Origin of the sequence: Gordonia jacobaea, assembly GCF_001186365.1 — a bacterium.
GTDB lineage: Bacteria > Actinomycetota > Actinomycetes > Mycobacteriales > Mycobacteriaceae > Gordonia > Gordonia jacobaea.
Genome location: NZ_LDTZ01000019.1, coordinates 115,344 through 327,729 on the forward strand (window position 1 = coordinate 115,344; position 212,386 = coordinate 327,729).

Genomic DNA, 212,386 nt, shown 5'->3' on the forward strand with positions numbered 1-212,386 from the left:
CTCCGATCGACCGCCGCGAGTTCGTGTCGGCACTGATCGATCGCGTTCCCGACGCTCTCATAGTCACCGGGCTCGGCTCGGCGTCGTACGACGTCTTCGCCCACGGCGAGCGCGACGGGAACTTCTACCTCTGGGGCGCGATGGGCGGTGCTGTTCCTGTCGGCCTCGGACTGGCACTGGCTCAGCCGGACAAACCCGTCGTGGTGGTGACCGGCGACGGTGAGATGCTGATGGGCATCGGATCGCTCGGCTCGGCCGCGGTGCGCGCGCCCGACAACCTGACGGTCGTCGTGCTCGACAACGGACACTTCGGCGAAACGGGGATGCAGCGCAGCCACTCCGGGCTCTGCACACGCCTTCTCGACGTCGCGCACGGTTTCGGGATCCGTCACTGCCGCGAGGTCGATTCGCTCGGCCAGGTAGCCGACGTCGCGTCGAACATCAACGCACGCAACGGACTCTCGTTCGTGCAGGTGCACATCGACACCGGCGAGCCGCCGCGCGCTCTTCCGCCACGCGACGGAGTCGCGGTGAAGAACAAGTTTCGCACAGCACTCGGCCTGACCACATTCTGAGGAAAGACGGCACCATGCAGACCTATCAGCTCCGGATCAACGGCCGCTGGCGCGACAGCAGCACCGGTGAGTTCTTCGACTCGTACGACCCTTTCACCGGGAAACCGTGGGCCAGCGTTGCCCGCGGCAGTGCCGCCGACGTCGACGATGCCGTCCACGCGGCGCACGACGCTCTCACCAACAGTGCGTGGTCGCAGATGACGGCGAGCGCACGGGGCAAGCTCTTGCATCGACTCGGCGACGCAATCGCCGCCAACAGTGCCGAGCTCGCCCGAACCGAGGTGCGCGACAACGGAAAACTGTTCGCCGAGATGTCTGCACAGACCGCCTACATTCCGGAGTGGTTCTACTACTACGGCGGTCTGGCAGACAAGATCGAGGGATCGGTTGTGCCACTGGACAAGAAGGGATACTTCGCCTACACGACGTCGGCTCCGGTCGGGGTCGTCGGCATCATCACACCGTGGAACTCACCGCTGCTGCTGCTCACCTGGAAGCTGGCGGCAGCTCTCGCTGCGGGCTGCACCGTCGTCATCAAACCTTCCGAGCATACGAGCGCCTCGACGCTGGAATTCGTTGCGCTGCTCGAGGAAGCGGGCCTACCGGCCGGAGTGGTCAATGTGGTCACGGGGTTCGGACAGGAAGTCGGCAGCCCCCTGGTCGATCACCCGCTGGTGCGCAGGGTCAGTTTCACCGGCTCGGACGCGACCGGCAGCAGGATCGGCGCGCAGGCCGCGGGCGGCATCAAACATGTCGGCCTCGAACTGGGTGGCAAGTCGCCCAACATCATCTTCGACGACGCCGACCTCGATGCCGCGGTCAACGGGGCGGTGTCGGGGATCTTCGCCGCAACCGGTCAGACCTGTATCGCCGGATCACGACTGCTGGTGCAGTCGTCTGTCCACGACGAGGTGGTCAGGCGCGTCGTCGAACTGTCGAAGACCGCGCGCATGGGAGATCCGGCCGATCCGGACACACAGGTGGGGCCGGTGACGACCCGCGACCAGTACGAGAAGGTTCTCTCCTACATCGAGATCGCGAGATCCGAAGGCGCACAACTGAGTCTAGGTGGAGCAGCAGCAACCCGACCCGAGTGCGGCGACGGCTGGTTCGTCGAACCCACGATCTTCACCGGTGTCGACAACTCCTCGCGCATCGCGCAGGAGGAGGTATTCGGTCCTGTGCTCTCGGTGATCCGATTCGACGACGAGGCCGAGGCGATCGCCATCGCCAACGACTCCCGATATGGTCTCGGCGCAGGCGTCTGGACCTCCGACATGGCGCGAGCATTTCGGATGACTGCGGCGATCGAGTCGGGCACGGTATGGGTCAACACCTATCGTGCCGTGAGCTACATGATGCCGTTCGGCGGCGTCAAGGAGTCCGGCCTCGGTCGCGAGAACGGCATCTCGGCAGTGGACGACTACCTGGAGACCAAGAGCGTGTGGATCAACACCGGCGCACCCTCCGGGAATCCGTTCGTGCTGAAGTGAACTAGCTCGACCCCGCGATCTCGGCATGCTCGACGCGCAGGTTCTTCTTCAGGATCTTGCCCGACGGGTTCTTCGGCAACGCCTCGGCGAACACGACGAACTTGGGCCGCTTGTACGGTGCGAGGATCGACGAAAGATGTTCCATCACTTCGTCTTCTGACAGGACCACACCGTCCTTGGGAACGACGACAGCCGTGACGGCCTCGATCCACTTCGGATGCGGCACACCGAAGACGGCCACCTCCGCGACGCCGTCGTGAAGGTAGATCGCCTCCTCGACCTCGCGGGACGCGACGTTCTCACCGCCGGTCTTGATCATGTCCTTCTTGCGGTCGACGACCGACAGGTACCCGTCCTTGTCGATCACGCCCAGGTCGCCGGAGTGGAACCAGCCGTTGCGGAAAGCTTCGGCGGTCTTGTCCTCGTCGGCGTAATAGCCCAGTGCCGCATGCGGACTGCGGTGCACGATCTCCCCGACCTCGCCGACGGGCACCGGATTGTCCTCGTCGTCGACGACGCGGGTCTCGACGTTGAGTGCCGCGCGCCCCGCCGATCCCGCCCGGTCGAGTTGCTCGTGCGGCTGCAGAATGGTTGCCAGCGGCGACATCTCGGTCTGTCCGTAGAAGTTCCAGAGGCGAACGTCGGGAAGCCGACGTGCCAGCTCACGTAGGACCTCGACGGGCATCGCCGCGGCACCGTAGTAGCCCTTGCGCAACGACGAGAGGTCGCGGGTGTCGAAGTCGGGGTGGCGCAGCAGCGAAATCCACACGGTGGGTGGGCAGAACAGCTTGGTGACGCGCTCGGCCTCGATGGTGGCCAACATCGTCGCGGCGTCCGGCGCGTGCAGGATGATGCTGGTCGCACCCAGGTAGACGTCGACCGAGAAGAAGCAGTCCAACTGGGCGCAGTGGTACATCGGGAGCGCGTGGATCTCGACGTCGGAGCCCTCCATCCCACCGTCGACGATGCAGGAGACGTACTGCGTCATCAGCGATTTGCTCGACAGCAGAACGCCTTTCGGCCGCGACTCGGTGCCCGATGTATACATCATGCGGACCGGCTCGTCGTCGTCGATGACAATGCCAGGGGCAGACGCGTCACCCGTCGTCATCCATTCGGCGACCGGCTCGTATCCCTGCGGTGCCTGCGTCCCCGCCAGAGGAATCCACCCGCGGATGTCGATGGGCGTACCCGCGGTCGCGACCGCCTCGATGACCGTCGGCCCGAGCGCATCCTCGACGACGACGCCCGACGCCTGGCTGTGGTCGAGGATGAAGGCGATCTCGGAGACGCCGAGTCCGAAGTTGATCGGTACGAGGATTGCGCCGATCCGCGCGCACGCGAAGTTCAGCACGGCGAATTGCCACGAGTTGTGACTGATCAGCGCCAACCGGTCGCCACGAGCGAGTCCGCGCGCGGTGAGCGCGTTGGCGCAGCGGTTGACCGCGGCGTCGAACTCGGCGTAGGTGAGGCGCACATCGCCGTCGATGACCGCCACCTTGTCGGGCGTGCGTGCAGCCGTGCGGTGCAACATGTCGCTGATCGTGTTGCCGCGTGCCGTCGCCACCGCCGCCTGCGTTGATTCAGTGAAGGACGATTCCCTCCCGGCCGATTCCCTCCCGGTCGACTTCTTCACTGTCGACTCGTAACGTGTGCTCACCGCGTGCTCCTTCGTCCCTACCGAACGACACCCAAATTACTAGGTCATCCAAGTATGTGGACGCGAATCGGCAGCTTGAAGTCAGCTCGAGGACTGGGTGGGTAGGGATTTAGCGCGGCAGTATTCCGTCGAGCACGATGGACAGGTACTGCTTGGCGATGTCGTCGACCGACAGCGAGCCGCCCGGCCGGTACCAGCGGACCGCGACCCAGACGGTGTCGCGTAGGAAGCGGTACGCCAACTCGATGTCGAGGTCGGCACGGAACTCACCGTCGGCGACGCCACGCGCGAGTACCGAGTGCCACAGTTCACGGAACTCGACGTTGCGCTTCTTGATGTACGCGAAACGCTCTTGTCCTGCAAGGCGTTTGGCTTCGTCCTGGTAGATGGCGACCGCATGGCGTTGTGCGCCTATCGATTCGAACGAGGCGACAACCAACTCGCGCAGCGTCTCCGTCGCGGAGAGGTCTGCGGCGGCGATCTCCTGGTATCGCGCGAAGAGGGAGTCGAGGAAGCTCCGCAGGATCTCGTCGACCATCGACTCCTTGGAATCGAAATGGTGGTACAGGCTTCCCGACAGGATGCCGGCGGAATCGGCGATGTCGCGCACCGTCGTCGACCGTAGTCCCTGCTCAGCGAACATCCGACCTGCCGTCGCCAGTAGTTCGTCTCGCCTGGTTGACCCGTTGCGCGTCGCCACTCGCCAACCCTAGCAACTGCTTGGGCGTCGACGTGGGTCCACCGATCGGCTGAGTCGAATGTAGTCGAGCGGTGGATCCGCATGCGGCGTGCGCGGCGGATCGTTGTACGTATGGCAATGATCGAAGTGGCAGGACTGACCAAGAGCTACGGCGACAAGCAGGTGGTCCGTGGCGTCGACCTCGAGATCGCCGAAGGCGAGATCTTCGGCATCCTCGGCCCCAACGGGGCAGGTAAGACGACGACCGTCGAGTGCATCGGTGGACTTCGCCGACGCGACGGCGGCCATGTGCGTGTCGCCGGGTTCGATCCGGCCGACGAGGGACGCGGACTCCGCGAGGCCCTCGGCATCCAACTGCAGGAGTCGCGCCTGCCCGAGAAGCAGACCGTCGGCGAGGCGATGCGGCTGTACTCCAGCTTCTACTCGGCACCGCGTGACTGGCGTGAACTACTCGACCGACTCGGTATGAGCGGCCACGAGGGGACCTACTTCGGCAAGCTCTCGGGCGGGCAGAAGCAGCGTCTGTCGGTGGCATTGGCACTCATCGGCAATCCGAAGGTGGCCATTCTCGATGAGTTGACCACCGGACTCGATCCGAGCGCGCGCCGTGAGGTGTGGGGTCTGCTCGAAGACCTCAAGGACACCGGCGTCACGCTCCTGCTGGTCAGCCACTTCATGGAGGAAGCTGAACGGCTGTGCGACCGCGTCGCCGTCATCGACGACGGGCGCGTCGTCGCCCTCGACACACCGGCAGATCTCGCGACCGCGGTCCAGGCCGACCAACGGATGTCGTTCATCCCGACGGCCGCCGTCGACCTCCACGCGCTCGCAGCGCTTCCCGACGTTCACCGCGTCGAGCGCACAGGTGAGCGGGTTCTCGTCACCGGAACCGACAACGTGGCGTCCGCCGTCATCATCGCGCTGCACGAACACGGCATCGCGTGCGGCAAGCTCCGCGTCGACCAACCGAGCCTCGACGACGCGTTCCTCGCGCTGACGCACGCGCCGAACCTTCATGTTGCCGCCACAACCGAAAACGATTCCGAAGGAGTACGACGATGAGCGCCACCACCGTGATGATCGGTTCCGAAGCGAAGCTGTTGGCCCGTAACCCGGGGGTTGTGATCTGGACGGTGATCCTGCCCGTCGCGGCGTCGATCATCATCGCGTCGATCCCCGCCGCGCGACAACCGCTCGACGAATTCGGCGGCCTGAGCGTGTTTCAGGTGTACCAGCCGATTCTGGTGCTGTTCGTCGTGGCGTTGCTCGCCGTCCAGGCGCTACCGGACGTACTCACGAGATACCGAGAGATGGGCATTCTCAAGCGATTACGCACTACTCCGGCATCTCCGAGTCTCCTGCTGATCGCGCAGTTCGTGTTGACCTCCGCCGTCTCGATCATGTGTCTCGCGCTGATCGTCGTCGTACCGGGGATCATCTCGGGGCAGTGGCCGCAACATCCCGTCGGGTTCATCGTCAGTTATGTGCTGACGGGTTGGGCTTTTCTCGGCCTGGGCATGGTGATCGCGTCGCTGTTCCGGAACGCGAAGGTCGCTGCGGGATTCGGCTCACTGGTGTTCTTCGTGTTGATGTTCTTCGCCGGATTGTGGGTACCCCGGGCGACGATGCCCGGGTGGTTGCACGTCACGTCGAACCTCACTCCGTCGGGAGCGGGAACACAAGCGCTCGTAGATACCGCGACGACGGGCTGGCCAGCGATCGGGTACTTCGGCACACTACTGGTGTGGGGCGCAGTGACCACCGCGATCGCGGTCCGGACCTTCAAGTGGGAGTGAACAGCCCATTCACCACCACTGCGCTGGCGCACGGCCTGTTCCGACGCAACCTCGAGCGTGAACCGCAGGGACGCTGGCGCGACTGTCGGCACGAGCTGACCTGGCCGGACATCATCGTGCCCCCCAGTGCCGAGGTGTGGACGCTTCGGGTTCTCTATCTCGTCGCGCTTGTCGTCGCCCAACTCGTGCCCGCGTCGTCGACACAGCATCTGGTGAGTGCCTCGGCGTTGATCGCGCTGATGGTCTTCACCGAGATCTGGACTCGCGTCAACATCGGGCCCATGTGGCGGCGTGTGGGGATCTTCGCTGTCACCACCACGCTGATCGCCGTCGCGATCGCCGCGACACCGATCGCAGGCATCGCGTCGTGGGCGGGTTACATGCTCTACGCGTCATTGTTCACCGGGCTCCCGATGGTGCTGACCATCAGTGTGTCGTGCGTGCTGATGACGGCGACGCAACGCTATGGCTGGGAGAACCTCGCCAATCCCTGGTGGGCGTCGGTACTCGCGTGGATTCTGAACTTCGTGATCGGCGTCGCCGTCGTAGTCGTGACCGACGCACGCGAGACATCCGTGATACGGCGCAACCAGCTCACCGAAGACCTCCTCGCAGAACGTTCTCGCACCGCCCGACTGCAGTCCGAACTCCTCGAGCAAGCACGACTCGTAGGCATCCGCGACGAGCGTTCCCGCCTCGCCCGCGAATTGCACGACACCGTCGCACAGGGATTCGTCGCGGTGGTCACGCAGTTGGAATCCGTCGACGAGGCTGAACTGTCCGACGCCACCCGCGACCGTGTGGACAACGCGAAAATGCTTGCGCGCGAAGGACTCGGCGAAGCGCGACGCGCGGTGAACGCACTCCGACCGCTCACACTGGACGCACAACCGCTACCCACCGCTGTACAGGATCAGCTCACCGCCTTTTCCAAGCGCAATCACATCACCGCGGTACTGCGGGTCGACGGCGACGCCCACGACCTCGGCGGCAGCGACGACACCGTACTGCGCATCCTGCAGGAATCACTGGCGAACATCGCCAAACACGCGGGTGCGCAGCAGGTCGTGGTGACGCTGACCTACCTCGACGACGAACTGCTGCTCGACATCCGTGATGACGGAGACGGTTTCGACGTCGACGCGGTACGACGATCCGCTCACAGCGGCTTCGGGCTGACCGGCATGGCCGAGCGCGCGCAGTTGCTCAGCGGCACCGTCGTCGTCGAATCCGATCCCGGTGCGGGTTGCGTTGTCTCCGTGTCGATTCCCACCGAGCGGTCGATTCCCACCGAGCGAAGCGATGTGCCGAAAGGAGTACCGCAATGAGCTCGCGGTCGGACCAGATCAGCATCCTCGTCGTCGACGATCATCCGGTGGTGCGCGACGGGATTCGCGGGATGCTCGAGCGCGAAGCAGACCTCACCGTCGTCGGCGAGGCGACCAGTGGCGACGAGGCGCTCACCCAGGTGGCCGCGCTGACACCCGACGTCGTGTTGATGGATCTGCGCATGCCGGGATCCGATGGTGTCGGGGCGATTCGCGCTCTGCGCGCAGCCGACCGCGACTGGCCGCGCATCCTGGTGCTGACGACGTACGACACCGACACCGACATTCACGCGGCCGTCGACGCGGGAGCCGACGGCTACCTTCTCAAGGCAACCCCGCGCGAGGATCTGATCTCAGCGGTGCGTCGTGCAGCAGCCGGCCACAGCGTTCTCGACCCGAGCGTGGCGGGAAGCCTGATGAGCCGCAACCGTGCCGACACCCTCACCGAACGAGAGCGAGAAGTGTTGCACGCCATCGCCGGAGGCGGCACCAACCGTCAGGTCGCCGCCGAACTGATGATCAGCGAGGCGACGGTGAAGACGCACCTGCTGCGGCTCTACCCGAAGCTCGGTGTCGCCGACCGTGCCGCGGCCGTGCGAGTTGCGTTCGAGCGCGGACTCATCCGGTGACGAAGTAGTCGTCGAGGGTGACCATGGTCAGCTTGCGTTCTCTGATGATCTCCGCCAGTTGTGGATAAATGTGCGTTACCGCAGGGTGATTGGCGTGCCCGATCACCACGGCCTGCTGGCGGAAATAGGTGCGCGCGTTGGCGATGATGTCTTGCTCGCGCAGTACCCGCTCGTCGCCCAACGTCCCGTACCACATGGTCGACGCCGTGTAGCCCTGGTCGGCGGCGACGCGATCGACCGCCGCATTGCGGTGTCCGTAGGGCGGACGATAGAACGGGGTGCCGTCGACTCCAAAGGTGTTCTGCAAGAAGCGCTTGTTGCGGTTGAGCTGGTCGGCGATCGCACTCTCCGACAATGAGGTCAACGAGGGATGCGTCCAGGTGTGGTTGCCCAACTGGATCTGACCCGATTCCACCAGCGGAACAAGCGAACTCCGATGGTCGGTCCAACTCTTGTAGACGCCGGTCACAAAGAACGTGAAGCGCGCACCGGTGTCCTGCGCGAACTTGATGTACGCGCCGACGACGTCCGACCGCACCCCGTCGTCGATGGTCAGCGCGAGATAGTTGCCGTGCCCGGGTAGCGCGGTAATCGGCCCCTTGGGGAGCGGCGCCTTGCTGGGCACAACGGGTGGGGGTGCAACGAGGGGCGGCGTGAGCAACTGCTCAGGCAAGCCCGGCAACCGGAGGTTCGGTGGAAGCCCCGGCGCCGCAGCGGCTTTCGATTCAGACAAACCGGATATCGCAACGACGGTGCCTGCCGCCAGTGCTGCGAGGAAATGGCGACGGTCCACGCCGTCCACTTAACAGCAGAGCCACTGGCCACACCAGTCACAAGAGGGGCACAGATGATTCATGGGTGGGTAAAGCCCCTGAAGGATCTACCCACCCATGACGGGGTGTGACGTCGCTGAGCCTGAATGGCTCAGCGCTTACGCGCCTTCTTCGCGGCGCGCTTGTTGAGCTTGCTCCAGAACTTGATCTGCCCGTTGGCCATTCGCGTGTCGCGCTTGGTGAACGGCGGCGCGATCATCTCGGCGACGGTGAACGGCATCGTCGAAAATGCCACTGCGCGTGCATGGCTGAACGTCTCGAAGCCGGTCTTGCCGTGGTAGGCGCCCATACCGCTGCGGCCGATGCCGCCGAAGGGCAGTTCCGCACCGAACATGTGCAGTGCGAAGTCGTTGCCGTTGATCGATCCACTGCGTGTGTTGTCGGCAAGCCGCTTGAAGTTGGCGTTGTCGTCGCCGCACCAGTACATGGTCAGCGGATGGGGATTCGCTGCGATGTGGGTGATCGCCTCGGTCAGATCGCGGTACGGGTAGACACTCAGGACCGGGCCGAACACCTCGTCGTCGGCGATCTTCATGCCTGCCTTGACGCCGGTGAGCAGCGTCGGCGGGATCTTGCGGCGCTCGGCTGACGGAAGCTGCTCGCCTCCCGGGATCACCTGCCGCTTGGTCGCACCGAGCTCGACGGCGTCGTCGATCAGTCCGACGATGCGGTCGTAGTTCTTCTGGTTGATCGTCGACGTGTAGTCGGAGTTGTCGTAGATCGTCGGGAAGCTCTTGGTCCAGTGGGCGATGACCTTGTCGGTGAACTCACCGAGCTTTGCCTCGGGAACGAACACGTAGTCGGGGCACAGACACACCTGTCCGCCGTTGGCCATGCGGGCCTCGGCCAGCATTTTCGCGGCCTTGCCGATGTCTGCCGAGACGTCGACGACGGCCGGGTTCTTGCCACCCAACTCGAGCGTCACCGGCACGAGGTTCTTGGCCGCCTCCTGCGCCACCGACGACCCCACCTCGGGCGAACCGGTGAAGAACAGATGGTCGACGGCGAGCTTCGCGAAGTCGGAGCCCGAACCATGCTTGGGCGTGATCACCGCGAGTTCTTCGATCGAGAAGTAGTCGGGTGCGTGCCGCGCGATGACCTCGGTGGTGCGGGCGGTGATCGACGACGGCCGCATCAGCACGCGGTTGCCTGCCGCGAACGCCGAGGCCGCGGGTACGAACGTCAACTGCAGCGGGAAGTTCCACGGCCCCATGATCCCGACCACGCCGAGCGGATCGTGCCGCACCCGCTGCTTGAACCCGATCAACCCCTGCACCCGCGCCGACGGGGTCTCCTTCATCCATTCCTTGACACCACGGCGCTGGTGGGTGATGTCGATGAGGCAGCCGGCGACGTCGGCCGTGATGCTCAATTCGGCTGGGCGCGTGCCGAAGTCGGCGGTCAGCGCCGCGCAGATCTCGTCGGAGTTGTCGAGCAGGAGTGACCCGAGCCGCGTGATGCGGTCGATGCGCGTGTTGGCATCCGGGATGCCGTCACGCAGGAACGCGGCCTGCTGGATCTCGAGCAGTTCGGCCATCGAGTGAGCCTCCGACGAGACCCCCTTCTCGATGCGTCGACCCGCTCCGGTCGTCACGTCCGCAGGCTTGGTCATGGTGGCTCCTTGAGGATCTACGGGTACTCGGGGGCATAGTCGAATGAGACACCGCCCCGATTGTGTATCACATGCTATGCCGTAGATCACACGAATGCGAGCGCGGGTCGACGGCGCACACCCCGCCTACGCACAGTCGACCCGGGCGAGCCGTCGACTGGGCGCTCGAGCGTGCCGACTGTGCGCCCGAGACCGTCGACTGTGCGCTTAAAACTGCCGACTGGGCGCACGAGAACCCTGACTGTGCGCTCGAGAGTGTCGACTGGGCGCCCGAGAGTGTCGACTGGGCGCCCGAGAGTGTCGACTGGGCGCTCTAGATGATCGACTGGGTCAGCCGAGGCGCTCGATGATCGTGACGTTGGCCGTGCCGCCGCCCTCGCACATGGTCTGTAGGCCGTAGCGGCCGCCGGTGCGCTCAAGTTCGGCCAACATCGTCGCGAAGAGCTTGGCCCCCGTGGCTCCGAGAGGATGCCCGAGCGCGATTGCCCCGCCGTTCGGGTTGACGCGCGCCGGGTCGGCGCCGGTCTCCTTCAACCAGGCGAGGACTACCGAGGCGAACGCCTCGTTGATCTCGACGACGTCGATGTCGTCGATGCTCAGCCCCGACTTGGCCAGCGCGTACTTCGTCGCGGGGATGGGCGCGGACAGCATCATCACGGGGTCGTCGCCGCGGACCGAGATGTGATGGATGCGGGCACGCGGGGTCAGGCCGTACTCGGCGAGCGCCTGCTCGCTGACCACCAACGCGGCCGACGCCCCGTCGGAGATCTGCGACGCCACTGCCGCGGTCAGCCGCGAACCGTCGGCGAGCGGAGCTAGCCCGGCCATCTTCTCCAACGACGTCTCACGTGGGCATTCGTCGACGACGCAGTCGGCCAGTGGGACGGTCTCGCCGTCGAACCGTCCCTGTGCGATAGCGGCTTTGGCCCGCTGATGTGACTGCAGCGCCCAGGCCTCCATATCCTCGCGGCTGATGTCCCACTTTTGCGCCATCAGGTCGGCGCCGACGAACTGCGAGATCTCGGCGTCGCCGAATCGTTCGCGCCAGCCGACGGATTCGGCTGTCGGCGTGGTGAATCCGAACTCCTGGCCGGCAATCATGGCTTGCGAGATGGGGATTGCGCTCATGTTCTGCACACCACCGACCACGACGACGTCCTGCGTCCCACTCATCACACCCTGCGCTGCAAAGTGGATGGCCTGTTGGCTCGAACCACATTGACGGTCGACGGTGGTCCCGGGTACCTCCAGCGGCATTCCTGCAGCCAGCCATGCGGTTCGGGCGATATTGCCCGCCTGCGGACCGATTGCGTCGACACACCCGAAAACGACGTCGTCGACGACTGCGGGATCGATTCCTGTCCGACTGACGAGTGCGGAGATGACATGCGCACCCATGTCGGCCGGATGCGTCTTGGCCAGCGAGCCGTTGCGTTTGCCGACGGGCGTGCGAATGGCGTCCACGATGTACGCCTGTGGTGTGCTCATGAGAACTCCTGATAGATAACGGTCTTCGCGCTCAGGCGCGCTGACTGGAGATGGACACCACTTCGCCCGTGAGATAGGTGGTGTAGTCGCTGGCGAGCATCGCGATGGTGGCCGCGACCTCCCATACCTCGGCCGCGCGGCCGTAGGCCTCGCGCTGCGCAAGGTCGTCGAGCAGTTCGTCGCTGGTCACCTTCGCAAGGAAGGGATGCTTGGCAATCGACGGAGCAACAGCGTTGATACGCACCCCGAAATCGGCAGCCTCGACGGCTGAACAGCGCGTCAGTGCCATCACTCCCGCCTTGGCGGCGGCGTAATGTGCCTGTCCGCGTTGGGCTCTCCACCCGAGGACCGATGCGTTGTTGACGATCACGCCACCATGCTCGACGGCACGGAAGTAGCGGAGCGCGGCCCGCGTGGCCCGGAACGTCCCGGCGAGCGTTATGTCGACGACGCGGTCCCACTCCTCGTCCGACATGTCGGCGACGGGTGTCTCACCACCGAGGCCGGCGTTGTTCACCAACACGTCGATGCGGCCGAGTGAGTCTGCGGCACTTGCGATCAGCGCATCCACATCGGCAGTGGACTGCACATTGCACACCACCTTGCCGACAGTCTGACCGTCGAACTCGGCAGCGAGTTGGTCGGCGGCCTCGCCCAGTCGTCGCTCATGCCAGTCACTGAGCACGACGTCGGCGCCCTCGAGTAGCGCACGCCGCGCCGTCGCGAATCCGATACCCGTACCTGCCGCCGCGGTCACGACCACCTTGCGTCCCAACAACAATCCGTGGCCCGGCGTCTCCTCCGGAGGTGTTGCCAACGGCGACCTCGCACCATCGACCTGACTCGACGTCGTTTGCGTCATCGTGTCCCAACCTCCCGTAGTGATTCCACACTCGTACCTCGTCGTGCTTCATTCATGCTCGCGCCTCGCTGTGCCCTCTTCACGCTCGTGCCTCGCGGGGTAGGCCGAGTACGCGCTCGGCAATGATGTTGCGCTGCACCTCGTTCGAGCCGCCGTAGATGGTGTCGGCACGGGTGAAGAGGAACAGGCGTTGCCACTCGTCGAGTTCGACGTTCTCCGGATCGTGAATGTCGTTGAGGTGGCCCTCGACGGTCTCGCTGGGCCCGATCAACGACGCCGGACCCGCCACCGCCATCGCGAGCTCGCCGAGGTCTCGATGCCAGTTGGCCCACAACAGCTTTGCCACCGAGGCTGTCCCCGCAGCGGCGGCCGCACCCCAGGTCCCCCCGGAAACTGTCGCGTCGTCGTCGAGTGTCCGTTGCGCATTGGCGCGCATCGCGCTCAGCCTGATGCGGGCGCGCACGAGGCGTGCGGCTATCTCCGGATTCTCGAGAGCTCCGTTGGCTCTTGCCATCTCGGTGATCGCGTCGAGTTCACGCGCGAAGCCCACCTGCTGTCCCAGCGTCGAGACGCCACGCTCAAACTGCAGCAGCCCCATCGCGACCCGCCAACCGTCGCCGGACTCGCCGACGATGAGGTCGGCGTCGGTGGTCGCGTCGTCGAAGAAGACCTCGTTGAATTCCGATGTTCCAGTCAGTTGCTGGATCGGCCGCACCGTGACGCCGGACTGGTCGATCGGAACCAACAGGAAACCGAGCCCCTTATGACGCGACGAACCAGCTTCGGTACGCGCCAGCACGAACACCCATTGCGCCACATGCGCGAGCGACGTCCAGATCTTCTGTCCGTTGACATGCCAACGCGCGCCGTCGTCGGAAAGTCGGGCCGTCGTGGAGACGCCCGCGAGATCGGAGCCCGCCCCGGGTTCGGAATAGCCCTGGGCCCACAGCTCGGTGACGTCGACGATTCCAGGAAGGAAGCGCTGCTTCTGCTCTTCCGTACCGAACTCGATCAGCGTCGGGCCGAGCAGCTCCTCACCGAGGTGATTCACCCTCGCAGGCGCGTTCGCGCGCGCATACTCCTGATGGAAGATGATTCGCTGCTCGAGTGTCGCGCCACGGCCCCCATACCGCGTGGGCCAACCGAGGCATGTCCAGCCGGACGCCGCGAGGTGGCGATCCCACGCCAGCCGCTCGGCGAAGAACTCGTGCTCGCTCCCCGGCCCACCCCGACCCTTGAGCGAGGCGAAGTCGCCGACGAGATTCTGCGCCAGCCACTCGCGCACCGCTCGCGTGAACTCTTCGGTCGCGTCGGGCGTGCTTCGCACCCATTCGCCCAGGTCGACGGCACGATCGGCAAGGTTGATCGACGTCATGATCGCTAGCATAACCTACCAAGCATTTGTTAGGTTATGGCCATGGAGTCGATAGTCACCAACGGCGACGCACAGTCGGCGCGACAGAGCGCCCAGTCGACGGGACAGAGCGCCCAGTCGGCGGGACAGAGCGCCCTGTCGGCGGGACAGAGTGCCCGGTCGACGGGAGAGAGCGCCCAGTCGACGCCCGCGGCGCTGATCCGGGCGGCGCGGACCTGGCCGGCGCAGCAGGCGATCGTCGACCGCCAGTGGAGTACAAGGGGTGCAGGCGTCGAGCTCACGTATTCGGAGCTGCTCGAGTGCGTCCGTGAGTTCGCCGCGGCGCTTGTCGCATCGGGTTTCGAGGCTGGCGACAGGGTGGCCATCTGGTCGCCCAACAGCTATCACTGGCCGATCGCCGCATTGGGCATCCAGTACGCGGGCGGGGTGCTGGTCCCCCTCAACACCCGCTACACGGCGACCGAGGCCGTCGACGTGATCGAGAGAGCTCAGGTGTCGGCGGTGGTGGTGTCGGGCGAGTTCCTCGGCGTCGACCACGCGGCGGAACTGCTTGCCGAGCATCGCGGCTCGCTGCCTGACCTCGTGGTGCGGGTACCGCTCGACGGGTCGGCGCCAGCACCCGAGGGCAGCGTCGACTGGTCGGACTTCGTCACGCGTGCCACCGACGAGACGCGTGCCGAAGCGGATCGTCGAGCAGATACTGTTGCGCCAGAAGATATCTCCGACATTCTGTTCACCTCAGGGACCACCGGGAAGTCGAAAGGCGTTCTGGCCGAGCACCAGCAGACCATCGCGGGCGCGCGGGCGTGGGGAGCCAACGGACTCCTGAGTCCAACCGATCGCTACTTGATGGTGAACCCGTACTTCCACACGTTCGGATACAAGGCGGGCATTCTGCCGTCGATTCTCTTCGGGACGACGATGATTCCGCTCGCGGTCTACTCCCCCACCGAAGCCATGCGGGTCGTCGAATCAGAGCGTGCGACAGTCTTTCCGGGTGCGCCGACCATCTTCCAAACCATCCTCGACGACCCCGCGCGCGCAGCCCACGACCTGTCGTCGCTTCGCCTGGTGGTGACCGGCGCGGCCATCGTGCCGGTGGTGCTGATCGAGCGTATCCAGCGCGACCTCGGCGTCGACACGGTGATCACCGCCTACGGCCAAACCGAATCCAGCGGCTTCATCACCACGTGCACCCCCGATGACGACGACGTCACGGTCGCGACAACGTGCGGCAGAGCCTTCGACGGCATGGAGATCGCGCTGTCGGACCAGGGCGAGGTGCTCACTCGTGGCGCGATGGTCATGCGTGGCTACCTCGACGATCCCGCGGCGACCGAAGCGACCATCGACGCCGACGGGTGGTTACACACCGGCGACGTGGGTGTGATCGACGAGCGGGGGAATCTCCGGATCACCGACCGGCTCAAGGACATGTTCATCTGTGGAGGGTTCAACGTGTACCCCGCCGAGGTCGAACAGACGCTCGCACGCCTCGACGGAGTCACCGAAACCGCTGTGATCGGAGTTCCCGACGACCGACTCGGCGAGGTGGGGCGGGCCTACGTGACGATCCACGACGCTGCCCACCTCACCGAGAACGACGTACTCTCCTATGCGCGAACACATCTCGCGAACTTCAAGGTTCCCCGATCGGTGGTGTTCGTCGACGCGTTTCCCCGCAACGCGTCGGGCAAGATACTCAAACGCGAACTGCGCTGAACTCCAACTCGTTCACGAATCGGACTGCGATGCAGCCCATTCGGCGACGCGCTGGGCGCTCTGCTCTTCGGAGAGATCCTCGACGCGAGTCATCACCGACCATCGCACCCCGAACGGATCGAGGATCGACGCGAACCGGTCGCCCGAGACGAAGGTCGAGAGGGGCTCGCGGACCGTCGCGCCAGCGGCTTCGGCCTTGGCCACCACCTCGTCGGCGCTGGGGCAGTAGAAGCCCAACGAGTAGCACGCGGCAGGCCCGTCGGGCGCGGCGATCAGGCCGTACTCCTCGTTGGGCTCGCCGAGTTGCAGGTGGCCGGTGCCGAAGTCGAGGTCGGCGTGCACGACCACGCCGCTGAACTCCGTGGCATCGACCAGTCTCGCCCCGAAGACGCTGGTGTAGAACTCGATTGCCTGCTTCGCATTCGGTACGGCGATGAACGGGGTGAGACTCGTCAGGCCGTGCGGGATGCCGTCGGTGGTGTGGTCGCCGGTGACGCCGGTCGTCGGCTCGGTGGTGGTGTTCTGCTGTGTTGTCATGCGTTTCACGCTAGGGATCGTGTGCGGTGCGCGGCTTGTAGATTTGCGACGACTATCGTGGACGCATGCCCGTCAGCGGAGCCGACCACTCCGGCGCCCCAGACACCCGCGCCCCAGACACCCCAGTCACGGACACCGCAGACACCCGCGGGGTGCTCTACCCCGCTCGCCTGCCCACCTTCGACCGCGTCGGCGCGCCCGACGACCTCTCGTCGATGGTCTCGTGGTTCTGGATACCCCAGTGGAGCCTTGCGCCCGGACGGACGTCGCGGCAGAACATTCTGCCGTTTCCCGCGTGCAACCTCGTCGTCGAACCTGATGCGGTGCTAATTGTCGGGCCGTCGACTCAGCGCACACACCGCGATCTGACCGGCTCCGGCTGGGCCGTCGGGGCATTGCTGCGACCCGCGGGCGCTGCCGCGCTCGACGTTTCGCCACGATCTCTGCGCGACACCGCGCAACCCTTCTGCGCGCCCGATCTGTTCCAATCTATCTCTGCAACAATGACTGTCGATCAACCCGACGTGTCCGATGCCGCGTCACACTTCGCGTCGTGGCTGCGTGAACACGCGACGCCGCCCCAGGAGTCGGCACTGCTCGCGAACGAGATGCAAGACCTGATCGCAGCGGATCGCAGCATCGTCCGCGTCGACGACCTCGCACGCGAGATGTCGATGTCGGTGCGCACACTGCAGCGCATCGCCGATCGCCACATCGGTCTCTCCCCATTGGCAGTCATCCGCCGATACCGATTGCAGGAGGCCGCGGAACGGCTGCGCGACGACCCGACGATCACCCTCGCCGACGTCGCCGCCGACCTCGCATACACCGATCAGGCGCACTTCTCCGCCGACTTCCGGCAGACCCTCGGCATGCCTCCAGGCGAATACCGCCGCGCCGTGGCCGAATCCGGTACGGACTCATGAACGACACGGCACGAGCCGAGGACCTGCTGGCCCAGGTCGGCGCCCTCGACCCTGACTCCCCGACCAGAAGCATCGTCACGCACGGCGCGGTGATCGTGCTCAACGGTCATCGCGCGTGGAAGCTCAAACGACCGGTTCGGTTGCGCTACTTCGACTTCAGTACGCCGGAGCGGCGTCGAGCAGCGCTTGACGCCGAACTCCGGCTCAATCGACGCTTCGCTCCCGGTCTCTATATCGCGGTCCACGCGATCCGACGCGCCCCAGACGGTTCGCTCTCGTTCGACGGCGCGGGAGAGATCGTCGACCACGTCCTGGAGATGACGCGCTTCGACGACGACGCACTGATGGTCAACTACGCACATCCGGGTGGCCTCGACGACGACCTGCTGCAGCGACTCGCGATGCGCGTCGTCGAACTACATCAGGGATCTGAGATCAGTGCGGATTCCCATGGTGCGCAACGATTGCAGGAGGTCGTCGACGGAAACCTCGCGAGCATGGCGGTGTTCCCGGAGATCATCGAACCCGTTGTGGCACAAAACCTCACCGACCGAATCACGGCACTCATCACAGAAAGTCGTGACCTCCTCGACGCTCGAGCACGCGGCGGACGCGTTCGCCACTGTCACGGCGACCTGCATCTCGGGAACGTCGCGATCATCGACGGCGAGCCGATTCCGTTCGACTGCTTGGAGTTCGACGCGGAGCTTGCCACGACCGACGTCCTCTACGATCTCGCGTTCCTCGTGATGGACCTGTGGGCGCGCGGGCTACGACACGAAGCCAACGTCGTCGCCAACACCTACTTCGATCATGCGACATTCGATGGTTCTATCGACGACGAGGAGGCATTCCGCCTGCTGCCGGTACTGCTCGCGGTACGTGCCACCGTGCGCGCACACGTCGCGGCAGCCGAGCACGACGTCGAACGCGCACACGAATACCTCGCGCTTGCACTGGGTTTCACCGACTTCTCGCTCCCGCAACTTGTCGCGATTGGCGGCGGTTCCGGTACCGGGAAGTCGACGATAGCGCGGGCGGTCGGAGGCAGTCTCGACCCCGCTCCGGGCGCCCGCATCCTCCGCACCGACGTACTGCGCAAACGTCTTGCGGGAGTAGGTATCGCGGACAGGCTCCCGCGGTCGGCCTACACCGACGCCGCGCGGGCAGCGGTGTACACCGAGCTGTTCCGGCTCGCCGAAGCAGACCTGCGCGGCGGAATGAGCGTCATCGCCGACGCCGTGTTCGGCCGAAGAAGTCAGTCCTCGGCAATAGCCGACGCAGCCGAGCGCGCGGGCGTCGACTTCACCGGAATCTGGCTGGAACTACCTGAGGCCGAGCGCATTTCACGTATCGAACATCGCGGACTCGACGCCTCGGACGCCGACGCGACTGTCGCACGCAGGCAGAGTGAGACGCTCGAACTGCCCGACGAGCGCTGGCGGCGCGTCGAGGCGTCGGGCGGCGTCGAATCCGTGGTCGCCGCGAGCGGGCTGGGTGCTGATCGCGGCTGAGGACGGCGTCTGGCAGCTCAGTCGCGCAGCGGCTTGACCAGCGGGAACAGGATTGTTTCGCGGATGCCCAGGCCGGTGAGCGCCATCAGCAGACGGTCGATGCCCATGCCGGTGCCCGCCGTCGGGGGCATGCCGTACTCCATCGCGGCGAGGAACTCCTCGTCGAGTCGCATGGCCTCGTCGTCGCCGGCGGCAGCGAGGCGTGCCTGGTCGACGAAGCGCTCACGCTGGATGACCGGGTCGACGAGCTCGGAGTAGCCGGTGGCCAGCTCGAAGCCGCGGACGTAAAGGTCCCACTTCTCGACGACGCCCGGCACGCTGCGGTGCGCGCGCACCAGCGGCGACGTCTCGACGGGGAAATCGCGCACGAACACGGGTTGCGAGAGTTTCTCGCCGACCATGTGCTCCCACAGTTCCTCGACGAGCTTCCCGTGACCGTAACCCTTGTCCTTGGGCACCTCGAGGCCGACGCGGGCGGCGATGGCGAGCAGCTCGTCGACGCTGGTCCCGGGATGCTCCGGGCCGCCGTCGGGAACGATCTCCTGGCCGAGCGCCTCCGAGAGCGACGGGTACATCTCCAACGAGGTCCACTCGCCGGAGAGGTCGTAGGTGGTGCCGTCCGGCATTTCCGGCGTGAGCGTGCCGATCGCGCCGAGTGCCACCTCCTGGATGATCTCGCGGGTCATCGTCGCGGCGTCGTCGTAGGTGCCGTAGGCCTGGTAGGTCTCGAGCATCGCGAATTCGGGCGAATGGGTGGAGTCGGCGCCCTCGTTGCGGAAGTTGCGGTTGATCTCGAAGACGCGCTCGATTCCGCCGACCACGGCCCGCTTGAGGAACAGTTCCGGCGCGATACGCAGGTAGAGGTCGATGTCGAAGGCGTTGGAATGGGTCACGAACGGCCGTGCCGCCGCGCCGCCGTGCAGCGTCTGCAGCATCGGGGTCTCGACCTCGAGGAATCCTCGGGTGACGAGTGCCTTGCGCAGCTCGGCGATCACCGAGATACGGGTCCGCGCAGTCTCACGTGCTTCCGGACGCATGATGAGGTCGACGTAGCGCTGACGGACGCGCGTCTCCTCGTTCATCTCCTTGTGCGCAACCGGCAACGGGCGCAACGACTTCGACGCCATCGCCCAGTCGTCGGCCATCACCGACAGTTCGCCGGTACGCGAGCTGATGACCTCACCGTGGACGTAGACGATGTCGCCGAGGTCGACGTCGGACTTCCATCGCGCGAGCGACTCCTCGCCGACCCCGTTGAAGCTGATCATCGCCTGGAGCTGGGTACCGTCGCCCTCCTGCAGCGTGGCGAAGCACAGCTTGCCCTTGTTGCGCAGGAAGATCACACGTCCGGCGACGCCGACGTTCGTGCCCGTCTCGGTGCCCGCTTCGAGGTCGGGGTGTGCCTCGCGGATCTCGGCGAGGCTGTGCGTACGGCCGATCGACACCGGATAGGCCTCGCGTCCCTCGTCGAGGATGCGGTCGCGCTTCTCCCGACGGATACGCAGTTGCTCGGGCGTCTGGTCGTCGTTTTCGGTGGTCGAGGGGTGATCACTCACTCCCGAACCCTATCGGATCGGCTTTTCCCGCCGGTGCGGGACCGACGCCGCCCGGCGCTGCGGTCACACACCGGTCGGCGCCAACACGATGTCGAATCTAGTGCGCGACCAGCTACCGGTCACCACCCTGCCGTCGGGTGTCGGCGTCCCAGCGGGCTGTTCGACGAAGTCGTGCACGAGGGAGTCTTTCACTCCGAACACCGAATCAGAGCCCAGCAGCCGATCGCCGCGAACAAAGATGTGCGTCACGAGCGTGCGGCATCCCTCGTGCGACACCATGAAGTGCAGGTGAGATGCCCGCATCGGGGACCGACCGACCGCGGCGAGCATCTCACCGACCGGACCGTCGGCCGGGATCGGATACGGAGTGGGTGTCACGCCCCAGAACCGGTACGACCCATCCGCGCCGGTGAAGAGATGCGCGCGACCGGCGACCCGATCATCGTCGTACTGCACGTCGTAGAAGCCGTCCTCGTCGGCCTCCCATACCTCCACCCGCGCGCCGTCGAGCGCGTTCCCGAGGTGATCGCGAACGGTTCCCTCGACCCAGCACGGCTGACCCGACGCACCGGCCGCGATGTCGCCGCCGTCGGGTATCCGCGGCGAGTCGTCGACGAAGAACGGCCCGAACACCGTCGCCTCGGTCGCGTCGCCGTAGGCGGCGTTGTTCACGGCGATCGTTTGCATCGACGCGCCCAATACGTCGGAGAGCAGGATGAACTCCTGACGACGGTCATCGGTGATGTGTCCGGCGCGGGTGAGGAAGTCGATGGCGGTGCTCCATTCGGCCTCGGTGAGGCGGGTTTCCCGGATGAAAGCGTGCACGTGTTCGACAATGCCGATCATCAACTCCCGCAGCCTCGGATCGGCACAGTGTTCGAAGGAGGCCACGACGTCGGCGATGAGTTGCGCTTCGCGTCGCTGCTGCTCGTCGACCGAGTCGACGGCACGGTCCACAGTGGAGTCGGTGGTGCTCATGTGATCGGTGTTCCTTTCCATGCGCGGCGAAGCAGCGCTGCGAGGTTGACTTCGGTCAGCTCGACCGGGTTGCCGGCGGGCATGACGCCGATGATGGCGAGCGCAGCACGTTCGATTCCGGCTTCGGGCATACCGAGTTCGGCCAGTGAGCGCGGCGCATCCAAGCGCTGGTAGAGGTCGGCAAGTCCGTCATTGGCTGTGGACGAACCCAGCGCTCTGGAGATGCGGGTATTCGCGGCATCGTCGGCGGGTGCGTTGAGCGCCACGACGTGCGGCAGCACGACGGCATGGGTCTGCGCGTGGGGCAGGTTGAACATGCCGCCCAAGACGTGGCAGACCTTGTGGTGCAGCCCGGAACCCGCCGATGCGAACGCGACCGCGGCCAGATATGCGCCGTACAGGGTGCGCTCCCGTCCGGAGATTGCGCCGGGATCGTCGACGATCTCCCCCAGTCCATACGCCAGTGACCGGATGGCCTCCTCGGCCAGCGCCTGATCGATCGGATCCGACCGCGGTGCCCACATCGAATCCACCCCGTGGGCCAGTGCATTCAGCCCGCTGGCCACCGCCATGTTTGACGGCATCGACGCGGTCAACGTCGCGTCGTAGATCACCGCGCGCGGCAGCACCCTCGGGTCGACGCCGGTGCTCTTCGTAGCGTTCTGCGTCATCCCCCACATATCGGTGGCCTCCGATCCGGCGAAGGAGGTAGGCACCGCGATGATCGGCAGCCCGGTGGTCAGCGCCACCGCTTTGGCCAGCCCGATTGCCGACCCGCCGCCGACACTCATCACCGCATCGACATCGGCGATCTTGGCGCGCTCTCGTGCGGTGTCGGCGAGTTCGACGGGCACGTGCATGGTGACCTCATGCTGCCGAATCGCGACCGGCAGGCCCTCGGCGAGCCTGTCAGCGTGCCCGCCGGATGAGCCGATCAGCATCAACCGTCGGACCCCGAGCCGTTCCACTTCGTCTGACACCGCACGGGCTGCATCGTCGGGAGCGAACACCACTCGCTGAGGATTGCTGACGTGCACGAAACTCATCGTCATGTGCGGCACAGCAATTGGGTCATGGCAGCACGCAGCGCGGCCTCCGGATCGGTCGGCAGGTCTTGTGACCGCCAGGCCACATGTTTGTCCGGCCGGATCAGCAGCGCACCGGCCTCGCCGACTTCGCGCAGCCTGGCCCAGTCGAAGTAGAGGTCGGTCACCTCGCGTCCGGGCCCGATCACGATGGCCTCCAACGGGATTCCCATGGTCGCCGACACCTTCGCGGCAGCCTCCTCCCACTGCTCGCCTGCCACGCCGGTGATCAGGGTCCAGCGACGGTAGGGTGCAAGATCCATCGTGGCGAGCTTGGTGTTCTGATCTCCGACCCAAGCGTGCGGCAGGTGGGCACCAGGGCTGGTCGACATGACGTGATAAAGATCCGGATCGAGGCTCGGTGGTGGCGACGTTCCATCGGAGATGACCGCGTCGGACTGATAGAACTGACCGAGTTCCACTCCGTGAGCGTTGAACTCGTAGTTCTTGGTCTCCATGGCGTCGACCAGTGCGGCGCGCATCGCGGCACCTTCTGGGGTGTTCTCCTTGCGACGGTTCATGGCCGCAGCCATCTCTGCCGGGTCGGTCAGTCCCTCGATATCGAGTGCAGTGAAGATGTCTGCGAACTCTCGCGCCGACCGATTCGCCCGTGTGACAATGCGTTTGGCGACCGGCGCCCGTTCAGCGGTGTAGGTGTCGAGCAGTCCCTGCCCGGCCTGACCGGACAGCACGGCGGCGATCTTCCACACCAGGTTGTAGGAGTCCTGGATGCTGGTGTTGGACCCCAGTCCGTTGCTGGGCGGATGGCGGTGCACGGCGTCGCCCACGCAGAACACCCGTCCGCGCTGCAAATTCGTCGCATACATTTCGTTGACGCCCCAGAGGCTGTAGCCGGTGATCTCCGGTTCCAGATCCGGCATGCCGAGTAGATCGCGGACGATCTGGGTGGCGGCGGCATCGTCGAGAACCGGTGGCGGCTGGTTGATGTCGTAGCCCCACACGATCAGCCACTCGTTCCACGGCCGGACCATCCGGACCAGTCCGGTGCCGATGCCACCGACGTTGGAGCCGGGCTGGATGACCCAGTAGAGGACACTCGGGCGGTGGTCGACGAGGGCGGCGATGTCGGCGGTGAAGGTGATGTTCATCGACCCGGCGATGTCCATCGCCCCCTCGAACGGCAGGTCGATGTCGGCGGCGATCTGCGAGCGGGCGCCGTCGGCCCCGATCAAGTACTTGGCGCGGATGCGGTAACGGTGGGCGGTGAGTCGGTCGAGGACTTCGACGGTCACCCCGTCGTCGTCCTGGGTGTGCGAGAGGTACTCGGTGGAGAACCTGGCCTGCGTACCGCGAATCGTGGCGTTGCGCACCAGAATCGGCTCGAGGTAGGTCTGCGGGATATCCACCGTCAGGCATGGCGAAGCGAGCTGGTAGTCGGCCTCCCGGTCGGGACGGGTGCCCCAGGTGCGGATTCTGCCGATCTCCTCGCCGGCGATTGATGTGCAAAACACCGTGTCGCCGACGAGGTCGTGCGCGGTGGCGTCGACCAATACCTGGTCCTCGATGCCCAGGTCTCGAAAGACCTCCATCGCACGCTGATTGGTGATGTGCGCACGCGGCGTGTTGGCCGTCCAGCGGTACTTGGTGATCATGATGTTGTCGATGCCGAGTTCGCTGAGCATCAGCGACGCGGCCGCCCCGGACGGTCCGGATCCGACGACGAGCACATCGGTTTCGACCACCTGGCCGGTGGGTATCTCGGTCTGGGCCATGCCGTCGTCGAATGCAGGCATTGGTGGCCACCTTTCCACGACCGGTCCGGCCGGTCGTCTACGTTGTTTGTCGCTCGTGTCCCGAGAGGCACTGGCGAGAGATGAGTTGTGGTGAGCTAAGACGAAATCCGTCAGAACACGATGACCGGCTTGATGACTCGGCCGCTCTTGGCCGCGGCGATCGCATCGTTGATCGCGTCCATATCGAAGGTGGTGACCAGCCGTTCCACCGGCAGATCACCGTTGCGCCAATGGTCGACGAGTTCGGGTATCACCTGGTTCGCGTCGCAGTCGCCGATCGCCACACCGGAGATGGAGATATTGCGGGCGATGAACATGGTGACATCGGTCGTGAACGCGGTGCCCGGTGGCGGCGCGCCGATCACACCGCAGTGTCCGCCGGTGATCGTCGCCGCCATCGCGACGTCGAGAACTCCTGCCGCACCGCTGGTTTCGAGCGTCTGGTCGGCGCCGCCACCGGTGATGCGCTGAATCTCTTCGACGGAATCCGATGCCGACGGATCGATGACGTCGGTGGCACCGAGCTCGAGGGCCAGCTCGCGCCGCGAGGCGACCGGGTCCACACCGATCACCCGGTCGATGCCACGAATCCGGGCCGCCATCACGGCTCCGAGACCGACGGTGCCCAAGCCGAATACCGCCAGGCTGTCCATCGGGCGGGTGGTCTGGGGATGAAGGACCGGCCCGGCGCCGGTGATGATGCCGCATCCCAGCGGCGCCGCGACCTCTGCCGGCACGTCATCGGCGACGACGATCGCAGTCGAGCGGGGCGCAAGAATCGTTGCAGCAAAGGAGGATTGACCGAACCAGTGCGAGTGGATCGGGCTGCCGTCCAGAGAGAACGCCGTTGTGCCGTCGGGTCGACCGCCTGCGATGTTCATCCCGAAGGCGTTGGCGCACGCCCAGTACCGACCGCGATCGCAGCTTCGGCAATGTCCGCAGTGATCAATGGTCAGCACCACCCGATCACCGATACGCACATCGTCGACTCCCTCACCCACCGCTGTGACGGATCCGGTTCCCTCATGGCCGAGGACGATCGGGAACTGTGCCGGAAACTGTCCGTCGCGCGCGCTGAGATCGGTGTGGCAGATACCGCTCGCGGCCAGGTCGATCCGGAGTTCGCCTGCGGCCGGTGCGCCGATCTCCACCTCCTCGACTTTCAATGGCGCGCCGATGGTGGCGGCGACCGCGGCGCGCACCGTGCGTGATGGGCCTGCCGATTCGTCGGCGGCGGGGTCGGTGACGGAAACACTCATGACGACTCCTGTTTTGGTGTGGCGCTGTGTGATGCGGCGCTCCAGGCGCCGAAAGCGCTGCGGAAGAACAGCAACGGCTCGGCGTCGGGATGGCCGTCAAGGGCAACTACTCGTCCGACGGATAGGAAGTGGTCACCGACGATGTGCTCGGCGTACAGCTCGCACTCGATGTGGGCGACCGCGTCGTCGAGCAGCGGTGCGCCGGTTTCACCGAGATGCCATGGCGCAAGCGCGAATCGGTCGATGCCGCGGCGTGCGAAACCCAGCGCGGTCGCCGATTGCGTGCTGGACAGCACGTTCACCGCGAACGACCCGCTATCCCGGATCGCAGGATAGGTCGACGACGTGGCCGCAGGCGCGAAAGCCACCAGCGGTGGGTCCAGCGACATGCTCATGAATGACTGGCAGGTCATGCCGACGTTCTCCCCGCTCCTGGAAGCGGTGATCACCACGACGCCGGAACAGAATCGCCCGAGAACGTCGCGGAACAGATCCGAATCGAACGGGTCGCGAGTTGGGCGAGCGGCACCTGCCCTGATGTCGAGCGCGGTCATCGTCGCGGCTCCACAACAGCTGCGACGACCTCGCAGTCGGCCACCTGATTGAGGACGCCGTCGATGGCGTCGAGGCCCACAGTGGTCGAAACCATTGAATCGAAGTCCAATTCACCGCGTTCGAGAAGCCCCGTCCACACCGGGATGTCACGCAACAGGTTGGTCTGTCCCCACTGGCAGCCGTGAATCTGTTTGCCGTTCATCGCTGCGTCGAACGCGCTGATCGGCAGTGTCGCAGTGAGGAAGTCCTTGGTGACGCTGGCGAGGACGACGTGACCCGTCGGGCGCGTGATCGCCATGGCGGTACCCATCGCGGTCGCCTCACCCGAGGCCTCGAAAGCGAACTCGACGCCGCGCTTGTCGCCGAAGAGAGCCGGATAGCTGCCGGCCACCTCTTTGACCTTCTCGACGAGGTCGGGATCATTGGCGTCGAAGGTGTGTGTGGCGCCGAACTTTTCGGCAATTTCCCGACGATGCGCCAGCGGATCGATGGCGATGATCGTTTCTGCTCCGAGAACACGCGCGCTCTGCAGGTATGCGAGCCCCGTCATGCCACACCCGACGACCGCGACGCTGGCTCCCGCGGTGACCGGCGCGACGTTGAACGCTCCACCTACGCCACCTGCACCGCCGTCGGCCAGGACGGCCAGCGCCTGATGGGATAGACCTGTGGTCAGCGGCACCACCTGGATTTCCCTGGTCAGCATCTGTTCGGCGTAGGACCCGAGGTAGGAGTGCGCGACCGTGGAACCCGTTCTGGCGAGCTCGATCTCGGGCCCGAGGAAGGTCAGCTCGCCGCACATGTCCGGCCGATCGCGTAGACATGCGTAGCAGACACCGCACCACGGATTGGCCGATGCGAGCACGGTGTCGCCCACGCGTACCCGACTGACGTCGGAGCCCACGGCAGACACGATGCCCACACCCCCGTGACCGGGGATCTGCGGGATGTGTGCGCCGGGCGGGAACGGGGGATTGTCGAAGGCGATGACGTCGGTGATGCAGGCGACCACCGCGGTGGTGTCGACAACCACTTCGTGCGGGCCGGGAGCGGGCAGGTTCACATCGTCGACCTCGACGTGGCGGCCGTTTCCGTGCCAGAGTGCCGCGCGCATCAGGCGTTCGCCTCTGCGAGTGCGGCAACGGCGTATCCGCTGGCGGTGGCTTCGCGAATGGTCTGCGCGACGTGGCTGCGGTACATGGTGAAGTCTCGCCAATAACGTTGTGTGCGTGTGCCATCCTTCATCGCGCTGGACCCGGTCACACGAGCCATCAGATCCATCGCTTCGGTGAGCACCTTGCCAGCCTGGATGGCCAGCGAGACCAAGCGCTGATTCTCGGCAATGGTGACCGGCCTGCCGGTCGCCGCCGACTCGGCGCACAGTTGGGTGTAGGAGGCGGTGACGCTGAGCAGGCAGGCTTCAGCCTGATCGATCAGGGTGGTTGCCTCGCCGTACCACTGCCGATAGAACGAGTCCTCTGCGCGGACAGCCATCGGTGGCCACATCGTCTTCTTCACCGGCATCGTCGCCGCGAACTCGTCGAACATCGCCTTGGTCATTCCCAATGCGACGGCGAGCAATTCGGCGAAGAAGAACGGCTGGATCGGCCCGATGTACATCGGATTGCCATACAGCTCAAGCCCATAGGTCTGATCCGGACGAATGGCGTTGATATCGATGTCGAGGACGTATCCATGGTCGACGACGCAGTGGTCGACCTTGACCGAGTTGGAACCGCTGCCCTTGAGGCCGATCAACGTGCCCCAGTCGTCGAGGATCTCGTACTTGTCGCGCGGTACCAGCGCCAGCCCCGGATGGGGACGACCGCCGTCGGCGGGCATGATCATCACCGCATTGAAAACGTGTGTCGAGTAGGGCACGCCTGAGCAGTAGTCCCAGAGCCCGTTGAGTTCCCAACCACCGTCCACCGGCGTCGCGGTCACCGAGGGCACCACGCGGGAGGGCGCGATGAAATGTCCGTCGGCGCCCATGGCCTCGGCTTGAACGTCGGCATCGAACAGCCCGGCAAGGTTGACCACGTGGGCCGAGCCCAGGCACAAACACCATGCTGTCGAAGGACATCCGCGACCGATTTCGACGACGACGCGCAGGAAGTCTTGAATCGACAGTTCGTAGCCGCCCAGAGCAGCCGGCTGCAGCATCCGGTAAAAGCCGAGCCGCCTGAACTCCTCGTGCAGCTCCGGCGAGTAGCGGGTGCGTCGCTCGGTTTCGGCTTGCTCCTCGCGCAGCCTGTCCCTCAACCCACGCGCACGAGCCAAGAAGTCGTCAACGGTCAGTCCTGGCTCGGGGACCGGGATCTGCTTCCGCACAGACGTTTTGGTGGAATCAATGACGGTCATCGACACTCCTCTGATTGAGACCCACGGCCGACACCAGTGACGGTGGCGGCTCGCTTCTGTTCTCGAGTGTGATGCGGCGCACATCGGTAATGAAAGGAGATGCGGCGAGGTTGGCCGAAATCAGCCGCGATGTCTGATCACCGGAGGGCGTTGACCGAATTCCAAAGCCGTTCCACGACTTGCTCGTTCACCCATCGCCCCGAAGTGCACGGCGAAGTGCGTTGTCGCGCAATATGTCGTCGGGCCTGTTCCCGAACCTGGCGTGGTACGTGCGCGAGAAGTTTCCGACCGAGCCGAAACCGCAGCGAACCGCGATCTGTGCCACGGTCAAACCGTCGTCGGCTTGGAGCAACATCCCCCTGGAGCGCAGAAGACGTTGCTCACGAACATATTTGGGCACACTGGTGTGCGCCTCGGCGAAGATCCGGGACAGGTGCCGTTCGCTGATCCCGACAGCACGTGCCACATGTGGTGCGGTCAGACCTGGATCGGACAGATTGGCCGCGATGTAGTCACGTGCTCGGTCAAAATGATTGTGGACGGCTGGCTCCGGTCGCGGAGAGAGGACAGCGGAGATGAGCTCCACCAGGTCGTCCTCCGCGAGCGACTCGGCCGCCTGATCGCTCGTCGCGGCAATCAATCGCGTTCTCAAAGCGGCACCGGCGAAATTGTTGCCGATGTCGATGACCCGCGGAGTGAATCCGATTGGCACACCCGTCGATCGTTGCAGAAGTGGCGTCGGAACGACGACGGCCAGAGCTTCGGTGTCCTCGCCGAAGCCACTGACGAACGGGCGCTCGAGGCTCGTGACCAACAACCGATCGACCGTGGCGAAGTGGGTTTGGCCGTCGGTGAACAGGAAAGTATGGCCTTTGAGGGTGATCGTGATCAGCGTGGCGGGCACACCATCGTCGGATACAAATCTGCCCGACATCTCGACGATGTGGGACCCCATTCGCAACGACATGACACGCAGCGAACCGACCTCGGCCACCGTTCCCGTTGCATCGAGTCGCTCGTCACCGAGGACTTTGGCGTGCAGCGGCAGAAAGGTACTGCTGGTGAACTCCTCCCACCGGGCCGCGGATTCGACACCGAGCCCATCGGTGGTGAAGGCGATCGGATCAGGAGCCGACGGCCGCCCCGACGCCCCACGTGCCATGTCTACTCCCACGTCCTCCAGTGCTCGCGGCGAAAGACGCGATGAAACCGCACTGCCACGCCGCACCTGGCCATGTTATCCAGGTCACACGATGGTTCGGCAAGTGGCGTGAAAGCATGACCGAAATGACGCCGGATGGCCGATTCCCACAGGAGACGGACCCTCAGTGCGCGGAGAAGACCGCCAGTTCGCCCGCGCTGATCTGGCCGTTGATGCCGTCGCGACGCAGGCCGCGGAACCCGCCGACGACGAACACAGCACCACTGACACCGCGTGCCTGCAGGTGCCAGGCCAGCCACTCGGCCTCGTGGCCGTCGTCGCTCACGACGACCCAGCGCCGATCGGCGGTTGCCGTGCGCAGCGAGGTCGGTGAGCCGGGGGTCAGCAGGTCGAGCGCTTCCGCGGCGTCGACCGCCAGCGCACCGAGCAGCGCGCCGTCGAGCCTGCGCTTGCGGTGACTGCGGATGTCGACCGGCACTGCTCCTGCAGCGATCGCGGCGCGGTAGGCCGTGGGCTGAAGCGAGAGCGGAACGTCGGGGACGGGCTGTGTGACCGGCGCCTGTGCGAAAGAGTGAACCTGGACCAGTGCGTTAACCAGCGGTGATGCGGTCATGAGAGAAACCTCGAGAGTGATCGAAACGAGCGGGGGGCGTCGACGAAGGGCGGCCGCATGATGCGGACTCAGCCCTGACAACACTCCTGACAGCTCTTGATCACGGCGACAAGTTTGCCACAGTGCACCGCCGCGGGCCATGCCTGCGGGAGTTTTGTGCTCGCGGCGCGCAAAAAGAAGAAGTTCGACGCCGCGCTGGGCGTGCCAGGTCAGCGGCTCCCGCGCCCACGGCCCTGCTGTTTGGCCCGCTCGGACACCAACCGGAGCCCCTCGAGAGTCAGATACGAGTGGTGCGTGGTGAGCGTGCGGCTCTCCGGGAAGATCAGCGGTGCCAGCGACCCGGTCGCCACGACCGTCAGATCCCGGCCGTCGAAGCCGTCGACGGTGCCGCGCACCCGGTCGACGAGTCCGTCGACCTGCCCGGCGAATCCGTACAGGATTCCCGACTGCAACGCTTCGACGGTGTTCTTGCCCAATACGCTGCGCGGAGGCATGAGCTCGACGCGGCGAACTGTCACCGTGTGCTCGGCGAGGGCCTCGACGCCGAGGTTCACTCCGGGCGCGATGGCACCGCCGAGGAACTCGCCCTTCGCAGAGACCGCGTCGACAACTGTGGCCGTGCCGAATGCGACAACGATGCACGGCCCACCGTAGATATGGTGCGCGGCAAGACAATTGGCAACACGATCAGTGCCGACCTCTTTGGGGTTGTCGACGAGCAGCGGAACCCCGGTGCGCACACCCGGTTCGAGGAGCACGTGATGGACGCCGTCGTAGTAGCGCGAGACCATGACACGGAGCTCGCGCAACAACGCCGGCACCGTCGACAACGCGGCCACGCCGGTGATCTGCTCGATGTCGCCGCCGAGTAGCCCGCGGATCGCCATCGCGAGTTCGTCGGCGGTCAGGTGTGGGTCGGTGTGAATCCGCCAGTCCCGCACCAGGGTGGCGTGCTCACCCGACCCCGCGAACACCCCGAGATGGATGTTCGTGTTCCCGACCTCGACGGCGAGCAGCATCGACGACCTACACCGTTGAATCTGCGAAGTCGGTTCGCGCCGAGTCAGTTTCGGGGTGGCGGGGGTCCAGCAGTCCTGATCCTTCTGGTGCGTGCGCGGGATCTGTGCCGTTCTCGACGACGCGGTTGGCCTCGTCGACGAAGACCACGTGCGGGCTGTAGGCACGCACCTCCGCTTCGTCGAGGATCCCGTAGGCGATGATGATCACCAGATCACCGGGATGAACGAGATGTGCTGCCGCGCCGTTGATCCCGATGACGCCGGTACCGCGGTCGCCCGCGATCGCATAGGTCTCGAGACGGGCGCCGTTGGTGATGTCGACGATGGTGACCTGTTCGCCTTCGAGAAGGTCCGCGGCGTCGAGCAGGTCGGCGTCGATGGTCACCGACCCGACGTAGTGCAGATCGGCCTGAGTGACGGTCGCCCGGTGGATCTTCGACGTCATCATGGTGCGAAACATGCTGTCATTCCTCTGTGTTGGCGTGCATTGCGGGCGGGCTGCAGAGTCTGTGGGGGCGTGATCTCGACAAGCTCGATCAACGGGGAACGGCGCTCGATCAGCGAGGGGGTGATCTCGACAAGCTCGATCAGCGGGGAGCGGCGCTCGATCAGCGAGGGAGTGATCTCGACAAGCTCGATCAGCGGGGAACGGCGCTCGATCAGCGAGGGCGTGATCTCGACAAGCTCGATCAACGGGGAACGGCGCTCGATCAGCGAGGGGCGGCGAATCCTTGGCCCGCTGGTCGAGCGGGCGCGAGCGGAGCGAGCACCCGAGTCGAGACCACTCTCCGCCGCCGCGAACCCGACCAGCGAGAGCCGGTGCGGGTCAGTACGCATCGGGATTCCCGATGTCCTCGGGCTCGATGCCGATCGATACGCCGACGTTGTCGATCAGCCGCGCGGCGCCGAGGCGGGCGGCGACGAGCAGGCGTCCGTCGCCCTTGTCGGGCGCTTCGCCGAGGGCGCGGTCGCGTAGCGCGAGGTAGTCGAGTTCGATGTCAGGCGACGTCGCCAGAACCGCTTGTGCGGCAGCGAGAATCGCGTCCTTGCCGCCGGGGGCGGCGTGCGCTCCTGCGGTGAGCGCCGCAGACAGCGTGGTGGCGATCTCCCGCTGCTCCGGTGTCAGGTAGCGGTTGCGCGACGACAGCGCCAGGCCGTCTGCCTCGCGCACCGTCGGCACCCCGACGATGTCGACGTCGAGGTTGAGGTCGGCGACCATCTGCGCGATCAACACCAACTGCTGGTAGTCCTTCTCCCCGAAGAACGCGGCGTGCGGTGCCGCGATGTTGAGGAGTTTGCACACAACGGTCAGCATCCCCGCGAAATGCCCCGGGCGCACTGCGCCGTCGAGGATGTCGCCCGCCGGTCCCGGCACGATCGTGGTGCGCGGCCCAAGTGGATACATGTCGTCGACGGTCGGCGCGAACACCAATTCCACACCGGCGGAACGCAACAGCTCGATGTCGTCGTCGAAGGTCCGCGGGTATGCGTCGAGGTCTTCGCTCTCGCCGAACTGCAGCGGGTTGACGAAGATCGACACGATGACCACCACGTTGCCGACGCTCTTGGCGGCGTCGATCAACTGCAAGTGGCCCGCGTGGAGCGCACCCATCGTCGGTACCAACGCCACGCGCTTACCCGCGCGACGCAACGCCTGACTGACCCGGTGCAACGTCGCAGGGTCGCGATGCACCGTCAGTTCACCTCGGGCGTAGGCGTCTGGACTCAGCGGCGCGGTCATCGTTCTCCTCCTACACGGCGCGAAAGGCCGTGCGTCACAACATCTGTCGACATCTGTTCGGTGTCCACTCACTGCTCCAATACGTCGAGGAGCGGTGCGGGTGCGTCGGTGTATGCGGCTGCCCGGCGCGCAAGGATGCGATACGCCTCGGCGATCGCGTCCGGTCGATGGCCGCCGGGTAGTGCTCGGAGAGCGTCGAGGTGGTCTGCGACGGCCTGCGCGTCGCCCCTCGCCACGGGGCCGGTCAGCGCGGAGGGACCGAGGTCGAGCACATTGTGCAGAGCTGCGGTCAGAAGCGGCGCGAGAATGCGTTCGGCCAACCGTTCCGAAGATCCGTCGACTGTTGCCGCGTCCCGACCGGACTCCCCCGCGCCGCCCTCGATGGCCGCGTTCATCGCCACGACCGCATCGCTGACAAGTGCGACGAGATGATTGGCACCGTGCGCGAGTGCGGCGTGATAGAGCGTGCGGTCGGCCTCGGCGATCCGGACAGGCTCACCGCCCATCTCGAGCACGAGGGCCGACGCTATCGCGAGACCCACCTCGTCGGAAGCGGTGACGCCAAAGCAAGCCTGCGGCAGTCGGGCGGTGTCGTCGTCGGTTCCGACGAACGTCATCGCGGGATGAATGGCGAGCGGAAGCGCCCCGAGCGCGGTGAGGGGCGCCAAGATGTCGACGCCGTGCGCGCCCGCCGTGTGTACGACGAGCGTCCGAGGACGGAGCCGTCCGCTGTCCACGATCTCGGCGACGACGTCGGAGATGCGGTCGTCGGGTACGGCGATGATCAGGAGCTCCGAGCGGGCGACCACGTCGGGGAGATCGAGAATCTGCGATTCGGGAAGGCGTTGGGCGGCGCGGCGTCGAGACTGCGGCGACCTGGCCACGACCGCTCCGACCACGTGGCCTGCGCGTTCGAGTGCCTCGCCGAGTGCGGTTCCGACACGTCCCGCCGAAATGATGCCGATGGTCAGGCGCGCGGGCGTCGGCAGATTGCTGACCCCTGCGAATTCGGCGGAGAAGGATCCGGAATGGCCTGCTCGCCCCGCGTCGCGGGGTGGCTGATTCGACACGGCGGGATCGCCGTTCGGTGAGGTCACCGGTGTCCTCCCAGATCGTTCCAGTCCCAACTGCAGCGTGGGTACCGGACGTGCACCGCAATGCTAGGCGCTCGACGCATCGTCGGGCCAATGCCTGTGAGACGGGTCACCCAAGCGGATCGTCGACGACACGGGTGAGACGCTCGACGGCTCTGACAGGTGGGCGGAAGGGGAAAGTCAGTCCTCGCGACGACGACGTCCGCCGCCACTGCCACCGGGCGACTGGCGAAGCTGATTGAGCAGCTCTGCGACGGGCAGCCCAGCGGTGTGCGCGGCGTCGTGGTCCTCATCGTCCTCACGACGTCGTCGGCCACCGCTGTAGGTACTCGCGGGCGCACCGTCGCCGGTCTCGTGACGACCCGCCGAGGAGTCAGGGGTGTCGACCGTTTCGGAATCACCGGACTCGGGCGCCGACGTTGCCGTCTCAGCCTGGGCCTCCTGCTCCGGCGCCGCGACGGTGTCGGCGGCTGAAGGGGTCGTCTCCGCAGTGGGGACATAGAACCCGCCGGAAAACGGTGACGCCGAGGTCGATCCTGCACGGGGTTCCTCGTCGTATCCCGAGGTGTAGGGCGCCCGTGGCTGTTCGTCGACCACATCGACGACGACCTCGTCAGCCCTCACCTCTTCTGCACCGAAATCCTCCGGGCCGAATTCCGGGCCCGATCCCGCTGCGCCCGAACCCTCTGAGCCCGAGCCTTCTGGGCCAACGTTCTGCTCGTCGGCCTCAGCTTGCGCCGCGGGCCCCTCGTCGACAGCGACCGTCTCGACCTCGTCGGCGCTTACGTCCTCGACGGCCGCATACTCGACCGCGCCATACTCAACCGCCCCGTACTCGACGGCTGTGTCTTCGGCGTGGATGTCGTCGAGCGGGACCTCGGCGGCGATGCGCCCGGAGATGGGTGCGTCACCCGGAACCACCGGGAGCACTTCGGTCAGTTCGTTGGGGTCGACGTCGGTCCCGAAGCGTCGCGGAGCGTCGAACGGACGGGAGTCGCGTCGACGATGCTCAGCACCGGGAGCGGTCTGCTCGAAGTCGCGCGCGGCAACGGCGCCGTCGTCGTGAGCGGTGTAGTCGGTCGTGCCGTACCCGCCGGAATAGCCCGAGTCGCCGTAACCCCCGTTGCCGTACCCGGTATGGGATTGACCCGACTCGGCGCCGAGACCACCGAGGCCCGAAGCCAGCTCACGTAGCTTCTCGTTGGGGAGAGCCGCGCGCTGATCGGGCAGCGACTCACCCAGCAGCATCTCGAGGCTCGATCGCAGTGCGAGCACCTGCGCCTTGAGTTCGGCCAGTTCGACGCCCGCTTCGTCGCTGATCTCCTTGCGGATCGTCGACTCGACGTCGAGCTCGTACTGCCTGCGCGCGGCGATCTCGCGCTCGAGTTGCAGTTCGTACACCAGGCGCAGGTCGCGGCTCTTGCTCTCGGCGCTTTCGGCCTGCCTGCGGTAGCGCGTGACAAGAATCGCCGCGATCACCGCCGCCCACAGCGCCGCGATCACCGCCAGCGATCCGAGCACCGAGATTTGATCAGTGAAAAGCATCAGCACGCTGGCCACAACGGCCAGCACGATCAGGAGACCCACCAACCACTGCCCGACGCGACCGGAACGGCGTGTGTCGGCGGCACGGCCAGTCGAGGTCGTCATGATCGTGAACTTACCCTCTGACAGCCGCCACGACCGCCAGGCTGGTGCGGAGAGTCACGATTGGACCCATAAGAAGTCGTCCGATCGCGTCACACATGCAAGTCACGCGGGTCCGGGATGACCGTCTGCCCGCGGCTGCGTCGGCTGGTCGGTCGGGTCATCGGGTGCCCGGCAGCAGTACTCGAGCCACAGCGCCGCACCGACGAGCGCGAGTCCGCCGAAGGCGCCCACGATCGCGCCGGGTCTGTCGTGCTCGGCGGCATTCACGCCGTGCTGACTCCACAGGAACACCAGCATTCCCACCCACACGCCGACGGCAACAGCGCCGAGGATCGCGGACGCCTTCGCCAGGGCGAGCACACGCGCGGCCGTCAGCGGGTGCAACTGTCCGCGAGCCCGACCCACCTGACGGTCGGCGACACGTGCGCGCACCACGAAAGCCATCGCCGTCTCGATCGCGGCGAGCACGTAGAGAACGATTCCAGCAAGCAGCGGCAGCGGGGGCAGCGCCGAGTAGTTGTAGCGCACCAGAATCCACGAGACCACGGCGACGAAGACCGCAATGATCAACAGATCGCGTGGTCGCGTCGGACCCAGGCCGGGTTCGTCGGACTCCGGTGGCGTCGACGGCTGCGGGACGGTCACCTCGACACCTCACTCCCAGGTCGGCCCGGCTGCGAGTTCCCGGGTCGCGCGGACAGTCGGCGCACGCCCGCGCGTTCACTCGCGGGTATCGCCGCAACCAGGTCGACGACCGACCGGACACCGTCGGGCGTCCACAGCGTCGCGTCGGGTTCGATCTCCAGCCACGGAACGAGTACGAAGGCCCTGTCCGCGGCACGCGGATGTGGCAGCGTCAGCACCTCGTCGTCGCTGATGATCGACTGTCCGCCTGCGTCGGTCGCGCAGATCACGTCGACGTCGAGTGTCCTTGGCCCCCAACGAATGTCACGGGTCCTATCGGCAGCACGTTCGAGTTCGAAGCCCTGCTCCAACCAGTCGCGCGCCGAAATCGGGGCGTCGACGATCAGCGTGATGTTGTAGAAGTCGGGTTGTTCGACGCCGCCCCACGGGGCCGTCGAATAGATGCTCGACGCCGCGACCAGGTTGTCGGCGAAGGCATCGACGACCTCGCGAAGCCGGGCCTCGCGGTCGCCGAGATTGGTACCTGCGGACAGCACGGCGCGAGTCACCGGACACCACCGGCCGACTTGCGAGAGCGTCGGGTCACGACGGCGACGTCGGCGAAATCCAGCGGGATCGGCGCGGACGGCTTGTGCACCACCACCTCGCAGGCGTGGATGCGGTCGTCGAGCATGATCTTCTCCGCGATCTCCCCGCCGACGGCCTCGATCAGATTGCGCGGGTCACCAGCGACGACGTCGTGGACCTGCTGTGCGAGAGATCCGTAGTCGATGGTGTCGGCCAGATCGTCCGACGCCGCAGCAGCACGCAAATCGGCCCACAGCGTCACGTCGATGATGAAGTCCTGCCCGTCACGGCGCTCGTGGTCGAAGACGCCGTGGTTGCCACGCACGCGCAGACCACGCAGTTCGATGCGGTCAGCCATCTCCATGCTCCCGCCGGACGGCGTGCCGGTCGCGCCCACCTGTACGCCACGCCGCAGCAACAGTCACCGCATCACGGTTGGCTGCGACGTCGTGTACCCGAACCCCCCACGCACCGTGCACCGCGGCGAGCGCGCTGATCGACGCCGTGGCGATTTCGCGGCCCTCCGGCGCACGATCATGGCCGTCCGCGGCGAGCAGCGTGCCGAGGAAGCGCTTGCGCGACGCCCCGACGAGCACCGGGAAACCGAGATCGACCAGGGTCGGCAACGCGTTCAGTAGCGCCCAATTGTGTTGTGCGGTCTTGGCGAATCCGAGACCGGGATCGAGGATGATGTTGTCGGGATCGACGCCGACGTCGACGGCGGCGTCGACTTGGCCGAGCAGTTCACGACTGACCTCTGCGACAACGTCGCGGTATCCACCCGTGTCGTCGACCCGGTGGGTGAATCGTCGACCGGCATCCGATTCGGCTGCCGCGGGACGCCAATGCATCAGAATCCAGGGCAGCCCGGCGTCGGCGAGGAGCGCTGCCATGCCCGGGTCGGCGCGACCGCCCGAGACGTCGTTGACGATCGTCGCCCCGGCCTCGATGGCGGCCGCCGCCACGCCTGCGCGCATCGTGTCGACCGAGACCTGCACACCTTCGGCAGCGAGTGCCGAGATCACCGGAACCACGCGCTTGATCTCGACGGACTCATCGACGCGCACCGCACCCGGGCGCGTCGATTCACCACCGACATCGATGATGTCGGCGCCGTCGGCGAGGAGACGCACACCGTGTTCGACGGCGCGGTCGGGGTCGAGGTAGCGACCACCGTCGGAGAACGAGTCGGCGGTGACATTGACGACGCCCATCACCTTCGTGCGTGCGGCATCGACCGTGTCGGCGGCGACCGGGTGAGCGGTCACCGGGTGATGAGGTCGAGTGCCTCGCCGCGCGAAACGGCGCTTGTCTTGAAGATGCCGCGCACCGCGGACGTCGTCGTGCGAGCGCCCGGCTTGCGAATACCACGCATAGCCATGCACAGGTGCTCTGCTTCGATCACGACGATCACGCCGCGCGGATTGAGCCGCTCAACAAGGGCATCGGCGATCTGGCTGGTCAACCGCTCCTGCACCTGCGGACGCTTGGCATAGAGGTCGACGACGCGCGCCAGCTTCGACAGCCCTGTCACCTGGCCGGTCGGGCCGGGAATGTAGCCGACGTGGGCGACACCGTGGAACGAGACGAGATGGTGCTCGCACGTGGAGTACATCGGGATGTCTTTGACCAGCACCAACTCGTCGTGATCTTCGTCGAAGATGGTGGCGAGGACCTCCGACGGGTCGGTGTAGAGACCGGCGAACATCTCGCGGTACGCATTCGCCACGCGGGTCGGTGTGCGCCGCAACCCCTCGCGGTCGGGATCCTCACCGACCGCGATCAGCAACTCCCGCACAGCCGCCTCTGCGCGCTCTTGGTCGAAGAAGCGCCCATCACCGGTCGACAATTCACGCGACGCGTCGTCGTGAGTCGCGATGTCGTGACCCTCGCTGATTGTCATCGATCCGGCCCTCAGGCTCCGTCTCCGGGTGAACGGTTGTCTCCGTGCGAACCGGTCTCCCCATGCGCACTGTTGCGCTGCGACCCGTCGCCGGCATCATCGCGATGCTGCCCGCCGTTGCTGCCCGCGCCGTGCTGGCCGCCGTACGAACCGTTGCCATAGCCATACCCGTTGGGCTGGTTTCCGTTTGGTTGATTTCCGTTGGCGCCGTTCGGGTTTCCGTTCTGCGGGTACCCCTGCGACTGCGGATATCCCTGCGACTGGGGATATCCCTGCGACGGTGGATTCCCCTGCGATTGGGGCGGCCAACCCGGCGCCGACCAGTCACGCGGAGCACCGTAGTCGGGGCGAGTGCCGCCACCCTGCGAACCCTGCGGGTAGCCCTGCTGAGGATAGGGCTGTCCGTAACCCTGACCCGAGTACGAACCCTGGCCCGGATAGGAACCCTGACCCTGATGAGGGGTTCCGTAGTAGGGCTGCTGCCCACCGGGGTAACCCGGGGCGGCGGGCGCACTGCCTGCACCGACCGGCTCGCGCACCGGCTCCGGCGGAGGCGGAGGCCACGGCTCGCCGCGCTCGATGGCCAACTCGCCCGGGGTCTTCACCGGGGGCTTGTCGCTCGGGGTGCGCTCGCCGAACTCGTTGAACGTCGTGATCCGCGGACGCTTCTCGACGTCGGACAGGATGTTCTCGAGATCCTTGCGGGTCAGCGTCTCCTTCTCCAAGAGTTCGCTGGCAAGCACGTCGAGGGTGTCGCGGTACTCGGACAGGATCGCCCACGCCTCGGTGTGCGCGGCCTCGATCAGTCGGCGCACCTCGTCGTCGATCTCACTCGCGACCTCGGCGGAGTAGTCACTCTGCGCGCCCATGCTGCGGCCGAGGAACGGATCGCCCTGCTCCTGCCCGTAGCGCACGGCGCCGAGCTTAGCGCTCATGCCGTATTCGGTGACCATCGCGCGTGCGATCTTGGTCGCCTGGTCGATGTCCGACGACGCGCCGGTCGTCGGCTCGTGGAAGACCAACTCCTCCGATGCACGACCGCCCATGGCCATCACCAGACGAGCGATCATCTCCGAACGCGTCATCAGGTCTTTGTCCTGCTCGGGCACGGCGAGCGCGTGACCACCCGTTCGTCCACGCGCGAGGATCGTCACCTTGTAGATCGGGTCGAGATCGGGCATCGCCCACGCGGCGAGCGTGTGTCCACTCTCGTGGTACGCGACGACCTTCTTCTCGTGTTCGCTGATGATCCGGCTCTTGCGACGCGGTCCGCCGATGACGCGGTCGACCGCCTCCTCGAGCATTTCCGCCGTGATCTGCGTCTTGTTCTCGCGCGCGGCGAGCAGTGCGGCTTCGTTGACGACGTTGGCGAGGTCGGCGCCCGACATTCCTGGCGTGCGCTTGGCCAAACCGTCGAGATCGGCATCCTCGGCGATGGGCTTGCCCTTGGCGTGCACCTTGAGGATTGCCCGACGACCCGCGATGTCGGGGTTGCCGACGGGAATCTGCCGGTCGAAACGTCCGGGACGCAGGAGCGCCGGGTCGAGGATGTCGGGACGGTTGGTCGCCGCGATCAGGATCACACCCGAGCGGTCGCCGAAGCCGTCCATTTCCACGAGCAACTGGTTCAGCGTCTGCTCACGCTCGTCGTGACCACCGCCGAGACCAGCACCACGCTGACGGCCGACGGCGTCGATCTCGTCGACGAAGATGATGCACGGACTGTTGTTCTTGGCCTGCTCGAACAGATCACGCACACGCGATGCACCGACACCGACGAACATCTCGACGAAATCGGAACCCGAGATGGTGAAGAACGGCACGCCCGCCTCCCCCGCGACTGCCCGCGCGAGCAACGTCTTGCCCGTTCCGGGCGGACCGTAGAGCAGCACGCCCTTCGGGATCTTGGCGCCGAGAGCCTGGTAGCGCGCGGGGTTCTGCAGGAAGTCCTTGATCTCGTAGAGCTCTTCGACGGCCTCGTCGGCACCCGCGACGTCGGCGAAGGTGGTCTTGGGCATGTCCTTGGACAACTGCTTGGCCTTGGACTTGCCGAAGCCCATCACGCCGCCCTTGCCGCCACCCTGCATGCGGTTCATGACGAAGAAGAACAGTCCGAACAGCAGCAGCATCGGCAGCAGGAAGATCATGATCTGCCAGAACACCGACTGCTGCGTCACGTTGGTCTGGTAGCCGGCCCCGGTCGACTTGACCGAGTCGAAGACCTGCTCGCCCGCCGAAGCCGGGTATTTGGTCGAGATCTTCGTGACGTCCTGACCGTCGACCTTGATTGCATCCTTGGTCTCGATCCGCAACTGCTGTTCGCGATCGTCGATCTGGATGAACTTGGTGTTCTTTGTGTTGAGCTGCGTCAACGCGACAGAGGTGTCGACCCCGGTATAGCCGCGATCACCATCGCGCATCGCGCTCCAGCCCCACAGGGCGAGCACCAGCACCGCGAGGATCGCGAGGTTACGGAAGACTGTCTTTCGGTTCATGCGCATTGGTGGAGGTCCAGGCTACGTGGGGCCGCCCGGCGCCGTTACCACTGTCCTTCCCATCGGTTCGTGAACGATGTGAACGCCACCCAAGGGTTCGGTCGTACACATTGAGGCTACCGGTCAACGATCACGCAGGTGAAACCGTTCCCTGTTTATCTGCGCGAGCTCCGCTCGCGCGCTGTGCGGGCTAGTTCTCGTAGACCGACGCGCGCAGGCGGCCGATGAAGGGGAGGTCGCGGTAGCGCTCCGCATAGTCGAGGCCATAGCCCACGACGAACTCGTTGGGGATGTCGAAGCCGACATCGGCGACGTCGACGGGCGAGCGGACCGCCTCCGGCTTACGGAGCAGGGTGCACACCGCCAACGACCGCGGCTGACGGGTGGCGAGGTTCTTCATCAGCCACGACAGCGTCAGCCCCGAGTCGATGATGTCCTCGACGATCAAGACGTCACGACCTGCGATGTCGCGGTCGAGGTCCTTGAGGATGCGCACCACGCCCGACGACGACGTCGCCGACCCGTAGCTCGACACCGCCATGAACTCCATCTGCGAGGGAATGGGCAGCGCGCGGGCGAAATCGGTCATGAACATGATTGCGCCCTTGAGGACGCCGATCAGGACCAGATCGTCCTGCAGATCCGTGTAGCGCTGCGCCACCGACTGGGCCAGCTCCGCGGTCCGCGCCTTGATCTGTTCCTCCGTTATGAGGACAGCTTCGATGTCGTCGCCGTAGTGGTGCTCGATCTCGATCTCGGAATGCACGGATACCAGCTTGACACGTCCACCGAACCGGCCGATGCCCGCGGTGCCGTCCGCTGTGTCTGAACACCATTACCCACCCAAGGAAATGTCGTCTGAAAACAGGACGAATCCATCACAAGAGAATAACGGATCGAAACATGCGTCACCCGCGGGCGCGGTTGTGCCCACGCCCCAAGAAAAGCAGCCACTATCTATTTTCGGGCATCGTAGTGATCGGTATCACTCACTAACGATTCTCGGATTTTATTTGAGGATCACGGAGCGGCGTAATCGCCGATGACAAGCAAACTCAACGTCGGATCAAGGACGAGGACGACAATGAACCAACAGCGGCGATACAACCCCAAGCCACCCTCTCAACTAGCACATTTGCCTGGCGAAACATATTTGCCGACAAAGTATTTGATACGTGCGATTGCAATCTTCGCCGCCGCTGTGCTCGCGATCCCCCTGCTGCAGGCAACTGCCCACGCTGCGCCGTCGTCGGAATCGGTTCACTACCGCCTTTCCGCTGGACCGTCGTCAGTGAGCCTCTCCGTCACCGACGGCACGATAGCTCGTGAGGGCTCTGACCTGGTCATCAAGAACGGCGCGGGAAAGCCCCTTTTCCGCATGGCTTTGTGGTATCGGGATGAATTTCTCGAATTGCCCATCGACGCGCAAGTGACCCCGACATCCGCGACTTTGGTCCCGTCCCGCGACAAACTACGTGCACATCTCGCCGACCCGGTTCAGGTGAACGCGATGCGTGCGGTCGCCGCGAAGGAAGCCCAGACGAAGCAGACGAAGCAACAACGCGACAACGAGGCGCTCACCCGCTTCAACGGTCAGCTGTCGGCCGGAATGACCATTTCTTCTCTGGTCGGACTCGGTCTCGGCGCTGTTGTCGGGGCTGTGGTCGGATGTGGATTCGGTGCGGCGCTGGGCGCGGGAATCGGCTGCCTCTTTCCTGGCATTCAGATCGGTGCGGCGCTCGGGTCGATCGTCGGAATCATCCTCGGCGGAGGTGGGACGCTGATCCTCTCCGCGATCCAGTACTTCCAGACCATCAACTCACCCGTTTAGGACGGCTAAAAGCGATCCCTCCGCGGTGACCCGGCCACGCTTTGGTGACCGGGTCATCGCGGAAGGCGCGTCACCCTCATCCCATCGGCTGTCCGTTCGACCGCCAGCCGGTGATCAGGCGCTCCGCCGATCGCCACCTGGCCCGGCCGAACACCCCGAAGCAGCTCGTCGACGGCCTCGATCACCCGCGTCGTGGGTTCTGTCGCTCCGACCTCCCGCAGCCAGCGCCGCACGACCCTGGTTCGCACCGCGGCGGGAAGGTCGGCGACCGAAGCGACGTCGAGTTCGGCGTGCTCGCCGATCCTCGACGACGTCGAGTAGATCTCGTCCGCGACGTCGTCGAGAGCGTCGACGTCAGCCTGCAGGGAGGTCGCGGTGCGCGCCAGCGCCTCGACGACCCCACCGTGCAGGACATCGTCGAGCAACGGGATCACCTCTGCTCGTAGCCGCACGCGAGTGAATCTCGGGTCGCGGTTGTGCGGATCGGCGTGCGCTGGCAGTGCCAGCTCTGTACACGTTCCGACCGTCTGCGAACGACGTACACCCAGCAGCGGCCGACCCCACGGCTCACGCCACGCACGCATACCAGCGAGCGAACGCGACCCCGAACCCCTTCCGAGGCCGAGGAGGACTGTCTCGGCCTGATCGTCCATGGTGTGGGCCAGCAGGACCGGCAGTCCGTCGCGAGCGGCGTCGAGTGCCGCGTACCGGGCGTCTCGTGCCGCCGCTTCCATGCCTCCGGCGGTACCGACGCTCACGCGCAGCACCTGCGCCGACGCACCGAGGCCTATGGCGGTCCGCGCCGCATCGGCCGCAACAGCATCAGAGCCTGGCTGCAGCGCATGGTCGACGATCAGCGCGCGGACCGTCAGACCCGCACGGAGCGCTCCTGCGGTGAGCGCCAACGAGTCCGGGCCTCCGGACAACCCGACGCACACCTCGGTGAGTCCGGCCAGGTGAGCAGTCGCAAAATCTGCGACCGCGCGTGTCACAACACGCGTGCAATCCATCGCGACGGCTCGTCGATCTCGTCTGGCCGGGGCAGCGTCTCCGCATCGGTCCAGATGGTGTTGAAACGCTCCATTCCGACGGTCCCGACGACCTCGTCGACGAAAGCCTTACCCCGAATGTATTGCGCGAGTTTGGCATCCATACCGATCAACGCCCTGATGATGCGCTGCACGGGATTTCGCGGTGCGGTGCGTCGTTTGTCGAACGACGCGCGGATCTGCTCGACTGTCGGAACCTGTGCCGGGCCAACGGCATCCATGACGTGGTCGGCATGCCCCTCCAGGAGGGTGCCGAGCATCATCATGCGGGTGAACGCCTCGTACTGCTCGGGCGTCTGCAGCATCTGCATCACACCGATGACACCCTTCTCCCGCTTGGCGCCACCGCGCACAGCCGAATTGATCCGTGCGACAACGTCTGTCACCGACTCTCCCGCATCGGACGTCAGCACTGCGATGTTGTCGAGCATGTACTGACGCAGCCAGGGGTTGGCGGAGAACTGCACGCGATGGGTCACCTCGTGCAGACACACCCACAGACGGAAATCCGACGGCACGACGCGCAGACTGCGCTCCACCGCGATGATGTTCGGCGTCACCAGCATGAGCACGCCCGGATTACTTGGCTCGCTCGCGTCCGAACCACTCGGCGTGAACGGGTCGTACTGCCCGAGGATGGCGCCCGCGAGGAACGCGAGGAGACCGCCTGCCTGTAGGCCGCCGACCTTCCCCGACAGTCCGCCACCGGACTCGCCGTCGTCGTCGCCGTCGAGCATCGATCGCATCGACTGAGACGCGGCGTCGACCCAGCCGCGCCGATCGACCACGAGCGCACTCGGTACGCGCAGACCGTCCGCGAGTCCGGTGACCTCGCGCACCGGTCCCTCGGCCCGCACTGCGGCGTCGGCCAGTTCGGCCTGCGCGGCGTCGAGCGTGTACTCGGTGACCTTCGGTCCCGGACGCACCAGCCGTTTCCCGACCGTCGCGGCAAGCGACCAGTCGATGCGCGCACCGATCGACTCGCCGCTCTCCTCCCGCTCGTCTCGCTCGTCTCGCTGGTCGAGCTTGTCGAGACCACCCCGCTGGTCGAGCTCACCCCGCTGGTCAGCTCCACCCCGCTGGTCGAGCTTGTCGAGACCACTTCCCACGTCGGTCGGCTCGGTCATCGGCACCCGCACTCCCTCAACTTGCCCGCGACGTTGTCGAGGGCCGGCCGCGCGTCCGCGGGAGATGTGCCTCCCGAGATCAACGCGAACGACAGCACCCGACCGTCGACCGTCTGAACTATGCCGGTCAACGAACTGACGCCGGTCAGTGTTCCGGTCTTCGCGCGCACCCACCCCGCGCCGGGATTCTCGCCGACGGCGAAACGGTCGGCGAGTGTGCCGGTGCCGCCTGCGACCGGCAGCCCGTCGAGCATCGGGCGGATCTTGGAATCGATCGGCTGATCGCTCCCGGTCGGTCCGCTGGCAGCGGCCATCAGCTTGTCGAGCAGTGCTGCGGGCACGAGGTTGCGGTACGACAGCCCCGACGTATCGCGCAGCGTCACGTTCGAGACGTCGAACTTGTTGTCGGCGAGCGTCTGCTTCACCGCCGACGTACCGCCAGCGAGCGTTGCGGGTCCACCACGAGCGACTGACAGTTCGACGCCGAGCGCCTCGGCGAGCACATTGTCGGAGTAGCGGAGCATGTCGTTGACCCTGGTGACCAGTGGTGCCGAACGGACCGTCGCCACGGTCCGCGCACCAGCGGGAGCGGTGACGTTCGTGACCGGGACGTCGACGCCGAGCGCCTTGGCGAGTTGTTCTCCGGCGGTTATCGCAGGGTTGTCGACGCGCGGGGAGTATTCGTTGAGCGGATCTATGCGCGCGCCGTCGGTCATCAATGCCTCGATCGGAGCGATGTCGCCGCCCTTGATGTCGTCGCGGCTCCAACTGCTGTCCATCGTCGGACCGGTGTACGCACTGGTGTCGACGGCGACGGAGGTGACCGGAACCCCCGACCTACGGACCTGGTCGGCAAGGTCGCTGATCCGACCGGGGTCGGTGTAGAACGTCTGCGACCGTTTCGACTGGGCCGATAGCGTCGGGTCGCCTGCGCCCTTGACGATCACCTGGCCGTCGGTTCCGACCACGACAGTCGTCGTCAGGCGCGCATCGTGCGGGAGTCCGAGCAGCGCGGCAGCCGCAGTCAGGATCTTGGTGTTCGATGCGGGCAACCGTGGGGTGCTCGGGCTCTTCGACCACAGGATTGCGCCGGTCAACGAGTCGCTGACCTGGCCGGTGAACTCGCCGAGCTGCGGCGCGCGGGCCGCCGCGGCGATCTGCCTGGTCACGCCGGACGCCGTCGGCTGTGGTGCCGTCGCCGACACCGCGTTGATCTCAGGCGTCGCGGCGATCGGCGCAGGCCTCGGCGGCACACCTGCCGGGAGGTCGTCGGACTTGTTCATGCGCAACGCCACGAACAGCACGCTCGATGCGACCAATGCCAGCACGATCACCGACACCAGGGTCCACACAACCGCGCGACGTCGACCGCGCAACCGACCGTCCTGATTCCTCGCGCCCACTCGACCTCCGGTCTCGACCCATCTCTTCCGACGCCCCACAGTATCGTTGAGGCGATTCGCACAGCCGGACCGCGGCTGTCGACACCCGCCGACGGCGCACCGATCCCGCCCGAGGCGCCACGATCAAGGAGGAACCGTGGAATTCGATGTGACCATCGAGATCCCCAAGGGAAGTCGCAACAAGTACGAGGTCGATCACGAGAGCGGAAAGGTCTTCCTCGACCGCTATCTCTACACCGCATTCGGCTACCCCGCCGACTACGGCTACATCGACAACACACTCGGCGAAGACGGCGACCCGCTCGACGCGCTGGTCCTGCTGCCCGAGTCGGTGTACCCGGGCGTCGTGGTCAAGGCACGTGTGGTCGCGATGTACACGATGACCGACGAGGCAGGCGGCGACGACAAGCTGCTGTGCGTGCCCGCCAAGGACGTGCGCTGGGACCACATTCAGGACGTCGGCGACGTGTCGGAGTTCGAGCTGAACGCGATCTCGCACTTCTTCGAGCACTACAAGGATCTCGAGCCCGGCAAGTCGGTCACACCGGGCGGTTGGGTCGGCAAGGACGAGGCGGAGAAGGTGGCACAGGCCGCCGTCGAGCGCTTCCCGGGACACTGATCGACGCCTCTGCCGCTACATACTGAAAAATCCACCTCATCTGTTGCACGTCACCTTCGGCACTGCCGAAGGTGAACTGGCACAGATGAGGTGGATTTTCTTTGGTACTACTCGCTGGCCCTACTCGGCAGCCACAGTCTCGGCGGCAGGCTTCCCGCGACGCAGTGGGAGTTCCTTCCACGTGACCGTGCCGATGATCGCGAGCAGCGAGACGATCGACACCGTCAGGAACACCGTGTCCATCGAGTTCGCGAAGCCCTCCTTGATCGGATCGCCCAATTCGGCGGGCAACTTCTCGATGATCGACGTATCGCTCATCACCGCGTCCGACGACCCCGACGCTCCCCCGGGATTCTGCGACGCCGCGATCAGACCCTTGGCGAACTCGCTGACCTGCGGATCATCACTGCCCGCTGCCCGCACGACTGCGGCGCGGTACTCGGGAGTCTGCGCTGCAGACACCATCTCGTCCTTGATGTTCGGTCCCATCATGCTGAACAGCAGTGAGAAGAACACGGCCACACCGAGAGTCGCGCCGATCTGGCGGAAGAAGGTCGCGGTGCCGGTCGACAGGCCCATGTCCTTGGGCGGCAGGATGTTCTGCATCGCGAGCGTGATCGGCTGCATCAGGTTGCCGAGTCCGAAGCCGAGCAGGAACGCCATGAGCATGACGATCCAGACCGGTGTCGACGTGCTCACCAGGTGCAGCAGGAACGTGGCGACGGTGATGAGCACCGCGCCCACGATCGTGAACACCTTGTATCTGCCTGTGCGCGAGATCATCTGACCCGACGCGATCGAACCCATCATCAGACCGAGAACCATCGGCAGCATCTGCAGGCCCGCGACCATCGGGCTCGAGCCGCGCAGCACCTGGAAGTACTGGGGCAGCATCGAGATCCCGCCGAACATCACCGCACCGACGACCATCGAGATCACGATGCCCTGCGCGAACACCCGATTCTTGAAGACGCGCAACGGGATCAGCGCGTCGTCGCCCATCTTGTGTTCGATCCAGACGAACAGCGCGATGCCGAAGGCTCCGACGCCGTAACAGAGCCATGCCCAACCCGAGAACCAGCCCCATTCGCGGCCCTGCTCGGCCACAATCAGCAGCGGCGCGATGCCGACGGCGAGCGCGAACGCACCCCAGTAGTCGGTACGGCCGCCCCGACCCTTCTGTTGGTCGTAGTTGAGCACCTTGGCGACGACGATCAGCGCGAGGATGCCGATCGGCACGTTCACCAGGAAGACCCAGCGCCACCCCGACACCCAGAGGATCGTCGACTGACCGGCGAAGAAGCCACCTAGTACCGGACCGAGCACACTCGACGTGCCGAACACCGCGAGGAAGTAGCCCTGGTATTTCGCGCGCTCACGCGGTGGGACGATGTCGCCGATCGTCGTCAGCGCCAGGGTGAACAGACCGCCCGCGCCGAGCCCCTGCAGAGCGCGGAATGCCGCGAGCTCGTACATCGACGTCGCGAGCGAGCACAGCAGCGATCCGACGATGAAGATCGAAATGGCAAGCAGGAAAAAGGGTTTGCGACCGTAGAGGTCGGAGAGCTTGCCGTAGAGCGGAGTGACGATGGTCGACGTGACGAGGTAGGCGGTGGTCACCCATGCCTGCATGTCGTAGCCGTGCAGGTCGTCGGCGATGGTGCGGATCGCGGTCGACACGATGGTCTGGTCGAGCGCCGCGAGGAACATTCCCAGCATCAAGCCGGCCAGGATCGTGAGGATCTGCCGGTGGGTCAGACCGGCGCCCGCCACCTCGTCAGAAGGCGTGGACACCTGCGTCTCGTCTGTCATCTCGTTCCTTTCCCGGAATGTTCGCCTGCGGGCGCAATCAGCTGCTCCGCGGCGTCGACGAAGCGGTCGAACAACACCACCAGCGTCGACAGTTCGTCTTGGCTCCAGTCCGTCATCGCGGACTCGAACGCTTCACGACGCATCGCTCGCATGCCCTCGACGCGTCGACGTCCCGCTTCGGTGATCACCAGGAGCGTTGCGCGTCCGTCGGCCGGATCGGCCTCGCGACGCACCAGGTCGAGGTCGACGAGTTGTGCGACGTGTCGCGACACGGTCGACGGATCAGCGTTGAGTGCGGCGGCGAGTTCGCTCGATCGCATGGGCGCACGGTCGAGGTGGAACAGCCCGCGGAACGCCGCGGTCTCGAACTCCCCGTCCTTGGTGCGGAACGTGGTGTGGACCGCACGATCCCGAACACGCAGGTATCGGCTGAGCGAATCGAAGAGCTGGTCGATCGACTCCGGGTCGAGCACTGTTACCGCCTTTTACTACCTAACGGACAAAGCCGACGGATGTTACCTATTGCAAGTAGTTGCATGTTGCAAGCAAATGCCGAGCGCAAGTATGCGCTCGAGTTCTGCGCCACGCAAACAGCCAACTACCATCGACATTCGTGACTCCTCAGCCTCCACCACCGTCAGGTAGCCGCCCCCACTTCACCTCCATGCCCGACCTCGCGCTTCGCGATCTCGGCGGCGCGGTCGTGTGGACCAACGACGATCTGTTCGCTGAGGTACAGAACCTGATCAAGACCGGCCCGGCCGAGTACCGGCCCGCAACCTTCGGGCACAAGGGCCAGGTCTACGACGGCTGGGAGACACGACGCCGACGCCGCGACGGCGTCGACCAGGCGATCATCCGCCTCGGCGCACCCGGTGTGATCTACGGCGTCGTCGTCGACACGTCGTGGTTCAAGGGCAACTATCCGCCCGAGATCTCGGTGGAGGCCACCGCGGTCGAAGGCGTCGTGTCGGCGCAACAACTCGTCGACGACGCGGACTGGACAACGATCGTCGAGAAGACCCAGGTCGACGGCGACACCCGCAATCCGTTCAAGGTCGACGCAAAGGGCCGCTTCACCCACGTCCGACTCACCATGCATCCCGACGGCGGTGTCGCACGCTTCCGTGTTCACGGCCGCGGTGTGCCTAATCCGCACTTCTTCCGCTACGGCCACTTCGATCTCGCCGCCCTCGAGAACGGCGGACTGATCACGGCATGCTCGAACATGTTTTACAGCTCACCGAACAACCTGCTGATGCCCGGCCGCGCACGCCACATGGGCGAGGGATGGGAGACCAGCCGCCGTCGCGACTCCGGCAACGACTGGGTACAGGTGCGCCTCGCGGGCCAGGGCAGGGTCAGTCTCGTCGAACTCGACACCAGCTACTTCATCGGCAACGCGCCGGGAGCAGCGACGGTGCGTGGCCGAGACGGCGAGGACGGCGAATGGTTCGATGTGTTGCCGCGCACCGAGCTGCAACCCGACACTCGCCACCGCTTCGTCATCGATCTTGACCGGCCGATGACCGAAGCGCGGATGGACATCTTCCCCGACGGCGGCATGGCACGGTTCAAGCTCTACGGACTGCTGACCGAGGAGTCGCAGGCGGGCCTGATCGAGCAGTGGGAGCGCGGCGAGGCCTGAGCGTCGACACCCGTCGTTCACCTGAAACACCCAATCCGGTCACATGGCGGGTTTTGACTGACTCCTCGTGGCTCACAGACTTCCGAAATCGGTCAGCAATCCGCTGCCTTCGCAGTTGACACAGACTCCGCAGTTGGCACAGTCTTCGCAGATGTCACATGTGACGCGCAGGACGTTCCTGAAGTCGGCGACGGTGGCTGCGGGCACCGCCGCCGTCGCGTCGGCTGTGATTCCGTCGGCAGCGGCGGCCCCGGGAGGCTCCGGCGTCTTTGCGCATTCGGTGGCTTCGGGTGATCCGCTCCCCGACCGCGTGATCCTGTGGACGCGCGTCACACCCCACGCACGCGCGACACCCGGCTCCGGCCTTGGCGACCCGACCGCGGTGCGCTGGGAAGTCGCGCACGACAACGCATTCGGCAGTGTCGTCGCGTCCGGAAGCGTGACGACGACGGCGCAGCGCGACCACACGGTCAAGGTCGACGCCGCGGGACTTGCTCCCGCGACGCGATACTTCTACCGCTTCACCGTGCTCGACGGTCCCGCGGCGGGCACCGTGTCGCCAGTGGGCAGAACGAAGACAGCCCCCACGGCCTCCGCGGATATCGACCGTCTGCGGTTCGGAGTCTGCTCGTGCTCGAATTACGAAGCAGGACACTTCATCTCGTACCGGGCCATGGCCGAGCGCACCGACATCGACTTCATCCTGCACCTCGGCGACTACACCTACGAGTACGAATCCGGCGGCTACACAGGAGCATTCGGCGAGATTGTTCGCAAGGTCGAACCGAGACACGCGACGGTGAGCCTGACCGACTACCGCATCCGGCAGGGAAAGTACCACCAGGACCCCGACCTTGCCCGCGCCCATGCCGCGCATCCGTTTGTCTGCATATGGGACGACCACGAATCGGCCGACAACTCCTACCGCGACGGCGCGGCGAACCACGACCCGCGGACGCAGGGCAGTTGGACTGCTCGCAAACGTGCAGCAACACAGGCGTACTTCGAGTGGATGCCGGTACGCCCGAACTCGCTCGAGAACGGCGAGCACCTGTATCGACGCCTCCGTTTCGGCACACTGACCGAGCTCATCATTCCCGATCTCCGCTCGTATCGCGACAAGCAATCGACTGCGCGCGTTGATGATCCGAAGCAGTCGATCACCGGTGCACAGCAGTACACCTGGTTGGAGACCTCGATCACGACGTCGTCGACCCGCTGGCAGGTGATCGGCAGCGAAGTGATGATGGTGCCGCTGACGATTCCCGCGTCGACCGATCCAAGACTCGCCGAGTGGTTACACGACACGGTCGGAGTCCCCCAAGACGGCTTCCCGGTCAACAACGATCAGTGGGACGGGTACGCGGCGCAGCGTCGACAACTGTTGTCCGCGATCGACAAGGCGGGCAAGCGAAACGTGGTTCTGGTCGCGGGAGACATCCACAGCTCGTGGGCAAGCGAGTTGCCGCTCAACGTTTCCCACTATGGCAAGGACCGCTCGGGACGCGCCGTCGCGTGCGAGTTCACCGTCCCCAGCATCACAGCCGCGAGTGCGCACGACAGCATCGCGGTCAGCCGCACACTCGACGCCCCGACGGTCGCGGTGCTGTCCGCCGGTCAGGAGGCCATCAAATTGGCCAACCCGTGGATCAAGGATGTCGAACTGACGACACACGGATTCGGGGTGATGACCGTGACGCCCGCGCGGGCCACAATGGAATGGTTCTACGTCGAGGATGTATTCGACCCGCGTTCGACGACTCGGCGAGCATTCGGTTGGTCGACGCGGGCGGGTACCCCGAAACTGTTTCGCACATAACTCGTTTCGCCGGAACCCGACCCCGCCCTTCTATCGACAGGAACCACGACATGAGACTCCCGCGACAACTCGCCAGCGGACTCGTCGCAACAACAGCGGTGATGTGTGCGGTGTTCGGCGCCCCCGCCACCGCGCAGGCAGCGCCGCCGAAACCGACACCCACCGCATTCCCGGTCGGAGCGTTGGCCACCCTCTATCAGTCGGATGTCCACGGCAGTGACGTCATCTACTGGCCGGTGATCTCGAGCTTCACCGACATTCGTGCGCATCACCCCGCGACGATGTCGGAGAACCTGGAGAAGGCTGTCGCGATCAACAATGCGGCACAGGATGATCCGGCATTGCGCAAGCGCGCACTCGACGACGCGTACGCGATTGACGGGTTGTCGCAGAAGCAATTGCACGCCATGACCGATGCGTTCGGGACCGAGCTCGGCGCTGATGTGCGCCAAGCGCTCACCGAGAAGCGACTGCCGAAGGTGACCGCACTCATCGACACACTCGCCGCACGCGGGCAAGGCATCGCGTCGTCGACGCTCGTCGAGAAGGAGATCTCCGACAATCCCAGGCCGTACAAGGTGGCGCCGAACCGGATCAAGGTCTACAACCTGCCGGGCAAGACCGACGAGGACGTGCTCTCCGTCGGCTCGTCGTACCCGTCGGGGCACACCGCGTCGGCGATGATCCGCACCGGACTACTCGCCGTTATGGTGCCGGAGTTCGCTCCGCAACTCCTCGCACGCGGCAGCGAGGCCGGCTATCACCGCGTCGTCCTCGGGGTGCACTACCCGCTCGACGTGATCGCCGGACGCATGGTCGCCGACGCCGCCGTCGCCGACCGATACGCCGACCCACGCTTCCGCCCACTGATCGTGGCAGCAGGCCAAGAACTCCGCGCCGAACTCGAATGGCGTTGCCGCGCAGCACTTTCGACGTGCATTGCGCGCGACACACCATACCGCAGCACACCCGACGCCGTCGCAGAGTACAACGAGCGCATGTCCTACGGACTCTCCCGCATCGGCTCGCCGAGTGCAGCGTTCGTCGTACCGGGCGCAGCCGTCGATCTGGTGCTGCGCGCACATCCTCGCCTCACCCGCGCACAAGCAACCGATCTGCTGCGACGCACCGCCTACCCGGCCGGATACCCGCTCGACGACCAACGCCCCGGCGCACAGTCGTGGCAGCGGCTCGACCTAGCCCGCGCCTACGCCGCCCGCTGAGACCCGGGCCGCTGATCGAGCTTGCTACCCGCTCATCGAGCTTGCTACCGGCTGATCGAGCCCACCCGCCGACCGAGCCCACCCCGCTGATCGAGCTTGTCGAGATCACCACCCGCCGATCGAGCTTGTCGAGATCACCCGTCCCGCCGAGACTCGAACTGGGGCAACGCCTCTGCGCCCACGCGGTGCTCGTCGGCACGGCCACGTGGATCGTGTGGTCGCAACCACATAGTCGCGCGCCCGTCCGGCAACTCGCTGCGGCACAAACTGAGTGGGGATTCACATACGCGTCTCATGAGGTCTTCTTTGCCTGCTGTTCGCCTATTGGACAACAAAGACCGCTTCGCTAACTTCTCGTGACCCGCGAACCTCACAGCCTGCCCGATTCGAAGACCTCTGCTGTTCCGTCGATGTCGCGTCGGCGGCTCATGCAGACCGCTGCCGCCGCAGCCGGCACAGCGGCCGCGCTCGCATCCGGTGTATCCGAAGCGGTTGCCGCGCCGCACCATCAGGCCTTCCTGCACTCGGTGGCATCCGGAGATCCGCTGTCTGACCGCGTCATCCTGTGGACCCGGGTCACTCCCGAGCCGCGGGCAACACCCGGGTCGGGATTCGGCGAGCCGACGAACGTCCGGTGGCAGGTGTCCCAAGACCCGGGCTTCGCGCGCGTCGTGTCGTCGGGCGTCTTCACCACCTCTGTCGATCGCGACCACACCGTCAAGGTCGACGCGGCCGGCCTGTCGCCGTCGACGCGGTACTTCTATCGTTTCGTCGTGGCCGACGGCCCACTGGCAGGCGCTGTTTCACCGACCGGGCGCACCAAGACCGCACCAGCGCTGTCGGCCGACATCGACAAGCTCCGATTCGCGGTCTGTTCGTGCGCGAATTACGAAGCGGGCCATTTCATCTCCTACCGCGGCATGGCTCAGCGGGATGACCTCGACTTCGTGCTTCACCTCGGCGACTACACCTACGAATACGAGACCGGCGGATATCCCGGCGCTTACAACGAGACCGTCCGCACCACCGCTCCGGTCCACGCGACCGTCACCGTCGACGACTACCGGATCCGGCAGGGCAAGTACCACCAGGATCCCGATCTCGCCCGCGCACATGCCGCTCACACCTTCATCTGCATGTGGGATGACCACGAATCCGCCAACAACTCCTACCGAGACGGCGCCGAGAACCACAAGACTCTCACCCAGGGCAGCTGGAGCGCCCGCAAACGCGCGTCGGACAAGGCGTACTTCGAGTGGATGCCGGTGCGCCCCAATTCAATCGACAACGGCGAACACCCCTACCGCCGGTTCCGCTTCGGTCAGCTCGCCGAGCTGATCATCCCCGATCTACGCTCCTACCGCGACAAGCAGTCCTACCTCAAGGTCGACGATCCCAACCAGAGCATCACCGGTAAGACGCAATACAAGTGGCTCGAGACCTCGATCACGACGTCGTCAGCGCGCTGGCAGGTGATCGGCAACGAGGTGATGATGGCTCCGCTGGTGATTCCCGAGACCACCGACCCGCGCGTCGCTGACTGGCTGCACAAGCAGATCGGCCTGCCCGCCGACGGGATCACGGTCAACAACGACCAGTGGGACGGATATCAAGCGGAACGCCGTGCGCTGCTGCACGCGATCGACAAGGCGGGCAAGAAGAGTGTCGTGCTCGTCACCGGCGACATCCACAGCTCGTGGGCCAGCGAGATTCCCCTCAACGTGCTCCACTACGGCAAGGATGCGAGCGGGCGCGTGGTCGCGTGCGAATTCACCCCGCCGAGCATCACCGTGGCCAGCGGCTACGACACCATCGCCATCAACAGGGCACTCGCGGCGCCCGTCACGACGACCATGGACGTCGCCCAGGAGACCATCAAGACCGCGAACCCCTGGATCAAGGACGTCGAGCTCACCACACACGGTTTCGGAGTCATGGAGATCGACAGGTCACGCGCGCAGATGAACTGGTTCTACGTGAAGGACGTGACGAACCCAGCGTCGTCGGTGTACCCCGCCTTCAGTTGGTACACACGCGTCGGACAGCCAAAACTACGGCGCGCCTGAACTATTCGCCATCTCTGACAACCCGACCGACACTCACGACGGCCGACTTCCCGCAACGATTGGACTCTCATGCATTCCGAGCACTCCGCCGTGACTCCACGGCGCACACTGGCCCTCGCTGCGGGGCTGACGGCGGTTGCCGTGGCCGCGACGGTAGCCGTCGGCGCGACGTCCGCGCATGCCGCACCCCTCGGCCAACCGTCCGCGCCGTTCCCCACCGAATGCAGGTCGGGTAGCACACTGACACTCGGTGAACTCGTGCCGATCGTTGCCAAGTCGCTCGACGCCCGAGCGCCCGGAGCCGCAACGACGATCGACAGCGCCGCCGGCCGCTTCTCCACGCAACTGCACAACAGCACCGTCAGCACGCTCGTGGTCACTCAGCGCGGGTCGGAAGTGAGTCCAGGTCAAGGCGTGCAGGCCACCCACGGCGCCAATGCGCTGGTCCAGCAGGTGTTGTCGATCAAGAACGGCACCTACCGTGACGGTTACCGGCTCTCCTCGATCACGCTCAACGACGCGATCGAGACCGTTCTCGTAGGGATCGAGGCAAACGACGCGATCGTCCTCGGCAACATCGCGACCATCCTCGACGAGGTCGCATCGAAGGCCGTCTCGGGTGCCGTCGGTGTGCCGATCGTCAGCAGCATCATCGGCTCCATCGCGGGAAAGATCGTGAAAACGGTCGTCGAGCTGCCGGGGACCGTGGCCGAGAAGGGCGGAAACGCCCTCGGAGACAAGGCAGACAGCACGTGTCTGGCGGCCGGGGACGGCACCAAACCGGTTCAACGGGAAAGGGTCAAGAACGCCTTCGCCGTGAACGTCAGCCCTGAGCTGACCACCTTCGCGAAGTCGTTGAGTCCGTCGAGTGACGACTGTCGCCCGCTGGCAGGCTTGAGCCTGGACGAGGCCGTCGTCTACGTCGGCGCGACGCATGGATCGACGCTGCCGAAATCGCAACAGGCGTCGTTTGCGGCGAGCGTCAAGAGCGTCCGAGCCAACCTACGCAAGGTGTACCTCAGCAACGCATTCGTCCCGAAGGACAAGGACGAGCTGATCGGCGTATTCGAAAAGGTGGCGGGTCTGCCGATCATCGGCGGCCCTGGCCTGACCTATGCTGCCGGAGTGCTGCAGAACCTCAGTGCCGGCGGCGAACTCAGCCACTACATCCCATTGTCGGATGTCTCGGTCAACGCCGTGTTCAACGGGGGCCGTGCCGTCAACGATCTCCGAACTTTCAAAGCAACACCCGAATGGGCGCTCGCGAGCGCACAGGGTGCTACAAAAGCGTTGTGCCGCACCACCGATGAAGGTAAGCCCTACCCGGGCGCCGACAAGACCGTCTACCTGGGCAAGTGAGGAAACACTCGATGTCATCGATCCACATTCCCGTCAGATCGCTCAGGCGCGTCGTCGCGGCCACCGCTCTGACCGCCTGCGCACTCCTCGGCGCCCAGGTACCCACGGCCGTCGCGGCGCCGCCTCGACCCAACCCGACGCCGTTCCCCGCGGGTGCGATCGCGACGGTGTACCAGTCCGACGTCCACGGCTCTGACGTCATCTATTGGCCAGTGATCTCGAGCTTCACCGACATTCGCAAAAACCACCCCGACACGATCGCCGAGAACTCGGACAGGGCCGCGGCGATCAATCAGTCGGCGAAGAACGATCCGGCACGTCAGAAGCGGGCACTCGACGACGGCTACGCGATTGACGGCTTGTCGCAGACGCAGCTCTACACAATGTCGGATGCGTTCGGCACCAACCTCGGTAGAGATTTCCGTCAGGCCCTTGCTGACAAACGACTGCCCAAGGTCTCGGCTCTGCTCGACACACTATTCGCCCGGGGCCAAGGCATCGCTGCGTCCACGGCGGTCGAGAAGGCCCTGTCTGACAACGACCGTCCGTATGTGGCCGAACCCGACCGCATCACGGTGTACAACCGGCCCGGCAGGTCCAAGAGCGACGTGCAGTCCAGCGGCTCGTCGTACCCGTCCGGGCACACCGCGTCGGCAATGATCCGCACCGGGCTGCTCGCACTGATGATTCCCGAACTCGCACCACAATTCCTCGCGCGCGGCAGCGAAGCCGGCTACAACCGCGTCGTCCTCGGCGTGCACTACCCGCTCGACGTGATCGCCGGACGCATGGTCGCCGACGCCGCCGTCGCCGACAGATACGCCGACCCCAGGTTCCGACCGTTGATCGTTGCTGCCGGGCAGGAACTCCGTGCAGAACTCGAATGGCGTTGCCGCGCAGTACTATCAACGTGCATCGCGCGCGACACACCATACCGCAGCACACCCGACGCACTGGCCGACTACAACAAGCGCATGTCCTACGGACTCTCGCGCATCGGCTCGCCGAGTGCAGCGTTCGTCGTACCGCCGACGGCCGTCGACCTCGTGCTGCGCGCACACCCCCAACTCACCCGCGCACAAGCAACCGATCTACTACGGCGCACCGCCTACCCGGCCGGATACCCGCTCGACGACCAACGCCCCGGCGCACAGTCGTGGCAGCGCCTCGACCTCGCCCGCGCCTACGCCGCCCGCTGATCGAGCCCCACCCGCTGATCAGCTTGTTACCCGCTGATCGAGCCCCACCCGCTGATCGAGCTTGTCGAGATCACGCAGCGCGGCGAGACTCGAACTGCGGCAGCACCTCTGCGCGCACGCGGTGCTCGGTGGCCGAGCCGTCGATCGGAACGATGAGCACGGCGTCGGCGACCTCTGCCGCGTAGATGTCGCGGATCAGTGTGGCCAGGCCGTGCGGGGTACCGACGTAGCGCACGGTCTCTGCGGGATCGCCGGCGGACGTCACCGACGAGCCGGCAGCCGACACCGAGGCGACAGACGCGCGCGCCGACCCCGGATGCGGTGCGATCGCAACCTCGACAGCCAGTGCTACCGAGAAGTTCGCGGTGTCACGGGTGCCGGCCCGCAGTAGCGAGCGAGTGCGCTGGGCGTCGCGCAGCGTCGAACGTCGCACGACGATCGGCAGTTCGGCGGCACCGGCGTCGCCGACGATCGCAACCCGCAGCGCCGGGCGGCCGATGGTGATGACGCCGGTGTCGGCAGCAAGGAGCTGGTCGGCGAGAACGTCTGTCGGAGAACTCGATTGGATCGTCACGAGTGTGCCTTTCGGTGGTGGATGTCGGGGGCGTCGGCGCTGCGATCGCTCAGGCAACGCAGCGCGTGGAGCAGGCGGTCGACGTCGTCGGACGAGCTGCCGAGTCCGAAGCTCGCGCGTACAGCGCCGTCGGGATAACCGAGTCGGTCGAGAAGCGGGTGCGCGCAGAACTTTCCGTCGCGTACACCGATGCCGTGTTCCGAACTCAGGTACTCCGCCACCTCGCGCGGGCTATGGCCGTCGACGGTGAAGCCTGCGATGCCGACGCGCTCGAGGCCGTCGTCGAAGACACGCAAGGGGGTGACTCCGTCGATCTCGGCGAGTCCGGCGTCGAGTTGTGCGCACAGGTACGCCTCGTGCGCGCCGATCCACTCGTGTCCGAGGTCGGTGATCGCGTCGCATGCGGCAGCAATCGCAATGACGCCCAACACATTAGGAGAACCGGCTTCGTGGCGCGCCGCACCCGTGTGCCACGACACCGACGCGCAACCGGCCTCGACGTCGACGTCTGCCGTTGCACCGCCGCCCGCCAGGTACGGCTGCGCGGCGTCGAGCCAGTCGGTGCGTCCGATCAGCACACCCGCGCCGAACGGCGCGTAGAGCTTATGGCCCGAGAAGACGAGGTAGTCGATGCCGTGGCTGACGATCGACACCGGGCGATGCGCGACGAGTTGTGCGGCGTCGACGAGGATTCGGGCGCCGTGCCGGTGCGCAATCGATGCGAGTCGCGAGATCGGGAGGACCTCGCCGGTCACGTTCGACGCCGCGGTCACCGCAAGTAGCGCGGCGGGCTTGGCTGCGAGTTCGCGCTCGACGGCGGCGAGAGTCTCGTCGATGGTCGAAGCAACTTCGACGATGCGCGTCCACTTGTCTTTGCGTTCGACCCACGGAAGCAGGTTCGCGTGGTGCTCGATGTCGAGAACGACAACGTCACCGGGCGTCACATGCGCCGCGAGGTTGATCGCGTCGGTGGTGTTGCGAGTGAACACGACGGCGTCGTCGGCGCGACCACGGACGAAGCGTCGAACGGTCTCGCGGCACTCCTCGTAGCGACGCGTCGTGACCTGCGACAGATGTCCCGCGCCGCGGTGCACGCTGGCGTAGGTGCTCAGCGAGTCGGCGACGGCATCAGCCACCGCTGTGAGTGCGGGGGCGCTGGCGGCGTAGTCGAAGTTGGCGTAGCGCACCGTCGTACCGTCGGAAAGCGGCGCGCATTCGGCGGCTCCGACAACGTCGGCGAGTGGGGCGATAGTTGGGGTCTGCACAGGCGAAACAGCCTTGGCCTGCGAGAACTCGGTGTGCGAACGGGTGACGACAGCAGTCATCGAATAGTCTCCTTGGAATCCACGCTTGCCGTACCCACCCTGGGCACGGCCAGGTCGTCACCCGGAGCACCCCACCGCGGAGGAGGGTTGCCGACCAGCTAGCCGGGGCTTGTCGCTGGCACTCATGACCTGTTCCAAGGATCACCGACGCGACGCTGAGCTGTCAACTTTCGCTCAGCGTGCACGAAAGGCCGCCGAGGGTGCGATCACCGAGCGTGTTAATGACCCCGATTCTGTGCGCCAGCCCGGTCGGTCTGTGCGCGGTCGCGCTTCCACGCAACCGGTAGCGTGAATCCATGCCAGCTTCGGAGGTCTTCGTCCTGTCCAGGCCGCACGGCACCGTTCGAGCACGTGGCGCGTCCGCGGGATTCACCGACGCTACCGAGGCTGCAGAGGAGCTACGTTCCGGGCGCATCGGCGCCGTCACCGGGGCGATCGGGTTCACGACCGCCGACGACGCCGCGCTGCTGGTTCCCGAAACCATCACGCACAGCGGTTCGGCGATCGTGGGGCAAGCGCCGGAGCCTGCTCACGCCGAGCGCGTCACATTGATTCCCGACGCCGCGACGCATCGGGACCGGGTCGCACGTGCCATCGACGAGATCGACGCGGGGGCGTTGTCGAAGGTCGTGCTCGCGCGCGCCGTCGAATTCGACGTCGAACCTCCCGTCGACCCGGATCGACTTCTCGACGCACTGGCGTACGGAAACGCCGATCACTCTGCGTTTCTCGTCGACCTCAGCGTCGACGAGCACACCGACCCGCGAGCTCGATGGCTCATCGGAGCGAGCCCAGAAGTGTTGCTGCGCAAACAAGGTCTCGAGGTTACGTGCCGTCCCTACGCGGGATCGGCGGCGCGCTCAGCAGACCCCGACGTCGACCACGCTGCCGGCCGAGCACTGCTCGCCTCGACGAAGGACCGCGCCGAGCACGCGTTCGTCGTCGACCATCTCCGTAACGCGCTCGAGCCGATCTGTCGTGAACTCGACGTGCCTGATCAGCCGTCGCTCGTCTCGACCGGCGAGATGTGGCACCTCGCGACACCGATTCGCGGCGTGCTGAGCGATCCGACGATCACCGCCCTCGACCTGGCGCTGCTACTGAGCCCGACCCCCGCAGTGTGCGGAACACCGGGAGATGTTGCAGCACAGTTCATCTCAGCTCACGAGGAGCGTCGTGGATTCTACGCGGGCGCCGTCGGATGGTCGGGCTCCGCGGGCGACGGCGAGTGGATGGTGACGATCCGTTCGCTCGAGCTGTCCGACGACCGTCGCCATGTCCACACCTGGGCAGGCGGCGGCATCGTCACCGGGTCGGAGCCGCAGGCAGAGCTCGACGAGACGTCGGCGAAGCTCGCGACCGTCCTGCGCGCGCTCGGCGTCGACGAGCTCGGTTGACGCCGGGGTCGTGGGTCCACGCCCGCGTCGTGGAGCCCACACCCCCGCGCCGAACCACCCGCACTCAGAGCGACGCGGCGAGGGAGTCGGTCAGGATGTCGAGGCCCTGGTGCAGTTCGTCGTCGCTGATCGTGAGCGGCGGGGCGATGCGGAAGATGCCGCCCATGCCGGGGAGCTGGACGATGTTCATGTGAAGTCCGCGCTCGAGGCAGGCGGCAGTCACCTTGGCGCCCAACGCATCCGCAGGTGTGCGCGACGCCTTGTCGGTCACGAGTTCGACGCCCTGCAGCAGCCCGCGGCCGCGGACGTCGCCGACGACCTCGACGTCGTCGCGCAGCCCGATCAGCCTCTCGCGCAGAACATCTCCGAGCTTGGCGGCACGCTCGACGAGTCCCTCTCGTTCGATCACGTCGAGCACCGTGAGGGCGACGGTCGCGGCAAGCGGATCCGACGCATGGGTCGTGTAGAAGAGGAATCCTCGCTCCGCGCAACGGTCTTCGATCTCCGCGCTCGTCACGACGGCTGCGACGGGTAGGCCCGCGCCGAGAGTCTTCGAGAGCGTGAGAATGTCCGGCGCAACTCCGTCGCGCTCGAACGCGTACATGGTGCCGGTGCGGCCGAGTCCGGTCTGCGCCTCGTCGAGGATCAACAGCATGCCCCGGTCGTCGCACATCTGCCGCAACCGCGCGAGGTAGCCCTCGGGCAGCTCGATGATGCCACCCGACGACAAGATCGGTTCGACGATGCACGCGGCGAGCGAGCCGTTCGATTGCGTGTCGACGGCCGCGAACCCGTACTCCAGTTCGGCTTCCCAGTCGTAGGACCCGTCGGCGTTGCGGAACGGCGAGCGGTAGGCGTTCGGGGTGGGAAGCGTGAAGTTGCCCGGCAGCGTGGGACCGTAGCCGCGCCGCCCCGCCGAGAACGTGGCAGCCGCTGCGCCAGAGGTCATTCCGTGCCACGACCGGTCGAACGAGACGATCTCGTAGCGGCCCGTGGCGAGCTTGGCCATCTTGATCGCCGCCTCGTTGGACTCGGCCCCCGTGGTCAACAGCACTGTGCGCGTGAGGTTGTCGGGCAGCGTCGTCGACAGCCGCGAAGCAAAGTCGACGACGGGCCTGCTGAGCATGCCGCTGAACAAATGGTCAAGCGTGGCAACCGAATTCGATACCGCTTCGACGATCGCGGGGTGCGAATGGCCCAGCACGGCGCTCATCTGACCCGACGTGAAGTCGAGGATCGCGTTGCCGTCGGAGTCGTAGACGTACGACCCCGAGGCACGTTCGATGATGCGCGGAGTGAACGCAGGGATGTAGCGGATCAGGTGTCGCTGGGCGGCATCCCAGAAGGCGTCGTCTGTCATGGTCGTCCTCAAATCGGTCGTGCGGATCATCCAACTATGGCATAGTCGGTTAGGACATTCATCTTTCAGGAGCACACGACCCCGATGGGACCTCAGCCGCCGATCAGCGTCAGCGAGCACTCTGACATGCCCATTTACCGGCAGATCGTCACCCAGTTGACCTTCATGATCGAGATGGGACAACTCGGCGCCGGCGACCGCCTACCCGGTTCCCGCATGCTCGCCGACAATCTCGGCATCAACCGGAACACCGTCGCCAGAGCCTATGGCGACCTACGCGCGGCCGGGCTTGTCGAATCGCGGGGCCGCGGCGGGATGGTCGTGCTCGCCGCAACGTCGACGCAGCCGCGGTCCGAAGCACGCGACAACGCCCGCGAGACACTGCAACTCGCGGTCGACGAGTGCCTCCAGCTCGGGCTCTCCCCCACCGAGATCGGCGACCTCGCACTGAATCTCGCTGCCACAAAAGCTGATTCACCTCGGGTGTACTTCGTCGAGTGCAACGACGACCGCGCCGACTACTTCGCAGACGAACTCACCGAGAAGCTCGGCGTTCGGGTCACTCCACTCGTACTCGACCACTTCGACCCAGACGCCGTCCCTGCAGACCTGGTACTCACCACGTTCTTCCACCTCGCGCAGGTCCGCGGGTTGATGAGTGATCGCGCCGAGGTGGTGGCCATTGTCGTCGCGCCGCACGTCCGCACGCTCATGCAGATCGCCGACGTTCCGCCCGAGCAGAAGGTCGGACTCTGGTACAACACCGTCGAACAGGCTGCGAGCGTGCGGGATTCGCTATCAGCCGCGGGCATCACAGACGTGAAGACGCTCAATGACACTTCCGACGACGAACTCGCCGGACTCGACGTCGTCGTGATCCCCAGCGAGACAGCAGAAGTCGCCGACCGGCTCTCGCAGCGGGTACGCGTCATCGAGTTCGGCAACGTCCTCGACGACGCGTCGGTGCGCATGGTTCGAGAAGTGTTGCGCGACCTACGGGCGGCGAGTCAGCCGAGCGCCTGATCCAGATCGCCGAGCAGGTCGTCGACGCCCTCGAGTCCGACCGAGAGCCGCACCACCGAGTCGCTGAGCCCGATCGCCGCCCGACCATCCGGACCCATCGCGCGGTGCGTCGTCGTGGCGGGGTGGGTGATGAGCGACTTGGAGTCGCCGAGGTTGTTCGAGATGTCGATGACCTGCAACGCGTTGAGCACCTCGAACGCCCGCTTCTTGCCGTCGACGCCGTCGTGGTCATTGAGTTCGAACGTCACGACGGTGCCGCCGCCCGACATCTGCTTGGTCGCGAGGTCGTACTGCGGATGCGATGTGATGAACGGGTACTTGGTCCACCGCACGCGTGGATCGGCCTCGAGGAATTCGGCGATGCGCAACGCCGACGCCACAGACGCGTCGACGCGCAGGCGCATGGTCTCGAGCCCCTTGAGCAGAGTCCACGCGTTGAACGGACTCAATGCGGGACCGGTATGACGCATCAGAGTCTGCACCGGACCGTCGATGTACTCCTTGGTTCCCAACACCGCACCGCCCATCACACGGCCCTGGCCGTCGATGTGCTTGGTACCCGAGTAGACGATCACGTCGGCACCGAGATCGAATCCGCGTTGCAGTAGTGGTGTGGCGAAGACGTTGTCCAACACCACCTTTGCGCCCGCGGCGTGAGCAAGCTCAGACACCTTCGCGACGTCGACGAGAGTCTGCATCGGATTCGACGGCGTCTCGAAGAACACTGCGTCGGTCGGCGTCGACAGCGCCTGCTCCCATTGGTCGAGGTCCTCGCCGTCGACGAAAACCGTTTCGACGCCCCAGCGCGGCAGGATCTCGTTGCACACCACGAAGCACGAACCGAACAGGCTGCGCGCCGCGACGAGCCGATCGCCCGCCTTCAGCAGTGCGCCGAGCGCCACGAACACCGCGGCCATGCCGCTCGCCGTCGCGAAGCATGCCTCGGCACCGTCGAGTAAGCGCAGTCGCTCCTCGAACATGGCGGTCGTCGGATTTCCGTAGCGGGAGTAGACGAATCGCTCGTCCTCACCGGTGAATGCGCGCTCGGCCGCTTCTGCGGAGTCGTACACGTAACCGCTGGTGAGGTAGAGCGCCTCGGAGGTCTCGAAGAAGCCGGAGCGAGCCAGGCCGCCGCGCACGGCGAGGGTGTCGAAGGAAACGCCTTCTGGCAGTTCGTGACTCACGACTGCCTCCACGGAAGATTGGAGGCACGCCACCCGACGGCGCCGCGGTGGTCGTTCTCGTCGAGTGCGCCCTCGAATCCGTCGAGAACGTTGTACGCCTTGGTGATTCCGGCCGCGGTCGCCGCCTCGGCAGCTCCGATCGAACGATGTCCGGAGCGGCACAAGAAGATCACTTCGTTGTCGTCACGAATACCCGCATCGCGCAGTTCCGCAATGAATGCCTGGTTGGGCGACCCGTCGGGAAAGGTGTTCCACTCGACGAAGACAGCGTTCTTCTCGATGACTTCCAGATCCGGAACGCCGACGAATGCCCATTCCGCCGTCGTGCGACAGTCGACCAGAACCGTGTTGGGGTCGGTCTCCAGCATCTCCCAGGCCTGCTGGGGAGTCAGATCGCCTGCATAGGTCATGCCCTGCACACCTTCCGCTCTCTGTTGTCGCCTATCCCGAACGCACTGCTGGCCGGGAGTTTCGTCGCCTAGCAATGTACTCGCGCGCCGGTCGTGGCGTGATTTCGACCCGAGCCCACCACAACCCGAGCCCACCACGACCCGAGCCCGCCACGACGCCGGCAGTCCCACCCGGACCCCGACAGTCACGCGTCCACCGCAAGTGCTGCGACGACGGCGTCGAGATCGTCGCTGTCGGCGCGCCTGATCGCCCACGTGTCCATGGGCATGGCGAGATCGGAGATGGGAAGAAGCGTGAACTCACTGCGATCGATGGCGCGCATCGACTCCGTCTCCTCCGGAACCAGGGTGAATCGGTCGCCGCCGCGGAGCATCAATGCCATTCCCGAGATGGTGGAGTAGCGGTGCGAGGCGTCGACGAGCACACCGAGATCGCGCAGGAGCCGCGTGTACGGCCCGTACCGCAGGTCCCAGTGCCTGGGGCCGGACACCAACGTCATGCCCCGCAGGTCAGCGGTCGTGATTGCGGCCGCCCCCGCGAATCGCGACGCGTCGACGACGGCCACGACTCTCGACGACGCGAGCAACGTGCCCACAAGGTCGGGATGGTGTTCGGGAAGATGCGAAATCGCGAGATCGATCTCGCCGCCGAGGAGCTGCTCCGGCATCTCCAGCGACGGCATCTGGGAGAAGATCACCCGATGTGTCTCGTCAACCTGGTCGGCAACCGCCGAGATGCGTCGACGCTGTGCGTGTGTGAGCTCGTCCGGAACGGCAACCCGCAGGTCCGTGTGCTGGCTCGCACGCACCGCGGACGGTAGTGCGTCGAGATCTGCGACGACCCGCTCGGCGAGCGGAATCAATGCTCGACCCGCATCGGTGAGTGCGGTGTGATGTGTCGACCTGTCGAAGAGGCGGACGCCGAGCTCGGACTCCAGCGCCTTGATCCGCTTACTCAGCGGAGGCGCGGACATGTGGAGTGATTCCGCAGCCCTGGTGAAGTTCAGCTCACGTGCCACAGCGAGGAAGTACCGCAGGTGCATGACATCCATAGAAATATCCAACGCTCCACATCGAACTCGGTATTTCCGTTTGGGCAACACAGGAGCGTCCGAACCGATCGTTCCCTTCCGTTCACGACGCTCCTAGCGTTGAGGTAAATGAGCTCTGTTCGCGAGCACACCGGGAGGCACCATGTTCGAGCATCTGTACGTTCTGGATGGCCGCAACCACTCCATCCTGCGGGTCGATCCCGGTGACGGCTCCGTCGAGACCGTGACCGACGAGACGGGCTACATGCCGGACGGGATCGTCACCACGCCCGACCGCATCTACTGGACGACGATGGGCAAGCCCACCCGTGCCGCGGTGACAGCCGACACCTCGTCAGACGAGGCCTGGGATTTCAGCGCTCCGAACGGCTCGGTGCGCACCTGCGCCCTTGACGGTTCCGGACAGGCCCACCTGGTTCCCGACGGCGCCATCACCACCGGCAAGCAGCTCACCGCCGACTTCGACGCCGGCCTGCTCTACTTCTGCGACCGTGAGGGCACGACGGTCTATCGCGTGGCCACCGACGGCACCGGCCTCACCCCGCTGGTGCACAACACCCGCGACGACACCTGGACACAGGAATGCGTCGGTGTCGCGAGCGACCCTGTCGGCGGGTTCCTGTACTGGACGCAGAAGGGCCCGAGCAAGGGCGGACGCGGAAAGATCTTGCGCGCAGGCCTCGACCTCCCGGAGGGCGAAACCGCTTCCACCCGAACGGATATCGAAGTGCTGTGGCACGACCTACCGGAGCCGATCGACCTCCATCTGGACCTCAACACGAACACCGTCTTCTGGACCGATCGTGGAGCAGCACCCTCGGGCAACACGCTCAACCAGGCGGCGATTCCAGACAAGGGTCACGCAGGCGCTACCCCGGAGATCCTCGCACGCGGCTTCGACGAGGCGATCGGCCTGGCCGTCGACTCCGACGCCGGATTGGTCTACGTCAGCGACCTCGGCGGCTCGATCCGGTCTGTCGAGATCGGTGGCGACCACACCGTACGCGACATCATCCATCTGCCCGACTCGTCGTTCACGGGCATCGCCGGCCTCTGAGACGCCGGGCCCTGGGGACACCGAACATCCACCACCACAACATCTCTCGAAAGAAGTACACGCGATGAGCAATTACGCGAAGTCCCTCGACGACATCGACGCACGGCCGGTTGCCGTCGTCGGGGCAGGCACCCTCGGACGTCGAATCGCTCTCATGTTCTCCACCCGGGGCGGCGAGGTGCGGATCTTCGACCAGAGCGCCGACCAACGCGAAGCAGCCGTTCAGTACGTCGAGGACACCATCGACGAGACGCTGAAGATCATCGGCAAAGGCGTTGCGGGAAAGGTGATCCCGGCATCAACCCTCTCAGATGCGGTTGCCGGTGCGTGGCTGGTCGTCGAGGCCGTACCCGAGCGCCTCGACATCAAGATCCCACTGTGGGGCGAGATCGACGCAGCCGCAGACGGCGACGCGATCTTCGCGACCAACTCGTCGTCGTATGCGTCGTCGACGATGACCGAGAACGTGCGAAACCCGGAACGTCTGTGCAACATGCACTTCTACATGCCGCCGACGGCGAATGCCGTCGACCTCATGTCCGACGGCGACACGGCCCGCGACGTCCTCGACTCACTGCTCACCGTGCTACCCGAGTTCGGTATCCACCCGTTCGAAGCACGCAGGGAGAGCACGGGATTCATCTTCAACCGCATCTGGGCAGCCATCAAGCGGGAGTCGCTCGAAGTCGTCGCAGAGGGCGTGTCGACGCCGCACGACGTCGATGAGATGTTCAAGATCAACTGGCACATGCCAACCGGCCCGTTCGCGATGATGGACAGCGTGGGCCTCGACGTAGTGCTCGACATCGAAAACCACTACGCCGCAGAGAATCCGAACCTGCCGACCGGTCCGCGTGAATTGCTCAAGCGCTACGTCGACGACGGCAAGCTCGGCCGCAAGACCGGCGAGGGCTTCTACACCTACGAGTGACTTCGATCCACGAGTCAACCGTCAGCTTGTGCAGAGCTTCCACGTACCGTCGTCCTTGACCACGACGACGCTGGTGGTCTGCTTGTCGTCGGGCGTCTTGTCGTAGTGCCAGTTCACCTTTGCCGTCGCGCGGTCGCCGTTGACCGCCACGTCGGTGATCTCCGGAATCACGATGCGCCCCTTGGACTCCACCAACGTCCGGTTCTGCCTGACGAATTCCTGCTCGGAGATGAACGACGACGACGACGTGTCGGCAGCGCACGTCGTCTGCTTGTACTTGCCGTAGTCGACGTTGTTGCGGGCTGTGTAGTTGTCGTTGATCGCGAACTGGACCTGTCCGGAATCGCTTGCGCGCTCCTCCGCCGGACGCAGCACGTTGGACAACACGACGCCGAGAATCGCCAGCACCACGATCACCAACGCAACCCAGAACGGCCAGGCGTCTTTCCAGGTGCGTGGGCGCTCGTCGTCGGCATCGAGATCGCTACCGGGGTTTTTGCTGTCACGTGCACCGCTGGCCATGCCGGGCAGTGTAGTCATCGTCGAATCCGACCTTCACTACCCCCGATCCGGACATCTGCGGCAACACATCTCGTAAGGTGACCCTAAGAGCGCCATCTACGAGAGGACCACCCCGTGCCCCACTCACGACACGTCCGCCCACTGCTCGCCGTGTTCGCGACCATCGCGGCGTCGACTCTGGTTCTCGTTGGATGCTCAGCCCCCGACGAACAAGAAGACTCTGCCGGTTCGTCGGCACCCGCAGCCGAACCCGGCGCACTGCCGGTCACCATCGAGCACAAGTACGGCTCGACGACCATCTCCACCCAGCCTTCTCGCGTCGCCGCAATGGGGGTTGGCGACGGGGACACGCTGCTCGCCCTCGGGATCACTCCGACGACGATCGCTCCGTTCGCCGATCCCACACAGCGCAGCGCCCCGTGGAATGCCGAACTCCTCGGCGACGCCAAGCCCGAGATTCTGCCCAACGTGTCGGCGGAGTTCGGTGCGCAGATCTCCAAGGCACTCTCGACCAACCCGCAGCTGGTCACCGCGGTCGGCGCGGCGCCCACCCGCGAGCAGTACGACACCCTGAGTAGGGCCGTGCCGACCATCGTGCGACCCGCCCAGTACCAGGACTGGCAGGTGCCGTGGGATGTACAGACCACCGAGATCGGCAAGGCCGTCGGACTTCCCGACGCGGCGTCGAAGAAGATCGCCGAGTCGAAGAAGCACGTCGCCGATCTGGTTGCCCAACATCCGGAGCTGAAGGGCAAGACGGGTGTCGTGGTCACCGGGTCGACGGACGGAGGTGTCTCCATCTACGGGCCGGGGGACGGGCGTGCGCAGATGCTCGCCGACTACGGACTCAGCTTCCCCGACTCGCTCAAACCGACGATCACCAGCGGCTTCTACGGTTCGATCTCGGCCGAGAGGCTCGACATGCTCAACGCAGCGGACGTGGTGGTCACCGTGGACTGGTCAGGCGCGAACGCCAAGCTCAAGGCCGATCCGACGTGGAACCGTCAGGCGTACGTGACGCAGGGCCGAACCGTCTATCTCGACCAGCAGGTCGGAAGCGCGATGTCGGTGCCGACGGTCCTCACGGTCCCATGGGTCGCCGACCAGGCGGTCGCACCGATCGCCGAAGCAGCGGGTAAGCGCCCGACGAGTTAGCGAAGCTACTGAGGTAACCCTCACAGATGATTTTGGTTAGCGGTGCCCAGCGCCTACCGTAGAGGGGATAAGCGTCGACGCTCCGCCGCACTCCAGCGACATACCTGGCGCGTCGAGAAACCCCTGAGCACGAGGTAGACGACACTCTATGACTGATCAGAGCCGCCCGCTGCGGGTTGCCATCGTCGGAGCCGGCCCCGCCGGCATCTACGCCGCCGATGCCTTGATGAAGTCCGACACCGCCAAGGATCGCGGCGTCAGCATCGATCTGTACGAGCGCATGCCCGCGCCGTTCGGCCTGATTCGCTACGGCGTCGCGCCCGACCACCCGCGCATCAAGGGCATCATCACCGCGCTGCACAAGGTCCTCGACAAGCCGCAGGTCCGTCTGCTCGGCAACATCGACTACGGCACCGACATCACGCTTGACGAGCTCAAGTCGCACTACGACGCCGTGGTCTTCTCGACCGGCGCCACCGACGACCGCGCACTCGACATCCCCGGCATCGACCTCGACCGCAGCTACGGCGCGGCACAGTTCGTCGCCTGGTACGACGGACATCCCGACTTCCCGCGCGAGTGGCCGCTCGAGCAGGAGAAGGTCGCGGTCATCGGCGTCGGCAACGTCGCACTCGACGTCGCGCGCGTGCTGGCCAAGACCGGCGACGAACTGCTCCCCACCGAGATCCCCGCCAACGTCTACGAGGGCCTCAAGTCCAACAAGGCCGTCGAGGTCCACGTGTTCGGACGCCGCGGCCCCGCACAGGCGAAGTTCACGCCGCTCGAGCTCAAGGAGCTCGACCACTCGCCCAACATCGAGGTCGTCGTGAGCCCCGAGGACATCGACTACGACGAGGGCTCGGCCGTCGCCCGTCGCGGTTCCAAGATCACCGACCAGGTCGCGACGATCATCGAGAACTACGCGATGCGTGAGCCCAAGGAAGGCGCGATCCACAAGCTCTTCCTGCACTTCTTCGAGAGTCCGATCGAGATCCTCGGCGAGAACGGCGAGGTCGTCGGACTGCGCACCGAGCGCACCCAGCTCGACGGCACCGGCAACGTCAAGCCGACCGGCAAGCACACCGACTGGGACGTCACCGCGGTGTACCGCGCCGTCGGCTACCTCTCGGACAACCTGCCCCACATCCCGTTCGACTCGCAGGCGGGCGTCATTCCCAACGAGGCAGGCCGCATCTTCGATGACGGCTCCCACCTCACCGGCCTCTACGCAACCGGGTGGATCAAGCGTGGCCCGGTCGGCCTCATCGGTCACACCAAGGGCGACGCCAACGAGACCGTCGAGTGCATCATCGAAGACATGGGTAACGGCGCACTGCTCGACCCCGCCAACCCGTCGGAAGACGCGATCATCGAGCTGCTGGAGTCCAAGAACATCCCGTTCACCACGTGGGACGGCTGGTACCGCCTCGACGAGCACGAGCGCGCCCTCGGCGCCGCTGAGGGCCGCGAGCGCGTGAAGGTCGTCGAGCGCGAGGACATGATCGCCGCATCGGAACCGCACAAGGTTCAGAAGGCCTGACAGACAGCAATAAAGAACGCGACCGGATTTCCGGTCGGCGTTCTTTGTGTGAGAGGGACCGATCGCCGGGCGATCGGGGTGTATCAGTTCTGAGCGGCCGTGACTGCGGCGGCCGGAGGAGCCTGGTTACCCGCGTTGTTGTTCGACGGCGCAACCTTCTGCGTGTTCGGGGCGGTTCCGTTCTCGCCCTTCTGCTGGTCGATGTTCCACCAGAAGCCCGCGTTGTTGAGAATGTTCTCGGTCTGGGCTCCGATGGTGTACCCGGAGATCGACGACGGGAAGCAGCTACGCCAGGTGGTCTCCGATGCCATGTAGAACTGGTTCGGCTTCAGAACACCCGCGGGCTGACCCTTGATCGCGGTCTTCTTCGTCGGGCCACCGAACTCGGTGACGTTCACGTTCGTCATGGTCGATCCGCCGACGTTCTTCACGCCCATCCAGCGGTGCATGCGCCAGCCCGGTAGGTTGTCCCAGGTGGGTCCCCAGCCCTTGAAGTAGCAATTGACTCCGCCGAAGAGCGCGAGATCGCCGGGATCGGCGGCGTGGGCGGGTGTAGCGGCAGCAACAGAGCCGGCGGCGATACCGCTGGCGGCGGCAAGCGCGGCGATGGTGCGCTTCACAGACTTCTTCATGTCGTATGACCTTCCTGATTCACGTGTTTCGTCGTGCGTGTACCGACCTGCGAGCTGTCGACGCACCGGGATGCGACTGTGGACGTTCACCCCGACGGTTCGTCCCGTCTGAACATGCTTATCGGAAACTCACAGGAACTTGTTACCGGCGCTGAACATCTTGCCCGTTCAGCAATCACTCTGTGACATCGCTCCAGGGCTTCACTGTGCGACTCCGACCTGGACCGAATAACGGACATCGCGACTCAGGTAAGGTTGCCCTTCGTGCGTCGAATATCCGGTTTGTTGGTGATCGTTGCGGTCCTCGCCGCGGCGGTCGTCGCGTCGGTGATCATCGGCACACGCAACGTCCCACCTGCGCAAACCTGGGATGCGTTCACCTCAGGTGTCAGCCAGATCTGGAACTCGATCATCCACCTGCGCGCACCATCGGTCAGCAAGCCCGACGACGTCGCGGGCATCGTCTGGGATCTGCGAATCCCGCGAACCGTGCTCGGACTGCTCTGCGGTCTGGCGATCGGCGCAGCGGGTGCGATCACGCAGGGACACACCCGCAACCCCATCGCCGATCCCGGCATGCTCGGCGTCAACGCGGGCGCCGCGTGCGCTGTGGTGTGCGGGGTCTACGTACTCGGGATCTCCTCGCCGATGGCGTTCATGGGATTCGGCCTGCTCGGCGCCATCGTCGCGTCGTGCGCGGTCTTCGGCGTCTCGGCACTCACCGGTACCGGCCCGGTCACGCTGATCCTCGCGGGAACCGGACTCTCGGCGATGCTCACGGCGATCACGTCGGCCGTGGTTCTCTCCGATACGGCTTCGCTCGACGCCTGGCGGTTCTGGAGTGTCGGCTCGACGTCCGGGCGCGGCATCGACATCTTCTGGGCGGCGCTGCCGTTCATCGTCGCCGGACTGGTCCTCGCGCTGGCGAGCGGGTTCTTTCTCAACATCCTGAGTCTCGGCGACGAGATGACGACGGCGCTCGGCTCACGCGTGCTGGTGATCCGTGCTGTCGGTATCGCTGCGATCACCCTGCTCGTCGGGGCGGCGACCGCAGCCTGTGGCCCCATCGTGTTCCTCGGACTGGTCGTACCGCATATCGCCCGCGCGTTCACCGGACCCGACTACCGCTGGATCATCCCCTACTCGGCACTCATCGGCGCGACACTCATGCTGGTCTGCGACGTCATCGGACGAGTCATCGCCCGCCCCGGCGAGGTCCAGGTCGGCGTCGTCCTCGCGATGGTCGGGGCGCCGTTCCTGATTGCCATGGTCCGCCGACAGAAGCTGACAAACGTATGACGACCGAGACCAAGCCCGAGACCACGGCCGCACCGACTCTCGAACGCCGACACCTCGTCGTCCGCATCGGTCCGTCGTCGTGGGTGGTGCGTCCCCGCATGGTCGCGGTGACACTCACCGGACTCGCACTGATGCTGCTGCTGTTCCTGTTGAGTGTCGGTGTCAGCGACTATCCACTGACACCGCTCGACGTCGCGCGCATTCTCCTCGGTGGCGGCACCCGCATCGAGAACGTCGTCGTGCTCTCGGATTCACTTCCCCGCGCACTGGTCTCGGTGTTGGTCGGTTTCGCGTTGGGTACGGCAGGCGCACTGAGCCAGTTGATTGCGCGCAATCCCCTTGCCACGCCAGACATTCTGGGCATCACGGCCGGGTCGAGTGCTGCCGCTGTCGCCGCCATCGCCTTCGCAAACAGTTGGGGCGCATGGCTCGCCGGCGTCGGTGTCCCCGCCGCTGCGCTCATCGGCGGTCTCGTGACAGCGATCGTCATGTACGTGCTCGCCTGGCCCGGACGTAAGGCCAACCACGGCATCAACCCGCTCCGACTCGTGCTGATCGGCGTCGGCGTGACCTGGTTGCTGCAGGCCCTGACGTCCTTCCTCCTCACCCGCGCCGACATCAAAGACGTTGCCCGCGCACAGGTCTGGCTCGTCGGGTCGGTGTCCCAATCGACCTGGTCGAGCGTATGGCCCGTCGCGATCGCAGTCGTACTCGGCATCGTCGTGATCACGATGATGTCCCGCCAGATCGACGCGCTGTCGCTCGGCCAGGACATGGCGCGTGGGCTCGGAGTGCGCACCACCGCGGTGTCGACCACGGTGCTGCTCGTCGCGGTCGGATTGACCGCGATGGCAGTATCGGCGGCCGGCCCCATCGCGTTCATCGCCCTGCTCGCACCGCAGATCGGGATGCGGTTGGCCAGGACACCGGTCCCGACGCCGCTGCTGGCGGGTGTGATCGGAGCGATCCTCGTCCTCGCCGGTGATCTGTTGTGCCGCACGATACTTCCCAATGGACTTCCGGTCGGCATCGTCACCGCAGCAGTGGGCGGACCGTTCCTCATCTATCTCATGATCTCGATGTCACGGAAGGCGACAGTATGAGCAGACTCGTCGGCCAAGGACTCAGCGTCGGCTACGACGACCGCGTCGTCATCGAGGGTCTCGACGTCGAGATCCCCGACGCCGCGGTCACGACGATCATCGGCCCCAACGGATGTGGCAAGTCGACGCTGCTGCGTGCCATGTCGCGTCTGCTGCACCCGCGCGAAGGCGTCGTGCTTCTCGACGGTTCCGACATCAACCACACCAAGCCGAAAGAGGTCGCACGCAAGCTCGGGATACTCCCCCAGAATCCCGTCGCGCCAGAGGGACTCACCGTCGCCGACCTCGTCGGCCGTGGCCGGTTCCCCCACCAGAAGTGGTACCAGCAGGCATCTCCCGACGACGAGGCCGCAGTGGCGTCGGCGTTGGAAATGACGGGGACGACGGACCTGGCCGATCGGCACATCGACGCGTTGTCCGGCGGTCAGCGCCAGCGCGTGTGGATCGCGATGACGCTCGCGCAGGGCACCGACCTTCTCCTGCTCGACGAGCCGACAACCTACCTCGACCTCGCGCACTCCGTCGAGGTACTCGACCTCGTGTACTCGCTGCGCACCGAACACGACAAAACCGTCGTCATGGTGCTACACGATCTGAATCTCGCTGCCCGCTACAGCGATTCGCTGTTCGTGATGACCGCCGGAAAGATCGTTGCGCAGGGCACTCCCAATGAGGTCATCACCGAAGAACTCCTCGACGACGCGTTCGGACTTAACGCGCGGGTCATCACCGACCCCGTGTACGGCGATCCGCTGATCATTCCGATCGGAACCCGCAGTGCGCGAACCGAAGTCGGCTCGTCCGCAGGCGACCGTTCGAGCTGACCTCCAGCTGAAGGTTCGGGCTAGCTCGACGACCGACCGGGCGTCACCGGGCGACCATTCGGCGCAGCAGGGTGAGGCGCGGGTTGGCGCACCGGGCGAGGTGCTGGCTGCTGCGGTCGCTGTCCGGCCACCGGCGGACGCTGCGCCCCCGCCGCGGGACGCTGCTCCGGCGCTGGCGGACGTTGTTCTGCCGCAGGACGTTGCTGTGCAGCCGGTGGGCGTTGCCCTGCTGCCTGCGGGCGCTGCTGCGCAGCCGGCGGGCGTTGCGCGGCCGGCTGAGGACGTTGCCCCACAGGCGGTTTCGGCGGCACGGGCGGACCGGGAGCACGAAGCGGCACGACGACGCCGCGTCGAGCAGGCCTGCCGGGAACGGGCGTGACGATCGACGCGGCACGAACGGCGCGTTCACGCGCGGTGGTGACGTCGTCCGCGGTTGCGGTGACCACGCCCATCCTGCGACGGCGGAAACTCTCGGGCTTGCCGAAAAGTCGAATGTCGGTCTCGGGCAAGGCAAGTGCCTGCGCGACGTACTCGAAACCGATTCCCTTCTCGTCGAGCTGCCCGTAGATGACGGCCGACGCACCCGGCGAAGCGAGCGTCACGTCGACCGGCAGGCCCAGAATCGCCCTGGCGTGCATCTCGAACTCCGAGAGACGCTGCGTCGCCATGGTCACGAGTCCGGTGTCGTGCGGGCGCGGTGAGACCTCGGAGAAGTACACGTCGTCGCCCTTGACGAACAGTTCGACGCCGAAAATGCCACGGCCACCCAGGTTTCCGTCGCCCATCGCTGTCGCGATGCGTGCGGCGATCGAGGTCGCGGCGCCCAGCGCGAAGGCACTCATCTCGTGGGGTTGCCAGCTCTCGACGTAGTCGCCGTTGACCTGCCGATGCCCGATCGGCGCGCAGAAGTGCGTCACCAGCCGGCCGGTCGCCGGGTCGATTGCTCGCACCGTGAGCAGGGTGATCTCGTAGTCGAACTCGATGAAGCCCTCGACGATGACACGCTCGCCGACAACCCGTCCGCCGGTCGTCGCGGTCTCCCATGCCTTGTCGACGTCCTCCGGACCGCGCACCACGGTCTGGCCTTTGCCAGACGACGACATCACCGGCTTCACCACGCACGGATACCCGACCTGTTCGGCGGCGACAGTCAGCTCGTCGTGCGAGCCCGCGAACAGGTACGGCGACGTCGGCAGGCCGAGCTCCTCGTCGGCGAGGCGTCGAATTCCCTCGCGGTTCATCGTCGCCATCACCGCGGAAGCGGTGGGGATGACCTCCGCGAGGCCGCGACGCTCGATGGTCGCCAAGGCGTCGGTGGCGATGGCCTCGATCTCGGGAACGACATACGCGGGCGAGTACTTCTCGACGAGGCCGATCAGCGCATCGCCGTCGGTCATGTCGATCACCTCGGCGTGATGCGCGACCTGCTGCCCGGGCGCACCCGCGTAACGGTCGACAGCGATTACCTCGACGCCCAATCGCTGGAAGGCGATGATCAGCTCTTTGCCGAGTTCTCCGGCGCCGAGCACCATCACCCTGGTGGCGTTCGGCGACAGTGGCGTGCCGATGATGTCGGGCGGCCCCACGGTCGGCTGCGCGGGCGACACATCAGGTGTCGCCGCGCCGGTGGCGTGGTCGTCCGCGCTACTCCCGTTGATCGAGGTCATAGGAGCAATCCTACGTGCCGGATTTGCGCCGACGCGCCCCATCTCCCCGGTACTCATTCACTCGAACTCATCCCCGCGCACCCGACCGCCGCCTCAACCCATCAGACCGTGGTCAACCCATGACCTCGTGGATGTAGCACCAGCGCCAGACCTCGCCCGGCTCGGCCGAACGCATGACGGGATGGCCGACGTCGTGGAAGTGGGCTGTCGCGTGCTTGCGCGGACTCGAATCACAGCAGCCGACGTGGCCGCACTCGAGGCAGATACGCAAATGCGCCCAGTGCTGCTCACCGAGTTGCATGCAGTCCTCGCACACACTGATGTCGCCGCGGGACGGACCCGGGTCGGCCGCCGGGTCGACCCCGATCTCCGCGAGTTCTGGACATCTGGCCTCGACACCACCGGATTCACCACGGGGGTCACCGGCGCGGGTACGGGATCGACCGAACAAACGCATACCCTCCATTATCCCCAACGGCCCGCTATCCCCGATGGCGTCGCGTCAAACTCGCCAACTAGGGCTAGGTTTGCGCAGTGAGCGCTTCTCTTCTGCTCGTCGGAGTGCTGTCGGTGGTGATCGCAGCGCTGTCACGGCACTACAACCTGTCGGCGCCCCTGGTTCTGGTTCTCGCCGGGCTGGCGATCGGGTGGATACCCGGCCTCTCCGCGGCCGAACTCGACCCCGAGTTCGTGCTGTTCGTCATTCTGCCGCCACTGCTCTACTCCGCGGCGCAAGACAGCTCGTACCAGGAGATCCGCGCGAATCGTCGTGCCATCGGCATGCTTGCCATCGGTCTTCCGCTCGCCACCGCGGTAGTCGTCGGCCTAGTGGCTTACGCGTCGGTGCCGCACCTGCCGCTGGCCGCCGCGCTGGTCCTCGGTGCCATCGTCGCGCCGCCCGATGCGGTGTCTGCCCAGGCGATCGGGCGCAGGGTCGGGCTTCCGCGTCGGATCATGACCCTGCTCGGCGGCGAGAGCCTGCTCAACGACGCGACCGCGCTCACCGCACTCCGGGTGGCGCTCGCAGCCGCGGTCGGTGCGACGACGTCGGTGTGGGACGGCATCGAGACGTTCCTGCTCGCGGCGATCGGAGGTGTCGTCATCGGCCTGCTGATCGGCTACCTGGTGTTCCGCGTCCGCGACTGGCTGACCGACCCGACGATCGAGACGGCCATCGGGCTCATGGTGCCGTTCGCGACCTACTTCGTCGCCGAGGAACTGCACACCTCCGGCGTGATCGCCGTCGTCGTCGCGGGACTGTTCATCGGGCAGCGGTCGGTCCGTGTCGGCTACGCGACACGACTTCAGGACGAAGCCGTGCGCAAATCGATCGACGCACTTCTCGAAGCGTTCGTCTTCTTGCTGATCGGCCTGCAGTTGCCCGATCTCATCCGAGGCCTCGCCGGACAATCCTGGCTCCACATCGCATTCGACGCCGCGATGGTCCTGATCGCCACGATCCTGGTGCGATTCGCGTGGGTGTATCTGTTCACCTACGCCTCCCGCTTGCTGCCGGGAGTTCGACGACGAGAACCTCCACCCAAACCGTCGTGGTTGTTCGTCGTCGGGTGGTCGGGCATGCGCGGCGTCGTCTCGCTTGCCGCGGCGTTCTCCATCCCCCTGACTACCGAGTCGGGCGAACCGTTCCCCGCCCGCGCGGAGATCCTGTTCCTGACCTTCGTGGTGGTCGTCGGCACCCTGCTGATCCAGGGTGTCAGCCTGCCGTGGGTGATCCGCCGACTCGGCGTCTACGACGACGACGCCGCCTCCGACCGGCTCGCATACGCGGCAGCCCAGGATCGGGCATCACGCGAGGCCGAGGCCTACCTCGACACGATGGCAGCAGACATCGGCGAACACGACCCGCGACATCTCCAGGTGGCGATGCTTCGCAAATGGATTACCACTCAACGCAATACGGCCTGGGAGGAGCTCGGGCGCGGCCCAGAGGACATCGGCGAGAGTCCGACGGCAGCCGGAAACCGCATGCGCAGCAAGATGCTTGCGATCCAACGAAGAGTCTTCATCGACGAGCGCGACGCCGGGCACATCGACGACGAGGTGCTGCGTACCGCGCTGCGTCGCCTCGACTTCGCCGAGGGCGTCAACGACCGCGAGGCGTAACGGTCAGTCGTCGACCACCGCGGCGTAGACGCGCGTCTCCTCGGTACGCCCACGCAGCGAGGTCGTCTCCTGTTCCTCCCAGTGGGCGGCTTCCCGCGCGTTCGCGACGTCGACGGTTCGTCCGGACGCCAGCGGTCGACGGGGATCGCGCTTGGCGAGTTCGGACAACCGCGCGCTCTCGTTGACCGGGTCGCCGATGATCGTGTACTCGAACCGTTCGATCGCCCCGACGTTGCCTGCGACCGCGGGCCCGAAGCCGACCCCGATCCCCGCGGACAGTTCTGGCACCCGACGCTCGAGTTCCCGAGCGATCTCGCGGGCTGTGCACAGCGCGGCACCCGCGGCGTCGTCGAGGTCGATCGGTGCACCGAAGATGGCGAGCACGGCGTCGCCCTCGAACTTGTTGACCAGTCCGCGCTGTTGCTCGACGGCCCGCACGATCACCGCGAAGAAGCGGTTCAGGATCTCCACGACCTCTGTCGGAGATCGTTCGGCGGCCAGCGTCGTCGAACCGATCACGTCGACGAACAGTGCCGCGACCGTGCGTTCGGTTCCGCCGAGTGCGGGGTCGGAGCTCAACGCCGCTTCGGCAACCTCACGACCGACGTGGCGGCCGAACAGATCTCGCATCCGCTCGCGCTCACGCAGGCCACTGACCATCGAGTTGAAGCCCACCTGCAGGTCGCCGAGTTCGGTGCCGTCGTAGACGACGAGGTCGACGTCGACATTGCCCGCCTGCACCTTGTTCATCCCGTTGCGGACACTCCGCAGCGGACCGGTGACACTCGTCGTGGTCAGCCACGTCAGGAGTAGCCCGGTACCGAGTGAGATCACCGCGAGCACGAACACACCGACGAAGAGGTCGAGCTTGCTGGTGTCCTGGCGGAACGCCCCGAAGGACACCAGAAGCAGGATGCCGACGATCGGCGTTGCCGACCCGACGATCCACGCGACCACCGCGCGAGACAGCACGCCGGAACGCTTGCGACGTCGGTAACCCGCACTGATCAGATCCGCGGACACCGGCCGGAGCGCGAGCTCGATCAACAGGTACGTGACACCGACGACCACGGCACCCGACAACCCGATGACGAAGAACATCTTCGGGATGAGCATCGGACTCTGGATCCCGTACATGATGGTGAACATCACGACCGCTCCGAGCCAGAGCGCGGCCTGCAGTCGCAGCAGCCTGCCCGCGACGCGCCTCGTCCGGCGTGCGTCGGCCGCGGTCGGCGGCTGTCGTCGAATCGCCCAGCGCAGGTCGCGGGTGATGGTGTAGGTACCCCAGCCGATTCCGATGACGAAGGCGAGCGCCACGTAGATCGGCACCGCGATGTAGTTGATCCACCACATCTCCGGCGCGAACGTCGACGGTTCGGGGATGCCGACGGACGACAGCGAGATGGTGACGACAGCACCGACGAAATTGGAGAGGACGATCGACCCGGTGAGGATCGTCTGGATACGAACGCGCCGTTTGGTTGGACCGTCACTCGCCGACCCGAGCAGGACCGAGCCGTAGTCGCGTTCCCCCCTGCCGCGGATCATCCACCTACTGTGTCACAGGCAGCGAGTCAGCTGATCCGGATCATCTTCTTGTTGACGAACTCGTCGATGCCGAAACGTCCGAGCTCTCGACCGAAGCCCGAACGCTTCACGCCGCCGAACGGCAACTCCGCACCTTCGGCGCCGACGGCGTTGACGAAGACCATTCCGGCCTCGATCTTGTCGGCGACGCGTAGCGCCTGGTCGGCGTCGGTGGTGAAGACATACGACCCCAGACCGAAGGGCGTGTCATTGGCAAGTTCGACGGCGGCGTCTTCACCCGACACCTTGTAGACGGTCGCGATCGGGCCGAACAGCTCCTGCTTGGCGACGATCGAGTCGGGGTCGACGCCGGTCAGCACGCCGGGCGGGAAGTAGGCGCCCTTGCGTTCGCCTGACGACTCGAGGCTCGCGCCGGTGGCCAGCACTGAATTCACCTGCTCCTCAAGGCGCTCGGCAGCAGCAACCGATGAGAGCGGCCCCAGTCCCTCTCCGGCGGCCTTGACCTTCTCGGTGAACTTGACGATGAAATCGTCGTAGACACTCTCGTCGACGATGAAGCGCTTCGCGGCGTTGCACGCCTGACCGGTGTTCTCGAATCGTCCGTCGACCGCTGCCGACACCGTTGCGTCGAGGTCGTCGGTCGACAGCAGGATGAACGGGTCCGACCCGCCGAGTTCGAGGACGACCTTCTTCAGGTTCCGGCCGGCAACCTCCGCGACGGCGGCGCCCGCGCGCTCCGATCCGGTCAGCGAGACACCCTGCACGCGCGGGTCGGCGATCGCCTCGGCGATCTGCTCGTTGGTGGCGTAGACGTTCACGTACGCGCCGACCGGGTACCCGGCGTCGAGGAAGATCTGCTGCAGGGCGGCAGCGGATTCGGGGCATTGCGGGGCGTGCTTGAGCACAATTGTGTTGCCCAGCACCAGGTTTGGACCGGCGAATCGCGCGACCTGATAGTAGGGGTAGTTCCACGGCATGATGCCGAGCAGCACGCCGACTGCGCTGCGTCGGATGAACGCCGACCCCTCACCCTCGAGCAGCGCGATCGGCTCGTCTGCGAGGAACTTCTCGGCATTGTCGGCGTAGTACTCGTAGATCGCGGCGCTGAACTCGACCTCGCCGACGGACTGGTCGTACGGCTTGCCCATCTCGCGGACGATGATCTTGGCGAGCTCGTCTTTGCGCTCGGTGTGCAGTTCGCCGACGCGACGGATCAGCGCAGCCCGCTCGGCGACCGTCGAGTTCTTCGACCACGTCGCGAACGCATCCGACGCCGCGGTGATCGCCGCTTCGACCTGCTCATCGGTGGCGGTCGGATACTCCTTGACGACGTCGCCGGTCGCGGGGTCGACGACTTGGTACAAGCTCATTGCGATTCTCCTCGTCTGCACGCACGGCCGCTCGGCCGACTTCACCTACGAATGTAGTAGTCGACGAGGCCGCGCGCTGAGTGAATCGACAATTTTACGACCCGATTGTTGCGGAATCCGCAACTCATGCCAGCGCTATGTCACGGTTTTCGGTGACAACCGGCCACTTCTTGACGGATTCCGTACAGTCCTGTCGCTGGGGTGTGAATCTCCCGGTGAGGAGTCCGATCTCTCAGATGATGGCCCGGCGGACGATCGTCTGGTCACGGCCGGGGCCGACGCCGATGCACGAGATGTGCGCGCCCGAGAGCTCTTCGAGTCGCAGCACGTAATCCTGGGCGGTCTTCGGCAGGTCGTCGAATGTCTTGCACTGTGAGATGTCTTCCCACCAGCCGGGCATGTACTCGTAGACCGGCTTGGCGTGATGGAAGCCGGTCTGGGTCATCGGCATCTCGTCGACGCGCTCGCCGTCGACCTCGTAGGCGACACAGATCGGGACGCGGTCGAGGCTGGAGAGCACGTCGAGCTTGGTCAGGAAGTAGTCGGTGATGCCGTTGATGCGCGTCGCATAGCGGGCGATCACGGCGTCGAACCAACCGCAGCGACGGGCGCGACCGGTGGTCACGCCGACCTCGCCGCCGGTCTTCGCTAGGTACTCGCCCCACTCGTCGAACAACTCGGTCGGGAACGGCCCCGAGCCGACGCGCGTGGTGTAGGCCTTCAGGATGCCGAGCACCGTGGTGATCTTGTTCGGTCCGATACCCGACCCGACCGCAGCGCCGCCGGCCGTCGGATTCGACGACGTCACATACGGGTACGTGCCGTGGTCGACGTCGAGCAGCGTGCCCTGCGAACCCTCGAGCAGCACCGTCTCGCCGCGTTCGAGCGCCTCGTTGAGCAGGGGCTGCGTATTGGCGATGCGATGCTTGAAGCCCTCGGCCTGGGTGAGGACCTCGTCGACGACCTGCGCGGGTTCGAGTGCGCGGCGGTTGTAGATCTTGACCAGGATCTGGTTCTTGAGTTCGAGTGCGGCCTCGACCTTCTGCGCGAAGATCTTCTCGTCGAGGACGTCGGCTGCGCGCACGCCGACGCGCGCGATCTTGTCCTGGTAGCAGGGTCCGATGCCGCGTCCGGTCGTGCCGATCTTCTTGTTGCCCAGGAATCGTTCGGTGACCTTGTCGATCGCCACGTGATAGGGCATCAGCAGGTGGGCGTCGGCCGAGATCATCAGGCCGGTGGTGTCGACATCGCGGTCCTCGAGACCGCTCAGTTCGGTGAGCAGCACCCCGGGGTCGACGACGACGCCGTTGCCGATGACGTTGTTGACGCCCGGCGTGAGGATGCCCGAGGGGATCAGGTGCAGGGCGAACGTCTCACCATTCGGGAGAACGACGGTGTGACCCGCGTTGTTGCCGCCCTGGTAGCGAACAACCCACTGCAGCTTCTCGCCGAGTAGATCGGTCGCCTTGCCCTTGCCCTCGTCGCCCCACTGGGCGCCGATAAGCACGATCGCTGCCATGTCCCCTACTCCTTAGTCGCGCGCATGCGGAACGCGCCGTAACGGACCTACCCTACTTGCTGACCGGGCAGAACCCTTGGGCGACGCCCCGACATCGACGTTGCGGCCCGACTACGCTCGTCGGCGTGTCCCATGCAGTTATCTCGTCGTCGACGGTGATCGTCGACGACGCCCGGCAGACTCCACCGCCCCGCAAGGCGGTACGACGAGTCGTCGAGAGCGCGCTTTCCGACGCCCCGAGCCGGTTGATCGTCGAGCCCGGCGACTGCGCGCACCCCGACGTCCTGCTCGCCGAGGTGGTCGCGATCCTGATGATCACCGAACGACTCGACGTCGAGGTCGCGTACACGCCGAGTGTCGCCACCCCGGCGACTCGCCGCTACGGTCTACCGCACGGACAAGCGGCCGTCGACCTCGCACGTGACGGCGACGCTCACGACCTGCCGCTGATCCGCGACGACGCCGCCACCGTCCTCGTCGGCTTCGCACGACACCTCGGCGCCGAGGGCGCAAAGTTGCACGGCGAGAGCTATGTCGACGACGCCCGCCTGTTCACCGGTTCGGTACGCGGTGTGCGGATCGAACCGACCCGCGAGGCACCAGGCGTACGCGCCCGCGTCGAACGCACACTCCGGCCGGGCAGCTGGCACGTCGGGCGCGCGGCACAGACCGGCGGGAGCAACCTCGTCGTCGAGCGTGAAGGCGTCCTGACCGAGCGGACGGTCAAACGCTCGACGTTCTACCGCCACCACATCGACTGGAAGCTGGTCTGCCACTCATGACGGGCAATGCGTGGGCGAGCGGTCGGTCGGGGCATCCGACGCGCGGCGAGATTGCCCGCGCGATACGGCCGGGATGGCTGTTCTTCGCGTTCATCGCCGTCGCGGCCGTCGGCGGCTGGATGTGCGCGGTCTCGGCACCCGGTCGCAACGCGATGTCGATCGGCGGAACCCTGCTGCTCGTACTCGCCGGCTGGGTCATCTCACTGTGTCTGCACGAATTCGGCCACGCCGTCACCGCGTTCCGGTTCGGCGATCGCAATGCCGAACTGCGCGGCTACCTCACGCTCAACCCGATGCGCTATACGCATCCGGGGTTGTCACTCGGCCTGCCGCTGCTGATCATTCTGCTGGGCGGTATCGGATTCCCCGGCGGCGCTGTATATCTCGACGAACGCGGCATGACCAATCGCCAGAAGACGCTGGTCTCACTCGCCGGGCCCGCGATGAACATCATGCTCGCGGCGATCCTGTTGCTCGTCATCCGCATCGCGGCACCCGACGCCTACATCCCCCTCCACTCGGGTCTGATGTCGGGGATGATTCTCGCCGTCGACGGCATCAATCTGTGGGCGGCACTGGCGATGCTCGCCTTCTTGCAGATCACCGCGGCCGTGCTCAACCTGATCCCGATGCCGGGTTTCGACGGCTACAACGCCATCGAGCCGTACCTGTCGCAGCAGACACGCGCGAACGCCGCCAAGATCGCGCCCTACGGGTTCCTGATCGTGTTCGCGCTACTGTTCATTCCTCAACTGAACGCCGCCTTCTTCGACCTCATCCGCTGGCTGTTCGAATTGTCGGGCGTGCCATCGAATCTCGCGAACCAGGGCTGGAACGTCTTCATGTTCTGGCGGACGTGATGTACCAGCGGGGCCGTATCGCAACTCACGCCCTGCGCGTGACGAAGTAGTCGTCGAGCGTGACCATGTTGAGTCGACGCTCGCGAATGATCTCCACCAGCGTCGGATACACGTGGGTCACCGGCGGATGATTGGCATGGCCGATGATCACGGTCTGCGGATGGAAGTACTGCCGCGCGCACTGCACCAGATAGCGCTCGGTGATCAATCCCGAGTCCGAGAGCGACCCGAACCACAGCACGGGAGTCGTGTATCCGAGTTCTGCGGCCACGGCGTCGACCGTGTCGTTGTGGTAGCCGTACGGCGGACGAAAGAACGGAGTGCCGTCGACGCCGAACGTGTTGCGTAGGAACCGCTTACACCGCGACAGCTCGTCCGCGACACCCTCGGTCGAGAGTGATGTCAGATCGGCGTGGGTCCACGTGTGATTGCCGAGCTGGATCTGACCGGATTCGACGAGCGGCCGTAGCTCGGCCTTGTGGTCTGTCCAGGAATCAAAGCCGCCGGTGACGAAGAAGGTGAACCGCGCGCCCGTGTCCCGCGCGAATCGGATGTACGCACCGACCACCTCGGAGCTCGCGCCGTCGTCGACGGTCAGCGCGAGATGCCTTCCCGTACCCGGCAATCCGGTCAGTGTGCCCGCGGGAACCGGAACCCTTCGTGCAACGTCGGGTGGTGGTACCTGCGGAACCGGCGTCTGCGCAACCGATTTCGGAGTCGGCGACATCGGATTGGTCGACGGCAAGGCCGTCGGCGCCGACGCGTCGACGCGCGCTGTCGCACATCCCCCGAGCGCAGTGACCAACCCTGCAGCCAAGACGGTCATGAACCCCCTACGTCTCACGGCTGTGAAGATAGCCCACCAAGGTGGCGTGAGGGCAACGAGATCGAGTGTGTCGCGTTACCAGCCCATATCGTCGCGACAGCGCTTGCCCGCTTGGTCCGGATCGACCTGAATCGTCGCGTGGGTGAGGCCGTGGCGGGCCAGCACGGCGCGCGCCTGCGGGAGCACCTCGTCGTTGGGACAGTTGCTCGCCAGATGCACTGTCGCGACGTCCATTCCGGTGGTCAGCGACCAGACGTGCAAATCGTGGACGTCGATGACCTCGGGGATCGCTGCGAGCTCGTGCTCGAGGGCGTCGACGTCGACGTGATCGGGCGCCTGCTGGTTGAGAATGCGCAGGGCATCGCGGGCCAGACGCACCGCTCGGGGTACCACCCAGATCGCGATCAGGACCGCGACGACGATGTCGGCGTAACCCCAACCCGTCGTCATCGTCACGATGCCCGCGACCAGCACGCCGACACTGCCGACGGCGTCGGCCAGCACCTCCATGTATGCCCCGCGCACGGCGATCGACTCCTTGGAGTCCGCACGTAGCAGCAGCATCATCGCGACATTGACAGCCAGGCCGATCAGCGCCACCACGACGAGCGTCAGCCCGGGCACTTCCGGGTCGGAGCCGATGCGTCGGATCGCCTCGTACAGGACGAAGACCGCGACACCGATCAGCAGGACCGCATTGGCAACAGCGGTGAAGACCTCAGCGCGATGCCACCCGAAACTCCGCTCGGCGGTCGTCGATCCGTGGCGTGCGAGCAAAAGTGCGACGAGACCCATCAGGAGCGCGACGACGTCGGTCAACATGTGCCCGGCGTCGGCGATCAATGCCAGCGAGTTGACGGCGATTCCGACGCCGAGCTCGACGAAGAAATACGTCCCGATCATCGCCACGGCGACGACCATCGGCCAGATGCGCCGATTCGACGTCGCGGCCCCGGTGCCGTGCGAGTGCGTGTGTGTATGCGAGTGACCCATGGTCTCGTCAATATATGCATCTTTTCGCATATATGACAAGGGTTAGGGTCGCCTAAATCTCTACATCGAGGCCGATTCAGTTGAAACGAGATCACTGCTCTTGTTTTTCAAGCCGCATGGGCGCAGACTCGAATCATGAACAAGAGCACCGCTCTCGAAACTGCTGGGCGGCACGCCACCGAGCCCAGTCAACTGTCTGGCCTGCGTGATTACACCTGGGGTGCGCTGGTATTCGCTGTCGAGGTCATGCTCTGGACAGCCGCGGTGGCGGTCGGCTATCACTGGGGCGCGGCATTCGCGGGTCCCGCCGCAGGCGTACTGCTCGGTGTGGTCGCGCTCGCGGTGATCGGCGGTGTGTGGGGGCGTTGGATGTCGCCCAAAGCGCGACGCCGCCTCGCTCTGGTCCCGCGTATCGCGCTCGGTATTTGTCTCATCGTCCTCGCGGCAGCCGCGTCGAGCGCACTGATCGGTGTCGCCGGCGCAATCGGTTGCGCCGCGGTGGCGGTGCCGACCTTCGCGATGGGACAACGCGCGATCGACGGCAAAGCCTGAGTTCAGCGCAGCGTCGCCTGTGCGGAGGAGCGTCGAAGTCCGCACACCATCAGCAGGTCGATCAGCAGCGAACGTATCTCCGCCAGCAGCGCGGTCTCACTCATGCCACTCTCGGCGACCAGTTCGGCGCGAGCCTTACGCGCGATCGTGCGCAGTACCCGCGCGGCGTCGGCAGGGTCGGGCGATTCGCCGGGGTCTGCCAGCATCATTCGACGCAGCGTCTCGAAGGCGTCGCCGAGGTCGTCGATGATCTCGATCAGTTCGGGGCGGAGCTTCTCGCCGCGCTGCGTCATCCCGAGCGCGCGACGAGCGACGATCCGGAAGTTTCGTACCCCGTTGTCGATGGGGTCGGCCGTCGCGGCGATTCTCTGCAGTCGTATTCGTTGCCGCCAATGCAGCGGCGAGATGGTGCTGATCTCTTTGCCGCCACGCATGTCCGAGCGCATGGTGTTGATCGCGGCCTGGGTTCCGCGCGCACTCTCGAGCGCCGAGAACACCACGTCGGCATCTCCGACCCGCAGCCCTGCCGCGAGAGTCTTCGCGGCGTCGCGCATCGTCGCCAGAATCCCGGCGGCATCACGCCGCCCACGCGACGCCGGGTTCGCAGGGAGAAGCGCACCCACGGCGATGCCGACGAGTCCGCCGATCAACGCGTCGAAAGCGCGGTAGTACCCACCGGCCTCGCCGGGCGGCAGAAGCGTTGCGACGAGGACCGCAGACGACGCCGCCTGCATCGGGATCAGCGGACCGTCGTCGAGAAACACGGCTGTCGCCATCGCGAGTGCGACGACGACCATGATCTGCCAGGTCCCCGAGCCGATCCGAGAGATGAGCAGATCACCGATGAGAATGCCGATGGAGACGCCGACGACGAGTTCGACGGCGCGGCGCCAACGCTGACCGAGCGACAGCCCCAGCGAGATGACGGCCGCGATCGGCGCGAAGAACGGGCGTGAGTGATGGAGCAGGTCGAGCGCGATCCACCACGCCAGACCTGCCGCGATCGAGCACTGCAGGATCGGCTGCAGCGAGAGATATAGCCGCCGAATGCGGGTACGCAGGGGGCGCGGCAGCGCGTTGACCCTGGCGCTGACCCGCGAACGCAGCGTTGCGATCACACCAGGCCGAGTTGTTCTGCCGCGGTCGGGTCGCTTTCGTTCAGGAGGTCGAGGCAGCGCAGGTACTCGTCGCGCTCGCCGATGACTCGAGCAGCTCTGGCCAGCGCACCGACACAGCGCAGGAAGCCCTGATTGCCCTCGTGCGCCCACGGGACGGGTCCGAATCCCTTCCACCCGTTGCGGCGCAGCTGGTCGAGCCCGCGGTGGTACCCGGTGCGGGCGTAGGCGTATGCGGCGATCACGTCGTCGACGTTTGGTGTCTGCTCACCCGCGGGTTCGCCGTCAGCTCCGACGCCGCCCGCTGTCAATGCCGCTTCTGCCAGATATGCCCAGGCGATCGACGCTGTGGGATGTTCCGCAGCTACCGCAGCCGGCGAAGCACCGTTGAGCAGGTCCGATTCGGCCTCGTCGTCTCCCGGGAGGAGCGTCGGTTGGGGGCCCATCAAGTCTCCGAAGGAAGTCACTCCTCTATTCAAGCATCGAGCCGCGACACGGTGTCCGCTCCGGTCAACACACACCGACCGGTCGGCGGCGTGGCGCGCCGCGCGACGCCCTCCGCGGCATCTGTGCGCCGGTAGTAGTCTTCGCTGATGCCCATCCCCTGCCCGGGTGCCCGCGACAACGGCGATTCGCTAGGGTGAATGGCGCACTTGGTCGCTGAACGGCCCCGATGCCGCGGTGCGCCGCAGAATCCACTTGCTCGAGGAAGGAATGGTGATCGACGATGCCTCAATCCGGTGATCGGAAATCGGCTGTCACCAAGGCCTTCTCGGTGATACGCAAGAAGGCCGCCGAACGCCTGGAGGGGGCGTCGAGCCGGACCTACTCGTCGCCGACCAAGAACTCGGCCGCGGCTGCGCCCACCGCCCGACCATCGACGCCCAGCGAGACTGCGGGCACTAAGCAGTCGGCGGACAAGGAAAAACCGGCGGGCGCCGAGGCGACAACTGGCACGGATACACAATCGGGGGAATCGGGAACATCTGTGGACAAGTCTCAGGTCGATGAAGCGGGCGCCGGCGGCGCGCAGGGGACAGATTCACGGCCGAGCGGCCCGAAGCCCCGTGGAGGTCGAGGCATCGACTCCGCGACCAAAGTGATCTCGCGAGATCAGCTTCCCGACCCCAGCACGCTTGACGACCTCGACGACATCGACCCCCTCGCGGGCGGCACCGAGGCCGACGACGCCGACTCCGCAGCAACTGCCACAGAGAGTTCAGAGGCGAAGAGTTCGGACAGCGAGAGCTCGGACGACAAGCGCCCAGTAGTGAAGGTCGCCGGGACGGCCTCGCCGAGCGCCACCGACACCACGGTGATCAATCGCGACGACCTGCCGGACACCAGCGACATGCCCGACCTCGACGACGTCGACATCACAGGCACCGACTCTCCGGAAGAGTCCAACGCTGAAGAGACCGCTGGCAGCGAGGACACCGACAGCGCCGAGACAATCGACAGCGCAGAGAAGCCAGACGGCGCAGAAGAAACCGACAGCGCAGAAGAGGCCGATCAGGGCAACGCGGGGAAGATCGCGGCCGCGGGCGCGGTCGCAGCGGGAGTCGCAGGCGCGGCCGCTGTAGAGGCGCACGACACCGACGACGCCGAGACCGACGAGACCGACACAGACGAGAAGGCAGTCGAAGAGAGCGACACCGACGAGAAGGTAGTCGACGAGACAGCCGACGACGCCGCCGAGTTCCCTGCGGCTGACGAGTCGTCTGCCGCCGAAATCGAAGACGCCGACGACACCGCGGACGCCGTCGCTGCCGACCGCGCCGAGGCGGAGTCCGAAGCGAAGCTCGACGACGCCGATCCCGAAACCGTCGACGCCACCGATGCCGAGCACGAGAAGGAAGACGCCGAAGCTCGCCTCGAAGCCTTCGAAGCGACCACGGACGCGGGTGACCTGAGCGTCGAAGAAGCCGCAACCGACGGAGACATCGGCGACTTCGAGCCCATCGACGAGATCGACCAGGCCGACGAGCCAGGCGACGAAACACCAACGGCCGCAGCGGCTTCGGCGGCTGCTGCCACCTCCGCGGCCGCTGCCACTTCCGCGGCCGCCGTCTCATCCGAGTCCGACGACACCGCCGACACCGAGGCCGGCACCGAGACTGGCGTCGACGACGAGACAGTTGCCGAAGACGAGACCGAGCACGGCGACGCACCCGCCGAGGTTGACGACGTCGACGACGCATCGGCTGAGGCCGAGCCCGAAACCGACGCCGAACAAGCCGACGCCGAACAAGCCGACACCGACGGGGCGGCCGACGCGGAAACCGCAGAAGATGACAGCACTTCTGTCGATGAAGAGCTCACCGACGAAGAGCCCGTCGAGGAAGAGCTCACCGACGAGGAACCCACAGGCGAAGAGCTCACCGACGAGCAGCCCGCTGACGACGAAGACACCATCGACGGCGAGGCGGAGACCGTCGCGCTGAAGGCACAGAAGCCCGACGCCCCGACAGACAGCACCACCAGCGACAGCGCCACCACCGACAAGGTGAACATCGGCAAGGGCGCCGCGGTTGTCGGTGGCGCGGCTGCCGCGGGAGCCGCCGCAGTCGGAGCGGGCGCAGCAGCAGGGTCCACAGCGAAGACCGCACAAACGTCGGCGGCTCGTCCCTCGACGTCTTCCGGTTGGTCGACCACCCCGCACCAGCCCCAGGTGATTCCGCCTGCCGGAACGTCGACGCCGACTCCTGCGAAGAGCAAGGGAGGCTCCAGTCGTCGTGTGCTGCTGACAGTCGGAGCGCTCGTCGTCCTGGCGCTGATCGTCGTGGGAGTTGTGTGGGGCGTTATCGCATCGCGCGCCAAGCCTGCAGCCGACCAGGCTGCCGACACAGCGTCGAAGTTCTCCACCGCCCTCTACAACGGCGACCTCTCGACCCTGCGGTCAGTGACGTGCGGCCAGGAGAATCAGTTCTATACCAACATCTCCGACGCAGATTTCCAGAAGATCTACTCGGCGCAGAAGGCGCGCAACGAGTTGGTCCGCACCGGAGACATCAAGGCGTCGAAGGTGACCGACGACGGGGCCAAGGCGGTCGTCGAGGTGACTGCCTACCAAACCAGCAAGCCCAACGAGCCTCAGACCGTCACCATCAATCTCCAGAAGGACGGCAGCGACTGGAAGGTCTGCACGCCGCGGTGACCGGTCGCAGGGCGCCAGGTCCCGTACGCGACGACATACCCGGCACAGGGTGGGTGCCGGGTGGCCACGCGCCGGTCCACCGTCCGACGACCCAGCCGTTACGGGTTACGCCTCGACCAGCGCGACGCTCCTACGTCCCGTCCGCCGACGCGCCGGGCGCCATACCGTCCGTCCATCCGGCTCACCACGACGCTCCTGCGCGGCGCCCCGATCCTCGGAGCGTTCATTCTCAGCGGGTCAGGGTGCAGCGTCGAGCCGACCCCTCGGTGATCTGCGCGGCCATCGCCATGGCCGTGTTGGCACTGACCGTCGCCGTCGGATTGATCTGGTCCTGACCGCACTCAGCGCGTAGGCCCGTTGTTGCGGTTGCCCAGAGGCTCGGAAACCGCGCTTCTGGGCAACCGCAACTCGCGGCCGATCGCATCCTCTTCCGCCACCCCGACACAAACAACGCGCGCCCCCTCCCGAACCGAGAGAGGGCGCGCGTTGTGTGAGAGAAAAGTCAGGCGCTGATCGACTTGCCGTTCGACTTCAGGTCGTCGCACGCCTCGACGACGCGCTCGGACATGCTGGTCTCGGCCTTCTTCGACCAGACGCGCGGGTCGTAGGCCTTCTTGTTGCCGACCTCGCCGTCGACCTTCAGCACGCCGTCGTAGTTGCTGAACATGTGCCCGGCGATCGGTCGCGTGTAGGCGTACTGGGTGTCGGTGTCGACGTTCATCTTGACGACGCCGTAGGTGAGCGCTTCCTCGATCTCGCTCTTGAGCGAGCCCGATCCGCCGTGGAACACGAAGTCGAACGGCTTGGAGCCCTCGGGCAGGCCGAGCTTCTTGCTGGCGACGTCCTGGCCCAGCTTGAGCACATCGGGACGCAGCTTCACGTTGCCAGGCTTGTAGACGCCGTGGACGTTACCGAAGGTGGCCGCGAGCAGGTACTTGCCCTTCTCACCCGCGCCGAGCGCGTCGACGGTCTTCTCGAAGTCCTCAGCAGAGGTGTAGAGCTTGTCGTTGATCTCCGCCTCGACACCGTCTTCTTCACCACCGACGACGCCGATCTCGACCTCGAGGATGATCTTCGCCGCAGCGGCCTTGGCGAGCAGTTCCTGCGCGATCTCGAGGTTCTCGTCGATCGGCACAGCGCTGCCGTCCCACATATGCGACTGGAACAGCGGATTCTTGCCGGCGTCGACGCGCTCCTGGGAGATCGCGAGCAGCGGACGCACGTAGGTGTCGAGCTTGTCCTTGGGACAGTGGTCGGTGTGCAGCGCGATCGTCACGTCGTACTTGGCGGCAACCACGTGCGCGAACTCGGCGAGCGCAACCGCGCCCGTCACCATGTCCTTGACGCCGAGGCCCGAGCCGAACTCGGCCCCACCGGTGGAGAACTGGATGATGCCGTCGCTCCCGGCATCGGCGAAGCCCTTGATGGCCGCATTGATCGTCGACGACGAGGTGCAGTTGATCGCGGGAAATGCGTAGCCACCCTCCTTCGCCTTCGCGTACATCTCGGCGTACTGCTCTGGGGTTGCAATGGGCATGTCACGTCCTCCAACCGGGTGGGATCTCACACTTCGAGCTCTGTTGAGTCCCCCTCAGTATGGCAAGTGCCACTCCAGCGCGTGCAGGACGCTCTCACCTGCGTCTAAACCTCCGCGTCGACGCCTGCGCCCGCGCGCGAATAGGACGCTTTGTCCGTTTCCGCTACCCTCGGAGCCGTGACCGCCTCTGTTCTCGACGCCACAGCCCCCGTTCTCGCAGCAACGACGACCGACCTCGCCCTCCTCCCCGGCTTCCTCGACCCCGTCAACCTGCTGAACTCCTTCGGCACCTGGATTCTCGCCGGACTGCTGTTGGTGGTCTTCATCGAGTCAGGACTGCTCTTCCCGCTACTCCCAGGCGACTCACTGCTCTTCACCGCGGGCCTGATCGTGGCTGCGAAGTCGGCCGACATCGAGCCGTTCGCCCCACTGTGGGTGTTGCTGGTGACCATTCCGATCGCGGCGTTCCTCGGCGACCAGGTCGGGTACCTCATCGGCAACAGACTCGGGTACTCCCTGTTCAAGCCGGACGCCCGCATCTTGAAGCAGTCCTACATCGTCGAGGCCCACGAGTTCTTCGAGAAGCACGGCCCCATCACGATCTTCCTGGCGCGCTTCGTGCCGATCGTGCGCACCTATGCACCGCTGGTCGCCGGAGCTGCAAAGATGCGCTACTCGACGTTCCTCGCCTACAACGCGATCGGCGCAGTCGTCTGGGGTGCAGGCGTCACGCTCCTGGGCTACTTCCTCGGCCAGATCGCATTCATTCGCGACAACGTCGACGTGATCTTCCTGCTGATCGTCTTCATCTCGGTGCTCCCGATCATCTCCGAGGTGGTCAAGCGCTGGCGGCGCTCCCGCCAACCCGTCGTCGAAGAGAAGGTCGACGCCGCGGAGCGCGCATAGGACACCGCCCCGGCATAAGACACCGCCGCGTAGCGGACATAGTGGACGCCGCGGTGTAGCGCTCCTTCGATGGGGCTGCGCCACATTCGGCACTGCACGCCGGGCACGGCCGCTTCTGACAGCCACTCATTAGCTCTCGGACAGCTTCGCCAAGTAGCCTGGTGACCCGTGATCGACACCGCACTTGCCCATACGACCACCGTGGTCGCTCTCCCCGGCATTCTCGACCCCATCAACGTGCTGAGCTGGTTCGGCGCCTGGGCGTTCTGGGGGCTGCTCCTGGTCGTCTTCATCGAGTCGGGTGTGCTGTTCCCGGTCCTCCCCGGTGACTCGCTGCTGTTCGTCGCGGGCATGGTGGTCGCGGCAGGCGGTAAGGACGGCATCGACCAGTTCGCGTCGCTATGGCAGCTGTTGGTCTTCGTGCCGATCGCCGCGATCCTCGGCGGTCAGGTGGGTTATTGGATCGGCCGATTCATCGGGACCGAGATGTTCAAACCCGATGCCCGGTTCCTCAAGGAGCGCTATCTGATCGAGGCGCAGGAGTTCTTCGACAAGCACGGCCCGATCACCATTTTCCTGGCCCGCTTCGTGCCCATCGTGCGCACCATCGCTCCGATCGTCGCAGGCGCCGCACGCATGAAGTGGTCGGTGTTCGCGCTCTACAACGTGATCGGCGCCATCGTCTGGGGTGCCGGCATCGTTCTGCTCGGCTACTGGCTCGGCCGGTTCGAGGTGGTGCAGAAGCTCATCGAGCCGATCTTCATCCTGATCGTCATCCTGTCGATCGCCCCTATGCTCATCGAGTGGTATCGCCGACGACGCGCCGCGAAGAAGGTCGCGACCGACGCTGTCGCGACCTCGGAGGCGACGGCGACGGCCGATCCGCACTCCTCCGACAACGTCTGACGCCTGGCGTCACCACGCGTCGTCGAGGTCGGCGTGTTGCCGAATCCACGCGTGCATGGCGATTCCCGCGGCCACCCCGGCGTTGATGCTCCGTGTTGATCCGAACTGCGCGATCGACACCGTCAGGTCCGCCTGCGCTTGGGCGTCGTCACTGACGCCTGGCCCCTCCTGACCGAAGAGCAGTACGCATTCGCGTGGGAGATCAGCAGTTTCCAGCGGTACCGACCCCGGAGTGTTGTCGACGGCGACCACGGCGAGACCGTTATCGCGCGCCCACGTCATCAGCTCCGACACCGAATCGTGGTGCAGCAGATGCTGATAGCGATCGGTCACCATTGCTCCGCGTCGATTCCAGCGGCGTCGTCCGACGATGTGCACCGCCAACGCGGCAAACGCATTCGCGGTCCGCACCACGGTCCCGATGTTGGCGTCGTGCGCGAAGTTCTCGATGGCCACATGAAACGGGTGTCGACGCGCGTCGATGTCATCGACGATCGCCTCGCGGCGCCAATACCGGTATGCATCAACGACATTCCGGGTATCACCCTCGGCGAGCAGTTCCGGGTCGTAGCGCGGATCGTCGGGGATTCGACCATCCCGTTCGACGTCCCACGGCCCCACTCCGACGGCGGGCCGTGCCTGCCATTCGGTGGGCCCGGGTACGTCCGAACCCTCGGGCGAGTCAGATCCCTCAGGCGACATGCCGCCGGTCGACATCGCCTCAGGCAAGCCCGATGTCGGCGAGACCGAGGAGAGATCGGTACGGCACACCGAGTTTCGTGATCACGTCGTCGGCGCCGGTTGCGCGGTCGACGACGGTCGCAACACCCACCACAACGGCTCCGGCCTCGCGCGCAGCCGCCACAGCGGTTGCCGGCGAATTGCCCGTGGTGCTGGTGTCCTCGACGATCAGCACCGCTTTGTCTGCGATGTCCGGGCCCTCTACCTGACGCTGCATTCCGTGCGCCTTGGCCGCCTTGCGCACCACGAATGCGTCGATGGGGCGTCCGGGCGCGTGCATGATCGCGGTCGCAACCGGGTCGGCACCCAACGTCAGTCCGCCGACCGACTGGTATCCCCAGTCGGCGGTGAGTTGACGCATGAGCTTGCCGATCAGCGGCGACGCCTCGTGATGCAGCGTGGCGCGTCGCAGGTCGACGTAGTAGTCGGCTTCACGTCCTGACGACAACGTCACCTTGCCGTGCACCACAGACAGTTCGGCGACGAGTCGCGCGAGCGCCGCGCGGGCGTCGCCGTCGACCTCGGGGGTCGCGGATGCGGAGGGCGTTGAGGAGGTCACAGTCGGCTCACTCTTCCTGCTCGTGCGTCGCGGTCGGGATATCTCGATGGCTGATTGTGTCTCGAAAGCTGCGTGAAACGCTCAGTCACGACGATGATGCCGATTGGAGCGCTCACCCGTCTCGGGCGGCTGCGCACTGCGTGATCGCCGCACCGGCATCGGGGTCATGCCGCGGCCGGTCGACGGCGTCGACGCACGCCTGGCTCCGGTCTCACTCTGCGGTTGCTCGGCCTGTGGTGGCTGGCCCTGTGGTTGCTGGTTCTGGGGTGGCGGTTGGCGGCGTGTCGCGGGAGCTGCTGCCTCCTGCGCCTGAATGCGCGCCCGACGTTCCTTGTCGCGCATCGACTCGGTCTTCTCGTCGGCGAACTCTTCGCGCGTCGGCCCGTGCGGATCGCGCGGGTCCGGCGGATCCTGGGGGTCCTGCACCGGCGGGAGTACACGCAGCAGGTCAGCGAAGCGTCGAACCACTTCGAGTCCCGTGTCGAGCTTGGTCGCGTCATCGGTCAACGGCATCGAACCGAGCGCCCAATTACCTTCGTCCCACAGCACCTCGACGTACGACGGCGCGTTGTTGGCCAGCGCGACCATCCTCCGGTCACACACCCGTCGTGCGACGTCGAGGTCGTTGGAGAACATGACACGCGGTCCCATCGCACCGAGCAGTTCGACGTCGTCCTCGGCGGGCGCGAGCACGTCCTCGTGGCGAAGGTCGACGATCACGTTCGACGGCGCATTGCGGCGTACCGCGATGACGGTTGCGGTATCAGCGAGGTCGAAGACGACAGCCTCGGCACCGCCATAAACTCCGTATGCGACATCTTGAACCCCGACGCCGTCGGGAACATTCATCGTCGCGCGGTGGAACACCTTGCGCAGCTTGGTATCTGAGGCACGGTAGGAGAAGTCGTGGGCATCACCCCACACGGCACGCCGGTGGCGGGTGCCGCTGGAACGCTTGCGGTCGAGCCACAGCAGGGCCGCCGCACCGGCCAGCGCCACGGCTGCGATCACGAAATAGACGATGGTCATCGCGCTACAGCCTACTTCAGGGGCACGCCGCTGATCGAGAATGCCTCGCTGCTGATCGAGCGCGCCCCACCCAACCGCTGATCGAGCCCACCCCCGCTGATCGAGCTTGTCGAGATCACCGACCGAGCCCACCAACAGAGGCGCACCGTGGTTTCGACACGGCAGCTCGCTACGCTCGCGGCCTGCTCAACCAGCAGAAGACCCCCGCTGATCGAGCGCCCCCCGCTGATCGAGCTTGTCGAGATCACCTCCCCGACGCCACGTACCCCCGCCGCTTGTCGACGACGTTCCGCAGAGCCGTCGACAACTCCTCGCCGCCGGCCTGGCGCCCAGCCTCGACGTACCGCCGCAAATTGTCGAGCACCTGATCGGCGAGCTCGTCGCGCCACCCCACGACGTCGCCGCTCATATGCGCCGAGATCGCGACGTTGTCGAAGTCCCACAGGGGGCTGTCGTCGGGCAGCGGTTCGGTGACGAACACATCGAGCGACGCCGCGCCGATCCCGCCGCTGCGCAGCGCGTCGGCCAACGCCGCCTCGTCGACGAGCCTGCCCCTGCCGACGTTGACAAGGTGCGCGTCGGAACGCATCGCCGAGAGCACCGACGCGTCGATCATGCCCTCGGTCTGCGCGGTGAGCGGCGCCACGACGACCACGTTGTCGAATTCGCCGACGTACGTGCTCAATTCGTCGGTTGCGCGCACCTCGCCGAAGTCGGGATCGTCGTGACGTGCCGTGCGCCCGGCGCCGGTCACGCGCATCCCGACGGCGCGCAGCAGCCGCGCGATCGCCCGTCCGATCCCACCGGTCCCGATGACCAACACCGACGACCCAGCGGTCCGTGTCGTCTCGCGCCACACCCAGTCGTGCGACGACTGCAGGCGCGCCGATTCGTGTAAGCGCTTGTCCCGCGCCAGGATCGACGCCAGCACGAACTCCGCGATCGGTTGGTCGAAGACGCCGTGTGCGTTGGTCACCACGATGTCGGAGTCGGCGAGCTCGTCGAACAGCAACGAATCGACGCCCGCGGCGCAGACGTGCACCCAGCGCAGCGATTGTGTTGCGCCGCCCCAGTTGTCGCGCAGAGCGCGAGAGAAGAAGTCCCACACGACGAGAACATCGGCACCCGGCAGCACCTGCGGCAATGTCTCGACGGTGCACTGCCGCACGTCGGCCAGCGCCTCGAGTTCGGCGAGGTTGTAGGGACCCGGCGCGTCGTCGGCGCCGAGGAGGACGAGTTGCGGCTTGGTGGACGTCACACCCGCCACCGTATCCGTGTACGCACCCACCGGAAACAGCACCCTGTCTAATTGTTGACAATCCGACGATCTGAGTACACCGTGTACCCATGACCCTCGCCGCAACGCCTCAGACCGCGTCGCTGTCGCCGATCCTCAAGCAGGCGACGCCCGTCGTCGTCGATCACGCGCTCGGCTCGTGGATTCACGGAACCGACGGAAACAGCTACCTCGATTTCACCACCGGCATCGGGGTCACCAGCACCGGCCACTGCCACCCGAGGGTCGTCGCCGCAGCTCAGGAGCAGTGCACCAAGATCATCCACGCGCAGTACACGACGGTGATGCATCAGCCGCTGCTCGAACTCACCGAGAAGCTCGGCGCAGTCCTCCCACTCGGACTCGATTCCGTCTTCTATGCGAACTCCGGGTCGGAGGCCGCCGAGGCAGCGGTGCGCCTGGCCCGCATGGCAACCGCGAACCCCAACATCATCGTGTTCCAGGGCGGATTTCACGGGCGAACCGTCGCGGCCGCGAGTCTCACCACCGCGGGCACCCGATTCTCCGCGGGCTTCTCACCCCTCTGCGCACGCCTCGACGGCCGCACTGGCGTCGCTCGGCGTCGAGGTCACCACGGCCGACGGATGCTGCGGCGTCGCAGGCAACTTCGGCTTCGAGAAGGGCCACTACGAGGTCAGCGTCGCGGTGGCCGAGAACGCCCTGGCGCCCGCGCTCCGTGCCGCGCCGGAAACTCCGGTCATCACCGACGGGTTCAGTTGCGCGATGAGCGTCGACCACCTGACGGCCACCGACCCCCTCATCAACGCCCACGGGCAGCACCTCGCCGAACTGCTCGCACAGGCGCTGCCCCTTGCACAAGAACTACCCCGCGCACAGCCATCACCAGAGGAAGGACTCCGATGACACTTCTCGTCGACACAACCTGGGCACCCGCATCCTCGAAACGTCGCTTCGATGTCGAGAACCCGGCGACGGGCGAGGTCATCACGTCGGTCCCGGACGGCAACGCCGACGACGCGCTCGAAGCCCTCCGTCGTGCCGCCGCCGCCCAATCCGACTGGGCGGCAACCAGTCCCCGCTCGCGTAGCGAGATCCTCTACCGCGCATACGAACTCATCACCGCGCGGGCCGACGAGTTCGCGACCCTGATGACCACCGAGATGGGCAAACCGTACCCCGAAGCGCGTGGCGAGGTTGCCTACGGCGCAGAGTTCTTCCGCTGGTTCGCCGAGGAAGCCGTACGCATCGGCGGCGACCACTTCCTCACCCCGGACGGCAACAACCGAGTCGTCGTCCGGCATCGCCCCGTCGGCCCGTGCATCCTGATCACGCCGTGGAACTTCCCATTGGCGATGGGAACACGCAAGATCGGCCCGGCGATCGCCGCGGGCTGCACGATGGTCTTCAAGCCCGCAGAGCTGACACCGTTGACCTCGCTACTCCTCGCCGACGTGCTCCGCGAGGCAGGTCTGCCCGATGGCGTCCTGAACGTGGTCACCACAAGCGATCCCGGTGACGTCGTCGGTGCGTGGATGTCGTCGGGCCTCGCCCGCAAGGTCAGCTTCACCGGCTCCACCGCGGTGGGAAAGCTGTTGCTGCGCCAGGCCGCCGACACGGTGATGCGCACCTCTATGGAGCTCGGCGGCAACGCACCCTTCATCGTCTGCGACGACGCCGATCTCGACACCGCGCTCGACGCCGTGATGGTCGCGAAGATGCGAAACATGGGACAGGCATGCACTGCGGCCAATCGCATCTTCGTGCATCGTGACGTCATGGACGAGTTCGCACGCGGTCTCACGCAACGCATGTCAACACTCACCGTCGGAAACGGAATGTCCGAGGGCACCCAGGTCGGCCCCCTCGTCGAACGCAAAGCCGTCGACAAGGTCGAAGAGCTCGTCGACGACGCCGTTCGACGCGGAGCATCGCTTCAGTGCGGCGGCACCCGTCCCGACGGCCCCGGCCACTTCTACCCGCCGACGGTCCTCACCGACGTTCACCCCGAGTCCGCTCTCATGAGCACCGAGATCTTCGGGCCGGTCGCCGCTCTGATCCCGTTCGACGGCTCCGGAATCGAGGCCGACGACACCGTCGTCGCAGCCGCGAACAGTACGCCCGCGGGCCTGGTCGGATACGTCTGCAGTCGCGACGCCGAGCGTCTCGACGCCATCTCGTCGAGCCTCGCGGTGGGTATGGTCGGGGTCAACACGGGTCTGGTCTCCAACCCCGCGGCCCCGTTCGGGGGGATCAAGGAGTCGGGCCTCGGCCGCGAGGGCGGACGTCTCGGCATCGAGGAGTTCCTCGACGTCACCTACACGTCCACCCCGATCCGACGGAGGCGATAGGTGTATCTCGGCGCCCAACTCTTCACCGACAGCGAGTACCGACAGCGGTTGACCCGCGTGCGCGAACTGATGGATCTGCAAGGACTTTCGGCGATCATCGTCACCGACCCCGCGAACATCTTCTACCTCATCGGGTACAACGCGTGGTCGTTCTACACCCCGCAGATGCTGTTCGTCCCCATCGACGGCGAGATGCTGTTCTTCGCTCGCGAGATGGACGCACATGGCGCCCACCGCACCACCTGGCTACCCGACGAGCAGATCGTCGGCTATCCCGAGAGCTACGTGCACCGCCCGCACGTGCACCCGTTCGACTGGGTCGCGTGGGCGCTGCGGCAACGTCATCAGGTCGCACCGGCGTCGAAGGGCGGCTCCGTCGGACTCGAGATGGACTCACACTTCTTCTCTCCCAAGGCTTACCGCGCGCTACACAACGCCATCCCCGAGTGGAAGCTCGTCGACAACTTCGAACTCGTCAACTGGGTACGTTCGGTGAAATCCGACGCCGAGGTGCAGCTCATGCGACAGGCCGGCATGGTGTGTTCAGAGGCGATGCGCGCCGCCATCGAGACCATCGATGTCGGTGTACGGCAATGTGATGCGGCAGCAGCGATCTCACAGGCACAGATCACCGGCACCGACCAGTTCGGCGGCGACTATCCCGCGATCGTGCCGATGATGCCGACCGGTGCCGCCGCCGACACTCCCCATTTGACTTGGCACCAGGGCACTTTCACGCCTGACGAGGCCGTCGTCGTCGAATTGTCCGGTGCGCACAACCGGTATCACTGTCCCCTCGCCCGCACCGTGGCGCTGAGCGCACCGTCGAAGGATCTCGACTATGTCGCGGGCGCGACGGCAGAGGGCCTCAACAACGTCCTCGACGCGATCAAACCCGGTGTCGCCACGCGTGAGCTCGCATCGACCTGGAACTGGACCCTCGCCAAGTACGGTCTCGAAAAGCCCTCTCGCCTCGGCTATTCCATCGGGATCGGTTACCCACCGGATTGGGGTGAGCGCACCATCAGCATCCGCACCGAGGACGAAACCATCCTCGAAACCAACATGACCTTCCACATCGTCTGCGGAATGTGGATGGACGACTACGGTTTCGAGCTCTCCGAGTCGGTACGAGTCAGCCCGACGGGCGTCGAAACCTTCACCGCGTTCCCACGGGAACTGATCAGGAAATGAGGTGTCAGCAGTGACCACCATGAACTACACGCTCCCCCTTGCCGGACGCGCGAAGGATCTCGTCGGCTCGATGATCGATTCATCGACATCCCTGCTGGCCTCTCAGACGCACGACATCGTGCGCTTCGCGATGGGCTCGCCAGCGGATGAGGCCGTCCCCGCCGCGGAGTTCCGGCAGATCGCCGGTGAGATCCTCGACAACTCGTCGTTCACCTACGGCGCCACCGAGGGCGAACCACGGCTGCTGCAGCTCCTCGTCGACTACCTCGCGACCACACCCGACCCGTCGAGCCTCGATCGCCTCGTCATCACCACCGGCGGCATGCAGGGCCTCGACCTCGCGTCCAAACTGTTCGTCGACCCCGGCGACCTCGTCGTCGTCGAATCACCCACGTACACCAACGGCAGTGCCACCGCGCTGTCGTACGGCGCGCAGCTTCTCGAAGTGCCCGTCGACGACGACGGCATGCAGGTCGACACCCTCGAAGACCTCGTCTCCCGCACCCGACGCACCCCCAAGGCGATCTACACGATCCCGACGTTCCAGAACCCGTCGGGCGTCACCCTCTCCGAGGAGCGTCGACGCGAGCTGTTGCGGCTGGCGCACGAGTGGGGCGCCGTCATCATCGACGACGACCCGTACGGCCTGCTGCGCTTCTCCGGCGACGACGTCCCGACGTTCCAGACCCTGTCGCCGCACGATCCGCTGATCTTCTCGGTGCGGACGTTCTCCAAGATCCTCGCGCCGGGCTGGCGGGTCGGATGGGTCGACGCCGATCCGTCGCTGCGCCAACTGCTCATCAACGGCAAACAGGCGATGGACACCTGCACCAACGTGCCCAACCAGCACATCGTCGCCGAGTACATCGCGCGCGGCGGACTCGAGGATCACCTCGCCGGCCTGCGGGTTCTCTACCGCGAACGCAGGGACGCGATGCTCGATTCGGTCGAGCGCCATTTCGGTGACCGCGTGTCGACGACGCACCCCGAAGGCGGATTCTTCCTCTGGCTGACCCTGCGCGGCGAGTTCGCCGAGATCGACACCCGCGAACTGTTCGAGACTGCTCTCGCCGACGGCGTCGCGTTCATCCCCGGCCCCGCGCTGTCGCCGACCGGCCGGTTCCGTAACGCCCTGCGTCTGTGCTTCGCATCGAGCACGCCCGAGCGCATCGACGAGGGAATTCGACGTCTCGCCGGAAGCTGCGAGAGGATGACACAGAACAGATGAGGTCGGTATAGCCAGCCGACAATCACGAAGGGGATTCCAGTGACGGTGAGCGAGTCCGACGCGGTGGTGGCCCGGATCCGTCCGGACGAGATCGTCGCGCTCACCAGAGCTCTGGTCGACGCCCCGAGTGAGAACCCGGGCGGCACCGAGGCCCTGGCCGTCGCCATTCTCGAAAATGCCTGCCGCGATGCCGGTTTCACCGTCACCACCCATGAGGTGACGCCCGGCCGACCCAACCTCATCGCGACGCTACCCGGCGGCGACGGGCCAGGACTGATGTTCCTCGGCCACTCCGACGTCGTCCCGGCCGGACCTGGCTGGACCGGTGATCCCTACCGCACCCGGTTGTCCGAAGGCGTGCTGACCGGGCGCGGCACCGTCGACATGAAGGGCGGATTGGCCTCGGTCGTCGAGGCGATGTCGGCGCTGGCGCCGCTGGCCGCGCAGGGCCGACTCTCCGGTCCGGTGCAGTTGGTCTGCACCGTCGACGAGGAGGAACACGGAGCGGGCGTCCGCGACCTGGTGGCCCGCGCCGACACCTCCCGCAACTTCGTCGGATGCGTCGTCGCCGAACCCACCGATCTGGTCGTCGTCCGCGGGTGTCGCGGGGCGTCGTATCTGGAAATCGACATCCGGGGCAAGGCCGCCCACTCCGGTCGCCCCGACGACGGCCGCAGCGCAATCTACGCGGCGGCGTCGATCATCGACATCATCCGGGCCGACCACGAGGCGATGACCGCGAGCGCCGCAGGTCTTCTCGGCTCGGGTACCTGGAACGTCGGGACGATGAGCGGCGGGCAAGGCATTTCCGTTGTCGCCCCGATGGCGGCACTCGGAGTCGACCGCAGACTGATGCCAGACGAGAGTGCGGAGGCCATCGCCGAATGGCTGCGCGGCCGCATCGCCGCCGCAGGCATCGAGTCCGACGGCATCGAGGTCGACGTCGCGGTCACCATGGAGATGCCGGGCTTCGAGACGCCTGCCGACCACACACTGGTCACCGCAACCGTCGACGCGCTGAACTCACTCGACGCCCAGACGTCCGTCGGCGGCTGGACCGCGGCGTGCGACGGCGGTTTCGTCAGTCGCGACCTCGGCATCCCGGCGATCGTCTGCGGTCCGGGCAACATCAACACCCAGGCCCATCAGCCGGACGAATCCGTCGCGGTCGACGATCTGGTCACTGCCGCACGGGCTTACGCGTTGGTGGCGCTGGAACTGCTCGGCTGACGCCGACCGCCCCGAGCACAGCGCGCACCGTCGAACGCACCCGCGCGTCGACCTCAGCCGGAGAGCTTTCGGGGAACTTTCCGCCGAGGTACAAGAACGCCAGCCCGTGCACCAGCGCCCACATCGCGGTCGCAACCTCTTCCGGCTCTGCCGTCGAAACCGTAGCGGCGACAACGGTATTCAGATACCCATGGATCGCCTCGACGGCCTCGACCCGATCCGGGCTCGTCGGGTCGCACCGCTCGGCGAACATCGCGCGGAACAACCCCGACCGCTCCAACGCGAACCGCACGTAGGCGACGGCGATGTCGGCTACATCGTCGACGCTCGACGGCGACTCGCTCGCCGCTCTCAGCCGCGCAGTCAGCTCGCGATAGCCCACCGCAGCAACGCTCGAGACCAATGCCTCACGGTCGGCGAAGTGCCGGTAGGGCGCCGCGGGTGAGACGCCCGCGCGCCGTGCGACAGCGCGCAACGACAACTCGGCAGAGCGGTCCTCGTTGAGCAACTCGATCGCCGACTGCACCAGCGCTGCGGCGAGATCACCGTGGTGATACGACTCGGGCCTCGACATATGCCAGATTCTATCGCTGGTCGAGCCGCCGCAGACCGTCAGCACTGCACGCCGGAGCCGGGATCAGCGCGTGACGACCGAGCCGGTGTCCGCGCGTGTCAGCGCGAAGTCACCGCCGTGGAGCTCTCCGGAACCGTGATGTCCTCGGTCCGCTCGGGAATCTCGGTGCCGCGCAACGACGCTCCAGCCGTCTCCTTCAAGAAGATCAGCGCCACCATGCCGATCGCACACGCGCCCATCATGTAGACGGCGGGAAACAGGTTCCAGCCCGTGTCATTGACCACCGCTTCGTTGACGAGCGGTGCGGTACCGCCGAACGCGGCGGTCGCCACGTTGTAGGAGATCGCGAAGCCCGCGTAGCGCACCTGAGTGGGGAACATCGCCGGGAACGTCGCGGAGATGGTCGAGAGCTGGGGCACATAGAACAGTCCCAGGATCACGAATCCCACTATTGCCCAAGCGAATCCCTTACCCATCAACCAGTAGAGCGGTATCGCGAATACGAAGAGTCCGATGAGCGAGAACCACCACATCGGTTTACGCCCGGTCTTGTCCGACGCCGCTCCGAAGAACGGGATCACCACCATCATCGCGAGCTGCCCGATGAGCACCACCGTCGAACCCGACGACTCCGACAGCCCGATCGTCTCCTTCAGGTACGTCGGCTGATACGCCAGCAGCGTGTAATTCGCGACGTTGAGTGCGATCACCATGCCGAACATGATCAGGATCGGCTTCCAGTAGTTGCTCAGCAGATCCTTGAAACGGGTGTAGGCGCTTCCGGTGATCTCGTCGCGCTTGTCCAGCTCCTGGAACACCGGGGTGTCTTCCAGCTGCGAGCGCAGATACAGACCGATCAACCCGAGCGGCAGCGCAATCAGGAACGGAATTCGCCAGCCCCACGTCTGCATCTGCTCGTCGGAGAGCAACAGCTCGAGGAACAGAACGATCGCGGTGCCCGCGCTGAACCCGGCGAGTGTGCCGAACTCCAGCAGCGATCCGTACTTGCCGCGCTTGTTGTCCGGCGCATACTCGGCCATGAACGTCGCAGCACCGCCGTATTCGCCGCCGGTCGAGAAGCCCTGAATCACGCGCAGCGCTATCAACAGAATCGGCGCCCAGATCCCGGCGACGGCGTGTGTCGGAAGGACACCGATCAGCGCAGTGGCACCGGCGATCAACAGAATCGTCATGGCCAGCACGGACTTTCGTCCGATCCGGTCACCGATGGGACCCCAGATCATGCCGCCCAACGGGCGTAGGACGAATGAGATCGCGAACCCGAGCATGGTGCCTATCGAGCCGAGCGACCCCGGGAAGAATGCTTGCGTGAGGTAAGTAGCGGTCGCGGCGTAGACGCCGTAGTCGTACCACTCTGTTGCGTTGCCGATCGCCGACGCGCCAATTGCTTTGCGGAGTAGAGCTTTTCCTTCTCGCGACTCGGGGTCGGGTGCGAGATCCTCATAGGTTGCCGAGGAGTTTGCCGTAGCCATCTGTGCCTTCCTGGGTGGACTCGGGGCCAGTGTGTCTTCGCGCTGACTCACATCGGTGGGCGGTGATCAGTACATGTCGTCTAGAGCAGTCGGCGGAGACCGTCTCTCATGTGTTCGATCATCAGCTCGTCGGCCGCCTTCGCATCTCCAGCCGCGATGGCGTCCACCAATGCCTGGTGTTCGTCGGTACGTTCCTTTCCCGAGGAATACGTTCCCCGCATCGCGCGTAGACACATCTTCGTTTCCACGAGGATCGTGCTGTGCAAGCGCGACAATCGTTGACTCCGCGCGTACTCCACCAAAGTCTGATGGAACCGCATATCCGCTTCGGCCATGTCTTCGCCGTTCGGATCGTCGATATGACGACGCATCAACGCAACCACGTCGGTGAGAGCTTGCACCGCCGCAGGGTCGCCGTGTTCGATCACCTGCTCTATTGCCGCACGTTCAACGGCCGTCCGGGCGATGTACATGTCCCGGATGTCGTCGTCATCCATCGAGACGACGAACAAGCCTCGGTTGCGGTGACTCACCAGCAACCCTTCTGCAGTCAGGCGTTGCATCGCCTCTCGCAGCGGCCCCCGACTCACTCCCAGGTCTGCTGCGAGACCTGCTTCGGTCAATTGTGAACCGGACGGAAAGTTACCGTTCGCAATCGCATCGTGCAACTTTCTGGCGATGATCGCAGGTGTCGACTCCTGCTCGATCGGTTCGAGAACCCTACGGCGACCTTCCGATCGAGTTCGCTCCATTGTCATCGTGACCATCCTCTTCTTCGTACTCTATGCACGCGCAAATGTCAGGGTTTCGCCGCGAGCGCCGCCCATCCAGATGTCGTTGCATGCTGCGGCGAACTCGACGAGACCATCGGTGATGGTGGCGAACACATTTCCGGGAACCCATCCGACATCCCCGTTGACCAGCAAGTTGTTTCGACCATAGAAGACTGCAAGGTCGATGAGCAGTGAGTGTTCCGACGGCGCGGCGTCGGATTCGTAACCGTAAGCGGGATTGTCCAATACACCGTCGAAGGTGAAATAGCAAAGGTCGCCCGGTATCGGTGTGACCGTCGTGTTCTCCGGTCCCGGTTCATGCGCCGCGAACGCGGGTGCCAACGTATAGATCTCGTTGCGCGCAAACTTGCCGTGAAAGACCTGACCCCCCAACGGCAAAGCGTCCCACACCGCGGCGGCGGTGCGCGGCGCCTCGGCGTCGAGCAGTCTCGCCCTTGCGCTGACATCGCGCGATGTGAGGCTGACGATGATGAAGCGATCGGTCACGAGCCGTCTCGACTTTCGTTGAGGTGAGCAGACTTTCGTCGAAAGTCTGCATCTGCGAGCGTGCCGACGTTCGCGACCGACTCGTATGCCGCGGCCACACGCAGCACTGTCGCGTCGTCGTGGCGTGCTCCCACGATCTGAATGCCAGTGGGCAGCAACGGGTCCTGCGCAAAGCCGCTCGGCACCGTGATCGCAGGTTGACCGGTGAGATTGAACGGATAGCTGTACGGCGTCCACGACGTCCAGTCCTGCGACGACGAACCTGCAGGCACGTCGACGCCCGCCTCGAATGCGACCGACGGCATCGACGGTGTCACCAGAACGTCGTACTCCTCGTGCAGTGCACCCATCTGTGTGCCCATTGCCATTCGCAGCGCAGTGGCATCCACATAGTCGGCCGCACTGAAGTCGCGGTGACGTTCCAGTGCCGCAAGCAGTTTCGGGTCGACGCGATCCCGGAGGGCAGGGTCCAGAGCCCCGACCACCGCGGCCGCTCCCGCGAACCACGCCGTGTGGTACGCCCAGACCGGATCGTCCCACCCGATGTCGACCTCGTCGACCGTGGCTCCGAGGTCGCGTAGAACGCCGACCGCAGCCTCGGTATTCGACTGCACCGCAGCATCATTGACGCCATAGCCGAGATCGGGACTGTAAGCGACGCGGATGCCGTCCAAACCCCGCGCGCCTGCGATGATCTCCGGGGCGACAGGTTGCGGCGTCGGCCCCGCCGACCAGTCGCGCGAGTCGAAACCACTGATGACGTCAAGCAACAACGCGCAGTCGACGACGCTGCGCGTCATCGGTCCGACATGTGCCACCGGCGCGAACGGACTCGGCGGATACATCGGCACCCGGCCGAGCGTCGGCTTGAGCCCGACGACTCCGCAGAACGCAGCCGGAATACGAATCGAGCCGCCACCGTCGGTGCCGACCGACAGTGGCCCGAGTCCCGCCGCGAGGGCAGCGGCGCTACCTCCGCTCGAACCTCCCGACGTCCGATCGGTCGACCACGGATTGCGCGTGATGCCGGTCCGGGGACTGTCGGTCACGCCTTTCCAGCCGAACTCAGGCGTCGTGACCTTGCCGAGCGGCACGGCTCCCGCCTCGCGCAGTCGTGCCACCGCTGGAGCGTCGACGTCGGATCGTTGTATGTCAGGGCTCAGCGTCAACGAGCCGCGCAGCGTCGGCCACCCCTCGGTGACCAGGAGATCCTTGATCGACACCGGCACGCCGTCGAGCGGACCGATGGGAGTCGACGCGGCGTAGCGAGCCGCCGATTGGCGTGCGGCAGCCATCGTCGTGTCCGGGTCAACGACACAGAAGGCATTGATCTCGGCGTTCACCTGCGGGATGGTGTCCAGTAGCTCGGCAGCGACGTCGACAGGGCTCAGCAACCCACTGCGGTAGGCGTCACCGAGCTCCGACGCCGACATCGTGCGCACTGAGTCCTGCATGGTCACCTCCGGTTCCGATACGGTGAGAACAACAATTGTTTGATTGTTGACAATCTAGTCGGGAGGTCAACCCGTGACAACCGCTATCACCGCGGTCCTCTACCCGGGACACGCGGCCGAGGACGACTACCAGCTCATCGAGGACGCACTCAGCCCGTCGATTCGCCTGCCCGTGGTGATCACCGAGATCGACTCCGACGACCACACCGTCGGCGCCATGCGCGCTGTCGGCGAGTCCGACCGACTACTCGACGGCGCACAGCGCGCACGCACACACGACCCCGCAGCGTTGATGTGGGCGTGCACCTCGGGCAGCTTCCTCTACGGGTGGGAGGGCGCACAACGGCAGGCCGCGCAGTTGTCCGAGGTTGCGGGACTACCCGCATCGTCGACGTCGCTCGCGTTTGCCGAGGCGTGCAGAGCGCTCGGGATCGACGCGGTCGCGGTCGCGGCGAGCTATCCGGGCGACGTCGCCGCGGGATTCACGACGTTCCTCGCCGGCGCGGATATCGAGGTGGTCGGCATGCGCGCCAACGACATTCTGACCGCGACCGACGCCGGGTTCATCGACGGCGACACCCTGTTCGACATGGTCGTCACCGCCGATCAGCCTGCGGCGCAGGCCATCCTGATTCCCGACACCGCACTACACACGGCAACCTGGATCAACGACCTCGAGGCGCAGGTCGGCAAACCGGTCCTCACCGCGAACCAGGTGACTGCCTGGGAGGGTGCGCGGCTCGCGGGCGCAACCCCGCACTCCGACAAGCTGGGCGCGTTGTTCAGTCAGACGCCGCTTGTTCAGGCTCCGCGCCTCCAGACCCAGCCTGCTCAGGTGCCGAGTGTCCCCGTACGAAGCGATACCCCATCCCGGCCTCGGTGAGCAGATGCACCGGATGCGCCGGGTCGTCTTCGAGTTTGCGGCGCAGACTGGCCAGGTACACGCGCAGATAGTTGGTCTGGTTGAGGTACTTGGGACCCCACACGGTACTCAGGATGTCCTTCTGCCCCACCAGTTTTCCCTCGTTGCGCACCAGTAGTTCCAGAATCCCCCACTCGGTCGGCGTCAGGTGGACCTGCTCACCGTGACGCGACACCTGCTTAGCGCTGAGGTCGACCACGAAGTCTCCCGCGTCGACAACCGGCACCTCCGACGCATCCGGCGCAGCGACTCCACGACGCACCGCTGCACGCAGCCTCGCCAAGAACTCGTCCATCCCAAAGGGTTTCGTGACGTAGTCGTCGGCACCCGCATCGAGCGCAGCCACCTTGTCGACCGATTCGCCGCGCGCCGACAACACGATGACCGGCACGTTGGTCCACCCGCGCAATCCCTCCAGAACCGTGAAGCCGTCGATGTCGGGAAGCCCGAGGTCGAGGACAACCACCTGCGGGTTGACCTTGGCTGCCGCGGTGAGCGCCGCGGTTCCCGTCGACGCCGTCGTGACAGCGAAACCACGGGCGCTCAGATTGATTCGCAAGGCCCGCAACAACTGTGGTTCGTCGTCGACAACGAGGACTCGGATTCCGTCGGTCATGACTCGTCGTCCTCCGCCGGAAGTGAGACGACCATCGTGGTGCCGCCGCCCGGTGTCTCCTCGACACCGAGCGTGCCACCGATCGCGGCGGTAAACCCCTGCGCGACAGACAGACCCAGCCCGACGCCGCCGTCGGCACCGTTGCGGTCGCCACCCTGAACGAAGGCGTCGAAGATCTGCCCGCGTCTGTCGGCGGGAATCCCGGAGCCGTGGTCGATCACACGAATGACGGTACGCGGCACACCGTCGTCGTCGGTCTCGGACTCTGCCGTGACCTCGACACCGGCGCCACCTCCCCCACCGTGGCGCACCGCGTTGTCGATCAGGTTGGCCAGGACGCGTTCGAGCAGTCCACCGTCGGTGTATGCCCACATAGCGTGGAAGGTGAAGGCGATCTCCGGGATGGGCCCACCGACCCAGCTCACCGCGGTCGCTGCACGGTGCACCACCTCGACGAGGTAGGTGCGCGCGAGTCTTGGCCGCACGGCACCTGCCGCGAGCCTCGACGAGTCGAGCAGATTTCCGACAAGCGCCGACAGGTGGTCGACCGACTCGTCGATTGTCTCGAGGAGTTCTGAGGTGTCCTCCGGGCTGAATGTCACGTCGCCCGCACGCAGGCTCGAGACCGCGGCTTTCGCGCCGGCCAACGGTGTGCGCAGATCGTGGCTCACCGCGGACAGCAGTGCGCGACGCATCTCGTCGGTCTGGGCGAGTGCACGTGCCTCGGACGCCTCGCGTTCGAGTCGACGACGCTGCACCGCGCCGGCGGCCTGGATCGCCACCGAGGTGAGTACCCGTCGATCCCGACCGCCGAGTTTCGGCCCGCGCAACAGCAATTCGTATTCACCGCCGGGGACCGGGCAGACCGTGTCGGCGTCTTCGGCGCGCTGCGGCGGGTCGTCGCCGACAGCGGCGTCGACGACGCGTCGACCATCTTCTTTGTGCACCACCGATACCGCGGTCTGGTCGTAGGTCTCACGCACGCGCTGCAGCAGTGCCGAGACGTCAGCTCCACCGAGCACGGCGTCGGAGAACAACGCCAACAACTCGGCGTCACGGCTTGCCAGGCTGGCTTGCCGACGCCTGTTCGCAGCCGAATCGACCAGTGCGGCAACCGCTATCGCGATCACCAGCATGACAAGGATGGTGATGAGATTGTCCGGCTCGTTGATGGTGAACGTGAACCGTGGGTTGGTGAAGAAGTAGTTGAGCAGCAGGCCGGCCACCACCGCCGACAATGCCGCAGGCCCGATGCCGCCCAGCAGCGAGACCGCGAGCACCGTCACGAAGAACAACGCCGACTCGCTGGCGAACCCCAACCAACGGTCCAGGACGGCGAGTATGACCGTCATGATCACCGGTACCACGACCGCCGCGACCCAGCTCAACGGACGATGGAAGCGCGTGTCGCGAATGTCGAGTCGATTTCGACGACGCGTCTCGTCGTGGGTGACCATGTGGACGTCGATCTTCCCGCTGTGCGCAACGACATTCGCACCGACGCCCTCGTCGAAGAGTCGTTGCCAGCGCGGACGGCGCGACGTACCCAGCACCAACTGGGTCGCGTTGACGCCACGTGCGAAGTCGAGGAGCGTCGACGGAATGTCGTCGCCCACAACGGTGTGGATTCGCGTGCCGAATCCCTCGGCCAACTCGTGCAGCCGGGACAGCTCGGCAGCGGGTGTCCCGACTAGTCCGTCTCCGCGGACCACATGCACCACAACCAGTTCCGCACTCGACCGTGACGCGATGCGACTCGCTCGACGCATCAGGGTCGCGGATTCGGGTCCACCGGTGATCGCGACCACTACGCGCTCGCGTGCTTCCCACGTGTCGGTGATCGCGTGCGCCGCGCGGTAGTCGGCGAGATTGTCGTCGACGCGGTCGGCGAGCCACAGTAGTGCCAATTCGCGCAGTGCCGTCAGGTTTCCCTGGCGGAAGTAGTTCGAGAGCGCCCCGTCGATGCGTCCGGCCGGGTACACCTTGCCCGCACTGAGTCGTTGACGTAGCGCCTGCGGGGCGATGTCGACCAACTCGATCTCGTCAGCGGCACGCACGACAGCGTCGGGAACGGTCTCGCGCTGGATGACACCGGTAATCTGGGCGACGACGTCGTTCAGACTCTCCAGATGCTGCACGTTGACCGTTGTCAGCACGTCGATGCCCGCGTCGCGCAACTCCTCGATGTCTTGCCAGCGCTTGGCATTTCGCGATCCGGGAGCATTCGTGTGCGCCAGTTCGTCGACGAGTGCGACGCGTGGGGCACGCGCCAGCACGGCGTCGATATCCATCTCGTCGAGGACGGCCCCGCGATACACCTCCTCGCGACGCGGAATCTCCTCGAGACCATCGGTGAGAGCCGCGGTTGCCGAGCGCCCGTGCGACTCGACAACCGCGATCACCACATCAACACCCTCGTCGGCGAGACCTCGTGCATGCGAAAGCATTTCGTAGGTCTTGCCGACTCCGGGCGCACACCCGAGGAAGACTTCGAGTCGACCTCGGGTGTCAGCACCTGAACCCATGGGACCGAGTCTAATCAGCGCGACCGGCGATCACTTGCACACCGTGTGACCCAGCGCGAGGTTCACCTCGAGCACATTGACGCGCTGCTGCCCCAGGAATCCGAACTGCCGTCCTGACGTGTGAGCCTCGACGATCTCTCGGACCGCAGCCTGCGACTTCCCGCTGTTGCGTGCGATCCGTGGAATCTGGATCGCCGCGTACTCCGGGCTGATCTGCGGGTCGAGACCCGAGCCGGAGCCGGTCACGGCGTCCGCGGGCACTGCCGACGGCGCGACGCCCTCACGCTCGCCGATCAACGCGCGGCGCGCGGTGATATTGTGCGCGAGCGTCTCGCTGTTGGGGCCCTGATTGCTCGCGGCCGAGGCCGACGGATCGCCGGTGGCCATCGGATCGTCGGCCGAGCCGAGCACCCGTGCGTGCAGATAGCTGTCGGGAGTCCCAGCAGGTGCCTTCGGATCGACCCCGATCAGCGACGACCCGGCGTTACAGCCCTTGGCGTCGGTCACCTGCGACCCCTCTGCTGAGTTCGACCCGATGCGCGATGCCGCCCAGACAACCGTCGGATAGGCGACGCCGAGGATCACTGTCAGCGCCACGAGCATCGCGAACGCGACGGCACACTGCCGGAGGAATCCGGACGTGATGGTGTTCATGCTGCGATTACCCCATTCCCGGGAGGAAGCGGACGACGAGATCGATGAGCCAGATCCCCACGAAGGGGGTGATCACACCGCCGACGCCGTAGACGAGTAGGTTGCGCCCCAACAACTTCGACGCCGAGCTGGGTCGGTACCGCACACCACGCAGTGAGAGCGGGATCAACGCGACGATGATGAGCGCGTTGAACACCACCGCCGACACGATCGCCGACTGTGCCGAGTGCAGCCGCATGATGTTGAGCGTGTCGAGCTGCGGATAGATGCTCACGAACATCGCAGGCAGGATCGCGAAGTACTTCGCGAGGTCGTTGGCCAGCGAGAACGTGGTCAGTGCGCCGCGAGTGATCAACAGTTGCTTGCCGATGGCCACGATGTCGATGAGCTTGGTCGGGTCGGAGTCGAGGTCGACCATGTTGCCGGCTTCCTTCGCCGCCGACGTTCCCGAGTTCATCGCCACACCGACGTCGGCCTGCGCGAGCGCGGGGGCGTCGTTGGTGCCGTCACCGGTCATCGCGACCAGTCGTCCACCTGACTGCTCGGCACGGATCAGTGCCAGCTTGTCCTCCGGTGTCGCCTCGGCGACGAAGTGGTCGACGCCAGCTTCGGCGGCGATCGCCTTCGCGGTGAGCGGGTTGTCGCCGGTAACCATGACGGTGCGGATACCCATCTCACGCAGCTGCGCAAAGCGTTCTGTCATACCGGGTTTCACGACGTCCGACAGCTGGATCACACCCAGCACACGCGGCGTCTCGTCGTTGACGGCGACGACCAGCGGCGTACCTCCGCCGTTCGAGATCTCGGCGACTCGTTCGGTCACCTCGACCGGCATGTCGCCACCGAGCTTCATCACCCACCGCGCGACCGCGTCGGCGGCACCCTTGCGGTACTCGACGACGGGTCCGGGACCGGTGCGTACATCGATACCGCTCATACGCGTCTCCGCGGTGAAGGGCACGACCTCGAACTCAGGGTGCTCGTGACCACGCGTCGCGGCAAGTGCTTCCGCGTCGGCGGGCACCACATCATGCTCGTCCAAACACAATTCGACGATGCTGCGCCCCTCGGGAGTGTCGTCGGCGAGACTGCAGCGGTAGGACACCTCGGCGAGCTCGGCCGTCGAGGTACCCGGGCCGGGGAAGATCTCGGTGGCCCGGCGATTACCGAAGGTGATGGTGCCGGTCTTGTCGAGCAGCAGGGTGTCGATGTCGCCCGCGGCTTCCACCGCGCGGCCCGACATGGCGAGCACGTTGCGCTGCACGAGCCGGTCCATTCCCGCGATACCGATCGAGCTGAGCAGCGCACCGATCGTCGTCGGGATCAGGCAGACGAGCAGCGCGATCAGCTTGATCGCATCGGGGCTCTGGCCCGCGTACTGCTGCATCGGCCCGACCGCGACCACCGCGAGCAGGAAGATCAACGTCAGGCTCGCGAGCAGGATGTCGAGTGCGATCTCGTTGGGCGTCTTCTTGCGCGACGCACCCTCGACGAGCGCGATCATCCGATCGACGAAGCTCTCTCCGGGCGCGGCGGTGATCTTGACGACGATCCGGTCGCTGAGAACCACCGTGCCGCCCGTCACCGCGCAGCGGTCGCCGCCGGACTCACGCACCACCGGAGCGGACTCGCCGGTGATGGCCGACTCGTCGACCGTGGCGATGCCGTCGACGACGTCGCCGTCGCCCGCGATCACCTCACCGGCCTCGACGACGATGAGGTCGCCGACCCGCAGTGCCGTTCCCGAGACCTGAGAGATCGAACCGCTCTCGTCGAGTCGACGAGCCAAGCTGTCGCGCTTCACCTTTCGCAGTGAATCGGCCTGTGCCCTACCTCGGCCCTCAGCGACAGCCTCGGCCAGATTCGCGAAGAGCACGGTGAACCACAGCCACGCCGCGATCAGCCAGGCGAACCACGATGGCCGCCAGATCGCGAGCACGGTGGTCACGATCGAACCGATGTACACGACGAACATGACCGGATTGCGCGCCTGGTCGCGCGGGTTGAGTTTCCGCAGTGCCTGCGGAACCGACGTGATGAGCTGACGAGGATCGAACGAGCCGCGCGAGACCAGTTGTGTCTCCTCACGCTGTTCGACCGTCGCCTCCTCGGGTGTCACATCGGATTCGATGGTGTTGACGCTCACAGAAGTGCCTCCGCGATGGGTCCCAGCGCCATGGCCGGGAAGAAGGTGAGACCGGCGACGAGAAGGATCGTGCCGAGTAGCAATACGCCGAACAGAACTCCGTGCGTGGGGAGATTGGCCTCGGCCCGGACGGCCTCCTGCCGCTCGAGGACGGCAACCACCCCGCCGCTACCGCTGGTCGAGCTTGTCGAGACCTCCGCAGCGCTGGTCGAGCTGCCTTCGCTGGTCGAGCTTGTCGAGACCACCCCACCGCCGATCGAGCTCCCACCGCTGGTCGAGCCCTGCCCGCTGGTCGAGCTTGTCGAGACCACCTCGCCGGCCGGGCTCCCACCGCTGGCCGAGCTCCCGCCGCTGGCCGAGCTCCCGCCGCTGGTCGAGCTTGTCGAGACCACCCCGCGCGGGCGTTGGCGGCTGAGCAGCCCCGCGAGCGCGAGCACGAACACGATCGGCAAGAACCGGCCGAGTAGCATCGCCATTCCGAGCGACGTCTGGAACCAGTCACTGGTGACCGTCAGCCCACCGAACGCGCTGCCGTTGTTGTTCGCTGCCGACGCATACGCGTAGATCACCTCGGAGAACCCGTGGATCGATCCCGGAGTCCCCGGGTCGCCGCTGTTGCCCTGGGCGTCGAGCGTCGAACCCATCGCAACGCTGACACCGACGCCGACCAGCACCAGAGCGGGCATGACCAACACGTACAGCGCCGCCATGGTGATCTCGTTCTGGCCGATCTTCTTTCCGAGGAACTCCGGCGAGCGTCCGACGAGGAGACCGCCGACGAACACCGTGACCACAGCCATCATCAGGATTCCGTACAGACCGGTGCCGACGCCGCCGGGCGCGACCTCGCCGAGAAGCATGTTCCAGATCACCGCTCCACCACCGCCGGCAGACAGGCTGTCGTGGGCGGCATTGACTGCGCCCGTAGATGTTCCGGTTGTCGAGACCGCGAACAACGCACTTCCGGGAATACCGAAACGCTGTTCCTTGCCCTCCATCATCGCGCCGGCAGCCTGAGCGGCGAGACCGTTGGTGTGCGATTCGAAACTCCACACGATCGCGAGCATCACGCCCCAGATCGCCGCCATCACGCCGAGCAGCGTGAGGCCCTGGCGTCGATCGCGCACCAGCGTGCCATAGGTACGTGTCAGGCAGATCGGAATGATCAGGATCGCAAGGATTTCCACGACGTTGCTGAACGGCGTCGGATTCTCGAACGGATGCGCCGAGTTCGCCGACAGCGTGCCGCCGCCGTTGGTTCCGAGTTCCTTGATCGCCTCCTGAGAAGCGAACGGCCCCACCATGCTTCGGGAAGGATCACCCGACATCGTCGTGAAGCCGAAGCCGCTGTGCCACGACTGCACCACACCCTGAGTCAGCAGCACGATCGCGACGATCACGCTGAGCGGCAGGAGAATACGGACGCACGTACGCGTGAGGTCGACCCAGAAGTTGCCGATCAGTCCGTCGCCGCGTCGGTTCACCAATCCCCTGATGAGCGCGACGGCCACAGCCATACCGACGGCGGCAGACACGAAGTTCTGCACAGCGAGTCCGAGCATCTGGGAAAGGTTGCTCATAACCACTTCTGGCGAATACGACTGCCAGTTGGTGTTGGTGACAAACGAGATCGCGGTGTTGAACGCCGTCGCGGGATTGACACCTGCCTTGCCGTCCGACCAGGGCAGCACGCCCTGTAGCCGCTGCAGCAGATAGAGAAAGAGAAACGAGATCAGCGAAAAGGCCAGTACCGCAAGCACGTAGCCGACCCACGTCTGTTCGCGTCGGGCGTCGACGCGAGCCAACGAGTAGATCGCGCGCTCGGGCAGCAGATCGCGAGTGCTGCGGTACACGCGGGCCATGTAGTCGCCCAGCGGCACGTAGACGACTGCGAGAACCAGGACGACGAACGCCACCTGGAGCGCCCCCGCAAGGGATGAATTCACGTTCAGAACCTTTCCGGCTTGATCAGCGCGATCATGAGGTAGATCGCTGTCGCCGCCGACAGGACCAGCAGAACCACGTTCAACACTCCGTCTGCAGTCATCGGCCGATCCTCGCGTCGACGCCCCGGACCACCAGGACGCATATCGCGAAGCCGATCAACGCGGCGAGTACATAAAGCACATCGGCCACTTGTCACACTCCTTGGCTGGGCATGCCGAACGTCGAGCTGGCGAACGGCGCACCACAGCTTCTGTCTAATTCGTCTGTGTTGGAAGACCTCTTAACGCGTTCCATACGCGGCGCCGGGGTTTGTTGACGCAACCTTCGCGCCGAGCGACTCAGCCGTGCAGCGGGCCTCGTCAAAGGCCCGTCAAAGGCGCGTCAAGATCTGCGCTCACGGCGTCGAGAAGTCGTGAGGAATACGCTCTCCCGCGTGTGTAGGAGTTAGAACCGATCACATGAACGAGTCAGGATCGTCGCGCTGGGGATACGTCCAGGTCGGCTACGCGCGCCATTGGGTCTGCCATCGCATCGTCGTGTATCCGCCGGGTGCCAGCGCGGACGACGCGCGCTGGCTGCGCGTGTGGCGGGCACTACCCTTCGTCGCGATCGCGACGGTGTTGACCGCAGCGTTGATCGCGTCGTGGATGGGTCGCTCCGGGCTTGCCGGAATGCTGAGTGGAATGGTTGTCGCGTTCGCGACGGTTGTGGTCGTGGGGCAGCGGACCCACCTGGTGCGCACGCAGACACGCACAATGGAGGCGTGGACGGGTTACGGAACCGACGCCACTGCCCGAGCTACCCAGCGGAGTATCTGCGAACTCGCCGCTGCCCTGCGCGACGCCGATGGCCGTCTCGCTTCAGGTGCGATCAGCCCCGTCGAACACGAAATGGTATGGGCCCGTTGCTATCACGAGATTCCCGCTGCCCGGCGGCGTCGACTCAGCGCGGTGTGATCGCGATGCCGATCGTCCCATCCTTGCCACGACGGATCAGGCTTGCCTTGACGAGACCCCAGCCGACGATGCCGTACTTCTTCGAGATGGCGCTGCGCGCGCGATCGGTACCGGCGGCGTCGAGGATCGTCGCGGTTCCGTCCACCGGTTGACCCTGGAGCTTCTTTCCGCGGGCATCACACGCCTGGACGACGACGTGCGAGTCGCGTCGAATCCGCTTGACCTTCCACGAGTCGGTCTCTGTCCACATCAGCAGCGACTCGCCGTCGTAGGCCGCCCACAGAGGCGACGACACCGGCGTCCCGTCTTTGCGAAAAGTGGTCAGCTGCACGTACTTTGCATCGGTCGCAGCGTCGAAGGGCTTATCGGTGGCCATACCCAACCCTACTTCGCTCAACCCGATATCGGAGTCGCTCACGCGGCGCGTGCGAACAGCGACTGGTCGGCAGCAGGTACCGCGTAGGAGTGAGTGATCCCTGGCGACAGCACGCCGGCGTCGACGAGCGTCGCCCACGCGGTCACCTGGTTGGCCGAGAGCACCGGCTTGCCGAGTTCGGCTTCGAGTGCGCCGAGGACGTCGTAGGTCCAGAGGTTGGTGCAGGACACGAAGATCGCGTCGGCGTCCGGATGGTCGGCGCCACGGATCAGATCGGCCGTGACCGAATACGGAATGGTCCAGATGTCGTGGTCACGACCGAGTCCGGCCTGCGCCACCACGCTGCGTCCGGCCTGCGCGAGAAAGTCGCACAGCAACCCGGTGAGCGCATTCGTATAGGGCGTCGCCACGGCTATCCGACTGATTCCCAACGCATCCAACGCGCGTAACAGCGCTTCCGACGTCGTGACCGCACGCTGCGCACCGGCACCCAACATGCAGTTGGAGAGTTCGACCGCCCCGGAGATGCCGTAGACAAAGCTGCCCGACGCACACGCGTACGCGTATGCACTGGGCCGAACGGCCGATATCGCGCGCACCGCCGCCGCGATCTCGGCGTGGTTGTTCAGGTCCTTGCACATGTCGACGTCGACCGGAGCGTCGATGAATCCGGTTCGGGTGAAATACAGCGAGACGCCGTCGGGCATCCAGCGCCACAGCTCGCGGTCGAGAGCCATATCGAACGGGCAGACGATCCCGATGCCAACCTGCTCGCCGGGGCCATCACCCCACCCGAATTCGTACTCCATGCAGGCATGATGACACATTGTCGGATTGTTGACAGTTTGAGCGCACAAGTTTCCCGACCTGCTGCTGAGCCGTGTGGGTAGCCGGCGGAAACATCGAATCGCAGGAGTCAATCCTCGCCCGCTTCGCCGCCCGACAACGTCCCGGTCGACGTGCACCCAGACGTTATGTCCTGTCCGGGATGCTGCGCTGCGCACTCGCTGGCACAAAGTAGCGGCCTGCAAGCGCGCCGACGCCCATCAATCCGTATGCGACGAACAACGACGTGACGAACACATCGAACTGTCTATCTGAAAGTCTGGGATACCCTCCGTCCCAAATCATCATGATTATCCCGTCCCCTGTTACTCCCACAAGCACCAAACCAAGCGCGATACGTTGCGACATTTCAGGGATATACGCAGAAGTTTTTCCTAAGAGTGCGGGTATTGCAGTTGCACCGACTCCAGCCAGCGCAGCAAGCAGAGCGAACGCTATCAGGAAAATGGCCGCCGCAGCCCTGCTCTCCGGCACCACCGCTTCGCCAAACAGTATAAAGAATGTGTTAGCAGCCAACCAAATGACAAATCCGGCGACTACCGCGTAGATTGATACTGACTTGTCAGACTTCATCACGCCCTAATTTCTGTAGAGTCGGACCCCAGCTAGGCCATCACGGGAAACGTTGCCCAGCAACGTATGGAAGTCATCCCGTCCATTTATTCAGAGATATCGGATAGTGAGAAACAGTCGAAGGTTCCCTCATACTGCGCGCGGCCAGCTCTGTCGCGCATACCCCTCTTCGCTCTAGAGGCAAATTGATCCAGTAACCACGGAGCCATTCCTTCGATCCGATCGACCTGCAAGTAGTGGCTCGGGTCATTTAGCATGAGTCTCATCAAATAGGGATTTGATACCGTACGAGCAGTTGCCCTCGAGCCAGCGGTGTCCCACTCTTTCTCATATCGTCTTAGTCGCCTTGACCGCTCAAGCTCCTTCGTCTCAAATGTGCGCCGCGTCATACGTTAACCGTTGCGACTACGTTGGGTTGCGGAACTAACGGATATGGCTGGATTGGGTCGCAACACCCCGGGCTGACCACACCGACCTCTCCATCACCTGGACCAGCACCCGCACAGGCGAAACCATCACCACCTACCCACGGTGACCACCTGGCCGGGGTGACATCGTCTTGTCGCATGAGCCCGATCCGTATGACAGTTCGGCCGGATTCCGGGGTCGACGTCCTACGGATCGCTGGGCGGTCGAGCAGCACCCCGACCCGGCGCAGCGCCGCAGATCCGTATGACAATCTGGGCGGATTTCCTGGGTCAACGTCATACAGATCGCCAGCCCCAGACACCGTCTCGGGGGCTACAGCCGAGGGTCGTGCCCGTCCATGGTCAGGCCGCGGACTTGCGCGGGCGGCCGGGAGGACGCTTGCGCGCGATCACCGCACCACGCTCGAAGATCTCGCCGCCCCAGACACCCCAGGGCTCGGCACGATCAAGCGCAGCCTGCAGGCACTGCGCCCGCAGCGGGCAATCGGCGCACATCGCCTTGGCGCGCTCGAGGTCACGAGGGTCGTCGGCGAACCACAGGTCGGCGTCGGCTTCCTGACACGGAAGGGCCGATGCGCTCGGTGCCGCACTGACACAGTGCAGGCCGCCGCAGGTCCGCAGCACGCCGGGAGTGGTCAGTGACGGCACCTGGGCGCGACGCATGGCGCGTGGGTGGTGCGATGAACATCTGGCATCGGCGGTCATGCTGACGAGGCTAAAAGTTCAACCTCACTCGAAGTCAAGGGTCACTGCAACGCCAGATAGTCCTCGATGGCCGCGGCAACTGTCGGTCGGGTCACGCAGTCGTAGGCGTGGTCGTTGACCATCCCCGACGCCTGCATCAGCGCGAACATCGTGGTCGGACCGACAAACTTCCACCCGCGCTTCTTGAGGTCTTTCGAGAGCCTCGTCGAATCCTCCGACAACGTCATCGAACCCGGAATATGTTCTGCCGCAGGCGCGTACCGCCAGAAGAAGGATTCCAACGACCCCTCGGCATCGATGAGTTCGCTAGCCCGACGCGCATTGTTGATCGACGCTTCGATCTTGCCTCGATGACGAATGATCCCGGCGTCGCCGAGAAGACGTTCGACGTCACGCTCGGTGAAGCGCGCGACTTTCTCGACGTCGAAACCCGCGAATGCGGCTCGGAAGTTCTCGCGCTTGGTGAGGATCGTTCGCCAGCTCAGGCCGGATTGGAAGCCCTCGAGGCAGACCCGCTCGAACAGCGCGGTGTCGCCGGTGAGCGGAAATCCCCACTCCGTGTCGTGATAGGTCGTCTCGGGCTCGACAGCTGCCCAGGTGCAGCGCGACAAGCCGTCGTCGCCAACGATCACGTCCACCATGTGTCCTGCCTCCCAGTCCGCCGCCGCCGAGCGTATCGCGGGACTCCGACACTATCGGCACCTCCATCCGCTTTACCGATACGGTGGATTGCGTGAGCGACTACATCCTGAATTCACCGGGCACCTTCATCACCGACTCGCTCCGCGGTTTTGTTGCCGCTCACCCTGACATCGTCTGGCAGTCCGACCCCGGTTTCCTCCACCTGCGCGAGCGCGACGGCGAAAGCAACGTCGCCCTCGTCTCCGGCGGCGGGTCAGGCCACGAACCCATGCACTCCGGAATGATCGGCACCGGCATGCTCGACGCCGCGTGCCCCGGACTGGTCTTCACCTCGCCCAATGCCCTGCAGATCGTCGGTGCCACACGGTGGGCGGACCGCGGCGCGGGCGTGCTGCACATCGTGAAGAACTACACCGGCGACGTCATGAACTTCCGCATCGCGCGGCACCTGGTGCGCGATGACATCGAGACCGATCATGTGATCGTCGCCGACGACGTGGCATCCGACTCCGCAACCGGCCCCGGTCGTCGAGGAACCGGAGCGACCATCCTGGTCGAGAAGATCTGTGGAGCCGCAGCAGCTCGCGGCGACGATCTCGGCACCGTCGCCGACATCGGCCGGCGCGTAGCGGACAACGCCCGCAGCATCTCGGTGGCCTATCACGCGTGCACCATGCCGTCGAAGTCGGCGCCGACCTTCGAGCTCGACGCCGACGAGATGGAGTTCGGCGTGGGCATCCACGGCGAAGCAGGCCGTGAACGCACCGCCCGCGTCGGTGCCCGTGAACTCGTCAATCGCATGGTCGACCCGCTGGTCGACGCACTCTCACTCACCCACGGCGAGGAAGTGATCTGCCTGGTGAACGGCTTGGGCGCCGCCCACCCACTCGAACTCGACCTCGTGTTCGGAGAGGTCGTCGCAGATCTTGATCGTCGCGGGATCTCCATCGCCAGGCCGATGGTCGGAACATTCGTCACGGCCCTCGACATGCGTGGCGTCTCGATCACCCTGCTGCGAGCCGACGACGAGATCGTGTCGCTCTTCGACGCCCCGACCACCGCGCCGGGATGGGCGGCCAATCCGGCGCGTGGTACTGCCCCGCTGAGCGACACCACGTTCGCCGAACCGTCGGACTCCGCAGACGACGGAGCCGAGAACGAGTGGCTGACACGTTTCGTCCGACACGTCCAGGAGTCGATCGACGACCTGACCGAGCTCGACCAAAAGGCAGGTGACGGCGATTTCGGAACCAACATGGAAGCCGCGCTGTCGCACTTCAGCCTTCCGGTGCGCGGTACCGACAGCCAGGTATTGAACGCCATCAGCACGTCGTATCTCGTCCGGTCCGGCGGGACGTCCGGCGTCATCTTCGGCGTGCTATTCCGCGAGTTGGCCAACGCCTTCACCGAGACTGACGACGTCGAGGCCGCGATCCGCGAGGGTTCCTCGCATGCGCTCGCAGAGATCCAGGATCTCGGCGGCGCCCAGGTCGGTGACAACACGATGGTCGACGCTCTCAGCCCGGCCGTCGACGCGTTGGAGAATGGCGACTCTCTCGCCGACGTCGCCCAGAAGGCTGCTGATGGCGCCGAATCCACGCGTGACACAACCGCAACGAAGGGTCGAGCAAGCTACGTCGGCGAGAATGCGCGCGGCGTCGTCGACCCGGGTGCACTCGTCGTTTCCTGGCTCTATCAAGCTCTGACTGACGACTGACGCGTTCATCCATGAAAATCGTTAACCTATAACGTCCCGTCGCGTTATTACTTCGTGACCGCGAGTGCCCTCGGTTTCGAGTTCGTCGCAATCCGCCGTTGCCCCTGACGGTCTTCGCCTCCGAAGACCTAGCGTTTAGCCCACGTCGAGAAGTCGGCGCTGCGCACTACGACAACAGGAGCTCGACATGAGTGATTCAACGGGACGCCTGTCTGCACTGCTCTCCCGCATCGCCGAGGGAGACGCGCACGCCTTCGCCGCCTTCTACGACGAAACCAGTCACCGTGTCTACGGCATGGTTCTGCGGATCGTGCGCGATCGCGGCCTCAGCGAGGAAACCACGCAGGAGGTCTTCCTCACGGTGTGGCGGTCGGCGCACACTTTCGACCCGGAGTCGGGTTCGCCGCTCGGGTGGCTGATGACGCTCGCGCACCGACGAGCCGTCGACCGGGTTCGCTCGGAGACCGCGGCAAAGCGTCGACTTCACGTCTACAGCACAGCCGAACAGTCCACACGGATCGAACACGACGTCGTCAGCGAATCGGCTGAGCGTCGCGAAACCGTTCGCGAGGTGCGATCCCTGCTCTCACGGCTGACCGAACTGCAGCGCGAAGCCATCGAGCTCGCCTACTTCCGCGGTATGACCTACCGCGAGGTGGCCGACGAACTCGGCGTCGCGCTACCCACCGCGAAGTCACGCATCCGGCAGGCCCTCAAGCGTCTCGAGCCGCACATCGCGGCGGTTCCTGCCGCCTGAGCACCTGCACGCGCACAGAGTCCCCAAACCGCAAGGCCCCCTCACAAAAGAAAGGTCCCGACCCAAGAATGGGTCGGGACCTTTCTGGCCTGTCGGCGTGTCAGCCGTGTGGGCGTGTCAGTGCTGCTGGCGTGTCAATCCTGTGGCGGTCAGTCCAGAACCAACCCGTCGCCGTCGGCGCTCACGTTGACCGGCACGACGTCGCCGTCGCGGACGTCACCGGCGAGCAACGCCTTGGCGAGCTTGTCGCCGATGGCCTGTTGCACCAGGCGACGCAGCGGACGCGCACCGTAGAGCGGATCGAATCCCCGCTCGGCGAGCCATTCCTTGGCCTTGGGCGTGACCTGCAACTCGAGGCGACGCTGTGCGAGCCGCTTCTGCAGTTGGCCGAGTTGGATGTCGACGATCGACACCAGTTCCTCCGGGCTCAGCGCGTCGAAGATCACGACGTCGTCGAGTCGGTTGATGAACTCCGGCTTGAAGGCCGCGCGCACTGCCGCCATCACCTGGTCCTTGTCGCCGCCGGAACCGAGGTTCGACGTCAGGATGAGGATGGTGTTGCGGAAGTCCACGGTGCGGCCCTGACCGTCGGTCAGGCGTCCTTCGTCGAGAACCTGCAGCAGGATGTCGAAGACGTCGGGATGAGCCTTCTCGACCTCGTCGAAGAGGACCACCGTGTACGGACGACGCCGCACAGCCTCGGTCAACTGACCGCCCTGCTCGTAGCCGACGTAGCCGGGAGGTGCACCGACAAGCCTTGCGACGGCGTGCTTTTCGCCGTACTCACTCATGTCGATGCGCACCATCGCGCGCTCGTCGTCGAACAAGAACTCCGCCAGCGCCTTGGCCAGCTCGGTCTTGCCGACACCCGTCGGTCCGAGGAACAGGAACGATCCCAGCGGCCGGTTCGGATCGGCGACGCCTGCGCGTGCACGCCGCACGGCGTCGGAGACCGCGACGACAGCGTCTTTCTGACCGATGACGCGTTGTCCCAGTTCGTCTTCCATGCGCAGCAGCTTGGCGGTCTCACCCTCGAGCATCTTGCCCGCGGGGATGCCCGTCCACGCCGACACGACCTGTGCGACGTCGTCGGGGCCGACCTCCTCCTGCAGCATCACGTCTTCGTCAGGGTCGGTGCCGGTCTTCTCGATCGCGGCCTCCAACTCCTTCTCCAAGCCCGGAATCTTGCCGTAGCGCAGCTCGGCGGCGCGGCCGAGATCACCGTCACGCTCAGCGCGATCCGCTTCTCCGCGAAGGCGTTCCAGCTCTTCTTTGGTGTCGCGAACGGCGTCGATGGCGGTCTTCTCCGACTGCCAGCGCGCGGAGAGCTCGTTGAGCTTCTCCTTTTGATCGGCCAGTTCCTGACGCAGCTTTTCCAGACGTTGCTTCGACGCTTCGTCGTGCTCCTTTTCGAGCGCGACCTCTTCGACCTCGAGGCGTCGGACTACACGCTCGACCTCGTCGATCTCGACGGGGCGCGAGTCGATCTCCATTCGCAGGCGCGACGCCGCCTCGTCGACGAGGTCGATGGCCTTGTCGGGCAGGAAGCGCGAGGTGATGTAGCGATCGGAAAGTGTTGCGGCAGCGACCAATGCGGAGTCGGTGATGCGCACACCGTGGTGCACCTCGTACCGTTCCTTCAGGCCACGCAGGATACCGATTGCGTCTTCGACGCTCGGCTCGCCGACGTACACCTGCTGGAAACGACGTTCCAGTGCGGCGTCCTTCTCGATGTACTTGCGGTACTCCTCCAAGGTCGTGGCACCGACGAGTCGCAGCTCACCACGAGCAAGCATCGGCTTGATCATGTTGCCCGCATCCATGGCGGAATCGCCTGTGGCACCGGCACCTACGATGGTGTGCAGCTCGTCGATGAAGGTGATGACCTGTCCGGCCGATCCCTTGATCTCGTCGAGCACGGCCTTCAACCGCTCCTCGAACTCGCCGCGGTACTTGGCGCCCGCGACCATCGATCCGAGGTCCAACGAGACAACGGTCTTGTTGCGCAACGACTCCGGCACGTCGCCTTCGACGATGCGCTGAGCGAGCCCCTCGACGATGGCGGTCTTGCCGACACCTGGCTCACCGATCAACACCGGGTTGTTCTTGGTACGACGACTGAGCACCTGCACCACACGACGGATCTCGGAGTCGCGCCCGATGACCGGGTCGAGCTTGCCCTCACGGGCAGCCGCGGTCAGGTCGGTCGAGTACTTCTCCAGCGCCTGATAGGTGGATTCGGGGTCTTCGGATGTCACGCGCGCCGTGCCACGGACAGCGACGAACGCCTCCTGCAGCGCCTGCGGGGTTGCGCCGTTGTCATGCAACAGCTTGGCGACGTCGGAATCACCGGTCGCCAATCCGACGACGAGGTGCTCGGTGGAGACATATTCGTCGTTCAGTTCGGTCGCGAGCTGCTGGGCGGCCGTGACCGCCGCGATCGACTCGCGGGAGAGTTGCGGCTGAGCGCTGGCACTCGACACCGTCGGCGCCCGATCGACCATCGCCTGCGCCTGTGCGCGAATAGTCGACGGATTCACTCCGACCGCCTTGAGCAGCGGCGATGCGATCCCATCGGACTGGTCGAGCAAAGCCACCAGGATGTGGGCGGGACGTACGTCGGGGTTACCAGCAGCGGCCGCCGCCTGCACGGCAGCGCTCAACGCCTGCTGTGTCTTGGTGGTCGGGGTGAAGCTGTCCACTTCGTGGTACCTCTTTCTCTACGTGTGCGTTCTTAAGTCTCTGTGGCTCAATTATGGCCACTCGAGTTGTTCAACGCGAGTAGAGTTGAGTCCATTCCGCTCAGGTTTGGTAGTTTTGTGACTTAAGTCACTGTCGATGGCTCGCGGCGGCGCCCCCGGCCGACAAATGTGTGTCGAATCGAAGGATGTGGGTGCTGCAGCGCCCACATCTTTATGTAAGACACACATCTACCGCCCCCTCGGCCCACACGGGGCCACTCAGCGTCTCCACAGCGGCGATCGCGCACACTGTGTTCGAAGAAGAGGGCGGTGAATGTGGCGTGCGCATCCTTGTAGTCGACGACGACCGTAACGTCGCCGAGACGGTCCGCAGGATGATGGTGGCCGAGGGCTGGGTGGTCGACGTCGTGCACGACGGTGCGCTCGGCCTGGAGAAGGCCGCCTCCGAGCGCTTCGATGTGATCGTGCTCGACATCATGATGCCGGGCCTCAATGGATATGAGGTCGTGCGCTCGCTACGGCGTTCTCAGGTGTGGACACCGGTGTTGATGCTGACGGCCAAGGACGGCGAGTACGACCAGGCCGACGCCTTCGATTTCGGCGCCGACGACTATCTGACCAAGCCGTTCTCGTTCATCGTGTTGATCGCGCGCATGCGCGCACTTGCCCGCCGTGGCGCACCCGAGCGACCAGCAGTGCTCACCGCAGGCACCCTGTCGCTCGACCCGGCAGCCCACGTCGCGTCCCGTGGCGAGACCGAACTCACCCTGACGCCAAGGGAATTCAGCATGCTGGAGTTCCTGATGCGCCACAAAGGTGAGGTGGTCACCCGAGCAGAGATCCTCGACTCCGTCTGGGACGTGAACTATCGCGGCGACGAGAATGTCGTCGAGGTCTACGTAAGCTATCTCCGCAAGAGAATCGATACCCCGTTCGGGTGCAAGGCAATTCAGACTGTGCGCGGCGTCGGATATCGCCTGGCGGCCGACGGAGGCGGCTAGGCGCGTACGGGCTAGTCCAAGGCCTGCTCGACGCTCAGCCGAAAGCCGACGGCTGCTCCCCCACCATCGGCGTCGGTGATCACCACGGTCCCACCGTGGGCGCGGACGATCTCCGAGACAATAGCCAGTCCGAGACCCGAACCGCCCGATCCGCGCTGCCGCGAGGCGTCGAGGCGCACGAACCGCTCTGTGACACGGGCTTTGTCGTCGTCAGGGATACCGTCACCGTCGTCGGCAACCGTGATCGTGACTGTGTGATCCGCGACGTCTCTCGACATCGTCACCGACAGACGACTCGCGGCATGACGCGCAGCATTGTCGGCGATGTTGCGTAGCGCGCGTGCGAGCTTGTCTGCGTCGCCGCGAACCCGAGCGGCAACGATTCGAGCGTCGACGACGTGATCGGTCACCGCGTCGAGTCGGGTGACTTCTGCACTGACGATCTCGTCGAGATCGACGTCATCGAGAAGTAGTGGCACTCCACTTTCATCGGCGCGGGCAAGAAGCAGGAGATCGGCAACCATCTGTTGAAGGCGCAGAGCATCGGGGAGCATCACGGAATCGACCGTGTCCGGATCGATGGGCTGGCGTTTGACACTCGAAAGATCCAGCAGCCCAACAAGTGTGGTCAGTGGACTGTTCAGCTCATGCGACGCATCGTTGACGAACTGCAGTTGCTGCGTTCGTGACACCTCGATACGGGCGAGCATCTCATTCATGGTCACGGCCAGCGCAGACACCTCGTCGCCCGTAGCGGGTACCGGGACCCGTTGGGTGAGGTCACCACCCGAGATCTCCTCGACGCGTGCGCGGATATCGTCGACGGGACGAAGTGCGCGCCCCACGAAAACGTAAGTGAGGAAGGCCATTCCGACAACGACGAATGGAAAGACGATGGAGCACAGTATCCCGAGCGCGACAACGGTGGCATTGATGGGCGCCTCTTCCGCGCCGACCTGGATGGTGAAGACGCCTTCCGGCGTCTTGACCCCGTAGGCGCTCGCCTGGAATTCCTGCTCGGTGTCGGTGGCGTGCGCGCCGTGAATCGTCAACCGCTGCCCGGCGGCCAACGGAGGCGACATCGGTCGCGAGTAGACGGGTTTGTTGACCAACCTCAGAGCACCCGACTCGTCGGTGATCTGTACGACCGCAATGTTCTGACCGCTCGCGAGCAGCGCCTGGTCGATACCCCCGACACCTTCAGCCGACAACGAGCTCGCTATCTGCTCTGCGCGCGCGAATGTGGCGGCATCAGCACTCCGCAGCAACACGTGATGTAGTGCTTCGACCATGATCACCGCGGCGATTGCCAACGCGCATGCGACGAGACCGGTCGCGAGAAGCGTGAGCCGCATGCGTACGGGACGAGTCCAGGCGACAAGTCGGCCAAGAATCGTCCTTGCACGCTGATACACCTTCCGAAGCCTAGTCGGCCGTATGTATCCATAGTGGCGCTACTCAGCGTCCCCTAAGCTTCTACCAGCAAGGATGCCCCACATGTGTGTCGGTCGTCCCGAGTCGGCAGACGGAGCCGCTCGTGAAAGCTGACCACACCGTCGTCCATCTCGGTCCAGCCCTGGCAGTCTCCATCGCAGTGCTCGCCGTGATCGCGATCGCCGTCAACCGATACAACGATCGCGCACTCGCCGCTGCGACCGCACGGGCCGCGATCCGCGCAGTCTGCCAGTTAGCTGCTCTGGCAGCAGTATTGGCGCTAGTCATCCACGCCCTGTGGGCATCGGCAGTGTTCGTGGTCGTCATGGCGATCACCGCCGCGGCGACCTCGGCAGGTCGCGTGTCAGCAGCACACCGTGCGAGCGTGCGGAAGACAATCCGGTGCCTCGTCCCGGTAGCAGCCAGCACCATCCTGATCGTCGTGACACTGGTTGCTGTGGGCGTACTACCCGCCACTGGCATCGCGATCATCCCGACCGCCGGAATCATGTTCGGAGGTGCGATGAATACGACGTCGATCGCCGGCAAACGTGCGCACGATGAACTCCGCACTCGGCGCGGCGAGGTCGAAGCCGCGCTGTCACTGGGCTTCTCGTCTCGCGATGCCCGACTGGAGATCATCAGACCCACCGCCGCAACAGCATTGATTCCCGGACTGGATCAGACCCGCTCCGTTGGCCTCGTCACCATCCCGGGCGCATTCGTCGGGATGGTTCTGGGTGGAGCCTCAACCACTGCGGCGGCGATCATGCAACTCTTCGTCCTGATCTCGTTGCTGGCCGTGAGTGCAGTGGCCGCGTTGGTCACTGTCGAAATGGTTTCCCGAGATCTTGTCTGACAGAGGAGAAGTGGGGTGCCACCGGCCTCCCCGATCAGTGGTGGGCAGAAAACCACTCCGCATACTCGGTGGCCCATACACCAGCCAGGTGTCCTGCCTGTCGCGCCGCGGACGCTCCATCGGACATGCCGTCACCGTCGACTGCCAAAATCACCGCGACGGCACTGAGAACCAACAGGATCGCCACGACGAGGACGCTGCGTCTTCGGGACGACCACTTCGCCACTGCCAATTCAACGATAGGGAGCACGAGTAGCGTTGCAGCGCAGGCGACAACAACAGCAGCGACCACATCTGACATCCACTGAACACCGAGATACAGGCGCGTTGCGCAGACGAACACAACCGCGACGACGGCGCACACCCACAACGCAGTGCGAGCACCACCGCCCGCCGACCGTGCTACGAGGGACGCCGCGGCGACCACCAGTGCAGCAGTCCCAGCCACGTGGCCAGAGGGAAACGAATAGGTGGTTTCCAATACGCCCACCTGGTCTGTGACCGGCGGACGCGGGCGCGCCACCAGCACTTTCAACGTCGCACACAGCGCCCCGGCGCTTGCGACTGTGGCAACCAACATGACGGCGCGCAGGACACTCGCATCGCGCACCAGCAGAATGATCGCCGCCAGAGCAGTCCAGACGGCAACCGCAAACGGGCTGAAAACCTGCATCGCGACGTCGACGACCGAGGTCCGGTGAGGCGTATGAAGTCTTGTCGTCGCCGACATAATCATTGTGTCAATGGGCAGTGGGCCGCCGCCAGATATGCGCAGGGCAACACCCGCAACCACAAGGACAAGAACTAACGCCAATCCGCCCGACACGCGAATGTAGCTCGACATGATGTCACTATTGATCAGCAGCCCTGTGGAGATGCTGAGTCACGCTGAGCGCAAGGGCTATTTAGTACACGGCTCATCTGCCGTCGCCGTTCGACGAAGCCGCGGGCCATCTCAACGGGCGCTGAGTTTCTTAACCGGTGCTGAGTCCGATTCGCAGCCGTGCCGCGGCCTCAATACTGTTGGCGGCGTCGGTGATTTGACGCGGACGTGGAGTCCTTCAATCACCCTTCGTACAAGCGGCTTTCGCGACGACGCGCAAGCGCGTCTCCCTTCCGGAAACCCCCACTTCCGGAAACCTACGATAGGAATCTCTATGTCGGAGTCCTCTCACGACGCTTCGGCGTCAGTGGCGCCTACCGAAGCGAAGTCGCCGAGCCGAATTCGTGTCGGCCTGAACGAGCAGCTGGCCATCAAGGTGCCCGCGATCGGCGTCATGTTCTGGGTTGTCAAGATCGTGACAACCGGTATGGGAGAGGCGATGTCGGACTATCTGGCGACATTCGGTCTTGCGGTTCCGGTGGTCGTGGGCGTCGTCTGGATGGGTATGAGCTTGTGGCTGCAGCTCCGGTCGCGTGCCTACCACGCACCCACCTATTGGTTCGCGGTAGCGGGAGTGGCAGTGTTCGGCACGGTCGTTGCCGACGGGCTGCACGTCGTCGGACTGTCCACAACGGAAACAAGTCTTGGCTACGCGATCGCTCTCGGGCTGTGGATGACACTGTGGTACCGAACCGAACACACGCTCAACATCCATGAGATCACCACGCGACGAAGAGAGATCTTCTACTGGGGCACAGTCCTGTTGACCTTCGCGCTCGGGACGGCGTTGGGAGACTGGAGCGCATTCTTCCTCGGATTGGGATTCGCCGGCTCGATCGTGCTCTACGCATGTCTCATGGTGGTGCCAGGCGTGGGCTGGAAGTACCTCCACCTCAACGCCGTCGCCGCATTCTGGACCGCGTACGTGCTCACCCGCCCGCTTGGTGCGTCGGTGGCTGATTGGCTCGGCAAGCCGCAGCCGATCGGACTGGGTTTCGGCGACGGTGTCGTCGCCATCGGATCGCTCGTCCTTGCGACCATCCTTGTCGCATTCCTTTGGCTCACCGGGTCCGACGACCCCAACAATTCCGCACCTCGTGCCCGGACTCTCCAGCGCGCACTCAGGGTCTCCTAAGCTCATCACCGGCATCATGCTCGCTGATGACAACACAGGTTACGGCGACCGTCGCAAACTACCTTCGTACCATCTTCGACCTTGAGGAAGATCGCGTGGAGGTTCGTCGCGCACGCATCGCCGAACGCACAGGAAACAGCAAAGCATCTGTCGCCCAAATGCTTCGGAGAATGAGAGATCAGGGGTTGCTCGACTTTACCGACGAGCGGCTCGTGGTTCCCACCAAGGCGGGGCGCGATCTCGGCGTCGCGTTGACCAGGCGGCACCGACTTGCCGAGAGGATGCTCGTCGACGTCGTCGGCCTACCTCGCTTACAGGCTCACCGAGTTGCGTCGGGCTGGGAGCTGTCCATGGACAAAGCCACCGAAACTCAACTCATGCACCTGTTGCGGTACCCAACCACCGATGCCTGGGGAAATCCGATACCCGCTCTCTGGCAACTAGGCTTTCACGATAGCCCGATCCTGCTACCCGGCCTCCCACTGTCCGAGGCCGTACGTGACACAGGCTCCGCCAGGCTATCGGTGCAAGCGTTCTCCGAGCATGTGCTCAACGACGAATCCGCCATCACACGTCTGCTTGAAGCGGGCATCGAACCGGGCGCAACCATCGTCGCCAGAAAGCAGGGCGCTGCCGTGTCCGTGTCCGGCGACGAATCAGTCGATCTTCCAACACAATTGGCGGCCTCGATTCGTGTGACGCTGCTCGGCGCCGCGGACGCGGATGCATACACCCACTGATCGCCGCGGTCGCGCGACCGTCTCCCGATCCACAAACGTGTGTCGAATCGAAGGATGTGTGTGCTGCAGCGCCCACATCCTCACGTAAGACACACATTTACTGCGCGCCGTCGAGCCACAGAGGCTCACGTATGCAGTGTGCGGCCCGCCCAGTACTCCTTGCGGATCTCCCGCTTCAGGATCTTGCCGGTGGAGTTTCGCGGCAACGCGCTCACGAAGTCGACGGTCTTCGGTATCTTGTAGCCCGCCAGCCGACCGCGGCAGTAGTCGATGAGCTCATCCTCGGTGACGGCGCCGTCGGCGTTCAGCACAACCACTGCCTTCACCGATTCGCCCCACTTGTCGTCCGGAACACCGATCACCGCAACGTCGGCGACCGCCTCGTGTTCGATCACGACGCGCTCCACCTCGACGGGGTAGACGTTCTCACCGCCCGTGATGATCATGTCTTTGACGCGGTCAGAGATGAAGAGATAACCGTCGGGATCCATATGCCCGGCATCGCCTGTACGCAACCACTCGCCCACCAGAGTGTCTGCGGTCGCCTGCGGATTACGCCAGTATCCGAGCATGTGTTGCTGCGACTTCGTCCAGAGTTCACCCACGGTGTTCGGCGGAAGCGTATTACCATCGGGATCAACCACTTTGATGATGTTCCCAGGCAGTACCCGACCCGCCGAGACCAGTCGCTCGGGATGCGTCACATCGCGATGATCAGCCGGAGTGAGAACACTGAACACTCCCGACATCTCTGTCATCCCGTACACCTGATAGAAATCGACGTCCGGCCAGGCTTCCAGACAGGCACGAATCGTGGGCAGTGGCATCGGCGAACCGCCGTAGCCCAGACATCGCACCGCCGAATAGTCCCGCTTGTGCAGACGCCGATCCGCGAGAAAGAACCCATAGACCGCCGGCACAAAAAAGGCGTGAGTCACTGCGCGCTCGACCATTTCGTCGAGAACGGCACCGGGAACCATCTCGCGCACGATCACCGTCTGGGCGCCCACCGACATACCCGCAAGCACCCACGACGACCCTCCGACGTGAAACAGAGGCATGGCCACCATGCTCACCGAGTCCTCCGTGAAGCGAAATCCGGTGACCGCGGCACGACTGTGCGCCGACAGACTGCGGTGCGTGAGCATCGCCCCCTTGGGGTGCCCCGTCGTCCCAGAGGTGTATAGCTGCAGGAAAGCGACATCGGGGTCGAAAGGTACCGCCGCGAAAGATTCACTCCCACAATCCAACCAGCGCTCGTACTCGTCGTCGGGGCCACCGCTGACGATGACACGCTCAACCGTGGTGAGCTCGTCCCGGATCGCCGCAATGGTGTCGACGAACTCCGGCCCCGTGATGACGATAGCGGCCTGCGCATCGTTGATGATGTAGGCCACCTCCGCAGGTGACAGGCGAAAGTTGATGACCGCATTCGCGGCACCGGTCAACGACGCTGCGAGAGTGGTCTCGACGCACGCCACAGAGTTCTTGTCCAAGAATGCAATTCGATCTCCCGGCCGAACACCGGACGCTACCTGAGCAGCGGCGTTGCGCTCAATACGCTCACGGAACCGACTCCAAGTGAAGTGCCGATCGCCATCGATCACCGCCAGATCATCGGGCTTTTCGGCAACCCAGCGATCGACGACACCGATTATCGGCGTGACTTCGTCATTCGACGACGCCGCGTACGTCGACTTTGAGGTGACGTCGTGCCGCAGGGTGGGGCTCTGAAAGGTCATACGGGTGTGTCCTCCAAGCGTGAATTCTCCGGAATCAGAACAGGTTTGATGGCAGTTCCAGTGCGAAAATCCGCCAAAGCGCTCGCGATGTCGGTGAAGTCGTAGGTGGTGATCAGTTCGTCGAATGGGAACTTTCCCTCTTGCCACAGCGCGATGAGCTCGGGGATGAATCGGTGCGGGTCCGCATCGCCCTCGATCACACCGGTCAGCGTGCGTCCGAGTAACAGATGTCCTTGATCGACGGTGATCTCGTTCTCGAGCTTCTGCAGACCGAGCGTGGCACACGCGCCGGGCGACCGCAGCGACTCGAGAGCTTGGCGCACAACGACTCCCGACCCAACCGCATCGATCGTGTAGTCGAGCCCGCCCGCCAATTGCAGGATCTCCCACACGAGATCGCTGACCACCGTCGGGTCGAACGTATGCGTTGCCCCGAGCTTCCGTGCGACCGCCAGGCGTTCGGCATTCGGGTCGACGGCGATGATCGGATCACATCCAGAAGCCTTGGCAGCCATGACTGCCGACAGACCAACCGTCCCGATCCCCCACACGCCGATGCTCTGCCCTTCACTGGGCCGGTGCACGTTGAGCACCGCGCCCGCACCGGTGAGCAAACCACACCCCAGTGGCCCAAGGATGTCGATGGGCAGTCGGTCGTCGACCTTTACCGCATTCCGTGTACTGGCGACAGCGTGAGTGGCGAAAGAGGATTGTCCGAACCAACTTCCATGGACTTCCCGTTCGCCACTATGCAGTGTCGGCGTCCCGTCGAGACGGGTACCGAAGTAGTTGAGCGCGGCAAACAGCTCGCAGTACGCCGGGTGTCCGGATCGACAACTGGCGCACTCGCGGCAGTGGTCGAAAGTGAGTACCACGTGATCGCCGACCACTAATTCGGTCACTGCGCTTCCGACGGCCTCGACCACGCCCGCACCTTCATGTCCCACAACGTAAGGGGTTGGCAGCGGGACAGTTCCGTTGATCGCCGTGAGGTCGGTGTGGCAGATGCCAACGCCCGCAATGGAGACGAGAACCTCGTCGGACTCCAGATCGGTCGGGTAGACCTCTTCGATGGACGGTTCATCACCGACTTCTGCGAAGACTGCTGCACGCATCCGACCGGAGCTCCGTGTCGTCGACACCTCAGTCCTCCCTCGGTACGACAAGGTCGTACACCTTGTTCTCGATACGACGAGCGAGATCGACGTGGACGAACTTCTCCTCGGTGTACTCGTCGAGCGCATGCGGTCCGAGCTCGCGTCCGTTGCCGCTCTGCTTGTAACCGCCGAACGGATACAACGCATTGACCATGTGCCAGTCGTTGATCCACACCGTGCCCGATTCGATCTGTGCCGCGACGTCGAGAGCCGCGTCGATATCCTCGCTCCAGACCCCGGCAGACAGTCCGTACTCGCTGTCGTTGGCGATCGCGACCGCTTCGGCCACGCTTCGATACTTGATGACGACGAGAACGGGACCGAAGATCTCCTCCTGTGCGATCGTCATCCAATTGTCGACGTCGGTGAAAATCGTTGGTCCGAACCAGTTTCCGGAATCGAACTCGCCTCCGGTCAGGCGCGCGCCACCGAAAGCCAGTGTTGCGCCCTCCTTCGTACCCAGTTCGACGTAGTGCTCGATGCGCTGACGTTGTTCGGCCGAGATGATCGGTCCCATATCGGTATCGAAGTCGTCTGGATCACCTACACGAATGGCGGCCGCGCGTTCGACGAGCCGTGCGACGAATTCGTCGTGCAACGATTCCGGCAGCAGCAGGCGTGTACCTGATTCACATGCCTGTCCCTGGTAGAGGCAGAAGGCGAAGAGAGCCGCGTCAACCGCTTGCGACAGATCGGCGTCGGGCAGAATGATGTTTGCGCCCTTGCCGCCGAGTTCGAGGGTCACCTTCTTGATGTTCACGGCCGAGAGCTCGGTGATGGTGCGGCCCACCGCAGTTGAGCCTGTGAAGGCAACCTTGCGGACGTCAGGATGAGCGGCCAACCGCGCACCGACCACCTCACCCGGCCCGGTCACGACGTTGAAGACGCCCGCGGGGATGCCCGCGTCGTCTGCCGCGCGAGCCATCTCGAGGAGAGTCAACGGCGTCTTCTCATCCGGCTTCAGAACGATCGTGTTGCCTGCCGCCAATGCGGGGCCGAACTTCCACACCGCCAGCAGCATCGGGAAGTTCCACGGGACGATGCCCGCGACAACCCCGAACGGCTCCCGACGAACGATCCCTGCTGCGGTGGTCGGATAGCCGAGCATCGGCCCGCTGCGGGTGAATTCGTAACTCGCCGCAAGATCGGCAAAGTACTGCAGATGAGAAATCGCGTAGCCGACATGGAATGCCATTGCCTGTCGTCGAGTCACCCCGTTCTCGGCAATATGCAGATCGACGAGATCGTCCATGCGCTCGTTGAGAATCTCGACCCACCGCGACATCACCTTCGCACGTTCCTCCGGAGGCGTGTTCCGCCATTCGCCATTACGGTGTGCCCGCAATGCCGAAGCAACTGCCCGGTCAGCGTCGTCGGCGTTGCCGAATGCGACGGTCGCCACCAACTCATCCGACGCCGGGTTGATCACGTCGGTGCTGACGGCCGAGTCGACCCAGTCGCCGTCGATGTACATCTGATAGTGCAACGATGTGGTCACGAATGCTCCTCTCTCGCGCGAGAACCGTCAGGCGTTCTCGGCGTCCTTCACCGACACCAGATCTCGATAGATCGGAAACACCGGCTTGGCCGCTGGGATGAGCTTGAGGATCTTCGACACCGGCCCCTTCGCCTTCACCTGCCCCTTGGCGAGTCCCACTGCGACGTTGTACTCCCCGCGCCAGAACTTGTTGCCGTTGTCCGCGGACATCGACATGCGCACATCCGGGGTCAGCTCGCTGTCGCCTTCGATGACAGCGATGGCCGGCTCCTTCAGGACAACGGTGATCGACGCATCGGGCGCCGAATAGTCCAGTCGGAGAACAATATTGGCCGCCCGCAGTGTTGACCCGACGCCGTCGACACCATCAGCCTGCTTGAACACGCCACCGAGATACTCGTACACCTCGGATGCGTCAGCGAAGTAGCTCATCGTAGATCCCTCTCTCACCGGCGATCGGCCGCCCGATGTGTGACGACTATCTCACTGACCGTACGTACAGTCAATAGTCGCAATGAGACTTCGACGCCCCGCTTTCCGGGTATGGGAAAACCGCTCTCAGCTGGGCGTAGCGCCCCCGTCGAGGACCTCGTACACCGCCGCACGGACTCGGCCGGCCGGATCGATCAAGGCATCGATGCCTTCGCTGGACAACATCAGGCCTCGGAGGATCAGCAGCACATACGTGGTGGCGACGTCGTCGTTGGACTGCGAACCGGCGGGGTTGAACCACGTCCACATCCATTGCGTACCGCCAAAGATCTGCAGCGCCAGGATCGACGAGTTGCCGTCGTGGAAGACCCCCGTACTCATCCCCTCGTCGAGGATGGCCTTGACGAGATCACGGTATTCGTGGCGTAGGTCGCGGGATCGTCGCATCGACGGGGCGTCGTTGAAGCGCACGATCTCACGCTGGAACGCGACCGTTTCCGTTCGCCCGTAGGTCTGGTACATGGTGAACGCCCAGACCAGACCCGCCAGACGTTCCTCGACGGCGTCGAGGCGCCCGACAATGTCTTGCGCTTCGACGAGCCGCTTCTCCATGTAGCGCTCGTGGGCGTCGGCAAACAGCCGTTCCTTGGTGCCGAAGTGGTGGACGATGGTGCCCTTGCTGATGCCCAATTCGTCGGCGATGGATCCGAAATTGGTGCCGTCGTATCCCGACTCCGCCACGTGGCGAGTGAATGCGTCTCGAATTTCGTCGCGACTGCTCGGACGCGCATTCGCTGTCGAGCGCCGTTTACTCGTCGAAACCGATTCCGTCACCACCTCAGTTTGCCCTCCCCCGCGCTCACGCGGGCAGCCGCGTCAAGGTCGCGCCCGCGTCCGCGTCGAATTCCGCCCGAACAATCGGGGCTCACTGGTGCTCAGACCTGTTCACCATCCGACGACGCAGCCAGATGTGTGTCGTATCGAAGGATGTGTGTGCTGCAGCGCCCACATCCTTACGTAAGACACACATTTACCGCACCCACTCGGCACCAGCCGCGCCAATGGTCGCGCTCGTCGGTAACGAAATGCCAGGGATCCGCGCAATCGGCTAACACACCCCGCCCCGATACCGACAGACCAGTATGGGACACCTCAGAAGGCTCGGCGCGGCGGCTGCGACAACCGCGATCATCGGCTCAGGGATCACCGCAGGCACCGCCTCGGCGTCGATCTTTCACAACGGTCCGGGCGGCGGATTCCAAACCTCCACCACCCCCTGTACGGGCATCAGTCCCAACGTGATCGACCTGCCCTACTCCGGGAGAATCTTTGTCTCCCAATCAAATCCGCTCCGAAGCGGCTACGCCGACATCCGGATCGACGCCAACATGTCGGTCTGGGGCTATACCAACCTGATCGACGTCCGCTGGCGAAACCTCGGCACCGGCAAGACCGGGCAGTTGCGCGGCCAACTCGGTGTGCGCCTCTCCGACGGTGGCACGATGAAGACCTTCGAGGGCGTGAACACCGGCCCGGGCCGGGTCCGCATCGAGTTCCGTCCGACCAATCGGGGCGCACTGCTGACCACACCGGCCACCTCGCAGTGCTCAGACGTGTTCACCATCCGATAACTCGGCCAACGGGCAGCTAAATATGTGTCGAATCGAATGAGTTGGGTGCTGCAGCACCCACATCCTTACGTAAGACACACATCTAGCGAGCCCCATTAGCCGGCAACGCCTCCATCAAGCCATTCCCGCGCCCGCCGCGCGGCCTTGTCCACGGCCCGCCCGGTGCGGGTTCGACGACCGACCACCACGACGACGCCGACCAACAGCCCGCGCTCGAACACCGGAACACCCGCGGCGCGGATCTCGGGATCGGCGAGCCCGTCGCTGATCGCATGGCCGCGACGTCGAATCCCGGCGACCTCACGACGGAAACCAACGGCGTCGGCCGGTCCGGCGTGAATCGCCAACAACCGGTCGCGCTCACCGTCGTCGGCGAAAGCCAGGAACGCACGCCCGGCCGCCGTACGAAGAAGTGGTCGCGGACGGTACTCCCCGACCACCGCTTCTGCATACTCCGACACCTCGCCGACGCTCCCGAGATACACGACGTCGGAGCCGACGAGCACCGCAAGCGCCACCGGTAGACCTGTGTACTCCGCCAGCGCCGCAAGCCCATCGGAGTCGATCGGCGGTGCATCGGCATGGGCCGCGATCAGCCGCAACGTCATCAGCCGCGGACCCAGCCGGTACCTGCTGTCGGATCGAACCAGGTATCCACACGACACCAGGTCATCAAGCAGATCCGACGTCGACGACACCGGTGCGTCAACAGAACGCGCAATCTCGCTCAGCGACAACGGTTTCGACGCACGAGCGACCTCTTCCAGTAGCCGGTCGGCTCGCACGACGGCGCGTTGTCCACCCACCGCCTACATCTTACGTATATTCGGAAACTCACCGGCGGTGCAAGCGCGACGCGAAGATTGGAGACATGCCAACCAGCACGCCGCGCGTCTCCGACATCGTCGACGGCCTGACCGCGCTCACCGGAACCGACGTCGGTCCGACGCGCATCTCCGGCGCTGACCCGATCACGCCGTCACCCCACCGAATCGGCGACGCATCGGCAGCGGCGATCGCGGCGTTCGGCGCTCAGATCTCAGCGCTGGGTGACAGCTCGGGAGTGTCCGTGACTGTCTCCGACGCCGTCGACCAATTGCGTGCCGCATACCTGACCGCGATCAACGGGCAATCAGCCGGATCGGTCGCAGAAGACCCGACAGCACTGCGCAGCAACGACTTCTATCGCACTGCCGACGGCTGGACGTTCTTGATCACCACCTTTCCGCACCAACGCGACGCCGTCTGCTCCGTCCTGGACTGCCCGCCGACAAAGGAGCACATTGCACAGGCCGCTCTCACATGGAATTCCGTTGCCCTCGAAGAAGCCGTGGTTGCGGCGGGCGGCGTTGCGGCCGCAGCACGAACCGCCGAACAGTGGGCCGCGTCGCCGGTGGGCATCGACGTCGCGCGACGACCGGTCATCGACCTGGAACGCATCGACGACTCCGACCCCGAATCCCTCACCGCACCACGAGAATGGCCGCCGCTGAATGGCGTTCGAGTTGTGGATATGACTCACGTGATTGCCGGCCCGGTGAGCACCGAACTGCTGGCCGCTTTCGGAGCCGACGTCGTGCACGTCACCCGGCCCGACCTCGTCGACCCGCACCCCATGCCAGCACTCACCGGTGGCGGAAAACACAACGCCTACTGCGATGTTCGCGACCCAGACCAGTTGGCCGAACTCACCGATCTGATCGCCGACGGCGACGTCTTGGTGAACGCCTACCGCGGCCTGCAGCGCCACGGCCTCGATGCCGAGCACCTCGCACGACGGCGACCGGGCATCATCGTCGTCGAATATCACTGCTGGGGCTCCGACGGACCGTGGGGAGATCGCGGTGGATTTGATCAACTTGCTTGTTCAGCAACCGGTTTCAGCCTCGAAGAGGGGCGCGGCGGGCCTCCGACGCTACCCCCGACACACCTCCTCAACGACTATCTGGCCGCTTACCTCGGCGCGACGGGAATCGTTGCCGCGCTTCGTCGTCGACAATCTGAGGGCGGTTCTTGGAGGGTGCGCGTGCGACTCGCGCGCGTGTGCACCTGGGTGCAATCTCTCGGTCCGTCGGGCGCCGACTCCGACATCGACTGGGGCACAAGGTCAATCGAGCTGGCGACAGTCGACGGCCCGTTCGGCCGTATCGACGAACCGGTGATCCCCATCATGTTCGACGGCAAGCCCACGCCGCGACCGCTACCCGCGCACCCCCTCGGCACATCCCCACTGGCGTGGTGACCACACGGGCCTTAGCCGCCGAGTCGGGACAGGTACCCCAGCAGCGTCGACATCTCGGCGTCGTCCAAGGTGCCGAACACCTCGCGCTGGACCGCCGCAACCACTCGTTCCAGATCGTCCAGCGTGCGTTCGCCTGAAGTGGTCAGCGACACCAGCTTTCGTTGCCGGTGAGCCGGATCGGCCGTTCGCTGGACCATCCCCCGAGCCTCGAGGTCGCGGACTGTAACCGCGACGTCGCGTCGGTCGAGTTCTGCCGCGCGGCCGAGTTCCGTCTGACTCACCGGGCCGAGGTCGGCCACGACCGCCAGCACGCGAAATTCGTAGCCCGTGACACCCGCGATGCGCAGTCGTTCGTGTAGCACCTGATGCGAACGCGCAGCGGCCCGCGAGAGCTGCCACGTCGGCAAGTCGGTTAGTCGATGCGGCGTCGAAGAATCACTCACTGTTGGTACCACCAATGGTCTGCTACTGTTGGTCACACCAACGGTACACGCGGGAGGTCACCATGACACGCTCACTGCCCCAGATCATCGGCTCTACCGAGAGCGCGCTCGGCGCACTCCTCGACCACGCGCTGGCGCCCTTCCCAGCCCTCGGCCGAGCCGAGTGGATCTACCTGAACATGAGCCTCGCCGGCGCACCCCTTCCCGTGATCGCGGCAACCCTGCAGCGGTCCGTCGAATCCGTCGAGCACATACGAATCGCGCTCCGCGACAACGGAATCCTCGACGACGCGCACAAACTCACCAGCGCAGGCAATGACCAAATCACCGCCGCACGCGAATCCGTCACCACAGCAACGGCCCAACTCACCGCCGACATCGACGCATCCGACATCGACGCCACCGCCAGGACTCTCGAGCTCATCCAACAACGGGCCCGCGCGCAGGCCACCGCCGGTTGACACTGCTTACATCTGCCCTTACCGTCGGACCAACACACCACCGACGGAAAGCTGCACACGATGGTCACTCGCATCCTCAACGTCGTCACCAACGTGAGCCACTACGACGATCCATCGCACGCCACCGGTCTGTGGTTGTCGGAGTTGACCCACGCGTGGGAGATTTTCGACGACGCCGGTTATACACAGACTCTGGTCAGCCCAGCGGGTGGACACTCACCGCTCGAACCGCGGTCGCTGAAGTTTCCGAACTACGACAAGACCGCGAAGGCATGGCGCGCCGACCCCGACCGCATGTCGCTGCTCGACACCACCGCAGCTCCCGACGACATCGACTCCGCCGACTTCGACGCCATCTTCTTCACCGGCGGCCACGCGGTGATGTACGACTTCCCCGACAGTGTTGGGCTGCAACGCATCACCCGCGAGATCTTCGAGCGAGGCGGAGTGGTCGCATCGGTCTGCCACGGCTACTGCGGACTACTGAACACCACGTTGTCCGACGGCTCGCTGCTCGTTGCCGGCCGTGATGTCACCGGATTCGCCTGGCAGGAAGAGGTTCTCGCGCGAGTCAACAAGCTGGTGCCGTACAACGCCGAAGAAGAGATGCGCAGCCGCGGCGCCAACTACCACAAGGCGAAACTGCCGTTCGTCTCCTACACCGTCGTCGACGGCCGCCTGGTCACCGGCCAAAACCCCGGATCGGCGAAAGAGACTGCGCAGAAGGTGGTTTCGGTCCTCTGAACACGCCACAGCGACCGGGAGTCCTCCAGAGATAACCGATGCGGCCCGTGGGAGCTCACAGATTCCCCTTCGTCCCAGGCATTTTCGCCAGCACGTGATCCGTCCGAATACGTTCCGGACCGCTCCCGTTTTCAGTCAATTTCAGCGCTGCCCGGCGGCAAAAGCCCAGGTCGGCTCACCGGGATCGTTCAGAAATGACTGAAAACGGGAGAGCCGAGACAGCCGGCTACCCCCAGACAGCGAAACACCCCCTCATCTGCGTAGATGAGGGGGTGTTTCTGGCGGCGGCGAGGTGGGGTGTTGCTCTATCGTCGTCATCGCCTTGACAATCTGGTGGCTAACCAGAGCTTCTGGATAGTCCTTCGGCTTTCAGTCGCTCGCCAACCCTCTGACTGTTGGCGCTGGCTAACGTCGTCGCGTCCGCTAGTGAGCTTCCTCGGCGTTGCGGGAGTTGGTCAGCGTGAGGGCGCCGATGCCCGCGATCACGCCGACGACGATCCCCAGCACGACATACGTGATGCTCTCCCCGTGGAAGAACGTGTCGGTGAAGGCCGCAGTCCACTTCCCCTCCGGTAGGTGCGCCGCAACGAGCGTCGCGAGCATCGTGCCGACGATCGCCGTGCCGACGCTGCTGCCGACCTCCTGCGCTGTGTCGTTGAGCGCGGTACCGATCGACGTCTGGTTCTCGGGCATCGCGTCGACCAGTGCGATCGCACAGATCGTCATGACCGTCCGCAATCCGAAGGTCATCACGACCATGAAGATCGCGATCGCGAGGTATCCATGCGTGACACCCCAGCCGAGACCCGCGGTGCCCGCTGCGAGCGCCATCGCGCCGATGAAGCAGGTCATCCGGTGACCGAAGCGGGTGATCAGTGCCTCCGACAGCGGTGTTGCGAGGAGCATCGTCGCGATCATCGGCAGGTTGGCCAGACCGGCCTTCATCGGACTCCAGCCGTAGGCGTACTGGAAGTGCAGGATGAGACCGAACATCACGCTGGCCATCGCGATTGCGCTACCGACCTGGGCGATCGTCGCACCGCGCACGGTGCCGTTGCGGAACAGGGAGAGGTTCAACATCGGTGCTGCGCTTCGCCGTTCATGCCAGACGAATGCCGCACCTGCGACCACCGCGCCGATGATCGATGCCAGCGTCATCGCCGACGCCCAGCCGTGGTCGACGCCACTGGTCAACGACCAGCAGGCAAGGCCGATCGTCGCGATACTCAGCAGCGCTCCCGGGATGTCGAGCTTGTAGTCGGTGAGGTCTTCACGACGATCCGACGCGACGCCGAACCAGATGCCGATGCCTGCGATGAGCGCGATCGGCGCATTGACGACGAGCAGCCATTCCCACCGCACATGAGCAAGCGCCGAGCCACCCAGTATCGGACCGAGCACGAATCCGGCCATGCCGACGACGATCATCACGGTCATCGCGCGCATGCGCAGCTTCTGGTCGTCGAAGAGACGGAAGACCAGCGAGTTGGTGATCGGGGCCATCATCGCGGCGGCGACGCCGAGAGCGGCTCGCAACGCGATCAGTTCGGTCGTCGAGTTCACGAGCACGACCAGCAGGCTGAGCAGCCCGAACGCGGCCAGACCGATCATCAGGACGCGTCGTCGACCGAATCTGTCCGCGATCGAGCCCGCGGTGAGCAGCAGCCCGCCGAAGGTGAGCGAGTACGCACCGGTGATCCACTGCAGCGCAGTGGTGCTGCTGCCGAGGTCGCGACCGATAGTCGGCAGCGCGATCGAGAGCAGTGTGTTGTCGACCATCTCGACGAAGAAGGCCAGACAGAGCGCAGCAAGCGGTATGGCTGCTGCGGCGAGAGACGTGTAAGTGCGCGACGAACTCTGCGTCGCGGCATCAGTGGTGGTTGCCATGACAGCACCTCCTATCAGTAGTCAGGATTTGTTGACACTGACGTTAGGGAGCTGCGCTTACGCGGCCCTGCCGTCGCCTGTCGTCGGCCTGACAGTCGATAACGATGGTTGCGGCGGCACAAACTGTTCGATAGTTTCGTAATTACGTACTTACGAACTTGAGGAGTTCCGATGCGCCACGCTTGCTACCTCGCATTCGTGCTGGCCGTAGCCGTGGGTCTCTTCACCCCCGCGTACGCCCCCGCCGCACCCCCTTCCGCAGCCTCGATGTGTGCTCAACCCGCACAGCCGAACGTCACCACCGTGCCCGGCTGGATCGGGTACCTCGCCGCCCATCGCAGCAACTACGCGCTGAGTGTGCGACCGCTCGACGGCGACCCGATCACGCACAACGCCGACGTTCCGTTCCCCGCGGCGTCGTCGATCAAACTCATCCATCTCGCGGCGTATTCGCGGGCGGTTGCCGACGGCCGGCTCGACCCGGAAGCGCGTGTCCCCGTCACGGATTGGCAGCGCTGGTACATCCCGCTCGACGGCGGAGCGCACGTTCGAGCGCTCGAGTACCTAGGTATTCCCGCACGCAAGGGCATCCCGCTCGACCTCTCGGCCACGGTGACCTACCGCCAACTCGCCGACGTGATGATCCGCTTCTCCGACTCCGCAGCCCCCGACCTGCTTCGTAACACGCTGGGCGACAACGCTTTACGTGACGTCATGGTGCGCTACGGATTCACCGGACAGGTACCGGGCCTCTTCGACACGTACCTCGCTATCGCCAATCCTCTTCGACCACAGACTGATTCGTATCTCGAGGCGACATCGAATGCGCTCAACGCGCTGATGACGAGCCTTGCCGACGGCTCGTTCGGGCCCGGTGCAGAGCTTGCGCGCCGCCATCTCGAATACCAGGGACCGATGCCCGACGGCTCGGTGCTCGGATTCAAGGGCGGCAGCCTCCCCGGAGTGATCACCGAGGTCTTCGAATACCGCACGCCCGACGGCAGGATCGGGACCGGCACGCTGATGGTCCGCGGCGTCTCCCAGCGCGACGCCGCGGCCGACAAGTTCACCCACCAGAAACTGCTCCTCGCAGCCATCACCGATCGCGACGTCGGACACGCGCTACGGTGCTTGGGGTGAGCAGTGATCCGTCCGACGACCTCGCAGCCCGAGTCGCACGCCTCGAAGCGGCGGTCTTCGCCGCGGGCGACCGCGTGGACAGCGAACCGGACTCGGCCACTGAGGGCCGGTCGGGCATGCTCGAATACTCGGGCAGCGTCGATTTCACCGGACCTGTCACCTGGAATATCGCCTATTCGGCCGACGCGACGCTCGATCTCGCGCCGGAGACGACCGCGAACGTGTTCGCCGCGCTCGGCCATCCCGCACGCGTCGAGATCGTGCGCCTTCTGGCACGCGGCAACGCCTCGGTCGCACATCTGCAGGAGTCAGGCGACTTCGGAACATCGGGTCAGCTTTACCACCACCTGAAGATCCTGACCGCGGCGTCGATCGTCACCAAAGTCGGTCGCAACGACTACGGAATCGCCCCGACGCACCTGGTCCCGGTGCTGATCTGTCTGCTCGCCGCAGGCGACATCGGAGGAATGCTCTGACCTACGCTGGATTTCGACGACCCATGACGATCCGAGGAGCACAATGACGCGCACCCTGCCCGATCAGTTCACCGTCCTGATGGCACGCGAGTCCGACGGCGAAATCACCTTGGCAAGCGAGCAACTCGACGCCACCCAACTGCCTGACGGCGAGGTGACGATCGCGGTCGACTACTCCGGCGTGAATTACAAGGACGCACTCGCTGTCACACCGCGCGGCGGCGTGGTGCGCGACTACCCCATCGTGCCGGGGATCGACCTCGCCGGCGAGGTAGTCGCATCGTCGACACTCGACTTCGCCCCCGGCGATCGCGTTGTGGCACATGGCGGTCCGATCGGAACCGCACAACACGGCGGTTATGCCGCCTACGCACGGGTCCCTGCCGCGCAGGTCGTACGACTCGACACCCTCTCGACGCGCGAAGCCGCCGCCATCGGCACTGCGGGCTTCACCGCGGCACTGAGTGTCGTCGCGCTTCTCGACCGCGGGCTCACCCCGGACGACGGCCCCGTGGTGGTCACCGGAGCCAGTGGCGGAGTCGGCTCGGTGAGCGTCGATCTCCTCAGCGCACTCGGTTTCGACGTCACCGCGTCGAGTGGAAAGTCCGACGCCGCAGCGCTATTGACCGAGCTCGGCGCGACGTCGGTTGTCGGCCGACTCGTCGACGACGACACCAAGGTTCGTCCGCTCGGGAAATCGCAGTGGGCGGGCGCAGTCGATTGTGTCGGCGGCAAGACGCTCGCCTACGTGTTGTCGACGATGAACCACAGCGGGTCGGTCGCTGCGAGCGGTCTCACCGGTGGCGCCGACCTCCCGACAACAGTCATGCCCTTCATCCTGCGCGGCGTGGCACTCCTCGGAATCGACTCGGTGTCCATCGGACCCGAGCTTCGCCGGTCGGTCTGGGCACGCCTCGAAACCGACTTGCGCCCAGCCCATCTCGATCGACTCATCACCGAGATCGGAGTCGATGATCTCGACGGCTCGCTCGCCGAGATACGGGCGGGCCGAACGACGGGACGAACCGTAGTGCCTATCAGCGCTCAGAGCTGAGCTGCAGCGGCGGCGGCTGTCGAAGAGCACGCCACCTGCCATTCACCTTTCGGTGAGAATCTCGACCATGCTCAGACCACGATCGACCCATGACTGAACCGTCGCTGCACCGCAGGCTCGGCATGTCCGACGCCGTGATCATCGGCCTCGGCTCGATGCTCGGCGCCGGGATCTTCGTTGCGCTGACGCCCGCGGCCGCCGCAGCCGGATCGGCGCTGCTGATCGGGCTGGTCATCGCCGCTGTTGTGGCCTACTGCAACGCGATGTCGTCGGCGCGACTTGCGGCCATCTACCCGGTCTCCGGTGGGACGTACGTCTACGGCCGCGAGCGGCTCGGCGACTTCTGGGGCTATCTCGCCGGGTGGGCGTTCGTTGTCGGCAAGACAGCGTCGTGCGCCGCAATGGCGCTGACCGTCGGATTGTATGCCTGGCCTGCGCACGCACACGTGGTGGCAGTCGCCGCTGTTGTCGCGCTCACCGCGGTGAACTACGTCGGAGTGCAGAAGTCGGCGTGGCTGACACGCGCGATCGTCGCCGTGGTGCTGATGGTGCTCACCGTGGTCGTCGTGACGACGCTCGCGTCCGACGCGGGCAGCGTCGACTCACTCGAGGTCGGCTCGGATGCACGAGTCACCGGAATACTGCAGTCCGCGGGCATCCTGTTCTTCGCCTTCGCCGGCTACGCGCGCATCGCGACCCTCGGCGAGGAGGTGCGGGAGCCGACACGCATCATTCCTCGCGCGATCCTCGTCGCGTTGGGGATCGCACTGGTCGTCTACGCGACCGTCGCAGCCACCGCTCTCTGGGCGCTCGGCGCATCGGGACTTGCCACGGCGACGGCGCCACTGGCCGCAATGACGCAGGCCGCAGGCGCGGGCTGGCTGACTCCTGTCGTTCGGATCGGCGCCGCTGTCGCAGCGCTCGGTTCACTGCTCGCGCTGATCCTCGGCGTCTCCAGGACGACGTTGGCCATGTCGCGCGACGGACACCTGCCACGAACGTTGGCGGAGGTTCACCCCCGCTTCGGCGTGCCGCATCACGCCGAACTCGCCGTCGGTGCGGTTGTCGCTGTCGTCGCCGCGACCGCAGATGTCCGTGGCGCCATCGGATTCTCGTCGTTCGGAGTCCTGCTGTACTACGCGATCGCGAACGCGTCGGCCATGACACTTTCTCGCGTGGAGCGGCGCCCACCGTTCATCGTCTGCGCCGTCGGCCTCGTCGGCTGCGTAGTCCTCGCGTGCACACTCCCCCGCGCCTCGGTGATCTCGGGCGTCGTGGTCATCGTCATCGGTATCGCTATCTACGCGTGTCGCATCGCTCTCGCGCGTCGGTGACCGCGGCACTGAAACCCACATTGGCTGTTAGAGCGACGTCACGACGCTCGTAGTCGTCGGAGCCGACCGTCCAGTCGAGCCGTCGAATCATATGGTGAATCATCGTCGCCGCCTCCAGGTACGAGAAGTTCATGCCGATGCACTGGTGCGCACCACCGCCGAACGGCGCCCATGCCAACCGATGCCGTCGCTCCGCGTTCTCCGGCATGAACCGCTCGGGATCGAAATCATCTGGGCGCGGCCATATTTCGGGTATCCGGTGATTGCTCGCGCTGACCGCGATGACAAATGCGCCCTTCGGGATGAAGTGGCCGCCAATCGAAGTGTCCGCAATCGCCGCACGGGGGATCACCGGTACCGGCGGGCGCAACCGCAGCGACTCCTTGAACACCGCCTGATAGACGTCGGACTCCTTCAACTCCGCTGCTGACGGCGCTTCACCCAGACGTTGCGCCTCGTCGACGACGCGCGCACGCCACCGTGCGTCACGTCCCAGCCGATAGGCCATTGACGTCATCGCTATGGTGGCGGTGTCGTGAGCGGCGAACAGCATGAATCGCATGTGGTCGACGACCTGTTGGTCGGAGAGCTGCGAGCCGTCGTCGCCGCGTGCATGGCACAGTGCCGACATCAGGTCCGGGCCGTCGGCGCCGCGCCGCGCGGGCAGAAGATCGCTGAAGAACTCGTCGACGACGCCGCGCGCCCGATGTCCACGCGCCCACATGGTGCCCGGGATTCGAAACCGAACCAGCGCACTGCCCGCCTCGATGAGATCGACGAACGCCGCGTTCATCCGATCGGCGTCGTCGCGCGAAAGCTTCTCTCCGACAAACAGTTCCAACGCGACGTCGAGTGCCATCGCTTTGAGTTCGGTACGCATGTCGACGTCCGGTCCGCGAGTGAATCGCGTCGCGGCCTCAGCGGCAAGGGAATTGAGCTGATCCTGGTAGCCGGCCAGGCGGTCGGCGGTGAAGGCCGCCTGCATTATTCGACGATGCTTGCGATGTTCGTCGGTGTCCATCAGCAGGATTCCGCGTTCGAAGAGGGTCCCGAGGGCGAATCCGTATACCGGCTCGTTGCGAAACGCGCGGTCGGCGTCGCGAACCAACTCGCCGAGTGCCTCGGGGCCCTGCACGATCACGATGTTGCGTCCGAGCACCGTGATGAAGGCGATGTCGCCGTAGTCGGCGCGAAGATTCTCTGCGAACTGTGCCGGGTCGGCCCGCAGCCGCAGCGCGGACTGCAGCGGAAGGGTTCGTGGTCCACGCACCGGGAGTAGGGTCGAATTGTTACGTGGTCGGGTCAGTGTGCGGTGACGCATCGGGGTCCTTTCTGATGGCGACGCCGGGAGCCGCGGTGCCTGAGCATCGGGGAGAAGGGCGATGTCCGACGTGCGTGTGTTGGTGGTGGACGACGACGTGCGGGCGGCCGAAACCATTCGTCGAGTGTTGGTCAGCGACGGGTGGAACGTGTCAGTCCTGCACAACGGCGCGCAGGCGCTACAGCGTGCCGTTGACGAGGAATTCGACGCAGTAGTGCTCGACATCATGCTGCCCGGTCTCAACGGCTATGAGGTCGTGCGTGAGTTGCGCAGACGATCGCAGTGGGTGCCGATCGTGATGCTGTCCGCGAAGGACGGCGAGTACGACCAGGCCGAAGCACTCGACTTCGGCGCTGACGACTACCTCGTCAAGCCGTTCTCCGTGGTCGTACTGAAGGCTCATCTACGGGCAGTCGCCAGACGCGGTCAGCGCGAGCGGCCCGCGATACTCTCGGCGGGATCGCTGTGTCTCGATCCCGCCCAACACGTCGTCACGCGTCACGGGGCGCCCATTGCCCTGACTCCCCGCGAGTACGCGGTACTCGAACTGCTGTTGCGCAACCAGGGGCAGGTGATGTCGAAACATGCCATTCTCCAATCGGTGTGGGACGAGAACTACGACGGCGACCCGAACATCGTCGAGGTCTACATCGCCTATCTACGTAAGCGCATCGACGCCCCGTTCGGGATCGCCTCCATCCAGACGATCCGGGGCGCCGGGTACCGTTTGATCGCGCTCTGAACGGCTCCTGGATTCCTCGGAACCATCGGACGAGTTCCCGAGTGGCAGGACAAGTTCGAACGTAGCGCCGCCGTGACTGCCGTCGACAACTGAGACCGACCCACCGTGCGCCTGCGCGATCTCGTAAGCGATCGCCAGGCCGAGACCGGCTCCCGACGAGTCGCGCTGACGATCGACGTCGAGTCGCGAGAATCTGTCGAATATCACCGACCGCCTGTCGTCGGGAATGCCGGGCCCGTCATCGCTCACCGCGATGACGGCGTTCGATCGATCAGCTCGCAGTGAGACCCAGACCGCCGAGTCACAGTGCCTGGTGGCGTTGTCGACGAGGTTGCGCACCGCGCGTCGAATCATCTCGCGGTCACCGGAAACCCGAACGGGCACAACGTGTGCGGTCACCTTGGCCGCCTCCATCGCGCGTAACCGTGCGACCTCCTCGACGACGACGTCGTCGAGGTCCACATCGCCCGCCACGACGGTCAACCCCTGTTCATCGGCGCGTGCCAGCAAGAGCAGATCTTCTGCCATGGCCTGCATTCGACGCGCCTCGGGCAGGAGGATGGTGCGGACGGTCTCCACATCGATCGGCGTCGATGTGTCGTCGGCAAGGTCGAGCAACCCGACAAGGGTGGTGAGCGGGCTTCGTAACTCGTGCGACGCGTCGCCGATGAACCGCAGTTGCGATTCCCGCCCGCGTTGGAGTCGCCCGAGCATGCTGTTGACGGTGACCGCGAGTGTGCGGATCTCGTCGTCTGCGGTCGGCACGGGAACCCGCTGTTCGAGCTCGGTCGAGGTGATCTCATTGGCCTGCTTGGTGATACGCGAGACGGGCCGAAGCGACCGACCGACGAGCAGGTAGACCGCACCTGCCCCGAGTGCCACGATGATCGGCAGTTCGATCGCCATGAGCGTCGCGGTGGTCCATTCACTGCTCCTTATGCCCGTCGCCTTGTCGAGCGCGAGGATCGTGTACTCACGGTCGGCGTGGTACGCGGTGTTCACCGATGCGCAGAACTCGTCTCCATACCCGGGGACGTTCACGTGGTCGGCGTAGCGCACCTTCGATTCGTCAGCATTCGAGTCATCCGCGACCCGGATCGCCGTACGTGGTGCGCCAGGCGACGCGGCCACCACAACTCCCCGATCGTCGACGACCTGCGTGATGTCGATTCCCGCTCCGGGAGTCAGGTCGTCGGGATCGACCGCCGACACGCCACCACGGTTGACCGCGGTAGCGATCTGATACGCCTGACGCCCCGTCGCTCGATACATCTGCGCTGTGTTCTCCCGATGCAGCATAAGGAGCATCACCGCGCCACTGATGGCCAATGCGACGACAAGTACAAAAGCCGACACGATCGTGAGTTGCCTTCGCACGCCGTAGCCGCCTACTCGTCTACGAATACGGGTGCGTACGTTCACGAGCTCATCCAATGGCCAAAGCTGTATCGATACCACGGTCGCCCACCGGAAAGTGACCAATGAGCTGTGGTCGTCGAGTGTATGCCGTTCGCGGCGGGAGCAACAGGTACCCGGTTTCAGCCAACCTTCAGGTGCCTGCGGGCACTCTTGCGACATGTCCAGCCGACGGAGCGTCGCTCTGCATCTCCTCGAAAGTGCGCGTCGACGTGGTATCTCCCACGCGTTCGGCGTACACGGGGCCAACATCGAAGACATCTACGACGCCGCGTCCCGGCTCGGAATGCCTGCTGTGGTGGCTAAACACGAATTCGCAGCAGGCGCAATGGCAGACGGTCTTGCTCGGATGACGAACGGGCCGGCATTGGTACTCACAACCTCGGGCGGCGGAGCGATGAATGTCGTTCCTGCGCTTGCCGAATCGTACGACAGCAGGGTTCCGGTACTCGCCGTCATCGGCGCTGCGCCCTTGTCGCTGACCACGCGGGGCGCATTCCAAGACATGCTCGACCCGCCCGATACGATCGACGTCGTCGGCCTCCTCAAGTCAGTGACCGGCCACGTCGAGTTGGTCGCAGACGCGAGCGAGCTCGAACCCGCGTTGAAGTCCGTGTTCGCCACTCTCGATCGCGGACTACCTGCTGCACTTGTGATCCCCAAAGATGTTCAATCACAGACGATCTGGGACACAGGAGTAGACGAGAACCACGAACCGGCAACACACTCGACGGCCAGGAGTCCCACCGCGATCACGGAGACTGCCGGCCGACTCGCCGACGCCGTCGGGCGTGGCGAGCGGATCTGCCTTTGGATCGGAGACGAGGCCTCCCGAACCCGCGCCGGAACGGCGTTACGCCGCATCGCGTCTCGCCTTGGTGCGAGTGTCGTGGCCGCACCGGGAGGTGCCGACGCACTCGAGAACATCGACGGTCATGCCGGCATCACCGGCGTTATGGGGCACCCGTCGGCACACGCCGAACTGGTGGCCGCGTCGATCTGCGTCAGCATCGGATGCCGGATGACAGCGACCGATCGGGGCGGGTTCGACGCAGATCTTGCGGACACCGAGATCATTCACATCGGCATCAACGACGCCAGACCGCAACGCGGACCGTCGATCCTTGTCGACTCGCTGCCCAGTGCGCTCCGACTTCTCGATGAGTCACTCGCCGCACTTGGACTGCCACAGGGCGCGGTGCCGACCATCGACATCGATTACCTCGACACACCGGCGCTCCCGCACTCTGCGTTTCCGAGCTTACGCCAGATCATGAACACCGTCTCACCACACCTTCGCAGTGGCACAAGAGTTTTCGCCGACGCAGGCAACGTCGGCGCCGCAGCGATCCACTATCTCACTCCGATCAGCGACGGGAGATTCACCGTGGCCCTCGGTATGGGTGGCATGGGATACGCGATCGCGGCAGGAATCGGAGCAGCGATCGGCTCCGCCGATCAAGGGAGGGTGGTGATCGTCGCGGGAGATGGAGCATTCTTCATGCACGGCATGGAATTTCACACCGCCCTCGAATACGACGCTCCTGTCACCCTCGTCATCCTCAACAACGACGCACACGGCATGTGCGTCACCCGAGAACACCTCTTCTTCCCGGAGGCCGCCAGCGTCAATCGCTTCCGGCCGACGGACATCGCGGGCGGCTTGGCCGCCATGTTCGGCACTCGCACCGAGGTGCGTCATCCTGCTTCTCTCAGCGATCTCGACTCCGCGTGTGCCGACTTGTTCGCGGATACCGGACCGAACGTCATCGTCGTCGACTGCGATCCGGACGAAGTGCCACCATTCCAACCGTTTCTGCCGAAGGGACCATAGTCATGACCATCGAGACCACACCGCTGGCCGACCTCGGCCGGCAGGCCGACGAGCTCGACGGGTTGACCCGCATCGAGACCCACCCGCGACAGACCGCCACACCGATCATTCTCGACATGCTGCGATCGGTCTATCCGCACGACCAGATCTTCGGCGACTTCTGTCCGGTGCAGGGTTACGTCAACGCGCCGCCCCGCGAACTGTACGAATGGCTTTCCGACACACGGTCTCTCGAGGAGTGGACCTACAGCCTCCGCGGATTCACGCCGACCGACGAGCCGGGACTGTGGTTGGCGTCGGACAGATTGGGCGACGCCACCGACATCTACACACGTACGGTCGCCAATCCCGACGCGATGACCGTCGACTATCACTGCGCGTGGGATCAGGGCAAACACCTGTGGATGATCTACCTGATGCGCGTCGTCGACGCGCAGGTCGTGCTCGACAAGCCGGGGTCGGTGGTGTTGTGGACCAATTGTCGACATCCCTTCTATGAGCGAAATCCGTACCCAGAGACAGCACCGGCCGACCGTCCGGTCTGGGTCGGCGACTTCTGGGACATGTTCGCCGCAGGTCACCAGCTCGAACTGAACAATCTCACCGCGATCGCCGAGTATCGCCACGCCAACAATTTGCCCCTTACGCCCGATTGGATGCGCTCATGAACAACCCGACTGCGCCCGCCGTCGTCCTCGCAGACGTTGCGGGGTATCTGCCCGAGAATCGCGTTCCCGCTTCCTATTTCAGCCAGTTCGCCGAGAACGACGACCTCGCCGACAACATCATGTTCTCGGCGCCCGCATTCCGACATCACGCAGCCGAAGGCGAGACGTCGGCCGACATGATGGTTTCTGCCGCAAGAACTCTCACGGAGCGGCATGGCGACGACTACCTCGATGACGTCACGGTTGTCCTGACGCACAGCCAACTTCCCGAGGTACCGGTCCGCGGATGTGGTGGCGAGCTCGCCGATCGTCTCGGTCTGCGGCCCACCACGGTTCTCGACGTCCACAACGGCGGCTGCGCCGCGTTCATCCACATGCTTGATCTAGCGGCTGCGCTGCTCGTAGCGGCGGGTGGCGGCAAGGCGTTGTTGGGACTGGCGCAGAACAGCGCATCCCAGATCTTCACCCAGGAGCAGGTTCGCGGCAAGGCACAGGCTGCGATCCCCGGCGACGGCGCGGCAGCGGCCGTGGTAAGCCTCGACGGTCCGGCAGGTTCCCCGGTCCTCGGACTGGTCACCCATTCTTACGGCGAGTACTCGGCCGACATGACATCGGTGGCAGAACCCGACCGTCGATACTGGGAAGCGGGCACGGGAGAAATCCACATCGGCTTCACCGAAGCGAAGATCACCAAGGTTCTCGCGCGCGGCAATCGCATGGTTCCTGCTGCTGCCATCGAGGTGGCCGACTCGATCGACATCCGGCCGTCCGAACTCGACTGGTTCATCACCAACCAGCCGAATCGCATCTTTCTACGCAACTGGCGCGATGCGCTCGAGTTGCCCGAGCAACGACACCCGGACACCTTCGACGAGTGCGGAAACCTGTTCGGCGTCGGGCTTCCGATCACTCTGGACACGGCGGTGTCCGACGGGCGCATCCAGCCCGGTGACGTTGTCATGATGTCGGCGTTCGCCCACGCCGGAGACTTCGCGGGAGCGGCGGCGATTCGTTGGTCGGATCGTCACTAGTGGTTACCGACAACATGATTCGACTCAACCTGAACGAGTCGGCCTATCCGCCACTGCCCGCGGTCGCCGAAGTTCTCCATCAACAGGTGCTGTCGGCACACCGCTACCCGGAGTTCACTCCGCACGGTTCCCGTCGCGTCATCGCACATCATCTGGGAGTGTCCGACGACATGGTCACCGTCGGCGCTGGAGCAACCGGGGTCATCCTCCAGGCACTGCAGGCAGCTCTCGACCAATACCACGGCGTCGCGCCCGAACTGGTGACCGCGACCCCGACATTCGACGGGTTTCCGATCCTCGCACAGTTGCTGCGCATGGACTTTCGCGGTGTGCCGCTTGATCGCGGCGGAGGGGTCGACCTCGACGCGCTGCGCACCTCCGTCACCGCGTCGACCGTCGCCGTGATCGTCTGCTCCCCACACAACCCGACAGGCACGATCGTCGACGAACGCGAACTACATGCGTTTCTGACTTCACTACCCGACCACGTGACGGCCATCCTCGATCAGGCCTACATCGAGTTCAGTACTGCCGCACCAGATCTGCACCGGCTGATCGCACGGCATCCCCGATTGGTGGTCGTCCGAACCTTCAGCAAGGCACACGGTCTCGCGGCTCTGCGGGTTGGTTACGGCGTCGGTGACGAGCGGCTGATGTCTGGCATCCGTCGATTCGAGATTCCGTTTGCGGTGAGTGCGCCTGCCCAAGCGGCGGTGCCGGTGGCGTTGGCCGCGACGACAGCGCTCGCGCACCGCGTCGAGGCCATGCGCGCCGCGCGTGATCGGCTGTCCGCGCAACTGCACGCGATAGGCGCGTCGACCATCGCGGGTGAGGGCAACTTCGTCTATCTGCCCGGCGCGGACGGAGTGGCGCTCGGCTCGCTGCTCGGCACATGCGGCGTTGCGGTGAAGACAGTTCCCGGTCACGGCGTCCGGATCACCGTCGGCGACACCTTCAGCAACGCGCGTGTACTCGCCGCGTTGCGCGCGACGGCAGCAACTGCCTGAGCGAGCAACTGCCTGGGCGGTGTCAGCGTCCCGACGCGAAGATCTGCTCGAGCACTTCGGGGAGTTCGGTGAAGGGTCCCGGAAAGAACTGCTCGTTGATGAAGAAGGCGGGCGTGCCGTTGACGCCGCTGCGGAGCCCACTGTTGATCTGACCCTGGATGCGATCACCGAACTGCTGCGCACTCACTGCGGCCTCAGCTGCGGCAGGGTCTAGTCCGAGACTCGTCGCCAACTCGCGATAGAAGCTCTCGCCGAGCTGATCCTGATTCTCATACAACGCGTCGTGCGCCTCCCAGAACTTGCCCTGGTCGCCCGCGTATTCGGCGAACTCCGCCGCTGCGAGTGCCTGCGGGTGGATCTCGGGGATCGGGAAGTTGCGAAAGACGAATCGCAGCGAGTCGGGATAGCTGCGCTGGAGTTGCTTCACGATCGGATAGGCCTGCCCGCAATAGGAACACTGATAGTCGCCGTACTCGACGAGTGTGAGAGCAGCGTCGGACGGTCCTTGAACGTAGTCGTCGGATCCCACGGGTTGGGTCAGCGGCATGGTCGACTCCTCACGCGTTCTTGTTCTTGAGGGCTTCGAGGGCGTCGAGCACCCCGTTCACACCCGGGTTGATGGCCATCGGCGACAGGTAGCTCCACGAGATGACGCCGTCCGCGTCGACGACGAACAGAGCGCGCTTGGAGCAGCCGGCCTGTTCGTCGTATGCGCCGTACTCCTTGGAGACCGCGCCCTTGGGGTTGTAGTCAGCAAGGAGGTCGTAGCCGAGCTTGCGCGACTCCTTGAACGCCTGGTGACTCCACGCGCTGTCGACCGAGATGCCGAGGAGAACCGCGCCGTACTCCTGTAGCAGCGGCAGCGACTGGTTGAAGACGGCGAGTTCGTCGCCGCATACCTGACTCCAGTCGGCGGGATAGAACACGAGGACAACGGGATTGCCCTTGAGTTCAGAGAGGCTCAGCGATTGATCGGGCGTCGCCTTGAGGGTGAAATCGGGCGCGGTGGTACCGGCCTCAAGGATGCTGTCTGGTGCGGTGCTTGTGTCGGCCATACTCCGATCGTTGCACGCAAAAGGGGGTCACCGCACTGAAAGCCCGGCGACTTCTGCGTACTGACGTCTGCCAGTGGAGATGCGACGCAAACCGCTGTCGCACCTATACGTAACAGTGACTTTCGAGGCGTAGTGCCTGTCGGGAAGTCCTGAATGACTCCCCGACTGCACTCAGCTCGTCCGGATGAGTTCACGCTCAGCTGTCGCCGGCGGCACAATTGTCGGCGGAGTGGTGTGCCCGGCCCGCAGGAAGCTACCCGTGCGCACCGTCCCCACGGACGGCGCGAACTCACCGTCGGCGAACACGGTCTGTCCGCTCACCATGACGGCTCTGATTGCGGCGTCGTTTCGATTCACCATGCGCGACATCTGGCCGAACTGTTCGATCGGCGCCTCGCCGTACGCTTCGAGTTGCTCGTCGAGGTGTTCGGGATCGATCACGACGAGGTCGGCTCGGTCGCCGACCCGCAGGTGTCCCGCGTCGATGTCGTAGAAGTCGGCGACTTCACCGGTGAGGCGATGGATCGCGTATTCGGTACTCATGAACGGCTTTCCGGCCTGCTCGGCGTCACGAACATGGCGCAGCAACCGCAGCCCGCTGTTGTAGAAGGCCATGTTGCGCAGGTGAGCTCCGGCGTCGGAGAAGCCCATCTGGACCGTTGGCCAGGTGGCGATCTTCTTGAGCATTTCCGGACGATGATTCGAGATGGTTGTGCGCCAACGGATCTCACGGCCGTGTTCGACGACGAGGTCGAGGAAGGCGTCCACCGGGTGGAGTCCGCCACGATCGAGCCCGACCTGACCGAACGACTTTCCGATCACCGACTCGTCGGGACACGCGACGATGTCGGCGTCGAAGAAGTCGCGGTGCCACACCCTGATGCCGAACTTCTGCTCGTAGTCCTTGCGGAACCTGCGCCGGTACTCCTCGTCTTGGATGAGCGCATCTCGTTCAATGTCGTCACGCAGGTGCAATGCCGCTGCGCCGGAACCGAATTCCTCGAAGATCACCAGATCGATACCGTCCGCATACACCTCGAACGGCACCGGCAGGTGCTGCCAGCGGAAGTCGCCGCCCAAGCGATTGATGAGCGCGGTAGGGCGGTCCATCAGGATCAGCGCTTTCTCGTTCGACTTCACGTCGGCCGCAGACAGCAGCGACGTCTTCAGCACAGGGCGCCCGAAGCCGATCGACTGCACCATCTGCGACAGCAGATTGAGCGGGTTCTGGATGTCGGGTCCCGACTGCAGCACTCGGCCGCTGTGGCGCAGCATGCTCTTGAGTCGGCGCAGCTCTTTGGGTTTGGCGTACGTCGACGGCAGGGTGCGTGACCGACATGTCACGCCGTCGAGCTTGTCGAACTTGAGCTGCTGCGACGAGAGTCCGACGAATCCCTCGACGAGCGCGTCGCCGAGCATCTCCTCCATCCGTGCCTGCTCCGCGCGTGTGGGTCGTACATCCGATCGTGTCGCACGATCGAGACCCATCACAGACGTCCGCATGTCCGAATGTCCGATGAATGCAGCGAGATTCGCCCCGAGCGGCAGACCCTCCAACCGTTCGACATACTCCCTCGGCGACGACCAGTCCTTGTGTTCGTCCACCGCGGAGATGACGTGGTCGCGCGGGATCGCTTCGACGCGCCCGAAGAGGTCGCCCGCCTCCTCCCCGTTGACGTAGATCGTCGACAGCGAGCACGACCCGATGAACACTGTGGTCACGCCGTGGCGAAGCGACTCGGTCAGCTCCGGGGTGTCGAGAACCTCGACGTCGTAGTGCGTGTGGATGTCGATCAGACCCGGCGTCACCCATGCACCCTCGGCGTCGATGACCCGTGCACCCTCGGTGTCGAGGGGTTCCGTACTGATCGCGGCCACCCGACCGTCGCGAATACCGATGTCGCGGATCGCCGACGGCGCCCCCGAGCCGTCGAACCACCGGCCACCTCGAACGACTGTGTCAAATGTGGACATGGCCACTCCCTTCGCCGGGCTCATCGTGGCACAGATCACACTCGATGTAGACACTTTCTCGGAAATGTATAGTCCAGTTGGTGACGACCGCCGACATCGCTCCCGACCTTCGACGCACCGCACGCTGGATTCCTCGCGGAATCGGACTGCGGCACATGCCGCGAGGCGTCCTACGACTCGGCGGTATGCCCCTGGCCCGCGTGCGCGGCGTCCCGACGGTCGCGATCGGGCCAGGGGTATCGATTCGCCTGCACCGGCCAACCGGAGCACAGAACACCGGCACCGCGATGCTGTGGATCCACGGCGGCGGGTACGTGCTCGGTTCTGCCGGACAAGATGACATCTACTGCCGCGACCTCGCCGACGCCACCGGCATCACGGTGGCTGCCGTCAACTACAGACTCGCGCCGCAATACCCGTATCCGACACCGCTCGAGGACTGCTATACCGCGCTCGCATGGCTGGCCGAGCAACCGTGGGTCGACCGCGATCGCATCGCAATCGCCGGCGCCAGCGCGGGAGGCGGCCTCACCGCCGCACTCGCACTGCTGACACGCGATCGCGGCGACATCCCCCTCGCTGCACAGGCTCTCGTGTATCCGATGCTCGACGACCGGACCGCGGCGACGCCCACGGGACGTCGATACGTGCTCTGGTCTGAGCGTGATAATCAGCGGGGGTGGGATCTCTACCTCGGCGCTGCGGACAGGCAGCGGGCCGTACCCGCACGCCGCGCAGATCTCGACGGCTTACCGCCTACCTGGCTCGGCGTCGGAACCTGCGACCTGTTCCACGACGAGACACTGGACTACGCACGACGACTCCGCGAGGCAGGGGTCGACTGCGATGTCGAGATCGCCGACGGCGCCTTCCACGCGTTCGATCAGATTGCGCCGAAAGCACCTACCACGCAACGTTTCAACGAGTCACTGCGCTCGTTCCTGCGTAGAGAGCTCGCCTCCGTGTGAGGTCAGCCGTCAACCTCCGACGCGTCGACGACTCCGAAGTCCTTGTGCGCCAAGCCCGCAACGACACCACCGTCGACGACGAACTCCGCCCCCGTGGAGTAGCTCGACTCGTCGGAAGCCAGGTAGACAACGAGTTTCGACACCTCGGACGGGTCCGCAGCCCTACCGAGTGCGGTCTGGAAGATGTCGTCGGGCACCCATTCCGTCATCGGCGTCTTGATCAGGCCGGGGTGCACCGAGTTGACCCGAATGCCGCTCGGCCCCAACTCCAGCGCAGCCGACTTGGTGAGTCCACGCACACCGAACTTGGACGCTGTGTAACCGTGAGTGGCAATCGTTCCCGCCAGCCCCTCGATCGACGAGATGTTGATGATCGAGCCGCTGCCGGCCTCCTTCATCTGCGGCACAACAGATTTGATGCCGAGGAACACTCCGGTCAGGTTCACATCGAGGATCTTGCGCCAGTCGTCGAGTGTATAGTCCTCGAACAGGCCGAAGTTCACGATTCCCGCGTTGTTCACCAAGACGTCCAGGCGCCCGAAAGTGTCGACCGTGGACGCGACAGCGGCTTGCCAGTCGTCGGGTTCGGTGACGTCGAGATGGACGTAGCGCACCGCATCGCCGACTTCGTCGGCCAGCGCCTTGCCCTCGTCGTCGAGGATGTCGCCGGCGACGACGCGCGCGCCCTCCGCGATCATCTCGCGCACGTGCGCTGCACCCATGCCCCGCGCACCGCCACTCACCAGCGCAACCTTGCCTGCCAGCCGCTCGCTCATCGTCTCCCCTTCCAGGCTCCGTCTCGGGCGACCATACGCTTGCCTTGTCACTGTATGGCGTGAATTTCATAGACTGGTGCACAGACCAACTAATGACTGCGCAGACCAACTTGTAAAAGGGAGACGACGATCATGTCTCTGAACGCACACCAACGCCGCGTCACCAGCGCGGAACTGCGCGCGAATCTCGACCTCGCCGGTCTCGATACCGCAACTCTCGCAGCGCAACTCGGATTGTCGACCGCGGCCGTCGAGGATGCACTCGACATCGGACCCGCGACCGATCCGGCACTGGTGTGGCGCCTGCGCGATCACCTCGAATCCGCGGCCCGCGCGGCGGGCGCCCAGCCACACGAGTACACGTACCTTCCCGAGCGGATGCGATCGGCCGCGCAGGCCTGGTTCGGCGTTGGCGATCATCGCTTCTCGGACTGAGTCGCTCCACACGAGGGGTTGGCGAAGCATTCTCAGCGCTCCTTCAGCGACTGACCGTCACACTCGTGCGATGGACACGATCGCCGGACTGCCCGCGCACCCCCTGTTTGTTCACCTTGCGGTGGTGGCGATTCCCCTCACGGCCGTCCTGGCGATCCTGGCGAGCGTATGGCCGGCAGCACGCCGACGGCTCGGCTGGTTCACACCGGCGGTCGCGGTTGTCGCGATGACCATCACACCGCTCACCACTTCCGCGGGTGAGACATTGGAGAAGCAGGTACCGCGATCAGAAGCCCTGCACAGCCATACCGAGCTCGGCGGCCAGATGCTCTATTGGGTCGCAGCGCTTTTCGTACTGGTCGTACTCTCCTGGGCGATGTACGACGACACCATCGCGCGCCGGATACCTGCGGTGGCTTCGGTACGCGCGCACGGTTGGCTGCGGGTCGTGCTCGCGGTTGCGACTATCGTTGTGGCGCTTGGCGCTCTGGTGATGGTCGTCCGCGTCGGCGATTCCGGTGCGCGGTCTGTGTGGCTGGGCTGACGACGGTCACACGGCACACAGCGGCCACAAAGCGCACACCCGTTCTCAGATCACCTTGTCGATGTCTCCGGTCAGCTTCTCGGGCTTCACGGTCGGCGCGAAGCGGTCGACGACCTGACCGTCGCGGTCGACGAGGAACTTGGTGAAGTTCCACTTGATGCGATTGCCGAGCACGCCCGACTTCTGCTCGCGTAGCCACGCGAAAAGCGGATGCGCGTCGGACCCGTTGACGTCGACTTTCGCGAACATCGGGAAGCTGACGTCGTAGGTGAGCGAGCAGAAGTTCTTGATCTCCGCCTCGTCGCCCGGTTCCTGATGAGCGAACTGATCACAGGGGAACCCGAGTACGACCAGCCCGCTCTCGGCGTAAGTCTTGCTGAGCTCTTCGAGTCCCTTGTACTGCGGGGTGAAACCGCACTTCGACGCGGTGTTGACGATCAGCAACGGTTGCCCCCGGTAGTCGTCGAGGTCGACGGTGTTGCCGTCGATGTCCGTCGCCGTGAAGTCGTAGGCACTGGTCATGGACTTACCTCCGGGTCGTTCCGATCAGCTTCTCCGCAGCCTATCCGACGAACGAATAGCCTCGAGGCGTGCGCACCACAGATGACTTCCGCAGGGCCTGGCACGCCATCCGCACCTCTCGGTTCGCGCCCGCGCTGGTGATCGTGGTGATCCTCGGCATCGCGGCGGCGTTATTCGTCGGCTCCTACACGTACTCGACGGCCAACCCGAAACCCGAACGTGTGCCGATCGCCGTCGTCGGTGACCTGCCACCGCCGCAGTCAGCCGATGTCGAGGCACGGCTCGCGCGCGAACTCGGCAGTTCGGTCGATGTGCGTCATCTACCAACCCATGCCGAAGGCGTCGAACAGTTGCAGAACCAGCAGGTCTTCGCGGTTGTCGACATCGACACCACGGCGCGCACCATCGACGTCGAACTGTCGAGCGCGTCCGGTGCGACGGTCGCGCAACTCCTCGAGCAGAGCATGCCGCGTGCGGCCGCCGGGACCGGCTACCGGGTGAGCGTCCGCGACGTCAATCCACTACAACCCCGAGATCCGCACGGGCTCACCATCTTCTACATGATGCTTGCGGCGGTCATCATCGGATTCGTCGGCGCGATCCAGCTCGGCGTGCATGCCAACAAGTTGCGGCCCTGGGAGAGAATCGGATTCACCGCGTTGTACTCGCTACTGGGCGGGTTCACCATCTGCGCCATGATCGACTGGATCATCGGTGCGCTGACGCTGCCGGTGTTCGAGGTGTGGCTCATTCTTGCCCTGACGATGTTCACCTGCGGCATGATCTTCACGATGTTCAGCGCGATGTTCGGCCGCTGGGCAATCCTGCCGACATGGGCGGTCATGGTGCTGCTGGGTAATCCATCGTCGGGCGGCTCCGTCGCGTGGCCGCTGCTACCCCGGGTGATCGCGACCATCGGCGGCTGGCTGCCACCCGGCGCGTCGGTCAACGCGCTGCACACCGCAGTGTATTTCCGCGGGCATCAACATGTCTGGCCGTTCCTGGTGCTCACCACGTGGTCCGCGGTGAGTGTCGCCGTCTACCTGTTCGAGCGGCGCGTTCGGGGCCACAAGACCCCGAACGCACCCACCTCCGACATCGGCGCCGCCTGAGATCGCAGAAACAGGCAAGGCTACAGAGCCCGGCAGGACTCAGAACCCAACTGCGCGAATCTGTCCCGGCGACCAGAGCCCGTTGTGGACATCGGTCGTCACCGTGAGCTCTGCGGGCTTCTGCGGCACGAGCGGTGTGAGCCGCTGCAGCATGCCCCAGTCCTTGGCCCAGTCGTTGCGTAGATACGACGGCAACACCGTTGGGCGCATTTGGTTCTCGACGATGCCGAGCGGACCGCCCGCGGTCCCCGCCATCCAGCGCTGCGAATTGACCCGCTCGCCTTCACGGTCGGGCGAGATCCGCCACTCCGGTGTTTCCAGGACGCCGTTGTGCACCTGTGCGGGACGCTGACACGGGAATGCCAGTGCAGCCTCCCAGTCGATCATCACGGGAGCCTCGCTACCCACGAGGTCGTTGAGCGTGATCATCTTTGAGACACGAGGTGGAGTGACGGCAAGCCACTGATCGGAGTTGGTCGACGTGTCCTGCGCGAGCACGCGCACCACCGTCGCACCCTGCGGAGCACCGTCGAGCGGGAACCGCAGGTTGCGCCACGCAGGTGCACCGCCGATATCCATCGGGGTCATGATCCCCGCAGGTGTCACCGAACCGTCAGGACCCACACGGCCGAACTGGAGGCGAACCTGCTGTCCCGAACGCGTGACGGCGAGATCGTCGACGTATTCGATCTGTCCGGCAACCGACATCGTGATGAGCGGAGTATCGGAACCGCGCGCGGGTAGCTGATACCAATCCGAAGTCAGACTGCCTGTGCCCGACGGCGATCCGTACGTACCGAGCACCGGTGTGCGCTGCGGCGAAAGCCCGAATGGCAGTTTCACCTGGGAGCCGTTGACGCCGGTGGTCGACGTCGTTCCGCCTGCGGTGTCGCTCGACGGACTACTACCGTCGGTTCCGGTCTGTTCGGTCGCGTCCGATTGCGTTCGGTCGACCTCGGCCGACGATGTCCCCGTTGACGAGTCCGATTCGGTGCCGTCGTCGGATAGATCAGATCCGACGCCGTTCGGGTCGAAGCCGGTCGCGTCGGCACCCGCAAGCGCAGCCCCCGGCGACGGGTTATTCTGTCCCGCAACACGTGCCGGCGCGAGCAGACCGGAATTGACGTCCTTCTCGACGAGCACCGCGTCGGCGAGCGCGCACGGCTCACCGCGTACCGCGGCAACATTCGAACTCAGCCACGACCACGAATTACGTTGTGTCCAATCCGCCTTCGCGAAGGAGACCAGCGTGAACAGCAGCATGATCACCGACACGACGATGATCGACGGCGAGCGCAACCAGGCTGTCCACCGGTTCTTCGACACCCGCTCCTCGCCGCGTCGAACGTCGTCGGAGACGTAGTCGTCGCGGAAGTGTTGCCAGAGACCGAGAATGGTGAGCAGCACCGCGACAGTGAGGATGACCGCCCAGACAGGGATGCCCTTCACGTCGGGAACGGCGTCGCGCCAAGGAATTCCGTAGCTACCGACGTACCACCACTGGTTGCGTCCCGAGAAGGCCAGCGCCAGCACGTACGCACACGCCGCAGCGAAGAGTGTGCGGTTGCGTCGTCGACGCATCACCGCGCGGTCGACGCACACGGTTGCGACAGCGGCCAACGAGCCTGCGATGCAGGCATACACACCCATCTGGTGTGTCCATTTGGTCGGCAGGAACGCCATCATCACTGCGGTACCCGCGACCGTGGCAACCAACCGCCAGGTGGGAGCCGACGCAATGCCCGCCAGCCGTCGACGGTTGAGCAGCATGACCACCACGACGATCAGACACACGAACGTGATGAGCACACCGAATCGGCGCGCGATGCCGCCGTCGGCGGTGGGATTCATGAGCATGTAGTAGCGCATGCCCTCTTCCCACCACTTGTTGGTCGGACCGACGGCAGAGTTGACCCTGATGGCCTCGCGAATCGCAGCGAGTGTCTGGTCGGCGAAGATCTCGTAGAGCACGACGAGTCCCGACGCCAGAATCGGTATGAGGATGGGCCACAACCCGTCTCGTCGTCGTCTGATCATCAGACGCTTCAGCAGGGGTCGGATTCCCGCGATGAGCGGGATGGCAGCGATCACGCCTGTCGGGTGGATCGTGAGGGTGAACGCCGCGACCACGATCGCGAGCGTGAGCGGGAAGAATCTTCCGGTCGCTATCGCCCGCTCCACGAGCACCCATGCCAGCAGCGTGCCGACGGCGATGATCGGTTCCACGCGAAGCCCGTTGTTGAACGGCATCCACACCGCGAGGAACACGAGGGCGGCCGCCCAGATCGCGGACTGCGACGTCCGGACCGCGTAGCCCAGTCGTGGGATGGCTGCGCGGCTGATCAGCCACCAGCCGACCACCGCGTAGAGGAAGGGCAACAGCCGCAGCCACGGCGTCGCCGTGCTCACCTCCATCCACAGCGAGAGGTACTGGTAGTGCCAACCGAACGGGTCTTGCGGCACACCGAAGTACCGGTAGTAGTTGTCGAGGTATCCGGCGTTGCGGGCGACTCGTGCGACGGTGACCTGATACCCGTCGTCTGCCGTGTTGCCACCGACGAACAACCAGATCAGCAGGACGAGCGTGACGAAGGCGTCGACCCAGCGCGGTCGCCACCAGCCCTGCGGGAAGAGCTTGTGGACGCCGCGTCCGTCACGGGCGTCGAGCACGGCCAGCGCGAGCATCGAGGCAATCGTCATGACGACGCCGATGACCAGGAGCCAGAACTTCAGCGTTGTCGGGGTCGACACGAAACGCGTGTCCAGTGTCGCGCGGAACGACAGGCCCTCCGTCGGCGCATCCTGCGGCAACTGCGAGTACACACCGATGATCTGCGGGCGTGCCGTCGCGTCTCGTAGGTCGAATGACCCCAGACCGGTGTCCGTTGTCGAGAGGTTCTCGAATTTGCCTGCAGCGCCGTCGGTGTCGGCGTGGAAGACGACGCGACACCCGGGAGAGTTCTCTGCCGCGCTTCGAGGCGCACTGAGCAACACGATGTTTCGCTGCGTCAACTGCAACGAGTCGCGGGTGGCGCGGATGAAGAAGCCGACCTTGTTGGCATCGGCTCCGTTCCACGGCACCGTCGAGACGATCACGCCACCCGAGGCGGGCAGACTCTTGGCGAGCGAGCACGGGACGGACACGTCCATCGAGACCGGCGAGAACGAGACGCTCGGCGCTGCCACGCTGCCGACCGAATTCTGTTGCGGCCAGGTCAGTTCCGTCTTGGTGTAATTGACCGGCAGGAACGGGGTCAGCAACGCGATGACGATGCCGATGAGCCCGGCGACCACCGCGACGATCTTCGCGATCCTGATCCGATCGGCCGATTTCGACGACACCGGTCCGCCCGTGCCCTTGTCGCTCGGCTTCTCGTCGCCGTTCCCCGTTGCGTTCACCGACGTCTCACTCATCATCTTCTGGCACCACCTGCATTGCTCCGGGACGGCTCCAGCCCCACCTGGTCGACGTTCCGGTACTCACCGCTGCGGGCACCGCATCCGGCACCAACGGCGACAACCGTTGCAGGCTGCCCCAATCGCGGTACCAGTCGTTCTTCAGATACGTCGCCATCGTCGACGGCGTCGTCAGCGCTTCCGCCGTGGTGAGCAGTCCGCCGTTGACGGTGGCCATCCACGTCTTCGACTGCGAGTTCGCCACCGACAGCTCCGGCAGGATTCGCCACTGCGGAATCTGGTTGACGCCGTTGGACGCATCCATCGGGTGCTGGCAGGGGAATGCCGCGCCGACCGCGAAGTCGACGAGCACCGGGTCCGACGATCCGACGACATCCTGCAGCGTCTTCAACTCGGGCGCGCGCGGCGGCGTCACCGCGAGCCACTGGTCGGGGTCGAGGTTGTTGTCGGTCGCGACGATCCGCATCGCGGTCGCACCGGCGGGTACCGACGACATCGGGATGCGCAGGTTGCGCCACGGCCGATTCGCCTTGCGGTCGGCGTCGATCGGCTGCACGGAGGTACCGACCTGCTGGAACTTTCCGTCCTGCTCGACACCGAACTCCACCTGCAGCGACTGCCCGTATGTCGTGACCCCGTCGGGATCGGTCGAGGCGAGCGCGCCTGCCGCCGTGATGACGATCAGCGGCGACGAGTCGCGCGCGGGCAGTCGATACCAGTCGGTCGTCAGCGATGCCTGGCCGTCGGCTCCGTAACTGCCCATCACCGGGGTCGTCGCGGGGTCGAGTCCGAACGGCAACGCCGCGGTGCTGCCGTTGACCCCTTCCGGTCCACGCCCGCCCGTCGTCCCCGGTGCACCACCGGCGACGACGAAGGTCTTCGAGAGATCGGCCGAGGTGTTCTGCGTACCCGGCTTGATCGAATCCGCCTCCGGCGTGAGGTCGTCGGCGACACCCTGGGCCGAGAAGCCCCGTGCGGTGCCCTCCAACGCCTGTGACGGCGACGCGTTGTCGACCGGAGCGAGGCTCCCCTTGTTCGAATCGGGTTCGACGAGAACGTAATCGGCCATACCGCAGCCTCCGGTGACCGCGTGCACGTTGCCCTTCAGCACCGAGTAGGTGTCGGCGCGAGCCACGGCCGCCTTGGCGAACACGGCCAGCTCTGCGAGTAGGATGATCACCGCGATGACGGCAATGGGCGACGACGCGATGCCGGTTCGCCACCGGTTCGGCGGTTTGCCTGCGTCGTGGTGCAGTCCGGTGTCGGCGACGTAGTCGAGGCGCAGGTGCTGCCACACCGCGACGACGAGTGCAATCACCGCCAGCACCAGGAACATCGACGAGACCTGAAGTCCCGCAACCACTGGCGCCTTGTCGAACCACGAGATGCCGAAGTCGTACGACCACGGCCATGCGTTGTATCCGGCCGCCGCGGCCGCGCAGGCGACGAGCAGGCCTGCGATCAGGATCGACAGGTTACGCGTATTACGTTGCGCCACCTGGCCGATCGCAACACAGGCGACCGCAGCGAGTGCCGCTGCGAGGCCCGCGAAGATACCGAACTGGATGGTCCACTTGGTCGGGGTGAGCGAGAGCAGTCCGATCGTGATCAGTACCGCCCCTGTGATGCGCCAGACCGGTCCGCTGTCGACCCCACGGATCTGCTTGCGCCGCAGCATGATCGCGAGAACCACGAACAGCGAGACCAGCAGCAAGAGCACCGGCACCCTTCGCACCAGCGAGCCGTCGCGCGTGTTGACCGCGAGGAAGTAGTACCGCAACAGTTCCTGGTACCAGGCCAGCGTCGGCCCGACGGTGTAGCGCACCCGTATCGCCTCGAACACCGACGCGAGCGTCTGGTCGCGGAACACGATGATCACCACGATGGCCGGAGCCGCCAACAGCGGAAGCAGAAGAGAGGCAAGGCCCGACTCGCGGCGTCGTCGAACAAGGAGCTTGAGCATCGGCCGCGCACCGGTGATCAGGAGTGCCACCGCGATGACACCCGTCGGCGCGGTCGCAAGGGTCAGAGCGGCTGCGAAGGCCGCTCCCGCGGCAGGCAACATGCGCCGGGTCGCGATGGCCTGCTCGACGCCCCACCAGGTCAGCAGACTGCCGAGCACCACGACGCCCTCGCTGCGCAGGCCCGAGGCCATCGGCAGCCAGAATGCGAGAAAGACCGCGGCGCCGGTCACCATCGCCCACTGCGACGTGCGGATGGCACGTCCCAGACGCGGGAGCAGCACCCGACTGAGGATGAACCAGCTCACCAGCCCGATCACCAACGACGGGATGCGCATCCACACACCCGTCGCCGACACCGCCGACCAGTGTGCGAGGAAGTCGTAATACCAGTCGAACGGCGCCTCGGGGATGCCGTAGAAGCGGTAGTAGTTGGCCAGGTAGCCCGCGTGCTCCGCGTTCCGGCCCATGTTGAGGATGTAGCCGTCGTCGGACGAGCCTGCTCCGAGGAAATGCCAGATGAGCAGGATCGCGGTCACCGCGATATCGGTGGCGCGCGGACGAATCAGCTCCAACCACCGCACCCGACCGACTCGCCGGTGGTAGCCGTAGATGCGGTCGAGTTGAGCAAGCGCACCGAGTGCGACGATCGCCGCCAGGACGCCGACGATCATCACGAGCCATTTGATGATCGACGGACTCGAATCGAACCGATCGTCGACGACGATGCGCGCCGACAAACCGGGCGTCGAGGTGATCGTCGACGTCGGGATGTCGGTGAACAGGCCTGCCACCTGCGGACGGTCGGCTTCCGGCGCCATCTGTACCGGTCCGAGTCCCACAAAGCGTGCGCCCGAACCCGCCGCCGACGAGAAGATGTGGAGCTGCGTGCACCGATCCGACGCGACGTCGGCGCGCGGGGCAGACGCGACCGTGTCGCCACGCATCGTCACCGTCACCGTGTTCGCGTCTGCCGTCACGTTCAGCGCCGATGTCCGCTGGTTCTTCGCAGCGGGCGGCATCGTCGTGAGGATCGTCGACGACGCATCGGCCGGCGCAGACCGCAGGAGCGAACACGGAATGGTGACGTCGAGATCCTGCGCCATCTGGGCGACGAGCGGAGAGGTGATGTCGGCGTTTGCCGCACCGAGCTGCTGACCCTGCGGCCACGTGATGGTTGCCGTCGTCGTGGTCACCGGGAGGAAAGGCGTGAGCACAGCCGCAACAATCGCGATCACACCCGCCACGACGGCAACGATTGACGTCGACCCAGGTGAGAGGCGTCGTGCGCGGCCATTGGGGTCGTCGGATCGACGGTTGGGCAGCGTTGCTGTCGTCTTCTCCGGCGATTCGGTCACACGCGAATGCTAGTCAGGTTGCCTGTGACAAAACCAAGTCGGTCCCCTTTCGGCCTGGCGTGTCACGCGACACAGTCGCATGCGCATCCGGCAATACGTCGGCACGCTGGATGTAGTGAGGTGCCCGCGGCACCGGCAGATCGTCGTGGATTCCGCGGACGCCGGATAGGGAACACAGTGACGACGACCGTCAATGCTTTCTGGGCAACAGCTCCTGATGCGCCACTATCGAAGACCACCATCGAGCGCAGGGACCTCGGCCCGAAGGATGTCCTGATCGACATCGCCTTCGCCGGGATCTGCCACTCCGACATCCATACCGCCCGCAACGAATGGGGCGGCACCACCTACCCCGTCGTGCCAGGACACGAGATCGCCGGAACGGTCGCCGCTGTCGGCGATGAGGTGACCAGGCACAAGGTCGGCGATCGCGTCGGCGTCGGCTGCTTCGTCGACTCGTGCGGTGAATGTGCCGCGTGCAAGAACGGCGACGAGCAGTACTGCACCACGGGTGTCGTGCAGACCTACAACTCCAAGACCTACGAGGGCGAGTTCACCCACGGCGGGTACTCACAACAGGTCGTGGTGACCGAGGACTTCGTGCTGAAGATCCCCGAGGGCGTCGACCTCGACGTCGCTGCACCGCTGCTGTGCGCGGGCATCACGCTGTATGCACCGTTGAAGCACTGGGGAGCGGGCCCGGGCAAGAAGGTCGCCATCATCGGTCTGGGCGGCCTCGGACACATCGGCGTCAAGATCGCGCACGCGTTGGGCGCAGAGGTGACCGTCTTGAGTCAGACGCTGTCCAAGAAGGAGGACGGCGAACGCTTCGGCGCCGATCACTACTACGCGACGAAGGATCGTGAGACCTTCCGGACCCTGCGCGGGGAGTTCGATCTCATCATCAACACCGTGTCGGTCAACCTCGACCTCGACGACTACCTCGGACTGCTGGCCATCGACGGCACCCTTGTCGAGCTGGGGGTTCCGGAGCATCCGCTCGAGATCAAGGCATTCTCGCTACTGGCTAACCGACGTTCGATCGCCGGATCGATGGTCGGAGGCATTCCCGCCACCCAGGAGATGCTCGACTTCTGCGCGGAACACGGCATCGGAGCAGAGATCGAGAAGATCAGCGCCGACGAGATCAACGCCGCCTATGACCGCGTCGTCGGAAGCGACGTGCGGTATCGATTCGTGATCGACACCGCGACTCTCGCCGACTGACCCCGAGCATCGACCGGGTACGTACACAACTCGGTCGTCAGCGCGAGGCCACGACAATAATTTCGATGGCCTCGCGCTGAGGTCGCAGTTGTGTACGTATAGCGGGCGCCATGGCATGTGCTGTGGAACCGTTGACACATGAGCGACCCCGAGTTCGATGTGAACAAGCTCTTCCCGGGCAAGTTCTTCATCAGCACAACGCTCGACGTGCTCGAGTCCAAGAAGAAAATGACCGGCCATCTGCGGCGCCGTTTCATCCAACGCGCCGCGATGGCCGGCATCATCATCGCGATCTTCTACGTCATCAACTACACGATCGTCGCCGCGTTCGACACGATGACCGATCCGCCCGGGCAACTGCACGCGGTCGGCAAACTCATCGGAGCGCTGGCCTTCGGCTGGGCGCTGGTGTTCATCTACTACACCAAGTCCGAGCTACTCACCTCGAACATGATGATCGTCTCGGTCGGCGCCTACTACCGACGGGTGACGCCGGTCCTGATCATGCGCATCCTGCTGTTCTGCTATCTCGGCAACATCCTCGGCGGCCTGCTGATCGCCGTGATGCTGCGCGGCACAACGCTTCTCGACGGCCCTGTACTCAACGCGATGGTGCACGCGGTCGACGTCAAGACCGGCTACCTCAGTAACGGATTCAGCGGATGGCTCGACCTGTTCATCCGAGCCGTGCTGTGCAATTTCATGATCAACCTCGCGATGTTGCTCGTCTACAACGGTTACCTGACCGAGGACATCGCGAAATGCATGGCGATGATCACCGCCGTCTTCGTCTTCGCGTTTCTTGATTTCGAGCACTCCGTGGCCAACACAGTGCTCTTCATGATCGTCGGCTTCCAACACGACATGCCAATAGGTTTGGTGTTCGGCAATCTCGGCACGGTGCTGCTGGGAAACTTCGTCGGAGGCGGAATTCTCATCGGCTTCTACTACGCGTGGGTCAACGACGAGCGCGACACCCATCTGGTGCACCTCCGACGACACCGGCATTGAGCCGACGCGTCCCCACCCGCGGCGCACCAACCGGTGCCCAGCCGAGATGGGTCATTTGTCCGACATTGCGATTGGATCACGACGCGGTCGGCGATGAGCTTTGCCGCTGGTCCCCGGTCGTACGTTGACTCGGGGCCTTGCGGATGCGTCGAAGAATCGACCTTCCTTCCATGAAGCAGTCGTGGAACATCCAAGGGGGATCAGGGCCCGCTATCGGAGGAGTTTCACGTGATCGGAACAATCATCAGCGCCATCATCGTCGGCCTGATCATCGGCGCACTCGCACGACTTGTCATGCCGGGCCAGCAGAACATCGGCATCATCATGACCATCGTTCTCGGCGTCCTGGGGTCGCTCATCGGATCGTGGCTGACCTACCAGTTCGGGTACAGCAACGCCAACGGCGGCTGGGAGGTCATCCCGTTCATCGTCGGCATCGTCGTGGCGATCGTGTTGATCGCCGCATACCTCTCGCTCCGAGGGCGCACCGTACGCCAGTAGCACCGTCACGACTGTGGCCGGGAAGCACGGGGGCTTCCCGGCCACAGTTGTATTCGCCCGCCGTAATCACCGCCGCGACAGCCACTTGCGAACGAATCCACTTGTGATCGCCGTGGGCACAATGATCGTCTGTGGGACGAGTACGTCACACTATGGTGTGCATGGGTTTTCACGTCGCACTGCCCAACGACGGCAGCATCGAGCAGCTCACCGAACTCGCGACCGCGGCTGAGAACCTCGGCTTCGACGGAGTATGGCTGGCCGAGCACGTCCTGCCACCGATCAAGCATCCCGATCCGGCGTATGCCGCCGAGTACGACCCACTGGTGCTGCTCGGGTTCATCGCCGCACACACGACCACCGTGCGTGTGGGCACCTCCATACTCGTTCTCCCCCTGCGGAATCCGTTCGTTGTCGCGAAGCAGGCCGCGACCGTCGACGCGCTGAGCGACGGGCGGCTGGAACTCGGGGTCGGCGTCGGGTGGGACGCAGACGAATTCACTGCCGTGGGAGCGCAATTCCACGATCGTGGGCACCGCACCGACGAGGCGATCGGCGTGCTGCGCCACCTGTGGGCAGGCAACACCGACGGACTGTTGGGCGAGCACTACAGCTTCGGCGGCGGGTATCCCACTCCGGTACGCCCACAGGGCATTCCGATCACGATCGGCGGGCACTCCACTGCTGCGGTGAATCGTGCTGCACGCCTTGGTGATCGTTGGCAGTCGATCTACTTCAACAACTCGGGCACCGACCCGGCGACGTTCCGTGCGATAGCAGCCGATCTCAAACGTCGTACCGAGGGTCGCGTCACGACGGCGATCAAACGCTTCGTCCGCACCGCCGACCAGGTCGACGCATTGGTCGACGAACTCGACACGTGGCGTCGCGCCGGGGCCGACGACGTCGTCGTCTGGTTCGGCGAACCTGCGGTATTCGGCCCTCTCCAAGAACGTTTCGCACGCAAGGCACAGGTCAACACGTGAAGACCCACGCTGGCGCAACAACCACCGATGCGGGCACAGTGGTGACATGAGCACCGAGTCCCTCCCGCCCACCGACCACCCCGCGATCGACTACGCCGAGCTCGCCGGCGCGGCGCGCGCACTCATCGAGGGCGAATCGGATCGCGTCGCCAATGCGGCCAACCTGTCAGCACTCGTCTATCAGGCGCTGTCACAGGTCAATTGGGTTGGCTTCTACTTCTTCGACGGCCGCGAGCTGGTGGTCGGCCCGTTCCAGGGAAAACCTGCCTGCGTACGCATCCCGTTGGACCGTGGCGTCTGCGGGGCGGCGGCAAGAACCCGCACCACGCAACGCGTCGCCGACGTGCATGCCGTCCCCGACCACATCGCCTGTGACGCCGACAGTCGCTCGGAAATCGTTGTGCCACTGGTGCACCGCGGCGAGCTCATCGGGGTGTTCGACCTCGACAGCCCCGTACCCGACCGCTTCGGAGCCGACGATCAGGCGGGCCTCGAAGCAATCGCCGAGGCGTTCATCGCGACTCTGGACTAGACCGCCTGCGCGAGTTTGCCGAATCCACTGCGGTGGAAGATCAACGGGTTTCCGGTCTCCGGATGGTCGACGCCGTGCAACTCGAGCAGCACGATGATGTGATCGCCCGCTTCCACCTCGCGGTAGACGGTGCAATCGAAATGCGCGAGTCCCTCATCGAGAGTCACCGCGCCCTCGTCGGATGCCTTCACCGCGATGCCGTCGAATCGGTGCTCGACCGCTCCGGCGAGTTGTCGACAAGCGGCACCCTGGTGGTCGGCGAGGATTGTGACGCCGAGGTGTACTGCGCGTCGAAGATCCGGCCAGGTCTTGGACCCCGAAGCCACCGAGACCGACACGAGCGGCGGGTCGAGACTGACGCTGGTGAACGAGCTGGCGGCAAGGCCGGTCAACTGGCCGTCGACCTCTGCGGCAACCGCGACGACGCCGGTCGGAAAAATGCCGAACGCCTTGCGTAGACGCGCGGGATCGAGATCCTGATTGGTCTGTAGCTGGTTGGTGCGCGGTTCGCTCATGAGCCTGCCTTCAGCAATGTGGTGACGATCGGCTTTGTCGCAGTGAGCCATTCGGCGTATGCGGCAGGGTCGTCGTATGCGGAATCGATGACGTAGAGACCACGTCCCGGCACCGTGCCACCGATCTCGGTGAGCACGGGACGCAAGGTGAGTTCCGGCGCGAGCGAATGTGCGGGGCTACCGCCGAGCATCAACGGAATCGCGATCCCGGAGAGCCCTGTCCCGCCCGCGAAGCGGTCGAGAAACAGTTTCAGCAGGCCGGTATATGCGGCTTTGTATGTGGGACTGGCGAATACGACGAGATCAGCCTGGCCGACCTGTGTCACGAGATCGTTGACGTGCTCGTCGCTCCAGTCAAGGATCGTCGAGCCGAGTGTTGCAAGGTCGACGATCAGATCGGGTTCAGAGCCCGACAGCTCCGCAGCCAAATATGTTGCGGCACCGAGTGTTCTGCTGCCTGGTTTCGGGTTGCCGACGACGACAGCAGTCGTCACGATGCCGACACCCGCTTGAGCGGTGCCTGCGCTCCGAACGGAACCGAGGCACTGACCGCGACAGGAGCGGGGTGCTCCCATAGTCCTCGACGGGTGAGTTCGGGAAGTACACCCTCGCCGAACCAGTACGACTCCTCGAGATGCGGGTAGCCCGACAGCACGAACTCGTCGATCCCGACCTCGTGATACGCCTCGATCAGATCGGCGATCTCGGTGAAGGAGCCGACCATCGCGGTTCCGGCACCGCCGCGCACCAGGCCGACGCCAGCCCAGAGGTTCGGGTAGATCTCCAGCCCGTCTTTGGACCCCTTGTTCAGCGCGAGCATGCGCTGCTGCCCTTCCGACGCCGAGCGCCTCAGCCCCGCCTGGATGCGCGCGATGTCGTCTTCGGAGATGTTGGCCAGCAGGCGATCCGCTTCGGCCCACGCGGCTTCGGAGGTGTCGCGCGCAATGGTGTGCAACCGGATTCCGTACTTCAGTTCGCGACCCTGCTCCTCCGCGGCTGCACGGACGCGAGAAATCTTCTCCGCCACTGCCTCTGGCGGCTCGCCCCAGGTGAGATAGACGTCGGCATGCTTCGCCGACACCGCGATTCCTTCGGGCGACGAGCCGCCGAAGTAGATCTGCGGCAACGGATCCGGGATCTGGTGCAACACCGCGTTTTCGACGGAGAGGTATTGGCCGTCGAAGTTCACCGTGTCGCCGGTCCAGAGCCGTCGCACGATCTCCAGGAACTCGTCGGCCCTGGCGTAGCGCTGCTTCTTGTCGAGGAAGTCGCCGAACATCCGCTGCTCGGCGTCCTCGCCACCGGTGACCACGTTGAGCAGGAGTCGACCACCGGAGAGATTCTGGAACGTCCCGGCCATCTGCGCGGCCAGGAACGGCGCGGTCATCCCCGGGCGGAACGCCACGAGGAACTTCAGACGCTCCGAGAGGCTGCTGATCATGGCCGTGCTGACCCACGCGTCCTCGCACCAGGCACCCGTCGGAGTGAGCGCGGCCTCGAAGCCGAGCTGCTCCGCGCTGCGCGCGATCTGTCCCAGATACTGCACCGACGCCGGTCGACCCGCGGCTTCGGCAGCGACGCCGTGACCACCTCCGACGACGTTGCGGCTGTCACCACCGTTGGTGGGCAGGAACCAGTGGAACTTCAGGGAGCTCACGTAAAGCCTCTCTCCTCGATCGACGCATCTCGTCGCTCGACACATCCAGGCATCGAGCGCCATCAGGTGGCGCGCCGTAGGCGCAACTACACCAGTTCAGTCGAGGTCGGACCGATTTCCAAGGGTTGCGTTCTCACTGATTACTAGATTTGCCACCTACTGACGACGGCCGGTGAGTCCGGCCCGACGAGGTCTCGCCGTCCTTGGTTCGGCAACGATCAACAGGTCCCGTCGCCGCGCTTGGATCGTGGTCCGCTCGAGAAGCTGCCGTGACGTCCCGCGCCGCCCGCGAAGCGTGCAGCACCGGCGACGCCCTCGCGTTCGACGATGGGGACGCCGGCCGCCCCCTCGGCGCGGAGCGCGTCGCCGAGGGGGAGGTCGAGTCCCGCGTAGACCGATGCACGGTCGGTGAGCACGCATTCGAACGGGAACTGCGCGATCTGATGCGCGAGTTCCCGCGCAGCGTCCAGCGACTCGCCATGCGGCACAACTCGATTGGCCAACCCGATCGCCAAGGCTTCTTCGGCGTCGACCGGCCTCCCGGTGAGGATGAGGTCGAGCGCCCTGCCGAGGCCAACGATGCGCGGTAGGCGGACCGTGCCGCCATCGATCAGCGGCACGCCCCACCGTCTGCAGAACACGCCGAGCGTCGCGTCCTCTTCGACCACACGGAGATCGGCGAGCAGCGCCAACTCCAACCCGCCGGCCACCGCGTATCCGCTGACCGCCGCGATCACCGGTTTGGACAAGGGGATGCGGGTCGGCCCCATCGGACCGTCTCCCCCGCCGTCGGTGTCGAGGTCGTTGCGGCGCGAAGGATCGCCGACCGACGTGAGATCGGCTCCGGCGCAAAATGTTCCGCCCGCCCCGGCGAGGACCGCAACCTTGACGTCCGGATCGTCGTCGAATCGGTGAAAGGCCGCTCGCAGGGCGCGCGCAGTCGGCCCGTCGACGCTGTTGCGTACTTCGGGCCGGTTGAGCGTGATGGTGACGACCGGCCCGTCGACCTCGTAGAGCACCGGCCCGGGCATGACTACTGCGCGACCACCGCACGGTCGTCGGAGGTGATGAGTTCGTGGATGAACTCCATCTTTTCGAGCACCTTCGGCGGCAGCACGAACGGGTACAGGTCCTGATGCCCCATCGACCGATTGATCTGGTTGAGCGCCCAGGTCAACGGCAACCACCAGTCGATGATCCGCTCGAACCCGACCTTGCCCGGCAGGTCTGCCTCCAACGTCGCACCCGCGGGTGCCAGCGCGAAAGCGGCTGCGGTGTCGAGGGTGTCGCGGATGTGCAGGTAGTGAGCGAACGTCTCCGCCCAGTCCTCGAACGGATGCATCGTCGCGTACGACGAGACGTAGTCCTGTTCCCAGTTCTCCGGCGGGCCGTCGTTGTAGTGACGATCGATCGCGTCCTGGTAGCTCGTATTGGGGTCACCGAAAAGCTCGGTGTAGCGCGCGAGGTTCGGGCCATCGCCAACCAGAACCATCTGATAGAAATGCCCGATCTCGTGACGGAAGTGACCGATCAACGTGCGGTACGGCTCGTCCATCGAGACGCGCAGGCGCTCGCGGTGCACGTCATCGCCCTCGGCGAGGTCGAGCGTGATCACGCCGTCAGCGTGGCCGGTGGTGACCGGCTGATCGCGGCTCGACAGCAGGTCGAATGCGAGCCCGGTCTCCGGGTCGGTGTCTTTGCCGAAGATCGGGAGCTTGAGCTCGTCGAGTTCGTAGATGACCCGACGTTTCGCGCCTTCGGACTCGGCGAAGGCGGCCATCGCCTGCTCGTCGGAATCCGACGGCCTGGTGCGCGTCAAGCGGCACGATTCACAGAGCGCCGGCAGCTCCGGACCCTCCTCGACCATCCAGTTGCACGCGGCGGTCAAGTTGTCGGCACAGCGCACGATGGTCGCGCCCTCGACGGAGCCCTTCTCGTCGTCGTCGAGTACCTGGATCGTGTGGCTGGGCAGGTGGAACCCCAGGTTGCGCCCACAATTGAGACAGACAGTGTTCTCGAAGGACAACTGCTGTCCACAGTTGGAACAATGGAAATCGCGCATCTACTCACTCTTTTCGTTCGTCAGTCCGGACGTAACCCGGTGGTGAACTCTGAGCCGTTTACGTCTCAGAGCTGTGCATCGTGATGGAGGTCGGAGCCGCGCAGCCTTCTGCACGCGTTCGTGACCAGTGTCACCCTGTTCTCGCAGTACATTCGTCGAATTCGATGGTGTTCAGGTTCCAGTTCGGTCATATCTCCGCTGGACGCGCAGGGTCGGCCGACCATTGCGACCACGAGCCGGGAAACAGAGTCCCCGACAATCCGGCGATCTCCAGCGCTGCGATCTCGTGTGCGGCATTCACGCCCGAACCGCAGTAGGCGACGACCGGTGTCCCGTCCGTGACGCCGGCCTGCGCAAACCGCTCACGCAGTTCCGACGCGGCGCGGAAGCGTCCGGACTCGTCGACGTTCTCGCTGGTGGGGACGCTGATCGCGCCTGGAATGTGCCCCGCTCTTGGGTCGATAGGTTCGACTTCACCGCGATAGCGTTCGGCCGCCCGCGCGTCGACGAGGACTGTCTTTGAGTGATCGGAACCGAGCGCCGCGACGTCGTCGATGGTGGCGGTCGGCAGTGATCCCGCCCGTAGTGTGACGCTTCCTGGCCGGACGGGGGTGTCGCCGGTCGACAAACGCATGCCGGAATCGCGCCATGCCGTGAGACCGCCGTCGAGAAGGCGAACGTCGCGGTGGCCGCCCCACCGGAGGAGCCACCACGCGCGGGCGGCGGCGAGGTTGCCGTTGTCGTCGTAGACCACGACGGGTGAGGTGTCGTCGATGCCCCACAACCGCGCGGCCTCGGTCAGCGCATCGATCTCGGGTAGCGGATGCCGCCCGGCCTCGGGCGAAGGCGGTCCGGCTAGTTGAGAGTCGAGGTCCACATACACCGCGCCCGGAATGTGTCCGGTGCGGTAGCGCGCATGACCGTCGTCGTCGCCGAGTTGCCACCGGACGTCGAGCACGACCGGCGGGGTGTCGGAGAGCATGGCGTCGGCAAGCTGCGCGACGTCGATCAGCACGGATGACACACGGCACCTCTCTGGGAACAACGATCAGGGCACACAACAACAGGGACTGTCATGGCGGAGGTGGACTCATGGCGACCCGCGCATACCAATCGTGCCCTGTCGACGCCCGTACTCGCCACCACCGCCCACCACCCGTGTGTCGAGTACGGCCCGCAGGCCCGCCCGACTCCGTAGGATCGTCGCCATGAGGCAGGCAGACGGCACATACTTCGTGACGGCCGAAGAACTGGCCGCGTTCTACGACTCAGGCCAGAAGTACTGGTACATGCGTGACGACGGGTCGACGGACCTGTACTCCGACGAATTGATCATCACGCACGGCTGGCCGATCTATCTGATGGATCGCGACGAGAAGTGGTTCGCCAAGTGGGACGGCAATTACGAGAAGGCCGTCGAGGACGAGCTCAATCCGCATCTCCTCAAGAACTTCGAAGAGCTGATCACCGAGGGCGACTGGCCCAAGGATCACAACGAGTGACCTCGGCCCTCGTTGTCGGCGCCTAGTTGTTGTCGGCGCCTAGTTCCGGAGGTCCGCTGCGATAGGTGACCGGCGTACCCGACATTCGTATCGGGTTCGCGGTCGTCACGATCGCGCTGTCCGGGGTGGAGGCGCGCACGTCGATGCCGAGTTCGTCGGCGAAGTCAAAGGCCTCGGCTACCGAGTTGATCGGTCCCGCAGGCACTCCCGCCGCCGTGAAGTCGGCATACCAGTGATCGGCGTCCTTGGTGACGAGCACGGTGGTGATCTCGTCGATCAACTCGTCGCGATGGGCGACCCGCGCCGAGTTCGACGTAAAGCGTTCGTCTGCAGCCAGTTCCGGGCGACCCAGCACCGCGACAGCTTTCTCGAACTGGCCGTTGTTGCCGACCGCCAACGCGATTGGACGGGTTGCCGTCGAGAACACCTGGTAGGGAGTGATACTCGGATGGCGGTTGCCCATTGGCGCAGGGACCACACCTGCGTTGAGAAACCCCGACGCCTGGTTGACCAACGACGACAACGACGCCGAGAACAGGTCGACGTCGACACGTTGCCCCTGGCCGGTCCGGTCGCGATGGCGGAGTGCGGCAAGGATTCCCAGGCCCGCGTGCAGACCCGCGAGTACGTCGACGACGGCGACTCCTACCTTCACCGGCTCGTCGGGTCCCGATCCGGTGACACTCATCAATCCGCCGACCGCCTGAACGAGCAGGTCGTATCCGGGCAGTGCCGCGCCTCCGTCACGACCGAATCCGGTGATCGAGCAGTACACAAGATCTGGTTTTTCCGAACGTAATTGGTCGTATCCGAGACCGAGGCGTTCCATCGTCCCGGCCCGGAAGTTCTCGATCACGACGTCGGCCTGCAGCGCGATCTCGCGCGCACGGGCCAGATCGTCCGGATCGCGTAGGTCGAGCGTCACCGACTTCTTGTTGCGGTTGACGGACGCGAAATAGGTTGCGATGCCGTCAGCGGTGAATGGCGGACCCCACGTTCTCGTGTCGTCGCCCGCCCCCGGACGTTCGATCTTGACGACGTCGGCGCCGAGATCTGCGAGCATCATCGTCGCGTATGGCCCGGCAAGCACGCGGGTGAAGTCGGCGACAACGAGACCGTCGAGAGCTCCTGGCGCCCAATCGTTCTCGGGTGATGAGCTTTCAGTAATTGACAACGCGACCCTCCTTGGGAGCTCGGTACATACGCCACAACGTGCGAGGGACCTCGTGCAACGGCAGCCGGACCGGCCAATCGCGCGACCGAAGATACGCCTCCGTGCCGCCGTCGACCGTGACCACCGATCCCGACATGAAGTCGGCATCCGACGACAGCATGAGCATGACCCATGCAGCGAGCTGCTCCGGCGTGCCGTACTCGCGCAACGGAACCGGGAAGGCCCGGACGTTCTTACCCGACGCCCCTTCGAGCTGCGCCTGCAGCAGCGGGGTCATCACCGGCCCAGGAGCGATCACGTTCAGCCGGATACCCGCACCTGCCCAGTCGAGATCGGTACCGTGCACGCGACACCATTGGGTCACAGCGAGTTTCGACGCCGCGTAGGCGACCGGCCCCGACAGCACCTTACCGCGGCGTCGAATGATCGTGGCCGCCGAAGCCGCATCGCCCTTCATCAGTTTCCGCACCGCGGACTTCGGCACGAACGGCGTCGACGTCGTCGAATTGGAGCCGAAGACAACCACTTTCGCCTTGTTCGACGCTGCGAGCGCGTCGCGCAGTCCGGCGAGCAGTTCTGTGACACCGAAGGTGTTGACCTCGACAATCGCGCGTTCTGCACCCGCCTTGGGCCCGACTCCCGCGGCCAGCACGGCGCCGTCGAGTACACCGTCACAAAGCGCGAGAATGGCTGCGATCGCGTCGCGTCGACCGTCGGGCGTCGCGAGATCGGCGATGATGTCGGCATCTCGTTGGTCGACGCCGATGACGGTGTGACCTTGTGTCCGAAGGGATTCCGCCACTGCTGAACCCATTCCGGAGGCGGCTCCGGTGACCACGTAGCGACGCGGAGCGTCGGCCATCGTGCCTCCTATCCGTGTCGCCGCCGGTTGCGGTCGTCGTCGGCCAGCGTACGGTCATACGCGTTGTTGAACGCGTGGAGTTGGCGAAACAACGCCTCCGGAGATCCTGGCCCCATGTCGGAGAGCACACGCTCGAGGCGTCGCGCGCGCAGCAGGCCGTCGTGCTCGAAAGCGTCGAGACCCGCTCTGGTCGGCCTGACCTGCTTGCTGATCGATCCCGCGACGTCGAAGCGCTCGAGATAGCCGTGCTTGATCGCCGCGTTCACCTGTCGGTTGACGGTCGACTGCTCCAGTTGCATCGCGTCGGTCAACTGTCGGAGCGTGCGAGGTTTGCCGTCGGACAGTATCCACAGCAGGTTGAAAGCGGAGACCTCGAGGATCGAGTCGGGATCGACGTGCGAGCGACGACGGGTCATGCGGAGGAATTCCTCGGCGAGATCGCGATAGAGCGGCGACGGCCAGGGTGCGTAATCATCGCTCGAGTCGTCGGCGCCGCTTACGCGTTCCCTCGTCACACGAATTCCCTTCGCCCTCAACGCTGTCCACTATGTCCGAAATATCCTAAGGGATTAGGCATATGTAGTTCACATATGTAGTGTGCATATCCCAAGGAGGTGTTCATGTCCGACACTCAATCATCCCCTGCTGGGGAGAATTCGCTGCCGCACGTGGAGAACAAGACCGCGACCAGCGCGGTCGCCACCGTGATCGTCCTCTGCCTCGGCGGACTCGTCGCCGCGTTGATGCAGACGCTCGTGATCCCGATCCAACCTGAACTGCCACAGTTGCTCGGCACGTCGCGCTCGAACGCCTCGTGGGTCATCACCGCAACGCTGCTCGCCGCGGCCGTGGCCATGCCCATCGCGGGCCGACTCGGTGACATGTTCGGCAAGCAACGCGTACTGGTCGGCTCGGGCGTCCTACTCGTCGTCGGCTCGGTTGTGTGTGCGCTCAGCGACTCGGTCATCCCGATGATCGTGGGTCGCGCCATCCAGGGTCTCGCGATGGGCTTCATCCCCGTCGGCATCAGCCTGATGCGTGAGGTCACACCGCCGAAGATCACCTCGATGGCCATCGCCGCGATGAGTGCCACCCTCGGCGTTGGCGGCGCAATCGGTCTGCCGCTCTCGGCATGGATCGCGCAGACATGGAACTGGCACGCCCTGTTCTGGGTTGCTGCGGCACTCGGCGCAGTCGTGCTGCTGCTGGTCATCTTCGTCGTGCCACATGTTCCCGACGCCGCGGGCGGTCGGCTCGACATCATCGGCGCCATCGGCCTGGCCATCGGTCTGTGTGCTGCGTTGATCGCAGTCTCGAAGGGCAATGACTGGGGTTGGGCATCGGGTACGACGCTCGGCCTTCTCGCGGCAGGCATCGTCGTATTGATCGCCTGGGGCTTCTATCAGTTGCGCGCGTCCGACCCACTCGTCGACCTGCGCACCACCGCGCAGCCTGCGGTGCTGCTGACCAACATCGCCGCGATCGCGATCGGTTTCGGCATGATGGCGCAGTCGGTCGTCATCCCAGCTCTGCTCGAGATGCCGAAGGAAACCGGGATCGGACTCGGCCAAACGATGCTGGCGGCCGGACTCTGGATGGCTCCGGGCGGCTTGATGATGCTGGTCTTCTCGCCGGTGTCGGGCATCCTGATCAACAAGATCGGCGCCAAGTACACCCTGGTGATCGGCGCAACCGTTCTCGGCGTCGGCTACCTGATCGCCCTGTTCCTGATGAACTCGCCGTGGCAGCTGATGGTCGCGTCGATCATCGCGGCCTCCGGCGTCGGAATCGGGTACGCGGCCATGCCGACACTGATCATGGGTTCAGTGCCGATGACCAAAGCCGGTGCGGCAGTTGGCCTCAATGGCTTGATGCGATCGATCGGCACCACGGTGTCATCGGCCGTGATGGCGGTCCTGCTCACCACGGCGACGGTGTCGCTCGGCGGCCAGGACATGCCGTCGCACACGTCGTTCCGTCTGTGCTTCCTCGTCGGAGCGATTGCAGCGTTCGTCGGCGCCGCGATCACGCTCACAATTCCCAAGCGCGGCCCGCAGCCGGTACCGACTGCGGTGTCGTCGGACGACGCTCCGGCGGTGCCCGCCGCCAACTGACGGTCGGCAGATACGCGCACGAGCATCTCACCGAAAGTGGGGGACGAGTTCTCGTCCCCCACTTTTCGCGTTCACTCAGCGATGCGCCAGATAGTCCGGGCGTGGCGCGCCGGACGCGAAAGGTGCTTGCAGCGCATTTGATTTCGCATTGAACACGACGAAGAGATTGCTGCGCGGATAGGGCGTGATGTTGCCCGACGACGCGTGCATGCAGTTCGAATCGAAATACAGCGCCGTACCCGCAGGGCCGGTGATCATGTCGATGCCATGCTCGTCCGCCAACGCCGTCACGTCGGATTCCTCGGGCGTCCCGAACGGCGGGCGGTACGACACCAGTGACTGATTGTGGTAGCCGTCGGGAGTCTGTCCGACGCACCCGACGAACTGCTCGTGGGAACCCGGGATGATCATCAACGCGCCGTTGGTGACGAGATTCGGGGTCAGAGCAAGCGAAACGCTGAGTGCACGCGGTGTCGGCATGCCGTCCTCGGCGTGCCACGTCTCGAAATCGGAGTGCCAGTAGAACGGGCCACCCGCAAATCCTGGTTTGAGGTTGATGCGACTCTGGTGAATGTAAACGTCGTCGCCAAGTATTTGCCTTGCGACACCAGCGATTTCGGTGCGATCACACATGTCGGCGATCGCGTCGCTGAGCTGGTGGACCGCGAAAAGTGAACGCACGTCGCCGCTCGACGACTCGCGAACCACGCGTTCATCGACGCCCAGCCTGTCGGTGATGGCCGCGACCTCTGTCAGGCACGTGTCGATGTCACTGTCGGACAACACATTTTCGGCGACGTGGTAGCCACGGTCGCGGTAGCCGTCAACCTCGGCAACCGACAGCGGCCCTCGCGCGTCGTGCTCCCAGACAACAGGGTGTGGGCGGGGTTCTATCTCTCCGTGATCGGCAAGACGTGTTCGGTACACGTCCACCGGGCGGCTGGCCGTTCGAGTTTCTGTGATCAACGCTGATCCTTCCCTCAGTCTGCATTTCGCCATGGTTCGAGTGCTCATGCAGCGTGGCCGCAGGGAAACTCGTACCGGCCTGCAGATGGCGGGTTGGCACGAAACCACGCCGCGGCCCATGCACTCGCGGAGTCTACGTACCCAAACCAGGCGCGTAAACCATCGAAGTGGTTCTCAGACCACCGAAAGGGCAGTGCCACCTGCACAGATGGCAAGAGGAATCAGTTCAGCCGCTCCCCCGTCTCGGGATGAAAGAGGTGTACCGCGCGATCGGCTTGGCGCAGTCGGATACCGTCGCCCCGCTTGGCCGGCGCGCGATCGGCCGAGCGGATCACCACGGTCATCGGATCGCCGTCGAGATTCCTGATCGAGTCGTCCACCAGGGACGCGTACACGTAGGTCTCACTACCGAGTTCCTCGAGAAGAGCGACGTCGGCGTCGATACCCGAATCTCCGTCGTCTGCCAGGGCGAGGTGCTCCGGCCGAATACCAACAGTCACTGATGACACGCCAGACTTACGCAGCGCCGCTTGAGATTCCGCGTCAAGATCCACACTTGCGTTACCGATCCCCACAGCGCCGTCGGTGACCGGAGCGGTGAACAGGTTCATCGACGGCGACCCGATGAAGCCTGCCACGAATGCGTTGCGAGGTCGGTCATAGAGTTCGGTCGGAGTGGAGAACTGTTGCAGCACTCCGTTCTTCAGTACCGCAACCCGATCACCCATCGTCATGGCCTCGACCTGGTCGTGGGTGACATACACCGTCGTGGTACCAAGCCGACGCTGCAATGCGGCGATCTGGGTTCTGGTTTGCACCCGCAGCTTGGCGTCGAGGTTCGACAACGGCTCATCCATGCAGAACACCTGCGGTTCACGCACGATCGCACGGCCCATCGCCACACGTTGCCGTTGCCCACCCGAGAGCTTCGCGGGTTTGCGATCGAGGAAGTCGGTGAGGTCGAGCAGCTTTGCTGCCTCGGCAACCTTGGCTTTACGCTCGTCTGCGGGCACTCCCCGCATCTTGAGCGCAAATCCCATGTTCTCCCCGACCGTCTTGTTGGGGTAGAGCGCGTAATTCTGGAACACCATCGCGATATCCCGATCCTTGGGCGCAACACCCACCATGCTGTTACCGCCGATATGGATTGCGCCAGAGTCGATCTCCTCGAGCCCTGCAAGCATTCGAAGGGCCGTCGACTTGCCGGATCCCGACGGCCCGACCAGAACAATGAATTCGCCGTCCTCGATGTCGAGGTCGAGTGAGTCGACAGCCAGTTTCTCGGCCCCGGGGTAAACGCAGCAGGCCTTGTCGTAGGTGATGGAAGCCATTGTGAACTCCTGTGTGTGCTGAATGTTGGATTGTCTGTTGACTACTTGATGGCGCCGAAGGACAGGCCACGGACGAGCTTGTTCTGCGCGATCCACCCGCAAACGACGACGGGAAGTGCAGTCAACACCGACGCCGCTGACAGTTGCGCCCAGTACAGTCCCTGCCCCGACATGAACCCGGTGAGGAACACCGGCATGGTTTGCGCGTTGACCGCGGTCATGTTGACGGCGAAAAAGAACTCGTTCCACGAGAAGATGACGCATATCAGTGCAGTGGCAGCGATACCGGGTGAGATGAGCGGCAAGATCACCTCGCGCACGGCGGTCCACATACTCGCGCCGTCGATACTGGCCGCCTCCAACAGTTCTCCGGGCACTTCGAGGAAGAACGACCGCATCATCCACACGGCGATCGGCAGGTTCATCGCCGTGTACAGAATGATCAACGTCCAGACGTTGTCGAGCATCCCCAGTTTTCCGACGATCACGTACAGCGGGATGATCGCCGCGACGATGGGTAGCATCTTCGTACTGATGAAGAAGAACAGAGCGTCCTTGGTCTTACGCACCGGGCGCAGCGACAGCGCGAAAGCTGCTGGTACACCGAGAAGCAACACCAGGATCGTCGAGACCACGGTGGCGCACAACGAATTCAGCAGCGGGGTGCCGATCCCGGCGTCGAACACATTGCGGAACTGCTGCAGGGTGGGCGTGAAGAAGAAGGTGGGCGGGTTGGTTGCCGCGTCACTCTCCTGCTTGAACGCCGTCAACACCATCCACAACACCGGGAAGAAGAACCCGATGGCGAGTATCCAGGTGATCGCTGTCAGCACTCCGCCGCGCGGATCGCGTCGACGTCGGATGGTCGGGGTCTCCGTCGAGGGAGACGTCGACGTTGTCGGGGTGGCGGTGGCGGTCATCAGGCTGCCTCCTCGGTTCCGGTGAATGATTTGAAGATCAGTCGAAGTGCCAGCGACGCAACGACTATCGTCCCGATGACGGTGACAACACCCATCGCGGCGGCCTGGCCGATGTCGAATCCGAGGAACGCCCGCTGGTAGATGTAGAACGACAGGTTGGAACTGGCCACACCCGGCCCGCCCGCCGTCATCATGTAGACCGCATCGAAGGTGTTCACCAGATAGATCGCACCGAGTACTGTGCCCAGTTCGATGAAGCGACGCAGGTGCGGGAGCGTCAACTCGCGGAACAGCCGGAAGCTGGTCGCACCGTCGACTCGCGCTGCCTCCTGGATGTCGCGCGGCATCGACTGCAGCCCAGCGAGAATGAGAAGCATCATGAACGGCGTCCACTGCCAGATCAATTCGGCCATCACGCTCATGAGTGGGAACTGCGACAGCCAGTCGACGTGAATTCCCAAGGGACTCAACGCCCAGTTCACCAGACCATTGGTCGGCGAGAGAAGGCTCGTCTTCCACAGAAGTGCCGCCGCAACGGGTGTCACCAGGAATGGGGTGATGAGCAGGGTGCGTACGATCCCTCGCCCCAAGAACTTTCGGTCGAGCAGCAGCGCGAAGAGCAGACCCAATGCGACCGAGATCAGCACCGTTCCCGCAATCAGCACGATGGTGTTGAGCGTGACCTTCCAGAACTGACTATCGGAGAAGACGGCGCCGTAGTTGTCGAGTCCGACGAATCGACGCGAACCGGGGCGCACAAGGTTCCAGGACTGTGTCGAGTAGTAGAGGGTGAACACGAACGGAATCTGTGTCACCACGATCATGAAGATCAGCGCGGGTAGCAGCGGTCCCCGCCTGCGCCAACCCTCGGCGCGTGTGATTTGGTCGCGCTTGGACGTTACCGCCTTACCCGAACCGGCGTCGGGTTGCGCCGGCGGTGTCATGACTGCAGTCGCCATGGTCTACCTCTCCCTCTGATAGGACTTACCGACGACCTGCGCGTACTGCTGCGCCTGCTCCAGTGCGTCATGAACACTGATCTGACCTGCGATAGCGGCCGAGATCTGTTGGCTGACACGGGTACCGAGGTCCTGGAACTCTGGGATCGCGAGGAACTGGATTCCGGTGTAGGGCACCGGCTTGAGCGTCGGCTTGAGCTGATCTGCCGCCTGCATCGCCGACAGCGTCTGCTCGGCGAACGGCTGCGAGATCTTCTGATAGGCGGGCAACTGGTAGGTCGACATTCTGCTGCCCGGCGGCACGTGCGTCGCACCGAGTGTTGTTGCGACGTGCTGGATGTAGCTCTTGTTGGTCATCCAGTCGATGAACTTCCAGGCGTCGTCCTTGTTGTCGCTGCTCGACGGGATACCGAGTGACCAGGTGTAGAGCCACCCGTTGTCATTCTTGGCCATGGTCGGCGCGGGTAGGTAGCCGACGTCGCCGGCGATCGTGGAGTCGTCTGGACTCTCGAGAACCGAGACCGCTGACGTGGCGTCGTACCACATCGCAACCTGCCCCTGCGACATCAGGTTTCCGCATTCTTGGAAACCGGAAGACGATGCGCCGGCCTCGCCGTACCTGCGAACGGTGTCGACATACATCTGCACCGCCGCCTCGACCTCCGGGCTGGTCAGTTGAGCGTTCCAGTCCTCGTCGAACCAACGTCCGCCGTACGCGTTGATCACGGTGTTGAGCGGTGCAAGCACCTCGCCCCATCCGGGCTTGCCACGTAGGCAGATTCCCGCTGTCTGGTCGTTGGTGAGACGGCGTGCTGCGTCGGCGACCTGTGGCCACGTCGGGGTGGCAGGTAGATTCACACCCGCCTGTGCGAAGAGCTTCTTGTTGTACATTAGAAACGACGACTCACCGTAGAAGGGCGCCGAGTACATCTGCCCGTTGTAGGAAAGTGCTGATTTGAGCGTCGGTATGAAATCGTCTGCGTCGTAAGACGAGTCGGCATTCATGTAGGGCGTCAGGTTGACCAGCCAGCCATATTTGGCCCACATGGGTGTCTCGTAGTTGCTGATCATCACCACGTCGAATTCGCCACCGCCGGTCGAGACCGACGCGGTGATCTTCGCTCGTGCCTCGTTCTCCGACAGCGTCACGAACTTGACGTGCACTCCCGGATTCTGTTGTTCGAACTGCTCGGAGAGCTTGACGGCGTCTTGCATCTGCGAGTTCGACACCATGGCGACGGTGACCTCTCGGCTGCCTCCGCCAAGCGAACCCGCGCCCGAACACCCGGTGACGAATGCGAGTGATGCAGCGGCACACACCGCGGCCACCATGTATGTCGTCCGTCGTCGCGCGGCGCGAAGACTTCGTTGTCTCAGTGACCTCACTGTCGGCCTTTCTCTTGCATGACAAGCCATTCGGCGGTTTCGGTGTCGGTCACCAGAATGGTGGCGAAACCGCCGCGCAGGGCTCCGAGTATCGATTCACGGCGGTGAACTCCACCGGATACGAGAATGGATGTGGGACAGGCGCGCACGGCATCGAGCGGCACAGACACCGTCCGTTCCACGAGGCTCGACGAAACGGGCTCGCCCGCGGCGTCGTAGAAGCGTCCGCCGATCTCTCCCACCGCGCCCAGCTCGATGAGCTCGTCGAGCACGATGGCGTCGATGTACGCACCCTCGAACAGCGTCGTCGAGGTGGACACGGAGCCCACTCCGAAGAGCATGATGTGAGCACCTCGCGCTGCGGAAAGCGATTGGGACAGAATCGAATCGCGGTTGAGGGCGGTGACGGTCTCTGCGTCGACGTAGAGCGGGGCGACCAGCCGCAGTGGTTGCGCATGCAGTCGTTCGGAGAATCTTGCGAGCGCATGATCGACGCCGGTGTGGTAGTCGACGGATGTCATCGAACCATCCATCTGGACCACCCGTTGACACGACGCCGAGGCGCTCATCGCGTCGGCGACCGCGACTTGTTCAGGGCCCCAGGTGAATCCGAATGTGTCCGTGGACTGGATGCGGCGTGCGAGGACCGAAGCCCCGGCCCGACCGAGTGCCGCGTTACCGGATGTGGTCCCGTCGGCGACTTCATCGATGACCAGCGCCTCGTCTAGTCCGAATGCCTTCTCGACGCTCCGCTCGAGATCGGTATGAATCGACGCCGAGAGGTGCGACGGAGCCGAGACCGTCACCTGAACGAGGCCCTGCGCCCGAGCACGTGCCACGAGTCGCCCGGCGGTCGGGCGTGAGACGCCGAGACGCGCGGCGATCTCGGCTTGGGTCAGGCCCTCGAGGTGGTACATCGTTGCCGCCCGGACCAGCAACCTCAGATCCGATCCACTATCCGACGTCGCGCGGGACGTCGAACGTGAAGAGGTACCGGCATCGGAGTGCGTGGCCTCGGCTCGGGTCTGTGCCGGTGTCTTGTTGCGTGTCGCCATGAGCATCGCCCTTGATGTTCGCGTGATGTCGACCGGTGAGCATTTGCTCACTAGCGGTGAATATGCTCAATACGCTAACATCTGTGATGTGAGCCACGCAACATCCTCGACGACGAGTGATCAGGGACTCCACGCGATGCGGGCTTCGGTTCTCTCGCCTGGCCGACAGCTGACCGTGGAGACCAGACCCGTACCCCGGCCCGGCCCCGGAGATGTCCTTGTGCAGGTCAGCGCGGTCGGAATATGCGGTTCGGACACGCACTACCTGCGCCACGGACGCATTGGTGAGCACGTGGTGCGCGAGCCGCTGATCCTCGGACACGAGGCCGCCGGGGTGATCGTCGACGTCGGAGCGGGTGTCCAATCCTCACGCATCGGCCAGCGCGTGTCGATAGAGCCGCAGCGACCCGACCCGACGAGCACGGAGACGATGCGTGGTGACTACCACCTGTGCCCGGCCATGCGCTTCTACGGAACGCCCCCGGTCGACGGCGCGCTGACCGAGTTCGTGACGATCGGTTCCCCATTCGCGCATGCCGTACCCGACGACGTGAGCGACGAGGCTGCCGCACTTTTCGAACCCCTGTCGGTCGGTCTCGCGTCGATCGCGAAAGCATCGGTTCGACTTGGTGATTCACTTCTGATCAGCGGAGCGGGGCCGATCGGGCTGATGTGCGCGCAGGTAGCCCGTGCGGCCGGGCTCTCGCGGATCGTCGTGAGCGAGCCCGACGAAAAGCGCCGGTCGCAGGCACTCCGATTCGGGGCAACCGATGTCGCCGTTCCCGGCACGGCCATCGCACCCGTGGACGCATTCGTCGACGCGAGCGGCGCGCCGGCAGCGGTCACCGCGGGCATCTCCGCTCTTCGACCCGGAGGCCGTGCTGTGCTCGTCGGCATGGGCGCCGACACCATGGAACTGCCCATATCGTTGATACAGAACCGCGAGATTGTCCTGACGGGCGTCTTCCGCTATGCAAACACCTGGCCAACGGCGACCCGACTTGCCACCACCGGCGCCGTCGACCTCGACTCCATGGTCACCGCCCGTTTCGGACTCGACGAGCTGCCCGCGGCGCTCAACGCCGATCGCATCACAGGACACATCAAAGCTGTTGTGTATCCGGCACTCTCGCGCTACACCGAACCCCGACCAGACACCCGAAAGGCGCACCCGTGAGTACCCGGCTCAGCAACGACGCTCTTCCAGCAATCACCGACACCTCGACGCCCGGCTACGACCGCACACACGTCACCGTCGGAATCGTCCATTTCGGTGTCGGCGGCTTTCACCGTGCGCACCAAGCAATGTATGTCGATCGCCTTCTCGCCGAACCCAAGGCACGATCGTGGGGTATCTGCGGTGTCGGTGTCCGGCCTGCCGATCAGGCGATGCGCGACGCCCTCGTGCCCCAGGACGGGCTCTACACATTGACCCTCAAGAGTCCTGATGGCGCTGTCGAGACCTCGGTGATCGGTTCGATCGTCGAGTATCTCTACGCCCCAGACGATCCCGAGACCGTCCTTGATCGGCTCGCCGATCCCGAAACCCGGATCGTGTCGCTCACGGTCACCGAGGGCGGCTACAATTTCTCCCCTGCGACAGGTGAGTTCGACGCCGAGAATCCAGCCATCGTCGCAGATCTGAGCGGAAATCATCCTCTGGCAACGGTTTTCGGATTGGCGACGGAAGCCCTTGCACGCCGACGTGCACGCGGACTTCCGTCGTTCACCGTGATGTCGTGCGACAACATCCAGGGCAACGGGCACATCGCCCGCTCGACGTTCCTCGCCTACGCGCATCTGCGTGATCCTGAGCTCGCCCGGTGGATCGACACCCACACGTCGTTTCCCAATTCGATGGTCGACAGGATAACGCCGGTCACCCCACCTGAATTGGCGGCGGAGGTCGAGGCACGAACCGGCATCGGCGACAACTGGCCAGTCGTCGCCGAGCCATTCACCCAATGGGTCCTCGAGGACTCGTTCAGCAACGGACGACCCGCGCTGGAAAACGTCGGTGTACAGATCGTCGATGACGTCACGCCGTACGAGCTCATGAAGTTGCGTCTGCTCAACGCGAGCCACCAAGCGTTGTGCTACTTCGGTTACCTACTCGGCTACCGCTATGTTCACGACGCCGCAAGCGATTTCGACATCCGTGAACTGTTGCGCCGCTACATGCTCGACGAAGCAGAACCGACACTTGCACCATTGCCCGGTGTCGACGTCAACGCATATATAGACACACTTCTCGAGCGCTTCGCCAATCCCGCCATTGCCGACACGATCGCACGCCTGTGCCAGGATTCCTCCGACCGCATTCCCAAATGGCTCGTGCCCGTGATTCGCGAGCGACTCCACGCTGGTGGCAACGTCGATCTTGCCGCTGCCGTCGTGGCGAGTTGGACTCGATATGCCGAGGGCATCGACGAGAACGGCGACGCGATCGACGTCGTCGACCCGAAGGCCGACGAACTCGTGCCACTGGCACAGAAGTCGCGGACCGAACCGCTCGCCTTCGTCTCGGAACGAGGGCTCTTCGGTGACCTCGTCGACAGCGACGGCTTCACCAAGCCCTACCTATGGGCGCTGGAAACGTTGCGTACCAGGGGTTCCCGCGAGACCCTGAAGGAGTTGCTCGCATGACACTCGTGGCGGGGATCGACTCGTCAACGCAATCCTGCAAGATCGTGATCTGTGATGCCGAGACCGGCGCCGTCGTTCGCTCGGCGAGCGCGCCACACCCGCCGGGTACCGAAGTAGATCCCGAGCACTGGTGGACTGCGTTGTGCGCGGCCATCTCCGCCGCAGGCGGGCTCGACGACGTCGCGGCCGTGTCCGTTGCCGGACAGCAACACGGCATGATCTGCCTGGACGAGTCGGGCAGGGTGATTCGAGATGCCTTGTTGTGGAACGACACCCGATCGGCGACGAGCGCCGCCGATCTGATCGACGAGCTCGGCGGACCCGAGAAATGGGCGGAGACAGTCGGCGTCGTCCCGGTTGCCGCGATCACTGCGGCAAAACTGCGTTGGCTCGCCGACAACGAACCTCAGAACGCCGACATAACTGCCGCTGTATGTCTTCCCCACGATTGGCTGACGTGGCGGCTGTCCGGATCGACCGACATCGCCACACTGACCACCGACCGCAGCGATGCTTCGGGAACAGGATACTTCAGCGCTGCCCGAGACGAATATCGCCCCGACCTGCTTGAACTTGCACTACATGGGCGAAGTCCGTTGTTGCCCAGGGTGATCGAGGCCGAACAGGCTGCCGCACGAATCCCCGACGGCGCGCTACTCGGCGCAGGACTCGGCGACAACGCCGCCGCGGCACTCGGACTACAGGCCGGTCCGGGCGACGCCATTGTCTCGCTGGGTACCTCCGGAGTCATCAGTGCTGTCACCGATGTCGCGCCGTGCGATCCATCCGGCATTGTCGCGGGGTTCGCCGATGGCACCGGCCGCCATCTGCCGTTGGTGTGCACGCTGAACGGTGCACCGGTTCTCGCCGCAACCGCGAGAATGCTCGGCGTCGACCTCGATGAGTTTGCACGACTGGCAGTCTCGGCCCCTGCAGGCGCACACGGGCTGCGTCTCGTGCCCTACTTCGCCGGAGAGCGCTCGCCGAACCTGCCCGATGCGACTGGATCGCTGACGGGGATCACGACCGAGAACTTCACGGCGCCATCGGTCGCACGTGCCGCCGTCGAAGGACTACTCGGCTCGCTGGTGTGGTGCCGGGAGCAGATTGAGGCGCAGGGCGTCGACGTCGAGAGGGTCCTTCTCATCGGAGGTGGAGCGAAATCGCCGGCGATACGTGCCATCGCACCATCAGTCTTCGAAGGCACCGTCATTCTTCCCGCCGAAAGTGAATGGGTCGCGCTCGGTGCGGCCCGACAGGCTGCCTGGACACTGACCGGGCATCTGCCGGGGTGGTCGGTGGCGACGTAGCGGATATGAGCTATTCCCCGAGCTATTCCCCGTCCTTCAGCTCACTCCTCGCCGGGGGCCATGATCTCGGCGACCCGACGCGCGGGGTCGGCGAGCAGTCGGACTAGCGTCTCGGGGTTCTCGATGTGCTTAGCGGGCGCGGCGATGGTGAGCGCGGCGACCAGCGTCGAATCTGCTCCCCACACCGGCACAGAGACACAGCCGAAGTTGGGTATGAACGAGCCGATTTGGCTCGCGTGCGTCGGTGCCGCGGCCGGATGCCCGGATCCGATGGCGGTCATCAGCCTGCCCGCCGCGGACGCGGTCAGATCGTGGAGAAGCCGGCCGGGGTCACTGAGCGGGTAGTCCGGATCGATGTCCATCAGGCTCAGCCTGGCCCGCGAAGTCCCCGCGCGGTGGCAGCCGAACAGGTGCACGCCGAATCGCAGGCCGGCGCGCACCTCGTCGAGAACGGTACGGAGTTGGTCGGAGACCGGCGGCCCGGCAGCGGCGCCGATCATGCGATCAATTCTGGCGCCGAGCGCGAAGCCGCCCAGGTCGGGCGTGCGGACCAAATACTCCTCCTGCGCAAGCAGATTCACGAGACGGTACGTCGCCGACTTCGACAATCCGAGATGCCTGGACAACTCGACTGCGGTCACACCCGGCCCCATCGTCGCGACCTCTTCAAGGATCTGCAGTGCGTTGATCACCGATTTCGACGACGAGTCGCTCCCAAAGGCAGGACTCATCGCGACGGTCCGCCACTGACTGCGGCGTCGGCCTCGAGGTGTCCACTGAACACCTCTGAGCGCATTGGTGTTTCGTGAATTCCTATACGAGCTGTGACCAGTGGCCGAATGCGACGCAGCGTCACGTAGCCGAGTGCCGCCAGCGCCAGCCAGACCAATGCACCGATGATTCCCGGTGCCCAGGTGCCGCCGATGTTCGTCGCGACGAAGACAACCAGGATGCCGCCGAATCCGATCGCGGCGAGCCCGGCTATCACCGTCGTCCGTCGTTGTAGTTCACCGGTTTTGCGCAGAAATGCAGGCGCCGCAACGCAGACAAGAACGTAGGCGACCATGAATCCAATGGCTGGTGCTGCCGCCATCGAGCCGCGCATGGAATTCTCCGACGCACCCGCAGCCAGGGATATGACAATCACCGCGACCATCACGAGCAGGCTCACAACCACGCCGACGACCGGCGTTTTGAAACGCGGATGTGTGTAACCGAGTCGGCTGGGGAGCACGCTCTCTCGGGCCAGCGACAGCAGAGTTCGGGTCAGCGCCGTGGTACTTGCAAGCGCACACGCAAGAAACGATGCGCACACACCGAGATTCACCAGCGGGGCAACCCACGACGCCCCGATGCTCTCGGTGAGCACGTCGACGTTTCCCTCGCCGAGCGCGGAGATGCCGTCGAGCACTGTCGCTCCGCCCGCCTGGGCCAGTGTCGCGATGAGAACCACGACGGCGCCCAAGAGCAGCGAGGCGTTGATCGCCCGTGGGATGGTGCGCAGCGGACGCTTCGCTTCGACCGACAGTGTTGCGGCGCTTTCGAATCCGATGATTCCGCACGTCGCGACGGCTACGCCCGCGAGGTAGTGCGACCATCCGGTCGGCACCGCAACCGCTGAACGCACCGACATGTGGTCCCAGTTGCGTGCGACCAACACTCCGACAAGGGTCAACAATCCTGCGACCGCAACGGCCTCGATGATCAGCCCGACCCGCGCCGAGACTCGGACCCCGCGAATCAAGAGAACAGCCATGGCCGCCGCGATCCCCGCGACGGCAAGACACATCGTCAGCGTCGACGGTGCAGTGACCCCGAATATCCGCAACCCATAGGCTGCGGTCTGCGACAGCGTGAACATCGCCAGCGACCCGTAGCCAAGCGTCATCGCGGCCGCGGTGGCAGCGCCTGCGGAGGGGCCGAGGCCCTTGGCCGCGTAGGTGTAGAGAGCGCCCGGAGCAACCACGCGCGACGCGAAGACGCCGAGGGTCGATGCGACCAACGCACACAGCACGGTAGCCGTGACGACGCACCACACCAGCGGAGCATTCGCCTGGCCGAGCAGCATCGGTATTGTTGCGGCTGCAGCGCATGGCGCCATGACGGCCACCGACTGCGCGACCACATCGGTGAATCCGAGACTTCGACGATCAAGCCCGACCAACTGGGTGCGAGCGCCCAGACGTAGTCGCGCACGAACGCGATCTCTGGCTGGTCCCGGCATAGCGCGGACGCTAACCACAGCGTGTTTCCGCCGTGTTACTCGATGGTGTTGTGGGCGTGACACGCAACGGGTCTCGGCGTCGAGCGTCGTCCCACGAAGGTGTCCAGACGTGTTACCGCGGGGCAACGACGCCGCGACGGGGCGGTCAGAACATATATGCACGGGCATCGACGCCCAGTCCTCACGACATCTCCTTGCACGATTCCTTGCACGATGTCGCCCGTCTGATCGCAGAAGAGAATCACATGACATCTATCGATAGCGGCGCTGCCACCGCCAGTTCACCCGGCTCGTCTCGATCCCTGCAGGGGTCGCTCGGCGTCGGAGCCATCGTCTTCATGGTGGTCGCCGCGGCCGCTCCCCTCACCGTCGTCGGCGGTGGTGTACCCGTCGCGTTCCTGCTCGGCAATGGCGCAGGCGTGCCGTCGATGTTCGTCATCGCCGCCGTAGTCCTGCTGCTCTTCTCGGTGGGGCTGAGCACGATGGCCCGCTACATCCCCCGGCCGGGCGCCTTCTTCACCTACGTCGGCTACGGACTCGGCAGGCCCCTCGGACTCGGCACCGCGCATCTGGCGCTGCTGACCTACACGATGATCCAGGCAGCGGTGTACGGCCTGATCGGCGTGCTGATCTCCTCCGGCGTCTCCGACCTCGGCGGACCGTCGATCGCCTGGTGGGTGTGGGCACTGGTGATCGCGGCGTTCACCGGCATCCTCGGCTACCGGCACATCGAGTTGAGTTCCAAGGTCCTCGGTCTGCTGCTCATCGCAGAGATCGGGATCGTGCTGATCCTCGATATCGCCATCATGGCCAAGGGCGGCAACCAGGGACTCTCGATGGCTTCGTTCAAGCCGTCCGAGGTGATGTCGGGTGCACCCGGCATCGGCCTGATGTTCGCGGTCGCCGGATTCATCGGCTTCGAGGCAACCGCGATCTTCCGCAACGAGGCTCGTGACCCCGACCGCACCATCCCGCGCGCAACCTACGTCTCCGTCCTGCTCATCGGCGTCTTCTACGCCTTCTCGTCCTGGGCACTCGTCATGGCGTGGGGACCGGACAACGTGGTCGCCGCTGCCGCCAAGGACCCGTCAGGCATGATCATGGCGACGGCGCAGACCTACCTGGGCACCTGGGCGTCGACGACGGTCAATGTCCTGCTGATCACGAGCCTCTTTGCGTGCATCCTCAGCTTCCACAACGTGATCTCGCGCTACCAGCACTCGATGGCCTCGGCGACGGCCATGCCGTCGAAGCTGGGCACGGTGCACCCGAATCACCTGTCACCCCATGTCAGTTCGTTCGTGCAGACCATCACCGCCGCACTGCTCATCGTCGTCTTCGCCGCCTTGTCCCTCGACCCCGAACTCGAGGTCTTCGCCTGGTTCTCCGGCGTCGCAACTCTGGGAATCGTCGTGCTGATGGCACTGACCTGCCTCGCGGTGCTGGTGTACTTCCGCCGCAACAACATTCAGGCCGGCCTCTGGCGAGCGGTGATCGCGCCGACGCTCGGGTTCATCGGACTCATCACCATCCTCGTGGCGGTCATCTGGAACTTCCCGACGCTGATCGGCGGTTCGCAGTCGCTTGCCGACTTCTTCATCGCTCTTGTTGTCGCGGCACTCGTACTGGGAGTAGTCCAGGCACTGATCATGCGACGCCGCAACGTCGTTGCGTACGACTCCCTGACCTCGGCCATCGCGGTCTGACCCCCTTCTCTTCAGCACAGAACAGGAAAACCCATGACCTCCATCGACTTTCGCTATCTCTCCGAACCCGACATGATCGCCGCAGGCGTCACCGACATGGCCGCGTGCGTCGACGCCATGCAGGAGACATTCGTGCTGTTGCATTCCGGCGACTACCGGATGGCGGGCACCAACAGCGACTCCCACGGCGCAATGGTCACCTTCCCGGACGAGTCTCCGTTCGAGACCATGCCCAAGAACACGGCGGATCGTCGCTTCATGGCCATGCCGGCCTACCTCGGCGGCAGCTTCGGAACGAGCGGTATGAAGTGGTACGGCTCCAACATCGCCAACCGCGAGAAGGGCCTGCCGAGGTCGATTCTGATGTTCATGCTCAACGACACCGACACGGGCGCTCCACTGGCATTGATGTCGGCAAATCTGTTGTCGGCGTACCGAACCGGAGCTGTCCCAGGTGTCGGGGCACGGTTCCTGGCACGCGAGGACGCACAGGTCGTCGGCATCGTCGGCCCTGGCGTCATGGCCCGGACCTCGCTGGCCGCGTTCATGGCGACCTGCCCCAAGATCGACACCGTCAAGGTGAAGGGCCGCAGCCGCGGCAGCCTCGACAACTTCGCCGGTTGGGTTGCGCAGGAGTACCCGCAATTGACGGTCATCGAAGTCGACGACGTCGAGGATGCCGTGCGCGACAGCGACATCGTCACCTACTGCACCTCGGGCGAGATCGGCGATCCGTCGACCTATCCCCTCGTCCGCCGCGACTGGCTGAAGCCGGGAGCATTCTTGAGCATGCCCGCCAGTTGCGAGATCGACGAGGGGCTCAAGGCATCCGACGTCCGCAAGGTCGTCGACAACATCGGCCTCTACGACGCATGGTTCGACGAGACCGAATACCCCTCGCACAACTCGATTCCCATCATCGGCTGCAAGTTCATGGACATGATTCACGACGGCTCGATGCCGCGCGAGGAGCTCGTCGATCTCGGCGCGGTTGCAGCAGGCGCCGTCGAGGGACGACGCAACGATGACGAGATCGTGATCCTGTCCGTGGGCGGCATGCCCGTCGAAGACGTCGCGTGGGGCACGGTTGTGTATCGCAACGCGGTGGAGCGCGGCATCGGAACCCCGCTGAACCTGTGGGAAAGCCCGGCCCTGTCATGAGCGATAGTTCAGTGGCCGCACACCATTCGGTCATCGTCGTCGGGCTCGGCTCCATCGGATCGATGACGTTGTGGCAGTTGGCAAAGAAAGGTGTCGACGTTCTCGGTATCGAGCAATTCGGGAGGGTTCACACCGAGGGCGCGTACGCGGGTGAGTCGCGATTGTTCCGCGTCGCAGCGAAAGAGGGTGAGCTGTTCACTCCCGCCCTGCTGCGGTCACGCGAGCTGTGGCAGGAACTCGGGGCCGGATACGGACGCGACATCCTGCTTCCCGCAGGCGCACTCAGCGTTGCACCGTCGGATCATCCCGATTTGCAGCCGACACTGGCATCGATCGAGCACTTCGACCTGCCGCACAAGATTTTCGACGCTGCGCAGATGCGACTTCGCTTCCCGCAGTTCCACATTGAGGACGACGACATCGGCGTACTCGACCTCCTCGGCGGCGCCATGCGTCCGGAGATGGCCGTTGCGGCCGCCACCGACCAGGCGTTCTCACACGGGGCGTCGGCAATCTACGACACCGAAGTGCTCGACATCGTGGAGACATCGAACGGCGTTCTCGTGCGCACAAGTCGCGGTGAGTTCACCGCCGACCGCGTCGTCGTGACCGCTGGTCCGTGGACGGCTCGACTACTCCCCGAACTGCGAGACGTGGTGCAGACCAAGACCTTTGCGCTGACGTGGCTCATGCCGCGCCACGTGGAGCGGTTCACGCCCGACGTCTTCCCCGGGTTCATGCGCGACCTCGACGATGTGCACGCCTTCGGAGTACCGACACTCGACGGCTACAGCATCAAGATCTGCCCGCACATCGATCTCGACGCATTCGACGACTGGGCCGACCGACCGACGACGCTGAGCCGCGAACAGCTTCGGTGGATCGGTGACCAGGCGGCACGCATGATCCCCGATCTGATTCCCGACGTCGTGCGGTGGTCGTTGCATTCGGATTCGTGGACGCCGACCAAGATGCCGATCATCGACAGCGTCGGCGACGGCGTGATCGTGGGAACAGCGTTCAGCGGCAACGGATTCAAGTTCGCGCCGGTGTGGGGTGAATGCCTGGCCGCGCTTGCGACGGGCGGGCCGAACCCCTTCGGCGACGCCGCATTCAGCGTCGCGGGGCATCGGGAGGTGGCGTTGGCGTGAGCTATGGAACGTCCTGCTGTGCAAAGACCACGTGGCCGCACAAGCGAGTGGCCGCGGTCTGCTGAGATCGGCGAGGCAGGGTCCTGTAAGTCTCTACGGTGCTGAATTCGATGCAGCCACCACCTGATAGAACCATTTGGCGATGTCGGACATCAGGTGTGTTCGTCCTGGTGTGTTGGTGAAGAAGTAGTCACTCATTTTCTGATGTGCGCCTTGGTTATCGGCGACTGCTCCGGTGACCGCGTACGCGAAATCGGGCGACTCGATGAACTGCTTGGCGGAGTTGACCTTGGCTTGCTGAATGAGGTCGTTATCGGCGAGCAGAGTCTGCAGCAGCGACTCGATGAACGAGACCTTTTGGCTCTCCGAGAAGTCCTCGGAGCCGAACAGGTCGTTGAGTCGGTCGAGCACCTGCCGGAGCGCGACCATAGTCGGGTCGCGTTTCTCTCCGGAGCCGGTTGCGGTCAATCCCGACAGTCCTGCTTTGGCGCCGAGACTGATGTCAGTCTTGCCCTGGTCGATCTGCTTGACCTGTCTGAGCACGATCGTCGACAGGTCGATGGGCGTGGTGTAGTTGTCGGGCTGAATCACTCGTTCGAGGTGACGCAGGTAGATCTGCTTCTTCTCCAGCTCGGCGTCGCCGTAGTCGATGATCTGTGACATGAAGTCGTAGAGCCGGACGAACGAACCGACGTCGCGCCGGAACATGTCGAGCACCGCAAGTTCGGCCTTGTCACCTTCGCCGCCGTTGTGAATCAGGGCGGCGGTGTAGCGGTCCGCGAAGCGTTTCTGGCCCGGGTCGACAGCCGCTTTAAGTGCGTGGTGGTCACCCTTGACGAATGCTTGCGCGCAGTCGTCGATTTCGTCGTGCGTGTAGATGGCGGCGGTGTCGAGTTTGGTGGCGAGATCATGTACCAGGTTGGGATCGGTCTCGGTTTCGAGGTAGGCGTCGGTGTAGTACGGCTCGAATGCTTCTCGGATGGTCGCGGGTTCGTTGACGAAATCCACCACCTGGGTCATCGCTGCGGTCTTCGGCGTTCCCGACGGTGTGCGGTAGGTGCGGTTGAGCCGCGAGAGGGTCTGCACCGCAGTGACTCCGGAGAGCTTGCGGTCCACGTACATCGCGCACAGCAGCGGCTGGTCGAAGCCGGTCTGGAATTTGTTGGCGACGATCATCACCTTGTACTGGTCGCCGGTGAACGCGGTCCGCAGGTCACGGACACCAGGGTTCATGCTGGCTTCGGTGAAGTCGTCGGGGCCGGAGTCGGGGTCATGCACGGTTCCCGAGAACGCGACCAGGGTGCCGTATCCGTACCCCTTCTTGGCTATGTACTCGTCGATGGCCAGTTTGTACCGGACCGCCGCTTTGCGGGAGTCTGCGACCACCATCGCCTTGGCATGCCCATCGAGCAGGTTCGCGACGTTCTCGCGGAAGTGTTCGACGATGATCGCCGACTTTTGGGCGATGGTCTGCGGGTTGAGTTTGACCCACTTCATCACCGCCTTCGTTGCTTCGGCCTGGTCGACTTCGCCATCGCCTCCGTCCGTCCCAGCGCCGTGTGCGACGTTCTGCCCGATCTGGAAGGCGAGTTTGAAGCTGTGGTAACCGGTGAGAACGTCGAGGATGTAGCCCTCCTCGATAGCTTGCTTCATCGTGTAGACGTGAAACGGGACGGGCTTCTCGTCGGGTGAGGGTCGGCGGCCGAACAACTCGAGGGTCTTGCCCTTGGGTGTGGCGGTGAATGCGAAGTAAGAGATGTTCGACGAGTCGGCACGATCGGTGGCCTCTGCCGACAGGATTGCTTCGACGTCGATCTCGCCGCCGTCTTCGATCTCCTTGATCTCCTCGGCGGTCAGCACCGCCTTGAGCTTCCCTGCGATCTGCCCGGACTGCGAAGAGTGTGCTTCGTCGGCGATCACGGCAAAGGTTTTTCCCTTGAGTCCCTTGTTTTCTCGGATCGCCTGCATCGCGAAAGGGAAGGTCTGGATGGTGACGACGATGATGAGTTTGCCGTCGGTCAGTGCCTTGGCAAGCAACCCCGACTTTGATGCACCCGACTTGGATGCCTCCTCACGGTCGATCGCGACCACGATGCCCTGATCGTTGTCGATCTGCTTGATCGCGTCCTGCAGCTGTGCGTCGAGGACGTTGCGGTCGGTCACCACGATGACCGAGTCGAACACCTTCTTATTGTCCACCTGCAGCCGCGCCATCCGGTGTGCTGTCCAGGCGATCGAGTCGGTCTTACCCGACCCGGCCGAATGCTGAATCAGATACCGGTTTCCGGCACCTTCAGTGGTAACCGCAGTGGTGAGGTTGGTGACCGCCTCCCACTGATGAAAGCGCGGGAACCGCAGCGTCGAGGTCTTCGTGGTCTTGCCGCTGATCGGATCGGTTCGTGACTCGTGCTTGATGTACATCAGCCGGCCGAGGATGTTCAGCCACGCATCGCGTTGCAGCACCCGCTCCCACAGATACGACGATCGAGAACCATTGGGATTCAGCGGGTTTCCCGCACCACCGTCCTCGGAGCCTCGGTTGAACGGCAGGAAGTGGGTCTTGTCCCCGACGAGGTTGGTGGTCATCCACACCTCGTCGTTGGTGGCCGCGAAATGCACCAACGCCCGGGCACCCGATACGAATAGCGGCTGGATTAGGCCTGTTGCGGGATCTTTTGGCAGCCGCGTCGTGCGGTATTGACGAATGGCGTCGGTCACGGTCTGTGTGAACTCGGTCTTCAACTCCGCGGTCGCCACCGGTAGCCCGTTGACGAAGAACACCAGATCCACCGATCGGTTGTCGGCGGTCGAGAAGTGGACCTGCCGCATCACCCGCAACCGCACCGCCGCGTAGTCGGTGTTGCGTTTGGCGTTGAGCGTGGTCTCCGGCTTGAACACGCACATCGCGAACTTGCCCGACAGGTGAGAGAAGCCGTTGCGCAATAGGTTCAGTGCGCCGCCGCCATTGCTTAATGGCGTATCGAGCACCTTCACAATGCGGTCGAGAAGCTGCGCCTCCTGCTTGGCAACGTCCTTTGAGCCCGGCTTGATGACCTTGTCGACTTGCTCAGGCTGCGTTTCCCGCAACCAGCCGAGAACGTCCTCGGGGAACAACGCGCGTTCTTTGTCGTAGCCCTTGTCATTTGTCGAGTAGAGCCAACCGTGCGCCGCGAGGTGCTCGGCGATCGTGCGCTCTAGCTCAATCTCATTGTGGACAGCCATGATTCAGGACACCTTCTGCCGCACATCGATTTGACCGGTGACCGCCGCGGTGATCAGGGCTGTGCGACGTTCGCGGGAGAGTTCGATGAACTTTTCGGTCTCGGCGATCAGGGTGTCGATCTGTGATGTTTGCCCGTCGAGATGAGCGACTATCCGGTTCTGCTCTGGGACGCTCGGGACATCTAAAGGCAGGTTGAGAATGTCGGCCTGGCTTATGTTCTGCATGGAGGGGGACGACCCGCTGGCTTCAAGCTCAATAAGCCCTCGCACTCGCCTAGTCCCCAGCATCAGCGCTACATAGCGAGCAATCGCACGGTCCGGGTCAATCGTCAATCCATAAAGTTTGTCGGAGAGCATCAGGCGGGGGTAATCGCCGAGTACAACTGCAGCGCTGCCTACGAGCTCTCGAGTGTTCGCTCTTGAGACAATGAGCTGCCCATTCTTCACGACCGCTTCTGGCCGCGGCACTTCACTATCGGGCAGTTCCTTGTTTCGTTCGGTCGGAAGGCGCCACCATTTGCTGCACCGGCTTTTAACACAGCCCACGTGGTAGTTCCGTCACCTGGCCATGGATAGCATTGTGGACTCCAACCCTGCTTGACCTCAGTGACAAAGTGTTTTAGTCGCATTCCTTGGGCAGTCGTCCCATCGATGGCAAGAGACGATTCGATCACTGCTAACTTGCGCTCACGCAGCAGGTTAGTGAGCCGCTGCTGTTCTTCGATAAGCGTGTCGATCCGGGCCGTCTCCCGGTCCAGAAAGTCGGCGATGGCGCGCTGCTCATCGAGGGGAGGGACCAGTATCTCGATCGCCGAGGCGTCAGCCTTGTAGATGGTCTGGTGGGTGGACCCCAAGTTGAGTCCACGAAGGTCTTGAGCCATCGAACGCAGCTGGTAATTGAGATACTCCGGCAACAGGTTTGGGCCACACACCCAGTTCCAAAAGTCCTGACTCGTGGCCATTGGCCTAGGCATGATCCCTGTAAACCCGACCGATGCGGTTCGCGAGAGCACGACTGTTCCAGCGGGCAGGAGTTCGGCGGCAGAGTTCGCGAGGCCGAGCTCTGAGATCTGGTTCGTAGTCTCGCCGAGGTAAGTGCGGCGACCATCGCGCAGCTGCCATACGTCGGCCAATGTGAACCATGGGATAGTCGTGTTCGCCCAGTACTCGGAGTTGGACCGACTCGGTGTGTGCCCCGTTCTCATTGAGGCGAAGTGGCGGATATTGGCGCGCGTCCATCCGGTCGGGAGCGGTTCTGTCACCCTTCTACCTCCCGCATCAGCTCCATGATCTTGGCGACTTGCTTCTCCAAGTCGGCGTCGATCTCGGCCAGTGGTCGGGGTGGGACGTATTTATAGAAGTGGCGGGTGAACGGGATCTCGTAACCCACTTTGGTTTTCGACTCGTCGATCCAGGCTTCGGGAACGTGCGCCAGTACCTCGGCCTCGAAGTACGCCTTGACTGTCGCATCTCGGCCGTCGTCGCCGCCGGTGTTGCCGTTGTAGGTGAAAGGGATGTTCTCGGTGTCGCGCTTCTTGGGGTCGGGCTTTGGATTGCCCTTGCGGTCTTTCGAGACTTTGCCGGTGTCGGTGAGTAGCGGTTGCTCGACGGTGATGGTCCAGTAGCCGAAGTCGTTGGCGGTGAAGACTTTGGAATAGTCGGGGTCAGCCTCGTCGAAAGCGTCGTAAAGGGCGAGGATACGGTCGCGGGCCTTCTCGTCGAGTTCGCGATTCTTGGAGCCCAGGCTCTTGCGCATCTTGGTCCAGAACGAGGTGGCGTCGATCAGTTGGATCTTGCCCTCGCGTTCGGGTTGCTTGGAGTTGTCGAGTAGCCAGATGTAGGTGGCGATGCCGGTGTTGAAGAACATGTTGGTGGGCAGCGCGATGATCGACTCGACCAGATCGGATTCCAGCAGCCATTGGCGGATTTTCGATGGTCCGGATTCAGCTGCACCGTTGAACAGTGGTGAGCCGTTGAGGACGATTCCGGCGCGCCCACCGCCGTCATGCTCGGGACGCATCTTGGATGCCAGGTGGCACAGGAAGAGCATTTGGCCGTCACCGATGGAGGGGAGTCCGTGCGAGAAGCGCGACCCCTGCGCGAGTGCTTCCTTCTTGACCGATTCCTGCGATGCCTTCCAGTCCACGCCGTAGGGCGGGTTGGACATGCAGAAGTCGAAGGTGCGGTCGAAGAACTTGTCGTCGTCGAGGGTGTCGCCGAGTTGGATGTTGCTGGCATCCTGGCCTTTGGCGATCATGTCGGATTTGCAGATCGCATACGACTGGTCGTTGATCTCCTGGCCGTAGAGGCGCAGACGTGCGTCTGGGTTACGTTCGAGGAGTCGTTCTTCGGCGACTGACAGCATGCCGCCGGTGCCGGCGGTGGGGTCGTAGATGCTTCGGATGGTGCCCGGCTCGAGCAGTGACTCGTTCTCCTCGGCGAAGAGAAGATCGACCATGAGGCGGATGGCGTCGCGTGGCGTGTAGTGCTCGCCGGCTTCCTCGTTGGAGGCCTCGGCGAATTTGTAGATCAGGTGCTCGAACAGGTCGCCCATCGCAGCGTTGGAGACCACGGTTGGGTGCAGGTCCACCTCGGCGAACTGTGACGTCACGAGGTAGAGGCGGTTCTTCTCATCGAGGGTGGCGAGTTCGTTCTCGAACTTGAAGCGCTCGAACACGTCGATGTTCGCGGAAAAGCTCGCGATGTAGTCCATCAGGTTCGCGCGCAGACCCTCGGGATCTTCGAGCAGCGTCCGGAAGTCGAAGGGGCTGGTGTTGTAGAAGCTCAACCCGGTCTTGCGTTTTACCTGAACGTCGAGCGCACCGTCGGAGTATTTCGCTGCGAGGCTGCGTACTTCGTCGCGGGTGGGTTCAAGGATGCAGTCCAGGCGGCGGAGGATGGTGAACGGCAGAATGACGCCGCCGTACTGGTGCGGTTTGTAAACGCCACGCAGTTGGTCTGCAATCCCCCATACGAAGTTGCCGAGCTTGCTCAATCCATGTCCCTTTCCTCACGCCAAGCCAGAGGGTCGTTGCCGCAGCCCGCGCCTCCGGACAAGACGCTAGTCGGCCCTGCAGCGCGTCGTGGAGGGAACCCTGTACACGAGCGCAGCAGCATGGACTGAAGCGCGCACGTGCTCGGTCTGGTTTGTCCACCGCCTGAGACGCGACGATCAACGCAGTCGCTCGCCGTGCTGGCGGCATGGCCGTGACCGCGATGGTGTCGGCGTTCGATACCGGCCGACCCCACAAACGAGGCCGTGAACTGGCGGCTGGTGGACAGCGGGTCTGATGCGTGTGGATCGTCTGATTTGCGTCACGGAAACCTTGAACGAATCGGGTTTGGATCTGGATCTCAACTCTCACTAGTGAGGACTCTCTACGCCTGTGAGATTCGGATCAGGATCGGATTCAGTCCGCGGAATTGCTCCCTGGGCCAGTAGCTATTCGGGCGCCCTAGGGGCCGCGCACGACGTTTGTTCGCGACTATTCGAAGATTTCCTCCCAGCGGTAACGGGCCCGCTTCGCTACGAATTTGCGACGACCCGCGTGCCCGAGTCTGGTTGTACGGGACCGAGCACCAACGCGGAGCATCGGAGTCACGGGCACGGGCGAGCGGTTGAATGTCCACCACCCCACGGGGCGCTGTCCTTCGCGGAACGACAGACGCGCGATCGTGAGGTTGATGAAATAGGGGCATGCTCCTCGCTGCCGATGGAAACCTTGCGGACTTGTACTTCTGGCCCCTCGTGGCACTGGTGACGCCCGCAGTTCTCACGTTGACGTTGTTCCTTTCCAGTCGCTGGAGTGCCCGAAACAAGGACGCGCGAGAGGTTCATCGTGCAGTCACGTCCGGCGCGGGCGCGGATGCGCGATCGGGGTTCTCGGACGCAGAGTTCGACTGGTGGAAGTACGGGCGCTCACCGTCACGCAAGAAGCCGAAAGGCGCGATCGGTCACCTAAGACGAGCGGGATGCAGGCTCGGGGGAACTGCCGATACCCAAGGCTCCGACCGGGAGGAGCAGGAGACCGTGAAGATCGATCCAGAGCTGTTCAAGAACTTCTACGTGGTAGACGCCTCGCTCGCCCAACTGACCCTGGTACTCAACCAGTACTCGAAGCGCAACTACTGGTGCGGCCAGTCGCAGCGGTACCGGCAGCTGCTGGGATGGCACGTCGGGATTCACATCGCGTGGGTTATGTGGTTCGTCAGCGTCACGTGCGAGACAACGAGCGACGGAGAGGCAGGTAAGTCGCGCCATACGCCCGCTGTGCGCCTAGACGGAGCATGGCAGCGAGCGAAAGAAGCACTGTCGCTTGTGGGGGACTACGGTATCGAGCGCCGCGACGCGGGTGGGAAGGATCAGACGGTCAAGGGTTTTGTCGCCGCCGAACTGCGGCAGTGGGTGAAGAGCGCAGAGAAGGGCACGCGCGCCAACGCATCAGAGATCGCGGCAGTCAAGACGATGGCACTGAACGAGGTTTCCGAACCGACGACTGAAGCATAGAACTCCGAAATGGCAGCGGACTGCTCCAGGGCAGCGCTTTCCTCGTCGAGTCGGTGCAGAAGGGCGCAGGCGACGACGACGACGATCATCAGTTCGTGTGAGATCCGGCCAGTGTTGGCACATATCCGCGTGAAATAGGGCTTCTGACTAGCGGTTATCCGGACTCTCGGGAGGGCCGCGGAGACGCCTGTCCGCTCCTATCAGACATATACTCTTGGCAGTTACGGACCCGTTATGCACCGATCCTGAGTTCATTCGCGGGCACAGGCTGGGACAATGACTGAAAGGCCGTCATCGGCATCGAGAGGGTGAGCGACGCACTCCGCGAGAAGCGGGCTCGCCCTGCTCGCTGATGTTGCTGCGCTGCACAGTATCTCGGCACCCGATGACAACCTCCGGACGCAGCCGCATGACTCCGCTGCCAGCTCCGGTCAAAAGGTGCACGGCTGCGTCCGGGGGCGGTTTCTAGG

192 protein-coding genes, 2 pseudogenes and 1 riboswitch (1 of these 195 running past the window's edge) are annotated in these 212,386 nt (G+C 64.8%); of the genes and pseudogenes, 78 read left to right on the forward strand and 116 right to left on the reverse strand.

What is annotated here, in order from left to right; all coding sequences use genetic code 11:
- Both ABW18_RS15700 and ABW18_RS15705 read left to right on the forward strand, forming a co-directional pair.
- Positions 1–575, forward strand: the 3' portion of a protein-coding gene (locus ABW18_RS15700) for a thiamine pyrophosphate-dependent enzyme (protein ID WP_049699921.1). Its footprint begins 37 nt before the window's first position; 575 of the gene's 612 nt are visible here — the last part of the coding sequence; the start codon falls outside the window, past its left edge; its stop codon occupies positions 573–575.
- A 14-nt stretch (positions 576–589) separates the two neighbouring features.
- Positions 590–2,068 (forward strand): aldehyde dehydrogenase, encoded by a 1,479-nt coding sequence (locus ABW18_RS15705; RefSeq protein ID WP_049699922.1) that lies wholly within the window; start codon positions 590–592, stop codon positions 2,066–2,068.
- A gap of 1 nt (position 2,069) precedes the next feature.
- Here the strand turns inward: ABW18_RS15705 and ABW18_RS15710 are convergent, their stop codons facing one another.
- Entirely contained in the window at positions 2,070–3,704 is a 1,635-nt protein-coding gene (locus tag ABW18_RS15710) for an acyl-CoA synthetase (protein ID WP_049699923.1), read from the reverse strand.
- A 133-nt stretch (positions 3,705–3,837) separates the two neighbouring features.
- A complete protein-coding gene (locus ABW18_RS15715) occupies positions 3,838–4,428 on the reverse strand; it encodes a TetR/AcrR family transcriptional regulator (RefSeq protein WP_049699924.1) in 591 nt (196 codons plus the stop codon).
- A 111-nt stretch (positions 4,429–4,539) separates the two neighbouring features.
- On the opposite strand from ABW18_RS15715, the gene ABW18_RS15720 reads away from it, so the two are divergent.
- The 4 genes from ABW18_RS15720 to ABW18_RS15735 are packed head-to-tail and all read left to right on the forward strand — an operon-like array spanning position 4,540 to position 8,181.
- Complete coding sequence (locus tag ABW18_RS15720) at positions 4,540–5,490, forward strand: ABC transporter ATP-binding protein (protein ID WP_049699925.1); 951 nt, start codon at positions 4,540–4,542, stop codon at positions 5,488–5,490.
- Positions 5,487–6,224 carry an ABC transporter permease gene (locus tag ABW18_RS15725; protein WP_049699926.1) on the forward strand — a complete coding sequence of 246 codons (738 nt, stop codon included), beginning with the start codon at positions 5,487–5,489 and terminating at the stop codon, positions 6,222–6,224. The genes ABW18_RS15720 and ABW18_RS15725 overlap by 4 nt, the downstream gene beginning before the upstream one ends.
- Positions 6,221–7,552: a sensor histidine kinase gene (locus ABW18_RS15730; RefSeq protein WP_235434411.1), complete on the forward strand. Its 1,332-nt coding sequence runs from the start codon at positions 6,221–6,223 to the stop codon at positions 7,550–7,552. Before ABW18_RS15725 ends, ABW18_RS15730 begins: the two co-directional genes overlap by 4 nt.
- Positions 7,549–8,181, forward strand: coding sequence for a response regulator (locus ABW18_RS15735; RefSeq protein WP_049699927.1), 633 nt, complete (start codon positions 7,549–7,551; stop codon positions 8,179–8,181). Before ABW18_RS15730 ends, ABW18_RS15735 begins: the two co-directional genes overlap by 4 nt.
- On the opposite strand, the gene ABW18_RS15740 is transcribed toward ABW18_RS15735, so the two are convergent.
- From ABW18_RS15740 to ABW18_RS15760, 5 genes are all read right to left on the reverse strand, one after another.
- The gene (locus tag ABW18_RS15740; RefSeq protein ID WP_049700097.1) at positions 8,171–8,974 is read right to left on the reverse strand and encodes a polysaccharide deacetylase family protein; all 804 of its coding nucleotides are present in this window, start codon (positions 8,972–8,974) and stop codon (positions 8,171–8,173) included. The genes ABW18_RS15735 and ABW18_RS15740 overlap by 11 nt on opposite strands.
- A gap of 131 nt (positions 8,975–9,105) precedes the next feature.
- Positions 9,106–10,626, reverse strand: a complete 1,521-nt coding sequence (locus tag ABW18_RS15745; protein WP_049699928.1) for an aldehyde dehydrogenase family protein — start codon at positions 10,624–10,626, stop codon at positions 9,106–9,108.
- Between the two features lie 330 nt (positions 10,627–10,956).
- Positions 10,957–12,114: an acetyl-CoA C-acetyltransferase gene (locus ABW18_RS15750; protein ID WP_049699929.1), complete on the reverse strand. Its 1,158-nt coding sequence runs from the start codon at positions 12,112–12,114 to the stop codon at positions 10,957–10,959.
- Between the two features lie 31 nt (positions 12,115–12,145).
- The gene (locus ABW18_RS15755) at positions 12,146–12,976 is read right to left on the reverse strand and encodes an SDR family oxidoreductase (protein WP_049699930.1); all 831 of its coding nucleotides are present in this window, start codon (positions 12,974–12,976) and stop codon (positions 12,146–12,148) included.
- Between the two features lie 79 nt (positions 12,977–13,055).
- On the reverse strand, positions 13,056–14,351 hold the full coding sequence (locus tag ABW18_RS15760) for an acyl-CoA dehydrogenase family protein (protein ID WP_049700098.1): 1,296 nt from the start codon (positions 14,349–14,351) through the stop codon (positions 13,056–13,058).
- Positions 14,352–14,393: 42 nt separating this feature from the next.
- Here ABW18_RS15760 and ABW18_RS15765 point away from each other — a divergent pair, with 42 nt between their 5' ends.
- Positions 14,394–16,073: a FadD3 family acyl-CoA ligase gene (locus tag ABW18_RS15765; protein WP_235434412.1), complete on the forward strand. Its 1,680-nt coding sequence runs from the start codon at positions 14,394–14,396 to the stop codon at positions 16,071–16,073.
- Between the two features lie 12 nt (positions 16,074–16,085).
- Here the strand turns inward: ABW18_RS15765 and ABW18_RS15770 are convergent, their stop codons facing one another.
- Positions 16,086–16,610: a VOC family protein gene (locus ABW18_RS15770; RefSeq protein WP_049699931.1), complete on the reverse strand. Its 525-nt coding sequence runs from the start codon at positions 16,608–16,610 to the stop codon at positions 16,086–16,088.
- Between the two features lie 65 nt (positions 16,611–16,675).
- On the opposite strand from ABW18_RS15770, the gene ABW18_RS15775 reads away from it, so the two are divergent.
- The gene (locus tag ABW18_RS15775) at positions 16,676–17,536 is read left to right on the forward strand and encodes a helix-turn-helix domain-containing protein (protein ID WP_083444426.1); all 861 of its coding nucleotides are present in this window, start codon (positions 16,676–16,678) and stop codon (positions 17,534–17,536) included.
- Positions 17,533–19,050 (forward strand): bifunctional aminoglycoside phosphotransferase/ATP-binding protein, encoded by a 1,518-nt coding sequence (locus ABW18_RS15780; protein ID WP_049699932.1) that lies wholly within the window; start codon positions 17,533–17,535, stop codon positions 19,048–19,050. The genes ABW18_RS15775 and ABW18_RS15780 overlap by 4 nt, the downstream gene beginning before the upstream one ends.
- A gap of 17 nt (positions 19,051–19,067) precedes the next feature.
- On the opposite strand, the gene lysS is transcribed toward ABW18_RS15780, so the two are convergent.
- The 23 genes from lysS to hpt all read right to left on the reverse strand — a co-directional run bounded on the left by lysS (position 19,068) and on the right by hpt (position 42,253).
- Positions 19,068–20,606 (reverse strand): lysine--tRNA ligase, encoded by a 1,539-nt coding sequence (gene lysS, locus ABW18_RS15785; protein ID WP_049699933.1) that lies wholly within the window; start codon positions 20,604–20,606, stop codon positions 19,068–19,070.
- 63 nt (positions 20,607–20,669) lie between these two features.
- Positions 20,670–21,584 carry a dioxygenase gene (locus tag ABW18_RS15790; RefSeq protein ID WP_049699934.1) on the reverse strand — a complete coding sequence of 305 codons (915 nt, stop codon included), beginning with the start codon at positions 21,582–21,584 and terminating at the stop codon, positions 20,670–20,672.
- Positions 21,581–22,636 (reverse strand): maleylacetate reductase, encoded by a 1,056-nt coding sequence (locus ABW18_RS15795; RefSeq protein ID WP_200903276.1) that lies wholly within the window; start codon positions 22,634–22,636, stop codon positions 21,581–21,583. The genes ABW18_RS15790 and ABW18_RS15795 overlap by 4 nt, the downstream gene beginning before the upstream one ends.
- Entirely contained in the window at positions 22,633–24,423 is a 1,791-nt protein-coding gene (locus tag ABW18_RS15800; RefSeq protein ID WP_049699936.1) for an FAD-dependent oxidoreductase, read from the reverse strand. Before ABW18_RS15800 ends, ABW18_RS15795 begins: the two co-directional genes overlap by 4 nt.
- A 110-nt stretch (positions 24,424–24,533) precedes the next feature.
- Positions 24,534–25,682: an NAD(P)-dependent alcohol dehydrogenase gene (locus tag ABW18_RS15805; RefSeq protein WP_049699937.1), complete on the reverse strand. Its 1,149-nt coding sequence runs from the start codon at positions 25,680–25,682 to the stop codon at positions 24,534–24,536.
- A complete protein-coding gene (locus ABW18_RS15810; RefSeq protein ID WP_049699938.1) occupies positions 25,679–26,236 on the reverse strand; it encodes a flavin reductase family protein in 558 nt (185 codons plus the stop codon). The genes ABW18_RS15805 and ABW18_RS15810 overlap by 4 nt, the downstream gene beginning before the upstream one ends.
- On the reverse strand, positions 26,233–27,351 hold the full coding sequence (locus tag ABW18_RS15815; protein WP_049699939.1) for a zinc-binding dehydrogenase: 1,119 nt from the start codon (positions 27,349–27,351) through the stop codon (positions 26,233–26,235). Before ABW18_RS15815 ends, ABW18_RS15810 begins: the two co-directional genes overlap by 4 nt.
- Positions 27,351–28,598 carry an acyl-CoA dehydrogenase family protein gene (locus ABW18_RS15820; RefSeq protein WP_160318053.1) on the reverse strand — a complete coding sequence of 416 codons (1,248 nt, stop codon included), beginning with the start codon at positions 28,596–28,598 and terminating at the stop codon, positions 27,351–27,353. The genes ABW18_RS15815 and ABW18_RS15820 overlap by 1 nt, the downstream gene beginning before the upstream one ends.
- A gap of 187 nt (positions 28,599–28,785) precedes the next feature.
- The gene (locus ABW18_RS15825; protein ID WP_049699941.1) at positions 28,786–29,760 is read right to left on the reverse strand and encodes an AraC family transcriptional regulator; all 975 of its coding nucleotides are present in this window, start codon (positions 29,758–29,760) and stop codon (positions 28,786–28,788) included.
- A 163-nt stretch (positions 29,761–29,923) separates the two neighbouring features.
- On the reverse strand, positions 29,924–30,373 hold the full coding sequence (locus tag ABW18_RS15830) for a hypothetical protein (RefSeq protein ID WP_049699942.1): 450 nt from the start codon (positions 30,371–30,373) through the stop codon (positions 29,924–29,926).
- Positions 30,374–30,582: 209 nt separating this feature from the next.
- Positions 30,583–31,392, reverse strand: a complete 810-nt coding sequence (locus ABW18_RS15835) for a type III pantothenate kinase (protein WP_049699943.1) — start codon at positions 31,390–31,392, stop codon at positions 30,583–30,585.
- 7 nt (positions 31,393–31,399) lie between these two features.
- Positions 31,400–31,852: an aspartate 1-decarboxylase gene (gene panD, locus ABW18_RS15840; protein WP_049699944.1), complete on the reverse strand. Its 453-nt coding sequence runs from the start codon at positions 31,850–31,852 to the stop codon at positions 31,400–31,402.
- A complete protein-coding gene (locus ABW18_RS22760; RefSeq protein ID WP_152930107.1) occupies positions 31,837–32,085 on the reverse strand; it encodes a hypothetical protein in 249 nt (82 codons plus the stop codon). Before ABW18_RS22760 ends, panD begins: the two co-directional genes overlap by 16 nt.
- Before the next feature lie 133 nt (positions 32,086–32,218).
- Positions 32,219–33,133, reverse strand: coding sequence for a pantoate--beta-alanine ligase (gene panC / locus ABW18_RS15850; RefSeq protein WP_049699946.1), 915 nt, complete (start codon positions 33,131–33,133; stop codon positions 32,219–32,221).
- A 68-nt stretch (positions 33,134–33,201) separates the two neighbouring features.
- On the reverse strand, positions 33,202–34,230 hold the full coding sequence (locus tag ABW18_RS15855) for a Rossmann-like and DUF2520 domain-containing protein (RefSeq protein ID WP_049699947.1): 1,029 nt from the start codon (positions 34,228–34,230) through the stop codon (positions 33,202–33,204).
- A gap of 177 nt (positions 34,231–34,407) precedes the next feature.
- A complete protein-coding gene (locus tag ABW18_RS15860; RefSeq protein WP_049699948.1) occupies positions 34,408–35,877 on the reverse strand; it encodes a DUF6779 domain-containing protein in 1,470 nt (489 codons plus the stop codon).
- Between the two features lie 102 nt (positions 35,878–35,979).
- Positions 35,980–36,522, reverse strand: a complete 543-nt coding sequence (locus tag ABW18_RS15865) for a DUF3180 domain-containing protein (RefSeq protein ID WP_049699949.1) — start codon at positions 36,520–36,522, stop codon at positions 35,980–35,982.
- Positions 36,519–37,070 carry a 2-amino-4-hydroxy-6-hydroxymethyldihydropteridine diphosphokinase gene (gene folK / locus ABW18_RS15870; protein WP_049699950.1) on the reverse strand — a complete coding sequence of 184 codons (552 nt, stop codon included), beginning with the start codon at positions 37,068–37,070 and terminating at the stop codon, positions 36,519–36,521. Before folK ends, ABW18_RS15865 begins: the two co-directional genes overlap by 4 nt.
- Positions 37,067–37,447, reverse strand: coding sequence for a dihydroneopterin aldolase (gene folB / locus ABW18_RS15875; protein WP_049700101.1), 381 nt, complete (start codon positions 37,445–37,447; stop codon positions 37,067–37,069). Before folB ends, folK begins: the two co-directional genes overlap by 4 nt.
- A complete protein-coding gene (gene folP / locus ABW18_RS15880) occupies positions 37,440–38,357 on the reverse strand; it encodes a dihydropteroate synthase (RefSeq protein WP_476729718.1) in 918 nt (305 codons plus the stop codon). Before folP ends, folB begins: the two co-directional genes overlap by 8 nt.
- Positions 38,354–38,992, reverse strand: coding sequence for a GTP cyclohydrolase I FolE (gene folE / locus ABW18_RS15885; protein WP_049699951.1), 639 nt, complete (start codon positions 38,990–38,992; stop codon positions 38,354–38,356). The genes folP and folE overlap by 4 nt, the downstream gene beginning before the upstream one ends.
- A gap of 11 nt (positions 38,993–39,003) precedes the next feature.
- Positions 39,004–41,487: an ATP-dependent zinc metalloprotease FtsH gene (gene ftsH, locus ABW18_RS15890; protein WP_235434413.1), complete on the reverse strand. Its 2,484-nt coding sequence runs from the start codon at positions 41,485–41,487 to the stop codon at positions 39,004–39,006.
- 190 nt (positions 41,488–41,677) lie between these two features.
- Positions 41,678–42,253: a hypoxanthine phosphoribosyltransferase gene (hpt, locus tag ABW18_RS15895; protein WP_049699953.1), complete on the reverse strand. Its 576-nt coding sequence runs from the start codon at positions 42,251–42,253 to the stop codon at positions 41,678–41,680.
- 402 nt (positions 42,254–42,655) lie between these two features.
- On the opposite strand from hpt, the gene ABW18_RS15900 reads away from it, so the two are divergent.
- Positions 42,656–43,318 (forward strand): DUF8020 domain-containing protein, encoded by a 663-nt coding sequence (locus ABW18_RS15900; RefSeq protein WP_049699954.1) that lies wholly within the window; start codon positions 42,656–42,658, stop codon positions 43,316–43,318.
- 53 nt (positions 43,319–43,371) lie between these two features.
- Here ABW18_RS15900 and tilS read toward each other — a convergent pair whose 3' ends face one another.
- From tilS to dacB, 3 genes are read right to left on the reverse strand one after another with little or no spacing between them, the layout of a single operon-like run.
- Positions 43,372–44,328, reverse strand: a complete 957-nt coding sequence (tilS, locus tag ABW18_RS15905; RefSeq protein WP_049699955.1) for a tRNA lysidine(34) synthetase TilS — start codon at positions 44,326–44,328, stop codon at positions 43,372–43,374.
- Positions 44,307–45,494, reverse strand: a complete 1,188-nt coding sequence (locus tag ABW18_RS15910) for a zinc-dependent metalloprotease (RefSeq protein WP_235434414.1) — start codon at positions 45,492–45,494, stop codon at positions 44,307–44,309. The genes tilS and ABW18_RS15910 overlap by 22 nt, the downstream gene beginning before the upstream one ends.
- Complete coding sequence (gene dacB, locus ABW18_RS15915; RefSeq protein WP_083444428.1) at positions 45,491–46,897, reverse strand: D-alanyl-D-alanine carboxypeptidase/D-alanyl-D-alanine endopeptidase; 1,407 nt, start codon at positions 46,895–46,897, stop codon at positions 45,491–45,493. The genes ABW18_RS15910 and dacB overlap by 4 nt, the downstream gene beginning before the upstream one ends.
- 136 nt (positions 46,898–47,033) lie before the next feature.
- On the opposite strand from dacB, the gene ABW18_RS15920 reads away from it, so the two are divergent.
- Positions 47,034–47,516, forward strand: coding sequence for an inorganic diphosphatase (locus tag ABW18_RS15920; protein WP_005207556.1), 483 nt, complete (start codon positions 47,034–47,036; stop codon positions 47,514–47,516).
- A 120-nt stretch (positions 47,517–47,636) separates the two neighbouring features.
- On the opposite strand, the gene ABW18_RS15925 is transcribed toward ABW18_RS15920, so the two are convergent.
- Positions 47,637–49,328 (reverse strand): MDR family MFS transporter, encoded by a 1,692-nt coding sequence (locus tag ABW18_RS15925; RefSeq protein ID WP_049699956.1) that lies wholly within the window; start codon positions 49,326–49,328, stop codon positions 47,637–47,639.
- Positions 49,325–49,801 carry a MarR family winged helix-turn-helix transcriptional regulator gene (locus ABW18_RS15930; RefSeq protein ID WP_049699957.1) on the reverse strand — a complete coding sequence of 159 codons (477 nt, stop codon included), beginning with the start codon at positions 49,799–49,801 and terminating at the stop codon, positions 49,325–49,327. Before ABW18_RS15930 ends, ABW18_RS15925 begins: the two co-directional genes overlap by 4 nt.
- A gap of 191 nt (positions 49,802–49,992) precedes the next feature.
- On the opposite strand from ABW18_RS15930, the gene alc reads away from it, so the two are divergent.
- The 6 genes from alc (at position 49,993) to ABW18_RS15960 (ending at position 58,642) form a co-directional block, all read left to right on the forward strand.
- Positions 49,993–50,976 carry an allantoicase gene (alc, locus tag ABW18_RS15935; protein WP_235434421.1) on the forward strand — a complete coding sequence of 328 codons (984 nt, stop codon included), beginning with the start codon at positions 49,993–49,995 and terminating at the stop codon, positions 50,974–50,976.
- Between the two features lie 151 nt (positions 50,977–51,127).
- On the forward strand, positions 51,128–52,795 hold the full coding sequence (locus ABW18_RS15940; RefSeq protein ID WP_049699959.1) for an alkaline phosphatase D family protein: 1,668 nt from the start codon (positions 51,128–51,130) through the stop codon (positions 52,793–52,795).
- Positions 52,796–52,845: 50 nt separating this feature from the next.
- Positions 52,846–54,018, forward strand: a complete 1,173-nt coding sequence (locus tag ABW18_RS15945; RefSeq protein WP_049699960.1) for a phosphatase PAP2 family protein — start codon at positions 52,846–52,848, stop codon at positions 54,016–54,018.
- A gap of 356 nt (positions 54,019–54,374) precedes the next feature.
- A complete protein-coding gene (locus tag ABW18_RS15950; protein WP_235434415.1) occupies positions 54,375–56,084 on the forward strand; it encodes an alkaline phosphatase D family protein in 1,710 nt (569 codons plus the stop codon).
- A 69-nt stretch (positions 56,085–56,153) separates the two neighbouring features.
- Complete coding sequence (locus ABW18_RS15955) at positions 56,154–57,443, forward strand: hypothetical protein (RefSeq protein WP_049699962.1); 1,290 nt, start codon at positions 56,154–56,156, stop codon at positions 57,441–57,443.
- 11 nt (positions 57,444–57,454) lie between these two features.
- Complete coding sequence (locus ABW18_RS15960; RefSeq protein ID WP_083444429.1) at positions 57,455–58,642, forward strand: phosphatase PAP2 family protein; 1,188 nt, start codon at positions 57,455–57,457, stop codon at positions 58,640–58,642.
- Between the two features lie 70 nt (positions 58,643–58,712).
- On the opposite strand, the gene ABW18_RS15965 is transcribed toward ABW18_RS15960, so the two are convergent.
- On the reverse strand, positions 58,713–59,216 hold the full coding sequence (locus ABW18_RS15965) for a hypothetical protein (RefSeq protein ID WP_049699963.1): 504 nt from the start codon (positions 59,214–59,216) through the stop codon (positions 58,713–58,715).
- A complete protein-coding gene (locus tag ABW18_RS15970) occupies positions 59,213–60,541 on the reverse strand; it encodes an aminotransferase class V-fold PLP-dependent enzyme (protein ID WP_049699964.1) in 1,329 nt (442 codons plus the stop codon). Before ABW18_RS15970 ends, ABW18_RS15965 begins: the two co-directional genes overlap by 4 nt.
- 16 nt (positions 60,542–60,557) lie before the next feature.
- Positions 60,558–60,671, reverse strand: a riboswitch (SAM riboswitch).
- Positions 60,672–60,837: 166 nt separating this feature from the next.
- Here ABW18_RS15970 and ABW18_RS15975 point away from each other — a divergent pair.
- Positions 60,838–61,938, forward strand: coding sequence for an isochorismate synthase (locus ABW18_RS15975; protein WP_049699965.1), 1,101 nt, complete (start codon positions 60,838–60,840; stop codon positions 61,936–61,938).
- Between the two features lie 64 nt (positions 61,939–62,002).
- Here ABW18_RS15975 and ABW18_RS15980 read toward each other — a convergent pair whose 3' ends face one another.
- On the reverse strand, positions 62,003–63,298 hold the full coding sequence (locus ABW18_RS15980) for an aspartate aminotransferase family protein (protein WP_049700106.1): 1,296 nt from the start codon (positions 63,296–63,298) through the stop codon (positions 62,003–62,005).
- 84 nt (positions 63,299–63,382) lie between these two features.
- On the opposite strand from ABW18_RS15980, the gene ABW18_RS15985 reads away from it, so the two are divergent.
- Positions 63,383–64,321: a GntR family transcriptional regulator gene (locus ABW18_RS15985; RefSeq protein ID WP_049699966.1), complete on the forward strand. Its 939-nt coding sequence runs from the start codon at positions 63,383–63,385 to the stop codon at positions 64,319–64,321.
- Here ABW18_RS15985 and ABW18_RS15990 read toward each other — a convergent pair.
- From ABW18_RS15990 to ABW18_RS16000, 3 genes are all read right to left on the reverse strand, one after another.
- Entirely contained in the window at positions 64,306–65,505 is a 1,200-nt protein-coding gene (locus ABW18_RS15990) for an O-succinylhomoserine sulfhydrylase (RefSeq protein ID WP_049700107.1), read from the reverse strand. The two genes, ABW18_RS15985 and ABW18_RS15990, sit on opposite strands and share 16 nt — an antisense overlap.
- Complete coding sequence (locus tag ABW18_RS15995) at positions 65,502–65,915, reverse strand: rhodanese-like domain-containing protein (RefSeq protein ID WP_049700108.1); 414 nt, start codon at positions 65,913–65,915, stop codon at positions 65,502–65,504. The genes ABW18_RS15990 and ABW18_RS15995 overlap by 4 nt, the downstream gene beginning before the upstream one ends.
- Before the next feature lie 185 nt (positions 65,916–66,100).
- A complete protein-coding gene (locus tag ABW18_RS16000) occupies positions 66,101–66,967 on the reverse strand; it encodes a LysR family transcriptional regulator (RefSeq protein ID WP_049699967.1) in 867 nt (288 codons plus the stop codon).
- Positions 66,968–67,109: 142 nt separating this feature from the next.
- On the opposite strand from ABW18_RS16000, the gene ABW18_RS16005 reads away from it, so the two are divergent.
- Together ABW18_RS16005 and ABW18_RS16010 are read left to right on the forward strand one after the other, a co-directional pair.
- On the forward strand, positions 67,110–68,024 hold the full coding sequence (locus tag ABW18_RS16005) for a hypothetical protein (RefSeq protein ID WP_049699968.1): 915 nt from the start codon (positions 67,110–67,112) through the stop codon (positions 68,022–68,024).
- Between the two features lie 64 nt (positions 68,025–68,088).
- Positions 68,089–68,955, forward strand: a complete 867-nt coding sequence (locus tag ABW18_RS16010) for a 3-hydroxyacyl-CoA dehydrogenase family protein (protein WP_049699969.1) — start codon at positions 68,089–68,091, stop codon at positions 68,953–68,955.
- A 21-nt stretch (positions 68,956–68,976) separates the two neighbouring features.
- On the opposite strand, the gene ABW18_RS16015 is transcribed toward ABW18_RS16010, so the two are convergent.
- Complete coding sequence (locus tag ABW18_RS16015; RefSeq protein ID WP_049699970.1) at positions 68,977–69,477, reverse strand: Rv0361 family membrane protein; 501 nt, start codon at positions 69,475–69,477, stop codon at positions 68,977–68,979.
- Between the two features lie 114 nt (positions 69,478–69,591).
- Between ABW18_RS16015 and ABW18_RS16020 the strand changes: the two genes are divergently transcribed.
- Complete coding sequence (locus ABW18_RS16020) at positions 69,592–70,632, forward strand: ABC transporter substrate-binding protein (protein ID WP_049699971.1); 1,041 nt, start codon at positions 69,592–69,594, stop codon at positions 70,630–70,632.
- Between the two features lie 148 nt (positions 70,633–70,780).
- Complete coding sequence (locus tag ABW18_RS16025; protein ID WP_049699972.1) at positions 70,781–72,172, forward strand: FAD-dependent oxidoreductase; 1,392 nt, start codon at positions 70,781–70,783, stop codon at positions 72,170–72,172.
- A gap of 83 nt (positions 72,173–72,255) precedes the next feature.
- On the opposite strand, the gene ABW18_RS16030 is transcribed toward ABW18_RS16025, so the two are convergent.
- The gene (locus ABW18_RS16030) at positions 72,256–72,804 is read right to left on the reverse strand and encodes a hypothetical protein (RefSeq protein ID WP_049700109.1); all 549 of its coding nucleotides are present in this window, start codon (positions 72,802–72,804) and stop codon (positions 72,256–72,258) included.
- Positions 72,805–73,068: 264 nt separating this feature from the next.
- On the opposite strand from ABW18_RS16030, the gene ABW18_RS16035 reads away from it, so the two are divergent.
- Genes ABW18_RS16035 through ABW18_RS16045 form a run of 3 tightly spaced genes read left to right on the forward strand, consistent with a single transcriptional unit; the run spans position 73,069 to position 76,030 of the window.
- Positions 73,069–74,103 carry a FecCD family ABC transporter permease gene (locus ABW18_RS16035; protein ID WP_049699973.1) on the forward strand — a complete coding sequence of 345 codons (1,035 nt, stop codon included), beginning with the start codon at positions 73,069–73,071 and terminating at the stop codon, positions 74,101–74,103.
- Positions 74,100–75,206 carry a FecCD family ABC transporter permease gene (locus tag ABW18_RS16040; RefSeq protein ID WP_049699974.1) on the forward strand — a complete coding sequence of 369 codons (1,107 nt, stop codon included), beginning with the start codon at positions 74,100–74,102 and terminating at the stop codon, positions 75,204–75,206. The genes ABW18_RS16035 and ABW18_RS16040 overlap by 4 nt, the downstream gene beginning before the upstream one ends.
- Entirely contained in the window at positions 75,203–76,030 is an 828-nt protein-coding gene (locus ABW18_RS16045; protein ID WP_049699975.1) for an ABC transporter ATP-binding protein, read from the forward strand. Before ABW18_RS16040 ends, ABW18_RS16045 begins: the two co-directional genes overlap by 4 nt.
- 20 nt (positions 76,031–76,050) lie before the next feature.
- On the opposite strand, the gene purT is transcribed toward ABW18_RS16045, so the two are convergent.
- Together purT and ABW18_RS16055 are read right to left on the reverse strand one after the other, a co-directional pair.
- Entirely contained in the window at positions 76,051–77,697 is a 1,647-nt protein-coding gene (gene purT, locus ABW18_RS16050; RefSeq protein WP_083444430.1) for a formate-dependent phosphoribosylglycinamide formyltransferase, read from the reverse strand.
- Positions 77,698–77,809: 112 nt separating this feature from the next.
- Positions 77,810–78,154 carry a UBP-type zinc finger domain-containing protein gene (locus ABW18_RS16055; RefSeq protein ID WP_049700110.1) on the reverse strand — a complete coding sequence of 115 codons (345 nt, stop codon included), beginning with the start codon at positions 78,152–78,154 and terminating at the stop codon, positions 77,810–77,812.
- 77 nt (positions 78,155–78,231) lie between these two features.
- Between ABW18_RS16055 and ABW18_RS16060 the strand changes: the two genes are divergently transcribed.
- Complete coding sequence (locus ABW18_RS16060) at positions 78,232–79,821, forward strand: Na+/H+ antiporter (protein ID WP_049699977.1); 1,590 nt, start codon at positions 78,232–78,234, stop codon at positions 79,819–79,821.
- A gap of 3 nt (positions 79,822–79,824) precedes the next feature.
- Here the strand turns inward: ABW18_RS16060 and ABW18_RS16065 are convergent, their stop codons facing one another.
- The 3 genes from ABW18_RS16065 to ABW18_RS16075 all read right to left on the reverse strand — a co-directional run bounded on the left by ABW18_RS16065 (position 79,825) and on the right by ABW18_RS16075 (position 84,261).
- The gene (locus ABW18_RS16065) at positions 79,825–81,372 is read right to left on the reverse strand and encodes an adenylate/guanylate cyclase domain-containing protein (protein WP_049699978.1); all 1,548 of its coding nucleotides are present in this window, start codon (positions 81,370–81,372) and stop codon (positions 79,825–79,827) included.
- A gap of 26 nt (positions 81,373–81,398) precedes the next feature.
- On the reverse strand, positions 81,399–82,742 hold the full coding sequence (locus ABW18_RS16070; RefSeq protein ID WP_049700111.1) for an NAD-dependent succinate-semialdehyde dehydrogenase: 1,344 nt from the start codon (positions 82,740–82,742) through the stop codon (positions 81,399–81,401).
- A gap of 232 nt (positions 82,743–82,974) precedes the next feature.
- The gene (locus ABW18_RS16075; protein WP_049699979.1) at positions 82,975–84,261 is read right to left on the reverse strand and encodes an adenylosuccinate synthase; all 1,287 of its coding nucleotides are present in this window, start codon (positions 84,259–84,261) and stop codon (positions 82,975–82,977) included.
- A 155-nt stretch (positions 84,262–84,416) separates the two neighbouring features.
- Between ABW18_RS16075 and ABW18_RS16080 the strand changes: the two genes are divergently transcribed.
- Together ABW18_RS16080 and ABW18_RS16085 are read left to right on the forward strand one after the other, a co-directional pair.
- Positions 84,417–85,043: a hypothetical protein gene (locus ABW18_RS16080; protein WP_049700112.1), complete on the forward strand. Its 627-nt coding sequence runs from the start codon at positions 84,417–84,419 to the stop codon at positions 85,041–85,043.
- Positions 85,040–85,903 carry a site-2 protease family protein gene (locus ABW18_RS16085; protein ID WP_049699980.1) on the forward strand — a complete coding sequence of 288 codons (864 nt, stop codon included), beginning with the start codon at positions 85,040–85,042 and terminating at the stop codon, positions 85,901–85,903. The genes ABW18_RS16080 and ABW18_RS16085 overlap by 4 nt, the downstream gene beginning before the upstream one ends.
- Positions 85,904–85,928: 25 nt before the next feature.
- Here ABW18_RS16085 and ABW18_RS16090 read toward each other — a convergent pair whose 3' ends face one another.
- Together ABW18_RS16090 and ABW18_RS16095 are read right to left on the reverse strand one after the other, a co-directional pair.
- Complete coding sequence (locus ABW18_RS16090; protein ID WP_049699981.1) at positions 85,929–86,729, reverse strand: polysaccharide deacetylase family protein; 801 nt, start codon at positions 86,727–86,729, stop codon at positions 85,929–85,931.
- A 75-nt stretch (positions 86,730–86,804) separates the two neighbouring features.
- Positions 86,805–87,722: a cation diffusion facilitator family transporter gene (locus ABW18_RS16095; protein WP_049699982.1), complete on the reverse strand. Its 918-nt coding sequence runs from the start codon at positions 87,720–87,722 to the stop codon at positions 86,805–86,807.
- Between the two features lie 135 nt (positions 87,723–87,857).
- Here ABW18_RS16095 and ABW18_RS16100 point away from each other — a divergent pair, with 135 nt between their 5' ends.
- Complete coding sequence (locus tag ABW18_RS16100; RefSeq protein WP_049699983.1) at positions 87,858–88,274, forward strand: DUF2568 domain-containing protein; 417 nt, start codon at positions 87,858–87,860, stop codon at positions 88,272–88,274.
- 2 nt (positions 88,275–88,276) lie between these two features.
- Here the strand turns inward: ABW18_RS16100 and ABW18_RS16105 are convergent, their stop codons facing one another.
- Positions 88,277–89,392, reverse strand: coding sequence for an FUSC family protein (locus ABW18_RS16105; RefSeq protein WP_049699984.1), 1,116 nt, complete (start codon positions 89,390–89,392; stop codon positions 88,277–88,279).
- Complete coding sequence (locus tag ABW18_RS16110; protein WP_049699985.1) at positions 89,389–89,856, reverse strand: DUF3151 domain-containing protein; 468 nt, start codon at positions 89,854–89,856, stop codon at positions 89,389–89,391. Before ABW18_RS16110 ends, ABW18_RS16105 begins: the two co-directional genes overlap by 4 nt.
- 260 nt (positions 89,857–90,116) lie before the next feature.
- Here ABW18_RS16110 and ABW18_RS16115 point away from each other — a divergent pair, with 260 nt between their 5' ends.
- Positions 90,117–92,546 carry an Rv0361 family membrane protein gene (locus ABW18_RS16115; protein ID WP_049699986.1) on the forward strand — a complete coding sequence of 810 codons (2,430 nt, stop codon included), beginning with the start codon at positions 90,117–90,119 and terminating at the stop codon, positions 92,544–92,546.
- A 229-nt stretch (positions 92,547–92,775) separates the two neighbouring features.
- Here the strand turns inward: ABW18_RS16115 and ABW18_RS22910 are convergent, their stop codons facing one another.
- Together ABW18_RS22910 and fbaA are read right to left on the reverse strand one after the other, a co-directional pair.
- Positions 92,776–92,970 (reverse strand): hypothetical protein, encoded by a 195-nt coding sequence (locus tag ABW18_RS22910; RefSeq protein WP_160318054.1) that lies wholly within the window; start codon positions 92,968–92,970, stop codon positions 92,776–92,778.
- A gap of 78 nt (positions 92,971–93,048) precedes the next feature.
- Positions 93,049–94,083, reverse strand: coding sequence for a class II fructose-bisphosphate aldolase (gene fbaA / locus ABW18_RS16125; protein ID WP_049699988.1), 1,035 nt, complete (start codon positions 94,081–94,083; stop codon positions 93,049–93,051).
- 177 nt (positions 94,084–94,260) lie between these two features.
- Between fbaA and ABW18_RS16130 the strand changes: the two genes are divergently transcribed.
- Both ABW18_RS16130 and ABW18_RS16135 read left to right on the forward strand, forming a co-directional pair.
- Positions 94,261–94,989 (forward strand): VTT domain-containing protein, encoded by a 729-nt coding sequence (locus ABW18_RS16130; RefSeq protein WP_049699989.1) that lies wholly within the window; start codon positions 94,261–94,263, stop codon positions 94,987–94,989.
- Between the two features lie 168 nt (positions 94,990–95,157).
- Positions 95,158–95,895: a DedA family protein gene (locus ABW18_RS16135; protein WP_049699990.1), complete on the forward strand. Its 738-nt coding sequence runs from the start codon at positions 95,158–95,160 to the stop codon at positions 95,893–95,895.
- A gap of 9 nt (positions 95,896–95,904) precedes the next feature.
- On the opposite strand, the gene ABW18_RS16140 is transcribed toward ABW18_RS16135, so the two are convergent.
- The 4 genes from ABW18_RS16140 to ABW18_RS16160 form a co-directional block, all read right to left on the reverse strand.
- The gene (locus ABW18_RS16140; RefSeq protein WP_049699991.1) at positions 95,905–96,612 is read right to left on the reverse strand and encodes a TrmH family RNA methyltransferase; all 708 of its coding nucleotides are present in this window, start codon (positions 96,610–96,612) and stop codon (positions 95,905–95,907) included.
- Between the two features lie 4 nt (positions 96,613–96,616).
- Positions 96,617–97,195 carry a phosphoribosyltransferase family protein gene (locus tag ABW18_RS16145; protein WP_049699992.1) on the reverse strand — a complete coding sequence of 193 codons (579 nt, stop codon included), beginning with the start codon at positions 97,193–97,195 and terminating at the stop codon, positions 96,617–96,619.
- An 81-nt stretch (positions 97,196–97,276) separates the two neighbouring features.
- Positions 97,277–98,224, reverse strand: a complete 948-nt coding sequence (locus ABW18_RS16150) for a type III secretion system chaperone family protein (protein ID WP_049699993.1) — start codon at positions 98,222–98,224, stop codon at positions 97,277–97,279.
- Positions 98,225–98,468: 244 nt separating this feature from the next.
- Positions 98,469–99,482, reverse strand: a complete 1,014-nt coding sequence (locus ABW18_RS16160) for a D-2-hydroxyacid dehydrogenase (protein ID WP_152930108.1) — start codon at positions 99,480–99,482, stop codon at positions 98,469–98,471.
- 89 nt (positions 99,483–99,571) lie between these two features.
- On the opposite strand from ABW18_RS16160, the pseudogene ABW18_RS23205 reads away from it, so the two are divergent.
- The 6 genes and pseudogenes from ABW18_RS23205 to ABW18_RS16180 all read left to right on the forward strand — a co-directional run.
- A pseudogene (locus ABW18_RS23205) lies at positions 99,572–99,991 on the forward strand (aminotransferase class III-fold pyridoxal phosphate-dependent enzyme); the annotation flags it as partial.
- A 55-nt stretch (positions 99,992–100,046) separates the two neighbouring features.
- Positions 100,047–100,385, forward strand: a pseudogene (locus ABW18_RS23210) (FAD-binding and (Fe-S)-binding domain-containing protein); the annotation flags it as partial.
- Positions 100,382–101,830 carry an NAD-dependent succinate-semialdehyde dehydrogenase gene (locus ABW18_RS23215; RefSeq protein ID WP_049700114.1) on the forward strand — a complete coding sequence of 483 codons (1,449 nt, stop codon included), beginning with the start codon at positions 100,382–100,384 and terminating at the stop codon, positions 101,828–101,830. The pseudogene ABW18_RS23210 and the gene ABW18_RS23215, both read left to right, overlap by 4 nt.
- Positions 101,831–103,024 carry a M24 family metallopeptidase gene (locus ABW18_RS16170; RefSeq protein ID WP_049699995.1) on the forward strand — a complete coding sequence of 398 codons (1,194 nt, stop codon included), beginning with the start codon at positions 101,831–101,833 and terminating at the stop codon, positions 103,022–103,024. It abuts the gene before it with no gap.
- Between the two features lie 19 nt (positions 103,025–103,043).
- Positions 103,044–104,252, forward strand: coding sequence for an aminotransferase-like domain-containing protein (locus ABW18_RS16175; protein ID WP_049700115.1), 1,209 nt, complete (start codon positions 103,044–103,046; stop codon positions 104,250–104,252).
- Between the two features lie 39 nt (positions 104,253–104,291).
- Positions 104,292–105,482, forward strand: coding sequence for a M20 family metallopeptidase (locus tag ABW18_RS16180; RefSeq protein WP_049699996.1), 1,191 nt, complete (start codon positions 104,292–104,294; stop codon positions 105,480–105,482).
- Here ABW18_RS16180 and ABW18_RS16185 read toward each other — a convergent pair.
- The 5 genes from ABW18_RS16185 to ABW18_RS16205 all read right to left on the reverse strand — a co-directional run bounded on the left by ABW18_RS16185 (position 105,433) and on the right by ABW18_RS16205 (position 110,283).
- Positions 105,433–106,056, reverse strand: a complete 624-nt coding sequence (locus tag ABW18_RS16185) for a TetR/AcrR family transcriptional regulator (protein WP_049699997.1) — start codon at positions 106,054–106,056, stop codon at positions 105,433–105,435. The genes ABW18_RS16180 and ABW18_RS16185 overlap by 50 nt on opposite strands.
- Before the next feature lie 98 nt (positions 106,057–106,154).
- Positions 106,155–107,549, reverse strand: a complete 1,395-nt coding sequence (locus ABW18_RS16190; RefSeq protein ID WP_049700116.1) for an MFS transporter — start codon at positions 107,547–107,549, stop codon at positions 106,155–106,157.
- Between the two features lie 80 nt (positions 107,550–107,629).
- Positions 107,630–108,316, reverse strand: a complete 687-nt coding sequence (locus tag ABW18_RS16195; RefSeq protein ID WP_049699998.1) for a GntR family transcriptional regulator — start codon at positions 108,314–108,316, stop codon at positions 107,630–107,632.
- Positions 108,317–108,331: 15 nt separating this feature from the next.
- Positions 108,332–108,829, reverse strand: coding sequence for a DUF3830 family protein (locus ABW18_RS16200; RefSeq protein ID WP_049699999.1), 498 nt, complete (start codon positions 108,827–108,829; stop codon positions 108,332–108,334).
- A complete protein-coding gene (locus tag ABW18_RS16205; protein ID WP_049700117.1) occupies positions 108,826–110,283 on the reverse strand; it encodes an amidase in 1,458 nt (485 codons plus the stop codon). Before ABW18_RS16205 ends, ABW18_RS16200 begins: the two co-directional genes overlap by 4 nt.
- 73 nt (positions 110,284–110,356) lie before the next feature.
- Here ABW18_RS16205 and ABW18_RS16210 point away from each other — a divergent pair, with 73 nt between their 5' ends.
- Entirely contained in the window at positions 110,357–111,166 is an 810-nt protein-coding gene (locus ABW18_RS16210) for a maleate cis-trans isomerase family protein (protein ID WP_049700000.1), read from the forward strand.
- Here ABW18_RS16210 and ABW18_RS22510 read toward each other — a convergent pair.
- From ABW18_RS22510 to kdpF, 6 genes are read right to left on the reverse strand one after another with little or no spacing between them, the layout of a single operon-like run.
- Positions 111,066–111,821, reverse strand: coding sequence for a response regulator (locus tag ABW18_RS22510; RefSeq protein ID WP_083444431.1), 756 nt, complete (start codon positions 111,819–111,821; stop codon positions 111,066–111,068). The genes ABW18_RS16210 and ABW18_RS22510 overlap by 101 nt on opposite strands.
- Positions 111,818–114,346 carry a sensor histidine kinase gene (locus tag ABW18_RS16215; protein ID WP_049700001.1) on the reverse strand — a complete coding sequence of 843 codons (2,529 nt, stop codon included), beginning with the start codon at positions 114,344–114,346 and terminating at the stop codon, positions 111,818–111,820. The genes ABW18_RS22510 and ABW18_RS16215 overlap by 4 nt, the downstream gene beginning before the upstream one ends.
- 30 nt (positions 114,347–114,376) lie before the next feature.
- The gene (locus tag ABW18_RS16220; RefSeq protein ID WP_049700002.1) at positions 114,377–115,000 is read right to left on the reverse strand and encodes a potassium-transporting ATPase subunit C; all 624 of its coding nucleotides are present in this window, start codon (positions 114,998–115,000) and stop codon (positions 114,377–114,379) included.
- A gap of 7 nt (positions 115,001–115,007) precedes the next feature.
- Positions 115,008–117,119, reverse strand: coding sequence for a potassium-transporting ATPase subunit KdpB (gene kdpB, locus ABW18_RS16225; protein ID WP_235434422.1), 2,112 nt, complete (start codon positions 117,117–117,119; stop codon positions 115,008–115,010).
- Positions 117,120–117,142: 23 nt separating this feature from the next.
- Complete coding sequence (gene kdpA, locus ABW18_RS16230; protein ID WP_049700004.1) at positions 117,143–119,092, reverse strand: potassium-transporting ATPase subunit KdpA; 1,950 nt, start codon at positions 119,090–119,092, stop codon at positions 117,143–117,145.
- Between the two features lie 2 nt (positions 119,093–119,094).
- Positions 119,095–119,193: a K(+)-transporting ATPase subunit F gene (gene kdpF / locus ABW18_RS16235; protein WP_064861331.1), complete on the reverse strand. Its 99-nt coding sequence runs from the start codon at positions 119,191–119,193 to the stop codon at positions 119,095–119,097.
- Between the two features lie 358 nt (positions 119,194–119,551).
- Here kdpF and ABW18_RS16240 point away from each other — a divergent pair, with 358 nt between their 5' ends.
- Entirely contained in the window at positions 119,552–120,049 is a 498-nt protein-coding gene (locus ABW18_RS16240; RefSeq protein ID WP_049700006.1) for a DUF6611 family protein, read from the forward strand.
- Here ABW18_RS16240 and ABW18_RS16245 read toward each other — a convergent pair.
- The 5 genes from ABW18_RS16245 to ABW18_RS16270 form a co-directional block, all read right to left on the reverse strand.
- A complete protein-coding gene (locus tag ABW18_RS16245) occupies positions 120,036–120,425 on the reverse strand; it encodes a PPOX class F420-dependent oxidoreductase (RefSeq protein ID WP_049700007.1) in 390 nt (129 codons plus the stop codon). The genes ABW18_RS16240 and ABW18_RS16245 overlap by 14 nt on opposite strands.
- Positions 120,426–120,463: 38 nt before the next feature.
- Positions 120,464–121,234 carry a maleate cis-trans isomerase family protein gene (locus ABW18_RS16250; RefSeq protein ID WP_049700008.1) on the reverse strand — a complete coding sequence of 257 codons (771 nt, stop codon included), beginning with the start codon at positions 121,232–121,234 and terminating at the stop codon, positions 120,464–120,466.
- A 163-nt stretch (positions 121,235–121,397) separates the two neighbouring features.
- On the reverse strand, positions 121,398–121,844 hold the full coding sequence (locus ABW18_RS16255; RefSeq protein WP_152930109.1) for a hypothetical protein: 447 nt from the start codon (positions 121,842–121,844) through the stop codon (positions 121,398–121,400).
- 770 nt (positions 121,845–122,614) lie between these two features.
- Positions 122,615–122,911 (reverse strand): WhiB family transcriptional regulator, encoded by a 297-nt coding sequence (locus ABW18_RS16265; protein ID WP_049700118.1) that lies wholly within the window; start codon positions 122,909–122,911, stop codon positions 122,615–122,617.
- 107 nt (positions 122,912–123,018) lie between these two features.
- Positions 123,019–123,618, reverse strand: coding sequence for a DNA-3-methyladenine glycosylase I (locus ABW18_RS16270; RefSeq protein WP_049700011.1), 600 nt, complete (start codon positions 123,616–123,618; stop codon positions 123,019–123,021).
- 92 nt (positions 123,619–123,710) lie between these two features.
- Between ABW18_RS16270 and ABW18_RS16275 the strand changes: the two genes are divergently transcribed.
- Together ABW18_RS16275 and sigK are read left to right on the forward strand one after the other, a co-directional pair.
- Entirely contained in the window at positions 123,711–125,336 is a 1,626-nt protein-coding gene (locus ABW18_RS16275) for a dihydroxyacetone kinase family protein (RefSeq protein WP_049700119.1), read from the forward strand.
- Between the two features lie 187 nt (positions 125,337–125,523).
- Complete coding sequence (gene sigK, locus ABW18_RS16280) at positions 125,524–126,093, forward strand: ECF RNA polymerase sigma factor SigK (protein WP_049700012.1); 570 nt, start codon at positions 125,524–125,526, stop codon at positions 126,091–126,093.
- Positions 126,094–126,242: 149 nt separating this feature from the next.
- Here sigK and clpB read toward each other — a convergent pair whose 3' ends face one another.
- Positions 126,243–128,795 (reverse strand): ATP-dependent chaperone ClpB, encoded by a 2,553-nt coding sequence (gene clpB, locus ABW18_RS16285; RefSeq protein ID WP_049700013.1) that lies wholly within the window; start codon positions 128,793–128,795, stop codon positions 126,243–126,245.
- Between the two features lie 320 nt (positions 128,796–129,115).
- Here clpB and ABW18_RS16290 point away from each other — a divergent pair, with 320 nt between their 5' ends.
- Positions 129,116–129,796, forward strand: a complete 681-nt coding sequence (locus tag ABW18_RS16290) for a response regulator transcription factor (protein ID WP_049700014.1) — start codon at positions 129,116–129,118, stop codon at positions 129,794–129,796.
- 11 nt (positions 129,797–129,807) lie between these two features.
- On the opposite strand, the gene ABW18_RS16295 is transcribed toward ABW18_RS16290, so the two are convergent.
- Entirely contained in the window at positions 129,808–131,151 is a 1,344-nt protein-coding gene (locus ABW18_RS16295) for an ATP-binding protein (RefSeq protein WP_049700015.1), read from the reverse strand.
- 182 nt (positions 131,152–131,333) lie between these two features.
- Here ABW18_RS16295 and ABW18_RS16300 point away from each other — a divergent pair, with 182 nt between their 5' ends.
- Entirely contained in the window at positions 131,334–132,089 is a 756-nt protein-coding gene (locus ABW18_RS16300) for an ABC transporter permease (RefSeq protein ID WP_049700120.1), read from the forward strand.
- Between the two features lie 34 nt (positions 132,090–132,123).
- On the opposite strand, the gene ABW18_RS16305 is transcribed toward ABW18_RS16300, so the two are convergent.
- Positions 132,124–132,933 carry a phosphatase PAP2 family protein gene (locus ABW18_RS16305; RefSeq protein ID WP_083444432.1) on the reverse strand — a complete coding sequence of 270 codons (810 nt, stop codon included), beginning with the start codon at positions 132,931–132,933 and terminating at the stop codon, positions 132,124–132,126.
- A gap of 313 nt (positions 132,934–133,246) precedes the next feature.
- Between ABW18_RS16305 and ABW18_RS16310 the strand changes: the two genes are divergently transcribed.
- Positions 133,247–134,107, forward strand: coding sequence for a COG4705 family protein (locus ABW18_RS16310; RefSeq protein ID WP_083444433.1), 861 nt, complete (start codon positions 133,247–133,249; stop codon positions 134,105–134,107).
- Positions 134,108–134,133: 26 nt separating this feature from the next.
- On the forward strand, positions 134,134–134,847 hold the full coding sequence (locus tag ABW18_RS16315; RefSeq protein WP_049700018.1) for a metal-dependent transcriptional regulator: 714 nt from the start codon (positions 134,134–134,136) through the stop codon (positions 134,845–134,847).
- 125 nt (positions 134,848–134,972) lie between these two features.
- On the opposite strand, the gene ABW18_RS16320 is transcribed toward ABW18_RS16315, so the two are convergent.
- From ABW18_RS16320 to ABW18_RS16340, 5 genes are all read right to left on the reverse strand, one after another.
- The gene (locus tag ABW18_RS16320) at positions 134,973–136,589 is read right to left on the reverse strand and encodes a long-chain-fatty-acid--CoA ligase (protein WP_083444434.1); all 1,617 of its coding nucleotides are present in this window, start codon (positions 136,587–136,589) and stop codon (positions 134,973–134,975) included.
- A complete protein-coding gene (locus tag ABW18_RS16325; protein WP_049700019.1) occupies positions 136,586–137,704 on the reverse strand; it encodes an NAD(P)-dependent alcohol dehydrogenase in 1,119 nt (372 codons plus the stop codon). Before ABW18_RS16325 ends, ABW18_RS16320 begins: the two co-directional genes overlap by 4 nt.
- A gap of 28 nt (positions 137,705–137,732) precedes the next feature.
- On the reverse strand, positions 137,733–139,244 hold the full coding sequence (locus ABW18_RS16330) for an aldehyde dehydrogenase family protein (RefSeq protein WP_049700020.1): 1,512 nt from the start codon (positions 139,242–139,244) through the stop codon (positions 137,733–137,735).
- 27 nt (positions 139,245–139,271) lie between these two features.
- Positions 139,272–139,676 (reverse strand): SCP2 sterol-binding domain-containing protein, encoded by a 405-nt coding sequence (locus tag ABW18_RS16335; RefSeq protein WP_049700021.1) that lies wholly within the window; start codon positions 139,674–139,676, stop codon positions 139,272–139,274.
- Between the two features lie 126 nt (positions 139,677–139,802).
- Complete coding sequence (locus tag ABW18_RS16340) at positions 139,803–140,417, reverse strand: TetR/AcrR family transcriptional regulator (RefSeq protein WP_235434417.1); 615 nt, start codon at positions 140,415–140,417, stop codon at positions 139,803–139,805.
- Positions 140,418–140,818: 401 nt separating this feature from the next.
- On the opposite strand from ABW18_RS16340, the gene ABW18_RS16345 reads away from it, so the two are divergent.
- The gene (locus ABW18_RS16345) at positions 140,819–141,307 is read left to right on the forward strand and encodes a hypothetical protein (protein ID WP_049700022.1); all 489 of its coding nucleotides are present in this window, start codon (positions 140,819–140,821) and stop codon (positions 141,305–141,307) included.
- 95 nt (positions 141,308–141,402) lie between these two features.
- On the opposite strand, the gene ABW18_RS16350 is transcribed toward ABW18_RS16345, so the two are convergent.
- Entirely contained in the window at positions 141,403–142,113 is a 711-nt protein-coding gene (locus tag ABW18_RS16350) for an IclR family transcriptional regulator (RefSeq protein ID WP_049700023.1), read from the reverse strand.
- Positions 142,114–142,178: 65 nt separating this feature from the next.
- On the opposite strand from ABW18_RS16350, the gene ABW18_RS16355 reads away from it, so the two are divergent.
- Entirely contained in the window at positions 142,179–143,549 is a 1,371-nt protein-coding gene (locus ABW18_RS16355; protein ID WP_049700024.1) for a CoA transferase, read from the forward strand.
- Positions 143,550–143,560: 11 nt separating this feature from the next.
- Here the strand turns inward: ABW18_RS16355 and ABW18_RS16360 are convergent, their stop codons facing one another.
- A complete protein-coding gene (locus ABW18_RS16360; protein WP_083444436.1) occupies positions 143,561–143,992 on the reverse strand; it encodes a MarR family winged helix-turn-helix transcriptional regulator in 432 nt (143 codons plus the stop codon).
- A 62-nt stretch (positions 143,993–144,054) separates the two neighbouring features.
- On the opposite strand from ABW18_RS16360, the gene ABW18_RS16365 reads away from it, so the two are divergent.
- Both ABW18_RS16365 and ABW18_RS16370 read left to right on the forward strand, forming a co-directional pair.
- On the forward strand, positions 144,055–144,453 hold the full coding sequence (locus ABW18_RS16365) for a hypothetical protein (protein WP_152930110.1): 399 nt from the start codon (positions 144,055–144,057) through the stop codon (positions 144,451–144,453).
- A gap of 60 nt (positions 144,454–144,513) precedes the next feature.
- Complete coding sequence (locus ABW18_RS16370) at positions 144,514–145,197, forward strand: type 1 glutamine amidotransferase domain-containing protein (protein WP_049700026.1); 684 nt, start codon at positions 144,514–144,516, stop codon at positions 145,195–145,197.
- A 423-nt stretch (positions 145,198–145,620) separates the two neighbouring features.
- On the opposite strand, the gene ABW18_RS16375 is transcribed toward ABW18_RS16370, so the two are convergent.
- Positions 145,621–147,084, reverse strand: coding sequence for an MFS transporter (locus tag ABW18_RS16375; protein WP_049700027.1), 1,464 nt, complete (start codon positions 147,082–147,084; stop codon positions 145,621–145,623).
- A 171-nt stretch (positions 147,085–147,255) separates the two neighbouring features.
- On the opposite strand from ABW18_RS16375, the gene ABW18_RS16380 reads away from it, so the two are divergent.
- The 4 genes from ABW18_RS16380 to ABW18_RS16395 all read left to right on the forward strand — a co-directional run bounded on the left by ABW18_RS16380 (position 147,256) and on the right by ABW18_RS16395 (position 151,088).
- Complete coding sequence (locus ABW18_RS16380) at positions 147,256–148,224, forward strand: serine hydrolase (protein ID WP_049700028.1); 969 nt, start codon at positions 147,256–147,258, stop codon at positions 148,222–148,224.
- A complete protein-coding gene (locus tag ABW18_RS16385) occupies positions 148,221–148,700 on the forward strand; it encodes an ArsR/SmtB family transcription factor (protein WP_049700029.1) in 480 nt (159 codons plus the stop codon). Before ABW18_RS16380 ends, ABW18_RS16385 begins: the two co-directional genes overlap by 4 nt.
- A gap of 43 nt (positions 148,701–148,743) precedes the next feature.
- Complete coding sequence (locus ABW18_RS16390) at positions 148,744–149,754, forward strand: acrylyl-CoA reductase family protein (RefSeq protein ID WP_049700030.1); 1,011 nt, start codon at positions 148,744–148,746, stop codon at positions 149,752–149,754.
- Positions 149,755–149,843: 89 nt separating this feature from the next.
- Positions 149,844–151,088: an APC family permease gene (locus ABW18_RS16395; RefSeq protein ID WP_049700031.1), complete on the forward strand. Its 1,245-nt coding sequence runs from the start codon at positions 149,844–149,846 to the stop codon at positions 151,086–151,088.
- Here ABW18_RS16395 and ABW18_RS16400 read toward each other — a convergent pair.
- Entirely contained in the window at positions 151,051–152,358 is a 1,308-nt protein-coding gene (locus tag ABW18_RS16400) for a cytochrome P450 (protein ID WP_235434418.1), read from the reverse strand. The genes ABW18_RS16395 and ABW18_RS16400 overlap by 38 nt on opposite strands.
- Positions 152,359–152,470: 112 nt before the next feature.
- Between ABW18_RS16400 and ABW18_RS16405 the strand changes: the two genes are divergently transcribed.
- Positions 152,471–153,151, forward strand: a complete 681-nt coding sequence (locus tag ABW18_RS16405; RefSeq protein ID WP_049700032.1) for a response regulator transcription factor — start codon at positions 152,471–152,473, stop codon at positions 153,149–153,151.
- Here the strand turns inward: ABW18_RS16405 and ABW18_RS16410 are convergent.
- A complete protein-coding gene (locus tag ABW18_RS16410; protein ID WP_049700033.1) occupies positions 153,068–154,573 on the reverse strand; it encodes a sensor histidine kinase in 1,506 nt (501 codons plus the stop codon). The genes ABW18_RS16405 and ABW18_RS16410 overlap by 84 nt on opposite strands.
- Positions 154,574–154,727: 154 nt before the next feature.
- On the opposite strand from ABW18_RS16410, the gene ABW18_RS16415 reads away from it, so the two are divergent.
- The 4 genes from ABW18_RS16415 to ABW18_RS16430 are packed head-to-tail and all read left to right on the forward strand — an operon-like array spanning position 154,728 to position 159,107.
- The gene (locus ABW18_RS16415; RefSeq protein WP_049700034.1) at positions 154,728–156,401 is read left to right on the forward strand and encodes a thiamine pyrophosphate-binding protein; all 1,674 of its coding nucleotides are present in this window, start codon (positions 154,728–154,730) and stop codon (positions 156,399–156,401) included.
- Positions 156,402–156,403: 2 nt separating this feature from the next.
- Positions 156,404–157,069 (forward strand): hypothetical protein, encoded by a 666-nt coding sequence (locus tag ABW18_RS16420; protein WP_049700035.1) that lies wholly within the window; start codon positions 156,404–156,406, stop codon positions 157,067–157,069.
- Positions 157,066–158,100: a 3-oxoacyl-ACP synthase III family protein gene (locus ABW18_RS16425; RefSeq protein WP_049700036.1), complete on the forward strand. Its 1,035-nt coding sequence runs from the start codon at positions 157,066–157,068 to the stop codon at positions 158,098–158,100. Before ABW18_RS16420 ends, ABW18_RS16425 begins: the two co-directional genes overlap by 4 nt.
- Entirely contained in the window at positions 158,100–159,107 is a 1,008-nt protein-coding gene (locus ABW18_RS16430; RefSeq protein ID WP_049700037.1) for a pyridoxal phosphate-dependent aminotransferase, read from the forward strand. The genes ABW18_RS16425 and ABW18_RS16430 overlap by 1 nt, the downstream gene beginning before the upstream one ends.
- A gap of 22 nt (positions 159,108–159,129) precedes the next feature.
- On the opposite strand, the gene ABW18_RS16435 is transcribed toward ABW18_RS16430, so the two are convergent.
- The 3 genes from ABW18_RS16435 to ABW18_RS16445 all read right to left on the reverse strand — a co-directional run bounded on the left by ABW18_RS16435 (position 159,130) and on the right by ABW18_RS16445 (position 162,136).
- Positions 159,130–159,654 carry a DsbA family protein gene (locus tag ABW18_RS16435; RefSeq protein ID WP_049700038.1) on the reverse strand — a complete coding sequence of 175 codons (525 nt, stop codon included), beginning with the start codon at positions 159,652–159,654 and terminating at the stop codon, positions 159,130–159,132.
- Between the two features lie 10 nt (positions 159,655–159,664).
- The gene (locus ABW18_RS16440) at positions 159,665–160,162 is read right to left on the reverse strand and encodes a redoxin domain-containing protein (RefSeq protein ID WP_049700039.1); all 498 of its coding nucleotides are present in this window, start codon (positions 160,160–160,162) and stop codon (positions 159,665–159,667) included.
- A gap of 171 nt (positions 160,163–160,333) precedes the next feature.
- Positions 160,334–162,136, reverse strand: coding sequence for an N-acyl-D-amino-acid deacylase family protein (locus ABW18_RS16445; RefSeq protein WP_049700040.1), 1,803 nt, complete (start codon positions 162,134–162,136; stop codon positions 160,334–160,336).
- Positions 162,137–162,216: 80 nt separating this feature from the next.
- Between ABW18_RS16445 and ABW18_RS16450 the strand changes: the two genes are divergently transcribed.
- Positions 162,217–163,104 carry an alpha/beta hydrolase gene (locus ABW18_RS16450; protein WP_049700041.1) on the forward strand — a complete coding sequence of 296 codons (888 nt, stop codon included), beginning with the start codon at positions 162,217–162,219 and terminating at the stop codon, positions 163,102–163,104.
- Positions 163,105–163,106: 2 nt separating this feature from the next.
- Here ABW18_RS16450 and ABW18_RS16455 read toward each other — a convergent pair whose 3' ends face one another.
- Positions 163,107–163,880: a glucose 1-dehydrogenase gene (locus ABW18_RS16455; protein ID WP_049700042.1), complete on the reverse strand. Its 774-nt coding sequence runs from the start codon at positions 163,878–163,880 to the stop codon at positions 163,107–163,109.
- Positions 163,881–164,012: 132 nt separating this feature from the next.
- Between ABW18_RS16455 and ABW18_RS16460 the strand changes: the two genes are divergently transcribed.
- Both ABW18_RS16460 and ABW18_RS16465 read left to right on the forward strand, forming a co-directional pair.
- A complete protein-coding gene (locus ABW18_RS16460) occupies positions 164,013–164,315 on the forward strand; it encodes a DUF2316 family protein (RefSeq protein WP_049700043.1) in 303 nt (100 codons plus the stop codon).
- Between the two features lie 70 nt (positions 164,316–164,385).
- Positions 164,386–164,859, forward strand: coding sequence for a DUF2231 domain-containing protein (locus ABW18_RS16465; protein ID WP_049700044.1), 474 nt, complete (start codon positions 164,386–164,388; stop codon positions 164,857–164,859).
- A gap of 45 nt (positions 164,860–164,904) precedes the next feature.
- On the opposite strand, the gene ABW18_RS16470 is transcribed toward ABW18_RS16465, so the two are convergent.
- Entirely contained in the window at positions 164,905–165,381 is a 477-nt protein-coding gene (locus ABW18_RS16470) for a glutathione peroxidase (RefSeq protein ID WP_049700045.1), read from the reverse strand.
- Between the two features lie 68 nt (positions 165,382–165,449).
- Here ABW18_RS16470 and ABW18_RS16475 point away from each other — a divergent pair, with 68 nt between their 5' ends.
- A complete protein-coding gene (locus ABW18_RS16475; RefSeq protein WP_049700046.1) occupies positions 165,450–166,493 on the forward strand; it encodes an ABC-2 transporter permease in 1,044 nt (347 codons plus the stop codon).
- 39 nt (positions 166,494–166,532) lie between these two features.
- Here ABW18_RS16475 and ABW18_RS16480 read toward each other — a convergent pair whose 3' ends face one another.
- The gene (locus ABW18_RS16480) at positions 166,533–169,910 is read right to left on the reverse strand and encodes an arabinosyltransferase domain-containing protein (protein ID WP_152930111.1); all 3,378 of its coding nucleotides are present in this window, start codon (positions 169,908–169,910) and stop codon (positions 166,533–166,535) included.
- Entirely contained in the window at positions 169,900–173,229 is a 3,330-nt protein-coding gene (locus tag ABW18_RS16485; RefSeq protein ID WP_049700047.1) for an arabinosyltransferase domain-containing protein, read from the reverse strand. Before ABW18_RS16485 ends, ABW18_RS16480 begins: the two co-directional genes overlap by 11 nt.
- A gap of 177 nt (positions 173,230–173,406) precedes the next feature.
- Here ABW18_RS16485 and ABW18_RS16490 point away from each other — a divergent pair, with 177 nt between their 5' ends.
- The 5 genes from ABW18_RS16490 (at position 173,407) to ABW18_RS16510 (ending at position 177,486) form a co-directional block, all read left to right on the forward strand.
- Entirely contained in the window at positions 173,407–174,456 is a 1,050-nt protein-coding gene (locus ABW18_RS16490; RefSeq protein WP_049700048.1) for an NAD(P)-dependent alcohol dehydrogenase, read from the forward strand.
- Positions 174,457–174,594: 138 nt separating this feature from the next.
- Entirely contained in the window at positions 174,595–175,467 is an 873-nt protein-coding gene (locus ABW18_RS16495; protein WP_049700049.1) for a formate/nitrite transporter family protein, read from the forward strand.
- 228 nt (positions 175,468–175,695) lie between these two features.
- Positions 175,696–175,968, forward strand: coding sequence for a GlsB/YeaQ/YmgE family stress response membrane protein (locus tag ABW18_RS16500; protein WP_049700050.1), 273 nt, complete (start codon positions 175,696–175,698; stop codon positions 175,966–175,968).
- Positions 175,969–176,129: 161 nt separating this feature from the next.
- Positions 176,130–176,954, forward strand: a complete 825-nt coding sequence (locus ABW18_RS16505; protein ID WP_049700051.1) for a TIGR03619 family F420-dependent LLM class oxidoreductase — start codon at positions 176,130–176,132, stop codon at positions 176,952–176,954.
- 46 nt (positions 176,955–177,000) lie between these two features.
- Positions 177,001–177,486: a GAF domain-containing protein gene (locus tag ABW18_RS16510; RefSeq protein ID WP_049700052.1), complete on the forward strand. Its 486-nt coding sequence runs from the start codon at positions 177,001–177,003 to the stop codon at positions 177,484–177,486.
- On the opposite strand, the gene ABW18_RS16515 is transcribed toward ABW18_RS16510, so the two are convergent.
- The 6 genes from ABW18_RS16515 to ABW18_RS16540 all read right to left on the reverse strand — a co-directional run bounded on the left by ABW18_RS16515 (position 177,483) and on the right by ABW18_RS16540 (position 182,744).
- Entirely contained in the window at positions 177,483–178,001 is a 519-nt protein-coding gene (locus tag ABW18_RS16515) for a flavin reductase family protein (RefSeq protein WP_049700053.1), read from the reverse strand. The genes ABW18_RS16510 and ABW18_RS16515 overlap by 4 nt on opposite strands.
- Entirely contained in the window at positions 177,998–178,495 is a 498-nt protein-coding gene (locus ABW18_RS16520; protein WP_049700054.1) for an NAD(P)H-dependent oxidoreductase, read from the reverse strand. Before ABW18_RS16520 ends, ABW18_RS16515 begins: the two co-directional genes overlap by 4 nt.
- The gene (locus ABW18_RS16525) at positions 178,492–179,703 is read right to left on the reverse strand and encodes an LLM class flavin-dependent oxidoreductase (RefSeq protein ID WP_049700055.1); all 1,212 of its coding nucleotides are present in this window, start codon (positions 179,701–179,703) and stop codon (positions 178,492–178,494) included. The genes ABW18_RS16520 and ABW18_RS16525 overlap by 4 nt, the downstream gene beginning before the upstream one ends.
- Before the next feature lie 173 nt (positions 179,704–179,876).
- Positions 179,877–180,689 (reverse strand): crotonase/enoyl-CoA hydratase family protein, encoded by an 813-nt coding sequence (locus ABW18_RS16530; protein ID WP_049700056.1) that lies wholly within the window; start codon positions 180,687–180,689, stop codon positions 179,877–179,879.
- Positions 180,690–180,691: 2 nt separating this feature from the next.
- Positions 180,692–181,720, reverse strand: a complete 1,029-nt coding sequence (locus ABW18_RS16535) for a zinc-binding metallopeptidase family protein (RefSeq protein WP_049700057.1) — start codon at positions 181,718–181,720, stop codon at positions 180,692–180,694.
- A 187-nt stretch (positions 181,721–181,907) separates the two neighbouring features.
- Positions 181,908–182,744 (reverse strand): sulfurtransferase, encoded by an 837-nt coding sequence (locus tag ABW18_RS16540; RefSeq protein WP_083444440.1) that lies wholly within the window; start codon positions 182,742–182,744, stop codon positions 181,908–181,910.
- Between the two features lie 184 nt (positions 182,745–182,928).
- Here ABW18_RS16540 and ABW18_RS16545 point away from each other — a divergent pair, with 184 nt between their 5' ends.
- Entirely contained in the window at positions 182,929–183,222 is a 294-nt protein-coding gene (locus tag ABW18_RS16545) for a hypothetical protein (RefSeq protein WP_049700058.1), read from the forward strand.
- Between the two features lie 22 nt (positions 183,223–183,244).
- Here ABW18_RS16545 and ABW18_RS16550 read toward each other — a convergent pair whose 3' ends face one another.
- The 3 genes from ABW18_RS16550 to ABW18_RS16560 are packed head-to-tail and all read right to left on the reverse strand — an operon-like array spanning position 183,245 to position 185,773.
- Positions 183,245–184,396 (reverse strand): CaiB/BaiF CoA transferase family protein, encoded by a 1,152-nt coding sequence (locus tag ABW18_RS16550; protein WP_049700059.1) that lies wholly within the window; start codon positions 184,394–184,396, stop codon positions 183,245–183,247.
- Complete coding sequence (locus ABW18_RS16555) at positions 184,383–185,258, reverse strand: SDR family oxidoreductase (protein WP_049700060.1); 876 nt, start codon at positions 185,256–185,258, stop codon at positions 184,383–184,385. The genes ABW18_RS16550 and ABW18_RS16555 overlap by 14 nt, the downstream gene beginning before the upstream one ends.
- An 8-nt stretch (positions 185,259–185,266) precedes the next feature.
- The gene (locus tag ABW18_RS16560) at positions 185,267–185,773 is read right to left on the reverse strand and encodes a MarR family winged helix-turn-helix transcriptional regulator (protein ID WP_049700061.1); all 507 of its coding nucleotides are present in this window, start codon (positions 185,771–185,773) and stop codon (positions 185,267–185,269) included.
- Between the two features lie 105 nt (positions 185,774–185,878).
- Between ABW18_RS16560 and ABW18_RS16565 the strand changes: the two genes are divergently transcribed.
- Positions 185,879–187,372: an MFS transporter gene (locus tag ABW18_RS16565; RefSeq protein ID WP_049700126.1), complete on the forward strand. Its 1,494-nt coding sequence runs from the start codon at positions 185,879–185,881 to the stop codon at positions 187,370–187,372.
- Between the two features lie 75 nt (positions 187,373–187,447).
- Here ABW18_RS16565 and thpD read toward each other — a convergent pair whose 3' ends face one another.
- The 6 genes from thpD to ABW18_RS16595 all read right to left on the reverse strand — a co-directional run bounded on the left by thpD (position 187,448) and on the right by ABW18_RS16595 (position 193,995).
- Positions 187,448–188,371, reverse strand: a complete 924-nt coding sequence (thpD, locus tag ABW18_RS16570) for an ectoine hydroxylase (protein WP_235434424.1) — start codon at positions 188,369–188,371, stop codon at positions 187,448–187,450.
- Positions 188,372–188,559: 188 nt separating this feature from the next.
- Positions 188,560–189,669: an ABC transporter ATP-binding protein gene (locus ABW18_RS16575; RefSeq protein WP_049700063.1), complete on the reverse strand. Its 1,110-nt coding sequence runs from the start codon at positions 189,667–189,669 to the stop codon at positions 188,560–188,562.
- 41 nt (positions 189,670–189,710) lie between these two features.
- Positions 189,711–190,589 (reverse strand): carbohydrate ABC transporter permease, encoded by an 879-nt coding sequence (locus tag ABW18_RS16580; protein WP_049700064.1) that lies wholly within the window; start codon positions 190,587–190,589, stop codon positions 189,711–189,713.
- The gene (locus ABW18_RS16585; protein ID WP_235434425.1) at positions 190,589–191,533 is read right to left on the reverse strand and encodes a carbohydrate ABC transporter permease; all 945 of its coding nucleotides are present in this window, start codon (positions 191,531–191,533) and stop codon (positions 190,589–190,591) included. Before ABW18_RS16585 ends, ABW18_RS16580 begins: the two co-directional genes overlap by 1 nt.
- Positions 191,534–191,551: 18 nt before the next feature.
- Complete coding sequence (locus ABW18_RS16590; RefSeq protein WP_049700066.1) at positions 191,552–192,880, reverse strand: ABC transporter substrate-binding protein; 1,329 nt, start codon at positions 192,878–192,880, stop codon at positions 191,552–191,554.
- A gap of 50 nt (positions 192,881–192,930) precedes the next feature.
- Positions 192,931–193,995, reverse strand: coding sequence for a sugar-binding transcriptional regulator (locus tag ABW18_RS16595; protein ID WP_152930114.1), 1,065 nt, complete (start codon positions 193,993–193,995; stop codon positions 192,931–192,933).
- Between the two features lie 130 nt (positions 193,996–194,125).
- On the opposite strand from ABW18_RS16595, the gene ABW18_RS16600 reads away from it, so the two are divergent.
- Genes ABW18_RS16600 through ABW18_RS16610 form a run of 3 tightly spaced genes read left to right on the forward strand, consistent with a single transcriptional unit; the run spans position 194,126 to position 197,945 of the window.
- Positions 194,126–195,166: an NAD(P)-dependent alcohol dehydrogenase gene (locus tag ABW18_RS16600; RefSeq protein ID WP_049700067.1), complete on the forward strand. Its 1,041-nt coding sequence runs from the start codon at positions 194,126–194,128 to the stop codon at positions 195,164–195,166.
- Entirely contained in the window at positions 195,163–196,635 is a 1,473-nt protein-coding gene (locus tag ABW18_RS16605; RefSeq protein ID WP_049700068.1) for a mannitol dehydrogenase family protein, read from the forward strand. Before ABW18_RS16600 ends, ABW18_RS16605 begins: the two co-directional genes overlap by 4 nt.
- A complete protein-coding gene (locus ABW18_RS16610) occupies positions 196,632–197,945 on the forward strand; it encodes a xylulokinase (RefSeq protein ID WP_049700128.1) in 1,314 nt (437 codons plus the stop codon). The genes ABW18_RS16605 and ABW18_RS16610 overlap by 4 nt, the downstream gene beginning before the upstream one ends.
- 41 nt (positions 197,946–197,986) lie before the next feature.
- Here ABW18_RS16610 and ABW18_RS16615 read toward each other — a convergent pair whose 3' ends face one another.
- The gene (locus ABW18_RS16615) at positions 197,987–198,676 is read right to left on the reverse strand and encodes a helix-turn-helix domain-containing protein (protein WP_049700069.1); all 690 of its coding nucleotides are present in this window, start codon (positions 198,674–198,676) and stop codon (positions 197,987–197,989) included.
- Positions 198,673–200,169 (reverse strand): APC family permease, encoded by a 1,497-nt coding sequence (locus ABW18_RS16620; protein ID WP_235434419.1) that lies wholly within the window; start codon positions 200,167–200,169, stop codon positions 198,673–198,675. The genes ABW18_RS16615 and ABW18_RS16620 overlap by 4 nt, the downstream gene beginning before the upstream one ends.
- Before the next feature lie 245 nt (positions 200,170–200,414).
- Here ABW18_RS16620 and ABW18_RS16625 point away from each other — a divergent pair, with 245 nt between their 5' ends.
- From ABW18_RS16625 to solA, 3 genes are read left to right on the forward strand one after another with little or no spacing between them, the layout of a single operon-like run.
- Entirely contained in the window at positions 200,415–201,875 is a 1,461-nt protein-coding gene (locus tag ABW18_RS16625; protein ID WP_049700130.1) for an APC family permease, read from the forward strand.
- A 33-nt stretch (positions 201,876–201,908) separates the two neighbouring features.
- Positions 201,909–203,036 carry an ornithine cyclodeaminase family protein gene (locus tag ABW18_RS16630; protein WP_049700070.1) on the forward strand — a complete coding sequence of 376 codons (1,128 nt, stop codon included), beginning with the start codon at positions 201,909–201,911 and terminating at the stop codon, positions 203,034–203,036.
- A complete protein-coding gene (gene solA / locus ABW18_RS16635; RefSeq protein WP_049700071.1) occupies positions 203,033–204,187 on the forward strand; it encodes an N-methyl-L-tryptophan oxidase in 1,155 nt (384 codons plus the stop codon). The genes ABW18_RS16630 and solA overlap by 4 nt, the downstream gene beginning before the upstream one ends.
- Positions 204,188–204,280: 93 nt before the next feature.
- Here solA and ABW18_RS16640 read toward each other — a convergent pair whose 3' ends face one another.
- The 4 genes from ABW18_RS16640 to ABW18_RS16655 form a co-directional block, all read right to left on the reverse strand.
- Complete coding sequence (locus tag ABW18_RS16640; protein WP_049700072.1) at positions 204,281–207,409, reverse strand: type I restriction endonuclease subunit R; 3,129 nt, start codon at positions 207,407–207,409, stop codon at positions 204,281–204,283.
- Positions 207,410–207,412: 3 nt separating this feature from the next.
- A complete protein-coding gene (locus ABW18_RS23010; RefSeq protein ID WP_200903278.1) occupies positions 207,413–207,766 on the reverse strand; it encodes a restriction endonuclease subunit S domain-containing protein in 354 nt (117 codons plus the stop codon).
- 86 nt (positions 207,767–207,852) lie between these two features.
- Positions 207,853–208,614, reverse strand: coding sequence for a restriction endonuclease subunit S (locus ABW18_RS16650; RefSeq protein ID WP_083444443.1), 762 nt, complete (start codon positions 208,612–208,614; stop codon positions 207,853–207,855).
- Between the two features lie 53 nt (positions 208,615–208,667).
- Positions 208,668–210,404: a type I restriction-modification system subunit M gene (locus ABW18_RS16655; protein WP_049700074.1), complete on the reverse strand. Its 1,737-nt coding sequence runs from the start codon at positions 210,402–210,404 to the stop codon at positions 208,668–208,670.
- A gap of 702 nt (positions 210,405–211,106) precedes the next feature.
- Between ABW18_RS16655 and ABW18_RS16660 the strand changes: the two genes are divergently transcribed.
- Positions 211,107–211,916 (forward strand): hypothetical protein, encoded by an 810-nt coding sequence (locus ABW18_RS16660; RefSeq protein WP_049700075.1) that lies wholly within the window; start codon positions 211,107–211,109, stop codon positions 211,914–211,916.
- The last annotated feature ends 470 nt before the right edge of the window (positions 211,917–212,386 follow it).

What these genes read in the sequence shown, in the direction of transcription:
- ABW18_RS16010 (WP_049699969.1), top strand. Translation starts at nt 68,089, where the DNA reads ATGAGCAATTACGCGAAGTCCCTCGACGACATCGACGCACGGCCGGTT.
- ABW18_RS16445 (WP_049700040.1), bottom strand. Translation starts at nt 162,136, where the DNA reads ATGTCCACATTTGACACAGTCGTTCGAGGTGGCCGGTGGTTCGACGGC.
- ABW18_RS16005 (WP_049699968.1), top strand. Translation starts at nt 67,110, where the DNA reads ATGTTCGAGCATCTGTACGTTCTGGATGGCCGCAACCACTCCATCCTG.
- ftsH (WP_235434413.1), bottom strand. Translation starts at nt 41,487, where the DNA reads ATGAACCGAAAGACAGTCTTCCGTAACCTCGCGATCCTCGCGGTGCTG.
- ABW18_RS15910 (WP_235434414.1), bottom strand. Translation starts at nt 45,494, where the DNA reads ATGACCGAGCCGACCGACGTGGGAAGTGGTCTCGACAAGCTCGACCAG.
- ABW18_RS16025 (WP_049699972.1), top strand. Translation starts at nt 70,781, where the DNA reads ATGACTGATCAGAGCCGCCCGCTGCGGGTTGCCATCGTCGGAGCCGGC.
- ABW18_RS16380 (WP_049700028.1), top strand. Translation starts at nt 147,256, where the DNA reads ATGCGCCACGCTTGCTACCTCGCATTCGTGCTGGCCGTAGCCGTGGGT.
- ABW18_RS16575 (WP_049700063.1), bottom strand. Translation starts at nt 189,669, where the DNA reads ATGGCTTCCATCACCTACGACAAGGCCTGCTGCGTTTACCCCGGGGCC.
- ABW18_RS16305 (WP_083444432.1), bottom strand. Translation starts at nt 132,933, where the DNA reads ATGTCGAGCTACATTCGCGTGTCGGGCGGATTGGCGTTAGTTCTTGTC.
- panC (WP_049699946.1), bottom strand. Translation starts at nt 33,133, where the DNA reads ATGACCGCGCCGCTGAGTCCAGACGCCTACGCCCGAGGTGAACTGACG.
- ABW18_RS15825 (WP_049699941.1), bottom strand. Translation starts at nt 29,760, where the DNA reads ATGGCACGTGGGGCGTCGGGGCGGCCGTCGGCTCCTGATCCGATCGCC.
- ABW18_RS15960 (WP_083444429.1), top strand. Translation starts at nt 57,455, where the DNA reads ATGTCATCGATCCACATTCCCGTCAGATCGCTCAGGCGCGTCGTCGCG.
- ABW18_RS15725 (WP_049699926.1), top strand. Translation starts at nt 5,487, where the DNA reads ATGAGCGCCACCACCGTGATGATCGGTTCCGAAGCGAAGCTGTTGGCC.
- ABW18_RS15955 (WP_049699962.1), top strand. Translation starts at nt 56,154, where the DNA reads ATGCATTCCGAGCACTCCGCCGTGACTCCACGGCGCACACTGGCCCTC.
- ABW18_RS15985 (WP_049699966.1), top strand. Translation starts at nt 63,383, where the DNA reads ATGGGACCTCAGCCGCCGATCAGCGTCAGCGAGCACTCTGACATGCCC.
- ABW18_RS16295 (WP_049700015.1), bottom strand. Translation starts at nt 131,151, where the DNA reads ATGCGGCTCACGCTTCTCGCGACCGGTCTCGTCGCATGCGCGTTGGCA.
- ABW18_RS16070 (WP_049700111.1), bottom strand. Translation starts at nt 82,742, where the DNA reads ATGAGCTTGTACCAAGTCGTCGACCCCGCGACCGGCGACGTCGTCAAG.
- ABW18_RS16515 (WP_049700053.1), bottom strand. Translation starts at nt 178,001, where the DNA reads ATGAGCGAACCGCGCACCAACCAGCTACAGACCAATCAGGATCTCGAT.
- ABW18_RS15720 (WP_049699925.1), top strand. Translation starts at nt 4,540, where the DNA reads ATGGCAATGATCGAAGTGGCAGGACTGACCAAGAGCTACGGCGACAAG.
- ABW18_RS16440 (WP_049700039.1), bottom strand. Translation starts at nt 160,162, where the DNA reads ATGGCCGACACAAGCACCGCACCAGACAGCATCCTTGAGGCCGGTACC.
- ABW18_RS16615 (WP_049700069.1), bottom strand. Translation starts at nt 198,676, where the DNA reads ATGAGTCCTGCCTTTGGGAGCGACTCGTCGTCGAAATCGGTGATCAAC.
- ABW18_RS16545 (WP_049700058.1), top strand. Translation starts at nt 182,929, where the DNA reads ATGAGGCAGGCAGACGGCACATACTTCGTGACGGCCGAAGAACTGGCC.
- ABW18_RS16370 (WP_049700026.1), top strand. Translation starts at nt 144,514, where the DNA reads ATGGTCACTCGCATCCTCAACGTCGTCACCAACGTGAGCCACTACGAC.
- ABW18_RS16335 (WP_049700021.1), bottom strand. Translation starts at nt 139,676, where the DNA reads ATGAGCTACTTCGCTGACGCATCCGAGGTGTACGAGTATCTCGGTGGC.
- ABW18_RS15820 (WP_160318053.1), bottom strand. Translation starts at nt 28,598, where the DNA reads ATGACCGTCATTGATTCCACCAAAACGTCTGTGCGGAAGCAGATCCCG.
- ABW18_RS15800 (WP_049699936.1), bottom strand. Translation starts at nt 24,423, where the DNA reads ATGCCTGCATTCGACGACGGCATGGCCCAGACCGAGATACCCACCGGC.
- ABW18_RS15745 (WP_049699928.1), bottom strand. Translation starts at nt 10,626, where the DNA reads ATGACCAAGCCTGCGGACGTGACGACCGGAGCGGGTCGACGCATCGAG.
- ABW18_RS15780 (WP_049699932.1), top strand. Translation starts at nt 17,533, where the DNA reads ATGAACGACACGGCACGAGCCGAGGACCTGCTGGCCCAGGTCGGCGCC.
- ABW18_RS15830 (WP_049699942.1), bottom strand. Translation starts at nt 30,373, where the DNA reads ATGACCGCATCACCGCTGGTTAACGCACTGGTCCAGGTTCACTCTTTC.
- ABW18_RS16255 (WP_152930109.1), bottom strand. Translation starts at nt 121,844, where the DNA reads ATGAAGTCTGACAAGTCAGTATCAATCTACGCGGTAGTCGCCGGATTT.
- ABW18_RS16250 (WP_049700008.1), bottom strand. Translation starts at nt 121,234, where the DNA reads ATGGAGTACGAATTCGGGTGGGGTGATGGCCCCGGCGAGCAGGTTGGC.
- alc (WP_235434421.1), top strand. Translation starts at nt 49,993, where the DNA reads ATGCCCGACCTCGCGCTTCGCGATCTCGGCGGCGCGGTCGTGTGGACC.
- ABW18_RS15760 (WP_049700098.1), bottom strand. Translation starts at nt 14,351, where the DNA reads ATGACGTCGATCAACCTTGCCGATCGTGCCGTCGACCTGGGCGAATGG.
- ABW18_RS15705 (WP_049699922.1), top strand. Translation starts at nt 590, where the DNA reads ATGCAGACCTATCAGCTCCGGATCAACGGCCGCTGGCGCGACAGCAGC.
- ABW18_RS15810 (WP_049699938.1), bottom strand. Translation starts at nt 26,236, where the DNA reads ATGACCGCGCTCGACATCAGGGCAGGTGCCGCTCGCCCAACTCGCGAC.
- panD (WP_049699944.1), bottom strand. Translation starts at nt 31,852, where the DNA reads ATGTTTCGCACCATGATGACGTCGAAGATCCACCGGGCGACCGTCACT.
- ABW18_RS16480 (WP_152930111.1), bottom strand. Translation starts at nt 169,910, where the DNA reads ATGATGAGTGAGACGTCGGTGAACGCAACGGGGAACGGCGACGAGAAG.
- folB (WP_049700101.1), bottom strand. Translation starts at nt 37,447, where the DNA reads ATGGCTGACCGCATCGAACTGCGTGGTCTGCGCGTGCGTGGCAACCAC.
- ABW18_RS16325 (WP_049700019.1), bottom strand. Translation starts at nt 137,704, where the DNA reads ATGCGTGCAGCAGTCTTCGCAGAAGTCGGTGATGAACCGTCCATCGAA.
- ABW18_RS15765 (WP_235434412.1), top strand. Translation starts at nt 14,394, where the DNA reads ATGGAGTCGATAGTCACCAACGGCGACGCACAGTCGGCGCGACAGAGC.
- ABW18_RS16040 (WP_049699974.1), top strand. Translation starts at nt 74,100, where the DNA reads ATGACGACCGAGACCAAGCCCGAGACCACGGCCGCACCGACTCTCGAA.
- ABW18_RS15750 (WP_049699929.1), bottom strand. Translation starts at nt 12,114, where the DNA reads ATGAGCACACCACAGGCGTACATCGTGGACGCCATTCGCACGCCCGTC.
- ABW18_RS22510 (WP_083444431.1), bottom strand. Translation starts at nt 111,821, where the DNA reads ATGACCGACGGAATCCGAGTCCTCGTTGTCGACGACGAACCACAGTTG.
- ABW18_RS16525 (WP_049700055.1), bottom strand. Translation starts at nt 179,703, where the DNA reads ATGTGTCGAGCGACGAGATGCGTCGATCGAGGAGAGAGGCTTTACGTG.
- ABW18_RS16075 (WP_049699979.1), bottom strand. Translation starts at nt 84,261, where the DNA reads ATGGCAGCGATCGTGCTTATCGGCGCCCAGTGGGGCGACGAGGGCAAG.
- ABW18_RS16420 (WP_049700035.1), top strand. Translation starts at nt 156,404, where the DNA reads ATGACCATCGAGACCACACCGCTGGCCGACCTCGGCCGGCAGGCCGAC.
- ABW18_RS15795 (WP_200903276.1), bottom strand. Translation starts at nt 22,636, where the DNA reads ATGACGATGAGTTTCGTGCACGTCAGCAATCCTCAGCGAGTGGTGTTC.
- ABW18_RS16610 (WP_049700128.1), top strand. Translation starts at nt 196,632, where the DNA reads ATGACACTCGTGGCGGGGATCGACTCGTCAACGCAATCCTGCAAGATC.
- ABW18_RS16585 (WP_235434425.1), bottom strand. Translation starts at nt 191,533, where the DNA reads ATGACACCGCCGGCGCAACCCGACGCCGGTTCGGGTAAGGCGGTAACG.
- ABW18_RS16000 (WP_049699967.1), bottom strand. Translation starts at nt 66,967, where the DNA reads ATGGATGTCATGCACCTGCGGTACTTCCTCGCTGTGGCACGTGAGCTG.
- tilS (WP_049699955.1), bottom strand. Translation starts at nt 44,328, where the DNA reads ATGGATTGCACGCGTGTTGTGACACGCGCGGTCGCAGATTTTGCGACT.
- ABW18_RS16395 (WP_049700031.1), top strand. Translation starts at nt 149,844, where the DNA reads ATGACTGAACCGTCGCTGCACCGCAGGCTCGGCATGTCCGACGCCGTG.
- ABW18_RS16185 (WP_049699997.1), bottom strand. Translation starts at nt 106,056, where the DNA reads ATGTCGAGGCCCGAGTCGTATCACCACGGTGATCTCGCCGCAGCGCTG.
- ABW18_RS15735 (WP_049699927.1), top strand. Translation starts at nt 7,549, where the DNA reads ATGAGCTCGCGGTCGGACCAGATCAGCATCCTCGTCGTCGACGATCAT.
- ABW18_RS23010 (WP_200903278.1), bottom strand. Translation starts at nt 207,766, where the DNA reads ATGCTCTCCGACAAACTTTATGGATTGACGATTGACCCGGACCGTGCG.
- ABW18_RS15925 (WP_049699956.1), bottom strand. Translation starts at nt 49,328, where the DNA reads ATGACAGACGAGACGCAGGTGTCCACGCCTTCTGACGAGGTGGCGGGC.
- ABW18_RS16015 (WP_049699970.1), bottom strand. Translation starts at nt 69,477, where the DNA reads ATGGCCAGCGGTGCACGTGACAGCAAAAACCCCGGTAGCGATCTCGAT.
- ABW18_RS16270 (WP_049700011.1), bottom strand. Translation starts at nt 123,618, where the DNA reads ATGGTGGACGTGATCGTTGGCGACGACGGCTTGTCGCGCTGCACCTGG.
- ABW18_RS16315 (WP_049700018.1), top strand. Translation starts at nt 134,134, where the DNA reads ATGACAACACAGGTTACGGCGACCGTCGCAAACTACCTTCGTACCATC.
- ABW18_RS16240 (WP_049700006.1), top strand. Translation starts at nt 119,552, where the DNA reads ATGAACGAGTCAGGATCGTCGCGCTGGGGATACGTCCAGGTCGGCTAC.
- ABW18_RS16660 (WP_049700075.1), top strand. Translation starts at nt 211,107, where the DNA reads ATGCTCCTCGCTGCCGATGGAAACCTTGCGGACTTGTACTTCTGGCCC.
- ABW18_RS16140 (WP_049699991.1), bottom strand. Translation starts at nt 96,612, where the DNA reads ATGTCGACCGGCGGCATGTCGCCTGAGGGATCTGACTCGCCCGAGGGT.
- ABW18_RS16590 (WP_049700066.1), bottom strand. Translation starts at nt 192,880, where the DNA reads ATGGTGGCCGCGGTGTGTGCCGCTGCATCACTCGCATTCGTCACCGGG.
- solA (WP_049700071.1), top strand. Translation starts at nt 203,033, where the DNA reads ATGAGCGATAGTTCAGTGGCCGCACACCATTCGGTCATCGTCGTCGGG.
- ABW18_RS15980 (WP_049700106.1), bottom strand. Translation starts at nt 63,298, where the DNA reads ATGACAGACGACGCCTTCTGGGATGCCGCCCAGCGACACCTGATCCGC.
- ABW18_RS16495 (WP_049700049.1), top strand. Translation starts at nt 174,595, where the DNA reads ATGAGCGACCCCGAGTTCGATGTGAACAAGCTCTTCCCGGGCAAGTTC.
- ABW18_RS16095 (WP_049699982.1), bottom strand. Translation starts at nt 87,722, where the DNA reads ATGGGTCACTCGCATACACACACGCACTCGCACGGCACCGGGGCCGCG.
- ABW18_RS16650 (WP_083444443.1), bottom strand. Translation starts at nt 208,614, where the DNA reads ATGAGAACGGGGCACACACCGAGTCGGTCCAACTCCGAGTACTGGGCG.
- ABW18_RS16455 (WP_049700042.1), bottom strand. Translation starts at nt 163,880, where the DNA reads ATGAGCGAGCGGCTGGCAGGCAAGGTTGCGCTGGTGAGTGGCGGTGCG.
- ABW18_RS16045 (WP_049699975.1), top strand. Translation starts at nt 75,203, where the DNA reads ATGAGCAGACTCGTCGGCCAAGGACTCAGCGTCGGCTACGACGACCGC.
- ABW18_RS16215 (WP_049700001.1), bottom strand. Translation starts at nt 114,346, where the DNA reads ATGGGTTCAGGTGCTGACACCCGAGGTCGACTCGAAGTCTTCCTCGGG.
- ABW18_RS15975 (WP_049699965.1), top strand. Translation starts at nt 60,838, where the DNA reads ATGCCAGCTTCGGAGGTCTTCGTCCTGTCCAGGCCGCACGGCACCGTT.
- ABW18_RS15945 (WP_049699960.1), top strand. Translation starts at nt 52,846, where the DNA reads ATGAGACTCCCGCGACAACTCGCCAGCGGACTCGTCGCAACAACAGCG.
- ABW18_RS16055 (WP_049700110.1), bottom strand. Translation starts at nt 78,154, where the DNA reads ATGCGTTTGTTCGGTCGATCCCGTACCCGCGCCGGTGACCCCCGTGGT.
- ABW18_RS16345 (WP_049700022.1), top strand. Translation starts at nt 140,819, where the DNA reads ATGGGACACCTCAGAAGGCTCGGCGCGGCGGCTGCGACAACCGCGATC.
- ABW18_RS15860 (WP_049699948.1), bottom strand. Translation starts at nt 35,877, where the DNA reads ATGACGACCTCGACTGGCCGTGCCGCCGACACACGCCGTTCCGGTCGC.
- ABW18_RS16505 (WP_049700051.1), top strand. Translation starts at nt 176,130, where the DNA reads ATGGGTTTTCACGTCGCACTGCCCAACGACGGCAGCATCGAGCAGCTC.
- ABW18_RS16245 (WP_049700007.1), bottom strand. Translation starts at nt 120,425, where the DNA reads ATGGCCACCGATAAGCCCTTCGACGCTGCGACCGATGCAAAGTACGTG.
- ABW18_RS15755 (WP_049699930.1), bottom strand. Translation starts at nt 12,976, where the DNA reads ATGACGCAAACGACGTCGAGTCAGGTCGATGGTGCGAGGTCGCCGTTG.
- ABW18_RS15995 (WP_049700108.1), bottom strand. Translation starts at nt 65,915, where the DNA reads ATGACCTATGCAGGCGATCTGACTCCCCAGCAGGCCTGGGAGATGCTG.
- ABW18_RS16175 (WP_049700115.1), top strand. Translation starts at nt 103,044, where the DNA reads ATGAACTACACGCTCCCCCTTGCCGGACGCGCGAAGGATCTCGTCGGC.
- ABW18_RS16390 (WP_049700030.1), top strand. Translation starts at nt 148,744, where the DNA reads ATGACGCGCACCCTGCCCGATCAGTTCACCGTCCTGATGGCACGCGAG.
- ABW18_RS23215 (WP_049700114.1), top strand. Translation starts at nt 100,382, where the DNA reads ATGACACTTCTCGTCGACACAACCTGGGCACCCGCATCCTCGAAACGT.
- ABW18_RS15970 (WP_049699964.1), bottom strand. Translation starts at nt 60,541, where the DNA reads ATGACTGCTGTCGTCACCCGTTCGCACACCGAGTTCTCGCAGGCCAAG.
- ABW18_RS16600 (WP_049700067.1), top strand. Translation starts at nt 194,126, where the DNA reads ATGCGGGCTTCGGTTCTCTCGCCTGGCCGACAGCTGACCGTGGAGACC.
- ABW18_RS15940 (WP_049699959.1), top strand. Translation starts at nt 51,128, where the DNA reads ATGTCACATGTGACGCGCAGGACGTTCCTGAAGTCGGCGACGGTGGCT.
- ABW18_RS16320 (WP_083444434.1), bottom strand. Translation starts at nt 136,589, where the DNA reads ATGACCTTTCAGAGCCCCACCCTGCGGCACGACGTCACCTCAAAGTCG.
- ABW18_RS16530 (WP_049700056.1), bottom strand. Translation starts at nt 180,689, where the DNA reads ATGCCCGGGCCGGTGCTCTACGAGGTCGACGGGCCGGTCGTCACCATC.
- ABW18_RS16150 (WP_049699993.1), bottom strand. Translation starts at nt 98,224, where the DNA reads ATGACCATCGTCTATTTCGTGATCGCAGCCGTGGCGCTGGCCGGTGCG.
- ABW18_RS16065 (WP_049699978.1), bottom strand. Translation starts at nt 81,372, where the DNA reads ATGATCCGCGGCAGGGGGGAACGCGACTACGGCTCGGTCCTGCTCGGG.
- ABW18_RS16205 (WP_049700117.1), bottom strand. Translation starts at nt 110,283, where the DNA reads ATGCAGGACTCAGTGCGCACGATGTCGGCGTCGGAGCTCGGTGACGCC.
- ABW18_RS16405 (WP_049700032.1), top strand. Translation starts at nt 152,471, where the DNA reads ATGTCCGACGTGCGTGTGTTGGTGGTGGACGACGACGTGCGGGCGGCC.
- ABW18_RS16415 (WP_049700034.1), top strand. Translation starts at nt 154,728, where the DNA reads ATGTCCAGCCGACGGAGCGTCGCTCTGCATCTCCTCGAAAGTGCGCGT.
- ABW18_RS16355 (WP_049700024.1), top strand. Translation starts at nt 142,179, where the DNA reads ATGCCAACCAGCACGCCGCGCGTCTCCGACATCGTCGACGGCCTGACC.
- ABW18_RS16195 (WP_049699998.1), bottom strand. Translation starts at nt 108,316, where the DNA reads ATGGTCACGATGACAATGGAGCGAACTCGATCGGAAGGTCGCCGTAGG.
- ABW18_RS16625 (WP_049700130.1), top strand. Translation starts at nt 200,415, where the DNA reads ATGACATCTATCGATAGCGGCGCTGCCACCGCCAGTTCACCCGGCTCG.
- ABW18_RS16100 (WP_049699983.1), top strand. Translation starts at nt 87,858, where the DNA reads ATGAACAAGAGCACCGCTCTCGAAACTGCTGGGCGGCACGCCACCGAG.
- ABW18_RS16630 (WP_049700070.1), top strand. Translation starts at nt 201,909, where the DNA reads ATGACCTCCATCGACTTTCGCTATCTCTCCGAACCCGACATGATCGCC.
- ABW18_RS16190 (WP_049700116.1), bottom strand. Translation starts at nt 107,549, where the DNA reads ATGGCTACGGCAAACTCCTCGGCAACCTATGAGGATCTCGCACCCGAC.
- ABW18_RS15835 (WP_049699943.1), bottom strand. Translation starts at nt 31,392, where the DNA reads ATGCTGCTCGCCGTCGAGGTCGGGAACACGAACATCCATCTCGGGGTG.
- ABW18_RS16555 (WP_049700060.1), bottom strand. Translation starts at nt 185,258, where the DNA reads ATGGCCGACGCTCCGCGTCGCTACGTGGTCACCGGAGCCGCCTCCGGA.
- ABW18_RS16465 (WP_049700044.1), top strand. Translation starts at nt 164,386, where the DNA reads ATGGACACGATCGCCGGACTGCCCGCGCACCCCCTGTTTGTTCACCTT.
- ABW18_RS16090 (WP_049699981.1), bottom strand. Translation starts at nt 86,729, where the DNA reads ATGACCGTCTTGGCTGCAGGGTTGGTCACTGCGCTCGGGGGATGTGCG.
- ABW18_RS16310 (WP_083444433.1), top strand. Translation starts at nt 133,247, where the DNA reads ATGTCGGAGTCCTCTCACGACGCTTCGGCGTCAGTGGCGCCTACCGAA.
- ABW18_RS15815 (WP_049699939.1), bottom strand. Translation starts at nt 27,351, where the DNA reads ATGCGCGCGGCACTCTGGCACGGAAACGGCCGCCACGTCGAGGTCGAC.
- ABW18_RS16535 (WP_049700057.1), bottom strand. Translation starts at nt 181,720, where the DNA reads ATGCGCGATTTCCATTGTTCCAACTGTGGACAGCAGTTGTCCTTCGAG.
- ABW18_RS22910 (WP_160318054.1), bottom strand. Translation starts at nt 92,970, where the DNA reads ATGCGATCGGCCGCGAGTTGCGGTTGCCCAGAAGCGCGGTTTCCGAGC.
- ABW18_RS15770 (WP_049699931.1), bottom strand. Translation starts at nt 16,610, where the DNA reads ATGACAACACAGCAGAACACCACCACCGAGCCGACGACCGGCGTCACC.
- ABW18_RS16460 (WP_049700043.1), top strand. Translation starts at nt 164,013, where the DNA reads ATGTCTCTGAACGCACACCAACGCCGCGTCACCAGCGCGGAACTGCGC.
- ABW18_RS16595 (WP_152930114.1), bottom strand. Translation starts at nt 193,995, where the DNA reads ATGCTCATGGCGACACGCAACAAGACACCGGCACAGACCCGAGCCGAG.
- ABW18_RS15775 (WP_083444426.1), top strand. Translation starts at nt 16,676, where the DNA reads ATGCCCGTCAGCGGAGCCGACCACTCCGGCGCCCCAGACACCCGCGCC.
- thpD (WP_235434424.1), bottom strand. Translation starts at nt 188,371, where the DNA reads ATGGCGAAATGCAGACTGAGGGAAGGATCAGCGTTGATCACAGAAACT.
- ABW18_RS15790 (WP_049699934.1), bottom strand. Translation starts at nt 21,584, where the DNA reads ATGAGCACCACCGACTCCACTGTGGACCGTGCCGTCGACTCGGTCGAC.
- ABW18_RS16030 (WP_049700109.1), bottom strand. Translation starts at nt 72,804, where the DNA reads ATGAAGAAGTCTGTGAAGCGCACCATCGCCGCGCTTGCCGCCGCCAGC.
- ABW18_RS16510 (WP_049700052.1), top strand. Translation starts at nt 177,001, where the DNA reads ATGAGCACCGAGTCCCTCCCGCCCACCGACCACCCCGCGATCGACTAC.
- ABW18_RS16565 (WP_049700126.1), top strand. Translation starts at nt 185,879, where the DNA reads ATGTCCGACACTCAATCATCCCCTGCTGGGGAGAATTCGCTGCCGCAC.
- ABW18_RS16435 (WP_049700038.1), bottom strand. Translation starts at nt 159,654, where the DNA reads ATGCCGCTGACCCAACCCGTGGGATCCGACGACTACGTTCAAGGACCG.
- ABW18_RS16115 (WP_049699986.1), top strand. Translation starts at nt 90,117, where the DNA reads ATGCCTCAATCCGGTGATCGGAAATCGGCTGTCACCAAGGCCTTCTCG.
- ABW18_RS16470 (WP_049700045.1), bottom strand. Translation starts at nt 165,381, where the DNA reads ATGACCAGTGCCTACGACTTCACGGCGACGGACATCGACGGCAACACC.
- ABW18_RS16580 (WP_049700064.1), bottom strand. Translation starts at nt 190,589, where the DNA reads ATGACCGCCACCGCCACCCCGACAACGTCGACGTCTCCCTCGACGGAG.
- ABW18_RS16620 (WP_235434419.1), bottom strand. Translation starts at nt 200,169, where the DNA reads ATGCCGGGACCAGCCAGAGATCGCGTTCGTGCGCGACTACGTCTGGGC.
- ABW18_RS16220 (WP_049700002.1), bottom strand. Translation starts at nt 115,000, where the DNA reads ATGAACACCATCACGTCCGGATTCCTCCGGCAGTGTGCCGTCGCGTTC.
- ABW18_RS16365 (WP_152930110.1), top strand. Translation starts at nt 144,055, where the DNA reads ATGACACGCTCACTGCCCCAGATCATCGGCTCTACCGAGAGCGCGCTC.
- ABW18_RS16085 (WP_049699980.1), top strand. Translation starts at nt 85,040, where the DNA reads ATGACGGGCAATGCGTGGGCGAGCGGTCGGTCGGGGCATCCGACGCGC.
- ABW18_RS16425 (WP_049700036.1), top strand. Translation starts at nt 157,066, where the DNA reads ATGAACAACCCGACTGCGCCCGCCGTCGTCCTCGCAGACGTTGCGGGG.
- purT (WP_083444430.1), bottom strand. Translation starts at nt 77,697, where the DNA reads ATGACCTCGATCAACGGGAGTAGCGCGGACGACCACGCCACCGGCGCG.
- ABW18_RS16640 (WP_049700072.1), bottom strand. Translation starts at nt 207,409, where the DNA reads ATGGCTGTCCACAATGAGATTGAGCTAGAGCGCACGATCGCCGAGCAC.
- sigK (WP_049700012.1), top strand. Translation starts at nt 125,524, where the DNA reads ATGAGTGATTCAACGGGACGCCTGTCTGCACTGCTCTCCCGCATCGCC.
- kdpF (WP_064861331.1), bottom strand. Translation starts at nt 119,193, where the DNA reads ATGACTGCAGACGGAGTGTTGAACGTGGTTCTGCTGGTCCTGTCGGCG.
- ABW18_RS15805 (WP_049699937.1), bottom strand. Translation starts at nt 25,682, where the DNA reads ATGAGTGTTTCCGTCACCGACCCCGCCGCCGACGAATCGGCAGGCCCA.
- fbaA (WP_049699988.1), bottom strand. Translation starts at nt 94,083, where the DNA reads ATGCCCATTGCAACCCCAGAGCAGTACGCCGAGATGTACGCGAAGGCG.
- folE (WP_049699951.1), bottom strand. Translation starts at nt 38,992, where the DNA reads ATGACAATCAGCGAGGGTCACGACATCGCGACTCACGACGACGCGTCG.
- ABW18_RS16375 (WP_049700027.1), bottom strand. Translation starts at nt 147,084, where the DNA reads ATGGCAACCACCACTGATGCCGCGACGCAGAGTTCGTCGCGCACTTAC.